Origin of the sequence: Tropicimonas sp. IMCC34043, assembly GCF_003390845.1 — a bacterium.
GTDB lineage: Bacteria > Pseudomonadota > Alphaproteobacteria > Rhodobacterales > Rhodobacteraceae > Tropicimonas.
Map to the genome: position 1 here is coordinate 1,641,700 of NZ_QMEK01000001.1, position 225,660 is coordinate 1,867,359.

Annotated in this window: 222 protein-coding genes, 2 tRNA genes, 1 other RNA gene, 2 pseudogenes and 1 riboswitch (2 of these 228 cut by a window edge); of the genes and pseudogenes, 105 read left to right on the top strand and 122 right to left on the bottom strand. The window is 65.7% G+C overall.

Annotation, left to right across the window (positions count from 1 at the left end):
• Window positions 1–219, bottom strand: partial view of a HupE/UreJ family protein gene (locus DQG17_RS07670; protein WP_232829359.1) — the beginning only. 930 nt of this gene lie to the left of the window's left edge; the window shows 219 of its 1,149 coding nt (coding positions 1–219); its start codon is at window positions 217–219; its stop codon lies beyond the left edge, outside the window.
• Between DQG17_RS07670 and DQG17_RS07675 the strand changes: the two genes are divergently transcribed.
• The gene (locus DQG17_RS07675) at window positions 212–1,030 is read left to right on the top strand and encodes a DUF4198 domain-containing protein (protein ID WP_116132114.1); all 819 of its coding nucleotides are present in this window, start codon (window positions 212–214) and stop codon (window positions 1,028–1,030) included. The two genes, DQG17_RS07670 and DQG17_RS07675, sit on opposite strands and share 8 nt — an antisense overlap.
• A 119-nt stretch (window positions 1,031–1,149) precedes the next feature.
• Here DQG17_RS07675 and DQG17_RS07680 read toward each other — a convergent pair whose 3' ends face one another.
• A complete protein-coding gene (locus tag DQG17_RS07680) occupies window positions 1,150–1,914 on the bottom strand; it encodes a VPLPA-CTERM sorting domain-containing protein (protein ID WP_116132115.1) in 765 nt (254 codons plus the stop codon).
• A gap of 304 nt (window positions 1,915–2,218) precedes the next feature.
• Here DQG17_RS07680 and leuD point away from each other — a divergent pair, with 304 nt between their 5' ends.
• Both leuD and DQG17_RS07690 read left to right on the top strand, forming a co-directional pair.
• On the top strand, window positions 2,219–2,824 hold the full coding sequence (gene leuD / locus DQG17_RS07685) for a 3-isopropylmalate dehydratase small subunit (RefSeq protein ID WP_116132116.1): 606 nt from the start codon (window positions 2,219–2,221) through the stop codon (window positions 2,822–2,824).
• Between the two features lie 10 nt (window positions 2,825–2,834).
• Complete coding sequence (locus DQG17_RS07690) at window positions 2,835–3,968, top strand: endonuclease/exonuclease/phosphatase family protein (RefSeq protein WP_116132117.1); 1,134 nt, start codon at window positions 2,835–2,837, stop codon at window positions 3,966–3,968.
• On the opposite strand, the gene DQG17_RS07695 is transcribed toward DQG17_RS07690, so the two are convergent.
• Window positions 3,888–4,808 (bottom strand): epimerase, encoded by a 921-nt coding sequence (locus tag DQG17_RS07695; RefSeq protein ID WP_116132118.1) that lies wholly within the window; start codon window positions 4,806–4,808, stop codon window positions 3,888–3,890. The genes DQG17_RS07690 and DQG17_RS07695 overlap by 81 nt on opposite strands.
• 93 nt (window positions 4,809–4,901) lie before the next feature.
• Here DQG17_RS07695 and DQG17_RS07700 point away from each other — a divergent pair, with 93 nt between their 5' ends.
• From DQG17_RS07700 to DQG17_RS07715, 4 genes are all read left to right on the top strand, one after another.
• Complete coding sequence (locus tag DQG17_RS07700) at window positions 4,902–5,849, top strand: LysR family transcriptional regulator (RefSeq protein ID WP_116132119.1); 948 nt, start codon at window positions 4,902–4,904, stop codon at window positions 5,847–5,849.
• A gap of 35 nt (window positions 5,850–5,884) precedes the next feature.
• Window positions 5,885–6,991, top strand: coding sequence for a 3-isopropylmalate dehydrogenase (gene leuB, locus DQG17_RS07705; protein WP_116132120.1), 1,107 nt, complete (start codon window positions 5,885–5,887; stop codon window positions 6,989–6,991).
• 147 nt (window positions 6,992–7,138) lie between these two features.
• Window positions 7,139–8,119 carry a DMT family transporter gene (locus DQG17_RS07710; RefSeq protein WP_116132121.1) on the top strand — a complete coding sequence of 327 codons (981 nt, stop codon included), beginning with the start codon at window positions 7,139–7,141 and terminating at the stop codon, window positions 8,117–8,119.
• A gap of 63 nt (window positions 8,120–8,182) precedes the next feature.
• Window positions 8,183–8,259, top strand: a tRNA-Pro gene (locus tag DQG17_RS07715).
• 203 nt (window positions 8,260–8,462) lie between these two features.
• Here DQG17_RS07715 and DQG17_RS07720 read toward each other — a convergent pair.
• Window positions 8,463–9,329, bottom strand: coding sequence for a LysR family transcriptional regulator (locus tag DQG17_RS07720; protein WP_116132122.1), 867 nt, complete (start codon window positions 9,327–9,329; stop codon window positions 8,463–8,465).
• Between the two features lie 99 nt (window positions 9,330–9,428).
• On the opposite strand from DQG17_RS07720, the gene DQG17_RS07725 reads away from it, so the two are divergent.
• Window positions 9,429–10,346, top strand: a complete 918-nt coding sequence (locus tag DQG17_RS07725; RefSeq protein WP_116132123.1) for a DMT family transporter — start codon at window positions 9,429–9,431, stop codon at window positions 10,344–10,346.
• A gap of 52 nt (window positions 10,347–10,398) precedes the next feature.
• On the opposite strand, the gene DQG17_RS07730 is transcribed toward DQG17_RS07725, so the two are convergent.
• Entirely contained in the window at window positions 10,399–11,547 is a 1,149-nt protein-coding gene (locus tag DQG17_RS07730; RefSeq protein ID WP_116132124.1) for an iron-containing alcohol dehydrogenase, read from the bottom strand.
• A gap of 171 nt (window positions 11,548–11,718) precedes the next feature.
• Complete coding sequence (pepT, locus tag DQG17_RS07735; protein ID WP_116132125.1) at window positions 11,719–12,972, bottom strand: peptidase T; 1,254 nt, start codon at window positions 12,970–12,972, stop codon at window positions 11,719–11,721.
• 242 nt (window positions 12,973–13,214) lie between these two features.
• Between pepT and DQG17_RS07740 the strand changes: the two genes are divergently transcribed.
• The 9 genes from DQG17_RS07740 to DQG17_RS07780 all read left to right on the top strand — a co-directional run bounded on the left by DQG17_RS07740 (window position 13,215) and on the right by DQG17_RS07780 (window position 26,529).
• Window positions 13,215–14,807 carry an ABC transporter substrate-binding protein gene (locus tag DQG17_RS07740; RefSeq protein WP_116132126.1) on the top strand — a complete coding sequence of 531 codons (1,593 nt, stop codon included), beginning with the start codon at window positions 13,215–13,217 and terminating at the stop codon, window positions 14,805–14,807.
• A 71-nt stretch (window positions 14,808–14,878) separates the two neighbouring features.
• The gene (locus DQG17_RS07745; protein ID WP_116132127.1) at window positions 14,879–15,886 is read left to right on the top strand and encodes an ABC transporter permease subunit; all 1,008 of its coding nucleotides are present in this window, start codon (window positions 14,879–14,881) and stop codon (window positions 15,884–15,886) included.
• A 4-nt stretch (window positions 15,887–15,890) separates the two neighbouring features.
• A complete protein-coding gene (locus tag DQG17_RS07750; RefSeq protein WP_116132128.1) occupies window positions 15,891–16,799 on the top strand; it encodes an ABC transporter permease subunit in 909 nt (302 codons plus the stop codon).
• A 3-nt stretch (window positions 16,800–16,802) separates the two neighbouring features.
• Window positions 16,803–17,807 carry an ABC transporter ATP-binding protein gene (locus tag DQG17_RS07755; protein ID WP_116132129.1) on the top strand — a complete coding sequence of 335 codons (1,005 nt, stop codon included), beginning with the start codon at window positions 16,803–16,805 and terminating at the stop codon, window positions 17,805–17,807.
• Window positions 17,804–18,772, top strand: coding sequence for an ABC transporter ATP-binding protein (locus DQG17_RS07760; RefSeq protein ID WP_116132130.1), 969 nt, complete (start codon window positions 17,804–17,806; stop codon window positions 18,770–18,772). The genes DQG17_RS07755 and DQG17_RS07760 overlap by 4 nt, the downstream gene beginning before the upstream one ends.
• A 285-nt stretch (window positions 18,773–19,057) precedes the next feature.
• A complete protein-coding gene (locus DQG17_RS07765) occupies window positions 19,058–19,369 on the top strand; it encodes a hypothetical protein (RefSeq protein WP_116132131.1) in 312 nt (103 codons plus the stop codon).
• Between the two features lie 351 nt (window positions 19,370–19,720).
• Window positions 19,721–23,170: a DUF2126 domain-containing protein gene (locus DQG17_RS07770; RefSeq protein ID WP_116132132.1), complete on the top strand. Its 3,450-nt coding sequence runs from the start codon at window positions 19,721–19,723 to the stop codon at window positions 23,168–23,170.
• Window positions 23,171–23,199: 29 nt separating this feature from the next.
• Window positions 23,200–25,632, top strand: coding sequence for a circularly permuted type 2 ATP-grasp protein (locus tag DQG17_RS07775; protein ID WP_116132133.1), 2,433 nt, complete (start codon window positions 23,200–23,202; stop codon window positions 25,630–25,632).
• Window positions 25,633–25,635: 3 nt separating this feature from the next.
• Window positions 25,636–26,529 (top strand): transglutaminase family protein, encoded by an 894-nt coding sequence (locus DQG17_RS07780; RefSeq protein ID WP_116132134.1) that lies wholly within the window; start codon window positions 25,636–25,638, stop codon window positions 26,527–26,529.
• Between the two features lie 53 nt (window positions 26,530–26,582).
• Here DQG17_RS07780 and DQG17_RS07785 read toward each other — a convergent pair whose 3' ends face one another.
• On the bottom strand, window positions 26,583–27,440 hold the full coding sequence (locus DQG17_RS07785) for an aldo/keto reductase (RefSeq protein WP_116132135.1): 858 nt from the start codon (window positions 27,438–27,440) through the stop codon (window positions 26,583–26,585).
• Between the two features lie 74 nt (window positions 27,441–27,514).
• A complete protein-coding gene (locus DQG17_RS07790) occupies window positions 27,515–28,060 on the bottom strand; it encodes a hypothetical protein (RefSeq protein ID WP_116132136.1) in 546 nt (181 codons plus the stop codon).
• 272 nt (window positions 28,061–28,332) lie between these two features.
• Between DQG17_RS07790 and DQG17_RS07795 the strand changes: the two genes are divergently transcribed.
• From DQG17_RS07795 to DQG17_RS07805, 3 genes are all read left to right on the top strand, one after another.
• On the top strand, window positions 28,333–30,237 hold the full coding sequence (locus tag DQG17_RS07795) for an alpha-amylase family glycosyl hydrolase (protein WP_116132137.1): 1,905 nt from the start codon (window positions 28,333–28,335) through the stop codon (window positions 30,235–30,237).
• A gap of 183 nt (window positions 30,238–30,420) precedes the next feature.
• A complete protein-coding gene (gene infC / locus DQG17_RS07800) occupies window positions 30,421–30,966 on the top strand; it encodes a translation initiation factor IF-3 (RefSeq protein WP_369908012.1) in 546 nt (181 codons plus the stop codon).
• Between the two features lie 22 nt (window positions 30,967–30,988).
• Entirely contained in the window at window positions 30,989–31,666 is a 678-nt protein-coding gene (locus DQG17_RS07805; protein ID WP_116132139.1) for a DUF938 domain-containing protein, read from the top strand.
• Window positions 31,667–32,519: 853 nt separating this feature from the next.
• On the opposite strand, the gene ureG is transcribed toward DQG17_RS07805, so the two are convergent.
• The 12 genes from ureG to DQG17_RS07870 form a co-directional block, all read right to left on the bottom strand.
• Window positions 32,520–33,131 (bottom strand): urease accessory protein UreG, encoded by a 612-nt coding sequence (gene ureG / locus DQG17_RS07815; RefSeq protein WP_116132141.1) that lies wholly within the window; start codon window positions 33,129–33,131, stop codon window positions 32,520–32,522.
• A 22-nt stretch (window positions 33,132–33,153) separates the two neighbouring features.
• Window positions 33,154–33,819 carry an urease accessory protein UreF gene (locus DQG17_RS07820; RefSeq protein ID WP_116132142.1) on the bottom strand — a complete coding sequence of 222 codons (666 nt, stop codon included), beginning with the start codon at window positions 33,817–33,819 and terminating at the stop codon, window positions 33,154–33,156.
• The gene (locus DQG17_RS07825) at window positions 33,812–34,345 is read right to left on the bottom strand and encodes an urease accessory protein UreE (protein WP_116132143.1); all 534 of its coding nucleotides are present in this window, start codon (window positions 34,343–34,345) and stop codon (window positions 33,812–33,814) included. The genes DQG17_RS07820 and DQG17_RS07825 overlap by 8 nt, the downstream gene beginning before the upstream one ends.
• 65 nt (window positions 34,346–34,410) lie before the next feature.
• The gene (locus DQG17_RS07830; protein ID WP_116132144.1) at window positions 34,411–35,016 is read right to left on the bottom strand and encodes a hypothetical protein; all 606 of its coding nucleotides are present in this window, start codon (window positions 35,014–35,016) and stop codon (window positions 34,411–34,413) included.
• Window positions 35,017–35,216: 200 nt separating this feature from the next.
• Window positions 35,217–35,429: a DUF1127 domain-containing protein gene (locus tag DQG17_RS07835; protein WP_116132145.1), complete on the bottom strand. Its 213-nt coding sequence runs from the start codon at window positions 35,427–35,429 to the stop codon at window positions 35,217–35,219.
• A 147-nt stretch (window positions 35,430–35,576) separates the two neighbouring features.
• Window positions 35,577–37,286, bottom strand: a complete 1,710-nt coding sequence (ureC, locus tag DQG17_RS07840; protein WP_116132146.1) for an urease subunit alpha — start codon at window positions 37,284–37,286, stop codon at window positions 35,577–35,579.
• Window positions 37,287–37,304: 18 nt separating this feature from the next.
• Window positions 37,305–37,637, bottom strand: a complete 333-nt coding sequence (locus DQG17_RS07845; protein WP_116132147.1) for a hypothetical protein — start codon at window positions 37,635–37,637, stop codon at window positions 37,305–37,307.
• A gap of 220 nt (window positions 37,638–37,857) precedes the next feature.
• Window positions 37,858–38,541: a hypothetical protein gene (locus DQG17_RS07850; RefSeq protein ID WP_116132148.1), complete on the bottom strand. Its 684-nt coding sequence runs from the start codon at window positions 38,539–38,541 to the stop codon at window positions 37,858–37,860.
• 58 nt (window positions 38,542–38,599) lie between these two features.
• Entirely contained in the window at window positions 38,600–38,905 is a 306-nt protein-coding gene (locus DQG17_RS07855; RefSeq protein ID WP_116132645.1) for an urease subunit beta, read from the bottom strand.
• Between the two features lie 96 nt (window positions 38,906–39,001).
• Complete coding sequence (locus tag DQG17_RS07860) at window positions 39,002–39,556, bottom strand: hypothetical protein (protein WP_116132149.1); 555 nt, start codon at window positions 39,554–39,556, stop codon at window positions 39,002–39,004.
• Window positions 39,557–39,562: 6 nt separating this feature from the next.
• Window positions 39,563–39,865 carry an urease subunit gamma gene (locus DQG17_RS07865; protein WP_116132150.1) on the bottom strand — a complete coding sequence of 101 codons (303 nt, stop codon included), beginning with the start codon at window positions 39,863–39,865 and terminating at the stop codon, window positions 39,563–39,565.
• Window positions 39,866–39,873: 8 nt separating this feature from the next.
• A complete protein-coding gene (locus DQG17_RS07870; RefSeq protein WP_116132151.1) occupies window positions 39,874–40,704 on the bottom strand; it encodes an urease accessory protein UreD in 831 nt (276 codons plus the stop codon).
• 184 nt (window positions 40,705–40,888) lie between these two features.
• On the opposite strand from DQG17_RS07870, the gene pyrC reads away from it, so the two are divergent.
• The 7 genes from pyrC to DQG17_RS07905 all read left to right on the top strand — a co-directional run bounded on the left by pyrC (window position 40,889) and on the right by DQG17_RS07905 (window position 48,227).
• On the top strand, window positions 40,889–41,932 hold the full coding sequence (gene pyrC, locus DQG17_RS07875) for a dihydroorotase (RefSeq protein ID WP_116132152.1): 1,044 nt from the start codon (window positions 40,889–40,891) through the stop codon (window positions 41,930–41,932).
• A 115-nt stretch (window positions 41,933–42,047) separates the two neighbouring features.
• Window positions 42,048–42,725 (top strand): orotate phosphoribosyltransferase, encoded by a 678-nt coding sequence (locus tag DQG17_RS07880; RefSeq protein ID WP_116132153.1) that lies wholly within the window; start codon window positions 42,048–42,050, stop codon window positions 42,723–42,725.
• A 285-nt stretch (window positions 42,726–43,010) separates the two neighbouring features.
• Window positions 43,011–44,537, top strand: a complete 1,527-nt coding sequence (locus DQG17_RS07885; RefSeq protein ID WP_198666048.1) for a replicative DNA helicase — start codon at window positions 43,011–43,013, stop codon at window positions 44,535–44,537.
• Window positions 44,538–44,814: 277 nt separating this feature from the next.
• Window positions 44,815–45,867 (top strand): alanine racemase, encoded by a 1,053-nt coding sequence (gene alr, locus DQG17_RS07890; protein WP_116132154.1) that lies wholly within the window; start codon window positions 44,815–44,817, stop codon window positions 45,865–45,867.
• On the top strand, window positions 45,864–46,655 hold the full coding sequence (locus tag DQG17_RS07895) for an ABC transporter permease (protein ID WP_116132155.1): 792 nt from the start codon (window positions 45,864–45,866) through the stop codon (window positions 46,653–46,655). Before alr ends, DQG17_RS07895 begins: the two co-directional genes overlap by 4 nt.
• Complete coding sequence (locus DQG17_RS07900) at window positions 46,652–47,398, top strand: ABC transporter ATP-binding protein (protein ID WP_116132156.1); 747 nt, start codon at window positions 46,652–46,654, stop codon at window positions 47,396–47,398. Before DQG17_RS07895 ends, DQG17_RS07900 begins: the two co-directional genes overlap by 4 nt.
• A gap of 253 nt (window positions 47,399–47,651) precedes the next feature.
• On the top strand, window positions 47,652–48,227 hold the full coding sequence (locus DQG17_RS07905) for a TIGR00730 family Rossman fold protein (RefSeq protein WP_116132157.1): 576 nt from the start codon (window positions 47,652–47,654) through the stop codon (window positions 48,225–48,227).
• Here the strand turns inward: DQG17_RS07905 and rarD are convergent.
• The 3 genes from rarD to DQG17_RS07920 form a co-directional block, all read right to left on the bottom strand.
• Window positions 48,149–49,054 (bottom strand): EamA family transporter RarD, encoded by a 906-nt coding sequence (gene rarD, locus DQG17_RS07910; RefSeq protein ID WP_116132158.1) that lies wholly within the window; start codon window positions 49,052–49,054, stop codon window positions 48,149–48,151. The genes DQG17_RS07905 and rarD overlap by 79 nt on opposite strands.
• Window positions 49,055–49,314: 260 nt before the next feature.
• Window positions 49,315–49,914 (bottom strand): superoxide dismutase, encoded by a 600-nt coding sequence (locus DQG17_RS07915; RefSeq protein ID WP_116132159.1) that lies wholly within the window; start codon window positions 49,912–49,914, stop codon window positions 49,315–49,317.
• Between the two features lie 132 nt (window positions 49,915–50,046).
• Window positions 50,047–50,547: a hypothetical protein gene (locus DQG17_RS07920; RefSeq protein ID WP_116132160.1), complete on the bottom strand. Its 501-nt coding sequence runs from the start codon at window positions 50,545–50,547 to the stop codon at window positions 50,047–50,049.
• A gap of 218 nt (window positions 50,548–50,765) precedes the next feature.
• Between DQG17_RS07920 and ccmI the strand changes: the two genes are divergently transcribed.
• From ccmI to DQG17_RS07935, 3 genes are read left to right on the top strand one after another with little or no spacing between them, the layout of a single operon-like run.
• Complete coding sequence (gene ccmI / locus DQG17_RS07925) at window positions 50,766–52,274, top strand: c-type cytochrome biogenesis protein CcmI (protein ID WP_116132161.1); 1,509 nt, start codon at window positions 50,766–50,768, stop codon at window positions 52,272–52,274.
• The gene (gene ruvX, locus DQG17_RS07930; RefSeq protein ID WP_116132162.1) at window positions 52,271–52,747 is read left to right on the top strand and encodes a Holliday junction resolvase RuvX; all 477 of its coding nucleotides are present in this window, start codon (window positions 52,271–52,273) and stop codon (window positions 52,745–52,747) included. Before ccmI ends, ruvX begins: the two co-directional genes overlap by 4 nt.
• Window positions 52,744–52,956: a DUF1289 domain-containing protein gene (locus tag DQG17_RS07935; RefSeq protein ID WP_116132163.1), complete on the top strand. Its 213-nt coding sequence runs from the start codon at window positions 52,744–52,746 to the stop codon at window positions 52,954–52,956. The genes ruvX and DQG17_RS07935 overlap by 4 nt, the downstream gene beginning before the upstream one ends.
• Window positions 52,957–52,974: 18 nt before the next feature.
• Here DQG17_RS07935 and dusA read toward each other — a convergent pair whose 3' ends face one another.
• Window positions 52,975–53,937, bottom strand: coding sequence for a tRNA dihydrouridine(20/20a) synthase DusA (gene dusA / locus DQG17_RS07940; protein WP_369907997.1), 963 nt, complete (start codon window positions 53,935–53,937; stop codon window positions 52,975–52,977).
• Window positions 53,938–54,105: 168 nt separating this feature from the next.
• Between dusA and DQG17_RS07945 the strand changes: the two genes are divergently transcribed.
• Window positions 54,106–54,711 (top strand): hypothetical protein, encoded by a 606-nt coding sequence (locus DQG17_RS07945; RefSeq protein ID WP_198666049.1) that lies wholly within the window; start codon window positions 54,106–54,108, stop codon window positions 54,709–54,711.
• Here the strand turns inward: DQG17_RS07945 and DQG17_RS07950 are convergent.
• The 7 genes and pseudogenes from DQG17_RS07950 to DQG17_RS07975 form a co-directional block, all read right to left on the bottom strand.
• Window positions 54,642–55,411, bottom strand: a pseudogene (locus DQG17_RS07950) (IS5 family transposase). The gene DQG17_RS07945 and the pseudogene DQG17_RS07950 sit on opposite strands and share 70 nt — an antisense overlap.
• A 205-nt stretch (window positions 55,412–55,616) precedes the next feature.
• Window positions 55,617–56,552, bottom strand: coding sequence for a DUF2493 domain-containing protein (locus tag DQG17_RS07955; protein WP_116132165.1), 936 nt, complete (start codon window positions 56,550–56,552; stop codon window positions 55,617–55,619).
• A 327-nt stretch (window positions 56,553–56,879) separates the two neighbouring features.
• Window positions 56,880–57,917 carry a toprim domain-containing protein gene (locus DQG17_RS07960; RefSeq protein WP_116132166.1) on the bottom strand — a complete coding sequence of 346 codons (1,038 nt, stop codon included), beginning with the start codon at window positions 57,915–57,917 and terminating at the stop codon, window positions 56,880–56,882.
• A 97-nt stretch (window positions 57,918–58,014) separates the two neighbouring features.
• Window positions 58,015–60,033: a ParB N-terminal domain-containing protein gene (locus DQG17_RS07965; RefSeq protein ID WP_116132167.1), complete on the bottom strand. Its 2,019-nt coding sequence runs from the start codon at window positions 60,031–60,033 to the stop codon at window positions 58,015–58,017.
• Window positions 60,034–60,214: 181 nt separating this feature from the next.
• Window positions 60,215–61,051: an Lrp/AsnC family transcriptional regulator gene (locus DQG17_RS07970; protein WP_116132168.1), complete on the bottom strand. Its 837-nt coding sequence runs from the start codon at window positions 61,049–61,051 to the stop codon at window positions 60,215–60,217.
• Complete coding sequence (locus DQG17_RS21640) at window positions 61,048–61,965, bottom strand: hypothetical protein (RefSeq protein WP_157973552.1); 918 nt, start codon at window positions 61,963–61,965, stop codon at window positions 61,048–61,050. The genes DQG17_RS07970 and DQG17_RS21640 overlap by 4 nt, the downstream gene beginning before the upstream one ends.
• A gap of 314 nt (window positions 61,966–62,279) precedes the next feature.
• Window positions 62,280–63,476, bottom strand: coding sequence for a DUF932 domain-containing protein (locus DQG17_RS07975; RefSeq protein ID WP_116132169.1), 1,197 nt, complete (start codon window positions 63,474–63,476; stop codon window positions 62,280–62,282).
• A gap of 281 nt (window positions 63,477–63,757) precedes the next feature.
• Between DQG17_RS07975 and DQG17_RS07980 the strand changes: the two genes are divergently transcribed.
• Both DQG17_RS07980 and DQG17_RS07985 read left to right on the top strand, forming a co-directional pair.
• Window positions 63,758–64,015 (top strand): pyocin activator PrtN family protein, encoded by a 258-nt coding sequence (locus DQG17_RS07980; RefSeq protein WP_116132170.1) that lies wholly within the window; start codon window positions 63,758–63,760, stop codon window positions 64,013–64,015.
• 1,110 nt (window positions 64,016–65,125) lie between these two features.
• A riboswitch (TPP riboswitch) is annotated at window positions 65,126–65,260 on the top strand.
• A 31-nt stretch (window positions 65,261–65,291) separates the two neighbouring features.
• A complete protein-coding gene (locus DQG17_RS07985) occupies window positions 65,292–65,750 on the top strand; it encodes an NUDIX hydrolase (protein ID WP_116132171.1) in 459 nt (152 codons plus the stop codon).
• Between the two features lie 210 nt (window positions 65,751–65,960).
• Here DQG17_RS07985 and DQG17_RS07990 read toward each other — a convergent pair whose 3' ends face one another.
• Window positions 65,961–66,752 (bottom strand): inositol monophosphatase family protein, encoded by a 792-nt coding sequence (locus DQG17_RS07990; RefSeq protein WP_116132172.1) that lies wholly within the window; start codon window positions 66,750–66,752, stop codon window positions 65,961–65,963.
• Window positions 66,753–66,984: 232 nt separating this feature from the next.
• Here DQG17_RS07990 and DQG17_RS07995 point away from each other — a divergent pair, with 232 nt between their 5' ends.
• Window positions 66,985–68,328, top strand: coding sequence for a glycosyl hydrolase 108 family protein (locus DQG17_RS07995; RefSeq protein WP_198666050.1), 1,344 nt, complete (start codon window positions 66,985–66,987; stop codon window positions 68,326–68,328).
• 11 nt (window positions 68,329–68,339) lie between these two features.
• Here the strand turns inward: DQG17_RS07995 and DQG17_RS08000 are convergent, their stop codons facing one another.
• On the bottom strand, window positions 68,340–69,245 hold the full coding sequence (locus DQG17_RS08000) for a LysR family transcriptional regulator (RefSeq protein WP_116132174.1): 906 nt from the start codon (window positions 69,243–69,245) through the stop codon (window positions 68,340–68,342).
• 91 nt (window positions 69,246–69,336) lie between these two features.
• Between DQG17_RS08000 and metF the strand changes: the two genes are divergently transcribed.
• Together metF and DQG17_RS08010 are read left to right on the top strand one after the other, a co-directional pair.
• Window positions 69,337–70,218, top strand: coding sequence for a methylenetetrahydrofolate reductase [NAD(P)H] (gene metF, locus DQG17_RS08005; RefSeq protein ID WP_116132175.1), 882 nt, complete (start codon window positions 69,337–69,339; stop codon window positions 70,216–70,218).
• A 173-nt stretch (window positions 70,219–70,391) separates the two neighbouring features.
• Window positions 70,392–70,721, top strand: coding sequence for an antifreeze protein (locus DQG17_RS08010; RefSeq protein WP_116132176.1), 330 nt, complete (start codon window positions 70,392–70,394; stop codon window positions 70,719–70,721).
• Between the two features lie 73 nt (window positions 70,722–70,794).
• On the opposite strand, the gene DQG17_RS08015 is transcribed toward DQG17_RS08010, so the two are convergent.
• Both DQG17_RS08015 and DQG17_RS08020 read right to left on the bottom strand, forming a co-directional pair.
• Window positions 70,795–71,871: a DUF2235 domain-containing protein gene (locus DQG17_RS08015; protein WP_116132177.1), complete on the bottom strand. Its 1,077-nt coding sequence runs from the start codon at window positions 71,869–71,871 to the stop codon at window positions 70,795–70,797.
• Window positions 71,872–72,072: 201 nt separating this feature from the next.
• Window positions 72,073–73,227, bottom strand: a complete 1,155-nt coding sequence (locus tag DQG17_RS08020; RefSeq protein WP_232829360.1) for an acetoin utilization protein AcuC — start codon at window positions 73,225–73,227, stop codon at window positions 72,073–72,075.
• 297 nt (window positions 73,228–73,524) lie between these two features.
• Here DQG17_RS08020 and DQG17_RS08025 point away from each other — a divergent pair, with 297 nt between their 5' ends.
• Window positions 73,525–73,968, top strand: coding sequence for an NUDIX hydrolase (locus DQG17_RS08025; RefSeq protein ID WP_116132179.1), 444 nt, complete (start codon window positions 73,525–73,527; stop codon window positions 73,966–73,968).
• Window positions 73,969–74,018: 50 nt separating this feature from the next.
• A complete protein-coding gene (locus tag DQG17_RS08030) occupies window positions 74,019–74,459 on the top strand; it encodes a DUF1178 family protein (RefSeq protein WP_116132180.1) in 441 nt (146 codons plus the stop codon).
• Window positions 74,460–74,502: 43 nt separating this feature from the next.
• Here DQG17_RS08030 and DQG17_RS08035 read toward each other — a convergent pair whose 3' ends face one another.
• The 9 genes from DQG17_RS08035 to mgtE form a co-directional block, all read right to left on the bottom strand.
• The gene (locus tag DQG17_RS08035) at window positions 74,503–75,405 is read right to left on the bottom strand and encodes a DMT family transporter (protein WP_232829361.1); all 903 of its coding nucleotides are present in this window, start codon (window positions 75,403–75,405) and stop codon (window positions 74,503–74,505) included.
• Between the two features lie 105 nt (window positions 75,406–75,510).
• Entirely contained in the window at window positions 75,511–77,121 is a 1,611-nt protein-coding gene (locus DQG17_RS08040) for a glucan biosynthesis protein (protein WP_116132182.1), read from the bottom strand.
• 159 nt (window positions 77,122–77,280) lie between these two features.
• On the bottom strand, window positions 77,281–77,886 hold the full coding sequence (locus DQG17_RS08045) for a LysE/ArgO family amino acid transporter (RefSeq protein ID WP_116132183.1): 606 nt from the start codon (window positions 77,884–77,886) through the stop codon (window positions 77,281–77,283).
• Between the two features lie 94 nt (window positions 77,887–77,980).
• Window positions 77,981–78,721: a YebC/PmpR family DNA-binding transcriptional regulator gene (locus DQG17_RS08050; RefSeq protein WP_116132184.1), complete on the bottom strand. Its 741-nt coding sequence runs from the start codon at window positions 78,719–78,721 to the stop codon at window positions 77,981–77,983.
• Window positions 78,722–78,839: 118 nt separating this feature from the next.
• A complete protein-coding gene (locus tag DQG17_RS08055; RefSeq protein ID WP_116132185.1) occupies window positions 78,840–79,928 on the bottom strand; it encodes a L,D-transpeptidase in 1,089 nt (362 codons plus the stop codon).
• Between the two features lie 96 nt (window positions 79,929–80,024).
• Entirely contained in the window at window positions 80,025–81,803 is a 1,779-nt protein-coding gene (locus DQG17_RS08060; protein WP_116132186.1) for an SLC13 family permease, read from the bottom strand.
• A gap of 157 nt (window positions 81,804–81,960) precedes the next feature.
• Window positions 81,961–82,782, bottom strand: coding sequence for a TIGR00282 family metallophosphoesterase (locus DQG17_RS08065; RefSeq protein WP_116132187.1), 822 nt, complete (start codon window positions 82,780–82,782; stop codon window positions 81,961–81,963).
• Between the two features lie 221 nt (window positions 82,783–83,003).
• The gene (locus DQG17_RS08070) at window positions 83,004–83,591 is read right to left on the bottom strand and encodes a 5-formyltetrahydrofolate cyclo-ligase (protein WP_116132188.1); all 588 of its coding nucleotides are present in this window, start codon (window positions 83,589–83,591) and stop codon (window positions 83,004–83,006) included.
• Entirely contained in the window at window positions 83,588–84,976 is a 1,389-nt protein-coding gene (gene mgtE / locus DQG17_RS08075) for a magnesium transporter (protein ID WP_116132189.1), read from the bottom strand. Before mgtE ends, DQG17_RS08070 begins: the two co-directional genes overlap by 4 nt.
• Before the next feature lie 147 nt (window positions 84,977–85,123).
• Here mgtE and guaD point away from each other — a divergent pair, with 147 nt between their 5' ends.
• Window positions 85,124–86,488 (top strand): guanine deaminase, encoded by a 1,365-nt coding sequence (gene guaD, locus DQG17_RS08080; protein WP_116132190.1) that lies wholly within the window; start codon window positions 85,124–85,126, stop codon window positions 86,486–86,488.
• Between the two features lie 190 nt (window positions 86,489–86,678).
• Here the strand turns inward: guaD and DQG17_RS08085 are convergent, their stop codons facing one another.
• The 3 genes from DQG17_RS08085 to DQG17_RS08095 form a co-directional block, all read right to left on the bottom strand.
• Window positions 86,679–88,019, bottom strand: a complete 1,341-nt coding sequence (locus DQG17_RS08085; RefSeq protein ID WP_116132191.1) for an 8-oxoguanine deaminase — start codon at window positions 88,017–88,019, stop codon at window positions 86,679–86,681.
• Window position 88,020: 1 nt separating this feature from the next.
• A complete protein-coding gene (gene hisN / locus DQG17_RS08090) occupies window positions 88,021–88,851 on the bottom strand; it encodes a histidinol-phosphatase (protein ID WP_198666051.1) in 831 nt (276 codons plus the stop codon).
• A 75-nt stretch (window positions 88,852–88,926) separates the two neighbouring features.
• The gene (locus tag DQG17_RS08095; RefSeq protein ID WP_116132192.1) at window positions 88,927–89,286 is read right to left on the bottom strand and encodes a helix-turn-helix domain-containing protein; all 360 of its coding nucleotides are present in this window, start codon (window positions 89,284–89,286) and stop codon (window positions 88,927–88,929) included.
• A 314-nt stretch (window positions 89,287–89,600) separates the two neighbouring features.
• Between DQG17_RS08095 and DQG17_RS08100 the strand changes: the two genes are divergently transcribed.
• Window positions 89,601–90,563, top strand: a complete 963-nt coding sequence (locus tag DQG17_RS08100; RefSeq protein ID WP_116132193.1) for an NADPH:quinone oxidoreductase family protein — start codon at window positions 89,601–89,603, stop codon at window positions 90,561–90,563.
• On the opposite strand, the gene DQG17_RS08105 is transcribed toward DQG17_RS08100, so the two are convergent.
• A complete protein-coding gene (locus DQG17_RS08105; protein ID WP_116132194.1) occupies window positions 90,517–91,419 on the bottom strand; it encodes a LysR family transcriptional regulator in 903 nt (300 codons plus the stop codon). The genes DQG17_RS08100 and DQG17_RS08105 overlap by 47 nt on opposite strands.
• 134 nt (window positions 91,420–91,553) lie before the next feature.
• On the opposite strand from DQG17_RS08105, the gene DQG17_RS08110 reads away from it, so the two are divergent.
• Both DQG17_RS08110 and DQG17_RS08115 read left to right on the top strand, forming a co-directional pair.
• Window positions 91,554–91,772, top strand: coding sequence for a DUF1127 domain-containing protein (locus DQG17_RS08110; RefSeq protein WP_232829362.1), 219 nt, complete (start codon window positions 91,554–91,556; stop codon window positions 91,770–91,772).
• Window positions 91,773–91,991: 219 nt separating this feature from the next.
• Entirely contained in the window at window positions 91,992–92,768 is a 777-nt protein-coding gene (locus DQG17_RS08115) for a Bax inhibitor-1/YccA family protein (protein WP_116132196.1), read from the top strand.
• Window positions 92,769–93,113: 345 nt separating this feature from the next.
• On the opposite strand, the gene DQG17_RS08120 is transcribed toward DQG17_RS08115, so the two are convergent.
• Window positions 93,114–93,491 carry a hypothetical protein gene (locus tag DQG17_RS08120; protein WP_157973553.1) on the bottom strand — a complete coding sequence of 126 codons (378 nt, stop codon included), beginning with the start codon at window positions 93,489–93,491 and terminating at the stop codon, window positions 93,114–93,116.
• Window positions 93,492–93,577: 86 nt separating this feature from the next.
• Between DQG17_RS08120 and DQG17_RS08125 the strand changes: the two genes are divergently transcribed.
• Window positions 93,578–94,306, top strand: coding sequence for a Crp/Fnr family transcriptional regulator (locus tag DQG17_RS08125; RefSeq protein ID WP_116132198.1), 729 nt, complete (start codon window positions 93,578–93,580; stop codon window positions 94,304–94,306).
• Window positions 94,307–94,608: 302 nt separating this feature from the next.
• Here DQG17_RS08125 and rpmG read toward each other — a convergent pair whose 3' ends face one another.
• From rpmG to DQG17_RS08170, 9 genes are all read right to left on the bottom strand, one after another.
• Window positions 94,609–94,776 carry a 50S ribosomal protein L33 gene (rpmG, locus tag DQG17_RS08130; RefSeq protein ID WP_116132199.1) on the bottom strand — a complete coding sequence of 56 codons (168 nt, stop codon included), beginning with the start codon at window positions 94,774–94,776 and terminating at the stop codon, window positions 94,609–94,611.
• 144 nt (window positions 94,777–94,920) lie between these two features.
• A complete protein-coding gene (locus tag DQG17_RS08135) occupies window positions 94,921–95,637 on the bottom strand; it encodes a DUF533 domain-containing protein (RefSeq protein ID WP_116132200.1) in 717 nt (238 codons plus the stop codon).
• Window positions 95,638–95,721: 84 nt separating this feature from the next.
• An RNA gene (gene rnpB, locus DQG17_RS08140) (RNase P RNA component class A) lies at window positions 95,722–96,137 on the bottom strand.
• A gap of 11 nt (window positions 96,138–96,148) precedes the next feature.
• Window positions 96,149–96,931 carry an N-acetylmuramoyl-L-alanine amidase gene (locus DQG17_RS08145; protein ID WP_116132201.1) on the bottom strand — a complete coding sequence of 261 codons (783 nt, stop codon included), beginning with the start codon at window positions 96,929–96,931 and terminating at the stop codon, window positions 96,149–96,151.
• Window positions 96,912–97,154, bottom strand: coding sequence for a hypothetical protein (locus DQG17_RS08150; protein ID WP_116132202.1), 243 nt, complete (start codon window positions 97,152–97,154; stop codon window positions 96,912–96,914). The genes DQG17_RS08145 and DQG17_RS08150 overlap by 20 nt, the downstream gene beginning before the upstream one ends.
• A 26-nt stretch (window positions 97,155–97,180) precedes the next feature.
• Window positions 97,181–97,483 (bottom strand): hypothetical protein, encoded by a 303-nt coding sequence (locus tag DQG17_RS08155; protein WP_116132203.1) that lies wholly within the window; start codon window positions 97,481–97,483, stop codon window positions 97,181–97,183.
• Entirely contained in the window at window positions 97,480–98,970 is a 1,491-nt protein-coding gene (gene gatA / locus DQG17_RS08160) for an Asp-tRNA(Asn)/Glu-tRNA(Gln) amidotransferase subunit GatA (RefSeq protein WP_116132648.1), read from the bottom strand. Before gatA ends, DQG17_RS08155 begins: the two co-directional genes overlap by 4 nt.
• The gene (gene gatC, locus DQG17_RS08165; protein WP_116132204.1) at window positions 98,970–99,257 is read right to left on the bottom strand and encodes an Asp-tRNA(Asn)/Glu-tRNA(Gln) amidotransferase subunit GatC; all 288 of its coding nucleotides are present in this window, start codon (window positions 99,255–99,257) and stop codon (window positions 98,970–98,972) included. The genes gatA and gatC overlap by 1 nt, the downstream gene beginning before the upstream one ends.
• 88 nt (window positions 99,258–99,345) lie before the next feature.
• Entirely contained in the window at window positions 99,346–100,005 is a 660-nt protein-coding gene (locus DQG17_RS08170) for a ceramidase domain-containing protein (RefSeq protein WP_116132205.1), read from the bottom strand.
• A 58-nt stretch (window positions 100,006–100,063) separates the two neighbouring features.
• Between DQG17_RS08170 and DQG17_RS08175 the strand changes: the two genes are divergently transcribed.
• Complete coding sequence (locus DQG17_RS08175; protein WP_116132206.1) at window positions 100,064–100,756, top strand: metal-dependent hydrolase; 693 nt, start codon at window positions 100,064–100,066, stop codon at window positions 100,754–100,756.
• 290 nt (window positions 100,757–101,046) lie between these two features.
• Here DQG17_RS08175 and DQG17_RS08180 read toward each other — a convergent pair whose 3' ends face one another.
• Both DQG17_RS08180 and DQG17_RS08185 read right to left on the bottom strand, forming a co-directional pair.
• A complete protein-coding gene (locus DQG17_RS08180) occupies window positions 101,047–101,493 on the bottom strand; it encodes a DsrE family protein (RefSeq protein ID WP_116132207.1) in 447 nt (148 codons plus the stop codon).
• A gap of 57 nt (window positions 101,494–101,550) precedes the next feature.
• Window positions 101,551–102,018 (bottom strand): nucleoside deaminase, encoded by a 468-nt coding sequence (locus DQG17_RS08185; RefSeq protein WP_116132208.1) that lies wholly within the window; start codon window positions 102,016–102,018, stop codon window positions 101,551–101,553.
• A 61-nt stretch (window positions 102,019–102,079) separates the two neighbouring features.
• Here DQG17_RS08185 and DQG17_RS08190 point away from each other — a divergent pair, with 61 nt between their 5' ends.
• Both DQG17_RS08190 and DQG17_RS08195 read left to right on the top strand, forming a co-directional pair.
• On the top strand, window positions 102,080–102,877 hold the full coding sequence (locus DQG17_RS08190) for a pseudouridine synthase (protein ID WP_116132209.1): 798 nt from the start codon (window positions 102,080–102,082) through the stop codon (window positions 102,875–102,877).
• Between the two features lie 43 nt (window positions 102,878–102,920).
• Window positions 102,921–104,213 (top strand): multidrug effflux MFS transporter, encoded by a 1,293-nt coding sequence (locus DQG17_RS08195; RefSeq protein ID WP_116132210.1) that lies wholly within the window; start codon window positions 102,921–102,923, stop codon window positions 104,211–104,213.
• On the opposite strand, the gene DQG17_RS08200 is transcribed toward DQG17_RS08195, so the two are convergent.
• The gene (locus DQG17_RS08200; protein WP_116132211.1) at window positions 104,161–104,484 is read right to left on the bottom strand and encodes a 2Fe-2S iron-sulfur cluster-binding protein; all 324 of its coding nucleotides are present in this window, start codon (window positions 104,482–104,484) and stop codon (window positions 104,161–104,163) included. The two genes, DQG17_RS08195 and DQG17_RS08200, sit on opposite strands and share 53 nt — an antisense overlap.
• Before the next feature lie 124 nt (window positions 104,485–104,608).
• On the opposite strand from DQG17_RS08200, the gene DQG17_RS08205 reads away from it, so the two are divergent.
• Both DQG17_RS08205 and DQG17_RS08210 read left to right on the top strand, forming a co-directional pair.
• Complete coding sequence (locus DQG17_RS08205) at window positions 104,609–105,028, top strand: OB-fold nucleic acid binding domain-containing protein (RefSeq protein WP_116132649.1); 420 nt, start codon at window positions 104,609–104,611, stop codon at window positions 105,026–105,028.
• 227 nt (window positions 105,029–105,255) lie between these two features.
• On the top strand, window positions 105,256–105,807 hold the full coding sequence (locus tag DQG17_RS08210; protein ID WP_116132212.1) for a hypothetical protein: 552 nt from the start codon (window positions 105,256–105,258) through the stop codon (window positions 105,805–105,807).
• 250 nt (window positions 105,808–106,057) lie between these two features.
• On the opposite strand, the gene DQG17_RS08215 is transcribed toward DQG17_RS08210, so the two are convergent.
• The 7 genes from DQG17_RS08215 to DQG17_RS08245 form a co-directional block, all read right to left on the bottom strand.
• Window positions 106,058–107,542 (bottom strand): DegQ family serine endoprotease, encoded by a 1,485-nt coding sequence (locus DQG17_RS08215; protein WP_369907998.1) that lies wholly within the window; start codon window positions 107,540–107,542, stop codon window positions 106,058–106,060.
• Between the two features lie 198 nt (window positions 107,543–107,740).
• On the bottom strand, window positions 107,741–107,938 hold the full coding sequence (locus DQG17_RS08220; RefSeq protein WP_116132213.1) for a DUF2065 domain-containing protein: 198 nt from the start codon (window positions 107,936–107,938) through the stop codon (window positions 107,741–107,743).
• Window positions 107,935–108,825 (bottom strand): protease modulator HflC, encoded by an 891-nt coding sequence (gene hflC / locus DQG17_RS08225; RefSeq protein ID WP_116132214.1) that lies wholly within the window; start codon window positions 108,823–108,825, stop codon window positions 107,935–107,937. The genes DQG17_RS08220 and hflC overlap by 4 nt, the downstream gene beginning before the upstream one ends.
• A 1-nt stretch (window position 108,826) precedes the next feature.
• Complete coding sequence (gene hflK / locus DQG17_RS08230; protein ID WP_116132215.1) at window positions 108,827–110,050, bottom strand: FtsH protease activity modulator HflK; 1,224 nt, start codon at window positions 110,048–110,050, stop codon at window positions 108,827–108,829.
• A gap of 95 nt (window positions 110,051–110,145) precedes the next feature.
• Window positions 110,146–111,504 (bottom strand): glutathione-disulfide reductase, encoded by a 1,359-nt coding sequence (gene gor, locus DQG17_RS08235; RefSeq protein WP_116132216.1) that lies wholly within the window; start codon window positions 111,502–111,504, stop codon window positions 110,146–110,148.
• A 22-nt stretch (window positions 111,505–111,526) separates the two neighbouring features.
• A complete protein-coding gene (rpiA, locus tag DQG17_RS08240) occupies window positions 111,527–112,315 on the bottom strand; it encodes a ribose-5-phosphate isomerase RpiA (protein ID WP_116132217.1) in 789 nt (262 codons plus the stop codon).
• 92 nt (window positions 112,316–112,407) lie between these two features.
• Entirely contained in the window at window positions 112,408–113,076 is a 669-nt protein-coding gene (locus DQG17_RS08245; protein ID WP_116132218.1) for a thiamine diphosphokinase, read from the bottom strand.
• Window positions 113,077–113,213: 137 nt separating this feature from the next.
• Between DQG17_RS08245 and DQG17_RS08250 the strand changes: the two genes are divergently transcribed.
• Window positions 113,214–114,317, top strand: coding sequence for a hypothetical protein (locus DQG17_RS08250; protein ID WP_116132219.1), 1,104 nt, complete (start codon window positions 113,214–113,216; stop codon window positions 114,315–114,317).
• Window positions 114,318–114,817: 500 nt separating this feature from the next.
• On the opposite strand, the pseudogene DQG17_RS08255 reads toward DQG17_RS08250, so the two are convergent.
• From DQG17_RS08255 to DQG17_RS08265, 3 genes and pseudogenes are all read right to left on the bottom strand, one after another.
• Window positions 114,818–115,030: pseudogene (locus tag DQG17_RS08255) on the bottom strand (DUF2842 domain-containing protein); the annotation flags it as partial.
• A gap of 1 nt (window position 115,031) precedes the next feature.
• The gene (locus DQG17_RS08260) at window positions 115,032–116,324 is read right to left on the bottom strand and encodes an adenylosuccinate synthase (protein WP_116132221.1); all 1,293 of its coding nucleotides are present in this window, start codon (window positions 116,322–116,324) and stop codon (window positions 115,032–115,034) included.
• Between the two features lie 132 nt (window positions 116,325–116,456).
• A complete protein-coding gene (locus DQG17_RS08265; RefSeq protein ID WP_198666052.1) occupies window positions 116,457–117,482 on the bottom strand; it encodes a glycerophosphodiester phosphodiesterase family protein in 1,026 nt (341 codons plus the stop codon).
• A gap of 522 nt (window positions 117,483–118,004) precedes the next feature.
• On the opposite strand from DQG17_RS08265, the gene secG reads away from it, so the two are divergent.
• The 11 genes from secG (at window position 118,005) to DQG17_RS08320 (ending at window position 128,462) form a co-directional block, all read left to right on the top strand.
• A complete protein-coding gene (gene secG / locus DQG17_RS08270) occupies window positions 118,005–118,367 on the top strand; it encodes a preprotein translocase subunit SecG (protein ID WP_116132223.1) in 363 nt (120 codons plus the stop codon).
• Between the two features lie 206 nt (window positions 118,368–118,573).
• Window positions 118,574–120,217, top strand: a complete 1,644-nt coding sequence (locus tag DQG17_RS08275) for a CTP synthase (protein ID WP_116132224.1) — start codon at window positions 118,574–118,576, stop codon at window positions 120,215–120,217.
• A gap of 199 nt (window positions 120,218–120,416) precedes the next feature.
• Window positions 120,417–120,716 (top strand): DUF1330 domain-containing protein, encoded by a 300-nt coding sequence (locus DQG17_RS08280; protein WP_116132225.1) that lies wholly within the window; start codon window positions 120,417–120,419, stop codon window positions 120,714–120,716.
• A gap of 210 nt (window positions 120,717–120,926) precedes the next feature.
• Complete coding sequence (locus DQG17_RS08285; protein ID WP_116132226.1) at window positions 120,927–121,370, top strand: TerB family tellurite resistance protein; 444 nt, start codon at window positions 120,927–120,929, stop codon at window positions 121,368–121,370.
• Between the two features lie 342 nt (window positions 121,371–121,712).
• Complete coding sequence (locus DQG17_RS08290) at window positions 121,713–122,492, top strand: ABC transporter ATP-binding protein (protein ID WP_116132227.1); 780 nt, start codon at window positions 121,713–121,715, stop codon at window positions 122,490–122,492.
• A 46-nt stretch (window positions 122,493–122,538) separates the two neighbouring features.
• Entirely contained in the window at window positions 122,539–123,261 is a 723-nt protein-coding gene (locus tag DQG17_RS08295) for a transporter substrate-binding domain-containing protein (RefSeq protein WP_116132228.1), read from the top strand.
• Between the two features lie 45 nt (window positions 123,262–123,306).
• A complete protein-coding gene (locus DQG17_RS08300; RefSeq protein ID WP_116132229.1) occupies window positions 123,307–124,185 on the top strand; it encodes an ABC transporter permease in 879 nt (292 codons plus the stop codon).
• Window positions 124,182–125,021 (top strand): ABC transporter permease, encoded by an 840-nt coding sequence (locus tag DQG17_RS08305; RefSeq protein WP_116132230.1) that lies wholly within the window; start codon window positions 124,182–124,184, stop codon window positions 125,019–125,021. Before DQG17_RS08300 ends, DQG17_RS08305 begins: the two co-directional genes overlap by 4 nt.
• Before the next feature lie 53 nt (window positions 125,022–125,074).
• On the top strand, window positions 125,075–126,409 hold the full coding sequence (locus tag DQG17_RS08310) for a glutamine synthetase family protein (protein WP_116132231.1): 1,335 nt from the start codon (window positions 125,075–125,077) through the stop codon (window positions 126,407–126,409).
• A 22-nt stretch (window positions 126,410–126,431) separates the two neighbouring features.
• A complete protein-coding gene (locus DQG17_RS08315; protein WP_116132232.1) occupies window positions 126,432–127,109 on the top strand; it encodes a type 1 glutamine amidotransferase in 678 nt (225 codons plus the stop codon).
• Between the two features lie 150 nt (window positions 127,110–127,259).
• Window positions 127,260–128,462 (top strand): DegT/DnrJ/EryC1/StrS aminotransferase family protein, encoded by a 1,203-nt coding sequence (locus DQG17_RS08320; protein WP_116132233.1) that lies wholly within the window; start codon window positions 127,260–127,262, stop codon window positions 128,460–128,462.
• A gap of 51 nt (window positions 128,463–128,513) precedes the next feature.
• On the opposite strand, the gene DQG17_RS08325 is transcribed toward DQG17_RS08320, so the two are convergent.
• The 4 genes from DQG17_RS08325 to DQG17_RS08340 all read right to left on the bottom strand — a co-directional run bounded on the left by DQG17_RS08325 (window position 128,514) and on the right by DQG17_RS08340 (window position 132,611).
• Window positions 128,514–129,482 (bottom strand): LysR family transcriptional regulator, encoded by a 969-nt coding sequence (locus DQG17_RS08325; RefSeq protein WP_116132234.1) that lies wholly within the window; start codon window positions 129,480–129,482, stop codon window positions 128,514–128,516.
• Between the two features lie 44 nt (window positions 129,483–129,526).
• Window positions 129,527–130,081, bottom strand: coding sequence for a polyhydroxyalkanoate synthesis repressor PhaR (gene phaR, locus DQG17_RS08330; protein WP_232829363.1), 555 nt, complete (start codon window positions 130,079–130,081; stop codon window positions 129,527–129,529).
• Window positions 130,082–130,219: 138 nt separating this feature from the next.
• On the bottom strand, window positions 130,220–130,669 hold the full coding sequence (locus DQG17_RS08335) for a phasin family protein (protein ID WP_116132235.1): 450 nt from the start codon (window positions 130,667–130,669) through the stop codon (window positions 130,220–130,222).
• A gap of 148 nt (window positions 130,670–130,817) precedes the next feature.
• The gene (locus tag DQG17_RS08340) at window positions 130,818–132,611 is read right to left on the bottom strand and encodes an alpha/beta hydrolase (protein ID WP_116132236.1); all 1,794 of its coding nucleotides are present in this window, start codon (window positions 132,609–132,611) and stop codon (window positions 130,818–130,820) included.
• Between the two features lie 105 nt (window positions 132,612–132,716).
• Here DQG17_RS08340 and phaZ point away from each other — a divergent pair, with 105 nt between their 5' ends.
• Window positions 132,717–134,000, top strand: a complete 1,284-nt coding sequence (gene phaZ, locus DQG17_RS08345; RefSeq protein WP_116132237.1) for a polyhydroxyalkanoate depolymerase — start codon at window positions 132,717–132,719, stop codon at window positions 133,998–134,000.
• A 15-nt stretch (window positions 134,001–134,015) separates the two neighbouring features.
• On the opposite strand, the gene DQG17_RS08350 is transcribed toward phaZ, so the two are convergent.
• From DQG17_RS08350 to DQG17_RS08370, 5 genes are all read right to left on the bottom strand, one after another.
• Window positions 134,016–134,663: a hypothetical protein gene (locus DQG17_RS08350; RefSeq protein ID WP_198666053.1), complete on the bottom strand. Its 648-nt coding sequence runs from the start codon at window positions 134,661–134,663 to the stop codon at window positions 134,016–134,018.
• Entirely contained in the window at window positions 134,660–135,085 is a 426-nt protein-coding gene (locus DQG17_RS08355; RefSeq protein ID WP_116132238.1) for a VOC family protein, read from the bottom strand. Before DQG17_RS08355 ends, DQG17_RS08350 begins: the two co-directional genes overlap by 4 nt.
• A 14-nt stretch (window positions 135,086–135,099) precedes the next feature.
• The gene (locus DQG17_RS08360; RefSeq protein ID WP_116132239.1) at window positions 135,100–136,065 is read right to left on the bottom strand and encodes a carboxylesterase; all 966 of its coding nucleotides are present in this window, start codon (window positions 136,063–136,065) and stop codon (window positions 135,100–135,102) included.
• Window positions 136,062–136,841, bottom strand: a complete 780-nt coding sequence (locus DQG17_RS08365) for a carboxylesterase (protein WP_116132240.1) — start codon at window positions 136,839–136,841, stop codon at window positions 136,062–136,064. Before DQG17_RS08365 ends, DQG17_RS08360 begins: the two co-directional genes overlap by 4 nt.
• A gap of 108 nt (window positions 136,842–136,949) precedes the next feature.
• The gene (locus tag DQG17_RS08370) at window positions 136,950–138,146 is read right to left on the bottom strand and encodes an alanine--glyoxylate aminotransferase family protein (protein ID WP_116132241.1); all 1,197 of its coding nucleotides are present in this window, start codon (window positions 138,144–138,146) and stop codon (window positions 136,950–136,952) included.
• A 209-nt stretch (window positions 138,147–138,355) separates the two neighbouring features.
• On the opposite strand from DQG17_RS08370, the gene DQG17_RS08375 reads away from it, so the two are divergent.
• Window positions 138,356–139,102, top strand: coding sequence for a tyrosine-protein phosphatase (locus tag DQG17_RS08375; RefSeq protein ID WP_116132242.1), 747 nt, complete (start codon window positions 138,356–138,358; stop codon window positions 139,100–139,102).
• Here DQG17_RS08375 and DQG17_RS08380 read toward each other — a convergent pair.
• Complete coding sequence (locus DQG17_RS08380; RefSeq protein ID WP_116132243.1) at window positions 139,086–139,793, bottom strand: TIGR04283 family arsenosugar biosynthesis glycosyltransferase; 708 nt, start codon at window positions 139,791–139,793, stop codon at window positions 139,086–139,088. The two genes, DQG17_RS08375 and DQG17_RS08380, sit on opposite strands and share 17 nt — an antisense overlap.
• Before the next feature lie 72 nt (window positions 139,794–139,865).
• Between DQG17_RS08380 and DQG17_RS08385 the strand changes: the two genes are divergently transcribed.
• Entirely contained in the window at window positions 139,866–140,621 is a 756-nt protein-coding gene (locus DQG17_RS08385; protein ID WP_116132244.1) for a folate-binding protein YgfZ, read from the top strand.
• Window positions 140,609–141,412, top strand: a complete 804-nt coding sequence (locus tag DQG17_RS08390; RefSeq protein ID WP_116132245.1) for a fructosamine kinase family protein — start codon at window positions 140,609–140,611, stop codon at window positions 141,410–141,412. Before DQG17_RS08385 ends, DQG17_RS08390 begins: the two co-directional genes overlap by 13 nt.
• A gap of 44 nt (window positions 141,413–141,456) precedes the next feature.
• Here DQG17_RS08390 and efp read toward each other — a convergent pair whose 3' ends face one another.
• On the bottom strand, window positions 141,457–142,020 hold the full coding sequence (gene efp, locus DQG17_RS08395) for an elongation factor P (RefSeq protein ID WP_116132246.1): 564 nt from the start codon (window positions 142,018–142,020) through the stop codon (window positions 141,457–141,459).
• A gap of 211 nt (window positions 142,021–142,231) precedes the next feature.
• Between efp and DQG17_RS08400 the strand changes: the two genes are divergently transcribed.
• Window positions 142,232–142,552 (top strand): DUF6280 family protein, encoded by a 321-nt coding sequence (locus DQG17_RS08400; protein WP_116132247.1) that lies wholly within the window; start codon window positions 142,232–142,234, stop codon window positions 142,550–142,552.
• 453 nt (window positions 142,553–143,005) lie between these two features.
• Here the strand turns inward: DQG17_RS08400 and DQG17_RS08405 are convergent, their stop codons facing one another.
• The 3 genes from DQG17_RS08405 to DQG17_RS08415 all read right to left on the bottom strand — a co-directional run bounded on the left by DQG17_RS08405 (window position 143,006) and on the right by DQG17_RS08415 (window position 146,373).
• Window positions 143,006–144,139 (bottom strand): hypothetical protein, encoded by a 1,134-nt coding sequence (locus DQG17_RS08405; RefSeq protein ID WP_116132248.1) that lies wholly within the window; start codon window positions 144,137–144,139, stop codon window positions 143,006–143,008.
• A gap of 111 nt (window positions 144,140–144,250) precedes the next feature.
• Window positions 144,251–145,609, bottom strand: a complete 1,359-nt coding sequence (locus DQG17_RS08410) for a TolC family outer membrane protein (RefSeq protein WP_116132653.1) — start codon at window positions 145,607–145,609, stop codon at window positions 144,251–144,253.
• Window positions 145,610–145,719: 110 nt separating this feature from the next.
• A complete protein-coding gene (locus DQG17_RS08415; protein WP_116132249.1) occupies window positions 145,720–146,373 on the bottom strand; it encodes a protein-L-isoaspartate O-methyltransferase in 654 nt (217 codons plus the stop codon).
• 537 nt (window positions 146,374–146,910) lie between these two features.
• On the opposite strand from DQG17_RS08415, the gene DQG17_RS08420 reads away from it, so the two are divergent.
• Window positions 146,911–147,129: a terminase gpA endonuclease subunit gene (locus DQG17_RS08420; protein WP_255415650.1), complete on the top strand. Its 219-nt coding sequence runs from the start codon at window positions 146,911–146,913 to the stop codon at window positions 147,127–147,129.
• Window positions 147,130–147,421: 292 nt separating this feature from the next.
• Here DQG17_RS08420 and DQG17_RS08425 read toward each other — a convergent pair.
• Window positions 147,422–147,495, bottom strand: a tRNA-Cys gene (locus DQG17_RS08425).
• A gap of 712 nt (window positions 147,496–148,207) precedes the next feature.
• Here DQG17_RS08425 and prpB point away from each other — a divergent pair.
• The 21 genes from prpB to hypE all read left to right on the top strand — a co-directional run bounded on the left by prpB (window position 148,208) and on the right by hypE (window position 169,140).
• Window positions 148,208–149,119 carry a methylisocitrate lyase gene (prpB, locus tag DQG17_RS08430; protein ID WP_116132250.1) on the top strand — a complete coding sequence of 304 codons (912 nt, stop codon included), beginning with the start codon at window positions 148,208–148,210 and terminating at the stop codon, window positions 149,117–149,119.
• A gap of 585 nt (window positions 149,120–149,704) precedes the next feature.
• The gene (locus tag DQG17_RS08435) at window positions 149,705–151,036 is read left to right on the top strand and encodes a sensor histidine kinase (protein ID WP_198666054.1); all 1,332 of its coding nucleotides are present in this window, start codon (window positions 149,705–149,707) and stop codon (window positions 151,034–151,036) included.
• Window positions 151,033–152,025 (top strand): HupU protein, encoded by a 993-nt coding sequence (locus DQG17_RS08440; RefSeq protein ID WP_116132252.1) that lies wholly within the window; start codon window positions 151,033–151,035, stop codon window positions 152,023–152,025. Before DQG17_RS08435 ends, DQG17_RS08440 begins: the two co-directional genes overlap by 4 nt.
• A complete protein-coding gene (locus DQG17_RS08445; RefSeq protein WP_116132253.1) occupies window positions 152,022–153,455 on the top strand; it encodes a nickel-dependent hydrogenase large subunit in 1,434 nt (477 codons plus the stop codon). The genes DQG17_RS08440 and DQG17_RS08445 overlap by 4 nt, the downstream gene beginning before the upstream one ends.
• The gene (gene hypF / locus DQG17_RS08450; RefSeq protein WP_116132254.1) at window positions 153,455–155,713 is read left to right on the top strand and encodes a carbamoyltransferase HypF; all 2,259 of its coding nucleotides are present in this window, start codon (window positions 153,455–153,457) and stop codon (window positions 155,711–155,713) included. Before DQG17_RS08445 ends, hypF begins: the two co-directional genes overlap by 1 nt.
• A 203-nt stretch (window positions 155,714–155,916) precedes the next feature.
• Entirely contained in the window at window positions 155,917–157,029 is a 1,113-nt protein-coding gene (locus DQG17_RS08455) for a hydrogenase small subunit (protein ID WP_116132255.1), read from the top strand.
• Entirely contained in the window at window positions 157,026–158,816 is a 1,791-nt protein-coding gene (locus DQG17_RS08460) for a nickel-dependent hydrogenase large subunit (protein WP_116132256.1), read from the top strand. The genes DQG17_RS08455 and DQG17_RS08460 overlap by 4 nt, the downstream gene beginning before the upstream one ends.
• An 11-nt stretch (window positions 158,817–158,827) precedes the next feature.
• The gene (locus tag DQG17_RS08465; RefSeq protein ID WP_116132257.1) at window positions 158,828–159,058 is read left to right on the top strand and encodes a hypothetical protein; all 231 of its coding nucleotides are present in this window, start codon (window positions 158,828–158,830) and stop codon (window positions 159,056–159,058) included.
• The gene (gene cybH, locus DQG17_RS08470) at window positions 159,055–159,831 is read left to right on the top strand and encodes a Ni/Fe-hydrogenase, b-type cytochrome subunit (RefSeq protein ID WP_116132258.1); all 777 of its coding nucleotides are present in this window, start codon (window positions 159,055–159,057) and stop codon (window positions 159,829–159,831) included. The genes DQG17_RS08465 and cybH overlap by 4 nt, the downstream gene beginning before the upstream one ends.
• Window positions 159,832–160,102: 271 nt before the next feature.
• The gene (locus DQG17_RS08475) at window positions 160,103–160,711 is read left to right on the top strand and encodes a HyaD/HybD family hydrogenase maturation endopeptidase (RefSeq protein ID WP_116132259.1); all 609 of its coding nucleotides are present in this window, start codon (window positions 160,103–160,105) and stop codon (window positions 160,709–160,711) included.
• A 9-nt stretch (window positions 160,712–160,720) separates the two neighbouring features.
• Window positions 160,721–161,035, top strand: a complete 315-nt coding sequence (locus DQG17_RS08480) for a HypC/HybG/HupF family hydrogenase formation chaperone (RefSeq protein WP_369908001.1) — start codon at window positions 160,721–160,723, stop codon at window positions 161,033–161,035.
• Window positions 161,036–161,045: 10 nt separating this feature from the next.
• On the top strand, window positions 161,046–161,426 hold the full coding sequence (locus DQG17_RS08485; RefSeq protein ID WP_116132261.1) for a hydrogenase accessory protein: 381 nt from the start codon (window positions 161,046–161,048) through the stop codon (window positions 161,424–161,426).
• A 14-nt stretch (window positions 161,427–161,440) separates the two neighbouring features.
• A complete protein-coding gene (locus tag DQG17_RS08490; protein WP_116132262.1) occupies window positions 161,441–162,268 on the top strand; it encodes a hydrogenase expression/formation protein in 828 nt (275 codons plus the stop codon).
• Window positions 162,265–163,053, top strand: coding sequence for a [NiFe]-hydrogenase assembly chaperone HybE (gene hybE / locus DQG17_RS08495; RefSeq protein WP_116132263.1), 789 nt, complete (start codon window positions 162,265–162,267; stop codon window positions 163,051–163,053). The genes DQG17_RS08490 and hybE overlap by 4 nt, the downstream gene beginning before the upstream one ends.
• A gap of 1 nt (window position 163,054) precedes the next feature.
• Window positions 163,055–163,948: a hydrogenase expression/formation protein HupK gene (locus tag DQG17_RS08500; protein WP_116132264.1), complete on the top strand. Its 894-nt coding sequence runs from the start codon at window positions 163,055–163,057 to the stop codon at window positions 163,946–163,948.
• Window positions 163,941–164,282, top strand: a complete 342-nt coding sequence (gene hypA, locus DQG17_RS08505; protein ID WP_116132265.1) for a hydrogenase maturation nickel metallochaperone HypA — start codon at window positions 163,941–163,943, stop codon at window positions 164,280–164,282. Before DQG17_RS08500 ends, hypA begins: the two co-directional genes overlap by 8 nt.
• Complete coding sequence (gene hypB / locus DQG17_RS08510; protein ID WP_116132266.1) at window positions 164,282–165,109, top strand: hydrogenase nickel incorporation protein HypB; 828 nt, start codon at window positions 164,282–164,284, stop codon at window positions 165,107–165,109. Before hypA ends, hypB begins: the two co-directional genes overlap by 1 nt.
• Before the next feature lie 58 nt (window positions 165,110–165,167).
• Window positions 165,168–166,661, top strand: coding sequence for a sigma-54 dependent transcriptional regulator (locus DQG17_RS08515; RefSeq protein ID WP_116132267.1), 1,494 nt, complete (start codon window positions 165,168–165,170; stop codon window positions 166,659–166,661).
• The gene (locus tag DQG17_RS08520; RefSeq protein ID WP_116132268.1) at window positions 166,662–166,952 is read left to right on the top strand and encodes a HypC/HybG/HupF family hydrogenase formation chaperone; all 291 of its coding nucleotides are present in this window, start codon (window positions 166,662–166,664) and stop codon (window positions 166,950–166,952) included.
• A complete protein-coding gene (gene hypD / locus DQG17_RS08525) occupies window positions 166,949–168,103 on the top strand; it encodes a hydrogenase formation protein HypD (protein WP_116132269.1) in 1,155 nt (384 codons plus the stop codon). The genes DQG17_RS08520 and hypD overlap by 4 nt, the downstream gene beginning before the upstream one ends.
• Window positions 168,100–169,140: a hydrogenase expression/formation protein HypE gene (hypE, locus tag DQG17_RS08530; RefSeq protein WP_198666055.1), complete on the top strand. Its 1,041-nt coding sequence runs from the start codon at window positions 168,100–168,102 to the stop codon at window positions 169,138–169,140. Before hypD ends, hypE begins: the two co-directional genes overlap by 4 nt.
• 62 nt (window positions 169,141–169,202) lie before the next feature.
• Here the strand turns inward: hypE and DQG17_RS08535 are convergent, their stop codons facing one another.
• On the bottom strand, window positions 169,203–169,964 hold the full coding sequence (locus tag DQG17_RS08535) for a GntR family transcriptional regulator (RefSeq protein WP_232829364.1): 762 nt from the start codon (window positions 169,962–169,964) through the stop codon (window positions 169,203–169,205).
• 160 nt (window positions 169,965–170,124) lie between these two features.
• Between DQG17_RS08535 and DQG17_RS08540 the strand changes: the two genes are divergently transcribed.
• The 7 genes from DQG17_RS08540 (at window position 170,125) to DQG17_RS08570 (ending at window position 178,985) form a co-directional block, all read left to right on the top strand.
• On the top strand, window positions 170,125–171,069 hold the full coding sequence (locus DQG17_RS08540; protein WP_116132271.1) for an ABC transporter permease: 945 nt from the start codon (window positions 170,125–170,127) through the stop codon (window positions 171,067–171,069).
• Between the two features lie 2 nt (window positions 171,070–171,071).
• Window positions 171,072–171,965, top strand: coding sequence for an ABC transporter permease (locus DQG17_RS08545; protein WP_116132272.1), 894 nt, complete (start codon window positions 171,072–171,074; stop codon window positions 171,963–171,965).
• Window positions 171,962–172,930, top strand: a complete 969-nt coding sequence (locus DQG17_RS08550; protein WP_116132273.1) for an ABC transporter ATP-binding protein — start codon at window positions 171,962–171,964, stop codon at window positions 172,928–172,930. Before DQG17_RS08545 ends, DQG17_RS08550 begins: the two co-directional genes overlap by 4 nt.
• A complete protein-coding gene (locus DQG17_RS08555; RefSeq protein WP_116132274.1) occupies window positions 172,927–173,976 on the top strand; it encodes an ABC transporter ATP-binding protein in 1,050 nt (349 codons plus the stop codon). The genes DQG17_RS08550 and DQG17_RS08555 overlap by 4 nt, the downstream gene beginning before the upstream one ends.
• Window position 173,977: 1 nt before the next feature.
• Window positions 173,978–175,540: an ABC transporter substrate-binding protein gene (locus tag DQG17_RS08560; protein WP_116132275.1), complete on the top strand. Its 1,563-nt coding sequence runs from the start codon at window positions 173,978–173,980 to the stop codon at window positions 175,538–175,540.
• Between the two features lie 98 nt (window positions 175,541–175,638).
• A complete protein-coding gene (locus DQG17_RS08565) occupies window positions 175,639–176,955 on the top strand; it encodes an MFS transporter (protein ID WP_232829365.1) in 1,317 nt (438 codons plus the stop codon).
• 32 nt (window positions 176,956–176,987) lie between these two features.
• Complete coding sequence (locus DQG17_RS08570) at window positions 176,988–178,985, top strand: CocE/NonD family hydrolase (RefSeq protein ID WP_116132277.1); 1,998 nt, start codon at window positions 176,988–176,990, stop codon at window positions 178,983–178,985.
• Between the two features lie 76 nt (window positions 178,986–179,061).
• Here DQG17_RS08570 and DQG17_RS08575 read toward each other — a convergent pair whose 3' ends face one another.
• Window positions 179,062–179,850: a TIM barrel protein gene (locus DQG17_RS08575; RefSeq protein ID WP_116132278.1), complete on the bottom strand. Its 789-nt coding sequence runs from the start codon at window positions 179,848–179,850 to the stop codon at window positions 179,062–179,064.
• Between the two features lie 240 nt (window positions 179,851–180,090).
• Here DQG17_RS08575 and DQG17_RS08580 point away from each other — a divergent pair, with 240 nt between their 5' ends.
• From DQG17_RS08580 to DQG17_RS08590, 3 genes are read left to right on the top strand one after another with little or no spacing between them, the layout of a single operon-like run.
• Complete coding sequence (locus DQG17_RS08580) at window positions 180,091–180,741, top strand: 2-dehydro-3-deoxy-6-phosphogalactonate aldolase (RefSeq protein WP_116132279.1); 651 nt, start codon at window positions 180,091–180,093, stop codon at window positions 180,739–180,741.
• A 33-nt stretch (window positions 180,742–180,774) separates the two neighbouring features.
• Window positions 180,775–181,593: an IclR family transcriptional regulator gene (locus DQG17_RS08585; protein WP_116132280.1), complete on the top strand. Its 819-nt coding sequence runs from the start codon at window positions 180,775–180,777 to the stop codon at window positions 181,591–181,593.
• Window positions 181,590–182,564, top strand: a complete 975-nt coding sequence (locus DQG17_RS08590; protein ID WP_232829366.1) for a 2-dehydro-3-deoxygalactonokinase — start codon at window positions 181,590–181,592, stop codon at window positions 182,562–182,564. The genes DQG17_RS08585 and DQG17_RS08590 overlap by 4 nt, the downstream gene beginning before the upstream one ends.
• Window positions 182,565–182,670: 106 nt before the next feature.
• Here DQG17_RS08590 and DQG17_RS08595 read toward each other — a convergent pair whose 3' ends face one another.
• The 19 genes from DQG17_RS08595 to bchF all read right to left on the bottom strand — a co-directional run bounded on the left by DQG17_RS08595 (window position 182,671) and on the right by bchF (window position 202,382).
• Window positions 182,671–182,907 (bottom strand): hypothetical protein, encoded by a 237-nt coding sequence (locus DQG17_RS08595; protein WP_116132281.1) that lies wholly within the window; start codon window positions 182,905–182,907, stop codon window positions 182,671–182,673.
• Between the two features lie 397 nt (window positions 182,908–183,304).
• Entirely contained in the window at window positions 183,305–184,243 is a 939-nt protein-coding gene (gene menA / locus DQG17_RS08600; RefSeq protein ID WP_116132282.1) for a 1,4-dihydroxy-2-naphthoate octaprenyltransferase, read from the bottom strand.
• A gap of 30 nt (window positions 184,244–184,273) precedes the next feature.
• On the bottom strand, window positions 184,274–184,849 hold the full coding sequence (gene bchJ / locus DQG17_RS08605; protein WP_157973554.1) for a bacteriochlorophyll 4-vinyl reductase: 576 nt from the start codon (window positions 184,847–184,849) through the stop codon (window positions 184,274–184,276).
• Window position 184,850: 1 nt separating this feature from the next.
• Window positions 184,851–186,497, bottom strand: a complete 1,647-nt coding sequence (gene bchE / locus DQG17_RS08610) for a magnesium-protoporphyrin IX monomethyl ester anaerobic oxidative cyclase (RefSeq protein WP_116132284.1) — start codon at window positions 186,495–186,497, stop codon at window positions 184,851–184,853.
• A 139-nt stretch (window positions 186,498–186,636) separates the two neighbouring features.
• Window positions 186,637–187,065, bottom strand: a complete 429-nt coding sequence (locus DQG17_RS08615) for a cytochrome c family protein (RefSeq protein WP_116132285.1) — start codon at window positions 187,063–187,065, stop codon at window positions 186,637–186,639.
• A 55-nt stretch (window positions 187,066–187,120) separates the two neighbouring features.
• Window positions 187,121–188,335 (bottom strand): 5-aminolevulinate synthase, encoded by a 1,215-nt coding sequence (hemA, locus tag DQG17_RS08620; RefSeq protein ID WP_116132286.1) that lies wholly within the window; start codon window positions 188,333–188,335, stop codon window positions 187,121–187,123.
• On the bottom strand, window positions 188,332–189,156 hold the full coding sequence (puhE, locus tag DQG17_RS08625) for a putative photosynthetic complex assembly protein PuhE (RefSeq protein ID WP_116132287.1): 825 nt from the start codon (window positions 189,154–189,156) through the stop codon (window positions 188,332–188,334). The genes hemA and puhE overlap by 4 nt, the downstream gene beginning before the upstream one ends.
• A 10-nt stretch (window positions 189,157–189,166) precedes the next feature.
• Entirely contained in the window at window positions 189,167–190,243 is a 1,077-nt protein-coding gene (gene acsF, locus DQG17_RS08630) for a magnesium-protoporphyrin IX monomethyl ester (oxidative) cyclase (protein ID WP_116132657.1), read from the bottom strand.
• Between the two features lie 14 nt (window positions 190,244–190,257).
• Window positions 190,258–190,551, bottom strand: coding sequence for a hypothetical protein (locus tag DQG17_RS08635; protein ID WP_369908002.1), 294 nt, complete (start codon window positions 190,549–190,551; stop codon window positions 190,258–190,260).
• A 40-nt stretch (window positions 190,552–190,591) separates the two neighbouring features.
• Window positions 190,592–191,059, bottom strand: coding sequence for a photosynthetic complex assembly protein PuhC (puhC, locus tag DQG17_RS08640; RefSeq protein ID WP_116132289.1), 468 nt, complete (start codon window positions 191,057–191,059; stop codon window positions 190,592–190,594).
• Window positions 191,060–191,068: 9 nt separating this feature from the next.
• Window positions 191,069–191,689, bottom strand: a complete 621-nt coding sequence (gene puhB, locus DQG17_RS08645) for a photosynthetic complex putative assembly protein PuhB (protein WP_116132658.1) — start codon at window positions 191,687–191,689, stop codon at window positions 191,069–191,071.
• A 7-nt stretch (window positions 191,690–191,696) separates the two neighbouring features.
• Window positions 191,697–192,461: a photosynthetic reaction center subunit H gene (puhA, locus tag DQG17_RS08650; protein WP_116132290.1), complete on the bottom strand. Its 765-nt coding sequence runs from the start codon at window positions 192,459–192,461 to the stop codon at window positions 191,697–191,699.
• Window positions 192,462–192,482: 21 nt separating this feature from the next.
• The gene (locus DQG17_RS08655; protein ID WP_116132291.1) at window positions 192,483–193,922 is read right to left on the bottom strand and encodes an MFS transporter; all 1,440 of its coding nucleotides are present in this window, start codon (window positions 193,920–193,922) and stop codon (window positions 192,483–192,485) included.
• A complete protein-coding gene (gene bchM / locus DQG17_RS08660; RefSeq protein ID WP_116132292.1) occupies window positions 193,919–194,599 on the bottom strand; it encodes a magnesium protoporphyrin IX methyltransferase in 681 nt (226 codons plus the stop codon). Before bchM ends, DQG17_RS08655 begins: the two co-directional genes overlap by 4 nt.
• A complete protein-coding gene (bchL, locus tag DQG17_RS08665) occupies window positions 194,599–195,501 on the bottom strand; it encodes a ferredoxin:protochlorophyllide reductase (ATP-dependent) iron-sulfur ATP-binding protein (RefSeq protein ID WP_116132293.1) in 903 nt (300 codons plus the stop codon). Before bchL ends, bchM begins: the two co-directional genes overlap by 1 nt.
• Before the next feature lie 27 nt (window positions 195,502–195,528).
• Entirely contained in the window at window positions 195,529–199,092 is a 3,564-nt protein-coding gene (locus DQG17_RS08670) for a magnesium chelatase subunit H (RefSeq protein ID WP_116132294.1), read from the bottom strand.
• Window positions 199,082–200,608 (bottom strand): ferredoxin:protochlorophyllide reductase (ATP-dependent) subunit B, encoded by a 1,527-nt coding sequence (gene bchB / locus DQG17_RS08675; protein WP_116132295.1) that lies wholly within the window; start codon window positions 200,606–200,608, stop codon window positions 199,082–199,084. The genes DQG17_RS08670 and bchB overlap by 11 nt, the downstream gene beginning before the upstream one ends.
• A complete protein-coding gene (locus DQG17_RS08680; protein ID WP_116132296.1) occupies window positions 200,605–201,879 on the bottom strand; it encodes a ferredoxin:protochlorophyllide reductase (ATP-dependent) subunit N in 1,275 nt (424 codons plus the stop codon). Before DQG17_RS08680 ends, bchB begins: the two co-directional genes overlap by 4 nt.
• Window positions 201,876–202,382, bottom strand: a complete 507-nt coding sequence (gene bchF / locus DQG17_RS08685) for a 2-vinyl bacteriochlorophyllide hydratase (RefSeq protein WP_116132297.1) — start codon at window positions 202,380–202,382, stop codon at window positions 201,876–201,878. The genes DQG17_RS08680 and bchF overlap by 4 nt, the downstream gene beginning before the upstream one ends.
• A gap of 288 nt (window positions 202,383–202,670) precedes the next feature.
• Between bchF and DQG17_RS08690 the strand changes: the two genes are divergently transcribed.
• The 6 genes from DQG17_RS08690 (at window position 202,671) to idi (ending at window position 208,957) form a co-directional block, all read left to right on the top strand.
• Complete coding sequence (locus DQG17_RS08690) at window positions 202,671–203,498, top strand: B12-binding domain-containing protein (RefSeq protein WP_116132298.1); 828 nt, start codon at window positions 202,671–202,673, stop codon at window positions 203,496–203,498.
• Window positions 203,499–203,539: 41 nt separating this feature from the next.
• Complete coding sequence (gene ppsR, locus DQG17_RS08695) at window positions 203,540–204,961, top strand: transcriptional regulator PpsR (RefSeq protein ID WP_157973555.1); 1,422 nt, start codon at window positions 203,540–203,542, stop codon at window positions 204,959–204,961.
• A gap of 62 nt (window positions 204,962–205,023) precedes the next feature.
• A complete protein-coding gene (gene chlG / locus DQG17_RS08700; RefSeq protein ID WP_116132300.1) occupies window positions 205,024–205,932 on the top strand; it encodes a chlorophyll synthase ChlG in 909 nt (302 codons plus the stop codon).
• Window positions 205,929–207,227 (top strand): BCD family MFS transporter, encoded by a 1,299-nt coding sequence (locus DQG17_RS08705; RefSeq protein WP_116132301.1) that lies wholly within the window; start codon window positions 205,929–205,931, stop codon window positions 207,225–207,227. The genes chlG and DQG17_RS08705 overlap by 4 nt, the downstream gene beginning before the upstream one ends.
• Before the next feature lie 3 nt (window positions 207,228–207,230).
• Window positions 207,231–208,421 (top strand): geranylgeranyl diphosphate reductase, encoded by a 1,191-nt coding sequence (locus DQG17_RS08710; protein ID WP_116132302.1) that lies wholly within the window; start codon window positions 207,231–207,233, stop codon window positions 208,419–208,421.
• Entirely contained in the window at window positions 208,418–208,957 is a 540-nt protein-coding gene (idi, locus tag DQG17_RS08715) for an isopentenyl-diphosphate Delta-isomerase (protein ID WP_116132303.1), read from the top strand. Before DQG17_RS08710 ends, idi begins: the two co-directional genes overlap by 4 nt.
• 201 nt (window positions 208,958–209,158) lie before the next feature.
• Here idi and dxs read toward each other — a convergent pair whose 3' ends face one another.
• The 13 genes from dxs to DQG17_RS08780 form a co-directional block, all read right to left on the bottom strand.
• On the bottom strand, window positions 209,159–211,114 hold the full coding sequence (gene dxs / locus DQG17_RS08720) for a 1-deoxy-D-xylulose-5-phosphate synthase (protein ID WP_116132304.1): 1,956 nt from the start codon (window positions 211,112–211,114) through the stop codon (window positions 209,159–209,161).
• 131 nt (window positions 211,115–211,245) lie between these two features.
• Complete coding sequence (pufC, locus tag DQG17_RS08725) at window positions 211,246–212,307, bottom strand: photosynthetic reaction center cytochrome PufC (RefSeq protein ID WP_116132305.1); 1,062 nt, start codon at window positions 212,305–212,307, stop codon at window positions 211,246–211,248.
• A gap of 1 nt (window position 212,308) precedes the next feature.
• Complete coding sequence (gene pufM / locus DQG17_RS08730) at window positions 212,309–213,277, bottom strand: photosynthetic reaction center subunit M (RefSeq protein ID WP_116132306.1); 969 nt, start codon at window positions 213,275–213,277, stop codon at window positions 212,309–212,311.
• Window positions 213,274–214,119, bottom strand: coding sequence for a photosynthetic reaction center subunit L (gene pufL, locus DQG17_RS08735; protein WP_116132307.1), 846 nt, complete (start codon window positions 214,117–214,119; stop codon window positions 213,274–213,276). Before pufL ends, pufM begins: the two co-directional genes overlap by 4 nt.
• A gap of 112 nt (window positions 214,120–214,231) precedes the next feature.
• The gene (gene pufA / locus DQG17_RS08740; protein WP_116132308.1) at window positions 214,232–214,396 is read right to left on the bottom strand and encodes a light-harvesting antenna LH1, alpha subunit; all 165 of its coding nucleotides are present in this window, start codon (window positions 214,394–214,396) and stop codon (window positions 214,232–214,234) included.
• 13 nt (window positions 214,397–214,409) lie between these two features.
• Window positions 214,410–214,559 carry a light-harvesting antenna LH1, beta subunit gene (pufB, locus tag DQG17_RS08745; protein ID WP_116132309.1) on the bottom strand — a complete coding sequence of 50 codons (150 nt, stop codon included), beginning with the start codon at window positions 214,557–214,559 and terminating at the stop codon, window positions 214,410–214,412.
• Between the two features lie 92 nt (window positions 214,560–214,651).
• Window positions 214,652–214,879 (bottom strand): cytochrome PufQ, encoded by a 228-nt coding sequence (pufQ, locus tag DQG17_RS08750; protein ID WP_116132310.1) that lies wholly within the window; start codon window positions 214,877–214,879, stop codon window positions 214,652–214,654.
• The gene (gene bchZ / locus DQG17_RS08755) at window positions 214,876–216,357 is read right to left on the bottom strand and encodes a chlorophyllide a reductase subunit Z (RefSeq protein WP_116132311.1); all 1,482 of its coding nucleotides are present in this window, start codon (window positions 216,355–216,357) and stop codon (window positions 214,876–214,878) included. Before bchZ ends, pufQ begins: the two co-directional genes overlap by 4 nt.
• Before the next feature lie 43 nt (window positions 216,358–216,400).
• Window positions 216,401–217,960 carry a chlorophyllide a reductase subunit Y gene (gene bchY / locus DQG17_RS08760; protein ID WP_116132312.1) on the bottom strand — a complete coding sequence of 520 codons (1,560 nt, stop codon included), beginning with the start codon at window positions 217,958–217,960 and terminating at the stop codon, window positions 216,401–216,403.
• Between the two features lie 6 nt (window positions 217,961–217,966).
• Complete coding sequence (locus DQG17_RS08765; protein WP_116132313.1) at window positions 217,967–218,971, bottom strand: chlorophyllide a reductase iron protein subunit X; 1,005 nt, start codon at window positions 218,969–218,971, stop codon at window positions 217,967–217,969.
• The gene (bchC, locus tag DQG17_RS08770; RefSeq protein ID WP_116132314.1) at window positions 218,968–219,909 is read right to left on the bottom strand and encodes a chlorophyll synthesis pathway protein BchC; all 942 of its coding nucleotides are present in this window, start codon (window positions 219,907–219,909) and stop codon (window positions 218,968–218,970) included. The genes DQG17_RS08765 and bchC overlap by 4 nt, the downstream gene beginning before the upstream one ends.
• A gap of 140 nt (window positions 219,910–220,049) precedes the next feature.
• A complete protein-coding gene (locus DQG17_RS08775) occupies window positions 220,050–221,195 on the bottom strand; it encodes a methyltransferase (RefSeq protein ID WP_116132315.1) in 1,146 nt (381 codons plus the stop codon).
• Window position 221,196: 1 nt separating this feature from the next.
• The gene (locus DQG17_RS08780) at window positions 221,197–222,060 is read right to left on the bottom strand and encodes a polyprenyl synthetase family protein (protein WP_116132316.1); all 864 of its coding nucleotides are present in this window, start codon (window positions 222,058–222,060) and stop codon (window positions 221,197–221,199) included.
• A gap of 93 nt (window positions 222,061–222,153) precedes the next feature.
• On the opposite strand from DQG17_RS08780, the gene crtD reads away from it, so the two are divergent.
• Entirely contained in the window at window positions 222,154–223,656 is a 1,503-nt protein-coding gene (gene crtD, locus DQG17_RS08785) for a 1-hydroxycarotenoid 3,4-desaturase CrtD (RefSeq protein WP_116132317.1), read from the top strand.
• 38 nt (window positions 223,657–223,694) lie between these two features.
• Window positions 223,695–224,567 (top strand): carotenoid 1,2-hydratase, encoded by an 873-nt coding sequence (gene crtC, locus DQG17_RS08790; protein ID WP_116132659.1) that lies wholly within the window; start codon window positions 223,695–223,697, stop codon window positions 224,565–224,567.
• On the opposite strand, the gene DQG17_RS08795 is transcribed toward crtC, so the two are convergent.
• Both DQG17_RS08795 and DQG17_RS08800 read right to left on the bottom strand, forming a co-directional pair.
• Window positions 224,557–225,045, bottom strand: a complete 489-nt coding sequence (locus DQG17_RS08795; protein ID WP_116132318.1) for a TspO/MBR family protein — start codon at window positions 225,043–225,045, stop codon at window positions 224,557–224,559. The two genes, crtC and DQG17_RS08795, sit on opposite strands and share 11 nt — an antisense overlap.
• Window positions 225,046–225,309: 264 nt before the next feature.
• A protein-coding gene (locus DQG17_RS08800) for a phytoene/squalene synthase family protein (protein WP_116132319.1) crosses the window boundary here: on the bottom strand, window positions 225,310–225,660 show its 3' end. The gene runs 672 nt beyond the window's last position; the window shows 351 of its 1,023 coding nt (coding positions 673–1,023); its start codon lies off the right edge, out of view; the stop codon is at window positions 225,310–225,312.

Here is a 225,660-nt window from a genome sequence, read left to right on the forward strand (position 1 = left end):
TTCATTGGTGTCCTCCAGCCCGGCCACATTCATGCCCGCGATCATCGGCTCCAGCACCAGCCGGATCTCGACCGTCACCTGATCGGCGCCGACATCGACGTCGGCGACCGCCGGGCGCAGTTCGTGCGCGCTGGCGCCGGTGCCAATGGCCATTGACAGCAGGGCCAGAAACCACAGTCTCTGGAGGAACAACAACAACTGACGGGCAGCCATGCGCATCGCGACCTTTCTGCTATCCCTCGGACTGACACTGACAGCGGTCGTTGCGCAAGCACATGAATTCTGGATCTCGCCGGAAAGCTATCAGGTCGCACCCGGCGACGACATTCGCGGCCGTCTCGAGGTGGGTCAGCAGTTTTCCGGCAGCTCGCTGCTGTTCAACCCCGACCACTTCGTCCGGTTCGAGGCGATCGACCCCGAGGGCACGCGCGCGGTATCCGGCCGGCTTGGCGACGATCCGGCGCTGGTCGTTCCGGCGCGGGGCGACGGGCTGCTGATCGCGGTGCACGAAACCACCGACCGCGTGCTGACCTATCCCGATCTCGACCATTTCCGGGTTTTCGTCGATCAGAAGGACTTTCGCGGCGCCATCGACCGCCACCTCGCCCGCGGCCTGCCGGACGCGGGCTTTGTCGAAACCTACCGTCGCTATGCCAAGGCGCTGATCGCGGTCGGCTCGGGCGCGGGCAAGGACCAGCGGGTCGGGCTGAAGATCGAGATCGTGGCCGAAGCCAACCCCTATACCGACGATCTGAGCGCCGGGATGCCGCTGCGGGTCTGGCTCGATGGCGAACCGCGGGCCGATGCACAGGTCGAATTGTTCGAGCGTGACGCCGACGGCACCGTCACCCTGCAAAAGCTGCGCACCGACGCCGAGGGGCACGTGATCGCACCGGTCCGCCCCGGAGCGGACTACATGGCCGATTCCGTCGTGCTGCTGGACATGGATCTGCCGAAAGATGCCGAGGCCAAGGCACCGGCCTATCATACCGACTGGGCCTCGCTGACCTTCCACGTGCCGGCACAGTGACCCCGGCGCCGCGTCGCGAGACGTCGTCTTGCGGAAGTTAATTCGGGACTGAAATGCAATAGGGCGCCGAAGGTTCGGCGCCCCGCTGACGTGACTTCGCCGTCCGAGGTTTCCAGAGATCAGGCCTTACGGCGACGGCGCAGCAGACCGATCGCGACGAGCCCTGACGCCAGAAGCGGCAATCCCGCAGGCAGAGGCACGCTTGGCACTGTCACTTGCTGTCTGGTTCCGAAGCGGATGCTGTCGACAGCAAAACCTGCCGGCTCGCTTCCAACGAGATCGAGGAAGACCCCGGCAATGTCTGCATCCTGCGAGACAAGGCCGAGAAACTCGATGCCGAGCCCGACGTTCGCCACCGTTCCAAGAATATTGCCGTCCCGGTCGAATGCGGTGATGCCGGTCGATGCTGCCGCATTAAAGTAGCCGGCGTCAAAGCCGACGCCGTATTGGTCCTCGCTGAATAGAATGGCGATGGGGCCATTGAAGGTCGGGCTGCCGCTGAGCACCGGGCTGTTTGGCGCCGAGCCGTCGGTCGTTATGAAAGTGTTCTGCGCAAGCGGATCGAGGCTGAGCCCTGCAGTCGGAGTGCCGACGACACAGGCGGTCGCCGCGGCTCCGGGGCAATCCACCGCCGGCGTCGCGCTGAGCGATTGCCCCAGGAACCAACCGCCGAAAGACACGGTCGGCCCGGTGACGCTGCCATAGTCGGCGGGCAGGTAGGTCGGATTGACTGTCCCCAGCGAGAACTCGCTGAATGTGATCAGCCCGGCTGCTGCCTGAAAATCTCCCTCTGCCACGCGCACCACAACGGCGTTGGCGGCAGACGCCGAAACAGCAAGCGCTGCCACAATCCCGAACAATTGTGGTTTGATCAAAGTCATCATCAGGTCGCCTTTCAAATATGGATTTTGAATGCCTATACATCGCGGCACCCATTCAGTTACTCTAACAAAGTATTAATTCATTGCAAAATAAAGTTAACAGGAATCGAGGATGGACGACTGAAAACGAAAAGTCTTTCGGACGGTGACGAATAATCCGGGACGCGGCACAACCGAATGGCGAAATCCGATCGGGCCGCTCGCGAATAGAGAGGTCTCCCCCATTCTTGCCACGCCTGCGGATTCTGGCTAAGACCATGGCTCGGGCCAGATCGGCCCCGCCGACCCCCCTTGCCAGGAGCGCCCCATGGACAAGTTCACCACCCTGACCGGCATTGCCGCCCCTCTGCCGTTGATCAATGTGGATACCGACATGATCATCCCCAAGCAGTTCCTGAAGACGATCAAGCGCTCGGGCCTTGGCGTGAACCTGTTCGACGAGATGCGCTATGACGCCGAGCGCAACGAGAACCCCGATTTCGTGCTGAACAAGCCCGCTTATCGCGAGGCCGAGATCCTGGTCGCCGGCGAAAATTTCGGCTGCGGTTCCTCGCGCGAACACGCGCCCTGGGCGATCAAGGACTTTGGCATCCGCTGCGTGATCGCGCCAAGCTTTGCCGACATCTTCTTCAACAACTGCTTCAAGAACGGCATCCTGCCCATCGTCCTGCCGCAAGAGGACGTCGACAAGCTGATGGACGACGCCGAGCGCGGCGCCAACGCGGTGATCACGGTGGACCTGGAAAGCCAGACCATCAAGGGCCCCGACGGCGGCACGATCCATTTCGAGGTCGATGCCTTCAAGAAGCACTGCCTGCTGAACGGGCTCGACGACATCGGCCTGACCATGGAGAAGGTGGCGGCCATCGACACGTTCGAGGCGCGCGCCGCCCAGTCGCGCCCCTGGGTCTGAGACCAGCAGCATGACGGTGCCGGGGCGCAGCAGGCACCTGCCGCTCGCCCTGACGCTTGTCGGCACATGGATCGCACAGCCGGTGCTGGCGCAGACCGGCGCGGAGACGATCCGCGTCGCCACCTTTTCCACCGAACTTGCCCGCAAGGGTCCGGGGCTTTTGCTGCGCGACATCCTGTCGGGGGACGATCCGCAGGTCGCGGCGGTGGTCGCGGTGATTGCGCAGGCCGATCCCGACATCCTGCTGCTGGCCGATATCGACTATGACCTCGGGCTTGCCGCGCTGAACGCACTGGCCGACAGGCTCGATCAGGCCGGCGCCCGCTATCCCCACCGCTTTGCGCTGCGCCCCAACAGCGGCATGGCGACCGGGCTCGACATGGACGGCAACCGTCGCTTTGGCGAGGCGCGGGATGCCCAGGGCTATGGCGCCTTTGCCGGTCAGGGCGGGCTGGCGGTGCTGAGCCGGTTTCCGGTGGACACCGAGGCGGTGGTCGATTTCTCGGGCCTGCTGTGGCGCGATCTTCCCGGCGCGACGCTGCCCGAGGCAAATGGCGCCCCCTTCCCCTCCGACCCCGCGCTGGCGGCACAGCGGTTGTCCTCGACCGGGCACTGGATCGTCCCGGTGCTTTTGCCGAACGGCATCCGTCTGCGGCTGCTGGCCTTTGCCGCAACCGCGCCGGTGTTCGACGGGCCCGAGGACAGGAACGGTCTGCGCAATGCCGACGAGATCGCGCTGTGGCAGCGCTGCCTCGACGGCGCGCTGCCGGGGTGCCCGCCGGCGCCGCCCTTCGTGATCCTCGGCAAGGCCAACCTCGACCCGGTCGATGGCGAGGGCCGGCACGACGCGATCCGCGCACTGCTGTCGGACCCGCGGTTGCAGGACCCGGAGCCCGAGAGTGCGGGCGCGGCGGCGGCGGCAGATCCGGACCACGCCGGCGCGCCCGCGCAGGACACCGCCGATTGGCCGGCCGCGGCCGAGGGCGGCCCGGGCAACCTGCGCGTCGATTATGTGCTGCCCTCGGCCGACCTTGCTGTCGTGGATGCGGGCACGCTCTGGCCGTCAGGAGGCGAGGCGCACGAGACGGTCGAGGTCGCCTCGCACAACCGCCTTGTCTGGGTCGATCTGGTCGTGGATCGCTGAGGCCAGCGCCTGATCGAGTACCGTCGGACGGAAATCGGGAAAGAGCGCGTCGAACCCGGCGCCATCGATCCGGTGCGGCATCCGCCACAGATAGGACATCTCGACCAGACCCCGCCCCATCGGCCAGACCGGCGCAGCGAGCCGGAACGGCAGCCATGACATGCGCCGCAATCGCAGAGGGCGCCCGGTGACCCGTTCGAGCGCCGCGTGCAGCTCTGCCCCCGTCAGGGTGAAACCGGGGAACCCCACATCGAGGAAACGCTCTCCAGGGTCCGCACGCTCGGCCAGTGCCACAGCGGCGCGGGCCATGTCGGGCAGCCAGGCCCAGGCGTGCGGCCGGTCGAACGGCCCGGGATAGGTGACACGCCCGCGCGCCAGCCCCGCCACGATCACCCTGTCGAACCAGTTGACCGAAGGCTCGGCCTCCAGAAAATCGCCGCCGCGCAGGATCGCGACGCGCGCCGAACTGGCCCGCAACGCCGCCTCCATTTCGGCCCGGAGCCGACCCAGAGGGTTTCGCGCCGCATGGGGGGTCGCAGAGGTCAGACGCTCGGGCGCGCCCTTGCCAAAGGGATAGACGCTGCCGGGCTGGATCAGCAGCGCGCCGTTTGCCTCGGCCACCCCGATCACCCGCGCTGTCAGGTCGGGAAGTTCGGCCGCCCAGTCCGGATAGGCCGGGTTCCAGCCGTTCACGATGACCTCCACGCCCCGGGCGGCATCCGACAGGTCGTCCTTCGAACGGTCGAACCGGCGGACCTGCCAGCCCGCGTCCTCGAATGCCCGGGCGGCGTGGCGCCCGAACCGGCCGCTGGGGCCCAGAACAAGTGCACTGCGTTTCATCTTGGCTCCTTTTCGATCTCGATGGACACAGGATCTTCCATTCAGATCCTTCGGGGAATTGCGGAAATCCGTGGGTCTGGTATTCATGCATGAATGGATCACCTGCCCGACACGCTCGACTGGTCGCGACTGCAAAGCTTCGTGACCGTTGCCGACACAGGCTCGCTTTCGGCAGCGGCCCGGCACATGCGGCTGAGCCAGCCGACGCTGGGCCGGCAGATCCGTGCGCTCGAACAGGACCTCGGCGTCGCACTGTTCGTCCGCAAGCCGCGCGGCCTTGCCCTGACCGAGGCCGGCGCGGCGCTGCTGGAACCGGCGCGCCGGATGCAGGACGCCGCGCGAAACCTGGCGCTGGCGGCAGCCGGGCGGTCAGAGGATCTGGCGGGAACCGTGCGTATCACCGCCTCGGCCTTCGTCTCGCTGCACATCCTACCCGGGATCCTTGCCGCCATGCGCCAGAGCGCCCCCGAGATCCAGATCGAACTGGTCGCCAGCGACAGCAGCCAGAACCTGCTGTTCCGCGAGGCCGACATCGCGCTGCGCATGTTCCGGCCCGAGCAGCTCGACGTCGTGACCCGGTTTCTGGGCGAACTGGAGCTGGGGCTGTTCGGCGCGACCGACTATCTCGACCGGCGCGGCCGTCCGCAATGCCTCGACGACATCGCCGGTCACGACATGATCGGATACGATACCCAGGACGACATCCTCCGCGGCATGCGCGAGATCGGCATGACGGCCGACCGCAGCCTGTTCCAGCTGCGCTGCGACGACAACGGCGTGATCTGGCAGATGATCCGCGCCGGCTGCGGGTTGGGCTTTGCCCAGGTCAACGTGGCCGCCACCGACCCGCGGGTCGAGCGGGTGATGCCCGACCTGCCGCTGCCGCGGCTGCCAGTCTGGCTGACCGCGCACGAGGCGGTGCGGCGCACGCCACGGCTGCGCCGGGTCTGGGATCTTCTGGCCGACGGGATCGCGCCCTGGCTTGCCGACGCCGCGGCAAACGGGGCGGGTCCGCTTGACCGCCCCACGACGCGGCGGTAACCCGCCCGGGACACATCTGGCGAGGACGAAAGATCATGACCACCCCTTCCCTTCTGATCCTGCCCGGCGACGGCATCGGCCCCGAGGTGATGGCCGAGGTCCGCAAGGTCATCGACTGGTACGGCGCAAAGCGCGGCCTTGCCTTCGACGTGACCGAGGATCTGGTGGGCGGCGCGGCCTATGACGCCCACGGCGTGCCCTTGACCGACGAGACCATGGCCAAGGCGCAGGAGGTCGACGCGGTGCTTCTGGGCGCCGTCGGCGGCCCGCAATACGACACCCTCGATTTCAGCGTGAAGCCCGAACGCGGCCTGCTGCGCCTGCGCAAGGAGATGGACCTCTACGCCAACCTGCGCCCGGCGCAGTGTTTCGACGCGCTGGCCGATTTCTCGTCGCTGAAGCGCGACGTCGTGGCCGGCCTCGACATCATGATCGTGCGCGAGCTGACCAGCGGGATCTATTTCGGCGAACCGCGCGGGATCATCCGCGAAGGCAACGAACGGGTCGGGATCAACACCCAGCGCTATACCGAAAGCCAGATCGCGCGGATCGCGCGGTCGGCGTTCGAACTGGCGCGCAAGCGCAACAACAAGGTCTGCTCGATGGAGAAGGCCAATGTGATGGAATCGGGGATCCTGTGGCGCGATGTCGTGACCGAGATCCACGATGCCGAGTACCCCGACGTGGCGCTGTCGCATATGTATGCCGACGCGGGCGGCATGCAGCTTTGCCGCTGGCCCAAGCAGTTCGACGTGATCGTCACGGACAACCTGTTCGGCGACCTGCTGTCCGACGTGGCGGCCATGCTGACCGGCAGCCTCGGGATGTTGCCCTCGGCAAGCCTCGGTGCACCGATGGAAAACGGACGCCCCAAGGCGATGTACGAACCCGTGCACGGCTCGGCCCCCGATATCGCCGGTCAAGGCAAGGCCAACCCGATCGCCTGCATCCTGAGCTTTGCCATGGCGCTGCGCTATTCCTTCGACGAGGGCGCCGAGGCCGACCGGCTGGAAGGCGCCATCGAAACGGTGCTGGCAAGCGGGCTGCGCACCGCCGACCTGATGGGCCCGGACGGCGGCACGCCCGCCAGCACGACCGAGATGGGCGACGCCGTTCTGGCAGCGCTCAACGCCTCGCTCTGAGCCGCTGACGGTGCCCGCCACATCGGCGGGCACCCGCAGGCCGTTACGTCCTTGATGCAATTTCCACTTTCCCGGTTGCGGCTTTATCGGTAACGCTGGGGTATTCCCTGCGCTCATCCGCACGACTCCTCGGCCGGGACTACCCCCATGCACCACAATACCAGGGGCGCCCTGCTGGCGCTCTCAGCCTTCGGCATCTTCTCGACCCACGACGTCCTGGTGAAATACCTCGGCGCGCATTACTCGACGTTCCAGATCGTCTTCTTCAGTGTCCTGTTCGGGTTTCCCGTCGCGACGCTGGTGCTGATGGGCGACCGGACCGACGGCAACCTGCGCCCGCGCCATCCCTGGTGGACCGCCGCGCGCACCATTGCCACCGTGACCGTCGGGGCCAGCGGATTCTATTCGGTCTCGGTGCTGCCGCTGACGCAGTTCTATGCGATCATCTTCACCGCACCGCTGCTGATCACCATCCTCGCGATCCCGATCCTGGGCGAGAAGGTCGGGATCCGGCGCTGGATTGCGGTCATCGTCGGACTTTGCGGTGTGTTGATCGTGCTGCGGCCGGGCGCGGCGCCGCTGGGCCTTGGCCATGCCGCGGCGCTGGTCGCGGCCGTGGGCAGCGCCTTCGCCTCGATCGTGGTTCGCAAGATCGGACACGACGAACGCAGCGTGGTGCTGATGCTCTATCCGATGATGACCAACGTGGTCATCATGGGGTTCCTGCTGTTCTTCTTCTATGAACCGATGCCGGCGGTCGACTTCGGCGCTGCGGCGCTGATTGCCGTCATGGCCTTCACCGCGACGCTGATCAACATCCTTGCCTACAAGACCGCCGAGGCGGCAATTGTGGCGCCGATGCAGTATTCCCAGATCCTCTGGGCGACGTTCTATGGCGCGATCTTCTTTGGCGAACGCCCCGGGATAGCCACCGTCATCGGCGCATCGATCATCATCGCCTCGGGGCTCTACATCGTATTGCGCGAAAGCCGCAGCGCGGTCTCCGGGAACACCCCCGTTTTGCGCACCCGCAGCCGCTTTGATGCCGGCACCTTCATCCGGGTGTCGAGCCTGTTGCGCAAGAGCGGCGAGACGCAGGGACCAAAGGGGAAAAACACCGGGGAATAGACGATTCCGAAAGGGCGCCTATTGCCATTCCCTGCCCACCTATGTAATCGCCTGCGTCACGGTCGGAGTGTAGCTCAGCTTGGTAGAGCACTGTCTTCGGGAGGCAGGGGTCGGAGGTTCGAATCCTCTCACTCCGACCAATTTAAGCATTACGGATCAAGCGCGCTGCTGTCGGTCACAGAGACCTTCCGTAGCCGCAAGAGCCGTGAAGATCCGGGAAGAACGCCGACAGCCTTTCATGCAGGGACTGCCGGCAGCGCGGGTCTTCGGCGACGGCACTTTCCCCGGGATGACCGACCGGCCCCGCGACCGTGTCCCACGCCGTTTCCCTGACACTGCCGCTTCAAGCCTCTGCCAGTTCCCGGTGCCGCGCCCCGATCTCGTCGACAAGCGCCTGCGCCACGGCAAGCACCCGGCGCGAGGCGGCAAGATCGCCGTGAGTGACCAGAAGGATCGGTCGCTCCATCGCAGTCCCGTCGGGCAGCCGGTTGGCGAGCAGCCGCAGCCCTGCCCCCCGGGCCAGAAAATGCGGCAGGACCGAAACCCCGACACCGCGCCGTACCGCCTCGATCTGTCCGGGCAGGGTGTTCATGGCAAGCAGCGGGGCATCCGCCGCGCCAAACGCCGCCGACCAGCGCAGAGGCGTCGCAAGGCTGGCCATGTCGGGCCAGGTCACGTGACGGCCGGGGACGGAGCCATCCGGCGGACCGTAAAGCCCGAACCCCATGCCCGCCAGCCGCCGAACCCGAAGGTTCCCGCGCTCGGGCGGCACCATGCGCAGCGCAAGGTCGGCATCGTGGCGGTGCAGATTCACCGTCAGGGTCGAGAACAGGATCTCCACATCAAGCTCGGGGTTGCCCGCCAGCAGCGGTGACAGCGCAGGAACCACGAAGTGGGAGACGAGGCTTTCGATACTGGCCAGCCGCACCATGCCGCGGATGTCGGATTGCGCGTCTGCCTCCTGCCGCATTCCCTGCATCGCCAGTTCCACCGCCTCGGCCCGGGGCAGCAGGGCCGCCCCCTGATCGGTCAGGTCGTATCCGTTCTGATGCCGCAGGAACAGCGGCACCCCAAGGGCGCGCTCCATACGCTCGATCCGGCGCGAGATCGTGGCGACGCCAACCCGCAGCCGCCGTGCCGCACCCGACAGCGTTCCCTCCCGCGCAAGCGCAAGGAAAAGCCGGATATCGTCCCAGTTCACCCTGTCCATGGCATTTCATTTTTGAAAAACGGATGATGATTACTGTTCATATTCACCAAAAACGAAAAGATGCACAAGGGCGCCAACGGTTCCGAACGAGGTTTCCCAATGATACGTACTGACACATCCCCTCCGCTCGCCATTCCCTCCGACAGCGCGGCACTGGCGCTCAGCGCGCTTGCCGCCGTGCTCTGGGGCACCAATTTTGAGGCGACCCACATTGTGTTGCAGGCGATCGGGCCATGGACCGCGGCGGCCAGTCGCTTTGTCATCGCCGCGGCCGCGATCCTGCTGTGGCTTGGCGCCAGCCGCGGCCTCGACCGCGCGGTGCTGCGCCGCAATGCGCTGGCCTTCGGGGTGCTGGGGGTCGTGGGCGTGGCGGGCTTCAACGCCGCGCTGTTTCTGGGCATGCAAAGTTCCAGCCCGGTGACAGCGGCGCTGATCATGGGCACAAGCCCGCTGACCACGAACCTCCTCGATGCGGTGCTGCAGCGCCGCCTGCCGCGCAAGATCGCGGTCATCGGGATGGGCATCAGCCTTCTCGGTGTCGCGCTGACGGTCGGCGCATTCACCGGGGCGCGGCTTGCCTCCGGGGATGTGCTGATCTTTCTGGGCAGCCTGGCCTGGGCTTTCTACACCATCGGCTGCCGCCGCTGGACCACCGGTGCGACGCCACTGGAGACCTCGGCCTGGACAATGCTTGCGGGGGCGCTGGCGCTGGTTCTGGCCGCGGTGTTCCTTGAAAACCCGGTCGAGGTGATGGCCGCGGCCAGCGCCACAGCCTGGGCCGCGACGCTCTGGATGGCGCTTGCCGGATCGGTCCTTGCCTATATCTGCTGGCAGGTCGGGATCACCGTGCGCGGACCCGGCGCGACCTCTGTGCTGTTCAACCTGGTGCCGGTCTCGGCGCTGGTCGTGGCGGCGGGGTTTGGCCGTATCCCGGAACCGTCGCAGATCCTTGGCGTCGCCGTGGCGATATTCGGCGTGCTGCTGGCCAGCGGCCAGGTGCCCGGCCTGCGCCGATAGCGGCCGTCTCCGTCGCCCGGCCGCCCGAGTTTTGCCTGCGACCGGGCGGCGTTCAGCGCGCCTGTTCCATCATCTCCTGCATTGCATCGGCCGACAACGCGACGGGGTTCGCCTTCATCGAGGAAGAGCTTGCCGCGGCCTCGGCCGCCTGTGCCCGCGCCGCGGCGTCGATCCCCAGCGCATCGAGCCCCGGCAGTCCGCAGCCGCGCGACCATGCGGCAAGCCCGGAAAAGGCATCAAAGGCCTCACAGCCCAGCGCCTCGGCGATCCAGATCCGGACCTCGTCGATCCGCGCCAATGTCGCCGGATCGGTCACCCGGGCCGCATTCAGGGCAAGGCCATGGGGCAGAAGCGTGCCGCAGATCGCGCCATGGGGCGCGCCTGCCAGACCGCCAAGCGGCCCCGCCAGCCCGTGGATCACCCCGAGACCGGCATTGGCCAGCGCCAGCCCGCCGCAAAGCGAGACCCAGGCCATCCGGTCCCGCGCCTCCGCGTCCTCGCGCTCCATCAGCAGACGAAGTGCGGACAGCCCGGCCGGGATCGCATCGCGGCAGAGCGCATCGGTCATCCGGTTTGCGCGGGTGCAGAGGTAGGGCTCGATCACCTGCGTGACCGCATCGAGGCCCGAGGCCAGTGTCACGCTGCGCGGGCAGCCATCGGTCAGTGCCGGATCGACGATTGCAAGCCGGGGCAGCATGGCGCGGTCTCGCAGGCTGACCTTTCGCCGCGCCTCGGGCACCGCGATGACGGCGTTGCGCGTGACCTCGGCGCCGGTTCCGGCGGTGGTCGGAATGGCTACAAAGGGCAAGGGCGGGTGATCGAGCGGCAGACCGCGCCCCACGACCTCGAGATGATCGAGCATCGGCCGGCTGGCGGGCACCAGCGCCGCGATGGCCTTGCCGGCGTCAATCGCCGCCCCGCCGCCGATGGCTGCGACGGCCGCAACGCCGGCCGCGCGAGCCGAGGCCACCCCTGCCTCGATCAGCGCGACGTCGGGTTCGCCCGGCACTGCAAAGGGGGTGATCTCGCATCCCGCGGCGCGGAGCGCCTCGGCCAGCCACGCCGAACGCGCTGCGCCCCTCCCGGTCACCAGCATGACCCGCAGCCCGAATGCGGCAAGAGCCGGGACCGAGCGCGCCGCCTCCCCACGGCCAAACCGGATCTCGGTGGCGGTTGCAAAGGCGAAGGATGCGAGAGTCATGGCGCGGTTCCCGGGTTCAGTGACGGAAGGGATGCAAGCTTCTGTCGCCGCCAGAGTAGCAGAGTCAACCGCCCGCAGGCGGCAGGTTCATGGCCTCCCGGCGCCGGCCGGGACGGACTGCGCCGAACATGGCAAGGACCGGGTGGATACCCCTGCCCCGCAAGCCCGACCTCAGCCCGCCGGCTGTCCGTTGGTCACGGCCAGCCCCACAAGCGTCAGGCACAGCCTCGTCGCGGCCGCCATGTCCTGCACCGACACCCATTCCAGCGGTCCGTGAATGTTCTGCATTCCGGTGAACAGGTTCGGCGTCGGCACGCCTTTCTCGGTCAGGCGGGATCCGTCGGTGCCGCCGCGGATCGGCACCGACAGCGGCTCGATCCCAAGCTGACGGCAGGCTTGACGGGCCAGTTCGACCGGGGTCATGTCCTGCTCCAGCCAATAGCGCATGTTGCGGTATTGCGGCCGTATATCGCAGTGGATCGTGGCGCGCGGTTCGGTCGCAGCGATCGCCTCGCAGACCTGACGCACAAGCGCGCCCTTGGCCGCCAGGCCTTCGCGTTCGAAATCGCGCAGGATCAGCCGGATCTTCATCTCCGACGATCCGCCGCTCATCTCGACCGCATGGATGAAGCCCTCGCGCCCGTCTGTCACCTCGGGGGTCATGGTCGCTTGCGGCAGGGCGGCAACGATCTTGGCCGCAAGATGGATCGCATTGACCATCTTGCCGCGGGCGAGGCCCGGATGGATCGACACGCCGGTGACGGTGATCTCGGCGCCATCGGCCGAGAAGCTCTCGTACTCGATGTCGCCGACCCGGCCGCCATCGAAGGTATAGGCGAAATCGGCGGCAAGATCGCCGGGCAGCTTTTCGCCCACGCCGCGGCCGATCTCCTCGTCGGGCGTGAAGGCGATGCGGATCGGCCCGTGCGGCAGCGAGGGATTGGCCAGCAGATGGCGCGCCGCGGTCATGATGATGGCGACACCGGCCTTGTCGTCGGCGCCAAGCAGCGTGGTCCCCGAGGCGGTGACAATGTCATGGCCGAGCTTTTCGGCCAGATAGGGATAGGCCTCGGGCGAGAGCACCCGCATGGGGTCGTCGGGGAAGGTGATCTCGCCGCCGTTATAGCCCCGGATCACCCGCGGCTTTACACCGGTCGCGTTGAACTGCGGCGCGGTGTCGACATGCGCGAGCAGTCCGATGGTCGGGCCGGCCGCCGTCGCCGGGATCGTCGCAAGCACCACGCCATAGTCGGTAAGCTGCACATCCGCAGCCCCGATCCCTGCCAGTTCCTCGGCCAGCAGCCGAAGAATGTCGAACTGGCGTTCGGTGCTGGGCGCGGTTTCCGAGGTCTCGTCGCTCTGGCTGTCAATGGCCGCGTATCGCACGAGGCGATCCTCAAGCTCCTGATCGAATGGATTCTGCATCGGGCCTCCTGTCTGTCCGGGCAAGAGGGACATGGCACGCCGTCGAGTCAAGAGACCGGCGCATGCCGATGTCTGACCTTGTTGCCCACCGGCAGTGGTGTCATGTTCGACCGAGAACGTGACGACTGAGACATCATCGAATGTCGGCACGTTTTAATGAGTATCGTTCCAACAAAGGTGCGGCAGGCCGTTCGCGACCCAGACAAGCGCCAGACAATCGTAACCAACAGGAGATCCACCGAATGACAGTTAAGCACGGACTATTGGGGCTCACTCTCATGGCGTCTCTTGCCGGCTCCGCCAGTTATGCCGGCACCTTGATCTATTGCTCCGAGGGCTCGCCCGAAGGTTTCGACCCGGCGCTCTACACCTCTGGCACGACATTCGATGCATCGTCGAAGAACGTGTACAACCGTCTGGTCGAGTTCGACCGCGGCACGACCAACACCGTTCCCGGCGTCGCCGAAAGCTGGGAGGTTTCCGAGGACGGGCTGGAATACACCTTTCATCTGCGTCCGGGCGTGAAATTCCAGACCACCGAATACTTCACTCCGACCCGCGATATGAACGCCGATGACGTCGTTTTCAGCTTCATGCGCCAGCTCGACCCCGAGAACCCCTATTTCACCGTCTCGGGCGGCACCTGGGAATATTTCAACGGCATGTCGATGCCCGACCTGATCAAGTCGATCGAAAAGGTCGACGACCTGACGGTGAAATTCACCCTCAACCGGCCCGAAGCGCCGATGATCGCCAACCTCGCGATGGATTTCGCCTCGATCATGTCGAAGGAATATGCCGACGCATTGCTGGCCGCCGGCACGCCCGAGATGCTGAACCAGGAGCCTGTCGGCTCTGGCCCGTTCCAGTTCGTCGCCTATCAGAAGGACGCGGTGATCCGCTACAAGGGCAACGCGGATTACTGGGGCGGCGCGCCCGAGATCGACACCCTGATCTTCGCCATCACGCCCGACGCCTCGGTCCGCTATCAGAAGCTGAAGGCCGGCGAATGCCATGTCATGCCCTATCCCAACCCGGCCGACCTCGAGGCCATGCGGTCGGATCCGGCGATCAACCTGATGAGCCAGGAGGGCCTGAACGTCGGTTATCTGGCCTATAACAGCAAGATGCCGCCGTTCGACAACCCGAAGGTGCGCAAGGCGCTGAACATGGCGATGAACAAACAGGCAATCATCGACGTGGTGTTCCAGGGCGCGGGCAGCGTGGCCAAGAACCCGATCCCGCCGACCATCTGGTCCTATAACGACGCGGTGGTGGACGACCCCTACGACCCCGAAGCCGCCAAGAAGATGCTCGAGGAAGAAGGTATCACCGACCTGTCGATGAAGGTCTGGGCGATGCCGGTGCAGCGCCCCTATAACCCGAATGCGCGCCGCATGGCCGAGATGATCCAGGAAGACTTCGCCAAGGTCGGCGTGAAATCCGAGATCGTGTCCTACGAATGGGGCGAATACCTCGACCGTTCGAAGGCCGAGGACCGCGACGGCGCCGTTCTGATGGGCTGGACCGGGGACAACGGCGACCCGGACAACTTCCTCGCCACGCTGCTTGGCTGCGACGCGGTGGGCGGCGCCAACCGGGCGCAGTGGTGCTATGAGCCCTTCAACGACCTCGTGCAGCAGGCCAAGGTGGTCTCGGACGTGGCCGAGCGCACCAAACTCTACGAACAGGCGCAGGTCGTGTTCAAGGAACAGGCGCCCTGGGCCACCATCGCCCATTCGATCGTGTTCGAGCCGATCAGCCCGAAGGTCGAGAACTACAAGATCGATCCGCTTGGCGGACATATCTTCAACGGCGTCAGCGTCGCCGACTGAACCGGGCCGGGCCGGGCGCATTGCCGCCCGGCCCCCTGCCTTTTTCCGCAAAGCCAGCCCCGGCGAGCCCCATGCTGAAATTCCTAGTCCGCCGTTTGCTGACTTTCGTGCCGACCTTCCTCGGCGTGACGGCAATCTCGTTCTTCTTCATCCGCCTCATCCCGGGCGATCCGATCCTGTTGCTGGCGGGCGAGCGCGGGGTCAGCCCCGAACGCTATGCCGAGCTTCAGACTCAATACGGGTTCGACAAGCCATTGTGGGGGCAGTACCTCGACTATATCTGGGGCGTCTTTCAGGGCGATCTGGGGACCTCGTTCGTCACCAAAAAGCCGGTGCTGGACGAATTCCTCACCCTGTTTCCGGCAACGCTGGAACTTTCGCTCTGCGCGATCCTGCTTGCCATCGCGATCGGCATTCCGGCCGGGGTGGTCGCGGCAGTGAACCGCGGCAAGTTCTTTGACCAGACGCTGATGACCACAGCCCTTGTTGGTTATTCGATGCCGATCTTCTGGTGGGCGCTGCTGCTGATCATCGTGTTCTCCTCGGGTCTTGGCTGGACGCCGGTCTCGGGGCGGATCTCGCTGATGTACTATTTCCCAAATGCCACCGGTTTCATGCTGATCGACAGCCTGATGTCGGGGCAGAAGGGCGCCTTCGCCTCGGCGGTCAGTCACCTGATCCTGCCCACCATCGTGCTGGCCACGATCCCGCTTGCCGTCATCGCACGCCAGACCCGGTCGGCGATGCTCGAGGTGCTGGGCGAGGACTACGTGCGCACCGCACGCGCCAAGGGGCTGACGCCGGCGCGGGTCAACGGGGTGCATGCGCTGCGAAACGCGCTCATTCCGGTGACGACGGTGATCGGGCTTTCGGTCGGCACGCTGCTGGCCGGCGCCATCCTGACCGAGACGATCTTCTCCTGGCCCGGCGTCGGCAAGTGGATGGTCGATTCGATCTTTCGTCGCGATTATCAGGCGGTGCAGGGCGGGCTGATGCTGATCGCCGTCATCGTGATGATCGTCAATCTGATCGTCGATCTGCTGTATGGCCTGATCAACCCGAAGATCCGGAAGGGCTGAGACCATGACCGAGATCACCGAAACCCCGGCGACCGCCACCGGCCCGGCCCACCCCAGCCCGCTGCGCGAGTTCTGGCAGTATTTCAGCGACAACCGCGGCGCCGTTGCCGGATTGGTCGTCTTTGCGGCGTTCTTTCTGGTCGCGGTCTTCGCACCGCTGATTGCCCCCTATCCGCCGCACGAGCAATTCCGCGATCACCTGCTTCAGCCGCCGTTCTGGCAGCCGGGCGGAACCCTGCAGTTTCCGCTGGGCACCGATCCGCTGGGGCGCGACATGCTTTCGCGGCTGATCTTCGGCGCGCGCTATTCGTTCTTCATCGGCATGGTCGTGGTGTCGATCGCATCCTTTTTCGGGGTCGTGATCGGCGTGATTGCTGGCTTTGCGCCAAGCTGGCTCGACACGCTGATCATGCGGCTGATGGACATCGTGCTCAGCTTTCCCAGCCTGCTGCTCGCGCTGGTGCTGGTGGCGGTGCTCGGGCCCTCGCTGATGAATGCGATGATTGCCATCGCGGTGGTGCTGCAGCCGCATTTCGTGCGCCTGACCCGCGCCGCGGTGCTGTCAGAGCGTCCGAAGGACTATGTCACCGCCGCCAAGGTGGCCGGCGCAAAGCCCGGGCGACTGATGTTCGTCACTGTCCTGCCCAACTGCCTTGCGCCAATCATCGTGCAGGCAGCGCTCAGCTTTTCCAGCGCCATCCTCGACGCGGCGGCACTCGGCTTTCTGGGGATGGGGGCGCAGCCGCCCACACCCGAATGGGGCACGATGCTGGCCGAAAGCCGCGAGTTCATCCTGCGCGCCTGGTGGGTCGTCACCTTCCCCGGCCTTTGCATCCTGTTCGCGGTGCTGGCCATCAACCTGATGGGCGACGGGCTGCGCGACGCGCTCGACCCCAAGCTGAAGCGGAGCTGAGCCATGACCGGACCCGCACCTCTTCTGGAGATCCGCAACCTCACGGTCGAGTTCCGCACCGCGAGCGGCCCGTTCCGCGCCGTCGACAGCATCGACCTGACCATCGACCGCGGCGAGGTCATGGCGATAGTCGGTGAAAGCGGCTCGGGCAAGTCGGTGTCGATGCTGGCGCTGATGGGGCTCTTGCCCTGGACCGCCGACATCACGGCCGACCGGATCGCCTTTGACGGCAGCGACATGGCGCGTCTTTCCCCCCGCGCCCGGCGGCGGATCATCGGGCGGGACATGTCGATGATCTTTCAGGAACCGATGTCGAGCCTCAATCCCTGCTTCACCGTCGGCTTCCAGATCAAGGAGGCGCTGAAAGCGCACCTCGACCTGGATCGGCGCGCGCGTCAGGCAAGGGCAATCGAGTTGCTGGAGCAGGTCGGCATCCCGGCACCGGAAAAACGGCTGAACGCCTATCCCCACCAATTGTCGGGCGGCATGAACCAGCGGGTCATGATCGCCATGGCGCTGGCCTGCCGGCCGAAGCTGCTGATTGCCGACGAACCGACGACAGCCCTCGACGTCACGATCCAGGCGCAGATCCTCGATCTGCTGATGACCTTGCGGCGCGATACCGGCATGGCGATGATCCTTGTCACCCACGACATGGGCGTCGTCGCTGAATCGGTCGAACGGGTGGCGGTGCAATATGCCGGCCAGCGGGTCGAGCAGCAGGAGGTTGGCGCGCTCTTCTCCCATCCCCACCATCCCTATACTTCGGCACTGCTGGCGGCCCTGCCCGAACGCGCGACCGGGCGGCACCTGCCGACCATTCCTGGCGTGGTGCCGGGCCAGTTCGACCGTCCTGCAGGGTGTCTCTTCTCGCCGCGCTGCCCCTTTGCCGATGCCCGCTGCCGCGCCGTGCCGCCCGTTCAGGCGGGGATCGAGCTTGGCCAGGCGCTGTGCCACTATCCGCTGGTCGATGGCCAGCCCCTGAAAACGGCCGAGGTACCGGCATGAGCGACCCGATCTTCACCGCCGAGAACGTCAAGCAGCATTACCTGATCCGTCAGGGCATGTTCGCCGACCCCATCGTGCTGCGCGCCGTCGACGGGGCAAGCTTCGTGCTCAATCGCGGCCGGACGCTTGCGGTTGTGGGCGAGTCGGGTTGTGGCAAGTCCACCCTCGCCCGCATGGTGACGATGATCGAGGATCCGACCGAAGGGCGGATGACCATCGACGGGAGCGAGATCCTGCCCGGGGCTGCCAGCCGCGACGCTGTCCTGCGCTCGCGGGTGCAGATCGTGTTTCAGGACCCCTACGGATCGCTCAACCCGCGCCAGACCATCGGCAAGACGCTGATGGAGCCGCTGCTGATCAACCGAAAGGATGTGCCGGCGCAGGAACGCGAACGCCGTGCCCGCGAGATGCTGGATCTGGTCGGGCTGCGGCCGGAATATTTCGACCGCTATCCGCACATGTTCTCGGGCGGCCAGCGGCAGCGGATTGCGGTGGCCCGCGCGTTGATGCTCGACCCCGAGGTACTGGTGCTGGACGAGCCGGTGTCGGCGCTCGACCTGTCGATCCAGAGCCAGATCCTGAATCTTCTGGTCGATCTGCAGGATCGGCTTGGCCTCGCCTATCTGTTCATCAGCCACGACCTGAGCGTCGTGCGCCATGTCGCCAACGAGGTCATGGTGATGTACCTCGGCAAACCGGTCGAACAGGGGCCGAAAGACGCCGTCTTCGCGGCCCCGCGCCATCCCTATACCAAGGCGCTGATGTCGGCGACCCCGACCGCCGATCCGTCGCGCCGCCAGGAACGGATCAAGCTGTCGGGCGAGTTGCCCTCGCCAATGGCGGTGCCGCCCGGATGCCCGTTCCACCCGCGCTGCTGGCGCGCGTCCGACCGCTGCCGCAAGGACATGCCGACGCTTGAGGGCGATGCCCACCGCTTTGCCTGTTTCAACCCGATCGAGGCCTGAGGCGGCACAGACCCGCCTTGGTGCGACCGACGGGCAGGCCTGCGCGAGGCCGACGCGCGACGTCTCGAAAACCGTCAACATTCCTCAGTTACACAGATCTCAGGTCTGAAAGCCGGCGTTGCGGGAGACAGCGGGGGCGGCAGCGATGAGACCTTCGGGATCTGGATAGCGGCATGGGGCAGCCCCGTGCTGTCTGGTCGAACGCCACTCGACGCGCCCGGTGCCGGGCCAGACAGGCTACCGCCGATGACCGATCGAGACCCAAGAAACCAGGAAGGATTGCAGATGCCCTACAAGACAACTCCCGTCCTCGCCACCTGCGCGCTGGCGCTTCTCGGCCTTTCAGGCTGTGTCGAGGACACAGGATCGAGCGGCACAGGCAGCACGACCCCCTCCGCCGCCGAACAGGCCTGCCTGCGCGATGTGTCCCGCACGACCGGCAACGGCGACGTGACGGTGCTGTCCTCGGAATTCTCGCAGGCCGGCACCTCGGTCAAGGTGGGCGTTGGACCGCAGCGCGCGCCCTGGAACTGCATCGCCTACAGCGACGGCACGACCGCCGGGATCGAATCGCTGACCGACGAAGGCTATCTCTGAGCCAAAGGGCTCATCGGATCGACCGGAGTTGCGTCGTCCGGCCGTGCCTCGGGCCGGAAACGCGGGCCCGCCGATCCGGTGAAGCATCATCGGGCCAGCCCGACCATTGGACGCGGGCAGTCGCGGGACCCGCCGCGCGTCCTTTGCGTTTCGGCCCCTCGGCCCGCAGCGACTGTCGCGTCGCCACGGCCTTCACCCGGGCGAAATCCGCAAAGTGCCACAAAATTAATCATATCGATGACTATTTTGCCCCGGGGACAGGGGCATTGGCGTTTTGCCCGTGATGCCTGACGTTGCGCTTTCTAGTCTGGGCCAAACCAGTCGCGCGACATAGGGGCAGCAAGAACCATCATGGCGATTTACGCATCCATCCATCACGTCACCCACTATCGGTACGACCGCCTCGTTTCCCTCGGCCCGCAGATCATCCGCCTGCGTCCGGCACCGCATTCGCGCACCCGCGTCATTTCGCATTCGCTGAAGATCCTGCCCACCGAACACTTCGTCAATCACCAGCAGGACCCCTATGGAAACTGGCAGGCGCGCTATGTCTTCCCCGAGCCCGTGCGCGAATTCCGGATCGAGGTCGATCTGATCGCCGACATGACGGTCTATAACCCCTTCGACTTCTTCGTCGAGGAAAGCGCCGTAAAATGGCCGTTCGAATACCCCGCCGATCTTTCCAACGATCTGGTGATCTATCGCACCCCCGAGCCCGAAGGCCCGCTGCTGGCGCAGTTCATCGGTGCCATCGATTACAGCGAAACCCGCACCGTCGATTTCCTGGTCGGGCTGAACGCCAGCATCGCCAATCACCTCAACTATACCATCCGGATGGAGCCCGGCGTGCAGTCCCCGGACGAGACGCTGCAGTTGAAGTCGGGTTCGTGCCGCGATTCAAGCTGGTTGCTGGTGCAGGTGCTGCGCCACTTGGGCTTTGCCGCGCGCTTCGTCTCGGGCTATCTGATCCAGCTCAAGCCCGACGTCGAGGCGCTCGACGGTCCCTCGGGCACCGATCACGACTTCACCGACCTGCACGCCTGGTGCGAGGTCTTCCTGCCCGGCGCAGGCTGGATCGGGCTTGACCCGACCTCGGGGCTGCTGACCGGGGAAAGCCACATTCCGCTGGCTGCGACCCCGCATTACCGCAATGCCGCCCCGATTGCCGGCGGCTTTGCCGCCGATGGCGAGCCACAGGTCGATTTTGAATTCGAGATGGAGGTAAAACGCGTCGCCGAACATCCGCGCATCACGAAGCCTTTCTCGGACGAGGCATGGGACCGGCTGAACGCGCTTGGCCGCAAGGTCGACGAGACGCTGAAGGACGGCGATGTGCGGCTGACCATGGGCGGCGAGCCGACCTTCGTGTCGATCGACGACTTTGAAAGTGCCGAATGGAACACCGATGCCGTCGGGCCGATGAAACGCGGGCTGGCCGATGACCTGATCCGGCGGCTGCGGAAACGCTTCGCGCCCGGCGGGTTCCTGCACTACGGGCAGGGCAAATGGTATCCGGGCGAAAGCCTGCCGCGCTGGACCTTCTCGCTCTACTGGCGGCGCGACGGCAAGCCGGTGTGGAAGAACCCCGACCTGATTGCACGCGAGGATACCCCCGCCCCCGCAACGGCCGAAAACGCCGGGCAGTTCCTTGGCGCCTTCGCCCAAAAATTGGGGATCGAGCCCGAGATGGCGCAGGCGGTGTACGAGGATCCGGGCGAATGGATCCTGAAGGAAGCCATGCTGCCCGAGAACGTGACGCCCGAGAATTCCAAGCTGAAGAACCCCGAGGATCGGGCGCGCTTCGCCCGGGTGTTCTCGCGCGGGCTGACCGGGGCTGCGGGCTATGTGCTGCCGATCCAGCGCTGGCAAAGCCGCGACATGGGCGGGCGCTGGCGGTCCGAACTGTGGCGCGCCCGGCGCGGGCATCTGTTCCTGATCCCGGGCGACAGCCCGGCAGGCTTCCGTCTGCCGCTGAACGCCCTGCCCTATGTGCCGCCCTCGGCCTATCCCTATTCCTATCCCTCCGATCCGACCATCGAACATGCGCCGCTGCCCGACTTCCACGAGGTGATCGAGGAACGCCGCCGCAAGATCCGCGAGGAGATCGCGCGGCTGGAGCAGGAAGAGGCCGAGCGCGCGGCGCAGGAGGCTGCCGAGCGCGCCGAGATGATGCCCGACGTGACCGAGGGCAAGGACCAGCCCGTCAGCGGCGCCCGCTCGATCGAAGGCGACGACCGCCAGCGGATCATGGCCCAGGGCATCGACCCGGCAGGCGGCGCGGTGCGCACCGCCATCACCATCGAACCGCGCGACGGCAGGTTGTGCCTGTTCATGCCGCCCTGCGAAACGCTCGAGGATTACCTCGAATTGCTGGCCGCGGCCGAGGACACCGCCGCAGAACTCGACCTGCCGATCCATATCGAAGGCTATGCGCCGCCGCACGACCCGCGGCTTGACGTGATCCGCGTCGCCCCCGACCCCGGTGTCATCGAGGTCAACATCCACCCCGCCCACAGCTGGGAGGATTGCGTCGCGACGACCGAGGCGATCTATGAGGAGGCGCGGCTGTGCCGTCTTGGCGCCGACAAGTTCATGATCGACGGGCGTCACACCGGCACCGGGGGCGGCAACCACGTGGTGGTGGGTGGCGAGACACCGAACGATTCGCCCTTCCTGCGCCGGCCCGACCTGCTGAAATCGCTGATCCTGATCTGGCAGCGGCATCCCGCACTCAGCTACCTGTTCTCGGGCCTGTTCATCGGACCGACCAGTCAGGCCCCCCGGATCGACGAGGCGCGCCACGACTCGCTCTATGAGCTTGAAATCGCGCTGTCCCAGATTTCGCCGCCGGGCCAGGGTCAGGTGCCGCCGCCCTGGCTGATCGACCGGCTGCTGCGCAACATCCTGATCGACGTCACCGGCAACACCCACCGCGCCGAGATCTGCATCGACAAGCTCTATTCCCCTGACGGACCGACCGGCCGGCTGGGTCTGGTCGAGTTCCGCGGCTTCGAGATGCCGCCCGACCCGCGCATGAGCCTTGCCCAGCAATTGCTGCTGCGCGCGATCATCGCGCGCTGCTGGACCTCGCCGGTCGAGGGGCGCCCGGTGCGCTGGGGCACGGTGCTGCACGACCGCTTCATGCTGCCGCATTTCCTGTGGGAGAACTTCCTGTCGCTGCTGTCGGACCTCAAGCATCACGGCTTCGAGGTCGACCCTGCCTGGTATGTCGCCCAGTCCGAATTCCGGTTCCCGTTCTGCGGCCAGATCGAGACCGAGGGCGTGCATCTGGAGATCCGGCAGGCCCTCGAGCCCTGGCATGTGCTGGGCGAGACCGGCGCCATCGGCGGCACCGTGCGCTATACCGACAGTTCGGTCGAACGGCTGCAGATCAAGATGACGACGCTGCATCAGGACCGCTACCGGATCATGTGCAACGGCCGCCCGGTGCCGCTGGCGCGCACCGAAACCTCGGGGACCTCCGTGGGCGGCGTGCGGTTCAAGGCCTGGCAACCGGCCGAGGCGCTGCATCCGACACTGCCGGTGAACGCGCCGCTTGTCTTCGACATCTACGACGACTGGACGGGCCGGGCGCTGGCGGGCTGCACCTATCACGTGGCGCATCCGGGCGGGCGAAACTATGACACCTTCCCGGTCAACGGCAACGAGGCCGAGGCGCGCCGGCTGGCGCGGTTCGAGCCGAACGGACACACACCCGGAAGTTACACTCCGGCATCAGAGGTGCCTCATCCCGAGTTTCCCTTGACGCTTGACCTGAGACGTCCCATCGGTTTGCTCTGACGACCGCACAGGAAGGGCGACGGACAGCGATGCCTTACGAGGTCCTTGAAGATGCTGCCGCGCCGGAACTTTTTGCCGATTATCGGCAGGTTCCGGGCGTCGCCGACGAACTGTTCGACGCCCACGGCCGCATGCGGCCGGTCTGGCGCCGTTTCGTCGAGCATTTTGCAAGGCTCACCCCGGCCGAGATCCGTACCCGTTTCGAACGCGGCGACCAGTATCTGCGCGACGCCGGCGTCTATTACCGGCAGTATTCCAACGACCCGCTGACCGAACGCGACTGGCCGCTCAGCCATATCCCGGTGATCCTGCACGAAGCGGAATGGGCGGGGATCTGCGCCGGGCTGGCGCAGCGCGCCGATCTTCTCGAACTGGTGATGGCCGATCTCTATGGCCGTGGCGAGCTTGTCGCCGACAATCACCTGCCGGCCGAACTGGTCGCGCGCTCGCCGCACTGGCTGCGGCCGATGGTTGGCGTTGAACCGCGCGGCGGGCATTATCTGCATTTCCTGGCGTTCGAGATCGGGCGGTCGCCGGACGGGTCGTGGTTCGTGCTGGGCGACCGGACCCAGGCGCCCTCGGGGGCGGGCTTTGCGCTGGAGACCCGGATGGCAACGGGGCGGATCTTTCCCGAACGGTTCCCGCGCGCCCATATCCACAGGCTTGCAGACTTCTTCAGCAGTTTCCGCGACGCGATGGAGGCGCTTGCGACCCGGCCCGGGGAAGAGTTGCGCACGCGGGGTATCCTGACGCCGGGGCCGACGAACGACACCTATTACGAACACACCTATATCGCGCGCTATCTCGGCCTGATGCTGCTCGAGGGCGAGGATTTGCTGGTCGAGAACGGTCAGGCGATGGTGCGCACGATCGAAGGGCCGCAGCCGCTCGGGATGCTGTGGCGGCGCATCGACGCCAGCTTTGCCGATCCGCTGGAGTTCAACCCGACCTCGCGGATCGGCACGCCGGGGCTGATGGAGGCGGTGCGCGAGGGCAATCTGGCGCTTGCCAATGCGTTCGGCTCGGGCGTGCTGGAAATGCGCGCGATGATGGCCTTCCTGCCGCGGATCAGCGAGGTGCTGACCGGTGAGGCGCTGCAGCTTCCGAATATCGCGACCTGGTGGTGCGGTGGCGGACCGCAGCGCCGCTATGTCCGCGACAACGCGCAGAACATGCTGATCGGGCCGGCCGATGCGGTGGATCTGCCCTTCGATCTGGGCGCGACAACGGCGCTCGGGGGCCATTTCCGGGGCACCGCGAGCGGCTCGATCGCGGAATGGCTCGATCGCGATGGCGACCGGCTGGTCGGGCAAGAGGCGGTGACGCTGTCGACGACGCCAGCCTGGCAGAACGAGGGCGACCCCGACGCCCCCGGCGGACGGGTCGTGCCGCGGCCGATGACCGTACGGGTCTTTGCCGCCCGCACCGCCACCGGCTGGGAGTTCATGAAGGGCGGCTATGCCCGGATCGGGCGCACATCGGATGCGACGGCGCTGGCGATGCAGCGCGGCGGGTCGGTGGCCGACGTCTGGGTGGTCTCGGACAAGCCGTTGCGCCACTCCAGCACGCCCGCCCCGTCGTCGGGCAACTTCCGCCGCGCCGCCCCCGGCATCCTGCCCGCCCGCGCCGCCGACAACCTGTTCTGGCTTGGCCGCTATGTCGAACGCACCGAGGATGCGGCGCGGCTGATCCGGGCCTATCATCTGCGCCTTGCCGCGACCGACAATCGCCACGATCCGCGGCTGAAGGCGCTTATGAGCTACATGAAGGGCTTCGGGATCGACCTCGGCCAGACCATCCCGGTGGCGTTCGTCTGTCGGATCGCGGCGGCGAAGGGCTGCGCCGGCAAGGTGCGCGACCGGTTTTCGACCGATGGCTGGTCGGCCCTGAACGACCTGTTGAAAACCGCCGAAAGGATGAGCGCCACCGCGTTGCCCGGCGACGACTGTGCCCGGGCCATGTCGGTTCTGATCCGCAAGATCGCGGGCATCTCGGGCCTTGTGCACGAAAACATGTACCGGTTCTCGGGCTGGCATTTCCTCAGCTTCGGGCGCGCGCTGGAACGCGCCGACGCCATGGCCTCGATGCTGGCGAAATTCTCCGGCCACGATGCGCCGCAAGGCTCGCTCGACCTCGCGGTCGAAGTGGGCGACTCGATCATCACCCATCAGCGACGCTACCGGGTGGAAACCAACCGCGACACCGTGGTTGATCTGCTGGCGCTCGACGCCGACAACCCGCGCTCGCTGCTGTTCCTGATCCGCCGGCTGCGAAGCCTCGCCGAGGCTTTGCCCCATGCCGAGCATTACGGCCGTCCGTCCCTGCTGTTGCGCGCCATCCTGCCGCTCGAGGCCGAGATCGCCTGCGCCAGAACCGACGAGATCTCGCCCGAACGGCTGTGGCAGATGCGGAACGAACTGGCCGAAATTTCGGGTCTGCTTGCGACCAGCTATCTGAGGTAGCCGATGCTGTACGATGTGACCCTGACCATCGACCACAGTTATGCCGCGGCCTCCGACCGGACGCGCAGCATTCTGCGACTGCTGCCCTCGAACATCCCGGACCAGCAGGTGGTGCGGCGGCGCGAACTGATCGTCGCTCCACGGCCTGACGAGCGCCGCGAACGGGTGGATTTTTTCGGCAACGCGGCCACCATCGTGGTCTGGCACCAGCCGATCGAGGCGGTATCGCTGCATCTGACCGCGCTGATCGAACGCCACGCCCCCGAGCCGCCGTTCGACCTGTCGCCGCCACTGGCAGACCTGCGGCAGGATCTGGCCGAGGTGCGTTCGCTGGCACCCTCGGCACCGCATCACTTCGCGGCCGCATCGCCGCTGGTCGCCCCCTCGCCTGCGATCACCGATTATGCCCGCACCTGTCTTGCCCCCGGCATGACCGCAATGCAGGCGGTCGAGGCGATCGGCCGGGCGCTGAACCGCGACATGACCTTCGACCCCGATGCGACCGACGTCGACACCACGCCCGAGGAGGCCTTTGCCAACCGCCACGGCGTCTGCCAGGACTTCACCCATGTGATGATCGCCGCCCTGCGCGGGATCGGGGTGCCGGCAGGCTATGTCTCGGGCTTTCTCAGGACCTATCCGCCCCCCGGCAAGCCGCGGCTCGAAGGAGCGGATGCGATGCATGCCTGGGTGCGCGCCTGGGTCGGGCAGGAGACCGGCTGGATCGAATTCGACCCGACCAACGACCAATACGCCGGGATCGACCACATCACTGTCGGCCATGGCCGCGACTATGACGACGTCTCGCCGGTGCGGGGCGCGCTGCGCACCACCGGGGGTCAGGAAGCCAGCCAGGCGGTGGATGTGATCCCTCTCGATACCGTAACGGCGGTCTGAGCGCGCCAGACCTGCGGGGCACCGGGCGAAGACCCCGATGCCCGCGGTCGCGCTCAGGCGGCGGTTTCGAGTTCGACGATCTCCTGCGGCGACAGGGTCAGGTCGGCTGCGGCGGCATTTTCCTCCAGATGCGCCAGGCTCCCGGTGCCCGGGATCGGCAGAATCATCGGGCTTTTCTGCAAAAGCCAGGCCAGCGCGACCTGACCGGGGCTGGCCCCATGGGCGGCGGCAATCTGGCTGACGATCCCGCCGGGCTTTGCCAGATCGCCCGCCGCCAGCGGGAACCACGGGATGAAGCCGATGCCATGTTCCTCGCAATAGGCCAGCACATCCCGGCTGCCCCGGTCGGTCAGGTTATAGCGGTTCTGCACCGTGGCGACCGGAAATACCTGCTGGGCTGCCTCGATCTCGGCCACCGAAACCTCGCTGAGGCCCGCGTGGCGGATCACACCCTCGTCGAGCAACTGGCGCACTGCGGCGAATTGTTCGTCCCGCGGCACCTCGGGATCGATGCGGTGCAACTGCCAAAGCGCGATCTGCTCGACCCCGAGCCGCGCGAGGCTGCCGCGGGCCTGGGCGATCAGATAGTCCGGATCGCCCTTTGGCGACCATTGACCCGGACCCGACCGGGTCAGCCCGGCCTTGGTGGCAATGGTCAGCCCGTCATAGGGATGGAGCGCCTCGCGGATCAGTTCTTCCGAGACGTCGGGACCATAGCTGTCGGCGGTGTCGATGAAATCGATGCCGATCTCGGGCAGGCGGCGCAGCAGGGCAAGCGCCGCGGCGGGGTCTTCGGGCGGCCCCCATATCCCGGGCCCGGTGATCCGCATGGCGCCGAAGCCAAGGCGATTGATTGTGATATCTCCGCCGATGGCGAACTGGCCGGACAGGCCGGCATCTATCCTGGACATTGCTGTGCTCCGCTCTCGGGAAAGTTCGTCGCGACGGGGCATCTCTGCCCCGCCAGTCCGGTTCCACAGGTCGTCTAGTTCTGCAGGTCCGCGCGCAACTGGCTGAGCGCGGCAGACAACGTCGCGGGGGTCTTGCGCGCGGTGTCGAGCGCATTGATCAACGCGGTCTTCTGCCCGTCGCTCAGCGAGGAGGCCTCGATCTTCGCAACAATTTGGTCATAGTCAAAGCCATCGACGGTCAGCAACGAAGGGTCGATGCCGTCAAGCGCCGTGCGCGCCGATCCCGCCGCCCCACGCAGCGCATCCGTGACGGCGACCGAGGCACTGTCGGCACCGGTCTGCATCGCCGAGGCAATGTCGCTACCGGCGCTGTCAATCGCCTTGCCGGTTTCGGTCGCAGCCTCGCCCAGCGAGGCGACAGCCCCCTTCGCCGCGTCCCCCAGGGCGTCGAGCTCGGTCTCGGCCGGATGCCCGCTGTCCTCGATGGCGGGCTGCATCGCGCTGCCGGTGCCTTGATCGGCGGGCATGACCTCGTCGTTCCGGTCGTTGCCTACAATGGCGAAATAGCCGCCAAGCACCACCACCACGACCGCAGCCGCCGCCAGAAGTGTCTTGTTCATGTCTGATCTCCTTTCCCTGCGCCCGTCGTCCGGGCATAGTGCAAGGTAGGGATCGTGGCACGCCGGTGTAAGGACCGCGGCGACGTGACGGGCGGTATCAGCACGAAGCCGCCGCCGCCGCGCCATGGCCAGTTGGCGATGCGGACCGGCAATCTGTCGCATCTCCGCCGGCCGCGCCGAAGGTTAGTCACGTCTGATCCCGGCCTCGACCCCCCGGCCCCCTGCCTGCGACGGCACCGGCCGGGCAGTGACCTAGCGATGGACCCCTGCGCATGGACCAAGACTATGAATCCCGCCTGACGCTCTCCCGGATTCTCGACGAGATCGCAATCGACAGGATCCCGGCACGGCGCCGGAAAGCGTTTCTGACCCGGCTCGAGGCGCTGTTTCCGGACCTCTTCGGGCACATGATCACGCTTTATGGCACGCGCTACGATGCCTATGTCCATATGCGCGCGCTCGTCGCCACACTGGCCGAACATCAGGTCCGCAAGCAGCCCGAAGGGCTGCGCGAGGAGGGGGCGCCCTGGTATCTTTCCGAACGCGCGGTCGGCATGGCGGTCTATGTCGATCTCTTCGCCGGCGACCTCGACGGGCTGATCGAGAAGATCCCCTATCTGGAGCAGCTCGGGATCAGCTATCTGCACCTGATGCCGCTGTTTCTCGCCCCCGAGGACAACAGCGACGGCGGCTATGCCGTGTCGGACTATCGCAAGGTGAACCCCGCACTTGGCGATGCCAAGACGCTGCGAAAGCTTGCCGATGCGCTGCATGCCCGCGGCATCCGGCTGTCGCTCGACTTTGTGTTCAACCACACCTCGGACGAGCATGCCTGGGCGCAGGCGGCGCTCGACGGCGATCCGCGCTATCGCGCCTTCTATTTCTTCGTCGATGGGGCCGAGGCCGAGGACTATAACCGCTCCCTGCGCGAGATCTTCCCGCAGGCCCGCCGCGGCAGCTTCACCTGGAACGAAGCCGCGCAGAAATGGGTCTGGACCACCTTCAATTCGTTCCAGTGGGACCTGAACTATGCCAACCCCGACGTCTTCGTGTCGGTGGTGGGCGAGATGCTGAGCCTTGTCGGCATGGGCTGCGATGTGCTGCGGCTCGACGCGCTGGCCTTTGTCTGGAAGGAAAAAGGCACGACCTGCGAAAGCCAGCCCAAGGCGCATGTGCTGATCCGGGCCTTTAACCTCTGCCTTCGGATCGCGGCCCCGCATGTGGTGTTCAAGTCCGAGGCGATCGTCCACCCCGACGAGGTCAACAGCTATATCGCGCCCGAGGAATGCCAGATCTCGTACAACCCGCTGATGATGGCGCTGATGTGGGAAAGCCTTGCGACGCGGCAGACGGCGCTGCTGCGCGCATCGCTGGCGCGCAGCTTCGCGATCCCCGAGACCACGGCCTGGGTCAATTACATCCGCTGCCATGACGACATCGGCTGGACCTGGGATGATGCGGTCAGCAACAGCCTCGGGATCAACGGCGCCGATCACCGTCGGTTCCTGAACGCCTTCTATACCGGCCGTTTCGAAGGCAGCTTCGCCGATGGCGTCGCCTTCGGCGAGAACCCCGACACCGGCGACTGCCGGGTCTGCGGCACGCTGGCCTCGCTTGCGGGCGTGGGCAAGGCGATGGCAGGCACGACGCAGGAACTCGATCACGCGCTCGCCCGCGTGCGGGTTCTGCATGCGGTGACGCTGGCCATGCCGGGAATGCCGCTGCTGTATCAGGGCGACGAGATCGGCGTTCTGAACGACCTGTCGTTCGAGGACGACCCGGACAAACGGGACGACAGCCGCTGGGTGCACCGCAAGGCGCTGACAACGGCCGATTTCGATCTGGCGCAGGACAGTGCGACCCCGCAAGGGCGGATCGCGGCCGGGATTGCGCGGATGATAGACCTGCGTCGCAAGCATCCGGTCTTTGGCCGGTCAGACTTCCGGCTGCTCGATCCCAGCCAGCCGAACAGCTTTGCATTCCTGCGCCGGTGCGGCACGGATCGGCTGCTGGTCGCGGTCAATTTCAGCGAATACGGCGTGACGACCGCGATCGACCCGCGCGGGCTGCTGGACAGCGACCGGGTCGTCGACCTGCTCGACCCGGGCGCACCCTGCCCGCCCGGTGCCATGGCGCTTGGCCCCTATGCGGCGCATTGGTACCTTGCCGCGGACTGAGGCGCCTCGTGCGGCTGGCGGCCCGCGATGGCGCCACCGCCTCCCCTTGCCGGCTGCCCGCAACCTGCGCATCCCGGGCAGACCAGCGTCCAAAACCGGTTCAGGCACTGCAATCCGCTTGAAACGCGGCGACAGGACCGTTACTTTCCGCGCACTTTTCCAAACGACAGAAGGATAGATGTCATAGCCCGAAGACCCCACAATGCGCCGCCACAGCGCGACACCGGCCCCCGCATCAACGGACGCATCCGGGCCCCGGAAATCCGCCTGATCGGCGCGGATGGTGAGAACGTCGGTGTGGTCACTCCCACGCGTGGCATGGAACTGGCCGCGCTGGCCGGCCTCGATCTGGTCGAGATCTCGCCCAATGCGACGCCGCCGGTCTGCAAGATCATGGATTTCGGCAAGTTCAAGTACGAGACGCAAAAGCGGGAATCCGAGGCCCGCAAGAAGCAGAAGACGATCGAGGTGAAAGAGGTCAAGTTTCGGCCCGGCACCGATGTGCACGACTACGAAGTCAAGATGCGCAACGTCACCCGCTTCCTGGAAGGCGGCGACAAGGTGAAGGTCACCTTGCGATTCCGCGGCCGCGAAATGGCGCACCAGAACCTCGGCCGCGATCTGCTGGAACGTGTCGCCGAAGACGTCAAGGAACTCGGCAAGATCGAGAACATGCCCAAGATGGAAGGCCGTCAGATGGTCATGATGATCGGGCCGTTGCCGAAGTGACCTTGGGCAAGATGAACTAGACGTGTCCCGCCAACGCCATTTCCCCCGCTTCACGCGCGAAGAACATGGTCTGGCGGGCGACGACCGGCTGGAAAGCCCGACATTCCTGCGCAACGCCCCGCCGATCATTGCGACGCTCAGTGCCTATCTGCGCGACCGCACCGGCCCGGTGCTCGAGATCGGGGCGGGGACCGGCCAGCATGCAGCGGCCTTCGCGCTGGCCTTTCCCTCCATCGACTGGATCGCTTCGGATCCGCTTGCCACCCATCGCGATTCGATCGAGGCTTGGGCGAAAGCCCTGCTCGACGCACCGCGCGCGCCGATCGCTCTTGATGCGGCCGGCGACTGGTCGCGGCTGCCAGAGGTCGCGGCCCTCGGGCCGCTGACCGGCATCTATGCCGGCAATGTCACCCATATTGCCCCCTGGGCCGTCACCGAAGGCGTCCTGACCGGGGCTGCAGCGGCGCTGGCGCCGTCGGGGCGGCTGTTCCTTTATGGTCCGTTCCGGGAGGGCGACGAGTTCTTCGGCGACGGCAACCGCCGCTTCGATCAGGCGCTGCGGGCCGACGATCCGCACTGGGGGCTGCGCGACATCGACGCGCTGCGCCTCGCGGCCCGGGCGCGGCACTTGCGGCTCGAGACGGTTCACCCGATGCCCGCCAACAACCACCTGCTGGTATTCCGCCGCAGCAGCAGCTGACAACAGAACCGTCGCAAAGCCGGTTCCGCGTGGCAGTCAAGGCGATCCGCTGAAAAATATCGGCTGCTTCGGGCGATCCACGCAATCCGGGACTGGCGCCTGCGACCTCTTCGATCACTCAGGCGGCCATTGCAGAATTCTGGAATTGCTGGATGGGCAGCGCGTGGATTCCCTGACGGATCGTCGTCACGGAACATGCTGTTGGCCCGGTCGGCGGTTGCCGGCTGGTGAACCGATCTCCCGATCAGAGCGCCAGCCGGCTGTCCCCTCCCTGGACGCCGTTACGCGGCAGCGACCGCCTCCTGCGGCTTTCCAGCGGTCCGTTCCGGCAGCACCATGGCCGACGGATTGAGAACCAGTCACAGGGCTTTCCCCGCGACGTCACCGGGAAGGGCGGTCACCCCTTCGTATTTCATCCGGGCATCGCCACGCGCGTCACCTTGGCATTGGCAACCGCGTCGCGCCGTCCCGTAGCCGTCATTGCCGGATGGGTTTCAGTTCAAGCCGCGGCCCCGAGAAGACCGCCACCGACATTGGCCCGAGGATCGCGCCAACCCACCGACATCGACACCGGCACAGGCCGCCTTCATCCCCGCAGGGCCAAATTCGGCCAGACCGAGCATCTGTCCCGCGAACATCAACACCGAAGCGGCCCTAATGGCCAGAAAAATCGTCATCATCAGGTGAAGATTCGTCAGTTTCAGCAATTGCCCGAACGGCACCCGGGTCGAGACCCCGATCGGCCCTGCGCCCGGCGCCACACTGGCGGGATCGGGTCGGCCGGGGCAGGGAATCGCCGCTGGAAGCCTCGACCAATCAAGCACCCGGTCGACGGGTCGTCATCGCGTCGCGGTCAAAACCCGCCCTGATCGAGGATGAAGGCCGCGACCTCGTCCACGCCCACCCCCTTGCGCAGCGAGGCGAATACGAAGGGACGTTCGCCGCGGGCGGTCCGCGTATCGGATTCGAGCAGCACAGGATCGACGCCGACATGCGGCGCGAGGTCGATCTTGTTCACGACCAGCAGGTCCGAGCGGGTGACGCCCGGCCCCTTCTTGCGCGGGATGTCCTGCCCGGCCGCCGTATCGATGATATAGATCGTAAGGTCGGCCAGCTCGGGGCTGAAGGTGGCGGCCAGATTGTCGCCGCCCGATTCGATCAGCACCAGATCGAGGTCGGGGAAATCGCGGATCAGCTCGTCGATGGCCGCAAGGTTGATCGAGGCATCCTCGCGGATCGCGGTATGCGGACAGCCCCCGGTTTCCACGCCGCGGATTCGCTCCAAGGGCAACACCTGGGCGCGCATCAGGTATTCGGCATCCTCGCGGGTATAGATGTCGTTTGTCACGACGGCCATCGACAGCTTCGCGGACAATGCCCGGCACAGCTGTTCGGTCAGCGTGGTCTTGCCGGTGCCGACAGGGCCGCCGATGCCGACGCGCAACGGGCCATTGGGGCTGGTCATCCGTCTTCTCCTTGCTCGGGGCTCAGCTGCGGAACAGCCGGACCTCCATGGCTTCGTGTTGCATCGCGGCCAGATCGGCGCCGAAGGCAGCGGTACCTATGGCCCCCTGCCCCTCCTGCACCGCGCGCTGCGCGACCTCGGCGATGACCGGCCGCAGCCGTGCCAGCACCGCCTGCCCCTCGGTCTGACCGAGCGGCACGAAGCGCACCGCGACGGTGACGAGGTTTCCGGCAAAGCCCTGCAGATACAGCGCTGCGACAATCTCGGGCGACAGCGCCATGTCGGCTGCCGCGGCCCCCACGGCGACCGGCAACGCCATCGCGGGCAAATCGCCGCCCGTCAGCGCATTGACGGTGCGCACGAAGGCCGCGCCCTGCGCCAGGGTTTCCTCGTGGCGCTCGCGCGAGGCGGCCAGCGCCACGGCCAGCGCCGCCAGATCCGCAACCGGCGCCGCGCCAGTCATTGCCAACACCAAAAGCGCCGCATCGCTCTGGCCGGCGCCGAACCGCAGGACATCAGCAAGCCAGGACTCGAGGGCTGCCGCATCCGCGACCTGCCCCGCGGCGATGGCAGCCTCGAGCCCGTGCGACCAGGCGAAGGCGCCCAGCGGAAACGCCGGCGACAGCCATTGGCTGAGCCGCAGCAGATCGGCGACGCCGCCCGCCGTTTCGGTCGCGGCCTCAGCCATGGTCATGGTGGCTGTGCGGGTGGTCGTGCTTGTGGTCGTGCGGGCCGGGCCGCGGATGATCGTGGTCCGGCGCGGGGCCATGCGCATGCCCCATGGTCCGGCCGAGGCCATAGGCGCCGCCCTCGGGAACGAAGGGCGCGCGGGTGCGGACCAGTGCTGCCCCCAGCCGCACCAGCATGTCGGCCAGAACCGGATCGTCGCGGATCAAGAGCCGGTCAGGCTCGATCCGGCAGGGGGTGTGGCGATTGCCGATATGCCAGGCCAGCCGGGCCAGTTCGGCCCCCCGCACCTCGATCAGCGGCTCTTCGGCCGCGATCACCCCGACCGCGCGCCCGTCTTCCAGTATCAGCGCATCGCCGTCCGCCAGAGACGCCATCTGCGCCAGATCGACGGTCAGCGTGGCCCCGCCAGTGGTCACCAGCCGCTTGCGGCGCAGGAACCGACCGTCATAGTCCAGCCGCACGTGGTCGATCACCTCTGCCTGCCCGGCAGGCGCCACCGAAACCGCACGTCCCAGGTCGATCATCGCTCGCTCCTCGTCATCCAGGCCGACGCCCGAGCCTATCGGCCGCGCTGCAGCCTGCCAAGCGCTCAGGGCGGGGTCATCCCGAAATAGCGCGGCGCATAGGGGACAGCCGGCGCCTGCTGATCCATCCGCGCGATCTCCAGCGACAGGCCAAGCTCGGGCACATGGGTCATCATCGAGGTGAAGTATTCGTCGCCCCAGCGATAGGTGATCACCATCGGAAAGCCCTGATAGCGGCAGCCGGCAATGTCGACCTCGGCCAGGTCGCCTGACTGCAGCCTGATATCTTCGTCCTCGGGCGCGGTGCCGTCGGCAAATTCGTTGCGTCCTGCGACCGTGAGGGTCTGGTTCGGCTTTACCGGCATCTTGCCGAACAGATCGGGCGGATAGATCGAGGTGATGCGGGTCGAATCGATCTCGCGGTCGCCCATCAGATCGACCTCGTCGGTAATGAAGACCCCCCCCATCGAGATCATGCGGAAATCGCCATCGGAATCGGGGTGGCGCGTCGTCTCCTCCACCATGCCGGCGCCGAGCCACCGCATCTCGACCAGACTGGCGTCGGGATAGCGCACATACGCGGTGCCGCTGTCCTGGAGAGCTGCCCGGGTCGGGCAGTCGGCCCAGCCGGGCCCGGCAACAAGCAGCGCGAGCAGCAGCAGGGGTCGCATCGGAGTTCCTTTCGCGGCCGCCTGTGGTCCGCGGTTCGGACGCTACGACAAACGCTGCGGGCATTGAAGACCCGGCGTGGCGCAATTTTGCGCAGACGCGCCGGCGGGCGGCGTCCGGATCGGCAAGCGGCAGGAAAATGCCCGGAAGGTGGGGCGCGTTCAGGACCGTACAGTCCCCACTCACCCGCCCGCAGCCAATGTCAGTCGTCAAGAACCGGGTGGCGCAGCAGAGCCTCTCGCGTCAACCCGAGGCGCGCCAGCTCCCGGTCGGACAAGTGGCCCAGTTCCTGATACAGTCGATAGCGCTGCAGCGCCGCAACCATAGCGACCAAGAACCGGCCGGCTGCAGAAAACACCGCCGTGATGCGGCCGAGGCCAGTGTTAGACACGGGGGATGCAAGATAATCGGACATCGAGAAACTCCTGACAATCAGTGTTCCTCCCTTGGCCCCTGTCTACGCCACTGTCCCTGATAGCGCTACCACCACAGGTGCATAGCCAAATTCACCAAGGCGCATGGCAGCCCTTGGCCCGGCCGCAGGCCGGACCTTGGCGAAATCTCAGAACAGGAAATAGCGCTGCGCCATCGGCAGGACGCGTGCCGGTTCGCAGGTCAGCAATTCGCCATCGGCGCGAACCTCGTAGGTCTCGGGGTTGACCTCGATCTTCGGCATCGCCGCGTTCATCACCATGTCGGCCTTGCCGATGCTTCGCGTGCCCGAAACCGCCACCGTGTCCTTCGCCAGCCCCAGCGACGCGCCGATCCCGTCGGCCTGGGCAGCGGCCGAAACGAACAGCACCGCCGAGCGTTCGACGGCCCGGCCGAAGGCACCGAACATCGGCCGGGAATAGACCGGCTGCGGCGTCGGGATCGAGGCGTTGGGATCGCCCATCTGCGCCACCGCAATGCTGCCGCCAAGCAGCACCATCTCGGGCTTCACACCGAAAAATGCAGGATTCCACATCACCAGATCGGCGCGCTTGCCCTCCTCGACCGTGCCGATATGCGCCGACATGCCCTGCGCGATCGCCGGGTTGATCGTGTATTTGGCGACATAGCGTTTGACGCGGACATTGTCGTTGTCGCCGGTCTCTTCGGCCAGACGGCCGCGCTGCTGCTTCATCTTGTGGGCGGTCTGCCAGGTGCGGATGATGACCTCGCCAACCCGGCCCATGGCCTGACTGTCCGACGAGATGATCGAAAACGCCCCCATGTCATGCAGGATGTCCTCGGCCGCAATCGTCTCCTTCCGGATCCGGCTTTCGGCAAAGGCCACGTCCTCGGGGATCGACTTGTCGAGGTGATGGCAGACCATGAGCATGTCGAGGTGTTCCTCGAGCGTGTTCACGGTGTAGGGGCGTGTGGGGTTGGTCGAGGACGGGATGACATTCGCCTCGCCCACCACCTTGATGATGTCCGGGGCATGGCCGCCGCCCGCACCTTCGGTGTGGAAGGCATGGATCGTCCGGCCTTTGAAGGCGGCGACGGTGTTCTCGACAAAGCCGCTTTCGTTCAGCGTGTCGGTGTGGATCATCACCTGCACGTCCATGTCGTCCGCAACCGACAGGCAGCAGTCGATGGCGCCCGGGGTAGTCCCCCAGTCCTCGTGAAGCTTCAGCGAACAGGCACCGGCGCGCACCATCTCGACCAGTGCGGCGGGCTGGCTGGCGTTGCCCTTGCCCGACAGCCCGATGTTCATCGGGAAGGCGTCGAGCGCCTGCAGCATGCGCGCAAGATGCCAGGGCCCGGGGGTGCAGGTGGTCGCCAGCGTGCCATGCGCGGGGCCCGTGCCGCCGCCCAGCATCGTGGTGACACCCGAATGCAGCGCATCCTCGATCTGTTGCGGACAGATGAAGTGAATGTGGCAATCGAATCCGCCAGCGGTCAGGATCCGGCCTTCCCCTGCGATCACCTCGGTGCCGGGGCCGACAATGATGTCGACGCCGGGCTGGGTATCGGGGTTGCCCGCCTTGCCGATCTTGGCGATGCGGCCATCCTTCAGCCCGACGTCGGCCTTGTAGATGCCGGTGACGTCGAGGATCAGCGCATTGGTGATGACCGTGTCGACCGCCCCGTCGGCCCGCGTGACCTGGGATTGCCCCATGCCATCACGGATCACCTTGCCACCGCCGAATTTTACCTCTTCCCCATAGGTTGTAAGGTCTTTCTCAACCTCTACCACAAGATCTGTGTCGGCCAGCCGAACCTTGTCGCCGGTGGTCGGACCATACATCGCGGCATAGCTTGCGCGGGAAATGCGGGCGGGCATCGCGGGGCTCCTTGAAGGTCAGATATCGGTTCTGTCGGAGGGATGGCCCAGACGGGCGACGTTCAGCCGGGTCCGGGACCGCAAGGGATGCATGGCCGCGGCCATGATCTGATCGGGGCGTTGGCCACCGGCGGCAGTCATCCCCGCCGCCAGCATCGAGGCGGCAATGGCCGGCGGTTTTTCGGAGACCATGACGCTCAGTTCCTCGACCGCCATGGGGCGCATGCCGATCATGCCGAAGACGCGATAGGCAATGATCTCCTGCGTCTCGAGCGCAAGCGCCAATAACCCCATCCCGGTGTCCAGAAGATCCCGGGACAGGTCTTCGGCAAGTTGTGCGACGGGCTTCACGACGCCCGCTCCCACAGCTTCAGCGCCGCGGCCCGTGAGGATGGCGCACTGGAACAGGAATGGGAATCGGCACAGGTCGCGGAGATGGGACCAAAAGCCCAATAAGACGGTCGATCAGGGTCAGCAGACGCATGAGGAACACTTTCAGACAACCAGATGCTCCCCCTGAACGTAAGCCTCACATCGACGGGCGCAAGGGGGCACCTGAATTCGTTTGCGCTCACTTGACGTCCTTCGGGTCGATAGCCTTCGGAGCGGCGCTTTTGGTGGCCGTTGTGCGGCGGCGCGGCGCCGGTTTCTTGGGCGTTTCGGCGGCACCCTGGGCCGCGGCCTTGGCTGCGGTACGGCGGCGAGTCGTTGCGGCCGGTCGTGCGGCGGCGGCCTGCGGCGCCTTGACGGCCGGCTCGACCGGCGCAGAATCGGTTTTCGCCGGTTCGCTGGTTACCGTTTCGACCGGCGCAGCGTCGACCGGTGCCGCGACCTCGGGGGTGTCAACAACCGGCGTTGCGACCTCGGGGGCGGCCACTTCGGCAGGCTTGGCGGTGGGCGCGACGACCGGGGCCACCTCGGCTGCGGGGGCCGGCGCCGTCGGCGTTTCCAGCTTGGTTACGGTGGCGGGCGCAGCTTCGGGCGTCTCGGCCCGCTTGGCGAATTTTGCGACGGTTGCAGTCCGGCGCGGCGTTGTGGGCTTTGCTTCGGGCTTTGCGTCGGGTTTTGCCGCGACCTTCGGCACTGTCGTGCCACGGGCCTTCATCGCACTCATCGCGGGCATGCCCATCTTGCCGGACCAGCCTTCGGCCGCGCCGACCGACATGCGAATCATTTCGACCTGCAGTTGCGTCGTGCGGGTCCACAGCGCCATGCCGGTGCGCAGATAGTCAATCGGTGTCATGAATTGAAACATCTCGTTGCTCCTTGAAGCTTTCCTGTCCGCCTGCCGGCGGAGGCGGCGGTGCCGGGGATCACAGAGCCCCCATCACCGCCTGGTTGAAACCATATACCCGGCGCGCGCCGCGCAGCGGCACCAGCGTCACATTGCGACGCTGACCGGGTTCGAAACGCACCGCCGTTCCGGCGGCGATGTCGAGCCGCATGCCGCGTGCGGCCCCGCGGTCGAATTCCAGCGCCGAGTTGGCCTCGGCGAAGTGATAGTGGCTGCCCACCTGCACCGGACGGTCGCCGGTGTTGGCCACCATCAGCTCGATTGCGGCACAGCCCTCGTTGAGGACGATGTCGCCCTCGGCGCAAAAGATCTGTCCCGGGATCATCGGATCATCCATCGGCCTTGCTCTCCGTCATCGTTGCCGCGCCGGTATCCCGCCGCGCTGCCCCCTGCTTTCCACCGCGCCGATTGCCGGCATCCGTCAGCGGCGGTCGTCTTCGACGCCGGGCCCGCCGCCCTTGCGCATGGTCTGGGTCACCGCCCGCAGCCGCGCGGTCCGCGGATCGTCCCCCGCCGCCAGCGACGCGGTGCCGCCGGTGCCCGGGCTTTCGGAATAGAGCACCGAGGGGTCGTCGATCTCGGTCCGGGACGGCGCCGTCCGGCGCACGCCTGCACCGCCGTCACGCAGATGCCCCGAGGTCTGCCCCGGCACGGCGTCATAGCCCGAGGAATAGACGCCCCCGTTGTCGTCATCAGCCGACATCCGGCCCTCGGCGCGAAGCCGCAGCACAAACTCATAGGCGAAATAGCCGATCAGCCCGCCCGCCACAGCCATGTAGGCGGAACTGTCGGCCCCGATAATCGCCGTGAGCGCCGCGGCCACCAGCAGCAGCAGCCCGAAGGTCAGGATCCGCAGCTCCATCGCGTCGAGCTTGAGGTCGGCATCGTCGATGCGACGGACCCCGGCCCGGACCAGCGGCTGGCAGGGGATCGTCAGCGCCCCGGCCAGCAGTGAGAAAAGGAAGCTCCAGAGCATCTGCGCCTACCGGATCGGATGATGAACGGTGACCAGCTTGGTCCCGTCGGGGAAGGTCGCCTCGACCTGCACCTCGTGGATCATCTCGGAGATCCCTTCCATGCATTGGTCGGCCGCGACGATTCTGGCGCCAGCCTCCATCAGTTCGGCGACCGACCGGCCGTCGCGGGCGCCCTCGACCACGAAATCGGTGATCAGCGCGATCGCCTCGGGGTGGTTCAACCGCACCCCGCGCTCCAGCCGGCCACGGGCGACCATCGCCGCAAGGCTGACCAGAAGCTTGTCCTTCTCCCTCGGTGTCAGGTTCATTTCTTCCCTCAGTTCTGCCAGACGCGCGGCACCGCCGCGCCCCTGAGATGTGTCAACACACGCACCATCATCCGCCTCAGCGGCCAGGCATCGACCGCAAGCGCCCGTAGGAGAAGCCGCCCGTCCCAGGCCGATGCCTGCGCGGCAACGCCCTCTTCGGCCAGCAGCCCCCGGACTGCGCCCAGGCCATCCTCGGCGCCATCGGCCACAAGCGCCAGCATTCCGACAGCCCGTGCGCCTCCAAGTAACGCCGGGTTTTCGCGCCGCGCAAGCCAGGCCGCGTCGATCCTGACCGGATCGACCAGCACCGGCTGACCGTCCCGCCAGACCTCGCGCCGGTCGCTCAGCGCCAGGTGCTGCACCGTCTCGCCCATGGCGGCACGCCCCAGCACCAGTGTTTCGCAGATCACCAGCTGCGCCGCGCCCGTCATCCGCACCACCGTCGCGCGCGAGAGCGCCGCAGTGTCGTAAAGGATCGTCTCCTGCGGCAGCCAGGCAAACCGCGCCCCCGCCCCAAGCTCGATCCCGGTCGCGACCTCGGCCGCGCCCCCCGAGGACGCATAGATCCGCTCGGCCGTCTGGGTCGTCGCCATCGCCTGACCGCCGGCGCCGAGCGTGATCTTCAGCTCCAGCCGGTCGCCGCCCGTCAGCCCGCCCGCAGTGTTCAGGAACACCGCTTCGGGCACGCCCTCGGTCCCGGCACGCGGCAGCATCAGCTTGGCACAGCCCGACTGGTGCAGATGGTCAAGCCGCGTGCGCCCGCCGCGCAGACTGAGACCCAGTTCGGCGCGGCCGCGGGCGCGTTGCAGTCGGGTCGAAGGTTGGGCGAGGTCGAACATTGGCGCTCCTGTTGCCAGCGACACTAGCCCGGGAGCGACGATGCTGCAATGCAGCATATCCCGGGCCGAGCGAGGTTCTGCGCATTTTTCCGCGCATCGCCGGTTTTCGCGGCATCAAGACCCCCGGCGTGCCACCGGCAACGGTCTGGCAATGCCGCCGGACCTCGGCTAAGCCGGCGAGGCCATGACCCAGACCCTGACGCTCCGCCGCCCCGACGACTGGCACCTGCACCTGCGCGACGGCGCCGTGCTGCGCGCTGTCCTGCCCGAAACCGCCCGCGATTTCGGCCGTGCCATCATCATGCCGAACCTGGTGCCGCCGGTCGTCACCGCGGCCGCGGCCGCGGCCTACCGCGACCGGATCCTTGCGGCCCTGCCCGAGGGCGCGGATTTTGCCCCCCTGATGACGCTGTACCTGACCGAGCAGACCGACGCGGCCGATATCGTTGCGGCCCATGCCGCGGGTCTGGTGACGGCGGTAAAGCTCTATCCTGCGGGTGCAACCACGAATTCCGCCTCGGGCGTGCGCGACATGGACAAGGTTCAGGGCGTGTTCGAGGCAATGGCCGAGGCCGGTGTGCCGCTTTGTGTGCATGGCGAGGTGACCGACCCCGATATCGACATCTTCGACCGCGAGGCGGTGTTCATCGACCGCGTGCTCGACCCGATCCGCCGCCGCACGCCGGGCCTGCGGGTGATCATGGAACATATCACCACCGCGGATGCCTGCGGCTATGTCCGCGCGGGCGGGCCGGATCTGGGCGCCACGATCACGACGCATCACCTGATGATCAACCGCAACCACATCCTGGTCGGCGGGATCAAGCCGCATTTCTATTGCCTGCCCGTCGCCAAGCGCGAGAGCCACCGGGCCGCCCTGGTCGAGATCGCGACCTCGGGGTTTGAGCGCGTGTTCCTCGGGACCGACAGCGCGCCCCACACCCGCGCCACCAAGGAATCGGCCTGCGGCTGCGCCGGTGTGTTTTCGGCCCCTGTCACCATGGCCTGCCTCGCGCAGGTGTTCGAGGATGCGGGCGCGCTCGACAGGCTCGAGGGCTTCGCTTCGCTGAACGGCCCGGCGTTTTATCGGCTGCCCCCGAACGAAGCCACGATCACGCTGACAAAGGGCGCGCCCGTTGCCTTCCCGGCCGAGATCGAGAGTGCGGATGGTCCGATCGTCGTGTTCGATCCGGGAACGCCAGTCCTTTGGCGCATCGAGAGAGTCTAGTTTTTTCCCCGCGGCTGAAGTAGGCCCGCCGGAAGCACGATACCTGACGCCGGACCGAAAGATCTTCGCCTCCGGCGGGGATATTTTTGAACAGAAGAAGACGCGAGGGGGCCCCATGATTCCGACGACGCATCCTGATGACGCAACCATGGCCCGGATCGCGGCCGGCATGTTGCTGGAGATCGGGGCGGTGCATTTCAACGCCAGAGAACCCTTCACGCTGGCCTCGGGCCTGCCCTCGCCGACCTATATCGACTGCCGCAAGCTGATCTCCTATCCGCGCATCCGCGCCACGCTGATGGATTTCCTGACCGCCAAGGTCCTGCGCGAGGCGGGGTTCGAGGCCTTCACCAACATTGCGGGCGGCGAGACGGCGGGCATCCCCTTTGCCGCGCTGGTGGCCGAACGCATGGGCCTGCCCATGACCTATGTCCGCAAGAAGCCCAAGGGCTATGGCCGCAATGCCCGCATCGAGGGCGTGATGGGCGAAGGCGACCGGGTGCTTCTGGTCGAGGACCTGACCACCGACGGCGGATCGAAGGTCAGCTTCGTCGATGCGATCCGCGAGACCGGGGCCACATGCAACCACACGGCGGTGATCTTCTATTACGGCATCTTCCCGGAAACGGCCGAAACGCTCGGCGCGCTTGGCATCGGGCTGCATTATCTCTGCACCTGGCACGATGTGCTGGCCGAGGCGCGACGCCGCCACGCCTTCGATCCCGAGACGCTTTCCGAGGTCGAAGCCTTCCTGACCGACCCGCGGGCCTGGCAGGCCGCCCGCGGCCGGTGAGAGCGACGATTCGCCGGAAAATCCGGCGCGGCGGCCCCGCAGCTCTGCCGCTTCCTTGGGCATCCGCGCATCGCCGACGCGGGTCGGGGCCCGCTGCGGCGCGGCGGCAGTGGCCTTTTCCCCAGAGCGCCAATGCGCGTGCCAACTAAATATTGGATTTCTCAGACCGCTTGCCCCAATATGGGCCAAAATGCGATCACCCACAGGCTATCCACAGGGTTATACATTTTGACCCTGCCGATCGGCTCTGGCTATGACCGCGGGAACAAATAACGGGCAGCGAAAATGAACGACGTGATGGCACTCCGGGGGGCCGCGACGGGACTGGCAGCACAGGCGACCGCGGGCAGTGACGGCAAGGGGATAGAAGATCTCCTGCCGCACAACATCGAGGCCGAGCAGCAGCTGCTGGGCGCGATCCTGACCAACAACGATATCTACGACAGGGTCGCGTCCATTCTTTCGGCCGAACATTTCTTCGACCCCGTTCATGCCCGCATCTATGAGGTTGCGAGCACCCGGATCGTCAAGAACATGCAGGCGACCCCGGTGACGCTGAAATCCTTCCTCGAGGATGACGCCGGGCTGCGCGAACTTGGCGGGCCGGCCTATCTGGCCAAGCTTGCGGGCGCTGCGATCGCAAGCTTTGCGGCCCGCGACTATGCCCAGATCGTCTATGACCTGGCGATCCGGCGCGAGCTGATCGCGCTCGGCCGCGACATCTCGGCGAAGGCCGCCAATGTCGATGTCGCCTCGGAACCCAAGGCACAGATCGTCGAGGCGGAACAGGCGCTTTACAAGCTCGGCGAGGACGGCCGCACCGAACAGGGGTTCCAGAGCTTTCTGCGCGCGGTCACCGACGCGGTCGAGGTCGCCTATGCCGCCTATCAGCGTGACGGCGGGCTGGCAGGGCTCTCGACCGGGCTCGACGATCTGGACAAGAAGCTTGGCGGCCTGCACCGCTCGGACCTGCTGATCCTTGCCGGGCGTCCCTCGATGGGCAAGACCTCGCTTGCGACCAACATCGCCTTCAACATCGCGAAATCCTATCGCCGTGGCACCCTGCCCGATGGCAGCGAAGGCACCGTGAACGGCGGTGTCGTCGGCTTCTTCTCGCTCGAGATGTCGGCCGAACAGCTGGCCGCGCGGGTCTTGTCCGAGGCCGCCGAAGTGCCGAGCGAACAGATCCGCCGCGGCGACATGACCGAAGAGGAGTTCCGCCGCTTCGTCTCGGCCGCCAAGACGCTCGAGGCTTGCCCGCTTTACATCGACGATACCCCCGCGGTGCCGATCAGCCAGCTCGCTGCCCGCGCCCGCCGGCTGAAGCGGACCCACGGGCTCGACGTGCTGTTCGTCGACTACCTGCAGCTGGTGCGGCCCGCCTCGGCCAAGGACAACCGCGTCAATGAGGTGTCCGAGATCACGCAAGGATTGAAGGCCATCGCCAAGGAACTCGACATCCCGGTCGTGGCGCTGTCGCAGCTGTCGCGCCAGGTCGAGAACCGCGACGACAAGCGCCCGCAGTTGTCGGACCTGCGCGAGTCGGGCTCGATCGAACAGGACGCCGACGTGGTGATGTTCGTCTACCGCGGCGAGTACTACAAGGAACGCGAGAAGCCCTCCGAGGACAACCTCGAGGCGATGGCAAAGTGGCAGGAAGACATGGAACGCCAGCACGGCCGCGCCGAGGTCATCATCGGCAAGCAGCGTCACGGCCCGATCGGCAATGTCGAGCTGAGCTTCGAGGGCCGGTTCACCCGCTTCGGCAACCTCGTGCAGGCCTGGCAGCAGGGCGCGGTCGAGGGATATTGAGGCACGGGCGCGCCGTCTGAGGCGCGCTCGTCCCGCCGGGCAACCGGGACACGCCACAGCCCCGTGGCGAAACCACCCCCCGCCTATGGCGTCTTCGGTCGCAAGACCGGAGACCGGAGAGCGTCGCGCGGCGACGGCAGCGCCGCCCGAGCCCGGCGCTTGCCCGCAGTCCTTCCAAACCGCTCCGGGCCGCCCCGGGCCGCCGCATCCGCCGCCACAACCCCGCCTTGCACCGCTTTCCCCTTGACGTCCCGCGCCGGATTGTCAGAACCGTGCCATGGCTACCGGTACAATCACCATCGACCTCGATGCCCTCGCCGCGAACTGGCAAGCGCTCGACCGCATATCATCCGCCGCGACCGAAACCGGCGCAGTCGTCAAGGCCGACGGCTATGGCCTTGGCTCGGCCCGGGTCGCCCGGGCGCTGGCCCGCGCCGGGGCGCGCAGCTTCTTCGTCGCGGTGGCCGAGGAAGGTGCCGCGGTGCGCCAGGCGCTGGGGCGCGGTCCCGCAATCTACGTGCTCGGCGGCCACATGGCTGGCGACACCGAGATGATCGGCGATCTCGACCTGATCCCGCTGTTGAATTCCATCGACCAGTTGACCCGCCATTTCGAGGCGCTGCCGGGCCATTCCTTCGGCATCCAGCTCGACACCGGGATGAACCGGCTCGGGCTCGAACCCGGCGAATGGGCGGCGGTCGCAGAACTCGCGCTGCCCCAGGGACCGAAGCTTCTGATGAGCCATCTGGCCAGCGCCGACGAGCCCGACAGCCCGCAGAACGCCGACCAGCTCGCCGCCTTCCACCACATGACCGACGGCATCGGTGTGCCGCGCTCGCTTTCGGCCACGGGCGGCATCCTGCTCGGCCCCGCGTATCACTTCGACCTCACCCGCCCCGGTATCGGCCTTTACGGCGGGCTGCCCTTTGCCGGGGCTACCGGCGTGGTCACGCTGTCGCTGCCGGTGATCCAGACCCGCCTCGTCGCCCCGGGCGAGAAGGTGGGCTATAACGCCACCTGGCAGGCCGACACCGAAACGCTGATCGCGACTGTCGCCGCGGGCTATGCCGACGGATTGTTCCGGACGCTGTCGAACAACGCCACATTCTACGCCGAAGGCACGCCCTGCCCGCTGGTTGGCCGGGTCTCGATGGATCTGATCACCGTCGACATCGGCGGGCTGAACCATATCCCGTCCAGCCTCGATCTGATCTGCGCCGAACAGGGCGTCGACGATCTGGCGCGCGCGGCGGGCACCATCGGCTACGAGGTCCTGACCTCGCTCGGAGCCCGCTATCTGCGGCAGAGCATCGGCGGGGCTCCGGCGTGAACGCAGCCATCCTGACCCGGCCCCTTGCCGCACTCGGTCGCCCGGTGCTGGCCGGGCTCGGCGCGCTCGGGCGGGTTGTGCTCTATACGCTCGCGGTGGTGTCGCACCTGGTCCGCCCGCCGTTCTATTTCCGCGAATTCGCCCGGGCGCTGCTGTCGATCGGCTGGCTTTCGCTGCCCGTCGTCGGGTTGACCGCGGTGTTCACCGGCGGCGCGCTGGCGCTGCAGATCTATGCCGGCGGCTCGCGGTTCAGCGCCGAATCGGTGGTGCCCGCCATTGTCGCCATCGGCATGGTGCGCGAACTCGGTCCCGTGCTCGGCGCGCTCATGGTCGCGGCCCGCGTCGCCTCCTCGATCGCGGCCGAGATCGGCACCATGAAGGTGACCGAACAGATCGACGCACTGGTCACGCTCTCGACCGACCCGCTGAAATACCTCGCCACGCCGCGGGTTCTGGCCGCCACGCTGTCGCTGCCGGTGCTGGTCGCAGTGGGCGATGCCATCGGCATCATGGGCGGCTGGCTGGTCGGCACCTCGCGGCTCGGCTTCAACTCGTCGGTCTATCTCACCAACACGGCCGATTTCCTCGAACCCTGGGACGTGACCTCGGGCCTGCTCAAGGGGGCGGTCTTCGGCTTCATCATCGCGCTCATGGGCTGCTATCACGGCATGAACTCCGGCCGCGGCGCCCAGGGCGTCGGCAAGGCGACAAAACAGGCCGTGGTCATGGCCTCGGTGCTGATCCTCGCCTCCAATTACCTCCTGACCGAGATCTTCTTTTCCGCATGATCAAACTCGACAACGTCCACAAGGCCTTCGGTGGCAAGAAGGTTCTGCGCGGTGTCACCCTCGAGGTGCCGCAGGGCGAAAGCATGGTCATCATCGGCGGATCCGGCACCGGCAAGTCGGTGACGCTGAAATGCATCCTCGGCCTCGTCGAGCCCGACGCAGGCACCATCGTCGTCGCCGGCCAACGCATGGGCCGCGGCGACCGCGAGGCGTTCCTGTCCCGCTTCGGCATGCTGTTCCAGGGGGCCGCCCTGTTCGACAGCCTGCCGGTCTGGCAAAACGTCGCCTTCCGCCTGTTGCGCGGCCACCAGAAACGCCCACATTCCGAGGCCCGCGCCATCGCGATCGAGAAACTGCGCCGCGTCGGACTCGGCCCCGAGACCGCCGATCTGTTCCCGGCCGAGCTTTCGGGCGGCATGCAGAAGCGCGTCGGCCTGGCCCGCGCGATTGCCGCGGATCCCTCGATCATCTTCTTCGACGAACCGACGACCGGACTCGACCCGATCATGGCCGGCGTGATCAACGACCTGATCCGCGAGATCGTGGTCGAGATGGGAGCAACCGCCATCACCATCACCCACGACATGTCGAGCGTCCGCGCCATCGCCGACGACGTCGCCATGCTGCACGACGGGGTGATCAAATGGACCGGCACCGTGGGCGAGATGGACGGTTGCGACGATCCCTATGTGCAGCAGTTCATCCACGGCCGCGCCGAAGGCCCGATCGAGACCCTGCGCTGACGCGCCCTGTCGCGCCGACGCCCGTCGCGCCCCCCGAATACCTGCGCGCGCCCGATCTTCTTCTGTTCGGAAATATCCCGGGGGAGTCGCGGCCCCGGTCGCGACGGGGGCAGCGCCCCCACCTCTGCCAGCCTCTCCGCACCCCCACGGTACGGCCAGAGGGACCACCACATCGCGGCATCCCGTGCCTTGAGCCGCCCGCCGCTGCCCTGTATCACGACCCACGGTTCCCGCGTCTTCAAGGTCTCGCCCCATGTCCCAACCGTTTTCCGTCTGTGTCTATTGCGGCTCGCGCGACGGCGTCGTGCCCTCCTATGCCGATGCCGCCGAACTGCTCGGCGTTTCCATCGCGGCCGAAGGCTGGCGGCTCATCTATGGCGCGGGCGACATCGGGTTGATGGGGCGGGTGGCGCGCAGCGCCCAGGCCGGCGGTGGCAACACCTTCGGGGTAATCCCGGTGCACCTGTTCGAGCGCGAGGTCGGCAAGCGCGATCTCTCGACCTTCATCGTCACCGAGACGATGCACGAGCGCAAGAAGGTCATGTTCATGAACGCCGACGCCATCGTGGTACTGCCGGGCGGCGCCGGCAGCCTCGATGAGTTCTTCGAGGCGCTGACCTGGGCGCAACTCGGGCTTCATGCCAAGCCGATCGTGCTGCTCGACATCGCCGGCTACTGGGCGCCACTGATCACGCTGCTCGACCATGTCGTGGCCCAGGGCTTTGCCGAGAAGTCGGTGCTCGATTTCGTTCAGACAGTGCCCGACGTCCCGGCGCTGCTCGCGCTGCTGCGGAGTGCCGCCTCGGCGCGCAGCGTGCTGACCGAATAAAGCGCCAGCGCCAGCCAGATCAGGCCAAAGGCGGCGGCGTGCCAGAGCGTGAAGAACTCGCGAAAGATCAGTGTCGCAACAAGGAATTGAAGCGTCGGGTTCAAGTACTGTATCAACCCCACGCTGGCCATCGGCAGACGCTGCGCGGCAAACGAGAACAACAGCAGCGGCACGCCGGTAAACACGACCCCGGCAAGCACCAGCAGCGCCATGTCGCCCGGGGACGGCAGCGGCCGGCCCGACACAAGATCCCCGCCCAGCCAGAACAGCGCCAGCGGCGCCAGCAGCGTCGCCTCGGCCGCAACCGAGACCATGCCGCCGGCCCGTACCCCCTTCTTGATCAGGCCATACAGCCCGAAGGTCGTGGCAAGGATCAGCGCGATCCCCGGCGCCACGCCAAGCCCCAGCGTCAGCAGCGCCACGGCAAGCCCGGCCAGCGCCACCGCAATCCATTGCACCGCCGCCAGCCGCTCGCGATAGACCACCGCGCCCAGCAGCACCGCAACCAGCGGAAAGATGAAATATCCAAGGCTCGCCTGGATCGCGTGCCCGTTCTGCACCGCCAGCACGAAGACGAACCAGTTGGTCGAGATCATCGCCGCCGCACCCGCCACCCGCAGCGGGCTGAACCGCAGCAGCGCCGCAATCTCGCCCAGCCGGCCCCGGGAACCGAGGACCAGCGCGAAGAAGACCAGCGTCCACAACATGCGCCAGGCCACGACATCGCCCGGCGCCACGGCCGAAAGCTGCCGGAACAGCAGCGGGCTCAATCCCCAGATGCAGCTTGCCGTGCCCATCGCCAGCAGGCCGCGCCGTGCCTCGCTCATTCCCTGCCCCGATCCAGATCCGGCCGCCGGCCCCACAGCCGTCCCGATCCGCAGACAAAAGGCCCGAAGCCGTCCGAGGTCAAGCACCGAGGCGCGGGATGCCTTGCCCCGCCGCCCCACGCTCGCCGCCACCCCGCATCCGGGATAAAGGCCGAAACCTCGGTCCTTTGGGAAACACACCTGCAAAACGCAAAACACCCCGCGGCCCATTCCGGAACCGCGGGGTGCATCCAGTCAGGATTGCAGGACGACGCCTGCGATCACATCCGCGAAGCGACGTTTTCCCAGTTGACCAGCTTGTCGAGGAAGTTCGACAGGTAGGCGGGACGCTTGTTGCGGAAGTCGATGTAATAGGAATGTTCCCACACGTCGCAGCCCAGCAGCGCGGTCTGGCCGAAGCAGAGCGGGTTGACCCCGTTCTCGGTCTTGGTGACCTTCAGGCTGCCATCGGTGTCCTTCACCAGCCAGCACCAGCCCGAGCCGAACTGCCCGGCGCCTGCGGCGGCAAAGGCCTCCTTGAACTTGTCGATGGCGCCAAAGGACTCGACCAGCGCCTTTTCCAGCTCGCCCGGCATCGCGGTGCCGCCCGGACCCATCATCTCCCAGAACTGGGTGTGGTTCCAGTGCTGCGACGCATTGTTGAAGATGCCGTTCTGGGCAACGGCGCCCTTGTCATAGGTGCCGACGACGATCTCTTCGACCGACTTGCCTTCCCACTCGGTGCCGGCAATCAGCTTGTTGCCGTTGTCGACATAAGCCTTGTGGTGAAGGTCATGGTGATATTCCAGCGTTTCCTTGCTCATGCCCTGGGCTGCAAGCGCATCGTGGGCATAGGGAAGGTCGGGAAGTTCGAAGGCCATGGGGCTAATCCTTGTTTTCGGCGTTTCTCCTGCCCCTGTATCTGAAGGCGGTCCGGCAATACGTCAAGGCTCGGGCGGCAAAGTGGCACCCCGGGCCAGAGGCGCGACCGGCGCCGGCCCCGGCCGCAAAGCTCACTGCAGATAGGCGAGGAAGAACAGATCGCCAAAGCCCCATTGCAGGGTCGCAAGGGTCAGCAGGGCGGTGTTCAGCATGCCCCAGCGGCCGGCGCTGCCGCGCAACTGGTCGAACTTGCGCTCTTCGGTCAGGAAGTCGATCACATAGCCCCTGCGCGGAATGTCGCGCGGATCGGCGCCGGCCTTCAGCTGCTCCATCTCGACCCCGAATTCGTGCAACAGCCGCTCGACCGTCCGCTGGCGCGACAATTCGATCCGGGTCAGCCGGTCGGTAAACAGCAGCACCGCAACCGCCGAACCGAGCGATCCGAAGCGCTGGAACATCGACGCGTCACCGACGTAGAAACTGGCGAGCGAGCCTGTGACCCAGACGCACAGCCCAAGCAGCGCCGTCGCCCTGCCGAACCGGTGGAGATAGCGCGTCACGCCCCGTGCGCCTGTCTGGTTTCCCGGGGCGTCCGGGAACGCCCGGGTGTGGTGCATGGCATCAAAACTCATTGCGGTCCCTTGCATGCGCGGCCCCCACGCAGTCAGGGGGCGTCGTCAGGATACCAGCAGGCCGGCCGCCCATGCCAGCCCCGGCGACCGGGCCGCGACCCGGGATCGGCAAGTCCCTGCCGCAGGCTCGGCGGGTTGGCGCCCTGAAAGTGGGGGTTGCGCCCGCGGCGATTCCACATAAGTGGAAGGCACCCATGATCTGACACGAGTGAGGGCGCATGAGTTTCTGGATCCTTTCGGGCCTGATGGCGCTGATCGCAACGCTCGCCATCGCCGGTGTGATGTTGCGGCCGCGCAGGGATGAGATCGAAGACAGCGCCGAGGAATCCGGTATCCGGATCTATCGTGACCAGTTGCAGACGGTCGACCGCGATCTTGCCCGCGGCCTGATCACCGACGACGAGGCCGAAAGGCTGCGCACCGAAATCAAGCGCCGTATCCTCGATGCCGACCGGTTGGGTCATCGCACGGTCGGCCGGGCGCCACGCAGGCTGACCCTCGCCGTCGCTGCAGCGGCGGGGCTTGCGGTGATCTTTGGCAGCTTTCTGATCTATGGCCGCATCGGGGCGCCGGGCTATCCCGACCAGCCGATCGCCCTGCGCCTGTCCGAGGCCGAGCAGCTGCGCGCCGAGCGCCCGTCGCAGGCCGAGTTCGAAGCGCGCATGCCGCCCAATCCCACCCCGGATCTCAGCCCGGATTTCGCCGCGCTGATGGACAAGCTTCGTGCCGCCGTCACCGAAAACCCCGACGAGTTGCAAGGCTGGGAGCTTCTGGCGCGCAACGAGGCGCGGCTTGGCAACCTGCCCGCCGCCCATGCCGCACAGTCGAAGCTGATCGCGCTGAAAGGCGCCGACGCGACCGCCGCCGATTTCTCGACGCTGGCCGCAATGATGGTCGAGGCCGCTGGCGGCAATGTATCGCCCGAGGCCGATGCCGCCCTGACCGAGGCGCTCAAACGCGACCCCAAGACCCCGGTGGCACGCTATTACGTCGGGCTGATGTATCTGCAGGTCGGCCGCCCCGACCTGACCTTCGGGTTCTGGGAGCCGCTGCTGCGCGACAGCACGCCGGACGCGCCCTGGGTCCCGATCATCCGCGACCGGCTTGAAGTCATCGCCCAGCTTGCCGGCATCCGTTACAGCCTGCCGCCTGTGGCAGGCCTTGCAGGACCGAGTGCCGCCGACATGGCCGCGGCACAGAACATGACCCCGGAAGAGCGCCAGGATTTCGTCCGCACCATGGTCGAACAGCTGTCGACCCGGCTGGACGAAGAGGGCGGCGCGCCCGAGGAATGGGCGCGGCTGATCCAGTCGCAGGGCGTGATGGGCGACACCGACGGCGCGGCGGCAAGCTGGGCCAAGGCGCAGACGGCCTATCCCGATCCCGCGGTGCAGGCGCCGATCCGCGCCGCAGCCGAACGGGCGGGCGTGGCAACGGTCGGCCCCGATGGCCGCGGCCCCACCGCCGAGGACATCGACGATGCCGCCAAGATGGCGCCGCAGGACCGCGCCGCAATGATCCAGTCGATGGTCGCGCAACTCAGCGACAGGCTCGCGACCGAGGGCGGCCCGCCCGAGGACTGGGCCAAGCTGATCCGCGCGCTCGGCGTCATGGGGAACCGCGATCAGGCCGCCAAGATCTGGGCCGAGGCGCAGGCGATCTTTGTCGCCCCCGCGCAGATCGACGTGATCCGGCCGGCGGCGGTGGCCGCAGGCGTCGCCGAATGATCTGTGAGACGGTCGAGGAATTTGCCGCCCGGCTACCGTCGATGCGCGCGATCGCCGGGCTCGACCTTGGCACCCAGACCATTGGCGTGGCGCTGTCGGACCGGCTGCACAGCACCGCGACCCCGCTGCTGACGATCCGGCGCAAGAAGTTCACCGTCGATGCGGCGGCACTGCTCGATCTGCTGAACGCGCGCGAGGCCGGCGCCATCGTGCTTGGCCTGCCGCGCAACATGGACGGATCGGAAGGCCCGCGCTGCCAATCGACCCGCGCCTTTGCCCGCAACCTCGAACGGCTGACCGACCTGCCGATCACCTACTGGGACGAACGCCTGTCGACCGTGGCGGCCGAACGCGCGCTGCTGGAGGCCGATACCTCGCGGCGCAAACGGGCCGAGGTGATCGATCATGTGGCCGCAGGCTTCATCCTGCAGGGCTTGCTCGACCGGCTGGGCCATCTCGGGCGGACCGGATGAGCGACGAGATCCGACGCATCAACGGGATCGAAAGCCCCTGCCGGCAGCTTTGTTCGATCGACCCCGAGGCACGGATCTGCGTCGGCTGCTTTCGCACGATGCAGGAGATTGCCACCTGGTCGCGCATGAGCCCCGACGAACGGCGGGACGTGACGGCAGATCTTCCGGCACGGGCACCGCTGCTGGAGCGCCGCGACAGCGGGCGCTAGCGCAATCCCGCCGTCTGGCTAGGCCGCCGCTTCGTCCCAGGTGCGGCGCACCGGGTCCAGGGCGGCCTCCAGCACCTCGACCCCGGCGCCGGGCCGTACCGCGCCTTCGCTGAGGATCCGCCGCCAGGCGCGCGCGCCGGGCCGGCCGGAAAACAGCCCCAGCATGTGGCGGGTCACATCGTGCAGCCGCCCGCCCGCCGCGAGATGGCGCGCAATATGGGGGCGCATCTCCTCGGCCACCTGCAGGGCCGTTTTGGGCGCCACGTCGATGCCGAATATCCGCCGGTCGACGTCGAGCAGCACCTCCGCGGGCTGGTTGTAGGCTGCGCGCCCGATCATTACCCCGTCAAGCCCGGCCGCAAGCTGCTCTTCCGCCTGATCGAGCGTCGCGATGCCACCGTTGATCGAGATATGCAGGTCGGGAAACTCGCGCTTCATCGCCTGGACCAGCGGATAATCGAGCGGCGGGATCTCGCGATTGTCCTTGGGCGACAGCCCCTGCAGCCAGGCCTTGCGGGCGTGGATCGTCACCCGGGTCACACCGGCCGCGCGGATCACCTGAAGGAAGTTCGGAAGCACCTCCTCGGGGATCTGGTCGTCGACACCAATCCGGCACTTGACCGTCACGGGCACACGCGATGCCGCGATCATCGCCGCCACGCAGTCGCCGACGAGCGCGGGACGCTCCATCAGCACGGCACCGAAACAGCCCGACTGCACCCGGTCCGAGGGGCAGCCGACGTTGAGATTGACCTCGTCATAGCCCTCGTCCACCGCCATCCGCGCCGCCTGCGCCAGTTCGGCCGGGTCTGACCCGCCAAGCTGCAGCGCCACGGGATGCTCGCCCGCCCCAAAGGCCAGAAGATGCCGCGCGCCCCCGCGCACCAGCGCCGGCGCGGTCACCATCTCGGTATAAAGCAGCGCCTGGGAGGACATCAGCCGATGAAACGCCCGGCAATGTCGGTCGGTCCAGTCCATCATGGGCGCAACGGCTAAAACAGGCATATTGAAATTGTTGGATTTTTTATTTTTATCAGCCATTTATCGCTCAATCCTCAAGCCCGTTCCTGTCTCATTTGTTGTAAATTGCGCCCATTTCGGGTAGGATTTACAATAAATGTTGTAACTTGGGCCAAATGTTGTAACCCCATGGGTACCATCATCAAGCGAAAGCGCAAAGACGGCACGGCCTCCTGGCTTGCCCAGATCGCCGTTCGGCGGGCTGGAAAAACCGTCTGGCGCGAAAACCGCACATTCGAGCTGCGCTCGACCGCCGCAGCCTGGATCGAGAAGCGCGAGAAGGACCTCGCCAAGCCCGGCGCCCTTGAAAATCTGCCCATCGGAGAGACACGCCGCCGCGAAGTGACCCTCGGCGACGCCATCGACAAATATGTCGAAGACAGCGCGAAGGCAATTGGTCGGACCAAGGCGCAGGTGCTGAAAAGCATCAAGGAGTTCGATATCGCGAACAAGCTGTGTGCCCAGATAGACAGCGCCGACATTGTGAGCTTCGCCAAGGAGAAGCTGAATACCGGTGTCTCGCCGCAAACCGTGTCGAACTACCTGTCTCATCTCAGCGCAGTCTTGACTGTCGCCGGTCCGGCCTGGAACTATCCGCTAGACGAGCGCGCGATGCGCAATGCGATGATTGTCGCGAAGAAGCTAGGTTCCAGACTCATTGATCGTCAAAGCCAGAACATGACGGTTGCGGCGAGGGCGATGGCGGACAGGAAGACTTTGGGGCACCTGTCGTAGCGGGTGGCGATGCGGCGCCAGTCCTTCAGCCTGCCGAACATGATCTCGATCCGGTTGCGCCTTTTGTAACGGCGCTTGTCGTAGCGGATGGCCTTGCCACGCGACTTCCGGCCCGGGATGCACGGACGTATTCCCTTGTCTTTCAACGCATCCCTGAACCAGTCGGCGTCGTAGCCCCGATCGGCGATCAGCCAATCGGCGGCGGGCAGGCTGCCCAAGAGCGCCGCCGCGCCGGTATAGTCGCTGACCTGGCCCGCGGTCATGAAGAACCTCAAGGGGCGGCCCTTGGCGTCCGTGACAGCGTGCAGCTTCGTGTTCAGACCGCCCTTCGTTCGCCCGATCAAGCGCCCGCGCTTGTCGTCGGACCCCCCTTTTTTGCCCGCAGGCTGGAGGCCGTGCGGTGCGCCTTGAGATACGTCGCGTCGATCATGACCGTCTTTTCTTCGGTGCCTTCGGACGCCAGCCCCATCATGATCCGGGCGAAAACTCCCATGTCGCCCCACCGCTTCCATCGGTTGTAAAGGGTCTTGGGCGGGCCATACTCCCGGGGAGCATCACACCACCGCAATCCATTGCGATTGATGAATATTATTCCACTCAGCACACGCCGGTCATCGACCCGAGGCTTCCCGTGGCTCCTCGGAAAGAACGGCTTCAGCCGCTCCATATGCGCATCGGTCAGCCAGAAAAGGTTGCTCATCATCACCCCCGTCAGTCCGGGAGCTTGAATCACGCAGGCCGGGCGGCCTCAAGCAGATCAATGGGTCCTGACCCTAAAAGCAGCCTTTAGCTGCGACACTGAAGATCAGTATTTTGGGCTGGAACCGGCAGCTTTCTGCGATGTGCATGAATGTCCGGTCTACGTAGCGGTTGCGTGTTGTGCATGTCGAGTCGAGAAGCGGCACTCACGCGCCGCCGTCGTGCTTCAGGACCGGGATGCCCAGCTTGCGCGCTTTGTCGGCGAGGTTCTCCTGGATCCCGGTGCCCGGGAAGACCAACACTCCGATCGGCAGAACGTCCAGCATCGCATCGTTGCGCTTGAACGGGGCCGAGCGGCCGTGCTTCGTCCAGTCGGGCCGGAAGGCGACCTGCGGCACCTTGCGGTGATCTGCCCAGCGGGAGGCGATGAGTTCCGCGCCCTTTGGTGATCCTCCGTGGAGCAGCACCATGTCCGGGTGCTTGGAATGTACCCGGTCGAGACGCGACCAGATCAGACGGTGATCGTTGAAATCCGCCCCGCCGGTCACGGCCACCTTCGGACCTTCGGGCAGAAGCAGTTGCGCCTCGGCCCGGCGGCGGGCGGCGAGGAAATCCCGGCTGTCGATCATCGCGGCGGTCAGGTTGCGATGGCTGACGCGCGAGCCGGTCCGAGGATGCCAAGGCTTGCCGAGGTGATGCTCGAAGCCCTCGGCGCCGAGGTCGCGAAAGAGCTCCAGCGCGGTGCGCCGTTCGACCATGCTTTGCCCCTCGGCCACCAGGCGTTCGAGTTCGAGGGATTTGACCTCGGAGCCATCCTGTTCCCGCTGCAGGCGGCGTTGCGCCTGTTCGTTGTCGTCGAGCTGCCGCTCGGCGCGGGCCAGCGCCCGGTGGAAGAGGTTGACCGCGCCCCAGAGCAGTTCGTCGAGATCGGGTTCAAGGCGCGTATCACCAAGCGTCGCGACAAGGGCGTCGAGGATATCGGCGACGGCACCGGCGATCTGGCTGCCCTCGGGCAAGGGGCGTGGATCGGGTTCATCCTCGTATGGGCGCCAGCCGTAGAGCTGGAGTTCGGTCAGGACATGGGCGGTCGAAGATGTGCTGTGGTGCGGCTCGTGGGCATCGGTTTCGGGATCGAGGGTCATCTGCGGTTTCCATCCTCGGGGGAGCCGCGCGCCACACGCGGCCTTCGTGGCAGGAACGCGCCCGCGGGCGGGACGGCCGGGCAGCCCGAGCCTTTCGCGAGGGCCTTGATGGCCAAGCCCGGCTATTTTGCCTCGCGATGCAAAGCGCCCCATCGGGCGCGGCGTAAAAATAGCCGGGCGCGGCCATTGCCGGGCCGTGCCGCTTGTGGGCCCCCTGCCCTCTGAGAAGGCCGTGCGCGCCGGCCCTTCCGTGGATGGGACCAACACGGGACACTCCTCCGAAAGCAATGCTGCGAGCCTTGCAGCGCCAGCTGGATTGCCGCCCTGTCACACCGGCACGAACCGCGCGGCGTCCTCGGCGTGCAAGTGGAGCCGCAGCCGCGTTTGCAAGGCCGCCAGACCATAGCGCCGAAGATCGTCGTTGAAGTCGCCCAATCGCGGCGTGAGAGTCAGCGCCTCGATCCCAACCTCGGCTGCGCGCGCCTGCAGTCGATCCCTTGCCGCCGCGCCTGCGGGATCACGGTCACGCAACACGTAGAGCCGCCGCAGGCCAGCGGCAAACCGGATGGCGGCCAGGTGCCCCGACGACAGCGCCGCGAGTGCGGGCATTTCAGGCAGAGCCGAGCGCACGGAAAGAACCGTCTCGATCCCCTCGCCCGCGATGAGCACGTCACCGGGCGCGCCGAACCGTACCCCGTTCCCGAGCAAAGCCCCCATTGCGCGCCGCGGTGTGTCGATATCGGCCTTGGCGCTCCCGTCCGGGCGCAGCCAGGTGCGATGGGTCCCGGTATGGCGGCCTTCGAGATCGGTGATGGCGGCGAGCATGGCCGGAAGCCGTGCAACCGAACCGCCGCCCTCTGGCCGATAGAAACAGGCGGAATGGAACCGCAGGCTTGGCATTCGGTCAGCCGTTCCGATGCCGCGCCCGCGCAGATAGGTTTCCACTGGAGTGGCGCGGATCGGAACACCCATCGCGAACAGACGCCGCGCCGCCTCCTGAGATCCGGTAGCAGCTGGTGGCTGGGAACGTGGAGAATGCGGTCGAGGTGGATCAGGCAAGGGCAGGCTCAAGAAGCGCCGTGCCTCGTCAGCAACGTCCTTGAAGTCGACCAAGCCGCGGGTTTCGCGGATGACATCGAGCAAGTCGCCATGCTGTCCCGTGGCCGCATCGGTCCATTTTCCAGCGGCACGGTTGCCGGATGACGGCCCGGACAGTCGGACGAACATGGATCGGCCCGGATTGTTCTGAACATTGCCGACCAGCCAGTAGTGACCTTGCTTCCGGCCGCTCGGCAAATAGTAGCGGCACACGGCTTCGGCATTCTCGGCAAGCAGGTGCGAAAGCTCGGTGGCGGGGCTCGTCATGGCAGTCTCCAACAGGTTTGGACAAAATCAGGGGCCCGCCATGACTGACGGGCCCCTGACTTTGGACCTTGGGGAAAGATCCCATGCTGCTCGAAGGTCACTCGGCGGCAGTCCGGGCGAAGGCGTCACCGGCGACGGGATCATCTTCCCCCGTGGGGTCGGAATCTCCGATAGCCGGTTCGCCGCCGTCTTCCGCCGATTGCGCTTCGCCGGTGTCGGCGTCGTCGATCAATTCGATCTCAGGCGCGTCCTCTTCCGGCAGGGGCGGCGTGCGCAGTGGGTCGGGTAGCCAGCCGGTGCCGACGAGCAAGTCCTCTGCAGCGGTCACCATCTCGGCCTTCTTCAGCCCCGCGATCCGATCAGCGGCGTCCTCACCCTTCGCCTCGCGCACGGCTTCGAGGATGCGCGCCTTGGTCACGCGGCCGAGGTAGCTGTCACCCGTCGCCGTCCAGCCCGCCTTGGCCATGTCGAGCCGAACGATCCCGGCCAGCACATCCGCACGCGCGATGGCGCGCGGACGGCGCTGATAGGGGTCGTGGACGGCATTGACACTCATCGCCACGCAATGGGCGAAGAGCGCCTCGCGGCTGCAGCTGTCGAACTCGGTCAGCGCATCCCAGAGGTCTTCTGGCGCTTTCGGCAGGTTCCGTGCCCAGGTCTCGTGACGCTGGTCGATGGCCTGCGCATAGGCCGTGTCGCCGAGGCCCGGCACCTGCGATCCGAACCCCGCGTTACGCGGTTCGATCTCGACGCAGCTGTCGACGGCGTAGCGATAGAAGAGCCGCATGACCATCGCGTGCAGGGCCGCGAGGAAGGCGACCTGCGGGTCCTGGGCCAGCGCATTGCGCAGCGCCAGGGTGCGATGGGCCGTCAGTTCCATGACGAGGCGGTCGGAAAGCGGCTTGAGGCCGTCATCCTCTTCCTCCTCGTCCGAGGCCGACGCAACGGTGTTGTCGGAGTCCTCGACCGGCGCCGCTTCCCGTGCGACCTCGCCGGTGTCCTCCACCTCCTCGACCGGCTCGTCTTCGGGCCGCACATAGCCGCGTTCGACCCGCAGCCGCCCGGAGCTGTCGATGCTGACGAAGGCTCCTGCCAGCGCGAGGTCTTCCGCCTCGAACCGGATCGGACGTGCCTCGTCGGCCTCGAGCGCGTCGTATTCGGTCTTCAGCGCCTGGTAGCTGGCGGCTTCCTCGTCGCTCATCGGCACCGCCTCGCCATGGACCCGGCGCATCCCGAAGGTGTGGCCGTAGGGGAACTCGGTATCGACCTCGACCCATTTCCAGCCCTCGGCGTGCACCGTCTCCGCCTCCTCGGACAGTTTCTCGCGCACCATGACGTCGAGCAGGGCCGCATCCTGCAGCCAGCCGCCATCGTCCTGCTGGAACAGGTCGCGCAGTATCTCGCCCCCGGCCTCGACATAGTTATCGAGTCCGACAAACCGCGCCCGCTTGTCCGTGGCCCGCACCGCACCCTCGGTCAGCATGCGGCGGATTTCACAGGGCTGCCGCGAATAGTGGCGCTGCACCGCCTCCCAAACCTGCTCCTGCCGCGCGTGATCGGGGTTGACCGTGAAGGCCATGAGTTGGTCTAGCGTCATCGCCTCCTCGGCATAGGCGTCGAGCAGCGACGGCGCGACGGCGGCGAGCTTCAGCCGCTGTTTGACCACGCTGGCCGAGACGAAGAACGCCGCGGCGATCTCCTCCTCGGTCCGGCCCTTCTCGCGCATCGCCTGGAAGGCGCGGAATTGGTCGAGCGGATGCAGCGGCGCGCGCTGGACGTTCTCGGCAAGGCTGTCCTCCTCGGCGAGCCCATCGGTGCGCACGATGCAGGGCACGAGCGCGGTCTTGTTCATGCGCGTCTGCTTCACGAGCAGTTCCAGCGCCCGGAACCGCCGCCCGCCGGCGGGGATCGTGTACATGCCGGTCTCGGCGCCATTGTCATCCAGCACGGGCCGCACGGTGATGGAACTGAGCAGCGTCCGCCGCGCGATGTCCTCGGCCAGTTCCTCGATCGACACGTCGGCCTTGACGTGGCGCACGTTCGACTGGCTGAGCATCAGCTTGTTGAAGGGGAGGTCGCGCGAGGCGCTGAGAGTGATCTTCTGTTGCTTGGTCATCGGGATATCTCCGCGACAGGCCAGCCGGGAGCCTCTCTCCCGACCTCCAAACCCGTCACGGAAAACCCGGCACCCCTCTCACTCTGCGGGCCAAAGTGCTTTGATTGTACAAATGATAAGAGTTTGCCAACATGCGTTTTCGGCGCGATGTGTTGCGGCTATCTGCACTCGGCTTCGGATTTTACGCTGATGCTTTGTGCTGCCCGAGCGCCTCTTCCAATACGTCGAACGGTATACCCGGCTTTTGAATTCCCATCCCAATTGCCAAAGAACTCTTAACGGTGATGACGTTGTCAATTCTTGAAATCCTATCAATTAGATTTTGACCATCTTCCAAGTCGAAGATCATACATTTCAACAGAAAGTCGATCTCTCCGTTAAGCATGCTGCAAGCACGGACTTGCTCTATTTTGGCACAACTAGCTTCAAAGTCTGACAGCGCCTTTTCCGATCGGTCCTTCAATGCCAGCATTACAAAGAGTATCGATGAAACGCCAACTCTCTCCGGATCTACATCTGCCCAATAACCCTTTATGAAACCGTGCTCTTCAAGAAGCCTTACCCTCTGAACCACGGAAGATGACGAAACACCCAATGATTCAGACATTTCTTGCGCTGTTCGCCGACCATCATCTTGTAGGAGCTGTAGAATTAGCCTGTCAATTGGATCTAGCCTCGCCTTCAATGGCCTTTCTTCGGAAATGCCATCAGTCTCTGCACGCAGAGCGGTCGGCCGCCTAAATACCTTCGGGCCCTTTACTGACTTTGGATTTGTGCCCAGGATAACTGGAAGTTGATCTTCATAAATGTAGATACCGTCAAGAATAGCACCAAGAAACGAGACACTTGACAAATCGCTCCTCCGAAAATCCATATCAGACCAATCAAAACCCTCGAAGAATTCCTGCGGATTTAATCCAACTCGTTCTACTGCAGCAATTGGGTCCGTCATATCTCCGTTGACAATCTCAATGACGGCATTGGAGCTTTCTTCGTCGAAACTTAACTTTCTCCTCATGCGATTGCCTCACCAATGCTAAGCTCGATGAAGTCATCGCCAGCCTTTAACCGATCGCGAATCATTTTGGCGATTATGCGCTTCCTAGCGTGGCTTTGCTGTATCGGCTCCAACTCATTGCTAAAATCTGGATGGAAACTCACATCCATGTCGGCCTGAAATGCTCCAATCGATATTTTTACGCTCGCGCCTTTTCTACAGTCTATCTTTGCAAGTCTCGCATTGGTGATCAATCCAATCAAGTATCCCGCATCTGACGGCTGTACCACCCACTGCTTCTCCTCACCGGGCAGTTCCTGAAGAAAAACACCGTCAACCGAGCCGTTTTCCGGAGGACTGCTTGGGACCAAATTGGAGAGAGACTGGACAACTTGTCCATCTGTTTTAAGAATAATGCGTGCTTCGCGAAATCCAACTTTTGCTCTGCCAAGTGTGAACTTCACAGTTCCTCGGCCACCAGTCATCTCTGTATCTACTTCGATGGTTTCGCTCAGCCTAAAATGGATACTTGTTGCCGACACCTCGTACCGCTCAATTTCGTCAATTGGGGCGTTGGTGAGGAGTTTTAAGGCTAGGGATCGAAAATGGATAGCTTGAGTTGTATTTCTGGTCTGATCCTTGAACAAGCCATCTTCCGTTGGATCACAGCCTGTCACTTCATGGATGGCTGCACACACTTTAATACTAAGGCTTTTTGTTGTCTTTATTTTTCCAGTTCGCCAGTCACTCCAAGTCTTGCGAGATGTCGGCAGACCCAAGCCTGATCTTTTTGAACCAAAGGTACGAGACGCAATTTGATCGTAGAACGCTCTTGCGGCGTCGTTCTCGATCTGCCCATGAAGCTGTTTCCATTTATCGAATGCTTCGGCCGCGCGGATAGGGCTTACTGATACAAGCTTCTGATTGTTAGCCATGATCTCATAGCCCTCGCGCATGAACCCCGGACGCTGCGTTAGCATATCCGGACCGTTGCTTTGCAATCCAGACGCTGAGAGCCTCGATGCCGGACGCCTCAACAGCGAGATCTAGCCTACAGTGAAACAAGGTTGAAGGCGAAAGATTATGACACCGTATGAATGGACGATGCTGATCCTGTCGCTAGCGATGTTGATAGTATCGATATTGAGCGTCTTGGGAACGTGAGCAAACTGAGTTGGCGGTCGTGGCATCGTGGCCGCCAACTCAAACTGGCCTAAGAAGGTGTAGAGACATGATCGCGGTGAAGTGATCAAGGCCAATAACTGGCCAGCAACGCCTTCGCCTTCCCCTCCATCACCAACCGCGCATCCTGCTGCGGCTTCGACCTGGCGACCGCGGTTATCCCCTGCACGAAGTCGAACACGCTCTCGGGCGGGCGGCCTTCCTCGGCCGGCACCGTTTGGACAATCCGCCCCGTTTCTGCCTTCGAGAAGCCGCGTTTGCGCAGGAAATCCTGCCGGTCCTCGTCCGTCCGTGCGACGATCTTATCCCGCGCGGCGCGGATGCCGTCGATGAAGGGCGCGGGCGAGGACTCGGCGAAGCGGCTTAGCGCCGGGGCGGCCTCGTGGGCGAAGCGCGACGCGGCGTACTTCGAGTGCCGGATGGTGATCTCCTGGAAGTACTCGACGCCCCAGAGGTTGCGGTTCTGGCAGACCGCGCGCAGGAAAAAGCTGGCGATGCCGAGCGTCTTGGCTCCCACTTTCGAATTCCAGCAATAGAACCCCCGGAAATAGAGGTCGGGCGTGCCGTCGGGCAGCAGCCCCGCCTCGATCGGGTTCAGGTCATCAACGAGGAACAGGAACACGTCGCGGTCGGAGGCGTAGAGCGTCGTCGTCTCTTTCGTAACGTCAACGCGCCGGTTGTAGGCACCCGTCGACCAGTCGAGTACGCCCGGCACCTTCCAGCGCGTGTCGCCGGTGCCGTTGCCCGCAATGCGCTGGACGGCGGAGACCAGTTCGTGATCGTAGATGCGGCCGTAGTCAGGGCCGGTCACCGCACGCAGCTCTGTGCAGCCATCCGCGACCTCCATGGTCTTGATCTGCTCGGCCCAGTGGTTGGTCAGCTCGTATTGCAGGTTGATCCCCGCGAGCGGCGCGGGCAATTGCCGCAGATAAGCTGCAGGCGCGCCGACGAGGCTCGAGAGCTGGCCAAAGCTCCAATGCGTCGGCGCGATCGGTTCATCCTCGCCTGGCAGGACAAGTCCCAGCTTCTCCGGGTTGTCCCGATGCGCCTCGACCCGGATCGCCGCGCTCTCCACGGTGCGCGTCCGGCTCCGATCCGCCCGGCCCTTGACCGATGCGAAGAGATCGTCGAGCGACAGATACCGCTCGTCATCCGGCCGCGAGAACCACTCGGACGACACGCGGTCCACGTTCGTTCCGCGCGACACATCCACCTTGTAGCCGCCGCTCATGTCACGCCCGGCATCGATAATCTCGGTGTACATTGGGAAACCTCCGCGACGGGCGCCGGAGGCCTCTCCTCCAGCCTTCAACCCGTCACGGCCCTCCCTGCCCGCCTCTGACTCTCGGAGAACCGGTGAACGTCCGCAGGAAGTCCGCCGATTTGATCGCATTCTGTCCTATTTCTTCGCCCCCTTCTGCCGCCGCTTGCAGCCCTTTTCACGATCAAGGTCCCTCATCCCGCCAAACGCCGCCGCCCGCTCGCATTGATGGAGAACGTGGCTGAGGCCAGGATGTGGAGCAGAGAAACCACCGAGACTGACCGATGACCACGCTTTTCCTTCTGATGGCTCAAAATGATGGCCGCGCGGTCGTGCCGGTCGATACGGTCTGCAAAGACTACTTTTCCCATCTGACCTTGCCGAAGTTTCTCAGGAAGGTCAGTTCCGGTGAGATCGATCTGCCCTTGGTGCGATCGGAGCGCAGCCAGAAGAGCGCGAAGGGCGTCCACCTCTCGGATCTAGCCACCTATCTCGACAAGCGTCGCGAGGTCGCGCTGTACGAGCGGGACGCCTTCAAATAGCGGCCTGCGGCTCTTCAAATGAGGGCCGTTCAGTGGCCCAAAAACACCCTCTGGACGTGATCTCGCGAAGGATTTTGTCACCGCATCGATCCGTCCAATCCAGCTGACCAAAGCTTCGCAGGTGAAAAACTGGGCAAAAGCTCTCCAGCCCTATCCCAAACATCTGAAATTAAATTCGAAAATGGAACCATCAGACGATGGCCCGTCAGATTTTCTGCCTACTTTTTGTGCGCATGACCGGGACGGACTTACAACATGATTTACAACACGAGTTACAACATGACCTCAAGAAATTGAAAAATCACAGGCTTTTCGAACCGTCGGTCCAATCCATCATGGGCGCAACCGACAAACGCGATGCCTGACAAGATATTGATTCAAATTCCATATTCATCGATCCACTGTCAGCCTGTCGCCTACGAAATCATTCGATTTCAGCGGGTTTTGCCGGGTTCCCGGAGCGGGATTGCGACGGCGCAGCAACATGCATGACAGGCCTCAAGCACGGTCGAGAGGCCTTCCCGCGCCGTCGGAGCGCCTCGATTTCCGGGTTTCTGAACCCGGACCAACCTTCCGTCCGCAATCAACCGAGGACGCCCGAATGTGGCCGCCAACATCATCGCCTTTCCCGGCCCCATGCTGCCATCTGCCCCGCAACCCCGACCGAGAACCAGAAGCGCGATGCCAATGCCCGCGCCCTGTGCCGCAAGGAACCCCGCCAGAGAGCAACTCTCAAGCGTCGTCGAACGGTCGCCACAAGAAAGACGATAATTCTCGCAGCGTCGAGCCGAACATTCAAGAGATCTGCGGCGAGAATAACAGGCGCTCCTGCCGCGCCCGGATCAGAAAATCCGTCGCCGGGAAAAGCGTCAGCTTTACCAGGACCCTTTCCACGCTCGCAATGGCAAGAAAGCGGAAGAAGATGAAACTCGCAAAGATCGAAATCGATGGCGCGCAGGCGGTATCAAGCTGCGCCTGCTTCGGGTGCCGAACCTCTCGCGCCTCGCTGACACATTGGCAGAGGTTACGCGTCAGGAAACGCGGGACAGTGTGGCGGCAGACGGCGCCGAGAATACGCCGCGTTGAGTTTGTTGCCAGGACTGATACGCTGACCGGACCGAGGGGTGCCCTGACAAGGGGTTGAGATACTGATGGCGGGGCGGTCACGATGGCCGCAGGCAGCGCAGTGACCCTTTGAACCTGATCCGGATCATGCCGGCGAAGGGACAGGACCGCCGTGCTCTCTCCCTTGCCGGCCTCAGCACAGGAGGTCGCAATGCCCATCCCCCAAACTCCCGGTCCGGCCGACCGCCCGATTGCCGCGACCATTACCGTTGTCATTCGCGACGGCCGGGTGCTCCTGGTGCGGCGTGCCAATCCGCCCGATGCCGGGCGTTGGGGCTTTCCCGGAGGCAAGGTCGAACGCGGCGAGACCCTGTTCGAAGCGGCGCTCCGCGAGTTGGCGGAGGAAACCGGCGTGACGGCGCAGGCCCTGCGCATCGTCACGGCGGTGGACGCCTTCGACCACGCACCCGAGGGCGCGCTTCGCCACCACTTTATCCTGGTTGCCGTGCTGTGCCGATGGACCGCGGGCGAACCCGTCGCCAGTGACGATGCCCTCGACGCCCGTTGGATCGCGCTTGAAGGTCTTGCCACCGCCGATCTGGCACTCAGCCTCGACGTTGCCGAGGTGGCAGCGCAGGCTGCCGCGCTGATGCGAGGGGCACAATCATGATCGCCAATGTCCTGACCGTTGCGGCCACCGATCCTCCGCGCCGCGGGAGGACCGCAAGGGCCGGCCCAAGCAAACCGCCGAGCCGCATATCGCGTTGCCAGTCAGGCGCCAGTGCCCGTTCGATGGCACGCGACAGGCGCAGGCGGCCGGCATGGCGCTGCAATCGTCCTGCCGGCGGACGCGTTGCGATTGCAACCGGCGAGGAGCCCGTCATTCGCGGGCGCGGATGACCTCGGCAAATTTCGTGAAGATCTCGGCGTTGCCGGCGAGGATGGAGCCATCCTCGAAGATATCGCCACCCGCGCGCAGCGATTCTGCAAAACCGCCCGCCTCGCGCACGATCACCAGCCCCGCGGCCACGTCGTGGACCTTGACCTCGCGCTCCCAATAGCCCTCGTAGCGGCCGGCGGCGACATAGGCGAGATCGAGTGCCGCCGCGCCCCAGCGGCGCACACCGGCGCATTGCGGCATCAGCCGGCCGAGATCCAGAAGCTCTGCGGGCAGCGTGCGCTTGGCGTTCCAGGGGATGCCGGTGGCAAAGATCGCCTCGCTCAGCTGGCGCCGCCCCGAAACCCGGATCCTCGTGTCGTTCATCCAGGCGCCGGCGCCCTTCTCGGCCACGAACATCTCGTCCTTGGCCGCATCGAAGATCACGCCCGAGATGATCTCGCCCTTGTGTTCGAGCGCGATCGAAATCGCCCAGTGCGGCAGCCCGTGCAGATAGTTCGTGGTGCCGTCGAGCGGATCGACGATCCAGCGCCGGGTCGGGTCCTTGCCCTCGACCGCGCCGCTTTCCTCGCCGTACCAGCCATAGTTCGGGCGGGCCAGGGTCAGGTCTTCACGAATGATCGCCTCGGCCGCCAGATCGGCCTTGGTCACGAAATCGCCCGGCCCCTTGAGGCCGACCTGCAGGTTCTCGACCTCGCGAAAGTCCTTCACGAGCGACCGGCCAGCCCTGCGGGCGGCCTTGATCATGACGTTGAGATTTGCGCTGCCCTGCATGGCCCCGGCTCCTTCATTCAGGCGGCGGCTATACGACGCGCTGCCTGCAATGCCAAGCGCGAAACCATTTCCCGCCCGCGGCGGCCGGTTGCCGCCGTCGCGCGCTTTGACCCGCCCCAGCGACGCCAGGATGCAGGGTTGCAAATCCAGCGGAGGGGACGCAGACGGATCTTTGGGATGGCGTTAAGTTATGTTAACTTGGGGATATATTGATTTACCCAGGAACATGAAAATGAATCCGTTTCTTGCCATAGCCGGTTCGATCATGCCCGATGTTCTGCGTATTGCGCTCGAAGGACGGGGCGGTCCGGACAGCAACCCCTTCACACAATCCGTCGTTTCTGCCGTTAAGACAATTCTGGGAGAGGACGACCCGGACAAGGCCCGCGAGAAGATTGCGGCCGATCCGGCCAAGGCGGATGCCTTGCGTCTGGAACTTGCCAAGCTGGCGCAGGCAGAGCTGAAGCTGCGGCTCGATGCCGAGCGGGACGAGCGCCAGCAAGAGCTTGAGACACTGACCAAGAAGCTCGAAGCGCAGGCAAAGGACCGGGACCGCGAGCTTTCCGAGATGACACGGCGGCTGGAAGACACGGCCAACGCACGTCAGACAATGACCACGCTTGCCGCGGCGGGGAACCCACTGTCCAAGGCCCCGGCGGTGGTTTCGGGCATCATCGTCTTTGGTTTCGTCCTGACGCTGATCATCCTGTTGACCTGGAGCATTCCCTCCACACCTGGAAACGAGATGCAGTGGCAGATCATCAACATCGTGATCGGCGCACTGACGGCGTCTTTCGCGACGGTGGTCAGCTTCTGGCTCGGGTCCTCGCAAGGCTCGCGCAACAAGGACATGGCCAACGTGATCTCGCAGGAGACCCAGGTCCGGGCCAGCCGCGAGCGCGAGACGCAGATGGCCGACCGCTATACCCAGATCGAGAAGACGGTCAGCGAGATCGACCGCAACGTCGTCAAGAACACCGCGATCGCCACCAGCGTCGCCACCGAAGTCGCCAAGGCTCAGGCACCGGCCGTGGTGGCGGAGGCGACCGACAAGCCGAAGTTCGCCAACGAAACGAACTTCGGCGCCTGCGTCGACATCATCCTCGGCCACGAGGGCGGCTTTAACGATGATCCGCAGGACCCCGGCGGCGCGACCAACCTCGGCATCACGCTTGCCACGCTGCGCAGCCACAGGGGAGAGCCGGTCACCAAGGACGATGTGCGCAACCTGACCGTCGAGGAAGCGCGCGAGATCTATCGCACCCGCTACTGGAATGCGCTGCGGTGCGACGAGCTTGCCCATGGCGTCGATCTGATGGTGTTCGACTTCGGCGTGAACGCCGGTCCGGGCCGCGCCGCCCGGCTGTTGCAGAAGGTGGTCGGAGCCAACCAGGACGGGATGATCGGCCCGGTGACAGTGGCCGCGGCAAAAGCGGTCGACCCGGCCTTTATCATCAAGCGCTACAGCGAACTTCGGCTTGAGTATTACAAGGGGCTTTCGACCTGGCCCAGGTTCGGGCGCGGCTGGGCGCGGCGCACGGCCGAGACCCTGACCCGGGCGCAGTCGATGCTGTGAAATCCCGGCGCTCAGCCGCGTTGCAGCCTCACCGGGACCGTGCGCGCCAGACGCAGGAAATGCGCCATGAAGGGTTTGGCTGCCTCGTCGCTGCGGATCGCGGCATAAAGCCTGCGGGTCAGCCCGGTCTCGGTCAGCGGGCGGGTGACGTAATCGGAATTATAGCGCACCTCGCGCACCACCCAGTCGGGCAGCACCGCAACCCCGCGGTTCGACGCAACGAGCAGCAGGATCACCGCCGTCAGTTCGACCTGCCGCACCGCCCGCGGCTCGATCCGCGCCGGCATCAGAAGCTGCGAGAAGACATCGAGTTTCGCCCGTTCGACGGGATAGGTGATCAGCACCTCGTCGCGAAAATCGGCCGCCTCGACAAAGGGTTTTGCGGCGAGTGGATGTTTGGCTGCGGCCACGAACACAGGTTCATAGTCAAACAGCGGCGTGAAACCGACGCCGTCGATCTCTTCGGGGTCCGAGGAGATCACGACATCGACCTCCTCCTTCCACAAGGCTGGCAGCGCGTCGAAGGCAAGCCCGGGACGGATATCGACATCGACGTCGGGCCAGGCCTTGCGGAACTCTTCAAGCACTGGAAACAGCCATTCGAAACAGGCGTGGCATTCGATGGCGATGTGCAGCCGCCCTGTCTTGCCGGCGCGCAGGCCGCGGAATTCGTCTTCGAGTGCCGCGATCTCGGGCAGGATCCGTTCGGCGGCGCGCAGCATCCGGATCCCGGCCGAGGACAGCTTCAGCGGTTTCGAGCGGCGTGCAAACAACTCCATTCCGACCTGGTCCTCGATCCCCTTCACCTGATGGCTCAGCGCCGACTGGGTGATGTTGAGGATCTCGGCCGCGCGACCGAGGCCGCCGGCCTCGTGGATTGCCCGGATCGTCTTGAGATGGCGCAGCTCAATATGCATCGGACTCATGACCTTTGTGAGAATTGTGAATTTGCCTCATGGTGCGTTATATGCGATCCCGGTGCGACCTTAAAACTGGACTCCGATTGCCATGACCGCGCCTGCCACCTCCCTGCCGCATGTTTCGTTCGAATTCTTCCCGCCGCGCTCGGTCGAGGCGTCGTTCAGGCTTTACGATGCGGTCAAGACGCTCGCCCCCCTGAGCCCCGAGTTCGTCTCGGTTACCTATGGTGCCGGCGGCACCACGCGCAAGCTGACCCACGAGGCGGTGTCTGCGATCCATCACACCACCGGGCTGCGGGTTGCGGCGCATCTGACCTGCGTGGACGCGACGCGCGAGGACACGCTTGAAATCGCCCGCGGCTATGCCGCCGAAGGCGTGCGCGACATCGTGGCCCTGCGCGGCGACCCGCCCAAGGGACAGACCCGTTTCGTGCCGCACCCCGAAGGCTTCGCCGACAGTTGCGAGCTGATCGCGGCGCTGAAATCGGAAGGCGATTTCACGATCAGGGTCGGCGCCTATCCCGACCCCCACCCTGAGGCGGACGACGACATGGCCGACGTGCGCTGGCTGAAGCGCAAGTTCGAGGCCGGGGCGGATGCGGCGATCACCCAGTTCTTCTTCGAGGCCGATACCTTTTTCCGGTTCCGCGATGCCTGCGCTGCGGCCGGGATCGACCGGCCGATCCTGCCCGGCATCCTGCCGATCGAGAACTGGAAGAACGCCCGGCGCTTTGCGCAGCGCTGCGGCGCCCGGATCCCCGCCTGGCTGGATGCGGCCTTTGACGATGCAGGAGATGGCGCCGAAGCCGAGGCGCTGTCGATCGAGATCGCCGCGCAGCTTTGCCGGAACCTGATGGAGGGCGGGGTGGACCACCTGCACTTCTATACCCTCAACAAGCCGACCCTGAGCCGCAGGATCTGTCAGGCTGTCGGGATCGTTGCGAACCCCTCGCTGGAAGCGGTGGCCTGAGGGGCACCGCGGCGCGGCGCGGTCGCGTCCCGAACGCGCCCCGCAACGATTGAAACCGGCGCGTTCCTGGCACGGTGGGACGCGGTTTCTTCGACAATTGCAAATTTGAATTGACGAATGTTTACCTTGAGCGAAGGATGGCCGGATCGTTCCGTGAGTCAGCCGGAGTATCAATGGCCCGTTCCAACCCCTTCGCCACAGCCCCGCTGCTTGCCGCCAGCCAGGGCTGGTTCAAGGCGGCGCTGTCCTATCAGCGGATGATGATTGCCGCCAACGAGGTGATCCTGCGCCGCACGCTGCAGATGGCAACCGGGACCATGAGTGCCGCCGAAGCGACGCGGATGCTGGCGGAAAAGCCCGAAGCCTTCGCCAAGGGCGTGCAGCAGGCGGGTCTCGCGGCACTCAGGGGCCAGAGCGGACCGCGGATCGCGGCCGCCGCGATCAACCCGGTGCGGCGCAAGGCCCAAAGCAACGCCGCGCGGCTGCGCCGGGGCAAACACTGATCCCCGCGCGTCCCTGACGCATCGAAGGGCCGTCCTGACCTGGCCTTAGGGGTCTGCCGCGATCCATTTCCCCTCAGCCGGGGCGCCAGCCGGCGTCTTCCATTCTCAGGGCGTCGGCCACTCCCTTGCGCGCCAGAATCGCAGGGTGGAAGGTCTCGGACGGATCGTTCCCTTTGATGCGCCGCTTGCGGATCAGAAACAATTTGCCCCAGCTGCGCATCGTGCCGACCGAAGGCGCCTCGGCGTCGGCGGGAAACTCCTGCCGCCAGCCGTCGGGCAATGGCAGGCCCGCGGCCTCGGCCTTTTCCAGCATCCACACCAGCGGCAGGTTCGACAGCGGCCGCGCCGCCGCAAAGCCGCCGAGCTGTCCGCCGACGTCGCCATGCGCCCCCGGGAACCACCGCTGCTCGACCCGGGACAGCGGCTCGCCGTGCGTCACCCACATCTCGGGGGCGAAGGCAACGCGGGTCTCATCGAATGCCAGCGCGTGAAAGCCGTGGCGTACATGCGGGCCGAGTGCATGGTTGTGGAAGGCGAAGACCGGCTCGGTCAGACGCCACAGCACCGGAAGCCGCAGCCCCAGCGCCTTCACCGTGTCCCAGACCCCGATCATCTCGATCGGCACATCGCGGCGGCAGAAGGCAAAGCTGAAGTCCGCGGCGGCCCCGCTGTCCGGCGCGCTCTGATAGTGGCGATAAGCCTGGAGCACGTACCGTTCGGTGGCATTGTGGGCCTGCAGCAGGCCCATCTTTCCGATTACGCCGGCCAGCGAGCGCGCCGCAAAGGCACCGCGGGAAAAGCCGAACAGATAGATGCGATCGCCCGGGCGATAACGCGAGGCGAGGTAGCCATAGGCGCGGCGGATCTTGTGATTGAGCCCAAGGCCCGCGGCAACCGCGAGGGTGCTCGCCCAGTCGGGCCACTGGATCCCGGGCTCGTAGAGCACCGTCACATCGGCCCTTGGCCCGCCGTCGAGCAGCAGCCGATAGGTCAGGCCCGCGTTCGTCTCGCACCCCTGCGCCATCGAGGACAACGTGCCGTCGAATATGACCACATGAGTGATGGGTCCGCGATTCTCGCGTGTGGCGCGGAACCGGCGCAAGTGGTCGCGCCGCTGCCGGCGCGACCACGCCGACATCTGCCGGTTCATCCGGGTCTCCTGTTGTTGGAGGCCGTGTCCCAGACGATCTTTCGGTGGCGCCAGCGCACCTTCTGCAATCTCCTTCCAGTCAGCCCGCGCGAGCCCCTCGCCAGAAGGTGACCCGCCGATGGCAAGGGGGTCAAGGTTTCTGACCTGTCTGCAGGATCTGTATTACGTAGCGGAAAAGATTTCGTGACCGTCCGAAATGTGTCAGCCACGACCGCGCCGCCGCATCAGATGCGCGACCCGTTCGCGGATCTCGGGTCGAACCGGCCCCTCGCGCGGCGCATCGCGCAGGGTGGTGAACCAATGCTCCGGCGGCTGCCGACCTTGCCGGGCCCCCTCCCAGACCAGCGCACGCAGGACCGCCTCGGCCTCGGGCGACAACCGGTCCGGCAGCTCCTGCCCCGCCAGCACGCCCCAGACCCCGGTCCAGAGCCGCCCCACCGACCAGGGGTTGTAGCCGCCGCCGCCCAGTACCAGATACCGCGGCGCCAGCGGACGCAGCGCCGCGACGATGGACCAATGGGCATTGTTCGACAGGCTCAGACGCGCCAGCGGATCCTCCTCGACCGCGTCGGCCCCGCATTGCAGCACGATCGCTTCGGGGGCAAAACCCGCAACCAGCGGCAGGATCAGCGCCTCGCGGACATATCCCATCTCGCTGTCGTTGAACTCGCGCGGCACCGGCAGATTCACGGCAGACCCTCGCGCATCTTCCCCGAGCGTTCCGGTGAAGGGCCAGCGCGCCTCCTCATGCACCGAGATCATCAGGACCTCGGGATCGCCGGCAAAGGCCAGTTCCACCCCGTCGGGGTGATGCGCATCGATGTCGACATAGACGATGCGCCGCACACCCATGCGCCTGAGCGACAGCATCGCCAGCACCGGATCGTTGAGATAGCAAAAGCCATTCGCGCGGTCCGGCATTCCGTGATGGGTGCCGCCGGCCGGATGATAGACGACGCCGCCCCCGGCAAGAAGCTCTCCGGCCAGAAGCGAGCCGCCGGCGGCGGTTGCCGGGCGGCAATAGACCTGCGGGTGGACCGGGTTCGAATGGGTCCCGAGACCAAAGCGTGTGCGATCCTCGACGCTCGCCTGCTGCGTTGCCTCCACCCGCTGCAGGGCCGCGATGTAGTCGTGTCGATGCCAGTGCGTCAGGGCCGCGGGCTTGGCGCGGGGTGAGGTGACATAGAGCTGCGGGGCAAGCCAGCCGAGGGCGCGGGCAAGGTCGATCACGGTCGATACCCGCGGCACCCGCAGCGGATGCGACCGGCCAAAGCTCGACCGCCGATAGATTTCCGAGCCGATGAAACGCGCCGGGGCTGCGGACGGCACCGGTATCCGCCCCGAGTGATCGTCCAAAGACACCCGCTCCTTACCTCCCGATGCGTCTCTCAATGCCCAATTGTCCCGATCATCCCCGCCGCCGGCGGAAACACAACCTTGCTGCCGATTTGCTCCGACGGCATCGCCTTTGGCGGCCACCGTAAATGGCGAAATATATATCATTTGAGCCTATAGCGGGGTGGATTTATCGGCGGCGAGGTGATACCCGGTGTACAACCTTGGATGCGCGCGCGCGTCGGAGGGGGGGAGCAAGACCAAAAATAGTGACAAGCGAGTTGAGCAGTGAGTGTTGAAGGATCGACAAAAATTTCCATGCCCGCCAGGGACGGCAAGACGGCGACACGGACGCAGATCGCGGCGCTGTGTTTTCGCAAGATCCGGGGCAAATCCCAGGTTCTGCTGATCACGTCGCGCACCCAGCGGCGCTGGATCATTCCCAAGGGCTGGCCCATGGCGCACACCACGCCGGCGGGCGCCGCCGCAATCGAGGCCTGGGAAGAGGCCGGCGTGCGCGGCCGGATTCACGACATCTGCATCGGGTTGTTCAGTTATGCAAAGCTCGACGAGGCGTCAGGCGTGGTTCTGCCCTGCGTCGTCACCGTGTTTCCGCTGGAGGTGAAATCGCTGGCCAAGGATTTCCCCGAACGCAAGCAGCGTCGGCGCAGCTGGTTCACCCCGCGGCAGGCCGCCAAGAAGGTTGCCGAGCCGGAGTTGCGTGAGATCCTGCGCGAATTTGATCCGCGACTTTGGCGCTGATCCAGAGCCTTCCCCTTTCTATTCGCCCCTCGAATCGCTAGATCTGAGGGATGATCAAGTACAGCCTCATCTGCGCCGAAAAGCACCGCTTCGACAGTTGGTTCGCTTCGGCCGCAGGCTTTGACAGCCTGAAGGCCGCCGGAATGGTGAGTTGCGCGGTCTGTGGCTCCACAAGCGTCGAAAAGGCGATCATGGCGCCCTCTGTCCGTTCGGGCGAACCGGCCGCCGAACCCGCCGCAACGCCGCAGCATCCGCTGTCCGAACCTTCTTCCCCGGTCGAACGGGCCCTTGCAGAACTGCGCCGGCATGTCGAGGCGACCAGCGATTATGTCGGCGGGGACTTTGCCCGGATGGCGCGGGAAATGCACAATGGCGAGGCGCCGGAACGCGCCATTCGCGGCGAAGCCGATCTGCAGCAGGCCCGCAGCCTGCTCGAGGATGGCGTTCCGATCACGCCGCTGCCCTTCATGACCAGCCGCAGGACCAGCTGACATCGCCTCTGACCGGGGGGTGTTCGGCTGAATCCATGGTGGGTCAGGATCTGGCGGCAGAGGCCAGCCGCGCCTCGCGCACGGCGATGAAGCTGACAGCCCCCATGATCAGGCCGCCGCCCAGCACGACCCAGCCGTCCACCCGTTCGCCGAACATGATCGCGCCCAGCGCGACCGACCACACAAGCTGCAGGAAGGTCACCGGCTGGGTCACCGCCAAGGGTGCGGCGCGGAACGACAGCATCATTGCATAGTGCCCGCCGGTCGCGAAGGCCGCGACCAGAAACAGCGCCATCAGGTCCCCTGTCGAGGGTGTCACCCAGACGCTGAGCGCAAACGGCGTCAGCGCCAGAGTAACCACCAGCGACATCATCGCGACAATCACCGCAGGCGAGGCGCGCCCGGTCAGCCGCTTGGCGATCAGATAGGATCCGGCAAACATCACCGACGTGCCAAGCATCGCCAGATGCCCTGACCCGAGCGGCCGCAGCCCCGGGCGCAGGATGATCAGGACGCCCAGCAAGCCGACCACCACTGCCATCATCCGCCGGATCGCCAGCCGCTCGCCCAGAAACAGCGCTGCCCCAAGGGTCACAAGCACCGGCTGCAAATAGTTCATCGCCGTGACTTCGGCCATGGTGATCCGGGTCATGGCAAAGAACCACAGGCCCACGGCAACGGCCTGAAGCAGCCCGCGCACCACGAACAGCCCCAGGATCGGACGGTCGAGCCGCGCGACGCGAAGCTGGCTCCACATCGGGATCAGAAACACCAACCCGAACAGATAGCGCAGGAAGGCGGCCTCGATCGCCGGCACACGGCCGCCCACATGTTTGACGCCGGCGGTCACTGCGACAAAACACAGCCCCGTCAGCACCATCCAGAGGATGCCGGCAATTGGATTGTTTCCGGGGGACGGGATGGCGGACGGCGTGGTTTCAGTCATGGCCGCCAAATGACCGAAACCTATGGGCCGAGGCAATCCCCGGCCGGCGTGCCGTTCGGCCGCGGCGACGGTGCCGTCGCGACCGAACGAACATCTGCCCGCGGATCAGGCGTGCGACTGCAGAATGCGCCGCAATTGCGACGGGAACAGCTGCAACAGCAGGGTCTCGGTCTTGGCCTCGCCCTCGTATTCGACGAACAGCCGCAGGTCGATCGGGGCGTCGTCCTCCGCGGGAATGTCGGCGAAATCGAGGTCGAACATGGCCCGCCAGGTGTCCTTCGTGGCAATCGGATAGACGACCTCGTCGGTCACCGTCCCGCGCGAGGCACTGACGTTAAGCTCGACACCATCGCCACGGCCAAGCCCCTCCAGTCCGCGTCCTTCCAGATCGCACACCACCTTGACCACGTTCTCGGGGCGCACCTGTCCCGGCACCCCGCCCTCGCCGATCCGCACCGCCAGGAACCGGGCCGCGACCGGCTCCACCGGGGCGTCCTTCATCCAGTAGAGCCGATAGGCAAAATCGAACTCTGCGCCTGCCACCGCAGGGGCTGCCGGCTGCCAGGAGGCCACGATATTGTCATAGATCTCGTCGTCGGTGCTGATCTCGACCAGCGACACCGCGCCATCGCCCCAGTCGCCCTTAGGTTCGACCCAGACGCTGGCCCGTTTTTCATAGAACACGCCGTCATCCTGATAGCGGGCGAAATCGCGTTCGCGCTGCATCAGGCCGAACCCCTTGACGTTCGGCGCCATGAAGGCGTTGGCCATGGTGTGCGGCGGGTTGTTCAGCGGCCGCCAGATCCGTTCGCCGGACCCGGAGTGGATCTCGAGCCCGTCCGAATCGTGCACCTCGGGCCGCCAGTCGGGCGAGACGTCGGCATTGTGCTTGCCGAACCAGAACATCGAGGTCAGAGGCGCGATCCCCAGCCGCTCGATATCGCCGCGCAGGAAGATCTTGGCATCGACATCCTGAATCACCCCGTTGTCGCGGTGCGATTCGATCCGGTAGGCGCCGGTGACCCGCGGGCTTTCCATCAGCGCATAGGCGACGATCCCGCCATCGGACATCGGTTCCAGCCAGAACCGGGTGAAACGCGGAAACTCCTCGGGCCCGTTCGGGATAGCGGTGTCGACCGCCAGCCCCCGCACCGACATCCCGAACTGCCCGCTGTAGCCCGACGTCCGCCAATAGGACGCGCCCAGCACCGCCATCCAGTCGAGCCCGGTCTTCGGGTCCATCACCTTGAACCCGGCAAAGCCCTCGGTATGGGTCAGATCCTGTGCCGGGTGCCCTGCGGGAATGTCGAACATGTCGAGCGAGAACGGAACCTCGCGCGCCTGTCCGTCCTCGACCGTATAAATGTGCACGGGCTCGGGGAAATAACGGCCGGGAAAGAAGAACTGCACCGGCGAGACGTCGCCCTGATCGGCCCAGAGCGTCGCCTCCTTGCGGAAGCGGACCTGATTGTGGCGGTCATAGTCGATCTGCTCGATCACCGCGGCATCGGGCACCGGCATCGCCGCAAAGGGTTCGCGCGCCAGCGCCCGCGCCATCTCGGTCAGGATGCCATAGGAGAACGGCTCGGCCGGCCCGGTGCCGCCGGCTGCAACCGCGGCCGATTGCGCGCGCGCGATCTGCGGCAGAAGGAAGAAGGCGCCAGATCCCAGCGCGGCCTCCAGAAAACCGCGGCGGCTGTGGCAAGGTCCCTGCATGACATCCTCTTTCGGTGACGTTTCCGTGATTCTAGATGAGGGTTATCACGGCAGCGGCAAGTGGTGCCTCTGCCGGTTTTCCCGGATCGGCAAAAGGGTGCCGAAAATCGCCGTCGCGCCGCGGCAAGGGGGCAGTCCGGGGTCTCGACCCGGTCATCCTCACCCGATCGCCAGCCCGAAGGCAATCGCCCACATCACCACACCGATCCCGGCATCGAGCCAGCGCCAGGCCAGCGGCCGGACAAAGATCGGCTCCAGCAGCCGTGCGCCGAAGCCCAGAGCGAAGAAAAAGACGAAGGAGGCCGTCATCGCGCCGGCGGCGAAGGCCCCGCGCGCGCCGGGAAACCCCGTCGCCACCGAACCGACCAGCAGGACGGTGTCGAGATAGACATGCGGGTTGAACCAGGTCAGCGCCAGGCAGGTCGCCAGCACCGGGGCAAGCGGCCGTGCCACGCCCTGTCCGGGGTCGAGCGCTGCGCCGCCCGCGAATGCGCGACGGAAGGCAAGTGCGCCGTAGCAGGACAGAAACGCCACCCCGCCCCAGCGCAGCATCGGCACCAGCGCCGGCATTACCTGCGTGACGGAGGCAAGCGCGAAGACCCCGATGGCGATCAGCACGGCATCCGACAGCGCACAGGCCAGAACGACGGCCAGCACATGTTCACGCCGCAATCCCTGCCGCAGGACAAAGGCATTCTGCGCCCCGATCGCCACGATCAGGCCGATGCCCAGAAAGAACCCGCGAAGGAATGCGTCAAGTGTCATCGGTCCCAGGCGCAGCCGCGCCGCGCCGCGGCGCCCGGCCCCAAGGGTCGATGGCAGCGCGCCCCGCGCGCCATCGACCGAGGGGAACGCCCGGTCAGAGTTGCGCCGCGATCTCGTCGGAGACGTCGAGATTGGCGGTGACGCGCTGCACGTCGTCGTCGTCCTCCAGGATCTCGATCAGCTTCATCAGCTTCTGGGCCTCTTCCAGCCCCAGTTCGGTGGTGGTCATCGGCTTCCAGATCAGCTTGGTCGAATCCGACTCGCCCAAGACCGCCTCCAGCGCCGAGGAGACCTCGTTCAGATCGGTGTCGGCGCAATAGACGATATGCTCGTCCGCATCCGATTCCACGTCCTCCGCCCCCGCCTCGATGGCGGCCAGCATCACCGTGTCCTCGTCCCCGACCGAGGCCGGATAGGTGATCTCGCCCTTGCGTTCGAACATGAAGGCGACAGACCCGGTTTCGCCAAGGTTGCCGCCGTTCTTCGAGAAGGTCGAGCGCACGTTCGACGCGGTGCGGTTGCGATTGTCGGTCATCGCCTCGACGATCACCGCAACGCCGCCCGGGCCATAGCCCTCATAGCGGATTTCTTCGTATTCATCGCCCTCGCCCGCCGCCGACTTCTTGATCGCGCGGTCGATGACGTCCTTCGGGACCGAGTTCGATTTGGCTTCCTTCACCGCCAGCCGCAGACGCGGGTTCTTGTCCGGGTCCGGGTCGCCCATCTTGGCGGCGACAGTGATTTCCTTGGAAAGCTTCGAGAACAGTTTCGAGCGGGCGGCGTCCTGGCGCCCCTTGCGGTGCTGGATGTTCGCCCATTTGGAATGGCCGGCCATGGGTCTTCTCCGTTCAGGTCGGGATGTGCAGATGATCGTTGCGTCTATAGGCGAAACAACCCGTCGGGGGCAATCCCGCCCGGAGCCGGTGCCGTTGTCCCCCGGCAGCCCCGCAGTTTCAGCCCCTGTCGTCGCCCGGCATGACCGGCGGCACCGCGTCCTCGCGCGTCACCGGCCGCGACGAGGTCAGGTTGTCGCCGGTCATGATCACGAAGTCCCTGCCCGACCGGCGGTCGGGGGTGGCTGCCAGATCGGAAATGATCATCGTCATCCCCGGATGCATCTTCTGGCGCAGTGCGTCGTTGAATGTCCCCGGCGCCTTCAGCCGCGACAAGATCCCGGCTTCGGGCATTCCCAGGTTGGCGGGGTCTGGATGGTGGGTGATCGCATGCCAGACCAGCGTGGTGTCGTCGGGTGCGGGATGGCGCAGCATCATCACGTGCTCGCCGAGCGTGGGCGAGCCCTCGATGGTCAGTTCGGCTTCAAGGATCTCTTCGCCGTCCTCGATCAGAACGATGCGCCGGTCGGCACCGGTGGCCAGAACCGTCGTCACCGGATAGCCATTTTCCTCGCCCCAGTCTGCCGGATGGGACTTGGCGCCGAGCGCCCTGACGGTCTCGGCCATCTCCTTCTCGGCAACGTCGCCCAGCACCACGCCCGGGTGCACCAGCACCCAGGGGTCGCTCGCCGCGCCCGCGATGATCACCGGCGTGCCGACATGGGTGATCTCGAAGAGCTTGGCGGAAAACTCCAGTGGCAGGTGCACGCAGCCATGCGAGGACGGATAGCCCGGCAGCCCTCCGGCATGCAGCGCCACACCGTCCCAGGTCAGCCGTTCGGTATTCGGCATCGAAGCGTTGTTGTAGGTCGTCGAATGGTGGTTCTTGTCCTTTTGCAGGATCGTGAAGACGCCGGTTGGCGTCTCGTGTCCCGGCTTGCCGCTCGAAACCGTCGAAACGCCGATGCGGACCCCGTTGCGATAGACATGCGCCAGTTGCTCTGGCAGCGAGACGACCACGGCCACCGCGCCCTCGGGCGAGCGGTCGGGGTGCCAGGTGTAATCGCCCGGCAGCATGTTCTGATCATCGAAGACCACTTCGCCCTGATTGGCGCGACCGGGCAATCCGGCAAACAGCCCCGCCGTTGCCATACCGGCCAAGGCGGTGCGGCGTGACAGCCGCGCCTTGCCCCGAAATGAGTCTGACATCCGAACCTGCTCCCTTGCCCGATGCTCTCTTTTTCGTGAGTATCGGTGTTTCAGGGGTCACTGACAACTATCGGAGCGTCTCGGCAGGGCCTGCGATTACAACGGCCAGATCAGCGGGATCAGGATCGACACCACCACCCCCATGCTGAGGTTGAGCGGAATGCCGACGCGCAGGAAGTCGCTGAACCGATAGCCGCCGGGCCCGAACACCAGCATGTTGGTCTGATAGCCGATGGGGGTGGCAAAGCTGGCCGAGGCCGCGACCATCACCGCGATGACAAAGGGGCGCGGGTCGTAGCCCATGGCCTGCGCCAGCCCGATGGCGATCGGGGTGACGACGACGGCGACCGCATTGTTGGTGACAAGCTCGGTCAAGATCGAGGTCAGCATGTAGATCGCCCAAAGCGCCAGCGCGGGGGGCAGAACCGTCAGCGCCGGGGCAATCCAGTCGACGATCAATTTCACGGCGCCAGACGCATCGAGGGCCGCCCCCACCGCCAGCATCGAGAAGATCAGCGCCAGAAGCCGGCCATCGACGAACGAGAACGCCTCTTCGGCATCGACGCAGCGGGTCACCAGCACCAGCGCCACCGCGACGAAGGACAACAGCAGGATCGGTGCGGCCCCGAAGGCGGCCATGATCACGATGCCGCACAGCGCCGCAATCGCAAGCGGCGCGCGGCCGCGCCGGAATGCCCGCACCGAGGGACGCGAGATGTCGACCAGCCCCATGTCCTGCGCAAGCCGCTGGATGTCCTCCGGCGCGCCTTCCAGCAGCAGGGTATCGCCGACGCGCACCACCAGATCGTCAAGCTGGCGGCCGATATTCTGGTTCCGGCGGTGCACCGCCAGCGGATAGACGCCATAGCGGCGGCGCAGACGCAGCTGCCCCAGGGTGCGCCCGACCATCAGCGCACCGGGCGAGATCAGCACCTCGACCGTCTCGGTGCGCACCGAACTCAGCTTGTCGACGGTGCGCAGGTCCTTGTGTTCCTGCAGGCTCAGCAGTTCGCTCATCTGGGTGCGCAGCACCACCCGGTCGCCGGCGGCGAGCACCACGCTTTTCAGGTCGCGCCGCAGCGAGGCATCGCCGCGCAGAACGTCGATCACCCGCACGCCCTCGCGCCGGAACAGATCGACGGTCATCACCTCCTGCCCGATCAGCCCGCTGCCTTCGGGGATCGCGACCTCGGTGAAGAACTTCATCTTGGTCTTGTCCGACAGCACGCCCGCCATGCTGTCGCGATTGGGCAAAAGCCGCGGTGCCACGAAGCGCAGATAGGCCATGCCCCAGGCAACCACGAAGACGGTCAGCGGCGTCACTTCGAAGATCGAGAAGCCGCGCATCCCGTTGGCGCGGGCGACACCGTCGACAAGCAGGTTGGTCGAGGTTCCGATCAGCGTCAGCGTGCCCCCAAGGATCGCCGCATAAGACAGCGGTATCAATAGCTTGGAGGCCGAAATTCCCAAAGTACGCGAGATCTGGACCACAACCGGGATCATCACAACGACCACCGGCGTGTTCGACACGAAGGCAGAGGCCAGCACGACAAAGCCGATCAATGTGCCGACCGCCGCCTTCGGTTTGTGTTCGGCCTGGCGCTGCGCGATCTGGGTAAAGCTGTCGAGCGCGCCCGTCCGCACCAGCGCCCCCATCACCAGAAACATCATCGCGATGGTCCAGGGGGCCGGGTTCGACAGCACCGCCAATGCCTTGTCATAGGGCAGCGCACCGGACGCCAACAGAACCGAGACACCGAGGATCGCCACAACTTCTGCCGGAAAGACCTCGCGCGCGAACAATACGAACATCGCGGCGACGATGCCGAGGACGAGAAAGGCCTCGCCCGACGGACCAAGGCTGAGGAATTCCATGCGCTATCCCGCGATTGTTGCGGGGGCCATCCTTAGCGCCGTCGCAGGTCCACGCAACAATTGAATGCCCACAGTGCGGCGCGGTGCCCCAGCCTGCCAGTTTGACAGGCAGGACGCACACCGCGCGCACCCAGGGGTCACGCAGCCGAGAAGCGGTTCAGACCGTCGTCGGTCCCGACGGCTCCAGCCGCCCGCCCTGACGGACCATGACGACCCGGGTCGCAGCACCGGTGGCATCGTCGGTTTCGACATAAAGGCCAGACACCGAGGCCTCGCCGGTGGCTGGCGTGAACCGGCCCTTGGCCATGCCGGTCACGAACCGGCGCAGCGGCTCGACCTTTTCCATGCCGATCACGCTGTCATAATCGCCGCACATCCCGGCGTCGGCCTGAAAGGCCGTGCCGCGCGGCAGGATCTGGGCGTCCCCGGTCGGAACATGGGTGTGGGTGCCGACGACGATGCTGGCCCGTCCGTCGCAGAAATGCCCCATCCCCATCTTCTCGCTGGTCGCCTCGCAGTGAACATCGATCAGGCTGGCTTGCACCATGCCGCCGCGAGGATGGGCGGCAAGCACCTGATCCACGGCCGAGAACGGGTCGGCAAAGGGTCGCTTCATGAACACCTGTCCCAGCACCTGCGCCACCAGCACCTTGCGCCCGTCGCTCAGCGTGAACACCGCCGCGCCGCGCCCGGGCGCTTCCTTGGCATAGTTCAGCGGGCGCAGGATGCGGGGTTCGCCGCCGATCGCCTGCAGCATGTCCTTCTGGTCAAAGGAATGATCGCCAAGCGTGATGCAATCGGCGCCCGCCGCCAGGATCTCTGTGGCGTGGGCGCCGGAAAGGCCCATGCCCCCGGTCGCGTTCTCGCCGTTCACCACCACGAAATCGAGCTTCCAGTCACGCCGCATCTGCGGCAGCCGCGCCGCCACCGCGGTGCGCCCGGTCCGGCCCACCACATCGCCAAGGAAAAGTATTTTCATTCAAAATTCCTAGGCGGGTTCGGCGCGACGGACAAGCCCGCCTGAAACGCCTGGCCCGGCAAGACGCCCGGAAAACCGCCGACGGTGCCGCCGTGCCGGCCCCCAACGACAGCCCGGCCTAGGCCACTCCTTCAGGCCGTTGTCCCCGGGGCCTTGCGCGCAACCGCGCGCCGCAGGCGCGCCCGGCCCCAAGGGTGGCTGTCAGGCAGGCGCAGCCTGCGTCAGTCGCCGAGGGGAAGCCTTCCTGCCCCAACGACCCCGGCTTCTGTCACCACGAGGTCGAGGCTCTGGTCGGTCGGCTCGTCGGGAAGCGCTGCGACCTCCTGCTCGGCATAGCCGAAGCCCAGGGCGACCGTCGTGCCACCGCGCCGCAGGGCGGCAATCGTCCTGTCATAATATCCGCCGCCATACCCCAGACGATGGCACCGGCCGTCGAAGGCGATCAGCGGCACGATCACGATCTCGGGCGTCACGAGCTGGCCCGACACCGGCACCTGCACCCCGAAGGGACCTGGCTGCAGCGGCGCATCGGGCGTCCATTCGTGAAACATCAGCGGCCGCCCCCTGCCCTCGATCACCGGCACGGCGATGCGGTTCGCACCGGCCAGCGCCCGCATCGCCGGCAGCGGGTCGGCCTCGCTGCGGATCGGCAGGTAGCCGGCAACGATCCGCCCCGAAAGCCCGGCCAGAAACGCCGTCAGCGCCGCCGACGCCGCCCTGTGGTGGCGATCATGCGCCAGCGCGCGGCGCGCCTGCCCGGCCCGGCGCAGCGCTGCCTTGTCGGCCGCAACAAGGACCCGCCCGGTCACGTCAGCACCGCCGAGGCGAGGCCGAGAAAGGCGAAGAAGCCCACCACATCCGTCACCGTGGTCACGAATGTGCCCGAGGCGAGGGCGGGATCGACCCCGAAGCGCTCCATCGTCACCGGCACCAGGATCCCCGCCAGAGCCGCCACCGACAGGTTCACGACCATCGCGATGGCGATGACATAGGCGATCTGGTCCGAATCGAACCACATCATCGCCACCGCCCCCATCACCAGTGCAAAGACCAGCCCGTTCAGCAGGCCCACCAGCAACTCACGCCGCACCACCCGCCAGACGTTCGATCCGGTCAGGTCCTTGGTGGCCATCGCGCGCACCGCGACGGTCAGCGACTGGGTTCCGGCATTGCCGCCCATCGAGGCGACGATCGGCATCAGCACGGCCAGCGCCACCACCTCGGAGATCACCCCTTCGAACAGCGAGATCACCAGCGAGGCCAGGATTGCCGTGCCAAGGTTCACGGCGAGCCAGGGGATGCGCAGCTTGGCGGTCTCCATCGCGGTGTCGCTCAGGCTGCTGTCCTCGGCCACACCGGCCAGTCGCAGGATATCGGCCTCGTTCTCGTCCTCGAGGACCGCCATGGCGTCGTCGATGGTGATGACGCCGACAAGCCGGTCGTCGGCATCGACCACGGGCAGCGAGATCATGTGATACTGGTTGAAGATATAGGCGACTTCGCCCTCGTCGAGATCGACCGGCACGGTGCGGAACGAATGTTCGGTGACCTGCTTCAACGGGGTTGCGCGCGGCATCGACAGCAGCTTGCCGGCGGTGACATAGCCCGCGGGCCGCATCTTTGGGTCAACCAGGATGACGTGATAGAATTGTTCGGGCAGCGTCGCGCTTTCCTGGCGCAGATGGTCGATGGTGCGCCCGACCGTCCAGTGTTCGGGCGCCCAGATCACCTCGCGCTGCATCAGCCGGCCGGCGGAGTATTCGGGCCAGCTCAGCGCCTGCTCGACCGCCAGCCTTTCGCGCGCCGGCAGGGCATCGAGCACCGCTTCCTTGCGCTCGCCCTCCAGCGTCTCGACCAGATCGACCACGTCGTCCGAATCGAGGTCGAGCACCGCCTCGCTCAGCACCTCGGTCGGCAGCGCCTCGATCACCTCCTGGCGGACGCCTTCGTCGAGTTCCGACAGGATCTCGCCGCCGATCTCGCTGCCCCAGAACCTGACCAGCAGGGCGCGGGTCTTGTCGCCCAGCTGCTCCATGAGGTCGGCGACGTCGGCGGGGTGGAGTTGGTCGAGCAGCCGGCCAAGCTTTGCCTCGTCGCCGGCATTGATCGCCAGCAGAATCTGCTGAACGGTCTCGGGCTTCAGCGTATAGGATTCGTCGCTGCGTGCCTGCGTCTCGACTGTGTCCTCGGCCAATTCCTGCCCTTTCCGTTAGCGTTGGACACAACATAGGCTGCACATCCGCCCGCGCAACCGGACGATGCCGGTTGCGGCGGCGCGCCTGCCCGAACAACCCGTGCTTGCCCGTTGCGATGGCCTGCCCGGCCGCCTAGGCTTGCCGCCATGAGCGACACAGACATTCTTCTGCTCGGACAGGTGCTGGACTTTGCGGCGAACCCGTTCGACTGCCCGCCCGAGGACGCGGCCCGCCACGAACGCCGTGGCGCGGTGCTGATCCGGGACGGCAAGATCGCCGCGGTCGGCGCGGCCGAGTCCCTGCGCGCGGAATACCCCCGGGCGCGGATCGAGGACCATGGCGAGGGGCTGATCCTGCCCGGATTCGTCGATGCCCACGCCCATTATCCCCAGACCGCCGTCATCGCCTCGTGGGGCAAGCGGCTGATCGACTGGCTGAACAGCTATGTCTTCCCCGAGGAGGCGCGGTTCGGCGACCCCGCCCATGCCCAGGAGATCGCGGAAAGCTATCTTGACCTGCTGCTGGCCCATGGCACAACCTCGGTCGCGAGCTTTTGCACCATCCATCCGGGATCGGTCGATGCGATCTTTGCCGCGGCCGAGGCGCGCGGCATGGCGGTTGTCGCCGGCAAGACCTGCATGGACCGCAATGCCCCGGAGGGACTGCGCGACACGCCGCAATCGGCCTATGACGACAGCAAGGCGCTGCTGGAACGGTGGCATGGCCGCGGCCGCGCGGTCTATGCGGTGACGCCGCGGTTCTCGCCGACCTCGACGCCCGAGCAGCTTGCCGCGCTCGGGGCGCTCTGGGCCGAGCATCCGGAGTGTCCGATGCAAACCCATCTGTCCGAGCAGACCGACGAGGTGGCCTGGGTCGCCGACCTGCACCCCGAGCATCGCGACTATCTCGACACCTACGAGGCGCACGGGCTGCTTGGGCCCGGCGCCATGTTCGGACATGCGATCTGGCTCACCGAGCGCGAGCGCGCGCAGCTGCGCGAGCATTCGGCGGCGCTGATCCATTGCCCGACCTCGAACACCTTCATCGGCTCGGGGCTGTTCGACACCGCCCGCGCCATGGCCGAGGGCCAGACCGTCGGGCTTGCCACCGACACCGGCGGCGGCTCGTCGTTTTCGATGCTGCACACCATGGCCTCGGCCTATGAGATCGGCCAGCTCAGCGGCACCGCGCTGCATCCTGCGCAACTTCTGTGGCTGGCGACCGAGGGATCGGCGCGCGCCATGCGGATGCAGGACCGGATCGGCACGCTGGGCGTCGGCTCGGACGCCGATATCCTGGTGCTCGATCTCGCCTCGACCCCCGCGATCCTGCAGCGTCACGCCCGCGCCGAAACGATCTGGGAGGCGGTTTTTCCGACCATCATGATGGGCGACGACCGGGCGGTGCAGGCGGTCTATGTGGCCGGGCGACGGCTGTTGCCGCGGCCCGAGGGGCTCCACAGCCGCAGCATGGCGCCGATCCTGGCGCGGAGTCTCGGGCTCGACGGATAGCGTCGGATCTGACCGGCGCAGGGGGCGCTGCCCCCGTCGTGGGCCTGGCCCACGACTCCCCCGAGGTAGTTTCGCCAAGAAGAAGCGGGAGGGTCGTGGCGATCGGATGTGAGGTCCGCTCAACTGGCTGACTGTCGGTGGGATCGGTTTCCTGACCGCACATGCCCGCTAATGCACGCGGTTTCGGGGATCAGCCGTCGATCAGCGTGCGCGTCAGGCGGCGGGCCTCTTCGGCCAGGCGGCGTGCGTCCTGGGTGACAAGGCGGCCTTCGGTGACGACGAACCGGCCCTCGACCAGCAGGTCGCGGACCCGCCGCGGGCCGGCGAGCAGCAGCGCGACCGGATCCCACGACCCCGCGGCCTCGAGCCCGGACATGTCCCAGACCGCGATGTCGGCGCGCTTGCCCGGAGCGATTGCGCCGCAGTCGGGCCGGCCCAGCACCTGCGCGCCGCCGAGCGTCGCGATTTCGAGCGCCTCGCGGGCCGAGAGCGCGTCGGCGCCGCGGTCGACACGCTGCAGCAGCATTGCCATGCGTGCCTCGGACACCAGATCGCCGCCATCGTTGCTGGCCGAGCCGTCGACGCCCATCGCGACCTTCACACCTGCATCGCGCATCGCCCGCACCGGCGCGATGCCAGACCCGAGTCGGCAGTTGGAACAGGGGCAATGGGCGACGCCGGTGCCGGTGCGGGCAAAGAGGCCGATCTCGTGGCGGTCGAGCTTGACGCAATGGGCATGCCACACGTCGTCGCCGGTCCAGCCCAGATCCTCGGCATATTGGCCGGGCCGGCAGCCGAACTGCGCAAGGCTGTAGGCGATATCCTCGTCATTCTCGGCCAGGTGGGTGTGCAGCATCACGCCCTTTTCGCGCGCCAGGATCGCGGCGTCGCGCATCAACTCGCGGCTGACCGAAAATGGCGAACAGGGCGCCAGCCCGACACGCAGCATCGACCCCTCGGCGGGGTCGTTGTAGGCGGCGATCAGGCGTTCGGCATCGGCAAGGATTGCCGGCTCCGGCTCGACCAGCGCATCGGGAGGCAATCCGCCGAGGCTCTCGCCGATCGACATTGCGCCGCGGGTAGGATGGAACCGCAGCCCGACCTCGGCCGCGGCCGCGATCGAATCGTCAAGCCTTGCACCGTTCGGGAACAGATAGAGGTGGTCCGAGGACATGGTGCAGCCAGACAGCGCCAGTTCGGCCAGACCGAGCCGGGTCGAGACCGCGATGTGTTCCGGCCCCATCCGGGCCCAGATCGGATAGAGCGTCTTGAGCCAGCCGAACAGCAACGCGTCCTGTGCCGCGGGCACCGCCCGGGTCAGGGTCTGGAACAGATGGTGGTGGGTATTCACAAGACCCGGTGTCACCAGACATCCATCGGCAGGCAGAACCTCGGCCCCCTCGGGGGCAAGGCCCTCGCCGATCTCCACGATCACGCCATCCCGGATCCGGACGTCGGCGCCCGAAAGCTCGCGCCGGTCGGGATCCATGGTGACAACACGCTCGGCACGGCGGATCAGGAGATGGGCCATCTCAGGCCCCGTTCAGCAGCGCAAGCGCCTCGGCGTGGATCGCGGGGTTTGCCGCCGCGATCACCCGGCCGCCGCCCTGGGCCGGCCCGCCCTCCCAGTCGGTGACGATGCCACCTGCCGCCTCGATCACGGCAATCGGGGCGCAGATGTCATAGGCGTGCAGCCCGGCCTCGATCACCAGGTCGATCTGGCCGAGCGCCAGCAGGCCATAGGCATAGCAATCTGTGCCGAAGCGGACCAGCCGGGCCGCCCGGGCGACCCGGTCAAATCCGGCCTTGTCCTCGATTGTGCCAATCTCGGGGAAGGTCGAGAACAGGACCGCCTCGGACAGCGGCCTTGGTGCCCGGGTGCCAAGCGGCCGGGTGCCGGCGGGACCGCTGTGTTGGGCAAACCCGAGGCCGCCCTGCCAGCGCTCGCCGGTGAAGGGCTGGTCGATCACGCCAAAGATCGGGCCGGAGGCATCGCAGACCGCAATCAGCACCCCCCAGGTCGGCAGGCCCGACAGGAACGCGCGGGTGCCGTCGATCGGATCGAGTACCCAGGTCAGGCCGCTGGTTCCGGGGTCGGCGCCGTATTCCTCACCGAGGATCGCATCCTCGGGGTGCCGTTCGGCCAGAATCGCGCGCATTGCCGCCTCTGCGGCGCGGTCGGCCTGGGTCACCGGATCGAATCCGGCGCCGTCACTCGCGTCATGCTTGTTGTCGGCGGCAAGTTCCGGGGACCGGAACAGCGGCAGGGTTATCTGCCGCGCCACGTCGGCCAGGACGCGCGCTGTCGTCCGCATCGCCTCTGCCTGAACGGCGAGAGGCTGAAAAGTGACTGGATCTGTCATGGCTTGCTCCGGTTCGGCGCAGGAAGTGGGCCTGACGCCCTGCTTCCTGCGCGCTAGCCGCGCAATCCCCTGCGGTCAAGCCGCGTGGCTGAGGACCAGAGCCAGTTCGAACAGGCGCCGCCGTTGATTCTCGGGCATCGCGAAATAGGCGCGGACCAGTTCCAGCGCTTCCTTGTCGGACATCATGTCGGCCCCTTCGGCCGGTTCCTCCATTCCGTCCCGCAAACCGTCGAAGAAGAAACCGACGGAAACCCCGAGCGAATCGGCGATGTCCCAGAGCCGGGAGGCACTGATCCGATTGATTCCAGTCTCATATTTCTGAATTTGCTGAAACTTGATACCGACCTTCTGGGCGAGCTGCTGTTGGGTCATTCCAACCATCCAGCGCCGATGCCGAACTCGCTTGCCGACATGCACATCAACGGGGTGTGTCATGAACGTTCCTCTTCGCTCCCTAGGGAATTGATATGGACCAATTTACCTTGACGTACTGGTCGAATTGCCGAAGTCGCTGCTATCTCTGCCGAAAAACGGCCAAACTGAAGAATTCTCAAAGCTATTTCCTTCTCAAACCACCCAGACCCGCGGGCCTGTCCCTGTTCCTCCGGTCCGATTGTCACAAGATTTTAACTCAACGCAAGGGAGAATATTAACGAATGAACGCGGCGTAGCATTCTTGGCGCGATGGTCAGCACGAGACGAATCCCCTAAGTCTTGTCCCCGAAGGACAAAAAAGAGGCGAGGCGGCGATGCGGGCGTACCGGATCAATAGTTACCAGACCGCTCCGGCGCTGGTCGAGGTAGCGCTCGCGCCGCCGGGGCCGGGCGAGGTGCAGATTGCGGTCGCCGCCTGCGGCCTGAACTTTGCCGATCTGCTGATGGTGGAAGGAAAGTACCAGGAGCGCCCCGAACCACCGGTGACACTGGGCATGGAAATGGCCGGGACGATCACCGCCGTCGGGCCCGGCGTCGAGGGCTTTGCTCCAGGCGACCGGATCGCGGCGTTTGGCGGCAGCGGCGGCCTTGCCGAGGCGGCAAACCTGCCTGCAGAGCGCTGTGTTCCCCTGCCCGGGGCCATGCCGATGGTCCATGCCGCGGCATTTCTGATCGCCTATGGTACCTCGCATGTGGCGCTCGATCACCGGGCGGGCCTGCGGCCAGGCGAGCGGCTGGTGGTGACGGGCGCGGCCGGCGGCGTCGGTCTGACAGCGGTCGAGATCGGTGCGCTGATGGGCGCCGAAGTGGTGGCCATCGCCCGCGGGCCCGACAAGCTCGCGGTGGCGAAAGCGGCCGGGGCAAGCCATCTGATCGACGCCGAAAGCGACGACATCCGCGGCCAGATCCGGGCGCTCGGCGGGGCGGACGTGGTCTATGATGCGGTCGGCGGCGCGCTGTTCACGGCCTGCATGGGGGCGACCCGCCCCGAGGGACGGATCCTCGCCATCGGCTTTGCCAGCGGCGAGGTGCCGCAGATCCCGGCGAACCTGCTTCTGGTCAAAAATCTGGCGGTAATTGGTCTTTACTGGGGCGGCTATCTGAAATTTGCGCCAGAGGTGCTGACCGATTCGCTTGCCCGGCTGTTCGCCTGGTACGTCGAAGGCCGGCTGACCCCGCATGTCAGCCACGAGATCCCGCTTGGTCGCGCCGCCGAGGCGCTGGATCTGCTCAGGCGGCGGAAGTCGACAGGGAAGATCGTTGTGACGATGCCATGAAGCCGTCGGCGCGATAGGCCTCGCGCACCAGATCGGCAAGCGCCTCTTCGGCCCGGCCAAAGGGCTTGTCGGCGACATAGAGGTTGATCGAATAGCTCGGCAGGTCCGGCATCGCGCCGTTGTGCTGGATCCGTTCCAGAAACGGCGGTTCGGTGCCCTCGAGCATCAGCGAAACGGCAAGGTCGGCCCGCACGGTGGCCTCGATGGTGCGGTCCGAATCCGACTCGACCGCCATCTCCCAACTGATGGCGCAACGCTCCAGCGCCCGGATGCCGGTGGCGCGGAACATGCATTCGCGCCCCGAACCGAACCGCAGCGGCCGTTGACGCCAGCACACGCCGCCCTGCGCGCCGATCCAGCACAGCGGCTTCTCGGACAGCACCTCGGCGCCCTCGCCGCGGCCGCGTTCGGTGGTCAGGATCATCGCAAACTTGCCGCTGACGAACTCCTCCAGCAGCGCCCGCGAATAGGATGACACGAGGTTGACCCGCACCCGCGGGAAGGCGGCGTTGAAACGGCGCAGAATTTCAGGGACATGCGGATAGACGATGTCGTGGGGCACGCCCAGCATGATCTCGCCGCCGAAGTCATGCGCCGTCAGCCGGTCGATCGCCTCGTCGTTCAGGGCCAGCATTCTGCGTGCGTAGGACAGCAACTGTTCGCCCGACGAGGTCAGTTCCACCCCGCGCCCCGAGCGTTCGAGCAGCGCGACGTCGAGCGATTCCTCCAGACGCTTGAGCTGCATCGACACGGCGGACTGCGTGAGGTTCAGAAAACCGGCCGCCCGGGTCACGCCGCCGCTGTCGGCAACGGCTACCAGCGAGCGCAGGGCGGTCAGGTCGAGATTGCGGATCATGCATCATCCCTCGTGATGAAACAGTTCATAAACATTCGTTTTTCATATCTGTCACGCCATGCCATATATATCAAGGAAAACGATGAAACGCAGAGTTGCGTTAGACAACCGAAGGACTTGACGAGGAAACGACCATGAGTGTTCAGAGTATACACACCGCAGGAATGCACCGCGGCTTCAACCCGCTGGGCATCATTTCATACGTTCGCAATCTACGCGTTCTCGCCCGGCAGCGTCGCGAACTGGCCATGATGGACGACCACATGCTTCAGGACATCGGCGTGAGCCGGTTCGAGGCGGAAAGCGAGGCGACGCGCCCGCTGTGGGACGTGCCGCACTTCTGGATGAAGTGACCCAACGGAACACGCTATTTTCCATGAGGAAAACGACCGGCCCGCAGCCTTCTGGCGCGGGCCGGTGTCGTTTTGCGGCAGGTGTTGGCGAGGACCCGAACCGGGACCCGGCATTTGGACGCGAGAAACACTTGAAACGCAGGCTGCCTCTGACGATATCATAGGGCAAATACGCCCGCATTGAACGCGGGCGTTTGTCCAAACAGAACGGAGGCATGAATGGCTGATTACCAAACGATCCGGACCGCAGGGGTATCCGGCGCCCGCACGGCCCAGATCGACGAGGGGCTGCGCGCCCACATGAACAAGGTCTACGGCACGATGTCCGTGGGCATGTTGATCACGGCGCTGGCTGCCTGGGCGGTTGCCGGCCTTGCGGTTTCCTCGGTGCCGAGCGCCTATCAGATCGGCGCCGACACCTATCTGACCAGCTTTGGCGCCGCGATCTACGCCTCGCCGCTGAAGTGGCTGGTCATGTTTGCACCGCTGATCTTCGTTTTCGGCTTCTCGGCCGGGATCAACCGAATGTCGGCTGCCACGGCGCAGGTCGTGTTCTATGCCTTCGCGGCGGTGATGGGCTTGTCGCTCAGCTCGATCTTCCTTGTGTTCACGGCAACCTCGATCGCTCAGGTCTTCCTGATCACCTCGATCTCCTTCGCCGGTCTGTCGCTTTACGGCTACACGACCAAGAAGGACCTGTCGGGCATGGGGACCTTCCTGATGATGGGCCTGATCGGCCTGATCGTCGCTTCGCTGATCAACCTTTTCATGCAGTCGAGCGCGATGGCCTTCGCGATCTCGGTGATCGGCGTGCTGATCTTTGCCGGCCTGACCGCCTATGACACCCAGCGGATCAAGAACACCTATGTCGAGATGGCCGTTCATGGCGACAAGGAATGGCTTGGCAAGGCCGCTATCATGGGCGCGCTCAGCCTGTATCTGGACTTCATCAACATGTTCATGATGCTGCTGCAACTGTTCGGCAACCGGAACTGATTAGCCGGCGGCCTTGCGGCCTCGATACGATGCGAAATCGACAGGGCCGGGCCAAAAGCCCGGCCTTTGCAGTCTTGCAAGGGCGTTCCGGCAATGCCCGGGCCGAGCGGAGTGGCGCTGGCGGATATCATCGGCGCGCAGCCCCGACCTTCGCCCCGGCCTTCGAACGACGGTCGGGGCGCGCGCCCCCGGCGGAACAACTTCGCCCCCCGGAGCGTTCACGAAGACATGATCACATACATTCATCCTACGCACGAACACTGCCGTCCCGGCCACCCGTCGGCGCGCCTCACCGCCCTGCCAAATCACCCTTCGCATCACAGGGTTTTGCACCGCGGCATCCGGTCAGCACGGCGGCTGTCCACCGAGCGCCGCCAGAACAGGGCCAAGATCCTCGGCGCCGTAAGGCCGCCGCAGTTGCAGCGCACCGAGTTCCCGGGCGTACTCATCCCGACCATCGACAAAGACCAGTCGCGCCCCGCGCGCCTTCAGCTGCAGGATACAGGCGTCAAGATGCGGCTCGGCAAAGGCGCCGGCAAGGATTGCACCGTCCGGGCGGAAATCGGCGTTGGCGAGCTTGGCCACCAGCTCGGCCGCTGTGGGCACATGAAGCGCCTCGGACGGACCGTCGAACGCCAGCGCCTCGGCAAGGTCGATCGCCTCGACATAGTTCGGGGTCAGGATCACGAAGGATTTTCGTTGGCGATCGGATGGATAGTTCAAGCTCTTGAGCTCCCCGTTGACGTCGACGTCACATTCGGCTCGGATCCGCGTGGTCGCAATAAACTATGACATACTCTCGGCAAAAAATGTCCCTCGACTGCACCGAATGTCCGCTCAGGCGCAAATCGATCTTCCTGCCGTTCACGGACCAGGAACTTTCCTTCATGGAGCGCTTCAAGTCCGGCGAGATGTTTGTCGACGCGGGCACCCAGCTGTTTGTCGAGGGCGCCAGCGCGGCGCAGCTTTACACCGTGCTGTCGGGCATGGGCATCCGGTACAAGACGCTCGAAAATGGCCGGCGTCAGGTGGTCAACTTCGCGATGCCCGGCGATTTCCTTGGCCTGCAGGCCGCTGTCATGGGCGAGATGCGCCATTCGGTCGAGGCGAGCACGCCGATGCGGCTGTGCGTCTTCAACCGGTCCCGGGTCTATGAGCTGTTCGAGAACCACCCGCGCCGGGCCTATTCGCTGACGTATCTGGCGGCGGTGGAAGAGAATTTCCTGGGCGACGCGCTCGCCACGATCGGCCAGCGCAGCGCGCTCGAAAAGATCGCGTGGAGCCTGCACCGCTTCTTTGTCCGCAACCAGGCATTGGGTCTGGAGAAGGACGGCACCTGCTCGCTGCCGTTCCGCCAGCAGGATCTCGCGGATGCGCTGGGTCTGTCGCTGGTGCATACCAACAAGACCCTGGCGAGGCTGCGCGACCGCCAGATCGCCCGCTGGCACGACGCCCGGCTGGAGGTGTTCGACCTCGACGCGCTGGCGCAGATCGGCTTGGTCGACGAACCCGACGCCGAGGATCGGCCACTGATCTGATACGCGGGCCGCGGCGCGCGATCAGCCGCGATGCCGCCTCGCGACGACTGGCAAAGCGACCCTGGGGAGAGCGGAGGCGCAATCTGCCCGGGGCCTTCTATGCCCATGGCGAAACGGAACGGCATCGCAGTGGCGCCAGGAAATCCACCGACCGCTCGGCCGGGAACGCCGCTCGCGGGTCAATGCGCGGGCCCTGCGAATTCCCCTGTTCTGTCACAGCCGTCGAAAATCGCCAGTCAAACGCACAAAAAACCGCGCGATCGCTCGCGCGGCCCCGTCAATGCGGCCGGCATGGCAAGATCTTACTTGATCTTGCCTTCCTTGTAATCGACGTGCTTGCGAACGACAGGGTCGTATTTCCGCACGACCATCTTTTCGGTCATGGTACGCGCGTTTTTCTTGGTCACATAGAAGTGGCCGGTGCCGGCGGACGAATTCAGCCGGATCTTGATTGTGGTCGGTTTCGCCATGATCGTCTCCTAATCCGGACGCAGCCGCCCGTGAAATCTGAAGTTGGCGTTTTAAGCCGTGGCGAGGGGGTGTCAAGACCCTTCGCCAAGGCTACGGCCCCACAAGGGGGCCGCCGGGGGCCGCCATCCGGCCCCGCACACAGATCAGGCAGCGCCGAGCGGCGCAAGGCCCATTCGTGCGTGGATCTCGTCGCGCTGCGCATCGCTCAGCTGCAACGCGGTCGCAAGCCCGCGCAGATACTTGCGCTCGGCCTCGTTGTCGACGCGGATCGCGGCAAGCGAGGTCGAATAGACCTGTTCGCGCGCGGCCTCGCCGGTCTCGGCAGCGAGGCTCTGGATATCGACCGGCTTCTTCAGTTCGGCAGCAACAAAGGCCTTTTCCTCATCGCCGGCGTCCTTCAGCCTGTCGAGGATCGCGGCCTGCTCGTCGGGGTCGATCTGGCCGTCGGCCTTGGCGGCCATGATCATCGCCTTCAGCATCAGCTTGGCCTGCGCCTCCATGACCGGGCCGACAGGGGTCGAGCCGAACAGCGCGTCCATCATCTCGGCCGATTGTTTGGAGCCCGCTTCGGCGGCGCCGCGCATCGAGTTCATCAGGCTGCCAAGCCCTGCCGTCGTTGCCTCGGTCGCCTGGGCGGTCGCGGTGCCCATCTGGCCCAACATTTCCTTGACCTTGGCCGAGCCGCCGGGGACGCCGAACTGGTCGGCAAGTTGCCCGAGCTTTTCGGCGGTCGGGCTGTTGCCGGCGCCCTTCAGCATGTCCTGCATGCCGGCCATGCCGCCGGTCTTCTGAAACTTTTCATAGCCCTTGGTGGCAGCGATTCCGACGGCCACCGCGGCGAGTGCTTTCATGAAACTCATGGGTTCCTCCCTGAACACAATGCCGCAAGCCTATCAGATGTGGCGTGAGCGCAGAATAACGGCGAAGGGTCGCAGAGAAGAATATTGCGCGGACGGCCTGTAAGCCGGATTCTGTCCGGGAAGTCCGGCCCTGCGGCCGTTCTTCCCTGGATGACCATTCCTCTCGGCCCGCCGTTGCCGGCGGGCTCCAGCTGCCTACCCGACCTGCCTGGGGCTGAAGCGGCCCCGGGGACATGCCCCGCGGAGGTCCTATTCGGCATTGCTCCCGGTGGGGCTTGCCATGCCAGAGACGTTGCCGCCTCTGCGGTGGGCTCTTACCCCACCGTTTCACCCTTACCCCTCGCAGGTCCGCAGCGCGAACCTCGAAGGGCGGTCTGTTCTCTGTGGCGCTTTCCGTCGGGTTGCCCCGCCCGGGCGTTACCCGGCACCGTTGCCTCAGGGAGTCCGGACTTTCCTCGTCCCCGGCATTACACCGGGACCGCGGCCATCCAGCCATCCGCGCCGCAGAGATCTAGGAGCCGGGCGCGCCCGGGTCAACGGGAAAGCGTGTGGCAAGGTCACGGGCGATGGCGGCATCTGTCGCATCGAGCGGCCCCCGGCACCAGGGACGGAAGCGGGCGCGGAAGGCGGCAAGCAGCGCCGCAAAGGGCACGTCGGCCGGATAGCCGAAGTGGACAAGGTCTGCCTGCACCGCGTCGGGCGCCGTCATCGTGGCGGAAGGAGCGGCATCCTCGGGGGCACGGGCCCCCTCGTCCGCCGCGCTGGCCTGTGGCCAGCAGGCCAGGCCCTGCAGGGCGAGCCTGCCCCAGTCGAATCGCGGACCGGGGTCGGATTTTCGCAGCGGCGCCATGTCGGCATGCGCAATCACGCCCTGCGGTGCGATCTGCCAGCGCCCCAGAAGATCGCCAAGCAGGCCTTCGAGCGCCGCCATCGCCGGTTCGGAAAACGGGCTTGCGCCGTCATTGTCGATCTCGATCCCGATCGAGCGGCTGTTGACATCGCCCTGCCCGCCCCAACTGCCGGCCCCGGCATGCCAGGCGCGGGCCGCCTCGTCGACAAGGTGCCAGCAGGTCCCGCTGCGGCCGATCAGAAAATGGCTCGATACCTCTGCGACCGGGTCGCAAAGCCGGTCGAGCGCCGCCTCGGCCGAGGTGAAGGCTGTGTAGTGCAGTACGATCAGGGTCGGGACCGCCCGATCCCGGCGCGGCCCGAAATTGGGCGAGCCGTGCCAGATCGGCTGGTTCACCGCCGCATGGTCCGGCACAGGATCCCGGTCAAGGGATCTGGGTCGCATCCGAGAATTCGGACGGAACGCTTTCGGAGGCGTCATTGGCCGCGATGTCGGATTCGAGATCCGTCGCCGCCGCGGGCGGCAATGCCTGAAGCCCCGGCGCAGCAGAGTCGCAGGCGCCGAGCGCAAGCGGGCCGAGCAGCGCCGCAACCAGCAACAATGGCCGGCTGCGCACAGCGCAACCGGCGGATTCGGCAAGGGGGCGAGAGTTTGCACGGAGAAACATCGGCATCTTCCTGTCGGGGCCGCGACTCAGCGGGCGGTTTTTACCATCCAGCCCGGATAGACGGTCTTGCCGGTCTGGGCGACATAGGTGGGAAATTCGGCATCCGGACCCGGCGCCCCGGTGTATTCGGGCACATCCGAGGCGGCCCCCGATGCGCTGAGCTGCTTGGCCCGCTGTGCGCTGGCACTCAGTTTCGGCGTCCCGGCCGGCAGGGCAACTTTCTGATCGGCGGGGACCGGAGAACACCCTGACACCGCCAGGCCAAGGACCAGAGTGGCGGCCGCCGTCAGCAGAACGGCTGCGCCGCGTGGCGTCCGGGCGCTCATCATATCCACCAATCCGTCGGACGCGCCGTAAAGGCAGCCGCGGTTTCCAGCGAGTGTGCGATGTTCAGCAAGTCTGCTTCCTCCCATGGACGGCCGATGAGTTGCAACCCGAGTGGCAGCCCCTGCGCATCGAGCCCGGCGGGAACCGACACCCCGGGCAGGCCGGCGAGGTTCACTGTAACAGTGAAGACGTCGTTGAGATACATCTGTACCGGATCGGCATCGGCCATTTCGCCCAGACCGAAGGCGGCTGAGGGCGTCGCAGGCGTCAGGATCGCGTCGACGCCGGCCTCGAAGGCCAGATCGAAGTCGCGCTTGATCAGCGTCCGCACCCGGCGCGCCCGGTTGTAATAGGCGTCATAGAACCCGGCCGAGAGCACATAGGTGCCGATCATGATCCGCCGCTGAACCTCGGCGCCAAAGCCCTCGGCGCGGGTCTTTTCGTACATCTCGGTAATGCCATCGCCCTGGGCGAGCTTGGCGCGATGGCCAAAGCGCACCCCGTCATAGCGCGCAAGGTTCGAGGACGCCTCGGCGGGGGCAATGACGTAATAGGCAGGCAGCGCGTATTTGGTGTGGGGCAGCGAGATATCGACGATCTTCGCACCCGCATCGCGCAGCATCGCCGCACCGTCGTTCCAGAGCTTTTCGATCTCGGCCGGCGTGCCGTCGATCCGGTATTCCCGGGGGATGCCGATGGTCTTGCCACGGATGTCGCCGGTCAGCGCCGCCTCGAAATCGGGGACCGCCCGATCGGCCGAGGTCGAATCCTTCGGATCAAAGCCCGCCATGACGCCAAGCATGATGGCGGCGTCGCGCACCGTCTTGGTCATCGGCCCGGCCTGATCGAGCGAGGAGGCGAAAGCGACGATACCCCAGCGCGAGCAGCGGCCATAGGTTGGCTTCAGGCCGGTGATGCCGGTCAGCGCGGCGGGCTGGCGGATCGAGCCGCCGGTATCGGTGCCGGTCGCAGCAAGGCAGAGGTCGGCTGCAACCGCGGCCGCAGAGCCCCCGGAAGAACCGCCGGGCGTCAGCGGCGTCGCGTCGTCCTTGCGCCGCCAGGGATTGACCGCGTTGCCATAGACCGAGGTCTCGGTCGACGAGCCCATGGCGAATTCGTCCATGTTGAGCTTGCCAAGCATGACCGCGCCGGCCTGCCAGAGCCGCGTCGTGACGGTCGATTCGTATTCGGGGCGGAAGCCTTCGAGGATCCGCGAGGCAGCCTGTGAGGGCACACCCTGGGTGCAGAACAGGTCCTTGATGCCGATCGGTACGCCGCACATCGGGTTCTCGGCCCCGCCCTGGATCCGGGCATCGGCGGCCGCCGCCTGTTCCAATGCGATCTCGGGCGTCTTGTGCACGAAAGCGCCAAGCGCATCCGCCGCCTCGATCCGCGCGAGGCACGCCGCGGTCAGTTCGGTCGCCGTGAAGCTTCCGGCGCGCAGGCCGTCGCGGGCCTCGGCAATTGTCAGGCTGGACAGATCGGACATCATTCGACCACCTTCGGCACGGCAAAAAAGCCCTCGCGGGCGTCGGGCGCATTGGCCAGGACCTTGGCCTGACAGCCGCCGTCGGTGACCTCGTCGACGCGGCGCCTGAGCCGCATCGGTGTCACCGAGGTCATCGGCTCGACGCCCTCGACATCGACTTCGCCCAGCTGTTCGATAAAGCCGAGGATGGCATTGAATTCGCCCGCCAGCGCCGGCAGGTCCTGTTCCTCGACCCGGATGCGGGCGAGCTTGGCGACGCGGCGCGCGGTTTCGATGTCGATGGACATGGGGCCTCCGGGGGTCGTCGGGTGATCGGGTCGGGTTTATCGCCCGACTGCCCCGGCCGCAAGCGGATGCGCATGGGCCGCGGTCGAGTCAGGCGGGAACGGAGGCCAACCGGTGACGCCGCCAGACCTCGATCATCCAGCCCAGCATGATCCCGTTGAGGATGTGCCACAGGAAATGGGTGCCGAAAGGGAACACGCCACAGAGCGGCTGGTCGAGCGAGCGCAAGATCAGCGAGGCGACGAGGATCGCGGAACCGATGGCGAAGCCACGCGCGGTGTCGGGGGCGCGCGCGCGCAGACCTAGCGCATAGAGCACGATCAGCAGCGGGATCGGCCAGTAGACCGACGAGATCCGGAAGAACGGCAGGGCCGCGAAGACCGGCAGGGTCACTGCCACGAAGGGCACGAAGCCCAGCGTCGCCAGCAGCGCCCAGGGCGCCCGAAGCCCCACGAGGTCACGGTTGGTGGCGAAGAGGTAGACCAGAACGAAAACGCCGATCGGGACCATGTCGGCCCAGGATGCCCAGATCGTGGCATGGGTGTGAAACAGGTACGATCCGGTGCCGATCACGGCGAGGATGAGGCAGAGCACATGACCGATGCCAAAGGGCACGCCGCGCAGCCGGCGCCACATCACCAGCGCGGCGATCAGGAAGGCGGCATTGGTCACGGCATTCAGCGGCTCGGACCAATAGGCAAAATCGGTACGCTCGCAATAGCCGTCGACCTGCCGCATCAAGTCTTCCATTCGTGCCCCTCCGGATTACCTTGTCCCGAAGGTTTCAACGTTTCGCTGGGAGACTCAAATGAAGATCACGTGGCTCGGGCATTCTGCCTTTCGCATCGACATCGCGGATCAGGTCCTGCTGATCGATCCCTGGCTCGATGGCAACCCGGCCTTCCCGGCCGACCGCCGCGGCGAGGCCATTGCCGGTGTGACGGCGATCCTGCTGACCCATGGCCATGGCGATCATGCCAGCGTCGCGGCCGCGCTGTCGGGCGAGACGGGCGTTTCCGTCTGTGCGATCCACGAGCTGGCGACGCGCCTCGGCCATGACGGGGTCGAGGTGGTGGGCTTCGGCAAGGGCGGCACGATCGCGCTGGGGGAGGTCCGGGTGACGATGGTGAACGCCACCCATTCCTCGAGCATCGACTTCACCGGCGGACGGCCGGAATATGCCGGATCGGCGGCCGGGTTCATGATCGCGGGCGAAGGCCATGTGATCTATGTCACCGGCGACACGGACGTGATGGCCGACATGGCGCTGTTCGGCGAGTTGCACAATCCCGACATCGGGATCCTGTGCTGCGGCGGGCATTATACCATGGACATGGAACGCGCGGCCTGGGCGGCGAAGAAGTTCTTCGACTTCAAGGTGGTGATCCCCTGCCATTACAAGACCTTCCCGATCCTCGCGCAATCGGCGCAGCCGCTGGTCGATGCGCTGCCCGGGATCGACGTGAAGACCCCCGAGGTGATGGAGGTGGTCGAGATCTGACAGCGCCCGGAGGCCAGGGCGCGGTCGCTCCCGCCCGTCCTTGGCGCCTTGCGGCGCCGCGTCCCGTTGGGCCGGGCACCAGCGGCGGGCGCGGAGTGGGATGTCCGGGGTTCGCGGATCAAGTGACGGGGGAAGGTGTGCTGAGAGGCGCTTGAGGGGCAAATGTGCCCTCAAGCGCCTTTTCGATTGTGATGCAAGCCTTCAGCGCCTCAAGGACGCCTTCGGCGCCGCGTGCCGCGGTGGCCGCACGCGGCCATCCTTGACCCGCTGCAGCCTCGCGTCAGGACGGATCAGGGGCGCAGATAGGCATAGCCCTCGGCCTGAAGCTCCATCAGCCGCACCGCGCCCGAGGGCACGACTGTCGCCTCGGCGATCAGCGGCACGTCGGACTGCATCTGCTGCTGCATCGCCTGCACGGTGTTGAGGCAGGCCGAGAAGGTGATGTTGTCCATCTCGAGCGCCATCGTCTCGATCCGGTCCTTCACCGGCGAGGTATCTTCGCGCAGCATGTGCAGGCCGGGACCGTAGGTCACGATCTCGATCACCACCTCCTGGCCGAGGTCGGCATAATGCTTGGCAATGTTGGCGGCGTTGTTCAGCGCCATGTTCATGGTCGAGACGTTTTCCTCGTCGACATGGATCGCGACCTTGGCCGCTGGTTCGGCAAAGGCAAGCTGGGCGCTGAGGGCAAGGGCAGCAATTCCTGCGGCAAGACCGCGGGCGGCAAATCGGGACATCGACTCCTCCAATACTAATATTCCGATATGTTACTCTAACCGCCGTTAGCGCTCGCGTCACCGGGTTTCGGGCCGGTCCCGCAGGGATGCGAAGAAGGCCTTCAGCAGTGCCTCGGCCTCGGCCTCGGCGATGCCGGGATAGACCTCGGGGACATGGTGGGCCTGCGGATGCGCGAAGATCCGCGGGCCCTGCGCCACGCCGCCCGATTTCGGGTCGGCCGCACCATAGTAAAGCCGGGCGATGCGCGCGAATGAGATGACGGCCGCACAGGCCGGACAGGGTTCGAGCGTGACATAGAGCGCGTGGCCCGGCAGCCGTTCCGACCCAGCCGCGGCACAGGCGGCGCGGATCGCCAGGATCTCGGCGTGGGCGGTCGGATCGGACAGCTCGCGGGTGCGGTTGCCGGCGCGCGCCACCAGCCGGCCGGACGGATCGACAAGAGCCGCGCCGACCGGCACCTCGCCGCGGCCGGCGGCGGCGCGCGCCTCCTGCAGCGCGATCTCCATATGCGAGGTGAACCCCATGCCTTCCCCTGCCCCGGCGGCGGCGTCTTGGCAAGTCCGCCGGCAGGGCGTATCGGGGACCATGATTGATGACATCCCCCCCACGCCGCCTCCGGGCGACCGGATCGCCAAGGTGATCGCCCGCGCCGGCCGTGCCTCGCGCCGCGAGGCCGAGGCGATGATCGCGGCCGGCAGGGTCGCGGTGAACGGCGCCCGGATCACAAGTCCCGCGCTGAACGTCACCGCCGCCGACCGGATCACCGTCGATGGCCAGGCGCTGGCGGAAGCCGAGCCGCCGCGGCTCTGGCTCTATCACAAGCCGCTCGGGCTGGTGACCTCGGCGCGCGACGAAAAGGGGCGGCCGACGGTCTTTGCCGCACTTCCGCCCGAGATGCCGCGCGTGGTGTCGGTCGGCCGGCTCGACATCAACTCCGAAGGTCTTTTGCTGCTGACCAATGACGGGGCGGTCAAGCGGCGGATGGAATTGCCCTCGACGGGCTGGCTGCGGCGCTATCGGGTGCGGCTGCACGGATCGCCCGCGGACGCGGTCTTCGAGCCGCTGCGCAAGGGACTTGTGATCGATGGCGAGCGGTTTCAGCCGATGGGCGTAACGCTCGACCGCCAGCAGGGGTCCAACGCCTGGGTGACGATCAGCCTGCGCGAGGGCCGCAACCGCGAGATCCGGCGCGCGGTGGAGGCGGTCGGGCTGATCGTGAACCGGCTGATCCGGATCAGCTATGGCCCGTTCCAGCTGGGCGAGTTGAAGCCCGGCGAGGTCGAGGAGGTCAAGAGCCGGGTGCTGCGCGACCAGCTTGGGCTCGACAAGGATTTCGAGCCTGCGGCGGTGCCGAAGAAAAAGCCGGTGCGCCGGCGGAAATGAGCGGCCGCCAAAGGCCATGTCCGCACCACGACAGATCCTTGCCATGACAGCCGCCGTCCCCGTCCGTCGCGAGCATATCGTGCTTTATGCCCTTCTGACGTCGCTGACGGCGATCAGTATCGACGCGCTGCTGCCGGGTCTGCGCCAGATGGGCAGGGATCTCGGCACGCCGCCGCCGCTGTCCACCCACCATGTGATTTCGCTGTTCATCTTCGGGATGGCATTCGGCGAATTGCTGGTCGGGCCGCTGTCGGATGCGCTGGGGCGCAGGCGGACCCTGGGACTTGGGCTCTGCCTCTATGCCGCCGGGACCGCCATCGCGTTGCTGGCAGGCTCGCTCGAGGCGGTGATTCTGGGCCGTATCCTGCAGGGCATCGGCGTTTCGGGTCCAAAGATTGCAACCCGCGCCATGATCCGCGACCGTTTCGAGGGCGCAGCGATGGCCCGGATCCTGTCCTTCATCTTCACCCTGCTGGTGCTGGTGCCGATGCTGGCACCCGCACTGGGACAGGGGCTGGTCGCGCTGGCGGGCTGGCGCGGTGTCTTTGGCTTCTATCTGCTGATGGCTGCCGTACTTGGCCTATGGGTGGCGCTGCGGCTGCCCGAGACGCTGTCCCCGTCTCGCCGTATTCCGTTCCGGCCGCGGCTGCTGGCCGGCAACGCGGGCCGCATTCTTGCCGACCGCCAGGTGAGCCTGCTGATTGCCGCAACCGGCCTCGTGTTCGGCGCGCAGCTTCTCTATCTCAGCATCGCCGCCGATCTTTTCTTCGACCTTTACGGCATTGCCGAAACGTTCCCGTTCTATTTCGCGGCACTTGCGGCCGCGGTCGGGCTTGCCTCGTTTCTCAACGCGCGGCTGGTGCGGCGGGTGGGGATGGAGGCGATGGCGCGCCGCGCCTTCCGTGGCCTGACGGCGGCCGGTCTGCTGCTGTTGCTGGCCTGTGCGATCTGGGCCGGGCGGCCGCCGCTGCCGGTCTTTCTCGGCCTCGGCTTTGGCGCCTTCTTTGCCATCGGGCTGCTGTTCGGCAACCTGAACGCCCTGGCGATGCGCTCGCTCGGCCAGCTCGCGGGGCTTGGCGCCTCGTTGATTGCCGCGCTGTCGAGCCTGATCGCGACGCTGTTTACTGTCGCGCTCGGCGCCTTCTATGACGGCACCGCGCTGCCGCTGGCGGTGGGTTTCAGCCTTGCAGGCGCCGGCGCGCTGGCCCTTGGCGCGCTGGCGATGCGTGCCGAACCGGCCATGGTCGAGGCTCTGCGCCAGACGGCAGCGCAGGGCCGCGGGATCAGATCTGACGTTCGGGAAGCTGGACGATCAGGCCGTCCAGGGCGTCGGTGACCCGGATCTGGCAGGTCAGGCGCGAAAACCCGGGGCGGGTTTCATAGGCAAAGTCCAGCATGTCCTCTTCCATCGGCTCGACCGGTTCCAGCCGGTCGACCCAATCGGGGTGGACATAGGCATGGCACGTCGAACAGGCGCAGGCCCCACCGCAATCGGCCTCGATGCCCGGTATTCCGTTGTCGCGTGCGCCTTCCATCACCGTCAGCCCGTTGGCGACATCGACAACATGTTCTTTCCCGGAGAACTCGACATAGGTGATCCTGGCCACGACATTATCCTTCCTAATCCCGACGCTCGGCGCCTGCTTTCCGCGCTGACATAGGTTAAACGTCCGGGCTTTGCCAGTCCGTCGGCGGCTTGGCGACGCAGCGCAAATGTTCTATATTTGTTCCATGCTCCGCACACCGCCCCCGCCGCTCTGGTCCCCTGCCACCCTGGACGCGCTGCCGCCGCGCCCGGCATCCTGGCCGCGCCCGCCTGCCTGCCTGCCGGCCGGGCAGCTTTGGCTGCCGCCGGCGGGGGCGCGGGTCTGCGTTGCCGGGCTGGTGCTGGTGCGGCAGCGGCCGGGCACCGCCAAGGGGGTGATCTTCCTGACGCTCGAGGACGAGACCGGGGTCTGCAACGTGGTGATCTGGGCCAAGATCTATGAGCGGTTCCGGCGTGCGATCATTGCCGGACGGCTGCTGCGGATCACCGGGCGGCTGCAGCGCGAACAGAACGTGGTTCATGTGGTCGCCGAGCAGATCGAGGACATTTCGGCGATGCTAGACCTGCTGCTCGATCCCGATTTCGACCCGCAACTGCCGGGCTGAACCGCGCGGGACAGGCTGGCAACAGGGCCAGACCGCGCAATGTGACAGTACGCTCGGCCCCCTCGGCAATAACAACCCTTCTCACAGCTACGTGCTGTGCATATTTGCACCATAGATGGCATTTTCGGTAAGTTTCAGTTTTTACGAACAGAAACTATCTCTCAGTCATCGCAGGCAGACCTGCCGGTGACCAAAGAAAACCGCAAATCAAACGAACGGAAATCACCATGAACCGCATTACCCTTGCAACCGTTGCCGCCCTTGCCCTGAGTGCAAGCGCCCCCGCCTTTGCCAACGACCAACTGGCCAACACGCTTCGCGTCGAACCGGGTGTCTATACCACGTCGCAACTGACGGCGCTCAAGGCCGCGAAGGACGACGGCAACAGCTTCCGGATCAACCAGATCCTCAAGGCCGAAAACGCGTCCTATACGGTCTCGACCTCCAACAGCAACGTGAACTCGGCCAACGCCAACCTCTCGCGTCTGCTCGGCGTCGAACCCGGCGCCTACACCACCTCGCAACTGACCGCGCTAAAGGCCGCGAAAGACGATGGCGACAGCTTCCGGATCAACCAGATCCTGAAATCCGAAAACCCGTCCTATACGGTCTCGACCTCCAGCAGCGACGCGAGCTCGGCCAACGCCAACCTCTCCCGCCTGCTCGGCGTGCAGCCCGGCGCCTACACCACCTCGCAGCTGACCGCGCTGAAGGCGGCGCAAGACGATGGCAACAGCTTCCGCATCCATCAGATCCTGAAGTCCGGCGCGGCGCAGTGATAGACGGCGCCTGCCAATACGTCCCGCCGCACCCGGCCATCCCGGCCGAGGCGGCGGACGCAAGACCAGACCGACGGCCCGCCTGACCACAGGCCGGGCCGTCCTTCCTTCCGTCAGGGTTGGTCTGACGTGACGCACGGGGACGGACGCCGCAGACTGCGGCGATGCACCCCGGACAAGAAAAGGGGCACCGGCGCGTTCGCCGATGCCCCCTTTTGTTGTCCGGTCGGGTCCTGTCCGACGCCAGCCGTCAGTTGATGTTCAGTGCCACAAAGCGCGGCTCGCCGGCGCGGCGGATCAGCAGCAGGATCGACTTGCGCCCCGCCTCCTTGGCCTCGTCGATGCGCGCCTCGAGATCCGAGATCGAGGTGACCTCGCTCTGCGCCGCCTGGGTGATCACGTCGCCCGCGCGCAGCCCCTTGTCATAGGCCTCGGAGGTCTCGTCGACGTCCTTGACCAGAAGACCGACCGAGTCCTTGCCAAGGTTCATCTCTTCGGCGATGTCGGCGGTGACCGGGGTCACGGTCAGACCGAGGATCTGGGCGTCCTGCGGTTCTTCCATGCCATTGATGGCGGCGGGCACGGCATCTTCGGCGGTTTCGCGGCGGCCGAGGGTGACCATGACGGTCTCGGTCTTGCCGTCTCGGAACAGGACCATGCGCACCGACTTGCCGATTTCGGTATTGCCCACCTGGGCGACCAGTTCGCGGGTGTCCGAGACGTCGGTGCCGTCAAACGACATGATCACGTCGCCGGACTTGACACCGGCTTCGGCCGCCGGACCTTCGGGCACGTCGGTGACCAGCGCGCCGCGGGCCTCTTCCAGCCCGATCGCGTCGGCGACATCGTCGGTCACGTCCTGGATACGGACGCCAAGCCAGCCGCGGCGGGTTTCACCGAATTCCTTGAGCTGGTGGATGACATTGTCGCCAACCCGGCTCGACATGGCAAAACCGATGCCGATCGAGCCGCCGTTCGGCGACAGGATCGCGGTGTTCACACCGATCACTTCGCCATCCATGTTGAACAGCGGACCGCCCGAGTTGCCACGGTTGATGGCAGCGTCGGTCTGGATGTAGTCGTCATAGCTGCCCGAAAGCGCACGGCCGCGAGCCGAGATGATCCCGGCCGAGACCGAGAAGCCCTGTCCGAGCGGGTTGCCGACGGCCATCACCCAATCGCCGACCCGTGCCTCGTCCGAGTTGCCCCAGCTGACGAAGGGCAGCGGCTTGTCGGTTTCGACCTTCAGCAGCGCGAGGTCGGTGTTGGGATCGGTGCCCACCACCTTGGCGTCGAGCGTTTGGCCGTCCTTCCATTCGATCGAAATCTCGTCGGCCTGTTCGACCACGTGGTTGTTGGTGACGATATAGCCGTCTTCCGAGATCACGAAGCCCGAGCCGAGCGCCGAGGACTTGTGTGGGCGCGGCTTGCCGCCATCGGGACCGTTGCGCTCCATGAAGTCACGGAAAAAATCTTCGAAGGGCGAGCCTTCGGGCACAATCGGGCCGGGTCCGGCCGCAGTTTCGACCGTGGTCGAGGTGGTAATGTTCACGACCGCCGGGCTGACCTTGTCGGCCAGATCGGCAAAGCTTTCGGGTGCGCCACGCGCCAGCGCCCCGGTCGCCTGACCGAAACACATAACCAGCGCCACCGCGGCCACGAGCAGTCGCGGGGTCCAGACGGGGGTCCACACCCCTTCGGACGTCCGGGGAATGGTAAGAGCTTGCGAGTTCACTCGATATTCCTTCTGTTCTGAGGGGCCGGCCCACTTGGCAGGCCAAGGTGCGGAACGGCACCAAGGGGCAGTCCCGATGCGGCATAGTCTTCGACAACCGGCCCCGAAGGAGCAACTCAAAGTCCTGTCGCGATGCGTCACGTCACCGTGACGAATTGCGTCATGGTGTCCCGGGTCTCCCCGGCTTGCCCCAGTGTCTCAGGCCGATAGCCAGTTCGCAAGCCAAAGCAGGATGCCCCCCAGCGTGACCGCCAGAAGCCCGAGCAGCCGACGCAGGTCCGGCGGCATCTGCGCCAGCATCGCCATGATCTCCTCCAGACGCGAAGGGGCCAGTGCAAGCACCAGCCCCTCCACAACAAACACCAGCCCGAGGGCCAGAAACAGTGTCGCGATCATTCTGCGGCGGCCGGCCGACCCTGCGCGGACTTGAAGTAATCGAAGAACTCGCCATCCGGAGAGATCACCAGCGAGGAGTTCTCGCCCTGCAGCGCATTCTCGTAGGCATTGAGCGAACGGAAGAACTCAAAGAACTGTTCGTCCGCGCCATAGGCCTCGGCAAAAATCCCGGCACGCCGGGCATCGGCCTCACCGCGCGCGATCTCCGCTTCCTTGCGGGCCTCCGAGACCAGCTCGACCGCCGTCCGGTCGGCCTGGGCACGGACCCGCTGCGCCGCTTCGTTACCGCGGGCGATCTCGTCGGCGGCCTCGCGTTCGCGTTCGGCCCGCATCCGCTCGAAAGTGGCGTTCAGGTTCTGCTCGGGCAGGTTGGTCTGCTTGAGCCGCACGTCCACAACGTCGAGCCCGAGCGCAAGCGCCTCGGCCCGGCTCTGGTCCCGGATCCGGTTCATCAGTTCGCGACGGTCCGAGGACAGGATCGTGTCAGATGTCACCTGATCGGCGCCGAGAACCTCGCGGATCTGGGCATTGAGGATCGAGCTCAGCCGGTTTTCGGCAGCCGGCAGCCCGCCGACGCCGACAGCCTGGCGAAACTGAACCACGTCCGCGATCCTGTAACGCGCGAAGGCATCGACCACCAGCCGGCGGTCATCCGAGGGCGTGACCTCGATCGTGTCGGTGTCGAGCGCCAGAATACGGGCGTCGTATTTCACGACCTCCTGAATCAGCGGGATCTTGAAGGCAAGGCCGGGGTCTTCCTTGACCCGACGGATCTGGCCGAACTGCATCACCAGCGCCTTTTCGCGCTCGTCGACGATAAAGATCGATGCAAGGAACAGTGCCACCAGAACGATGGCTATCGGGATGAAATAGAATCCGCGCTTCATCTCAGTTGCTCCCCCCACTGACGGTGTCGTTCGTTGTGGTGGTGGTGGTGGCCGCAGAATTGCGGCGCAATTCGTTCAGCGGCAGATAGGGCACGACGCCCTGGCTGCTGCCGCCCGGACCGCTTTCGCCAAGGATCACCTTGTCCATGCCGCCAAGCACCTTTTCCATCGTTTCCAGATAGAGCCGCTTGCGAGTGACCTCGGGCGCCTTGCTGTATTCTTCCTGCACGGCCGAGAACCGGCTGGCCTCGCCCTCGGCTTCGTTGACCACGCGGGCGCGATAGGCCTCGGCCTCTTCCAGCACCTGCGCGGACTCGCCCCGGGCACCGGCCTGGATGCGGTTGGCATAGGCGTCGGCCTGGCGTTCAAGCCGGTCGCGCTGCTGTTCGGCGGCCTGAACCTCGCGGAAGGCGTCGATCACCTCGCGCGGCGGGTCGGCACGGTCGAGGTTGACCCGAACGATGGTGATACCCGAGTTGTAGGTGTCGAGCGTGGCCTGGATACTGTCGAGCGCGGTCTGGGCGATCAGACCACGGTCGCGGTTGAGGATCGGGGCCAGATCCGAGGCGGCAATGATCTCGCGCATCGCCGATTCAGACACTGCGCGCACGGTGTCGCGACCGTCACGCAGGTTGAACAGATACTTGGCCGCGTCATTGATGTTCCAGACCACCTGAAAGTCGATGTCGACGATATTGGCGTCGGTCGTCAGCATCAGGCCGCTGTCGGAGCCGCGGGCGGCAAGTGTGTTGCCGATATCCTCGGTCCGCTCGGAGGTGACGTTCACCACCTCGGCGGTGACAAACGGCCAGGGGGCAAAGTTGAGGCCCGGTTCCCCGGTCGAGCTGAACTTGCCGAGGAAAAGTTCCACCGACTGTTCTTCGGGTTTCACGGTATAGAACGAGGCAAGCCCCCACAGCGCCACGACAGCCAGTCCGCCGACGATCACCGTGCTGCGGGTGAGTCGAAACCCGCCGCCTCCGCCGCCGCCGTCCGGGCGGTTGGGGTCGCGTGGGCCGCCGCGCCCGCCCATCAGGACGCGCAGTTGCTCCTGGCCCTTGCGGACGATCTCGTCGATCTCGGGGATCTGCGACTTCTCATCGCCGGGCCTGCGCCCGTTATTTCCGCCGCCACCGCCGCTGCCGTCTCCGCCGCCGCGATTGCCGCCGCCCTGCTGACCGCCGCCGGAGCCGCCGCCCCAGGGCCCGCCGCTATGTCCTGCCATGGAATTCCTTCCCTCTCGATTTTATGTCGTCTTGTTGCAATGCCATTTGGTCGCGCTCACGCCCTTTTCAACCTCGGGCGCCGGCATTAGCCGCGTCAGGCACTGCGGACGGGGTGTTTCAACGTCACGAGTTCTTCCGACATCGTCGGGTGAACCGCAACCGTGCGATCGAAATCCTCCTTGGTCGCGCCCATCTTCACCGCGACGCCGGCAAGCTGGATCATCTCGCCGGCATGGTCGGCAACAATGTGCACGCCCAGCACCTTGCGGGTCGCCTGCGAGACGATCAGCTTCATCAACACCCGGTCTTCGCGCGCGATGAAGCTTTTGTGCATCGGCCGGAAGGTGGTGGAATAAACCTCAATGGGCTCCTGTTCGCGGGCGGCTTCCTCGGTCAGACCGACCGAGCCGTATTCGGGCTGGGTGAAGACGGCCGAGGGGATCAGGTCGTGATCGGGCGCGGTCGGGTTGCCCTTGAACACGGTTTCGACAAAGGCCATGCCCTCGCGGATCGCCACGGGGGTCAGTTGCACCCGGTTGGTCACGTCGCCGATGGCGTGGATCGAGGGCACGGCGGTCTGGCTGTAGCGGTCCACCACGACCTCGCCCCTGCGGCCGATCTCGATCCCGAGGTTTTCAAGCCCGAGGCCGCGGGTGTTCGGGTCGCGCCCGACAGCGAACAGCACCTGATCGAAGGTAAAGCTGTGGCCGGTCGTTGCGCGCACGTCGATACCGTCGCGACCCTTTTCCATCGACAGGATATTGGTGCCGCAATGGATCGCGATGCCGTGCCGGATCATGTGTTCGGCGATGTGGCCGCGCGCCTCGTCGTCAAAGCCGCGCAGGATTTGCGCGCCGCGATAGAACTGCGTCACCTCGGTGCCGAGCCCGTTGAAGATGCAGGCCATTTCGCAGGCGATATAGCCGCCGCCGACGATCAGAAGACGTTTCGGCAACTCGTCGAGATGGAATACCTCGTTCGAGGTGATACCGAGTCCGGCGTTTTCGAAGTCGGGAAGCGAGGGGCGCCCGCCGGTGGCGATCAGGATGTGCTTGGCGGTGAACCGCGTGCCATCGGCCAGTTCCACCGTGTGGGCATCGGCGACGGTGGCGCGTTGCGCATAGGTGGTCACGCCCGATCCCTGCAGCAGGCGGTTGTAGACCCCCTCCAGCCGGTCAAGCTCGCGCTCGAGCCGCGTGCGGAACTTGGTCCAGTCGAAGCCGCCGATCCGCACGTCCCAGCCGTAGTCCACCGCCTCGTGCATGGCTTCGGCATATTCCGACGCGAAGACCATCAGTTTCTTCGGCACGCAGCCGCGGATGACGCAGGTGCCGCCCATGCGGCTTTCCTCGGCCAATGCCACCTTGGCACCGGTCTCGCCGGCCGCGACGCGGGCCGCCCGCACGCCGCCGGATCCGCCGCCGATGACGAATAGATCATAGTCGAACTTCATGGAACTTCCCCGACTGTTGCCGTCACTCCCCGGTGTCGGCAAAGATGTTCTCCGGCTCGGCTCCGTCGGCCGCTTCAAGGCCGGGCGCCTGACGCTCGATGTCACGGATCTCGACCGCGCCATTGCCGTGGCCGATGACCAGTACATCGCAGATGTCGATGAAAAGGCCGTTCTCGACCACGCCCGGGATCTGGTTCAGCACCAGGCTCAGCTGGCGCGCGTCGCCGATACGCCGCAGGTGCAGATCGAGGATGAAATTGCCCTCGTCCGAGACAAAGGGCTGGTCGCCTGCCATCCTGAGGCTGGTCTCGCGCCCCAGAACGTCCATGCCCGACAGCGCCTCTTCGATCAGGGCGCGGGTGCATTTCCAGCCGAACTTGATCGTTTCGACCGGCAGCGGGAAGGCACCGAGCGCCTTCACGTCCTTTGCGGCATCGGCGATCACGATCATCCGGTCCGAGGCCGTGGCGACAATCTTTTCTTGCAGATGTGCCCCGCCGCCGCCCTTTATCAGGTTGAATTCACTGTCGAACTCATCGGCGCCGTCAATCGTCAGATCGAGCCATCCGACATCTTCGAGGGTCGAGACAGGGATGCCGACCTCGCGGGCAAGATCCCCGGTGCGGGTCGAGGTCGGCACGCCCGTGATCTGCAGCCCCTCGTCGCGCACCCTCTCGCCCAGTCGGCGCACCATCCAGGCCGCGGTCGAGCCGGTGCCGAGACCAACCTTCATGCCGTCCTCGACAAAATCGCAGGACCGCAGGGCAGCGTTGCGCTTGGCGCGATCGATCGGTGACAATTCGGTGGACATATCAACACTCCCGGTCGTTCGGCGAAGGTTATAGGCGCAATCGACGGGATCCGCGAGAGGCATTCCCGCCCTGGTCCGGAGTCCCGACGGCCTCAGCCGCCGAGCGCGGCAATGGCGGCCCCAAGCGCCTTTCGCGGCAGCATCAGCAGCATTCCGGGGCCGTCAAGCTCGATCCGGACCCGGCGCGCGCCGTCCGCGACCCGGTTCGAGGTGCCGATCACTCCAGCCGGAGAAAACACGATGCCGTCGATCGGCCAGTGCAGCCCCTCGGACCGGCCAGTGACCTCGGCCAGCGGAAACAACGAGACCCGGGAGCCCGGCGCAAGATCGAGCGTCAGCTTCGGCGGAGCGGCCAGAATGACATCGCGCCGGCCAATCAGGATGCAGGGCTGATCGGCCCGGCGCACCAGAACGTTGAGATTGGCAAGTTGATGGTCGATGCGCCGGCCAAGAAATCCGACCCCCAGGACCAGCGGCGCCAGGACAGATCGCAGCGCCTTGTCGAAATCGGTGCTGTCCTGATCGTTGATCTTGTGCAGGATTTCGGGTTCGAGGCTCGCGCGCACCTCGGCCGCAAGCGAATCCATGTCGCCGATCACTGCCTGTGGCACATACCCCTGCGCCAGCGCCGTCGCCGCACCGCCATCGGCCGCCACAAGGGCGGGCGCGAGACTTAGCGCCTCTGCAAGGTCCTTCGCTCTGGCCTTGCTGCCACCCAGAAGCGTTATCTTGGCGGAGCTTCGGACTATGACATCGTTCATTCTGGACTGTCCCGTTTTTCACAGGAAGAACACATTCTTGCCCGGAAATGATACAGTAAATTTTCTCTAGTCGTTCAGGATGCCAAGGCGCGATATGGTATGCCCCTGCATCCACAGGGGAGCAGGCGAGCACAGCGATGGGAGATTCACGGAAAGTCCTGACCGTGTCCTATGGCAAGTTCTCCTGCACGCTGGAGGGTTTCGATGATGCCGATTCCGCAATGAAGGCCATGGCGGCCTATATTCGCGACCTGACCGCCGGGGACGGCCCCTTCGGCGGGCTGGCAACTTCGGAGGCAGAACTGATGCGCCGGATCGTGCGCGAGGAACTGTCCGCGAGCCTTGCCCGGCGCCGGCCCCAGACCGCGGCCCCGGCGCCACAACCCGCGCAGCCGGGCGGGCAGCGTCGTCCCAGCGCGCCGATCTCGGATCGGATCGCCCGGATGCGCCTGGCTGCCGCCCGCACCACTGCGCGCCCGATCCCGGTCCACCGCAGCCGGCAGCCTGCCACGCAGGCGCCCCCTGCAGGCAATCCCGCGCCCGGCTCGCCACAGCCCGCCGCACGGCAGTCCGCCGTCGCGCCCGGCATGTCAGCCCCCCCAGCGGCCGACAGCCATCCGCCGCGGCGCCCCAGGGTTCTGGCGCCCGACAACGGCAGCGAAGCGCAGTTTTCGCGGCTGATGGAAGAGGCCGACAGCAAACTTGCCGGACCCGAGTTGCGCCGCCGCCGCTCGGCGCTTGCCTATCTGCGGGCCGCCATTGCCGCGACCCGGGCCGAGCCGCCATCGATGGCTGGCGTCGCGCGGGCCGATCACACCCGCAGCTATCGCGAGGAATTCCGCCAGATCGCGCCGCCCGCGCCGCTGGCCCCCGGCGGACTGACGCAAGGTGTCGCAGCCGCCCCGCCCGCGCTGCCCGATCCGGGTAACGAGGCCGACTTGCCCGAGGCGATGCTGCAGGACGAAGCCGAGGTCTTCGAGGCTTTCGTCTGGCAGATGGCGGCCGCAGGGCTCGAAGATCTGCTCGAATGTGCGGCTGCCTATGCGATTCACGTCCGCGGCCAGCCCCATTTCAACCATCCACAGCTTCTGACCCTGGTGCGACAGCTCGACAGCCACGTCGCGCTCGACCCGGATGCCAGCCTGCGCGCCTTCGAGGCGCTGCTGGCACGGCAATCGGTCGTGCGGGTTGGCGCGGCGCGATTCATACTTTCTCAAAGTTCGAGGTTTATCCCGACCTAGTGCCCCGCGGGGAGATCTTCCCCAACGTGCCGCGGTGATAACGAGTGGCGGGCGGGGGTTCCGTCCCGGAGGCTCCGCCCTTGTAAAATTTAACCTTTGCTCCAGGCGATCCGTCCTACCGACCGTCCCGGGCTCGGCAGGTCGCTTCGTCATCCCGGTCTCCCGGAGCCGGCAATCACGCCGGTTCCGGGTGCACCCCCGGCACCGAAGGTCCGGGCAGCGCGGCCGGCAACCGTGCCTCACGCCGACGACCGGGAAACCCGATTGCAACAGGCCGGCCAGACGACGGGATCGCGGTCAACCGACCGGGCAATGGTTTGCTGACCGGGTGACGACCAACTGACCGAGCAACCGGGTCGAGCTACGCCAGAGTTTCGGGATCTGCCGGGATCTCAACGGCCCTGGCCGGTATCGACGCCTGATTGTGGCTCAGCGCGGGGCTCGGCCTCATCGTCCGCACCGGGGCCTGCCGGATGGCATTCGGCGGCTGCCTCCGGACCCGCGTCGGGGTCGGACTGTCCGACCCCGCGAAAGACAAAGCGGAACGGCAACGCCCAGAGCAGGCCAAGCAGGATATAGACCAGAAGTTCCAGCCACATCGGTGGCCGGCCGAGCCAGTTCAACACGGTGACCGCAACGACCACATAGGCCGGCAACCCGATCAGCAGAATCACCAGCGACCAACGACGGCGGGCCTTCCAGGAAAGTGCCATCTCAGTCGGCAAAGGGGTCGGTCACGAGGATCGTGTCATCGCGTTCGGGCGAGGTCGACAGCAACGCCACCGGACATTCGATCAACTCCTCGATCCGGCGCACGTATTTGACCGCCGCTCCCGGCAGATCGGCCCAGCTTCGGGCCCCTGCGGTGCTTTCCGACCACCCCTCCATGGTCTCGTAGATCGGGGTGACACGGGCCTGCTGATCGGCGGCCGTGGGAAGATAGTCCAGCTGACGGCCGTCGAGATCGTAGCCCACGCAGATCTTGAGCTCTTTCAACCCGTCGAGCACATCCATCTTGGTCAGTGCAATGCCGTTCACCCCCGACAGCGCGCAGGTCTGGCGCACCAGCACCGAATCGAACCAGCCACAGCGGCGCGACCGGCCGGTGACGGTGCCCTTCTCGCGGCCGACCTTTGCCAGATGGTCGCCGACCTCGTCGAACAGCTCGCAGGGGAACGGCCCCTCGCCCACCCGCGTGGTATAGGCCTTGACGATTCCCAGCACGAAGCCGATCGCCCCCGGCCCCACGCCGGTTCCGGCAGCAGCGGCACCCGACAGCGTGGTCGAGGAAGTGACGAAAGGATAGGTCCCGAAATCGACGTCGAGCAGGCTGCCCTGCGCGCCTTCGAACAGGATCCGCTTGCCGGCCTTGCGGGCGATATTCATCTCGCGCCAGACCGGCCGTGCAAAGGGCAGCACCCGCGGCGCGATGGCGCGCAGGCTTGCCAGCAGCGCCTCGGCATCGACGGGCGGCAGGCCAAGGCCCATCCGCAGCGCATCGTGGTGCACCAGCAGCCGGCCCATCCGGGATTGCAGCGTCGTCTCGTCGGCAAGATCGGCCACCCGGATCACCCGGCGCCCCACCTTGTCCTCATAGGCCGGGCCGATGCCGCGACCGGTGGTGCCGATCTTGGCAACCGAATTCTGCGCCTCGCGGCCACGGTCGAGCTCGCCATGCAGCGGCAGGATCAGCGGCGCGTTCTCGGCGATCATCAGGTTGTCGGGAGTTATCTCGACGCCTTGCGCCGCAAGCCGTTCGATCTCGTCGACCAGCGCCCACGGGTCGAGCACGACGCCGTTGCCGATCACGCTGATCTTGCCCTTTCGGACGATACCCGAGGGCAGCAACGAGAGTTTGAACACCGCACCGTCGATCACCAGCGTGTGGCCGGCGTTGTGCCCGCCTTGGAACCGCGCGATGATATCCGCGCGTTCCGACAGCCAATCGACGATCTTGCCCTTCCCCTCGTCACCCCACTGGGCACCCACGACGACGACATTGGCCATTTTCATCTCCCCGGCTGACCGCAAAATCCGAGCAGGTCATAGCGTCTGGGCGGCGATGGCGAAACCGCAATCGTGCCGCAGCGCCCGGCCGACGTCGAAAAGCCGGCCGGGAGCGGGGTCAGAGATCCGCAATCAGGCCTTGCGTCGCCGGCGCAGCCCCAGGATGCCGGCTGCAGAGCCGAGCAGCACGAAGCCGGCAGGCAGCGGCACCGGCGTTGCGGAAGTATATGTGCGCAGGCCGTTTTCCTCGAGATAGCCGATCAGGTTGGTGATCTCGTCGGTCTGGAACAGCGTGGCGCCCCGCTTCACCCACCAGAGCCAGGATTCGTCGGGATCGCCGTACAGCACTGCCAGTTCATCGCCTCGACCGCCGGCGCGCATGTTGGGGGCGCCACCGCCCGAATAGAGCGTATTGATCCACATCCGGACGCTGTGTTCGTCGGCGAAGTCACGGATCGCTTCGGAAAACAGCAGCCCGCCATCGCTGCTGATCGGGTCGCCGTCGTGCCATTCGTTGCGGAGCTGCATCGAGTCGGGGTCGAGCGCCGCGATGAGTTCGTAGACCAGATTCAGGTCTTCGATCTCGCGGTCATAAATATTGGGAACGATGTCGAGCAGCATCTCGCCAAGCATCGCCTTGTACGCGATCGCGTCGGCCAGATCCTGAGCGGTGTTGCCCGCCGTCGTGTCGATTGTCTGATAGCCGACGCCGGTCGATTCGATGGCATGGATCACCGCAGCCGCATCTTCGGCCTCGATCTTGAGATCGAGGTTGATCAGCACCTTGTCCTTGGCGGCCAGCAGCGCCTCTTCGAAGGTCGGGATGGTTTCGGTCGAGACCTCGCCGGTGTCAGGGTTGACGAGATAGCAGCTTTGCAGGTCCGCATAGGTATGGTCCGAAATCAGGCCGCTGCAGGTTGTCTTTCCGTCGATTGTCTTGTCATGCGACAGGACGAGAACCCCGTCGGCAGTCTTTCTGACGTCGATCTCGATCATGTCGGCCCCGGCCGCAATGGCGTATTCGATGGCCGAAACCGAGTTTTCGTAGCGAGCCCTCGTGCCGCCTTCATAGACCCCGGCACGGTGGCCCATCACCATGACGTAGTCGGGGTGATTTTCGGGGTGCTCGTAGACATCGATGAGTTGATCGATGGGCAACGCGACTGCAGAGCCGGAAAATGCCAGCGTGAATGCAATGCCTGCGGCCGCAGCCGCGAGACTGCGGATTGAAACGGACTGACGCACTTTTGTACCTCGGGTGATTGTGGCGGTTGGTGGCGGTCGACCCATCACGCAAATCGGTAACAGCCACGTCACGCGGCCGTGAACTCACGGTGAAGGTTTTCTGACAGCCGCGACCGCATCGCTCCGGCGACGCTGGGCTCTGCGCGGCCCGGGCAATGTCCCCTGGGGCTGCGCCGGCTGAAACGCCGCGTTTTCCCCAGAGGTTTCCGATCACACAGGATGACAGGTTCCCACCCGAGCCGATGCCCCGGAACGACTGTTCGGGCAACAGCCGCACAGCGACGGGGAGGCCGATGCGCAGACCGCTGCCGGCGCCTCGGTCACGAAATTTCGGCACCGATACCCCGGCCGGACCAGAACAGGTCTGCAACGGGGTTGCGATCCTGTCCGTCAGGCCGTAGGTAACGGCCGTTCTCAGATCCGGATCCGGCCCGCATGGAAAATGTCATACTCATCGTCCACCTGATCCTGGCGCTCAGCCTGATCGGCATCGTGCTGCTCCAGCGCTCCGAAGGCGGTGGGCTTGGCCTTGGCGGCGGCGGCGGCGGGGTCATGACCGGCCGCGCGGCTGCCACGGCGCTCGGCAAGGTGACATGGATCTTCGCCGTCGCCTTCTTTGTGACATCGATTTCGCTGACCATCCTGGCGGCCAGCAAGTCCGGGACCCAGTCGGTCGTGGACCGGATCATCGATGCCCCGGCCCCAGTCGTGGCGCCGGTTGAAGCGCCGGCACCCGACGACCTTCTGCCGCCGCCCTCCACCGGCAACGAGCCGGTTCTGCCCAAGGCTGCGGACTGATCCTGCGGCAGCTCTGCCACAAGGCATTGCACATTTATTGATCCGAGCAACAGCATCTTGCGGTGCTGTTGCCCTTGCACGGCGAATCCTCTACACTCTGAGTCCCGTGGTGATGCGTCTTCCGCCCTGTTGCGAAGGCGTGTCGAGCAGTTGAAATTCCGGGGGGTGCAGGCGCCGCCCCCACTGATCACGGGGAGCAGCCCAGCATGGCACGGTTCATCTTCATCACCGGCGGCGTCGTATCGTCGCTTGGCAAGGGGCTGGCCTCGGCCGCACTCGGCGCCCTGCTGCAGGCCCGCGGGTTCAGCGTGCGACTGCGCAAGCTCGACCCCTACCTGAACGTCGATCCCGGCACCATGAGCCCGTTCGAACACGGCGAGGTCTTCGTCACCGACGACGGCGCCGAAACCGATCTGGATCTCGGCCATTATGAACGGTTCACCGGGGTCGCCGCGCGCCGGACCGACTCGGTCAGCTCGGGCCGGATCTATTCCAACGTGCTCGAGAAGGAACGCCGCGGCGATTATCTCGGCAAGACGATCCAGGTGATCCCGCACGTCACCAACGAGATCAAGGATTTCCTGAAGATCGGCGAGGACGAGGTCGATTTCATGCTCTGCGAGATCGGCGGCACGGTCGGCGATATCGAGGGCCTGCCGTTCTTCGAAGCCATCCGCCAGTTCGCCCAGGACAAGCCGCGCGGGCAGTGCATCTTCATGCACCTGACGCTGCTGCCCTATATCAAGGCTTCGGGCGAGTTGAAGACCAAGCCGACCCAGCACTCGGTCAAGGAATTGCGTTCGATCGGCCTCGCGCCCGATCTTCTGGTCTGCCGCTCGGAAATGCCGATCCCGCAGAAGGAACGCGACAAGCTGGCGCTGTTCTGCAACGTGCGTCCCGATGCGGTGATCGCGGCGCAGGACCTGTCCTCGATCTATGACGCGCCGCTGGCCTATCACCGCGAGGGTCTCGACCAGGCCGTGCTCGACGCCTTCGGGATCAGCCCGGCGCCAAAGCCGAACCTGTCGCGCTGGGAGGACGTGTCCGACCGGATCCACAATTCGGACGGCGAGGTGCGGGTCGCCATCGTGGGCAAATACACGCAGCTTGAAGACGCCTACAAATCCATTGCCGAGGCACTGACCCATGGCGGCATGGCCAACCGGGTGAAGGTCAAGGCCGAGTGGATCGACGCCGAGATCTTTGAACGCGAGGATGCGGCGCCCTATCTGGAAGGCTTCCACGCCATCATCGTGCCGGGCGGCTTCGGCGAACGCGGCACCGAGGGCAAGATCAAGGCGGCCGAGTTCGCCCGCATCCGCAACGTGCCCTATCTGGGCATCTGCCTTGGCATGCAGATGGCGGTCATCGAGGCCGCGCGCAGCCTGACCGACCTGACCGACGCGGGCTCCGAGGAATTCGACCACGAGTCCGGCAAGAAGCGGTTCACGCCCGTGGTCTATCACCTGAAGGAATGGGTGCAGGGCAATGCGATGGTCGAACGCAAGCTCGACGACGACAAGGGCGGCACCATGCGGCTTGGCGCCTATCGCGCGGTGCTCGCGCCCGACAGCCGGGTCGCCGAGATCTATGGCACGACCGAGATCGACGAACGCCACCGTCACCGCTATGAGGTCGACATCCGCTATCGCGACAAGCTCGAGGCCCAGGGTCTCCGGTTCTCCGGCATGTCGCCCGACGGCCGCCTTCCCGAGATTGTCGAGGTTCCGACCCATCCCTGGTTCATCGGCGTCCAGTTCCACCCCGAACTGAAATCGAAACCCTTCGCGCCGCACCCGCTGTTCCGCGATTTCGTCCGCGCCGCGGTCGAAAACAGCCGTCTGGTCTGAGGCCGGGGGCGACGCCGCCCGCTGCGGCATCTGGCATCCGCCAACCGAACCGCCCTGCCCAAAGCGCGGCCCGCGTCTGGCCCCCATGCTGGCGGGGGACGATCCTCAGGTCCGGTCCGCGCGGCGCGCCGTTTACGATATCATCTTTGCCATGACGTTCCTGCTGGAGTAGGCCGGAGATCAGGGAAGGAGACTTCGGATGCTCAAAGGGTATTGGGTCGCTCATGTCGACGTGAAGGACCAGGCGGTCTTCGAGGAATACAAGCGCGCCGCGATGAAACCCTTCGCGCGCTATGGTGCGAAATTTCTGGTTCGCGCCGGCCAGTTCGACCTGCGCGAGGGCGAGCTGCACCCGCGCACCGTCGTGATCGAATTTCCAACCTTCGCCGACGCGCTGGCCTGCTATGACGATCCCGATCATCTGGCCGCCAAGGCGATCCGCGATCCGATTGCCGAAGGGGATCTGGTGATTGTCGAGGGTTTCGACGATCGCGGCTGATACGGCCCCCGCGGTCGCGGGACTTGATGCGGCCAGCCGCGCCCGGCATATGGGGTTCATGTTTGCCGATCCGCCTGACCGCCCGTTCCTGACCACCCCGGTGCCGCGCCGCGGCCCCGGTCGGCCGTGTGCCGCGGCTGTGGCCGGTCCGTTCGCCAATCGGCGGTCCGCGGCCTGCCACACTCTGCGCCCAATCCCGAAAGGCCTGCCATGTTCGCCGATTTCATACGCCGCCTGACAACAGCCGAGCCAGACAGCCTGCCCGATCCCGATGCCAGGCTGGCGCTGGCAGCCCTTCTGGTGCGCGTCGCCCGGGTCGATGGCGACTATACTGCGGAAGAGGTCGACCGGATCGACCGGATCCTGCGCAGCCGCTATGTCCTGTCGCCCTTCGAGGCGACCCAGTTGCGCGGCGAGGCCGAACAGCTGGAGGCGGTCGCGCCGGACACCGTCCGCTTTACCCGCGCAATCAAGGAGGCGATCCCCTATGACCATCGCGCCTCGGTGATGGAGGCGCTGTGGACGGTGATCCTGGCGGATGGCGTCCGCGACGAGGAGGAAGATTCGCTCGCCCGTCTGGTTGCAAATCTTCTGGGCGTCAACGATCTGGACAGCAACCTTGCTCGCCAGAGGGTCGAGCACAAGCAAGGCTGACGCGGAAAGCCTGATCCATGGTCACCGCGCAGCCCGTGCACGACCAACCCCGGCGCCGGGACGGAAACGAGGGCTGGCGCGCCGCGCCGGGCCGAGAATGCCGCAACCGACGCCAGAAGGCCGCGGCTGATCGGGGCCCACGAACTGCCCGGCCGATCCGGTTTCGTCGCGCTGGGGGGCGGTGCCCAGGCGGCCGTCCGCGATCTGCCGCCTTTCCGGGCATATGCCCGAAATCTCGCCCGACCCTTCGGGCTTCCCCAGGGTCGCCCTGCCGTTCGCCGTTGCATTTGCCCGGCAATTGCGCCCTACTCTGCCATTAATGCAACAATTGCGATCTTGTAAGTGACCCAAGCCGCCGCCCCGGTGATCGAGATCAGAGATCTCCACAAGGCCTACGGGTCTCTTGAAGTCCTAAAGGGCGTTCACATGATCGCCCGCCGGGGCGAAGTCGTCTCGCTCATCGGCTCGTCGGGGTCGGGAAAATCGACCCTGCTGCGCTGTGCCAACCTGCTGGAAGACAGCCAGTCCGGCGAGATCCTGTTCGAGGGCGAGCCCGTCATATGGCGCGGCCACGGCGCCCACCGCCGGCCGGGCGACCGAAAGCAGCTGATCCGCATCCGCACCAACCTGTCGATGGTATTCCAGCAATTCAACCTCTGGGCCCATCTGACGATCCTGCAGAATGTCATGGAGGCCCCGGTCACGGTGCTGAAACGCGACCGCGCCGAGGCCGCAAGGCTTGGCCGGGCGCTTCTGGACAAGGTCGGGATCGTCGACAAGGCCGATGCCTATCCCGCGCAGCTTTCGGGCGGCCAGCAGCAGCGCGCGGCCATTGCGCGCGCGCTTGCCATGGAACCGACGGCACTGCTGTTTGATGAACCGACCTCGGCGCTCGACCCGGAACTCGAACAGGAAGTGGTCAAGGTGATCAAGGCGCTGGCCGCGGAAGGCCGCACGATGATCCTTGTCACCCATGACATGCGGCTGGCGGCCGATCTCTCGGACCACGTCGTGTTCCTGCACAAGGGCAGGATCGAGGAAGAAGGCCCCCCCGAAACCCTGTTCGGCAATCCCCAGACCGAACGGCTGCAGCAATTCCTTTCCCACAGTCAGGGCGGCTGAACCGCCCGGCCCAACACCAGCCCCAAATTCCAACCGGGAGACGACAATGAAGAAGATCTTAGTCCTTTCCGCTGCCGCGCTGGCCTTGTCGGCCAGCTTTGCCATGGCCCAGGATGTCGTGCGCTTGTGCACCGAGGGCGCTTATCCTCCGTACAACTTCGTCAACGATGCGGGCGAGGTCGACGGCTTTGAACGCGAACTGGGCGACGAGCTTTGCACGCGCACCGGGCTGACCTGCGAATGGGTCACCAACGAGTGGGATTCGATCATCCCGAACCTGACCTCTGGGAACTACGACGCCATCATCGCCGGCATGTCGATCACGCCCGAGCGCAAGGAAGTCGTGGCCTTTACCCAAGCCTATACCCCGCCGTCGGCCTCGGCCTATGCGGCGCTCAGCGAGGATGCCGATATCATGGGCGGCGTGATCGCGGCCCAGACCGGCACGATCCAGGCCAGCCACGTCGTCGATACCGGCGCCACGCTGCTGGAATTCCCGACCCCTGACGAGACCGTGGCCGCGGTGCGCAACGGCGAGGCCGACGCGGTGATGGCCGACAAGGACTTTCTGGTTCCTGTCGTCGACGAGGGCGATCTGGTCTTCGTCGGCGACGACATCCCGCTCGGCGGCGGCATCGGCATGGCGTTCCGCCAATCCGACCCCGAGCTGATGGCCAAGTTCGATACGGCGATCCAGTCGATGAAGGATGACGGCACGATGAACACGCTGATCATCAAATGGCTCGGCGAAGACTCGCCGCGCTGGTAAGACGGTCCTGGGGGCGGCGGTCAGGCCGCCGCGCCCGCACCTCTCATGTTCTCCTATTGCACAGATCCCTCCACTCTCGACGGCGCCGCATGGCTCTCGTGCTACCTGACATCAGGCAAGCACATGATGTTCTATGCCTCGTTCGGCACGGTGCTTTTGCTGCTGGCGGTGACGGCACCGATGGCGCTGTTGTTCGGGTTCGGTGGGGCGGTGGCGTCGCGGTCATCCTTCCTGCCGCTGATGCTGTTCGGCAAACTCTATACCTCGATTGTGCGCGGCGTTCCCGACATCGTCTTCTTCCTGTTTTTCGTGATTGCCCTCGATCAGGGGATCGAATGGCTGCGCCATCAGGCGCTGTGCCCGGACTGGACCGCACCGATCCGGCAGGGCAGCGATTTCCTGGTATGTCCCGCGGCCAAGATGCCGCAATCGAACTCGCCGCAGTTCTGGCATGAGGCCTATAACTTCGCGCTGGCGGTCGTCACCTTCTCGATCGTGTTCGGCGCCTTTGCCTCCAACGTCCTTTACGGTGCGATGCGCGCGGTGCCCAAGGCACAGCTTGAGACCGCCCATGCCTATGGCCTGAGCGACAGGCAAACCTTCTGGCGGATCCTGGTGCCGCAGATGTGGGTCTATGCCCTGCCCGGGCTTGGCAATCTGTGGATGATCCTGATCAAGGCGACGCCGCTGCTGTTCCTGCTCGGGATCGAGGATATCGTATACTGGGCGCGCGAGCTTGGCGGCTCGAAGACCACGATCTATGCCTATCCGCACCCCGACTGGCGGATCTATTATTTCCTGTTCCTGCTGGTCTTCTACCTGTGTTTCACACGCGTCTCCGAGATCGTGCTGGAGCGCATGACCCGACGTCTGTCGCGCGGGCAGGCCACCATGGCGGGCGAAGAACAGAGGCGCGCTGCATGACCTGCCTCGAAACGTTCCAGACCTATGCGCTGCGCTCGCTCGGCATTGGCGAGCGGTTGCTGCCAAAGGCCGACATCACGGTCTGCGAACAGGTGGTGCTGATCGGATCGGGGCTGATCTGGAACATCTATTTCGCGGCCCTCGCGCTCTTCGCCGGGTTCTTCCTTGCGACCGCGCTGGCGGTTGCCAAGAACTCGCGCCTCTGGATCATCCGCAAGCCCGCCGAATGGTTCATCTTCGTGTTCCGCGGCTCGCCTTTGTTCATCCAGTTCTTCCTGGCCTACGAGGCGTTTGTGCTGCTGCCCAAGGCGGGGATCGATTTCAATCTGTTCGGAATCGACTTCACCGCCACAACGCGCTGGCTGACCCGCGCCTGGCTGGGCGCGACAATCGTCCTGTTCCTCAACACCTCGGCCTATGCGGGCGAAATCTTCTATGGCGCGCTGCGCAATGTGCCGAAAGGCGATCTTGAGGCCGCGGATGCCTATGGGCTGACCGGCTGGCACAGGTTCCGCCGCATTGTCTGGCCGACCATGCTGCGGCTCGCGTGGCCCGGCTATACCAACGAGGCGATCTTCCTGTTTCACGCCACGACGCTGGTGTTTTTCTCGGGCTTTCCGGCCTGGCGGCAGATGGGCGACGCGCTCTACTACGCCAAGTACTTCGCCGACAAGACGTTCAACCCCTTCGTCCCCTACCCCATCGTCGCGGGATACTTCGTCTTGATGAGCCTGACGATCATCACCGTGTTCGGATTGATCAACCGTCGTCTCAATCGGCACCTGCCGCAGGCGAGCCGGCAGAAAATCAGGTTGCGCCTCAACCTGATACGGTAGTAGATATTTTTGATCAAATTCAGGAGACGACTGTGTCACGCGATCAATTGCTGATGAAGACCTGGCTGCGCAAGAACCCGCACGTCCGTGCGATACGGGTCGCTGCGGCCGATCTGAATGGGCAGCCCCGCGGCAAACGGGTTCCGGTGCGTTTTGCCGACAAGCTGATCGAGGATGGAACCCGCTTTCCTATGTCGGTCCTCAACCTCGACATCTGGGGGGAGGACATCGACAACAGCCCGCTGGTTCTGGCCAGCGGCGACCGCGATGGCGTGCTGCAGGCCACGGAACGCGGCTTTCTGCCGATGCCGTGGCTTGATACGCCCACCGGGTTGTTGCCGATCTGGATGTTTCACGAGGATGGCCGCCCCTATGGCGGGGATCCCCGTCATGCCCTTGCCAACGTGGTCGCACGCTATGCCGACCGCGGGTTGACCCCCGTGGTCGCGGTCGAACTGGAGTTCTTCCTGATCGACGACAGCGGCCGACAATTGCGGGTACCGGCCTCGCCAAACACCGGCAAGCGCCGCACGATGGGCGAGATCCTGTCGCTTCGGGCGCTCGATGTGTTCGACAAGTTCTTCACCGAGCTTTACGACGCCTGCGAGGCCATGGACATTCCCGCCGACACGGCGATCTCCGAGGCGGGGATCGGCCAGTTCGAGATCAACCTGATGCACCAGGAAGACGCACTGCGCGCCGCCGACGATGCCTGGTTGTTCAAGATGCTGGTCAAGGGACTTGCCCGCCGGCACGGGTTCGCGGCGAGCTTCATGGCCAAACCCTACGAGGATTACGCGGGCTCGGGGCTGCATATGCACTTCTCGGTGCTCGACAAGAACGGCAGCAACATCTTCGACGATGGCGGCGAACAGGGCAGCAACCTGTTGCTCCACGCCATTGCCGGCTGCATGAATGCGATGTCGGGCTGCACGCTGGTATTCGCGCCCCACGCCAACAGCTATGACCGGATGGTGCCCGGCGCCCACGCGCCGACCGGCATCTGCTGGGCCTATGAAAACCGCACCACGGCGGTCCGTATCCCAAGCGGCAATCACAAGGCGCGCCGGATCGAACATAGGTTGTCGGGCGGCGACGTGAACCCCTATCTGACCATTGCGGCGGTTCTGGGCGCGGCCCTGAACGGCATCGAGGATGGCCAGATGCCCCCCGACCCCATCACCGGCAACGCCTATATGCTCGATCTTCCCACGATCCCGACGGATTGGAAAAGCGCCATCGACACCTTCGAGGCCTGCCCCGAGACGGCGCGGATCTTCGCCCCCGAACTCATCCGCAACTATGTGATGACGAAGCGGCAGGAGCTGATGTATATGGCGGAAACCTCCAAGGAAGATCAGACCAACCTATATATCGACACGGTCTGACACCACACGAGAGCACACTCCCATGCTGATCGGCATTCTCCAGACGGGCCACGTCGCCGCTGAACTTCAATCCGAATTCGGCGAATACGCCGACATGTTCCAGCGCCTGCTGTCCGGGCGCGACTTCGCCTTCCAGACCTGGAATGTGGTCGATGGCGAATTCCCCCCCGGCCCCGAGGCGGCGGACGGCTGGATCATCACCGGCTCGCGCCACGGCGTCTACGAAGATCACCCCTGGATCCCGCCGCTCGAGGATCTGGTCCGTGCCATCCGCGACAGCGGCCGGCCGCTGGTCGGGATCTGCTTTGGCCACCAGATCATCGCCCAGGCGCTTGGCGGCAAGGTCGTGAAATTCCCCGGTGGCTGGTCGGTCGGCCGCACCGATTTCACAATCGATGGCGCGCATGTGGCGCTGAACGCCTGGCATCAGGATCAGGTCGTCGTCCCGCCGCCGGGGGCCGAAACCATCGGAAGCTCGGAATTCTGCGAGCACGCGGCCCTTGCGATCGGCGACAGCATCCTGACCCTGCAGCCGCACCCGGAGTTCGACGCCGGCGTGATCGGGGGGCTGATCCGCGTGCGCGGCGACGCCCTTCCCGGCCAACTGACCCGGCACGCCGCCGATGCGCTCGAAAAGCCGACCGACAACGACCGCTTCGCGCAGCGGATCGGCGATTTTCTGGCCCGCGAGCGCGGCTGACCGGGGTCGTTCGCTGCCCATATCGCGGCGCGCCCTGCCCGCACGCCGCGGCATTTTCTGCCGCAAGTCCAAGTTTGCCTTTTACGAATCCGGAAACTCGCCTACAGAAATCCCGAAAGTACCAAGCAGTTTTCGTCGGAGGGCCCCCGCGTGACCCAAAAGCTCGCTCCAAATGTCTATGACGCCGAAGCGATCCCGGATGCGGCAAGGGACGAAATCCACCGGCTGCTGAGTACGGGCGACCTGTTTCGCTATACCGCGCCGCAGGATGCGCCGGTCGCCTTGCTGGAACGCGAGTTCGCCGCATTCATGGGCGTGAAATATGCGCTGGCGGTCTCGTCGTGTTCGTCGGCACTGTTCCTGTCGCTGAAGGCGCTCGACCTGCCGCGCGGCGCGGGGGTTCTTCTGCCCGCCTTCACCTTCGCGGCCGTGCCGTCTGCGGTCATCCACGCCGACCTCCGCCCCGTGCTGGTCGAATGCGGTCGCGACTATCGCATCGATCTGGCCGATTTCGAGGCGAAGCTGACCGACGGGATCGGCGCAATCGTCATCAGCCACATGCGCGGCCACACCTCTGACATGGACAGGATCATGGCGCTGGCCGAAGCGCACGGCATTCCGGTCATCGAGGATGCCGCGCATTCGCTCGGCACCACCTGGGCTGGGCGCAACATTGGTACGATCGGCCGGATCGGCTGTTTCTCGTTCCAGTCCTACAAGCTGATCAATGCCGGCGAGGGCGGGATTCTCGTGACCGACGATGCCGATCTGATCGCGCGGGCCGTCATCATGTCGGGCGCCTACGAGCACAACTGGAAAAAGCACGACGGGCTGACCGAGGCCTTCGCGCGCTGGCAGAACCGCCTGCCGCTGTACAACATGCGGATGGGCAACCTGTCGGCGGCAGTGATCCGGCCGCAGCTGGGCGAAGTGGCGCGCCGGGTGCGGGACGGGCGTGCCAACCACGACTATGTGGCAGCGCGGCTGAACGCCTGCCTCTGGCTTGAGGTTCCGCCACCGCTGCCGCCCGAGGCGCGGGCGCCGGATTCGATCCAGTTCAACCTGATTGGCATGAGCGACGCCGAGGTCGCGGGCTTTGCCGCAGCCTCCGAGGCCGCCGGGGTCAAGGTTCAGGTGTTCGGGATGAGCGCGGACAATGCGCGCGCGTTCTGGAACTGGCAGTTCATCGAGGGTGGCCCGCCCGAGCTGCCGATGACCCGCGCCATGCTGATGCGTGCCTGCGACGCCAGGTTGCCGGCCCGGCTGACGCAGCCCGAGCTTGACACAATTGCCGCGGCCCTTGTCGATGCCGCCGAACGGGTGATGGACCCCGAGGTCGCCTACGGCACCTGACGCGATGGAGGGCAGCGCCGCCCGGGCTCCGCGCGCATTCAGCCGTGGCGCCTAAAGTACCCGCAGCGTATCGCCAAGCCAGGGCATGCGCGCCCGCGCCTCGGTCACGATCATCTCTTGCAGCAGCGGTTTCAGCCGGTCGGCCAGCCGGCCCGGCATGTCCTGCAGCACGCCCGCCCGCGCGGTCAGCGAGATCCGCCGCGACAGCGGCGCGAAGGGCAGCGGCAGCACGTCGGCATCATCGCGGAACCGGCGGGCATGGAGATACCCGAGCGGGGTCAGGATGGTCCAGCCGGCGCCCGAGGCCACCATCGCCATGATCGCGTGATAGCTGTCGATCTCGAAGCGATGACTGAGTCGCAGCCGCTGCTGTGCGAGGTGGGCCGAGATCTGGCGGCCCATCAGTTGCCGTTCGGTATAATGGATCAGCGGCATCCGGCGAAGGTGCGGCATCGCCTCGTCGCCCGGCGGGATCGCCCCCTTGGGAACGGCGACGATGAAGGGCTCCTCGAGCAGCGGATGAACCTCGGCCCAGGCCATCGCCTCGGTGCCGGGATCGGCCGCCACAATGACGTCGAGCGCGCGGGTCTCGAGCTGGTCATGCAGGCGGTGGCTCGCCCCGGTCTCGAGCAGGAAGCGGCATTGCTGCAACTCCCCCCCCATGTCCGAGATCAGCCGCGGGGTCACATCGGAATCGAAATCCTCGATCATCCCCAGACGCAGATCGGTCAGATTGGCAAGGTCGCGCACGGCCAGCTCGGTGCGGGCCTGCATCGCCTCGTTCCAGATCCGTTGCGCCCGCAGGCGGAACATCGCGCCGGACGGCGTCAGTTGCGCGGGCCGGCGGCTGCGGTCGATCAGAACCACGCCAAGCGCCGTTTCAAGATTGCTGAGTTGCTGGCTGACCGCCGAGGGACTGGCGCCAAGCCGGCGCGCCGCAGCCGAGACCGAGCCCTCCTCGGCCGCAGCCAGGAAAACCTCGATCCCCCACAGGGTCACCCGCCCGGCATTGTCGGTCATGCGTCACCTCTCGGGCGGGTTCTGTCGTCCCGCGATCGAGCGGGTTACTCCCCGAGTTTGGCGAGCTTGGATTGCAGGTCGGCAAGCTGTCGCTTGATCTCGACCAGATCCTCGCCGGGATCCGAACGCGCCACAGAGGCATCGTCCCGCCGCGCCGGCCATTGACCAATCCCGCCTGTCATCGTCTTGAGGAACGCCGCCTGCTGGGTCTGGATCGCCTCGAACCCGGGCATCTTGGCCATCGGGTTGATCTTGCCCATGTTCTCCATCATCTTCTGCTGCCCGTCGCGCAGCATCTCGAAGGACATGGCCAGGAACTGGGGAACGATGCTGCCAGTCTGCGTGGAGTAACTGCGCACGAGATCGGTCAAGACGTCGATGGGCAGGACGCTTTCGCCCTTGCTCTCGTGCTCGGCGATGATCTGCAACAGGTACTGTCGGGTCAGGTTGTCGCCGGATTTGAGATCGACGATCTGAACCTCACGTCCGCCCCGGATGAACCCTGCAATATCCTCCAACGTAACGTAATCGCTGGTCTCGGTGTTATAGAGCCGACGGCTGGCGTAACGTTTAATCAGAAGCGGCTTGTCTTCAACCACCCCGTACCCTCCCTGTTGCGGTGCAGCAAAGCCTAGACGACGCTGACGCAAAAGGAAAGGGCGGGCTTTACAGCCCGCCCGAACTCGTTCCGTCCGGAGAGGACAGGAAACCGAAGCAATGGTTACGTGGTCCGCGCCTCAGTTGGCGGCGGTGGTTGCCTTCTTGGCGGCAGCGGTGACTTCCTCGGTCGCCTTCTTGACGGCGGCAGTCGCGTCTTCCGAGAAGTCCTTGCCAGCTGCCAGCATCAGCTCGACGGTTTCCATCTGAACCTTCTTGGCCACTTCCGAGAACGACGCCATGACTTCGGCGATCATCTCGGCCTGCGAAGAGGCGTATTCGGTGAGGGCCTTCGAGTATTCGGTCGGATCCTCTTTCAGCTTGGTGACTTCACCGAGCTTGGAGAGGGTGTCCTTGGTCCACTTCGAGGAAATCTCGGCGGATTTCTCGGCAGCTTCCAGAGCCACTTTCGACATCTTCTCGCCAAGGGCGGCGGTGTTCTTGAAAGCGTCCTGCATTGCACCGGAATCCATCGGGAAGGAGCCCATCATGTCTTGCATCATTTTGGTGATCTCATCGGTCTTCGTCATGTCATCGTCTCCTGCTAGGGGTCGAAATGCCATGCAATCAACCCATTCATCGTCTGCAGCCAAGATATAGATGCTGCATTGCAGAATGACAACCCGCTAATGCTGCAGTGCAGCATTATTTTCGGCAATTATTGGCCGAGAAGACCCGTCACAGGCTCGAGCCCGGACGCACATAGCGGCCGGGGGCCGGACAGAGCGGCGGATGGGCGTCGTCTCCGGGGGTGCGGGCCGGAACCTGGGCCCCGGACCGCCGCCGCAGCCAGGCTTCCCAGTGCGGCCACCACGATCCCTGATGGAATTCGGCGCCAGCCTGCCAGGCCTCGGGCGACAATGTCATATCGTCGTTGGTGTAGTGGCCGTACTTCTTTTTCGACGGCGGGTTGACGATGCCGGCGATGTGGCCCGATTCCGAGAGGACAAAGGATTTCTGCCGCGAGCCCATCTGGCGGACACCGTTGTAGCTCGCCTTCCAGGCCGCGATATGGTCGGTCTCGCAGGCGATGGCGCAAAGCGGCACATCGACGTCCTTGAGCGTCAGCGTCTCGCCGAACAACTTGAAGCCGCTGGTGGCGAATTTGTCCTGCTGGCAGAGCCCCCGCAAATACTCGATCGTCATTGTCGCCGGCAGGTTGGTGCCGTCGCCGTTCCAGTAGAGCAGATCGAACGCCGGCGGCGCCTCGCCCATCATGTAGTTGCGAATTGCCGGCGCATAGATCAGGTCGTTGCTGCGCAGGAACGAGAAGGTGCGCGACATGAAGAACGAATCGAGGATACCGGCGCGTGTCACCTCCTCTTCGATCGCCTCGAGGAAATCGTCGTCCAGAAACACCCCCATCTCGCCCAGATCCGAGAAATCGGTGAGCGTGGTGAAGAAGGTGGCCGACCGGACAGACCTGTCGCCGCGCCGGTTCATCAATGCGAGCGCGAGGGCGAGCGTCGTGCCGGCAATGCAATAGCCGATGGCGTTGACCTTGGGCTCGCGGGTGATCTGTTTGACCTGTTCGATCGCCGTCAGGAACCCCTCGTCGATGTAGGTCTCCATGCTTGTATCGGCATAGCTCGGATCGGGGTTGACCCAGGACACCACGAAGACGGTATAGCCCTGATCGACGATCCACTTGATCAGCGAATTCTGCGGCTTCAGGTCGAGAATGTAGAACTTGTTGATCCAGGGCGGGAAGATCAGCAACGGCGTCCGGCACACCGTCTCGGTCGTCGGCGTGTACTGGATCAGCTCGAACAACCGGTTGCGGAACACCACCTCGCCAGGCGTCGTCGCCAGGTTCTCGCCGATTGAAAAGGCGTTCTTGTCGGCCAGCGTCACCACCAGATCGCCATTGTTCGTCTCGAGGTCGCGAACGAGGTTCTCGAGCCCGTCGACCAGCGACTGCCCCTCGGTCTCGACGGCCTTCGACAGCGCCTCGGGGTTGGTCGACAGGAAGTTCGCCGGGCTGAACATGTCCACGAGCTGGCGCGAGAAATATTCGAGCCGCCGCTTGTCCTTCGGGTCGATGTTCTCGATGTCCTCGACCGCCCGGGCGATGGCCTCGCTGGTAAACAGGTACTGCTGCTTGATGAAGTTGAAATAGGGGTGTGTCCGCCAGAGATCGCCGGCAAAGCGACGGTCGACCGGTGTCGGATCCTCGGGCGCCTTCAATTGGCCGCCGACCAGGGCGTGCTGGGCATCGACATAGTGCTTCAGCGTCTTGCCCCAGTAGCTGATCTGATGTTCGAGGATCTTCGAGGGGTTCCGGACCATCTCGTTCATGTAGGCCGAGGCCGCCCGCATGAACAGGTCGTTGCCGGGCGCCTGCAGCGACGGGTCGATCTGCCGATGTTGCGCCAGGGCCGTCACAAGCCGCTGCGACAAAGCCTCGATCTTGGCAAGATTTTTTGTGAGTTGGTCCTGGGCGACATCACCGGTCGCGTGATCGGTTGTCATGTGCGACGTTCCCCCCTACGTTTCGCCCCGGTATTTATATTTGCAGGTATGCATGGACAAAGCGACCAATTGTTCCGTGTACCGTTGCGTAGGAGCGCGCACATAATGAAGCACATGGCCACATACGACATGATGGAAAGCCTTCGTATCACCAACGAATGGCTCGGGTCCACGATGAAGGCAGCCTGTTCCTATCCAGCTTTCGGACTGGCGGTCAACCCGCTGTTGCAGTTGACCGCAGCCTGGGGCGAGGTCACCGAACGCAGCTATGCCAGAATGGTTGTGAAGCCCGACTGGAACATCCAGTCGGTGGTCGGTGTCGACGGGCGCGACCATCTGGTCGACATCGTCACCACGATCGAAAAGCCGTTCGGAAACCTTGTGCATTTCGAGGTTCAGGGACGTCCGCAGATGCCGCGCAAGGTGCTGGTCGTGGCGCCGATGTCGGGCCATTACGCCACGCTGCTGCGCTCGACGGTCTACAGCCTGCTGCCCGATTGCGAGATCTACATCACCGACTGGAAGAACGCCCGCGACATCCCGGTGTCGGCCGGCAAGTTCGACATCGAGGACTATACGCTCTATCTGGCCGAGTTCATAAGACACCTCGGCCCCGACACCCATGTAATCGCAGTCTGTCAGCCCGCGCCGCTGACGCTTGCCGCCACCGCCTATCTGGCCGAATCAGACCCGGCCGCCCAGCCCAACTCGCTGATCCTGATCGGCGGGCCGATCGACCCCGATGCCAGCCCGACCGAGGTTACCGATTTCGGCCGCCGCGTCACCATGGGCCAGCTCGAACATCACGTGCTTCAGCGGGTGGGGTTCAAGTTCGCGGGGGCGGGACGCATGGTCTATCCCGGGCTGCAACAGCTTGCCTCGTTCATGGCAATGAACGCCGAGACCCACGCAACCGCGTTCATGGACCAGATCGTGCGCGTCGCCCAGGGCAAGGCACAGGACTATGACCGCCACAACCGGTTCTATGATGAATACCTGGCCGTGATGGACATGCCGGCCGAGTTCTACCTGTCGACGGTAGAGCGGATCTTCAAGAACCGCGAGATCGCGCGCGACGTCTTTACCGTGAACGGACGCGCCGTGAACATCGAGGCGATCACCGACGTTGGCGTGATGACGGTCGAGGGCTCGAAGGACGATATTTCGGCACCGGGGCAATGCGTTGCGGCGCTGAAACTGCTGACCGGGCTCGATCCGTCACGCAAGGCCAGTCATCTCGAACCCGGCGCCGGCCATTATGGCATCTTTGCGGGCAAGTCCTGGCGCAACAATATCCGGCCATTGGTGCTGGAGTTCATCGACGCCAACATGACCCACGAACGGCGCCGGATGCAGTTTGCCAACGTGCAGACGCTGCATTCGCGCTGACCCTCCGGGGCGGCGTCAGGCCTCTGGCATCGGCGGATAGGCGATGCCGCGAAACTGCGGGAAATCGGCATAGCGGCGGGCACGTCCGGGTTCGGGCGGCTGCCCGTGCCGGTGCAGCGTGCCCTTTGGCGGGATATAGCTGTCGATCCGGCCCTCGGGGTCCTCGCGCCAGGTCAGGTTGAAGGCGGCGTTGCGCGGAAAGAACTGGGCCGCGTGCATCGGGAGGTGGTCGAAAAGCCACCACGCAAGGTCGCGCCAGTCGCGTCCGGCCGCGTATTGCGGCGCGAACCAGGGGATCACGATCGAGGCGCAGGCCCCCAGCCGCCCTGCCCCGTCGCGCCGGTCCCAGATGTGGTTCGCAAAACTTCGTTCATTGGCGGCGCATTTCTGCGGCCGCACCGCCGTCGCCCCGAAATGGTTGAGCGCCGACGAGCGATAGCCTGATCGGACGTCGATTGGCCCGAAGGTCTCGACCAGCGGTTCGAGCAGATCCTCGGCCAGATGCCTGCCAGCCGCGATGGCAAGCGACGGGTCGTCGGGGATGTTGGGACGCCCGTGGAAATTGCCGATCTCGGAATGCAGGAAGTCGCGCATCGTGAAATGCCGCGACAGCCGCACCCGGCCAAGGTCTTCAAGCGCGACAAAGCTTTGCGGCCGCCTCACACATCTTCCCACTGAAAGGCACCGTCCGGTCCGAGCGGCGAGAACGGGTTCCAGGCGACTTCCCAGACATGCCCGTCGGGATCGGCGAAATATCCCACATGCCCCCCCCAGAAGATGTCCGCAGCGGGCCGCAACACCCGCCCGCCGGCCGCCTGGACCCGCGCGAGCAGTTCGTCCACCTCGTCGCGTTCGCGGACGTTGTAGGAAAGCGTCAGCCCGGTGAACCCGCCCGGGCTATCGGTCAGGCCGATGTCCCGTGCCAGCAATGTCCGCGAGTAAAGCGCAAGCGCCTGCCCGATGAGGTTGAAGACGACGACGCCATCCTCGCTGACCGCGCGCTGCCACCCGAGTGCGGAATAGAACTCTTCCGCCCGTGCCGGATCCTCGACCCCCAAGGTGATCAGGCTGACCCGCTGCTCCATACTTACTCTCCTGTTCAAATACCTTCAGCCCAGTCCAGAATAATCTGCACTGTCTGCTCGGTCTGGCCGGGGCTCATGATGTCCCCCGCAATAACATGGGATCCGGGATCGTCACCCGGCCCCATGACTCGCAAGTCACGCGCCTTCGACCCTCCCCATTCGGCATAGACCGTGTCGGCCGCGGCGGAAACAACCACCTGATCTTTGACCGAATAAAGAAACAACGCCGGAACCCTTGTTGCTGCGAAATCAGCCTTCATGGTTTCCTGCACCAATGCCTGCAGCGGAACGGCCGCAATGGTCGGATAATTGGTCGTCCACCAGGCGGCATGTCCTGCACTGCGTGGCTCGAACCCCCGTTCCGGGGCAACCAGCGGCCCCCATTGCCGGACCCAGGGCAGGCCCAGCAGGAAGGCGGCAGGACTGTTGATCCGGTAGTTGGGCGAGATCAGCACCACCCCCGCCATCCCCTGCGACAGCACGGGATCGGTTGCGGCAAGCGTGGCAAGCGTGCCGCCGCTCGATGTGCCGATCAGCAGGACGCGCCCGCCGATCCGGCGGCCAATCGCCATAGCCTCGGCCAGATCGGCGATCCAGTCGCCTGCGACCGGTTCCGCCATCGCCGGGCCATCGCGCCCGTGTCCGGCCAGACGGGTGAAGAACAGATTGGCCCCCAGCCCGGCCGCAACCTCGTCAGGGACCGGGCGGATCTCCTCCGAAGTGGCGGAAAAGCCGTGCAGATAGACCACCGACAGCGGCGTGGCGACGCCCGGCTCGCCGGCCCAGACGATGCGCTTTTCGGCCCCCGGTCTCAGGTTTGGCACCGCCGCCTCGCGTTCGGCAAGCCAGGCGTCGAGATCCGCGGGCAGGCTTGCCGGATCGACCGTCGCGCTGCGATCCACAGGCTCGCGCGGGCCGAAGAACAGGGCCGCGGCGACCGCAAGGATCAGGATCAGAACCAGCGTGCCGAGCAACTTCATGCGGCGCCCCCCGATCCCGATCCGGCGGCGAGTCCAGTCAGGATCTCTTCGATTGACGCGACGATCATCGCCAGCGCCTCGGGCGAGGAAAAGCGGTGGTCTGCCCCCTTGACCAGCGTCAGCCGGATGTCCGGCCCCTCGGCATGATCGAGGATCCGCAGCGCGACCGACATGTCGACCTCGGCATCCGCCGTACCCTGGAACATCCGGGTCGGGAACGGCAGCGCAAGGGGGTCGCGCAGCACCAGCTGGTTGCGCCCGTCCTCGATCAGCCTTTGAGTGATGACCAGCGGCTCGCCATAGTCGGACGGCACCGCCACCTGCCCGCTTGCCGCCATCTCGGCTCGCTGGGCATCGGTGAACCCCGACCACATCATGTCTTCGGTAAAATCGGGCGCGGCGGCAATGGTGACCAGCCCCGCAATCCGCTGTGGCATCGCGCGTGCCATCAGCAACGAGATCCAGCCGCCCATGGACGAACCGACAAGCAGCAGCGGCCCCTCGGTCAGTTCTGTCAGCGCCGCGGCGGCATCCTCGGCCCAGTCGCCGATGCAGCCATCCTCGAACTGGCCCTCGCTCTCGCCATGGCCGGAATAGTCAAACCGCAGGAAGCCCTGCCCCCGCGCCTGCGCCCAGGCGTCGAGATGTTCGGCCTTGGTGCCCATCATGTCCGACCGCAGCCCGCCAAGGAACACAACCATAGGACCAGCGCCGTCGCGCCGACGCCAGGCGATGCGCCTTGAGTCATCGGTCCGCATGTAATTTGGCTCGCCCATTGGTTGCGGTCTCCCCGGTTTCCTGCCTGCCGACAGACTAGCCGAAGGGAACGATACCGCAAGCCGCGCACGTGCCGCATTGTCTTGGAACAGCGCCGGGACGGAAGCTCAGGATCCTGCCAGCACCCCGGCCGCCTGTTCAAGCGCGCCCGCCCCATGCGGGATGCCAAGCGCCTTGAGCGCGATGTCGATGGATCCCAATGCCCCCATGATCATCTGGGCGTTGACATGGCCCATGTGGCCAATTCGAAAGGATCGTTCCGATTTCGGATCCTCGGGCGTTGCCATCCCCAGCCCGAGGCCGAAGGTCACGCCGGTATGCTCGGTCGCCCATCGGCGCAGCAGCGCACCGTTCTGCCCGCCGGCCAGGATCGCCGTAACCGCGTGGCTGCGGCAACCCGGATCGGCAATGTTGAGCTCGAGCGGCCCGCCCGCGCCCCAGGTATCGACCGCGGCCCAGATTGCGCGGGACAGCGCGGCGTGGCGCGCCCAGACCGCGCCGAGCCCCTCGTCGAGGATCAGATCGAGCGCCGTTCGAAGACCATAAAGGTGGTGGGTCGGCGCGGTGCCGCAGAAATAGTGATAGAATTCCGGCGCCTCGATCCGCGGCCGCCAGTCCCAGTAGCGCGTGACCAGATCGGCCCGGTCGCGCGCGGCATCGGCCCGGTCGTTGAAAAACACGAACCCCAGTCCCGGCGGGGTCATCAACCCCTTCTGGCTGGCCGCGATCACCAGGTCGGCCCCCCAGGCATCCATGCGGAACTCGTCGGCGCCAAGGCTCGCCACACAGTCGACCATCAGCAGCGCCGGATGTCCCAGCCTGTCGAGCAACGCGCGCAGCCCGGCGATGTCGTTTCTGACCGAACTTGCGGTGTCGACGTGCGCCACCATCACCGCGCGGATCCGGTGGTCAGGGTCGCCGGCCAGCGCCGCCTCGACCCGGGCCATATCGACCGGCGCCCGCCTGCCGAAATCCAGCCGCTTGACCGCGACCCCCATGACCTCGGCCATATCGGCCCAGCCATGCGCGAAGATACCCGTGGCCAGCGACAATGCCCGGTCGCCGCGGCTGAACACGTTGGAAAGGGCCGCCTCCCAGGCGCCATGACCGTTGCAGATATAGATCGCGACCTCGCCACTGGTTCCCGCCACCAGCTTCAGGTCGGGCAGGATCGTATCGACGATCTCGTGCAACTCGCCTTCATAGATATTGGGCGCCGGCCGATGCATGGCGCGCAGAACCTCGTCCGGCATGACCGAGGGACCGGGGATCGCGAGGTAGTGGCTACCGCGGGAAAGACTCATCTGGTGGATTCCTTCAAGACAGGCCTGATCGTGCTAGGCCCGTTGCCAGACAGCGTCAATCCGACCCGCCGCGAGGTCATTTCCTGCCGCATAGCCGTCCATCCGGGCGCGCCGCCTGCCACGCGCGCCGCTTGCCCTGCCGCCCGGTTCTGCGGTAGACCCCCGCGACGTCCGGGCGATACGCAAGCCCCCCCACCACGGCAGGATCGATGTTCGAACGCCTACAGACCTGGTTCGAAAGGATCGAACGCCGGATGCGGACGTCTTTTGGCGACGACATCTCGACTCCGACGCAGCGACGTCAGGCCTGGTGGCACTTCCAGTTGTTCGATCATGCCTTTCTGCGGGTGCCCTGGACCAATTTCGACAAGGTGGCCGAGGGCGTCTATCGGTCGAACCACCCCGACCCGCGGCGGCTTGCGCGCTACAAGAAACGCGGCATCGTGGCGGTGCTGAACCTGCGCGGCGAGGACGGCTACTCGCCCTGGCTGTTCGAGAAGGAGGCCTGCGATGCGCTCGGCCTCAAGCTCTATGTCGCCAAGATCTATGCCCGCAAGGCCGCGCGACGCAACGAGATCATCGCCCTGATCGACATCATGCGGACGATCGAGAAGCCCTTTGTCATGCACTGCAAGTCGGGCGCCGACCGGGCGGGCTTTGCCTCGGTGCTCTACAAGGCGATCATCGAGGGCGTGCCGGTCGCCGAGGCGCGCAAGCATCTGGCGCTGAAATACATCCACCTCGACTGGACCGCGACCGGCATCGTCGACCACATCATCGACATGTACGAGGCACGGAACGCCGAAAGCCCCATCACGATGGAAGAGTGGTTTCGCACCGAATATGACCACAAGGAAGCGAACCGCAGCTTTGCCGCGAAACAATCCGCGCGACGCTGCCCGCTGTTGCGCCGGCGGGCAGCGACGCCCGAGCTTACCGTCAACGACGACGACTGAGGCCCGGGGAACCGGCCCGATAGCTGCGCGCCAGCGCCTCGGGATCGGCCCCGGCCAGAAAGCGGACCAGGGTCCAGAGGTTCCGCCCGCCGCGCCTCAACCAGCCCTCGCGCTGATAGCGTTCGGCCCCGGTGCTGACCCGCGCCGGCAACATGCGCACTCGCCCCCGCAAGGCGCGCACCAGCGCCACGTCCTCCATCAGCGGGATCTCGGGATAGCCGCCGACCTCGTCATACAGCGGCCGCGCGATCAGCAATCCCTGATCGCCATAGGGCAGAGCGACCAGCCGGCTGCGCAGGTTGGCCCAGCCCGCAACCCAGACCGGCGCAAGGCCCCGCGCGCGGAACGAAAGCCGAAAGGCATGGGCAAGCTCTGGCTGCCCCAGAGCGGCGCGTACCGGCACGCTCCAGCCCGCGGGCAGGCCGGTGTCGGCATGCAGCACCAGCAGCCAGTCGCCGCGAGCTGCCGCCACCCCGCGCCGCAACTGACCGCCACGGCCCGCCGGCCCCGTGACCCAGACAGCTCCCGCCGCCTCGGCAATCCGTTCCGTCGCGTCCCTCGAACCGCCATCGCTGATCACCAGCTCGCGGATCAGCCCCTGCTCCAGCCCCTCGACGAGGTCCGGCAACAGCCGTTCCAACGCCGCGGCCGCATCGAGCGTCGGGACTACCACAGAGATCGGGCTTGGCATGGGCGGGCTCGGGGGCTGTCGGTCTGGGGTGAAGATACCTATATTACTCTACTTAGCGAAAGGGGACGGAAAATGGCAGGCGAAGCGGTATCGGGGCGGCGGGTGCTGGCGATCGAGGGGGCGGAGCGCCTGACCTTTTTGCAGGGGTTGGTCTCGAACGACGTGTCGCGGCTCGACAGCGGCCTTGTCTATGCCGCGTTGCTCAGTCCTCAGGGCAAATACCTCGCCGATTTCTTCCTGCGGCAGGACGGCGAGCGGGTGCTGCTCGACGTGGCCGAGGAACTGGCCGACGACCTGATCAAGCGGCTGACCATGTACCGGCTGCGCGCCGCGGTGAAAATCGAGCCGACCGCGCTGCATGTTGTGCGCGGACTGGGCCCCGCACCCGAAGGCGCCCTGCCCGACCCGCGCGACCCCTCGCTTGGCTGGCGGCTTTATGCGGCGGAGCCGGGCGGTCCGGAAATAACCGACTGGGACGCGATCAGGGTCGCGGCCGGTGTCCCCGAGGCGGGATCCGAGCTGATCCCGGGCGATACCTATATCCTCGAGGCCGGGTTCGACCGCGTGCATGGCGTCGATTTCCACAAGGGGTGCTATGTCGGGCAGGAGGTGACCGCCCGGATGAAGCACAAGACCGAGCTTCGCAAGGGGCTGGCGCTGGTCGGCGTCACCGGTCCCGCCGAGGCCGGGACCGAGATTCTGGCCGAGGGCCGCGCTGCGGGGCGGATTACCACGCGGGCCGGCGACCGGGCACTGGCGTGGCTGCGGTTCGACCGGGCGCGGGCCGAAATGACAGCGGGTGACGCCACGGTGACATGGGCCGGCTGAACGCGGCCGCCAGGGCGGTTCTGGGCGAGGCGGCGGTTCGCTGCGCCCCGATGAACGGCGGCGATCTGTCCGACGTGGTTCTGATCACGCTTGCCAGCGGACAGCGCGCGGTGGCCAAGACTGGCCCTTTCGTGGCGCGCGAGGCCCGGATGCTGCAGACGATCCGCGATGCCGGCGCCCCGGCGCCGGCCGTGCTGGGCCTGCATGGCGACATCCTGTTGCTCGAAGCGCTCGACGAGATGGCTCCCACAAGTGCGGGCTGGGCGGCGCTCGGCCGCGGTTTGCGCCAGCTTCATGCCACGACCGGGGCGAGCTATGGCTGGGCCGAGGATTATGGCTTTGGCAGCGTTCCCGTCATCAATACCCCGACGCCGGACTGGCCCGGGTTCTGGGCCAAGCGGCGGCTGCTGGTATTCGGCGACAGGCTGCCCGCCGACCTCGCCCGACGGGTCGAGGCGCTGGCCGCAAGGCTTCCCGAGCTACTGCCGCACGCGCCGCAGCCGGCACTGCTGCACGGCGATCTCTGGACCGGGAATGCGCTGTTTTCCGGCGACACGGCCTTTCTGATCGACCCGGCCTGCTATTTCGGCGACCCCGAGGTCGACCTCGCCATGCTGGAGCTTTTCGGCAACCCGTCGCCCGCCTTCGCCGACGCCTATGGGCCGCTGGCGCCGGGCGCCAACGCGCGGCGTCCGATCTATCAGCTCTGGCCGGCGCTGGTTCACTTCAGCCTGTTCGGCGCGGGCTATCGCGGTCTGGTCGAGCGGTGTCTTGTCGCTGCGGGGGCGTGAGTGACACATGGTTGCCACTCGCCGCCTTCAGCGCCAGCCCGCTGTCAGGCGCGTTCGTAATATTCCATGGTCTCGGTATTGACGACGATGTCCTCGTCCTGACCGACGAACGGCGGAACCATCACCTTGACCCCGTTGTCGAGGATCGCCGGCTTGAACGAGTTGGCTGCGGTCTGTCCGCGCACCACCGGCTCGGTCTCGACCACCTTGCAGGTCACCTTCTGCGGCAGGGTCGCGTTCAGCGCTTCCTGCTCGTAATACTCGACCTGGATGGTCATACCGTCCTGCAGGAAGGGCCGGCGATCGCCAAGGATCTCGGCCGGAAGTTCGATCTGCTCGAAGGTGTCGTTGTCCATGAACACCAGCATTCCGTCGGATTCATAGAGGAATTGCTGGTCTTTCTGCTCCAGACGCACACGCTCGACCTTGTCGGCACTGCGGAAGCGTTCATTCAGTTTCGTTCCGTTGCGCAGATTGCGCAACTCGACCTGGGCGAACGCGCCGCCCTTGCCGGGCTTCACATGGTCGACCTTGACCGCCCCCCAGAGGCCGCCATTGTGTTCCAGCACATTGCCGGGTCGGATTTCGTTTCCGTTGATCTTGGCCATGAAAGAGCACCACGCGAAGGTTGAACGCAATTTTCACGTCTCTATATATTCGGCACTGCAAGCTTACAAGTCGATGGCGGTTAGGACGTTAGCGCTAAAGCCATGCGCCCACTGCATGGGAGACATTCCAAAATGGAAATACCGAATCGCGACAAAACCGTCATATTCGGCCGCACGCCGAAAAGACAAGAGCAAGAATAAGGACGACGAGATGACTGATTTCGTTGACGGCACGGCTTTCAACTATGAACAGGGTCAAAGAGCACGCAAGCTCTTTGCCGCTGTGGTGTTGGCCGCGCTTGACGATGCTATTGCCGACGACAAGAAGTATGGCAACGGCCCCGAACAAATCGCCCGTTGGGCCCGGTCTCGTGACGGGCGCGAAGTGCTCAGTTGTGCCGGGATCGACCCCAACGAACGCGTTGTGTCGGGTCTTATGAAATTTGTGGAATCCGGCGTGCGTACGTCGGTCGCATTGTCGCGCGAGGAAAGCGAGCGCCGCCACGCAGCCGAACAGGCCGAAGCCGCCTGATCGCAACCGTCTGATGCACGGGCCACAAGGCGCACCCACAACGGGTGCGCCTTGGCTTTTTGCGTGCGCAAATTGTCGCCGCATTGCGGCATCGCAGAGGGCCAAAACCCGGCTCTGCCATGCAATCGGCTCAGATGTGCGGTTAAAAAACGCATAACTTGAGGACCATGCCTGTGGTGTCTGCCACCCAGCCAACTCGCCATCGGCGGTCTGCCAGACTTGCCCCACCCTGCCGCAACGCCGGGCTGACGGGCGCAGAGACCTGAGCGCTCGGCCCGCGGATCAACTTTAGAGTGAAAACTCAGCCCCACCTGTGCCGGGTGACGGCACCCCGCGCGCCCGACGCGAACGTTGTGGAACATGACAGATCGGCGCCGAGATACCTGCCGCATGTCCTGGGCGCCCCGTCGACGTGGTTCAACCACTCAGCGCAGCGTCGCCGTCACAGGATCGCTATTTTACCGGTTCCGTGCCTGTGGCGAACGGCTCGTCCGACCCTCCGCCCGTCCGTTCGAAGCGATCCAGCCGTTGCGCGGCAAGCGCGAGTCCGATCTCGCGCCGCACAAGTCTGCGGATCTCGCGGGTAATCTTCTCGCCCAGGGGGCCCTTCAGTTCCGCATCGAGCGCTGCCACGATCAGGGCACGCAGTTGCGCATCGTCGAGGCCGGGCGGGAGCTGCGGAGCATCGGGCCGCGTTGCGGGTTCGACGACCGCCTGCCCCTGAACGCCGGCGGGTGACAGCCGATTCTGGGTTCCGGACAGGATCGCATCGGCCGACGCACCACCAGCACCGAGGACCAGCACCTCGTCAGATCCGGGCAAGGAATGTTGTCCGGGAACGGTTCTGTCGTCGACCGGCGCCGAAGCAGGCGCCTTTGGCTCCGCTTCGCCGCGGCTCCCGGTGCCGGCCGCCGCGGTATTCTCCGCCGCCACAGCGCCAAAGACGAACCCGGCGCGTGGGGCGTTACCACCCTGGTGGCGCGGGCGGCGCAGCGACGCGCCCTCCGCATCCTCGACGCGCGGCTCGCCCTGTTCCATCGCGTCGCGTTCTATGTGGTCCCGGGCGCTGTCCGGTGAGGTTTCCGGCACCTCGCCCTCGGGCGAGGCCACGCGCACATCCTCTTTCAGGACCAAAAGGTCCGCCCCGTCGCCACGACGCGAAAAGCTGCGCAGGAACGGTGGAGGGTTGTTCTGGCTCTCGGGGTCTGTTTCGGTCACATCGTCCTCCACTGTCGGCCCGGGCGCCTCCGCCCCGGCAGTTTCGGGTCCTGTCGTCGCCTCGGTCGCGCCGGCCACTGGCGCGGGGGCGACTGCCTCTGCGGCGGCGCCCGCCTCGGCTGCGGTCTTCAACGGGTTCAGAGGATCCGCCTCGGGCGCCTCGCGCGCGGCCTCATCCCGGACGGCTCGGACCTCGTCGGCGGCATCAGCCTGCCACAAGGTCTCGTCATCAGAAAGCGCCGCGATTGCGTCCTCGGGCGGCGCGGCGCGCACCTCGCGCCCGCCCGGCATGCGCCGATCCGTTGCCACCAGACGCCGGATCGCGGCCAGCACGTCGCCGGAGTCCACCTTGCTCGCCGTAGTCAACATTCCCAATCTGCCTTTCGCACATCCGACCCGGACCATGCACGGCGTCCGAGACGTCCGGGCCTGGCGTTTGTCACCGACCGCAGACGCACGAAGGGCAGAGTGTCGCACCCCCTATTGCTTGCCGAGCTTTTCAAGGACGCGCTCAAGCTTCTGGCCGCGGGGAGAAAGCCGCGCCGGAGAATGCTTGACGGCATCATAGTAGCCCACGGGGTCATAGGTCTGGATTCCCAGCTTCAGATGATCGACGGTCATCAGACCCATGGCAGACAGAAGTGTATAAACCGCTACGTATTGCGTGGCGAGCGCGTCGATCCGCGACGCCCGGGCATCGAGCAGCTCCTGCTCGGCATCCAGCACATCGAGCGTGGTTCGCGCGCCCAGTGTCGCCTCTTCCCTGGTGCCGTCAAAGGCGATCTGGGCGGCCTTGATCTGAAGCTCTGCCGACCGGATCACCGCCTTCGACACTTCAAGGTTGGCCCAGGCATTCCCGACATCCTGTTCAACGTTCAGCGTCACCTGATGCAAGTTGGCACGGGACGAGTCGCGCTGTGACATCGACTGACGTTCCAGCGCTGCAAGACTGCCACCCTGATAGATCGGCTGCGACAGCCTGATGGATGCGGTGTGGCTTTCGGCCTGTTTATCGGAATCGGTTTGCGAGCTAATCGACGCCGAAACCGTCGGCAGATAGGCACCGCGGGCAATCTTGATACCGATCTCGGCCACCGTCACCTGGCGCTGTGCCTCACGGATGTCAGGGTGGGTACGGAAGGCGACCTGCGTGGCTTCGTCGAGAGATGCGGCCGTCGTGGGCATGGCCGGCGGATTGTCGAGCTTGCCGGGATAGCGACCGACCGCGACCTTGAAAGCCTCGCGCGCGATCTGGTACTCGCCCCTGGCGGCCTCAAGTTCGCTGTTGGCCGCGGCAAGGCGGCTTTCGGCCAGCGCGACGTCGGTGCGGGTCACCTCGCCCACGTCGAACCGGTCCTGGGTTGCCTGGCGTTCCTGACCCAGCACGCGAACGTTGTTCTCGCGCAGATCGACGAAGGCAATCCTCCGCAGCACTCCCATATAGGCGCTGACCGCCTGCAGCAGCACCTGCTGCTCGATCGAGCGCAGGGCATCGCGCGTGGCGAGCACTGTCTCGCGCTTGGATTCGACGCCAAGCCGGTTGCGCCCGCCGGTATAGAGCGAGATCGATGCCTGCAATTGATAGACCGCGGCCCAGTTGTCGCCATAGACGGTGCCAAACGTGGTTTGCGTACCGTTATTCGGGTGCGTACCGCTCCAGTTCGTGACGAAGTCCAGCGTCGGCAACAGGTTCGAGAACGAAATTGCCACATTGTCATCGGCAATCCGCAACAACGCCCGGTTCTGTTCCAGAAGGTTCGAGTTCCGATAGGCATCGATCAACGCATCTGTCAGCGTCTCGGCCGAAACCGTGCCCGGCACCATCATAAGCGCGGACATCGCCACACCCACAAATCGGCGCCTTATGCACCTTAGATTACTTTTCACGCGAACTGCTCCTTTCGCGAGGCCTGCCTTTTCGTTGGAGTGTACCAGCAGCAGGTCTCCGATTACAGGGCGAATGCTTTTGACGCTGCAAAGCCAGGAAGAACTGGTGCATCTGCGTTGAACCCGAAGCGCCAGTTCATGCGTCCGTCGATCTTGTATCCGATCCGGCCGATGCCGAGATGGCCTTCCATGAACACCGCGCCCATGCGTCCGCCTTCCTTCAGCTGCTCGACAAGGCTGTCGGGAACCTGCTCTACCCCGCCCTCGATGACGATCACGTCATAGGGCCCGTGCTTTGGCGCGCCCGCAACCAGCGGGCCCGTGATCACCGCGGCATTGTCCACCGCCTCGGACGCGAGCGTCGCTTCGGCCTCGGCGGCCATGGCCGCGTCTTCTTCGAGCGCGACCACCGCCTCGGCGAGTCTGGCGATGAGCGCGGCCGAATAGCCGAGGCCCGCACCGACGTCGAGCACCAGCTCGGTCTGTTCGATATTCAGGGCATCGAGCAGCTTGGCCTGGGTGCGCGGGGCAAGCACGACCCGCGAGGGCGCCAGCGGGACATTCCCGTCGACATAGGCAAGCTCGCGCATCCCATCCGGTACATAAAGTTCGCGCGGAACCGAAAGCAGCGCGTCGATGATCGGGTACTTGGTCACGTCCGAAGGCCGGACCTGAGTGTCGACCATCATTGTGCGGCGGGAAGCGAAGGTGCTCATGGAATAACCCTGCTGAACCTGAGGCGTCGCCCCGGGTGTTACACAATCGCCCGACCCTGGCAAGCACTCGCCCGGCGGCATTGCCCGACGTGGAATACAGTGTGCGCGACGCGACACGCCAGCCCCGCAGCAGCCCGCCGGTCTTCAGGCAGACGGCGGACCTGGCGCCCGGACCGCGGCAAGGCACGGCCGGAATGGCACCTCCGGGCTTCGTCGCCCGACCCGGCCGGACCGCGACGCGGCCACGCTGTTCGCCGCCCCGCCCGATCGGCTTGGCCCAGGGTCCAAAATCGGGCGCTCTGACAGCTTGCGTTGTCCGCGCGGGACGATCAATGGGCCAGCGCAATTTGGCGAACTGGCGGAGCGGTTACGCAACGGATTGCAAATGCCAAAATTTCTCGCAAAAGATCAGCCGCTTATACGGAAACCGACACCGGAACGCTCAGAGAGGAGAACCTCAACACGATGCCCGAACAAGCGGCCCCAAACGGCCCTCGTTGAGGCGGCAGCTTGGCCAGGAAACCGGCCTGACGCACGGTGCGCCTGTGGCTGATTGGCGTGGACGATACCAAGGGCGCGATCATGGCGCGCCTGTCCCGTGGCGGGTCGATCCGGTTCTCTGCCGATCTGCCGCCCATGTGGTACGAAAAACTCGCGTCCGAACGCGCCGTGGTGCGCTACTCCCGCGGCCAAAGGCGGACTATCGCAAGGACATCGGCGATATCTGAGCGATCTGAGGCACGAAAGACCGGCTGAGATCGAGCCGCACCACGTCTATGAACGGCACCGCACCAATGGCGAGCACCCGTGGCAGGCATCAGGACCTGTCTGCGTCGGTAATTTTTCGGCCCACTGAAAGACACCGCGACCGTTTCCAACCATCCCAGCAGACCCACGTCAAAGCCTTGTTTTAAAAGGCTCTGTCCGCGCTCTTCCGGCTACTGCAGGTATCTCTGACGACCAACAAGCCCAGAACCCGAAAGCTACAAAGGCTGTTTCAAAACCTAGCAAAAAAGAACAGCGAAGGGCCGCAAGTGGCTGGAATTATTGGAGGCGAGTGCCGGAATCGAACCGGCGTGCACGGATTTGCAATCCGCTGCGTAACCACTCCGCCAACTCGCCAATTGCCGAGATTTCATATGGTTGACCGCGGATGCCGTCAAGCGGTTATCACTGCGGTCATCAGTTTCCTGTTCTGTACTTGTTCTGTACCCCGGCGCTTCTGCCGCGCGTGTCTCGCTTGCACGATCTGCCGAGCCTCGCGCACAGCTTTACGGATCATGTCCTTGGAACTGACACCGCTGAAGCCGGCGATTTCGTCGTCGCGACCGGCTCATGCCAGTTCCGTCACGCCCCGGCAACGCAACGCATGAAGGTTGCAGGCCATCTGACCGAGAAGCTTTCGTTCGGTGGCCATCACGCACGCCATATGGCGATCGTTCATGGTTGAGCCGTTCTGCTTGGTCAAAGCCCCTGTTCGCCATGAAGCCCAGGGCGACAGGAAGCACAGGCGGAGCGCAGGCGCGCATCGCCTCCTCTTCCTCAAGCGTCCATTGGCGGGTTGCGCAGCCCGCGGTGCGGGGCCGCGGCTTGGGAATCATACCTTCGGCCGGATTGCGGTCGATCCGTCCCGTCGGGCGGGCATACTTGAAAACTTGCCGAAGCAGGATCACGAGGTAATTGGAATGCGTCCGGCCCTCAAGCGGATGGCAGCCGAGGCGCACGGTGCAGGACACTGCGACGACATCGCGGCCACCGGCGGAATATAAGACATTGCGACACCCCGTTCCGGGTGCGGTATGGTCCTTTGGATCAGCGCGGAATGGAGAAAACCATGTATCTTGTCGGAGAAGATTGCGATCAGGCGCCTCCCGGCGAAAGACTGCGCGCGCTCTGGGCCCGGCCCGGGATTCTCTGGATGCCGGGCGCCCATAACGGCATATGCGCGATCCAGGCCAGAGATGCGGGGATGCAATCGCTCTATCTCTCTGGTGCTGCGATGAGCGCCAGCATGGGTCTGCCCGATCTTGGCATCCTGACCATCGAAGACGTCTGCTTTTTCATTCGTCAGCTCTGGCGCGCCTCCGGTTTGCCGATCCTTGTGGATGGCGACACCGGCTATGGCGAGGCACTGAACGTAATGCACATGGTGCGGTGTTTCGAGGAAGCGGGCGCTGCGGCGGTCCAGATCGAGGATCAGATGCTGCCCAAGAAATGCGGGCATCTGAACGACAAGCACCTCGTCTCGCCACAGGATATGGCCGCCAAGGTGGCCGCCGCCCGGATGGCCCGCCGTCACCTGCAAATCGTCGCCCGCACGGATGCTTTCGCTTCCGAAGGCCTCGAGGCGGCCGTCGCGCGAGCGCGGCTTTATGTAGAGGCGGGCGCAGATGCGATCTTCCCCGAAGCCCTCGGCACGCGGGAAGCGTTTCGCGCCTTCGCAGCGGCCATCGACGTGCCGCTGCTGGCGAACATGACCGAGTTCGGCCGGACCCCCGACATCACCGCCGCCGAGTTCGAGGAAATGGGCTACAAGATGGTCATCTGGCCGGTCTCGACACTGCGCATGGCCAACAAGGCGCAGGAAAAGCTCTTCGAGATCCTGCGGAGGGACGGCTCTACCCTGGCCGCACAACCCGACATGCAGACCCGCGCGGAGCTCTACGCGACCATCGGACTGGCCCGGTTCGAAGCGCTCGACAGCAAGATCGTCAGCACCGTTTTGCCAACAGAAAGCGGCGGATAGGACTGCCTTTGGCCGCAAGATCATGGCCCGGAACCGTTGTTTCAGAACGCTCCGCGTGACGGGGTCACAGTGCGAATCCGGCAGGACAGGAGGCCACGCACGGCTCCCCAACATTGGACCGCCGGACACTGGAATTTTCCGGATTTGTCGCAATGGCGGGCTGGTGCCGCCATCGGGACAAGGCCTGGCGATCGGCCTCGCCCGCGGCAGCGACAGCCCGACCCTGATCACGCCGCTTAGCCTGATCACATGCTACCTGCTGTGAATCCGGGCGGACCTGATGCCGTTCGCAAGCAAGTCGTGATTGCGCCGCACCGCACGATCCCCAGTGCCCCCGGGGTAAAGCCGAACATTCTGCGTGGACCCGTGACTTTCCGTGACAGGTGTTTCGCGCGTGACAGCGTCGGAATGCCCGTCGAACTTCGCCATCATCGATCTCCGCAGATTTGTCGCCGGGCCTGACCTGCCACGCGTTTTCCGGCACTCGTCGCGCAGAGCGCGATCCAGAACAACCGCCGCTGTCCGCCATAGCGCTTTCGATTTGCCACAGGCGTCGCTAGGATTGCCGGGCAAGGGAGTGTCTCCATGCCACAGAATCTGGATATGCATCCGCCCGGCGACACGGCCGAATTCAGCGACAGCGCCTGGGCCGATGTGTTGCAGGCGGTCGACCGTACCTATTCCGAACTGGTCAGCTATCAGGAGCAGCTTGAAAGCCGCAACAACGAGTTGCGGGCGCTGCGCCGGGTTCTGGCCTCGATCCTGACCTCGGTCAGCGATTTCCTGATTGTCATCTCCCGCGACGGGCTGGTCGAAGAGGCAAGCGCCTCGTTCTGCACGGCCCTCGACAGAAACAAGGAGGCGCTGAGCGGCGCCGAGTTCGCCGAGTTCGTGGTGCCGGGCGACCGCGAGGCGTTGCGCGCGGCGCTGGCACAGGTTCTGGGCCGCGGCCACGACATGACGCTGGAGGTCTGTCTCGAAACCGCCCATGGTGCGGACCCGGTCGAGCTGCGGATTGCGCCGCGGCTGGATCGGCGTGGGCGGCGGTCGGGGGCGGTGCTGACCGGGCGGCCGCTTGGCGAATTGCGCCGCGCCTATTCCGAGCTGGAGGCCAGCCACCGCGCCCTGCAGGACACCCAGAGCCAGCTGATCCGCAACGAGAAACTCGCCTCGCTCGGCCGGCTTCTGGCCGGGGTGGCGCACGAGCTGAACAATCCGATCAGCTTTGTCTATGCCAATGCCCATGCGCTGGAAAAATACGCCAGCCGGTTCGAGGCCTATTTCGAACGGGTGCAGCAAGGGGCGACCCGCAAGGAGTTGATCGGGCTGCGCCACGAGCTAAAACTGGACCGCGAGTTGAAGAACCTGCGCACGGCGGTCGTGGGCGCTAGGGACGGCGCAGAGCGGGTGCGCGACATCGTGGAGGATCTGCGCCGCCTGTCCGCCGATGGATCCGGCGAAGCGGCCGACATCGATCTGGCCGAGATCACCCGCGTCGCCGCCAGCTGGGTCGAACGCGGCACGAAATCGGACGTCACGATCCGGTTCGAAGGTCTCGACGCCCTGCCGGTCCGGGGCCGGCCCGGCCATATCCAGCAGGTGGTAATGAACCTGCTGCAGAACGCGACGGATGCGGTTGCCGAGGTCGACGCCCCGCTGATCCGGATCCTGCACCGCACCGAAGGTCCTCTGGCGGTGATCGAGGTGATCGACAACGGCCATGGCGTGCCGGCCCAGATCGCCGAGACCATTTTCGACCCGTTTTTCACCACCAAGGACGTCGGCAGCGGCACGGGACTTGGCCTGTCGATCAGCCACAAGATCGCCAAGGAACACGGCGGCGACCTGAAGCTCTGCAGCACTGCGGGTCCGGGCGCCTGTTTCAGGCTGGAACTGCCCAGGGGGGGCGATACATGAACGTTCTCTGGCTGCAATCGGCGGGCTGCGGCGGCTGTACCATGTCGCTGCTCTGTGCCGAGGATCCGAACGTTCTGGAGGCGCTCGATGCCTATGGGCTGGACCTGCTCTGGCACCCGTCGCTCAGCCTCGAGACCGGGGCCGAGGTACGCCGGCTGCTGGACCGCTGCCTGAGCGGCGAAGTCGCGCTCGATATCCTGTGTGTCGAGGGTGCCATTGCCCGCGGGCCGCGCGGCACCGGGCGATATCAGATGCTCGCCGGCACCGGGCGCGCGATGCTCGACTGGGTGCGCGATCTGGCAGACGTCGCCCGGCATGTGGTGGCGGTGGGCAGTTGCGCGGCCTTCGGCGGCGTCACCTCGGCGGGCGAAAACCCCTCGGACGCGGTCGGCCTGCAGTTCGAGGGCAGCCACCCGGGCGGCGCCCTGCCGCAGGGGTTCCGCGCCGGCGGCGGCCTGCCGGTCATCAATGTCGCGGGCTGCCCGACCCATCCGGGCTGGGTCGTCGAGGCGCTGCTGATGCTGGCCGACGGGAGCCTCGCGTCCAGAGATCTGGACAGCTTCGCGCGGCCACGGTTCTATGCCGACACCCTTGTCCACCATGGCTGCTCCAGAAACGAATACTACGAATACAAGGCCAGCGCCGAGCGTCTGTCGGATCTTGGCTGCATGATGGAAAACCTCGGCTGCGTCGGCACCCAGGCGGTGGGCGATTGCAACATCCGCCCCTGGAACGGCGGCGGCAGTTGTACGCGGGGCGGATACCCCTGCATCAACTGCACGGCACCCGATTTCGAGGAACCGAACCACGCCTTCACCGAAACCCCCAAATTCGCCGGTATTCCGGTCGGGTTGCCGTCTGACATGCCGAAGGCGTGGTTCATGGCACTGGCGAGCCTGTCGAAGGCCGCAACGCCGGTGCGGATCTCGACCAATGCCACCGCCGACCGCATTAAGATCCCGCCCCGGTCAAGGAAACCGCGGTCGTGACGGACGAGACCCTTCTGGTCGGGCCGTTCAACCGGGTTGAGGGCGATCTCGAGATCCGGCTGACGGTCTCGGGCGGGCAGGTGCAAACCGCACAGGTGAATTCGCCGCTTTTTCGCGGCTTCGAACGGATGCTGCTGGGCAAGTCCCCGACGGACGCGTTGACCCTGACGCCGCGGATCTGCGGCATCTGCTCGATCAGCCAGTCTGCCGCGGCAGCCCGCGCGCTCTGCGCCGCTGCGAGTGGACAGCCGGCACCGCAGGGCGCGCTCGTCACACAGCTTTTGCACGCGGTCGAGAACGTCGCCGACCATCTGACCCACTTCAACCTGTTCTTCATGCCGGATTTCACCCGGCCCATATATGCCGGTCAGCCCTGGCATGACGAGGCGGTGGCGCGGTTCACGGCGATGAAGGGCTCGGCCATTCATGCGGCGGTCGACGCCCGCAGCAAGCTTTTGCACATCACCGGCCTGCTGGCCGGCAAATGGCCCCATACTCTGGCGATCCAGCCCGGCGGCGTGACGCGGGCGCCATCGCCGCGCGACCGGGTCCGGATAGATCTGACATTGCGAGAGTTTCGCCGCTATCTGGAGCAAACCCTGTTCGGCGCGCCGCTGGAGGCATTTGCGGACCTGTCGACACCGGACCGGTTGATGGCGTGGGAAACCGGCGACGCGGGGCTGTTCCTGCGCATCGCGGCTGTCACCGGCCTTGCAGATCTGGGGGCGGGATGCGGGCGGTTCCTCAGCTTTGGCGCCTATCCGGGGCCGGAGGGATGCGGCTTTGCCCGCGGCCTCTGGACCGCCGATGGCCTGCAGGGGCTCGATACCGACACTATTGTCGAGGATCTGTCCCATGCCTGGATGCTCGGGGATGCCGTTCACCCGAACCGCGGCGACACCATCCCCGACGAGGACATGCAGGCCCCCGCCTATAGCTGGTGCAAGGCGCCGCGGCTGGGCGGGCAGATCGTCGAAACCGGCGCGCTGGCGCGTCAGGTGGTCGATGGCCACCCGCTGGCGCGCGCGCTGGCCGCGGGCAAGGCGGGCGTGCTCGCCCGTGTCGCCGGGCGGCTGCTGGAGATCGCGCGCACCCAGATCCTGATGGAACGCTGGGTGGCGGCGATCGACCCCGCCCAGCCCTTCATGGCGCCCGTGACCCTGCCGCGGTCCGGGGCGGGCGAGGGTCTGGTCGAGGCGGCGCGCGGGGCGCTGGGGCATTGGCTGTCGATCAGGGATGGCCGCATCGACCGCTATCAGATCATCGCGCCCACGACCTGGAATTTCTCGCCCCGGGACTCCGCCGGCACCCCCGGCCCGGTCGAGGCCGCGCTCGAGGGCGCGCCGGTGCTTCCGGGCGAGGAGACGCCAATCGCCGTTCAGCATATCGTGCGCAGTTTCGATCCCTGCATGGTCTGCACGGTGCACTGATGGCGTCAGGCCGGCTGATCCGGGTGCGCGGGCAGGTGCAGGGCGTGGGCTTTCGGCCCTTTGTCTGGCAACTGGCCGAACGCCTTCGGTTGCGGGGCGAGGTGCTGAACGACCCCGAGGGCGTGCTGATCCGGGTCTGGGGCATGGGCCTCGACGACTTCGAACGCCGCATCGCGGCCGAGGCGCCGCCGCTCGCCCGCGTCGATGCCGTCGAAAGCGCCCCGCTTGACCTCGATCCGCCGCCAGGCTTCAGCATTGCCGCATCGACCGGCACCGGCGGGCGCACCCGCGTCACCCCGGATGCGGCGACCTGCCCCGAGTGCCTGCAGGAAATCCGCACCCCCGGCGCGCGCCGCCACGGCTATGCCTTTGCCAATTGCACCCATTGCGGGCCGCGGTTCAGCATTCTTGCCGGGCTGCCCTATGACCGGGCGCAGACCGCGATGGCGGATTTCGCGATGTGCCCGGACTGCGCCGCCGAATATGCCGACCCCGCCGACCGAAGGTTTCACGCCCAACCCGTCGCCTGCCCCGCCTGCGGCCCGCGGCTGTGGATCGAACGCGGCGGACAGGAAATTCCCGGCGACGCCATCGGGTTGGCCGCAAGGGCGCTGGCCGAAGGTGAAATCCTTGCGATCAAGGGGCTGGGCGGGTTCCATCTGGCCTGCGATGCCACGAATGCCGAGGCGGTCGCGCGCCTGCGGCACCGCAAGCACCGCCCGGCCAAGCCCTTTGCGCTGATGGGCACGGCTCAGATGATCGGCCGCCACGCCCGGCTTTCTGCCGCGGAACAGGCGCGGCTGCGCGATCCGGCGGCGCCGATCCTGCTGCTGCGCGCCGCCGGGGCGCCGCTGCCCGAGGCGTTGGCGCCGGGGCAGAGGACGCTTGGCTTCATGCTGCCCTACACGCCGCTGCACCACCTGCTGCTCGACGCCGTCAACGGCCCGCTGGTGATGACCTCGGGCAACCTGTCGGGGGAACCGCAGGCGATCGGCAATGATGAGGCGCGCGAAAAGCTTGCCGGTTTTGCCGACGCCTTTCTGATGCACGACCGGCGGATCCTGCGGCGTCTGGACGACGGGGTCGAACGCATCACGCCGCAGGGCGCGATGACGCTGCGCCGCGCGCGCGGCCGGGTCCCGGGCACCCTGCCCCTGCCGCCGGGGTTCGAGGCCGCCCCGCAGGTCGCGGCGCTTGGCGGGCAGATGAAATCGGCGATCTGCCTTCTGAAGGACGGACAGGCGCTGCTGTCGCACCATCTGGGCGATCTCGACGATGCATTGACCTGGGACGCCTTCCTGCAGGCCGAGGCCGATTACACGGCGCTGTTAGACCATCGCCCCGAGGTCTTAGCCGTCGATCTGCACCCCGAGTTTCGCGCCACGCGCCACGGCCGCGCGCGGGCCATGTCCGAAGGGCTGCGTCTGGAGGAGGTGCAGCACCATCATGCCCACATGGCCGCCGCCCTTGGCGAGGCAGGCTGGCAAGGCGCGCGCGCGGTCGGGATCGTGCTGGACGGTCTGGGGCTCGGGTCCGATGGCACGGTCTGGGGCGGCGAGGTTCTGGTCGGCGATTATGCCGGGGCGACCCGCGCCGCCTGGCTGACACCCGCGCCACTGATCGGCGGGGACAGGGCGCAGATCGAGCCATGGCGCAATGCGCTGGTCAGGCTCGATGCGGCGGGGCACGGCGATCTTGCCGACCGGCTGTTTCCCGGCGCCCCGCTGGCACTGGCCCGGCAGGTTGCGGCGCGGGGGCCGAATGCACCGATGTCGAGCTCGGTCGGGCGGCTTTACGATGCGGTGGCGGCCTGCCTCGGGATCTGTCCGATGCGGCAGAGCTTCGAGGGCGAGGCCGCCATGCGGCTGGAGGCGCTGGCCGAGGGTGCCGATGGCAGCGCGGGATATGCGTTCGGCCAGAACGGCCCGATGCTCGATCCGGCGCCGGTGTTTCAGGCGCTGGCCGGGGACCTGGCGGCCGGCATGGACAGGGCCGGGATTGCGGCGCGGTTTCAGACCGGGCTGGCGCGTGCCTTTGCCGGTGCCGCGCGGCAGGCGGCCATGGCTGCGGGGACACGGACCATCGCGCTGTCGGGGGGCTGCTTTCAGAACGCCACGCTGCTTGCCCTGACCTGCGCCGCCCTGCCGGAGTTCAGGCTTTGCCTGCCGCGCGAGGCCCCCGCAAACGATGGCGGGCTGGCGCTGGGACAGGCGCTGGTGGCGGCGGCGCGCGCCCTGCGCCTGCCGGAAAGTTCCTGACCGGAACGCTGGCCGGACGGCTACATTCTCACCGCAGCGATCCCGGCACAGCCATATCAATTAACTGTTTTTACTATGAAATTTAATTCCGGGCCGCGAGTCCATTTGGTTTTGCACCGCGTAGACCGGGCTGATCTGCTCGATGCCAAAGGGATGTCTGCACGCACATCCCGCGGACATCGGACCAGCAGGGAGGGCCCGCATTGAGCCAGATGGAAACCTTCTATGACGTCATGCGGCGGCAGGGGATCACCCGGCGCAGTTTCATGAAATATTGCTCGCTCACGGCCTCGGCGCTGGGGCTCGGACCAGCCTTCGTGCCGAAGATCGCCCATGCCATGGAAACCAAACCGCGCACGCCGGTCATCTGGGTGCATGGGCTCGAATGTACCTGCTGTTCCGAAAGCTTCATCCGCAGCGCCCATCCGCTGGCCAAGGACGTGGTGCTGTCGATGATCAGCCTCGATTACGACGACACGCTGATGGCCGCCGCGGGCCATCAGGCCGAGGCGGCGATGGAAGAGACCATCGAGAAATACAAGGGCAACTATATCCTTGCCGTCGAAGGCAACCCGCCGCTGAACGAGGACGGGATGTTCTGCATCGTCGGCGGCAAACCCTTTGTCGAACAGCTCCGCCATGCCGCGGAACATGCCAAGGCGATCATCTCCTGGGGCGCCTGCGCCTCCTACGGCTGCGTGCAGGCGGCCTCGCCCAACCCGACGCGGGCCACGCCGGTTCACAAGGTCATCACCGACAAGCCGATCATCAAGGTGCCGGGCTGCCCGCCCATCGCCGAAGTGATGACCGGCGTCATCACCTACATGCTGACCTTCGACCGCCTGCCCCAGCTCGACCGTCAGGGGCGGCCGCAGATGTTCTATTCCCAGCGGATCCACGACAAATGCTATCGGAGACCGCATTTCGATGCCGGCCAGTTCGTCGAGGCCTGGGACGACGAGAACGCGCGCAAGGGCTATTGCCTCTACAAGATGGGCTGCAAGGGGCCGACCACCTACAACGCCTGCTCGACCGTGCGCTGGAACGACGGGGTCAGCTTTCCCATCCAGTCGGGCCATGGCTGTATCGGCTGTTCCGAGGACGGCTTCTGGGATGCCGGCAGTTTCTATGACCGGGTGACCGACCTGACCCAGTTCGGCGTCGAGTCGAATGCCGACAAGATCGGCATTGCCGCCGCGGGCGTCGTCGGCGGTGGCATTGCCGTCCACGCCGCCGCGTCGATCCTGGTGTCGGCGCAGCGCAAGGCACAGTCCAAGGACCCCTCCAAAGAGACCCATGAGGAGACCAGATCATGAGCGTTACCCCGAACGGGTTCGACCTCGACACGACCGGCCGCCGCATCGTTGTCGATCCGGTGACCAGGATCGAAGGCCACATGCGCTGCGAGGTGAACGTGGACGAGGACGGCGTGATCCGGAACGCCGTCTCGACCGGCACGATGTGGCGCGGGCTTGAAGTGATCCTGAAGGGCCGCGACCCGCGCGACGCCTGGGCCTTTACCGAGCGGATCTGCGGCGTCTGCACCGGCACCCATGCGTTGACCTCGGTGCGCGCGGTCGAGGATGCGCTGGGGATCACCATCCCCGACAACGCCAATTCGATCCGCAACATCATGCAGCTGAACCTGCAGATCCACGACCATGTCGTGCATTTCTATCACCTGCACGCGCTCGACTGGGTGAACCCGGTGAATGCGCTGCGCGCCGACCCCAAAGCCACGTCCGAGCTGCAACAGATGGTGGGGCCGAACCACCCGCTGTCCTCGCCGGGCTATTTCCGCGATGTGCAGAACCGGCTGAAGAAATTCGTCGAAAGCGGCCAGCTCGGCCTGTTCAAGAACGGCTATTGGGACAACCCGGCCTACAAGCTTCCCCCCGAAGCGGACCTGATGGCCACCACCCATTACCTCGAGGCGCTGGACCTGCAAAAGGACATCGTCAAGGTCCACACCATCTTCGGGGGGAAGAACCCGCATCCGAACTGGCTGGTCGGGGGGGTGCCCTGCCCGATCAACATGGACAGCGTCGGTGCCGTCGGTGCGATCAACATGGAGCGTCTGAACCTTGTCAGCTCGATCATCGACAAGTGTACGACCTTCGTTCAGAACGTCTATCTCCCCGATGTGATCGCCGTCGGCGGGTTCTATCGCAACTGGCTTTATGGCGGCGGGCTGAGCTCGCAGGCCGTGCTGGCCTATGGCGACATCCCCGAACATCCCAACGACTTCTCGCCCGGGCAGTTGCACCTGCCGCGCGGGGCAATCATCGACGGCAACCTCGAAGAGGTGCACGACGTCGACCCGCGCGACCCCGACCAGATCCAGGAATTCGTCGATCACTCGTGGTATTCCTATGGCGAGCCTGGCCGCGGCCTGCACCCCTGGGATGGCGTGACCGACCCGGAATTCGCGCTGGGGCCGAATGCCAAGGGCACCAGGACCAACATCAAGGAACTGGACGAGGCGGCGAAATATTCCTGGATCAAGGCGCCGCGCTGGAACGGCCACGCGATGGAGGTGGGCCCGCTCGCCCGCTATATCGTCGGCTATGCAAGTGGCCACGAGGCCATCACCGAACAGGTCAACGGGCTGCTCACCACCATGGACCTGCCGGTTTCGGCGCTGTTCTCGACGCTGGGGCGCACTGCGGCGCGCGCGATGGAGGCGGAATACTGCGCGGGCCTGCAGAAGTATTTCTTCGACAAGCTCATGGCCAACATCATCGCCGGCGACAGCAGCACCGCCAATGTCGAGAAATGGGATCCCTCGACCTGGCCCAAGGAGGCGAAAGGCGTCGGCATGACCGAGGCGCCGCGCGGCGCCCTTGGCCACTGGATCCGCATCAAGGACGGCCGCATCGAGAATTATCAATGCGTGGTGCCCACCACCTGGAACGGCAGCCCGCGCGATGCGGCGGGCAATATCGGCGCCTTCGAGGCCAGCCTGATGAACACGCCGATGGAGCGGCCCGACGAACCGGTCGAGATCCTGCGCACACTGCACAGTTTCGATCCCTGTCTGGCCTGTTCGACCCATGTCATGTCGCCCGACGGGCACGAGATGGCACGGGTCAAGGTTCGCTGAGGGAGGATGACATGAAACGATTTGTTGCAGGCCTGATCGCACTGCCCGCCCCTGCTCTTGCCCATCCCGGGCATGGCGCGGCCGGCAGCGGCCACTGGCTGACCCAGCCAGACCATCTGGCGGTCATCGCACTCGCGGTGCTGGCCGCACCGCTGGCAATCGGGATGGCGGCCAGGGCCGTCACGGCCCTGCGGGTGCGGCGCAAGGCCGGTCGCGCCCGCGATGCGGGGGCGGCCCGATGAACGAACAGACCATTCACATCCCCAATCCCGACGTCCTGCCGCTGCAGGACAACCTGCTGACCGGCGACGCCACCCAAAGCGACGTCGAGAGCATCCGGCGGCAGACCTCTGTCTATGTCTACGAGGTGCCGGTGCGGCTGTGGCACTGGATCAACGCGCTTGGCATCACGGTGCTCTGCGTGACCGGCTATCTGATCGCCTCGCCGCCGCCGTCGATGCAGATCGACGAGGCGGTTAACCAGTTCGTCTTCGGCTACATCCGCTTTGCCCATTTCTCGGCCGCCTATATCGTGACCTTCGCGTTCATCGGCCGGATCTATTGGGCGCTCGTTGGCAATTTCCACTCGACGCAACTGTTCATCCTGCCGGTCTGGAACCGGCATTGGTGGAAAGAGGTCCTGCACGAGGCGCGCTGGTATCTGTTCCTCGAACGGGACCCCAAGAAATACGTCGGCCACAACCCGCTGGCCCATGCCGCCATGTTCCTGTTCATGACGCTGGGCCTTACCTTCATGATCTTCACAGGCTTTGCGCTCTATTCCCAGGGCGCCGGTCAGGGCAGCCTGTCGGACCGGCTGTTCGGCTGGGTGATCCCGCTGGTCGGCGGCAGCCAGACCCTGCATTCGCTGCACCATCTGGGCATGTGGTCGATCGTGATCTTCATCCTCATCCATGTCTATGCCGCGATCCGCGAGGATATCCTGTCGCGCCAGTCCATCGTGTCGACGATGATTTCCGGCCACCGGACCTTCAAGGACGACGACCCGAACTGAGTCCGGTGACTCGGGCGGAACAGGCGAAGGCGTGCTCACGGGCACGCCTTCTGTATTTTTACTTTCCGTTTTCTAGATATTTCGGCAATCTACTATCCATAAAGAAGGTCTTCGACCGCCTGCGTTTTCAAGGATTACCGTTATATTTCAGCATGCTGCCAGAAATCTCCGAGTGAAGGATTTTTCCCGGTCAGGCCCGATCTGCCAAGCTACCTTTCATATCGAGTGAAGGCCGGACCCCGAACGACCGGCTGCGTCAGGGAGGAACATCGTGTCGGACAAGGTGCTTGTTCTTGGGATCGGCAACGTCCTCTGGGCCGACGAGGGCTTTGGCGTGCGCTGCATCGAGAGGCTGGCGGAAAGCTGGTCCTTGCCGGGCAATGTCACGCTTCTCGACGGTGGCACGCAGGGGCTGTACCTGCTGCCGTTCCTCGAACAGGCCGACCGGATGATCGTGTTCGATGCGGTCGACTATGGCCTGACGCCCGGCACCCTGAAGATCGTCGAGGGCACGGACGTCCCGGCGTTCCTGGGTGCGAAAAAGATGTCGCTGCACCAGACCGGTTTTCAGGACGTGATCGCGACGGCGCAACTGATGGGCTATTGCCCCGAGCTGCTGTTGCTGATCGGCTGCCAACCCGAAGAGCTGGAAGATTACGGCGGCGGGCTGCGCGATGTCGTGGCAGCACAGGTCGACCCGGCCATCGCTGTTGCCATCGACCGGCTGCGGGCCTGGGGCCTCGATCCGGTTCCCGGCATCTCGACCACCGGCGATCTGACCGATCCCGCAATCCGCCGCGACGCCTATGAAAGCGGCCGGCCCTCGGCCGCCGAGGTCTGCCGCACCGGCGACGCCCGGTTCTTTCCCAAGGGGGCCTAGGCGATGTGCATGGGCATTCCGCTGCGGATCGACCGGGTCGAGGGGATCGTCGGGCTGGCGATGGATGGCCAGGCGCTGGTGCCCGTCGATCTGTCGCTGACCGGTCCGGTGCCGGCCGGCACCTGGGTGCTGAGCTTTCTCGGCGCCGCCCGCGAAGTGATCGGGTCCGAGGAAGCCGCCCGCATCCTTGCCGCGCTCGACGGGCTGCGCGCGGTCATGGCGGGCGGCACGGTCGGCGATGCGTTCGCCGATCTGGAGGCATCCGGCCCGCGCCTGCCTGCACATCTGCAGGCGGCGCTGGCGGCCGGCAGGACAACCGGGTGAGGAGAGCGACATGGGACATCCGCTGATCGACAGGCTGACCGAGGATCTGGGCTGGCCGCTGCTGGACCGGGCCGAGGACATCGCACGATTCACGGCATCCGACGATGCCCGGGTGCTGTTCGTGCCGGGCGACCCGGCGCGCAACCTCGAAAGTGCCGATGTGGCGGTAATCCTCCCGGAACTGCGCATGGCCTTTCAGGGCCGGTTCGACTGTGCCGTCGTCGGCACTACGGTCGAGGCCGAGGTGCGCGAGCAGACCGGGGTGTTGAAGACCCCGAGCCTGATCTTCTTCCGCGCCGGCCGCCAGATCGGCGCGGTGCCCAAAGTTCGCGACTGGGACGATTACATCCTGCGGATCGGACAGATCCTGTCGCGCAAAGACGCGGCCTGAGGGAGAGAGACAGAATGGCAGGCAATTTCGTTCTTCCGCCGACCGGCTTCGGGCCGGGATCGCAACTGACCGGGGCCGAGGGCGCGGAGCTGGAATACATGCCGCTTCCGCAGGACATGCGCACCTATGTGCCCCGCGTCCCCGAGGTGGCTGATCCCGCGCCTCTATCCGCCGGGATCGCGCGGCTGGCCCGGATGGCGGCGGCGGCGGGTGCGGGCCACTGCGCCACCTTCGATCTCTCGGACCTCGATGCCGCCAACCGGGCGCTGGTGAGCGAAACCTTGGGCGAGGGCGAGGTTTCGGCCAGAATCCACGGCATTCCGGCCCTCGCCGTGCAGGAGAGCGTCTTTGCCGGGATCTGGGTGCTGAAGGGTGCGGACACAGATATGGCCGAAGTCGGGCCGGTGCCTGCACAGGCAAGGACCCGCGCGTTCCATCCGCGCCGCCCGGCAAGGTCGCTTGCGGCGCCGCTGCCCCCGGGCGTGGTCAATGCCCCGCCGCTTGTGACCGAGTTGCAGGATAGATCCGCGCTCTGGCGTGCCGGCATGGCGCCGCATGTGGTCAACCTGACCCTGTTGCCCCACACCGAACAGGATCTTGCCTTTCTGGACGAGGCCCTCGGGCGCGGCTCGGTCGAGGTGCTGTCGCGCGGCTATGGCAATTGCCGGCTGACGGCCACCGCACTTGCCCATGTCTGGCGGGTGCAATTCTTCAACTCGATGGATACGCTGATCCTCGACACGTTCGAGGTGACCGACATGCCCGAGGTCGCGCTGGCCGCCGCCGAGGATCTGGCCGACAGCGCAGAGCGGTTGAACGAGGTTCTGGAGGCACTGGCATGACCCGGTTCGAAGGTTCTTATGGCGGCGAGGCCGGGCGGATTTCGGACCTCGCCGTGCTCGAATGCAAGATCTGCTGGACGAGCTATGACCCCGATACGGGCGACGACAGCCGGCAGGTCGCGCCCGGCACGCCGTTCGGCGCGCTGCCCGAGGATTGGTCCTGCCCGAATTGCGGCGCGCCGAAGGAACAGTTCATGGTGCTGCGCGATCCGGGCGCGGCGGACCTGCAGCAGGCGGCCCGGATCCGCGCCCGCACCGAGCCGCTGGTTGCCGACTTCACCGAGATCTGGAATGGCAAGATGCGCGATGTGCCGCTGGTCAACCGGCTGCTGCGGATCGAGGCGGTCGGGTTCATCGAGCACGAGGGGCGGCCGCTGGGCGTGCTGATCTCGCCCTGGTTCATGAACCTCGTGTTGCTGCCAGCCGAGGCCGAGGATTGGTCCGGGCTGGTGGCGGGCGAGACCGAGGTGATCGGGTTCCCCTCGGGCGAGTACGAATTCCTGCACAACACCCGCGAGACCGTCGGCGGCTACAAGGCCTGTTCGCTGGTCTCGCCGATGGGCGAATACAGGAGCCAGGCGCAGGCGGTCGAGGTCGCGCGCGCCATCATGGCCGCACTGTTCGATCCGGCCCATCGCGCCGAAACCGACCGCAGCGTCGAAATCCGGGCTGCCCGGGAACAGGATCTGGCAGCCCGGCAGGCAAGGGCCGAGGCCGCCGCGGCCCCGACCCGGCGGCAGGTTCTGTCGGGCGGCGTGGCAGCCGTGCCGCGAGCCGGGGCCTGACATGCTGAACCGGGCAACCGAACCGCAGCGCCTGGAACCCGTGATCGCGCCCGCGCTGCCGATTGCGGGGATCGTTGTCGGCAGGCCGGTGGCCGAGGTCGTGGCGCTGGTCCCGCGGTTGTTCAACCTGTGCCGCGCGGCGCAGGAGATGGCGCTGCATCTGGCGCTCGATCTGCCGTTGCCCAACCCGCGGCAGGCGCTGACGGCCGAGATCCTGCGCGAGCATGTGTTCAAGCTGTGCCTCGTTTGGCCGCGGGCGCTTGGCCTTCCGGGGGCGGGGCTGCCGCCGGACTGGCAGGCCGGGGGGCGGGCGTTGGCCGAACGGCTTTTCGGCCCGGCCTGCGCCTTGCCGCAGACCGCGGACGGGATCGCCCGGTTCCTTGGATCGGGGCATGGCGTGGCGCCCATGCTGCGCCGGATCGCTGACAGGTTCGGCCCGGGCGAGGCGGCCTGTCCCGCCCTTCCCGGCCCTTCGGCGCGCTCGGTCTTTGCCGATCCGGTGATCGAGAACTCGACCGCCGCGCGCCATGTGAAGGCGCCGGCCATGCGGGCCATCGAGGCCCGCCATGGCCGCGGCCCGCTCTGGCGGGCCTGGGGCCGGGCCATGGACCTGGAAACGATCCTCGCCGGGCACCTGCCCGCGCCGCAGCGGATCGGTCCGGTGGCGCTCGTCCCGGCAGCGCGCGGGCTTTACGCGGTCGAGGCGGCATCCGAGGGCGGCCGCATCACGCGGTTTGCCCGAATGACCCCGACCGACCATCTGGTGCGACCGGGCGGCGTGCTGCGCGGATGCCTTGCCAGCCTTCCGGCCGACCGACAGGGGCTGGCGCCGCTGTTGCTCGAGATCCTCGACCCCTGCACGCCCATCGCGTTACGCGAGGTGGCGCATGCATGAGATGTCGCTTTGCGAGGGGATCCGCCGGATCGTCGAGGATCAGGCCAGCCTGAAAGGGTTTGCCCGGGTCCGGCGGCTGCGGCTCGAAATCGGGCAGTTTGCCGGGGTCGAAAAGGCGGCGCTGAACTTTGCCTTCGAGGTCGTCATGCGCGGCTCGGCCGCCGAGGATGCGGTGCTGGAGATGATCGATATCCCGGGCAAGGCCATGTGCTACGATTGCATGAAAGAGGTCGAAATCCCCGACAGGCTCGCCCCCTGCCCCGACTGCGGCGGCGGCAAGCTGATGCCGACGGGCGGCGAGGAAATGCGGATCAGGGACATGGAGGTGGTGTGATGTGCAATGTCTGCGGATGCGGTGACGGATCGATCGAGGGCCATGGCCACGACCATCACGGCCACCACCACGGCCACCATCACCACGGGACCGGCGGCGACCTGCACTATGGCAGCGGGCCCGCAGGCGTTGCGGTGCCGGGGATGAGCCAGGAACGGCTGATCGAGATCGAGACAGACATCCTGTCGAAGAACAACGGCTATGCCGCCGCCAACCGGGCGCGGCTGGCCGCGGCCGGGGTCTTTGCGGTCAATCTGGTTTCCTCGCCCGGCTCGGGCAAGACCAGCCTGCTGTGCCGCACCATCGGGATGCTGGCAGGCCAGCCGCTGGCGGTGATCGAGGGCGACCAGCAGACCGCCAACGACGCCGACCGGATCCGGGCCACCGGAGCCGCGGCGGTGCAGGTCAACACCGGCAAGGGCTGCCATCTCGACGCCCATATGGTGGGCCATGCGCTGGATCATCTGGCCCCTGCCCCCGCCTCGCTGCTGTTCATCGAGAATGTCGGCAATCTGGTCTGCCCGGCGGGGTTCGATTTGGGCGAGGATTGCAAGGTGGCCATCCTCTCGGTCACCGAGGGCGAGGACAAGCCGCTGAAATACCCCGACATCTTCACCGCCTCGCGGCTTGCGCTGCTCAACAAGACCGACCTTGCCCCGCATTGCGATGTCGACATGGACCTCTATGAGGCGAACCTGCGCCGGGTGAATCCGGGGATCGAGATCCTGCGGGTTTCGGCACGAACGGGCGAAGGGATGGCGGCCTGGTGCGGCTGGCTGCGCGCCGAGCTTGTGGCCAAGCGGACGGCGGCCGAGGCGGCGCAATGAACCGGGGGTCCGGCAACATCGCCTGCAAGGCCGCAAAGCGGTTCGGAGCGCGCCCGCAATGACCGCGCTGCCCACCGTCCTGCTGGTCGATGACGAGGAACATTCGCTCGCCGCCATGCGCATGGCGCTCGAGGACGATTTCGAATGCCTTTGCGCAATCGGCGCCGAGCCGGCGGTGGCGCTGATGGAACAGCAGGACGTTCAGGTGATCTTCTGCGACCAGCGGATGCCCGGACGATCGGGCGTCGCGTTCCTGTCGGAAGTGAGGGAGCGCTGGCCCGAGACGGTCCGGATCATCATTACCGGCTACACCGAAACCTCGGACATGATCGCCGCGATCAACGATGCGGGGATCTATCAGTTCCTGACCAAGCCCTGGCATCCCGATGCGCTGCTGATGGCCGCAAAGAATGCCGCCGATCTGTTCCGTCTGGCGCGCGAACACGACCGGATGTCGCTGGAAATGCGGCTGCTCAGCCGGACCGCAGAATCAAAGCTCGAATGGCGGCGCAAGGAGCTGCGCGAGGGCCTCGGGTTCGAGAACGTGCTGCGGGCGCCCAATTCGCCGATGAATGCCCTGATCGCGCAGGCACGCCAGTTCGCCAGTTTCGATGTGCCGCTGCTGCTGACGGGCGAACCGGGCACCGGCAAGACGGCGCTGGCGCGGGCGATCCATTATGGATCGCTGCGCTCGGATCAGCCGTTCCATGCGCTGAACTGCGTCGGCGCGCCCGACGATCAGTTGCAGATCGAGCTGTTCGGCGCCCGGCGCGGGGCGCTGCCCGGCGCGCCCACGAACCGGATCGGGCTGCTCCAGAAGGCCGACCGCGGCACCCTGTTCCTGAACGGGATCGAAACGCTCTCGCCCGCGATGCAGCTTTGCCTGTTGCGGGTGGCGGCGCAGGGCGTTTATCGGCCGCTCGGGGCGCATGACGAACAGACCACCAATGTGCGCCTGCTGACCGGCAGCAACCGCGACCTGCGGGCCGAGGTCGCCGACGGCCGGTTCCGCGCCGATCTGCTCTATGCCCTGTCGACTGCCGAACTGTCGCTGCCGCCCCTGCGCGCCCGGCCCGGCGATGTCGCCGTTCTGGCGCAGCATCTGCTTTACGAGCTTTCCAGCGAACATGGCAAACCGGTGCTGGGGTTTTCCGATACGGCGTTGGAGTTTCTCGAAAACTATGACTGGCCCGGCAACCTGCGCGAGCTTCGCAACGAGGTGACGAGAATGCTGATCTTTGCGCAATCCAGCACGCTCGGGCCCGAACTGATCTCGCGCCACATCCTGCAGGCCGACCCGGGCGAGGCCAGCATGGACCGCAGTGCCGAGGCGGTTCTGGCCGGCGAGGGCACCCTGCGCGACCGGGTCGAACTGATCGAGAAGCGCATCCTGCGCGAAACCCTGACCCGGCTGAAATGGAACAAGAGCCGGGCTGCCGCCGAACTGGGGCTGAGCCGGGTCGGGCTGCGGGCAAAGCTCGACCGCTATGGCGTGGTGTCGCCGCATTCCGTCGCCGCCGATGACACCGCCGAAGACGAGGAGGAACGCTAGATGTGCCTGGGAATACCTGGACAGATCGTGGGGATCGTCGACGAGGACCGGCAGATGGCCATGGCCGAGGTTTCGGGCGTGCGCCGCGAGGTTTCGGTGGTCTGCGTCGCCGATGGCCCGCTTGAGACGTTGATCGGAACCTGGGTGCTGATCCACGTGGGCTTTGCCATGAGCCGGATCGACGAGGACGAGGCCGCGCGGACACTCGAGGCGCTGCGCGAACTGGGCGAGGCACAGGAGGCGCTGGAGGCCATGGCGGCCGGCGCCGCGGCGCTGGAGGGACGGGCATGAGATATGTCGAGGAATTCCGCGATCCGCAGGCCGCGAAGTCGCTGCTGTCCCGCATCGCCGCCACCGCCGATGCCATCGGTGCGACAAGGGCAAAGCCCGTGCACATCATGGAGATCTGTGGCGGACATACCCACGCGATTTTTCGATACGGTCTCGACCGGCTGATCCATGAGGGGGTCGAGTTCATCCACGGTCCCGGCTGCCCGGTCTGCGTGCTGCCGCGGAGCCGGGTCGACGAATGCGTCCTGCTGGCCGAACGGTCCGAGGTGATCTTTACCACCTTCGGCGACGCCATGCGGGTGCCGGGCACCCGCAAATCGCTGATCCAGGCCAAGGCCGAGGGTGCCGATGTCCGCATGGTCTATTCCCCGCTCGACGCATTGGAACTGGCGCGGCGCAATCCGGACCGCGAGGTCGTGTTCTTCGGCCTCGGGTTCGAGACGACGACACCGTCGACCGCGCTGACCATCCGGCAGGCCGCGCGCGAGGGGCTGGGCAACTTCACCGTCTTTTGCAACCACATCACCGTGCCGCCGCCGATCCGGGTGCTGCTGGAGGACCCGCACATGATGCTCGACGGGTTTGTCGGCCCCGGCCATGTCTCGATGGTGATCGGCACGCATCCCTATGATTTCATCGCCCGGGACTATGGCAAGCCGATCGTTGTGGCGGGGTTCGAGCCGCTCGACCTGCTGCAATCCGTGCTGATGGTGCTGGAGCAGATCCGCGACGGCCGGGCAGAGGTGGAAAACCAGTATGCCCGTGTGGTGCCCGAACATGGCAACCCGGTGTCGCTTGCGGCCATCGCCGATGTCTATGAACCGCGGCCAAGTTTCGAATGGCGCGGCCTTGGCGAGATCGACGCCAGCGGGCTGCGCATCCGCGATGCCTATCGTGCCTTCGACGCCGAGGTGAAGTTCGCCATCGGCTATGGCGCGGGTCCGCGCGCGGTGGCCGAACCGGAGGGCTGCGCCTGCGGGCAGGTGATGACCGGACGGATCAAGCCCGTGGCCTGCCCGCAGTTCGGCCTTGGCTGCACGCCCGAGATGCCTTTGGGCGCGCTCATGGTCTCCTCCGAAGGCGCCTGCGCGGCCTATTACCAGTATGGCGGCGCCCGCGCGGCGAGCCAGGTTCAGGAGCCCGCCGAATGAACGCCCCGACCCGGCCGCGGATGCGCGACACCCGCATCACCCTTGCCCATGGCGGCGGCGGCAAGGCGATGCGCGAGTTGATCGAAACCGTCTTTACCAGCGCCTTCGAGCCGGCCTCGATGGAGGATCAGGCGCGCCTGACCGATGCGGCCCTCGCCCAGCCCGGCGCAAGGCTCGCCTTTACCACCGACAGCTTCGTGGTCGATCCGGTCGAATTTCCGGGCGGCGACATCGGCACGCTCGCGGTCTGCGGCACCGTCAACGACCTTGCGGTCGGCGGCGCGCGGCCGCTGTGGCTGTCGGCCGCCTTCATTATCGAGGAAGGCACGGAAATTGCCCTGCTGGAACGGCTTGTGGCCTCGATGAAGGCCGAGGCGCGCGCGGCCGGAGTGCGGATCGTCACCGGCGACACCAAGGTTGTCGGCCGCGGCTGTGCCGACAAGGTCTTCATCACCACCGCCGGCATCGGGGTGATCCCGCCCGGACGCGACCTGCGGGCCGACGCGATCCGTCCCGGCGATGTGGTGCTGGTCAACGGGTTGCTCGGCGATCACGGCACGGCGATCCTGACAGCGCGCGGCGACATGGCGTTGTCGGCGGATATCCGGTCGGATTGTCAGGGGCTCGGGCATCTGATGGAGGCGGTGCTGGCGGCAGCCCCCGGCGTGCGCGCGGCGCGTGACGCGACCCGCGGCGGCATCGCCTCGGCGCTGAACGAAATGGCCGAGGCCGCGGGCGTGGCGGTCGAGCTGGACGAGACCGCCCTGCCCCTGCGTGCCGAAGTGCGCGGGATGTGCGAGATCCTCGGCCTCGACCCGCTTTATCTTGCGAACGAAGGCACGCTGGTGCTGTTTGTGCCAGAGGATCAGGCGGCTGCCGCGCTCTCTGCAATGCGCGCCACCCCGGCCGGGCGGGAGGCGGTGGCAATCGGTCATGCCCATGCCGGGATCGCCGGAAGGGTAACGCTGCGCAGCGCCTTTGGCGGCGCGCGGATCGTCGACATGCTGGTTGGCGAACAATTGCCGCGCATCTGCTGAGCGGACGCAACCGTCCCGGCGGATCGTGGCGCGGCTTTGATGCCACGCCGCCCGTGCCGCGCTCAGATCCGCGTCAATGCGCCAAGCAGCGGATTGGACGACGAGGCAAGCGCCGACAGCAGCGACCCGCGCGCACCTTCGATATGGGCCGTCATCGCCTCCCGCGCCAGCGCGGGCTCGCGCAAGGCAAGGACCCGAACGACCTCGCGATGATCCTTGTGATCGCGGGGATAGCCGGCGGGGGCCGACCATTCGAGGTAGAACAGCCGGTCGTATTCGCGAATGGCCTGGACGAGCGCCAGATGCAGCCGGTGGCTGCGCGCCGCGATTGCCACCGATTCATGAAAGACGTTGTTGATCAGCCCCTGCCGAGACACTGCCTCGAAATCATCCCCGGGGATCGCGTCGTGTTCCGATGACGAGAATTCTGCAAGCTCGCGGAGCGCGGCAATTTCCGCGTCGGTCGCGCGGGTGGCGGCCCGTTCGGCGCTGGCACCTTCGATGACCAGCCTGAAATCAAAGGCGTCGTTGATGTCGGCGACATGGATCGGCCTGACGGTATAGCCGCGCCGCGGGATCGCCTGAACCAGACCTTCGACCTGCAGGCGCAACAACGCTTCGCGCACCGGCGTCTTGCTCATCCCGAGCTGTTCGGACAGGTCGGCCTCGATGAACGTCGTCCCGGGCAGCAGCTTGCAGGTCACGATACGCTGACGGATCGCGGCATAGGCCTGATCGGTCAGCGACTCCGGTTTTCGAGGCGCGCAGTCTTCGGTCGAATCGAGATGAAAGAACCTGCTTGCGCCCGGATTGCCATCTATCACGTCAAGCTCCCCCCAACTTGTCAGTTTTTTCGGCAATGTGCTGCATCTCTCCGTCTGCACCCGCCAAGGATTCATAAAACACGTGCGGAGATTTTCCAATATATCTCTAAGTATATCACAAGAAGTATCTTGGAATTTTATAACAGGGAGCCGCGTATACATGGGCAGTTATCTCGTCCGACGCTTCGTTCTGGCGCTGCTCGTGCTCTGTCTGGCGCTGCTGATCCTGTTCCTGCTGATCTATGCGGTGCCCGGCGATCCGGCGACCATCGCGCTTGGGCCGCGGGCGAGCGAGGCGCAGAAGCTGCTGTTCCGCGAACGCATGGGGCTCGACGATCCCCTGGTCGTTCAGGCCGTCCGCTATATCGGGCTGATGCTGCGCGGCGACATGGGGACCGATATTCTCAGCCAGCGCCCAGTCGCGGATCTGGTGCTGGCGGCGCTGCCGCGCACGGTGCTTCTGGCCCTGGTCGGGCTTGGCTGGGCGGTTGCGCTCGGCCTGCCGCTCGGCGTCGTGTCGGCGCTCAACCCCAACAGCTGGATCGACCGTGTGGTCGGCGTCATCTCGACCAGTGTGGTGGCGCTGCCGTCCTTCCTGATGGCGATCTACGGGCTGATGCTGTTTTCGGTCACGCTGGGCTGGTTCCCGGCGATCGGGGCGGGCGAGCCCGGCGATTTCGGCGATCAGGTCAGGCATCTGGTGCTGCCGGCGCTGGCCGTCGGCATTGCCTGGGTGGGCTATATCGCCCGGCTGGTCCGGGTCTCGATGCTCGAGGTGCTGGGCGAGAACCATGTCAAGACCTACCGCGCCTTCGGGGTGTCGAACCTGCGCATCGCGCTGCGCTTCGTGCTGCCCATCGCCGTCGTGCCGGTGTTGTCGGTGCTGGGCGTCGGCATGGGCAACCTGCTGTCGGGGGCGGTGCTGGTCGAGGTGGTGTTCTCGCGCCCGGGCCTTGGCTCGCTCGCCTATGACGCGGTGGTCAGCCGGAACTTCCCGGTGCTGTTCGGCTCGGTCGTGGTGACGACCGCGCTTTACGTCACCGCGAATTTTCTGACCGACACCGCAATCGCGCTGCTTGACCCGCGCATCGTCGAGGAAGGATAGCCATGACCGACGCGAGCCTCGCCGTACCCCGCAGCCGCCGCCCGTCGCTGGGCCAGTCCGGCGCGATCCTGCGCCGCCTTGCAAGCAGCCCTGCCGGGGCAATCTCGCTTGGCTTCATCCTGCTGCTTTTTGCGGTGGCGATCTTTGCACCGCTGGTCGCGCCGTTCGATCCCATCGCAATTGCGCCGCGCGACCGGATGCAACCGCCCAGCGCCGTCCATTGGCTGGGCACCGACCAGCTTGGCCGCGACGTTCTCAGCCGTCTGATATTCGGCACGCGCACGGCGCTGCAGGTGGCACTTGCGGGCACCGGCGGGGCGTTTCTGGTGGGTATGTGCCTTGGCATGGTGTCGGGGCTGGGGCCGAAATGGATCGACAGCCTGCTGGTGCTGCTGAACGACTCGCTCAAGGCGCTGCCGCTGATCCTGTTCGCGCTGGCACTGGTGTCAATCTATGGGCCCTCGATGGTCACGCTCGGCGTCATCATCACCTTGTCGATGGCGCCGGGATATTTCCGGGTCGTGCGCAATCAGGTTCTGGTGCTGCGCAATGCCGACTATGTCGTCGCGGCACAGGCCATGGGCGCCTCGTGGCTGCGCCAGTCGATGACACACCTGCTGCCCAACCTGATCGGGCCGATCCTTGTGCTGATCGCGATGGATATCCCGGCGGTGATCGGCATTGAATCCGGCCTCAGTTTCCTGGGTCAGGGGGTGCAGCCCCCGAATGCAAGCTGGGGCACGATGTTGTCCGAGGGCTATGCCTATCTGCGACAGGCGCCGCATATCGCGCTGACCGCAGGGGCGCCGATCGTGCTGGCCACCATCGCCTTCACCTTCTTCGGCGAGGCGCTGCGCGATGCGCTCGACCCGCGCGGCGCGGGGGACAGGCGATGAGCGCGGTTCTCTCGCTTGAATCGGTCAGCGTCCTTTATCGAAAGGGCCGCACCATGGTTCCGGCCGTGCGTGACGTGACGCTCGAGATCGGTCGCGGCGAAACGCTGGGACTGGTCGGCGAAAGCGGATCGGGCAAATCGAGCCTTGCCACCGCGATCACCGGACTGTTGCCAAGCGGCGGCCGGGTCGATGGCACGGTGCGCTTCGAGGGCAGCGACCTGACGGGCCTTGCCGCCAGCGACCGCCGCCGGCTGCGCGGCACCGCCATCGCGACCATCGCGCAGGATCCCTTCACCTCGCTCAACCCCGTCGTCCGGATCGGCCGGCAACTGGTCGAATTCCAGCACTGGCAGACCGACCGCAGCCGCGCCGAACGCTGGCGCCGCGCCGCCGAGATGCTGGCGCAGGTCGGTCTGTCGGACCCCGAAGCGCGGATGCGGCAATATCCGCACCAGCTGTCGGGCGGGATCCGTCAGCGCGTTGCGATTGCCGCGGCCCTGCTGGTAAATCCGCGGCTGCTGATCGCGGACGAGCCGACAACCGCGCTCGATGCCACGACCGAGGACCAGATCATCGGGCTGATCCGGAATGCGCGGCAGGCGATCGACGGCGCCGTCGTCTTCATCACCCACGACATGAGCGTGGTGCGAAGGCTCTGTGACAGGGTCGCGGTGCTCTATGCCGGCCAGGTGGTCGAAACAGGACCCGTCGGAACCGTCCTTGGCGATCCCCGGCATCCTTATACCAAGGCACTGCTGGCCTGCGACCCGGCGGGCATCGAGACGCCGACACGCCTTCTGCCGACCATTCCGGGCACAGTGCCGGCGCCCGGCAACCTGCCGCCCGGCTGCGTCTTTGCCCCGCGCTGCACCGCCGCCCTGCCCGTCTGTTCACAACGGTCCCCGCGCCCGAGTGCGGCCGGACCCGGCCACAGCGCAGCCTGCCATCTGATGGGGACAGCATGACCGAGGCGACACCCCTTCTGGAGATCAACGACCTCGTCGTGCGCTATCCCGCCGGGACAGTCTTCGACCGGCTCACCGGCGGGCCGCGCGATATCACTATCCTGCCCGGCACCAGCCTGCGCATCGCGCCGGGCGAGACGCTGGGTCTGATCGGCGAGAGCGGCAGCGGCAAGACCACGCTGGGGCGGGCCGCGGTCGGGCTGGCACCGATTTCGGGCGGGACGATCCGGATCGGCAAGGACGTCACCTCGCTCAGCGGCGGGCAGACGTGGGCGCGGATGCGGCGCAGCGTCGGGCTGATGTTTCAGGATCCGGTCGCAGCGCTCGACCCGCGGATGCGGCTGGGCCAGTCGGTGACCGAACCGCTGGCGATCACCGGTCAGCTCGGCCGCGACCGCACTGCACGGGCTATCGAACTGCTCGCGCAGGTCGGGCTGTCGGCCGATTTCGCCAACCGTTTTCCGCACGAGGTTTCGGGTGGACAGGCGCGGCGGGTGACGGTGGCGCGCGCGCTGGCGCTCGACCCGCCGCTTGTGATCGCCGACGAACCCACAGCCGGGCTCGACCTGTCAGTGCAGGGCGAACTTCTGAACCTTTTGAACGACCTGCAGCAGCGGCTGCGCGTCAGCTTTCTGATGATCACCCACAACCTCGCCGTGGCGCGCCATGTCACCGACCGGATCGCGATCATGTACCTCGGGCGGATCGTCGAAACCGGCCCGACGGCCGCGATCTTCGCGCGCCCGGCCCATCCCTATACCCGCGCCCTGCTGCGCACGCGGGACCGGGCAGATGGCACAAGCGCGGACATTGCCGGTGAAGTGCCGAGCCTACGCGCCCGGCCGGCGGGGTGCGAGTTTCATACCCGCTGTCCGCTCGCGACCGACCACTGCCGCACCACGGCACCGTCCCACAGCCTCGCCGGCGCCGATCATCTGGTGACCTGCCACCGGGCCGCCGAGGTGCAGGCCGCAGCGACAGGCCCTGCCCCGGCCACAGAGGCCAACAATTCGACCACCACCCGAATACTCAAAACGGAGATCTGAAGTGACGGAATTCAGGATCAATCGGCGCGATCTGATGCGCCGGCTCGGCGCCGGCGGCCTGGCGCTTTCGGCAAGCAGTCTTCTCGGCGCGGGCGCCGTCATCTCGCAGGAGGCGCGCGTCCTGCGCATCCGCAACGATGGCGATATCCGCCGCCTCGATCCGGCGACCCGCGGCGGCTGGTACGACGAGACGGTGATGTTCGCGATCTTCTCGGGCCTCGTGCGCTATGCCCCGGGCGAAAAGTGGGCCATCGAACTCGATGCCGCCGAAAGCCTCGATGACAGCGATCCGCTGAACATCGCATTCACCCTTCGACCCGGCATCATGTTCACCGGCGGTTATGGCGAACTGACCGCCGAGGACGTGAAATTCTCGTACGAACGCTTCCTCGATCCGGCGGTCGACGCCGTCTATGGCTCGGACTGGGGCGCACTGGCCGAAGTCGAGGTGACCGGGAAATACTCCGGCATCATCCACCTCAGCCGTCCCTTCGCGCCGCTTTTCACCTCGACCATGCCGCACGCCTCGGGGCTGATCCTCAGCAAGGCCGCGCTCGAAGGCTCGGGCGAAGCGGTGATCGGCACCGATCCGCTGGCCTGTTCGGGCCCCTACCAGCTGGCCGAATGGCGTCCGCGCGAAATGATCCGGCTGACCCGCAATCCGGGCTGGACCGGCCCTGTGCCCTATTATGACGAGATCCAGCTTCTGCCGATCGCCGATCTGACCTCGGCCGAGACCGCCTTTGACGCGGGCGATCTGGACGTGACGCAGATCGCGGTCAATTCGATCCCGGTGCGCAACCCCGCCGCCGACAAGCTCGTGGTCAAGCCGGCCCTGGCCTACACCTGGCTTGGCATGAACGTCGAGAACGAGACGCTGAGCGATATCCGGGTGCGCCGGGCGATCCAGCAGGCGATCGACGTGCAGGAGGTGGTCGAGGCAACCTTCGGCGGTGCCGTCACCCCGGCCTTTGGCTTGGTGCCGCCGCCGCTGCTGGGCGCGCGCGACGCCGATCTTTATCCGTTCGATCCCGCGGCGACCAAGGCGCTGCTGGCCGAGGCGGGGGCCGAAGGGCTGACGCTGACGCTCTCCTTCGGGGCCGATCCCGACCTGATGATCGCGGCGCAGGTGATCCAGGCCCAGTTGGCCGCCGTTGGCATCACGCTGCAGATCCGTTCGATGGACAGTGCAACCCTGACAGCCCAGCAACAGGACAATGCCGGCGGCAGCTACAAAGAGGTCGAGCTGTTCTTCACCACCTTCACCACCGCGCCCGACCCGAGCTGGGTCACCGAATGGTTCACCTGTTCGCAGGTCGGTGTCTGGAACTTCCAGCGCACCTGTTCCGAGGACTGGGACGCCAAGAACGCCGCCGCCGCAGAGGAGACCGACCCGGCCGTCCGCAACCAGATGTACATCGAGTTGCAGGATGCCCTGGAAGAGACCGGCGCCTATGTCTTCCTTTATCACGGAGTCAACGCCTGGGTGGCAGGCCCGAAGGTGACCCCGGCCTATAGCGCCGATGCCCAGTGGGCGCTGCTGCGCGATTTCACCGGCGCCTGACCCCTGTAAACCCGGGCGGGGCCATTTGCGCCGCCCGGGCCTTCATCCCTTGACAGAAACCACCCGGTGCCACCGGCATCGGCAGGAGTGTTCCAGACGTGTCCATCCCTCTCGGGCAGTTGCCGGCCGCCGCGCGCTGGCAGCGGGCCTTTCGTGCCCTGCGCGAACCGGCCTATCGGCGCTATTTCCTGGCGCAGATCCCGCTGGTCGTGGGCAACTGGATCCATTCCATCGCGCTCGGCTGGCTGATGTGGAAGCTCAGCGCCTCGCCCTTGATGCTTGGGGTTCTGGCGGTCTGCGATCTCGGGCCGACCTTCCTTCTCGGGCCGATCACCGGCACGCTGGTCGACCGGCTCGACCGGCGCCGGCTGTTGCTGGTTCTGCTGTGCCTCAACTTCGGCCTCGTCACCACGCTTGCCGTGGTGGCGATCCTTGGCAAGGCGACCATCGGGCTGCTGCTGTTGCTGACGCCGATGATCGGCATCATCCAGGCCTTCGACAGCCCGACCCGTCAGGCGCTGGTGGCCGAGCTTGTGCCGCCGGGGGATCTGCGCAACGCGCTGGCGCTGAACTCGCTGCTGTTCAACTCGGCACGGCTGATCGGCCCGGCGGTCGGCGGCGTGGTCGCGGCCTCGCTGGGCGAGGGCTGGGCCATGCTGCTCAAGGCGATCTCGTTCCTTGCCCCGATCTATGTTGTCGCCACCATGCGCCTGCCGCGCGCCGAACCGATCAGCCGCGGCCGGTTTTTCGACGACATGCGCAGCGGGCTGAACTTCGTGCGCGGCCATTCCGAGGCGGCACGCATCCTCGTGCTCGTCGGCATCTGCAGTTTCACCTCGGTGCCCTATTTCTCGTTCCTGCCGGTGCTGGCGGGCGACATGCTGGGGGCGGATGCCGGACTTGCCGGCCTGTTGATGAGCATCACGGGCATCGGTGCCGTGGCCGCGGGCTTGACGCTGACCTTCGGCGACCGGCTCGACCAGATGCGGATCTGGCCGGTCTGGTCGGCCTTCCTGCTCGGCCTGCTGCTGATCGGGATGGGCCTGTCGCGCCAGATCTGGCTGACCGCCTTGCTGGCACTGCCGATGGGTTTTGCAATCCTGTCGCAGAACCTTGCCTCCAACACCATGCTGCAGCATTTCGCGCCGCCGGGATACCGCGGCCGGGTGATGGCGCTTTATTCCATGATGATGCTCGGCACCGTTCCCATCGGCTCGCTGATCGCAGGCTGGCTGGCTGGCCGCATCGGCATGCCAGCGGTCTTTGTCATCGGCGGCGCGATCTGTTCGGCAACAGCACTTGCCGCCGCCGCCCACCGTGCCCGAACCCCGGGCGATTTCTATACCGACCCGGGTTCCGAAACCCCCGAACGCAACGCCGCCAACGCGGCCCACAGCATTCCGCCGGCGCCCTGAGCCTGGCCCCGCGAAGAACGAGGAGACCCATCATGCAGAACTATTCGGTCAGCGTCACAGGCGACGCACCGGCGCCCTTCCGGCAGATCACAATTCCGATGTCGGACGGGACGGTCCTGACCGGGCGGCTGTGGCTGCCCGAGACGCCGCTTGCCGACAAGGTGCCGCTGGTCCTCGAATGGATCCCCTATCGTCAGTCCGACGGCACAGCGCTCGCCGACAGCATGATGCACGGGTATTTCGCAGAATCCGGCATCGCCGCCGCCCGGGTCGACCTGCGCGGATCGGGCAATTCCGAAGGGCTTTTGCACGACGAATACCTCAAGCAGGAACAGGACGATGCCTGCGAGGTCATCGCCTGGTTCGCCGCGCAGGACTGGTGCAACGGCAATGTGGGCTTGATCGGGATCTCGTGGGGCGGCTTTGCCGGGCTGCAGATCGCCGCCCGCCGGCCGCCCGCGCTGAAGGCGATCATCACCGCCTGTTCGACCGACAACCGCTATACCGACGATGTGCATTTCATGGGTGGCACGCTGCTGAGCGACGGAATGCAGTGGGGCGCGGGACTGTTTGCACAGCTTGGCCGCCCGGCCGATCCCGAACACGTGGGCGCGCGCTGGCGCGAGATCTGGATGAACCGGCTGGAGGGGATCGAGACCCCGCCCCTTGCCACCTGGATGTCGCACATGGAGCGCGATGCCTTCTGGAAGCATGGCTCGGTCTGCGAAAACTATGACGACATCGCATGCCCGGTCTGGGCGGTCGGCGGTTGGGTCGATGGCTACACCGATCCGATCCTGCGGCTGATGGAAAACCTCAGCGTCCCCCGCAGGGCGCTGATCGGGCCATGGACCCACATGTACCCGACCTGGGGCCAGCCCGGACCCAAGATCGGGTTTCTGCAGGAATGCATGCGGTGGTGGCGCCACTGGCTGATGGACGAAGACACCGGCATCATGAATGAGCCGATGCTGACGCTCTGGCTCGGCAAGGATCCAAAGCCCGACACCCGCAACCCCGAGATCGAGGGCCGCTGGATCGGCCTGCCCGCCTGGCCACCCACCGCGCCGGAACAGGTACTCTATCCCGACGACCGCCGGCTTGCCCCGGCGCGCGGCGCGACCGAGGACACCATCGTGGTCGACAGCCCGCTGACACTCGGCACCTGGGGGGGCGAATGGTGCCCGCTCGACGGTGGCGGCAACGGGCCGGAGTTCGCCGCCGATGCCCGCGCCGACGATGGCATGTCGCTGTGTTTCGAGACCGCACCGCTGACCGAACCGGTCTTTCTGGTCGGGATGCCGCGTCTCGCGCTGCGGCTGTCGTTCGAGGGGCCGCGCGCCCTGCTGGTGCTGCGCCTGAACGAGGTTGCGCCCGACGGCACCTCCGCCCGGGTCAGCTATACCCTGCGGCGGCTGAAACGGCCCGAGGGGGTCGCGGCGGGCGAGGCCTTCGAGGTCGAGATACCGCTGAAGGGTGTGGCGCATGAGTTTGCCCCCGGATGCCGGATCCGGCTGGCGATCTCGACCAGCTACTGGCCAATGGCCTGGCCGGAGCCCGCGCAGAACGCGGTGACGATCCACCCCGGCAGCATGTCGCTGCTGCTGCCCGGCATGCCGCCCGAGGCGATCCATGACCAGCCGGAGTTCGGCCCGCCGATCCATGCCTGTCCCGTGCCCTCCGAGGTGCTGGTCCCCGGCCAGATCAGCCGCGACGTGACCTGGGATCTTGCCAGCGGGCGGGTCGAGCTGATCTCGCGCAGCAAGCGGGCGACCTGGGTTCTGGACGGGCAGACCATGGGGGGCGAAGGCGGCCATGCCTATGCCATCGACCCGGGCGACGGCGCCTCGGCCCGGGCGCGGTTCCACAGCATCCAGCGATATGATCGCGAGGGATGGTCGGTCCGGCTCGAAACCTCGTCGCTGGTCTATTGGGAGCAGGGCAAGATGGTACTCGATTCAAGCTATGAGGCTTTCGAGGGCGACGAACAGGTGTTCACCCGCACCTGGAAGCATCACTTCGACTATTGATCGAAGTCCCCCGCATCGGCGCGCTGCGTCCGTTGCGGGGGAGGCCATCGCCCGGCCAACCAGCGCCGGGCGGGCGTCAGAGAAGATCCGCGAGGGCGCTTGCAAGACGCTCTCGCACGGCGGTAACGGCGGCATCGCCCGGCGTTGCCGGTTTGTATTCCAGCCCGATCCGGCCCTTGTAGCCGTTTTCCAGCATCCACCGCAGGCCGCGTTCCAGCCCGACCCGGCCTGAGCCCGGCTCATTGCGGCCCGGGTGATCGGCGACATGGGCGTGAACCACGCGGTCGACCCGGCCCGCCAAAACCGTTTCGACCGCTTCGTCCATCACCGCAGAGTGATAGAGATCGAACAGGATGCCGACCTCGGGCCGCGCCACCGCGTCAACGATATCGAGCGCCTCTGTCGTCGCATCGAGGAAATATCCCACATGATCGACCCGCGTGTTGAGCGGCTCGAGCCCCAGCACCACACCGCTGCCCGCGACGACATCGGCCCCGGCCGAAAGCGCGTCGGTCAGCGCGGAGGCCTGATCTTCGTGCGACACATCCGGCAGCAGGTTGCCCGCCTGGACGATCAGCACCGGCGCCCCGAACCTGTTGGCCGTTTCAACCGACCGGGCAAGGCCGTCGCACCACGCCTGATGGTTGCGCCGGTCGGTCAGCCAGATCATCGGCTCGGCAACGAACCCGGCAATGGACACACCGCTGTCGCGCGCCTGCCGCGCCATCTCCTCCACCGGCTTGTCGGACCAGAGCCAGAATTCCACCGCGTCGAATCCGGCCTCGGCGGCACGGCGGATGCGGTCGGCATGGGTCTCGCCCGGATGCGCGAAGAGCAGGTCAATACAAGCTGAAAACCGGGTCATTCGGGTGTCCTCATTCTGGGTGCAATCCTGTCCTGCGGGTCGAGACGCAGCAATGCAATTTTAAATGTCTCACTATGTGGTCATATACGTCATTATTTGACACACTCGCGGAAGGAGCCTAGGAAGTCCACAGCGATTGTCGGGCTCCCTTGCCGAATGCTGCCATCGCGGCCGGACAAGCGAAAATCGAGCGGTGCGCCCGCGCCGCGTGACCATCCGAAGCCGAAGGGAACCCGTAAAATGGCCGATCTGCAAGAAACCTATGCGCAGGCCTTTGCCGACATGCCGCTGGTTGCGATCCTTCGCGGCATCGCCCCGGCCGAAGTCGAGGCCGTCGCCGATTGCCTGATCGAGGCAGGCTTTCGCTTTATCGAAGTGCCGCTCAACTCGCCCGATGCCTTCACGTCGATTTCCCGGCTGGCGGCCCGGCTGCCCGACGAGATCCTCGTGGGCGCCGGCACCGTTCTGAGTCCGGACGATATTGTCCGCCTTGCCGATGCCGGCGGCCGTCTGATGGTGTCGCCCAACGTGAACGCCGCTGTGATCGGGGCTGCGCGTGCGCGCGGCATGATCGCCTTTCCCGGCGCGATGACACCGACGGAATGCTTTGCCGCACTCGATGCTGGGGCGCACGCGGTCAAGATCTTCCCCGCCGGGCGCCTCGGCCCGGACTATCTGTCCGATATCGGCGCCGTCCTGCCCCATGGCACCCGGCTCTTGCCGGTCGGTGGCGTCGATCGCTCGAACATGGCGGCGTTCATGGCAAAGGGCGCGGCGGGATTCGGCTTTGGCTCGACCCTCTACAAGGTTGGCAGGCCGGTGGCGGAAATCGGGGAACTGGCGCAGGCGCTGGTCACCGAATTTCGCAGGATCGTCGCGGCGCGGGCCTGAGCGGGCGATGGCGAAACAACGGGATCAGCAACCATGACTCCGGATAGCGGATCGACCGGCGAAGACACCAAGGCCACGGGGCGCGAGCCCGCCGCCGGCACGCAAAGCCTATTGCGCGGTCTCGCGATCCTCGACTGCGTGGCGGGCGGGATCGACGACGCCAAGGGCATCGCGGCCGCCCTTGGCAAGCCGCGCAGCACGGTTCACCGGATGCTCGCAGCCCTTGTCGCGCAGGGATACCTGCATCATCTGCCCTACAAGGGTTACATCATCGGACCAAAGCTGATCGGGCTGGGCCTCAAGGGGCTGGAGCAGCGACCGCTTGCCGAAATCGCGCGCCCGCACCTCGAGACGCTTGCCCGGGACACCAGCGACACCGTCCATCTGGCGGTGATCGAGGGCGAGGCGCTGGTCTATCTGGCCAAGCTGCCGGGCCTGCGCAGCCTTGAAATGCGCTCGCAGGTCGGCAAACGCATGCCCGTGGCCTCGACAGGGGTCGGCAAGGGCATGATGCTGGGGCTGCCCGGGGATAGCTGGCGCGGGTTCTATGACGCCGCGGTCGCGACCGAGGCGGCGCATCCGGCCCTGCCGCCCTGGGACGCTTATGCCGCGCGGATGGCACGCTATCGCCAGCAGGGCTGGGCGCTCGATTTCGAAGAGAACGAGATCGGCATCCGTTGCGTCGGCGCGCCCGTGTTCGACATGCGCAGCCGCGCGGTCGCCGGGATCAGCGTGGCCAGCGCCGTGCCCTTCATGCCGCCCGAGCGCATGGACCGTCTGGGGCCACGGGTGCGGGCAGCGGCCGACGCCATCTCAAGGGACCTCGGCTGGAGTGGAGAGACAATAACGTGACCGACAAGCTGATCGCTCTCGACTGGGGCACCTCCAGCCTGCGCGCCTTCCTGATGGATGCCAGCGGCGCCGTCATCGAAACCCGCGCCAGATCGGACGGCATCCAGGCACTCCGCAACCGTGGCGAGGCCGGGTTCCGCGAGACGTTTTCGGCGCTCTGTGGCGACTGGATCGGTCAGCACGGCATCCGCAAGGCCGTCGCCTGTGGCATGGTCGGCAGCGCGCAGGGCTGGCAGGAGGCGCCCTATGTCGCCTGCCCCGCCGATCTGGGCGAACTGGCCGGAAACGCCGTCACGATCGCGGCGCCCCATGGCGTGCGGCTGACCATCGCGCCCGGCCTCAGCTTTGAGGCGGCAGACGGCATCCCCGATGTGATGCGCGGCGAAGAGATCCAGATCGCCGGTGCGCTGGCGCAGACCACGGCCGGGACGACGCTGGCGATCCTGCCCGGCACCCATTCGAAATGGGTCGAGGTGGACGGCGCACGCATCCTGCGCTTTGCGACCTACATGACGGGCGAGCTGTTCGCGGTGCTGTCGGCGCAGTCTATCCTCGGCCGGTTGATGGAACCCGCATCCCCCGATGCGGCACAATCTGCCGAAGCCTTCCGCAAGGGGCTGGAGATCGCGCGGGACAGCCGCCCGGGCGACCTGCCCCACCAGCTTTTTGCCGTGCGCACACTGGGACTGTTCAAACGGATGGCGCCCGAGTGCCTTGCCGATTGCCTGTCGGGCATTCTGATCGGCGCCGAGATCGTCTCGGCCCGGGCGCGCTGGCAGACGCTGCTCCGGCCGGGCGCGCGCCAGCCGCTCCTGATCGGCGAAGGTCGGCTTTGCGCCCGCTATGCCGAGGCGCTGCAGGTCTTGGCCGGGGTGACGCCAGCGACGCTGGCCAACACCGCGCCCGCCGGTCTGTTCCAACTCGCCTGCGCCGCGGGGCTGATCGACAAGATCGCTTCGGTTCGAAAATAGCCGCCGGACACGGCGCAGCACAGATCGTGCGGGCGCCCGCACATCGAAGCGACGGTTTCCGCAAAGCGGGTGAACCGGCGTCGTCCCCTGCCGCGGTCGTCCTCAACTATTCAGAATGGACCACACCGGCCCTTGTACGGACGTCATGCAAAACGCCGTGGAGAATGTCGGTCCCTTCCGCGACGTACAGGTTCTGCCGCAGCAACTGCAGCAATGCCGCGCCACAGATTAGCCCCCAGACCAGCGCCGCACCGAAAGGCATGCCAGCGATCAGGCTGATCATGAACACGATGACTGCCGCCGCGCCTGTGCGAATGGCTGTTTGTTGCTTGGTATTGAACATTCTACTCGGTCCCGTTTTCCGTTCGGATGGGCAAAGTTTACGCCTCAAGAAACCACGCAGCCAAGCGTTTTCGGCCGTTTCGGAGGTCTTTTCAGAGGACTTTTCAGGGTCAGCCGGCGCGACAGCCCGCCCGTCCGGGCACGCGTTTTGCACCGGGTTGCGTCGCGACAGGCGACCTCCCGGACAGGTAAAATCAGTGCCATTCTGCCATGGAAAACCGCGCAAGACGTCGATCTCGACAGCGCCGCGGCATCCGCATTCCTGCCAGAGTCAGGGTCCTCTGCTGCCCCGTGGGCCAATGCTCGAATCACTGCCGGCCCTGGCGCGTCCGGGCATTCCCTTTTCTTTCTGTCTCATCTCGACCTGTCCTTTCGTGCTGCGCGGCACGGTGGCCCTTCTAGGAACTCAGCGCGCCTGAGATCACGACAGCCCCAAGCAGCAGGATCTGAAAGACCGATGTACCGGCAATCAGCCGGTTGAGCCGCGCCGACACCGGAAATCGGAAGAGCGCGCGGATCAGCAGCGCCCCAAGGACCGCCGCCGGCAGGAATGCCAGAAGACCCGCAGGGCCGGGCCGGCCAAGCGCCAGGGCCCCAAGCAGCGAGGCGGCCAGCAACCCGGCATAAAGCCGGCGCGCGCCCGCGACGCCAAGAAGGATCGCAAGCGTCCGGCGGCCGGAACGCGCGTCGGACACCCGGTCGCGGTGATTGTTGACCAAAAGCACCGCTGCCGCCGGCAGACCGATGACAAACCCGAGGCAGAGGCTCTGCAAGGTGACCGGCGCCCCGTTCAGATAGGCGGTTCCGGCGACCGCCGTCACGCCGAAAAACGCGACAACCAGCCCCTCGCCCAGCGGCGAGCCGGACAGCGGATAGGGCCCCATGGAATAGAGATAGCCCATCGCCAGCGAGCTGAGCCCGATCACGACGACCGGCCAGCCGCCGAGCATCGCGAGGTAGAGGCCGAACAGCGTCGCGACGGCAAAGGACAACAGCGCCGCCACCCGGACATGCTCGGCCGAGAGCAGCCCCAGCGAGGTCATGCGCGGCGGGCCGAGCCGGTCGGGACCATCGACACCGCGCGATGCGTCGGCAGCGTCGTTCCAAAGGTTCGTGCCGATCTGGATGGCCGCGGCCGCAAGCGCGGCCGAAAACAGCACGTCGACCCGCCACGCGCCCGATTGCGCCGCAACCCAGGTGCCCGCAAGCACCGGCACGACCGAAAGACCCAACGTCTTGAGCCGCGCGGCAAGGATCCAGAGCGCCGGGCGTGAGAGTTTTGCGAGATCCTGAAACGCCGGACCCATTGGCTGTGGGGTGGATTTGGCCGCTGTCATGGCATTCGACCCTTCACCTGTCGGGTCGCCTCAGAAGAAGATCACGAAGCGGCAGCAGTCATCGCCCCTGCCGCAACATTGTAGTTCGTCCACCTGCACCCGGCGGCTGACCAGCTTGCGAAACAGCGTCTCGAACACGGCCTGGTGCCAATAGCACATGCCGCCCGGCGATCCGTCATGGGACGCAAGCGGGTTCCCCTCGATCACGAAGACCAGCGGACGCAGCGATTCGACCGAGAAACTGCCCGACCCGGCGAAGGTCCAGGCATGTTTCGAGACCGCCTTCGCCAGCAGCCGCGCCGATATCCGGGCCGGCAACCACGGCAGCAACAGGCGCACGGGTTTCGGAATGCGGTTTGCGAGGATGTATTCGCCGGTGCGGAGGCCCGCCTCGCGGGCAATCTCGGCCGCATCGTCGGGCAAGGACTGGCGCACCGTCTCGTGCAGGCGGATCGCCGGATCCTCGTCCATCAGCCCGCCCATGTCCGGCATCTGGTCGATCCCCGCGGCGGCAAGAACCCGTTTCAGGGTCTCGCCGCCGCAGCGGTGTTCGATCGGACCGAGCATCTGCGTCACCGCATTCGGACCGATCTTGGCGCCTAGCATCTCAGACCTCTTCGGCCAGCTGCTGCGTGCTGCCACCGCAGGCCATGACCTTGGCCGCATTACGCTCTTCCGCGCGTTCCTTGGTCTGGGTGCGGACCGCCTCGCGCCGCTCCTTGGCCTTCGCCGCCCGGTCAGCCGAGGCTTCCCAGTCGTCGATCTGCGCCTGCGCCGGAAGCCGGCTCAGGTCGAAATCGAAGTGTACCCCCTTCTTCGACTGCGGCCCCCAGTAGTTGTTCTTGCCGAGGTCATAGAACGACCGCTGCACGCCAGCCTTCAGGAATGCTTTCAGACATCCGAGCAGATACCGCCGGCGGAACCCGGTGCCGCGCCACGGATAGTAGAACAGCGCCTTGCGCATATAGAATCGGCGATAGTTGTTCATCACCCTGTCGAGCAGCGTGGCCCGGTCCATCGCTGCCGGTTTCATGATCGGGTTGACGAAGTTGTAGCGCGAGTAGTCGAAGACCTCGACCTTGTCGCGCAGCTCCTGGAACAGCGGCGTGAACGGCCAGGGCGTGTACATCGCCCAGTTCGCCAGATCCGGCTGCCAGTCCCAGCACATCTTGTAGGTCTCTTCCAGCGTCTCCTCGGTCTCGTTGTCGAGCCCGACGATGAACTGCGCCTCGGTCAGGATGTCGGCCTCGCGCAAGAGCCGGATCGCCTCCTTGTTGTCGGCAACCTTGGTCTCCTTGTTGAACTGGTCGAGCTTCATCTGCGCTGCGGCCTCGGTGCCGAGCGAAACGTGCACCAGCCCGGCCTCGCGATAGAACTTCAACAGGTCCTTGTCGCGCATGATGTCGGTGACGCGGGTGTTGATGCCCCACTTGATCTTCTTGTTCAGGCCGCGGTCGATCAGTTCCTGGCAGAACTCGATGAACTTCTTGCGGTTGATGGTCGGTTCCTCGTCGGCGAGGATGAAGAAGCCGACGTCGTGTTTTTCGATCAGATTCTGGATCTCGTCGCAGACCTTCTTGGGGTCGCGCACGCGATAGTCGCGCCAGAACTTCCATTGCGAGCAGAACGAACAGGTGAAGGGACAGCCGCGCGCCATGTTCGGGATCGCGACGCGGGTGTTCAGCGGGATGTAGATGTACTTTTCCCACTCGAGGATCGACCAGTCCGGTTCGATCCCGTCGAGGTCCTTGACCGTCGCCGCCGCGGGCGTCGCAACGATTTCTTCGGTTTCGACAAAGGCCAGGCCGTTCACCTTGCGCCGGTCTTCGGGCCAGCGGCCCTCGTCCACCGTGCGCACGAGGTTGACAAAGATCTCCTCGCCCTCGCCGCGCACGATCACGTCGACCCAGGGCGCCTCGGAGAACACCTGCTTGAACATGAAGGTGGCATGGATGCCGCCCAGCACGCGCAGCGCGTTCGGCGCGGCCTCCCGCGCGATCTTCAGAAGCGTTTCGGCCTCGTAGATCGACGGGGTGATCGATGTCACCCCGATGATGTCCGGGTTATACTCGCGGATGCCGCGACGAACCGTCTCGTGATCGAGATTGTTGGTCATCGCGTCAATGAAGTGAACGTCGGAGTACCCCGCCTTTTTCAGGGCGCCGGTAAGATAGGCGACCCAGGCAGGAGGCCAGCTTCCAGCGATTTCTGCACCGCCGGACCTGTAGTTTGGATGGATGAAGAGAATTCGCATGTCGTGCGCCCCGTTATGTCCACGAAAGCTAACACCCATTCTGTCAGTTTTGATTGACATAAATCAAGAGGGGCCGGATCAGATCCGGCCCCCATGGACAATACAGCGCGGTCACTCCCGAAAGGGTGGCCCGGAAATGTCAGTCTTGCGGCGACAGCGACACCAGGAAAGCCCAGACGTCGCGCGCGTCCTCTTCCTTGCGGACCTTGAAGGTCATGTTGCCGCGCGCCTTGCTGTCATCCAGATAGCCCTGAAGAAACTTCGACGGGTCTTGCGAATAGGCGACGAAGTCATCCTCGTTCCAGGCCAGACCCGCTTCGCCGGCCTCGACCATGTACTTGGAGTACTTGAACCCCTCGACAGTTCCCGCCGTACGGCCCGGAACGCCGTAAAGGTTCGGGCCGACCTTTGCCTTCATCCCGGCAAGGGTCTCGCCGGCGTCGTTCACGACGACGTGGCAGGTTTGGCATTGCTTGAACACCTTCTCGCCTGCCGCCGCGTCGCCTTGGGCAACCGCGGAAAGGGGCATCGCTATCAGGGCCGCAGTGGCCCACAGAATGGCTTTCATGTAAGTCTCCTTGATTGTTTCAGGGCGACGCCGCACGTCGCCGCCATTGCCCCGTTTAAGCAACTTCTCTCGCGAGGAGACATTGCGACCACAGATCGGACAGTGCCGATACCAGATAATCGATGTCCTCGTCGGTGTGAAGCGGACTTGGGGTCAGCCGCAGCCGCTCGGTGCCTTTTGGCACGGTGGGATAGTTGATCGGCTGCACATAGATCCCGTAGCGATCCATCAGGATATCGCTCAGCATCTTGCACTTCACCGGGTTCTTGATCATCACCGGCACGATGTGGCTGGGGTTCGGCAGATGCGGAATCCCGTGCGCATCGAGCTTTTCGCGCAGCCGGGCAACCTGCCGGCCATGGCGCATCCGTTCGATCTGCGACACCTTGAGATGGCGGATCGAGGCGGCGGCACCGGCCGCCACCGCGGGCGGCAGCGAGGTGGTGAAGATGAAGCCGCTGGCAAAGCTGCGCAGGAAGTCGCAAAGCTTGTGAGATCCGGTGACATAGCCACCGACCACGCCAAAGGCCTTGCCGAGCGTGCCCTCGATCAGGGTGATCCGGTCTGCCAGCCCCTCGCGCTCCGAGACACCGCCGCCGCGCGGACCGTAAAGGCCCACGGCGTGCACCTCGTCGATATAGGTCATGGCGCCATAGGCCTCTGCCACGTCAAGGATCTTTTCGATCGGCGCGATGTCGCCATCCATTGAATAGACGCTTTCGAAGGCAACGATCTTCGGGGCGTCTTCGGGGCATTCGGCGAGCTTGCGTTCCAGATCGCCGACGTCGTTGTGGGCCCAGATCTTCTTGTGCGCGCGGGAATGGCGGATGCCTTCGATCATCGAGGCATGGTTCAGCGAATCCGACAGGATCACCGCGCCCGGCAGGCGATTGCCAAGCGTGCCAAGGGCCGCCCAGTTCGAGACATAGCCGGAGGTGAACAGCAGCGCCGCCTCCTTGCCGTGAAGATCGGCCAGTTCGTTTTCCAGCAGCACGTGATAGCGATTGGTCCCGGAAATGTTCCGCGTGCCACCGGCGCCGGCGCCGCAGCCATCGAGCGCCTCGTGCATCGCCGCCAGAACCTGCGGGTTCTGGCCCATGCCGAGGTAGTCGTTGGAACACCAGACCGTGACCTCGCCGGGTCCGTCCTCGGCGTGACGCGCCGCCTTGGGAAAGCGTCCGCAATAGCGTTCGAGTTCGGCAAAGACACGATAATTGCCCTCGTCCGCCAAATCGTCCAACTGTTGCTGGAACATTTCATCGAAGTTCATGCTCTTCTCCGTTTTCTTGCAACATCGTGGGCCGCGGGATCCCGCGGGTGCTGTGGCGCCTCGGGCAAAAGCCAGCGCCAGAGTTTCGCATCGGGAAGCGGCAGCACCATCAGCCAGTGCTCCAGCGTCGCCAGCGCCGTCAGGACTGCCAGCAGCGCAAAGCCGGTCGCCGGGCCGCTGGCATCTTCATGGTCGATCAACCGCTCCATCCAGCAGCCGGTCGCAAAGGTCAGCAGCGTGATCGACACCGGAAAAAGCGCATTGCAACGTGCCACACGGAAGTGACTGGCGAGGTGCCGCATGGGAACCGGCAGAAACTCCGTGTTGATGTTGGGCACCCCGAGATAAAGGTTCAGTTTGGCGCTGACGCGAGCGAGCAGCAGCACCAGAAACGTCCAGACGCCAAAGGGGTTGACCGTTCCCCAGGCGAAGAAGATCAGGCCGACGGCCGTGGCCAGCAGCGCCAGTTCCGAATAGGCGAGCGTCCCCCAGGCGCGGAGGAACCGCTCCCAGCCGGGCACACCCTCGGGGCAGACGCGCGCGTTCGGCCCGGTGAGAACACCGCACAGGAACGCCAGCTCGAACCAGCCCCAGACCGCGATGGCAGAGAGAAAGGCCATCACCGCCCCGCGCGCTGTCGGGTCATCGCAGGTGCTCAGAAGCCCCGCCCAGCCGATGGCGAGCAACGGCAGCCCGCAGAGCGTGGCCAGCAGGTGCGCCCGCCCGCCCGCCCTGTCGGCCCAACGGACCGCCATCAGGATCACCCCGGTGGAGCTCCACCAGACGAAGATCCCGATTGCGACGGCGTGCCAGGTGCTCACGTGCTCCACCCTAGTAGCTGGGCACCAGCCGGCTTGACGCCGGCGGTGTGTTGGACTTGACGGGCGTGAGGTAGAGACCCACGAAGGCGCTTGCCGCCCGGACATTCGCCCAGGCCTTGCCGACGGCGCCCGAGACCCCGCCGCGCGCCGCGGCCCGCGCCTTGGCGTCGAAGGCCCGCCGCAGGCGCATCAGGTTGCGCTGCCAGCGCGGGCTTTCGAAATCGACGACGATCGGGAAGACCTGGCGCGAGATCTCGGAGGTCTTGTGCAGCACCGACCTGTCGTACCAGTCGATGTCGACATTCATCGCCTTGTGAAACGCCGGACGATGGTGGTCGCGCACGCACATCGTGGCAAAGACCGCATTCAGGAAGAAGCGGATCCAGTAGACATTCACGCCGCGCGTCAGTTTCGGATCGGTGCGCATCAGCAGGGCGAAGGCCTCGCCATGGCTGAACTCGTCGTTGCACCATTCCCGGAACCACTTGAAGATCGGGTGAAACCGCTGCTCGGGATGCGCCTCCAGGTGACGGAAGATCGTGATATAGCGGGCATAGCCGATCTTCTCGCTCAGATAGGTCGCGTAATAGATGAACTTCGGCCGGAAATAGGTGTATTTCTTTGCCTTGCTCAGGAAGCCCAGGTTCACCCCGATGCCCGCCTCGCGCAGCGCATCGTTGATGAAGCCCGCATGGCGCGCCTCGTCCCGGCTCATGTAGGTGAACAGTTCGCAGATGTCGGGATTGCTGCCGCGCCGCTTCATCTCCTTGTAAAGCACACAGCCCGAGAATTCGGCGGTGAGCGAGGAGACGAGGAAATCGATAAATTCCTTCTTCAGCTGCGGCTCCATCCCGTCCCAGTCGATCTGGTCCCAGGCGTCGTTCTTCTTGAAATGGCCCTTGTTCGGGTCGGACTTCATCTGCGCCAGCAACGCATCCCATTCCTCGCGAACGGGGGACACGTCGATCCGGTCCATCTCGTCGAAATCGGTGGTATAGAAGCGCGGGTCCAGCAGGGTGGTTTCCACCGCCATCTCGGTGGTCTCGCTGACCTCGCGGCGGATTTCCTTGATGTCCTGATCGGACATTCCGGTGAGCGCGTTCATAGCGTCGCCTCCTCGGAGAAGGAGAATTCGCAAAGCTCCATGAACCCCAGATCGCCGGTCAGCCGGGTCCAGAGCCGCTCGACCCCGGTGGCACGGGAAATCGTGGCAACGCGATTTTCCACCACCACCTCGCCATAGGACGCCGTCACCGGCGCGCCATGCACCAGCACTTCGTCGCCCGGATAGACCACGGCGCCGTTGTCGAAGCGCACATGGGCATGAAGGCTGTCGAAGGTATGGCTGACCTCGACCGTGCAAGGGGCCTGCTCCGTCTTTCGTCCAAAGATCATGGTGTGTCCTCCCATCCGATCCTGTTCGCGTTTCGTTTGGTCAGTTGTCCAGCAAGCCGGAAAAGGCCGCTGCATTGTCGCGGCCGAAGCCCAACAATTCGATCCGCCAGCCGCTGTAGTCGTCGCGCAGTGCCAGCCGGCCGTCCGCGTAGCGGATGAGATGCACGGGCGCGTCCGGGTTGACGCCGGTCTTGGCCCGCTCGCGTTCAAGCGCCCGGCCAACGCCGCTGATGAACCCGCCGCCGTCCGGTCCCAGATCGGCGATCACGGCGCCGCCTTGATCCAGAACTTTCGCAGCCCCGGTCATGTCGCTGAAGATATAGACGACACGTTCCTGCGCGATCGGACCCTCGGCGGGCTTTGCCTCGAGCGGCCGGTCGGTCAGGCGCGCATAGCTCACCATGATCAGCGACAGGAACATCATCCCGAACATGGCCCGGACCAGAAGGCGCGGGATCTTCTCCTTGTCGTGGGGCTCACCTGCGTGGAATGGCTCTGCGTGGTCCATCTGTGTCTCCTATTCTGCGGCGACCGCCGTCGGCGCCCGGTTGGGCACTGCGGTCGCGGGATGCACGTTTTCGGCCAGAAGCCTTGCCACCTTCTCGGCATCCGGGATGGCCCTGAGCGCCGGCTGGGGATCCGACATGTACCAGGGGCGGACATGTGGCCAGCAGATCAGATAGCCCAGCCGCTGCCCCCCCGAGGTATCGAAGGCGATGGTGCCGGTGCCGTCGCGCCGCGTCTGCAGATCGGCCGAGCCGATACGGCTGAACGGCAGGTTCATCGTCAGCGTCAGCGCCACGCCGATCCGCATTGCGACACGGCGATTGGTGATCGTGTAGAGGCTTGCCCTCGCCTGCGCCCAGGCGAAACCATAGATCAGCACGCATGCCACCGCGCCGAGGATCAGCAGCGGGGCGATCCCCTCGACCGCGCCAAGCCAGCCCTCCTGCGGGGCCTTGGCGACCACCCGCCACACGGCGAGCAGCCCGAAATATCCCGCAACCCAGCGCAGCAGCAGTGCGTCGCGCGCCAGCGCCCAGGGGTTAGGCGAACCCTGCCAGAGGATGTGTTCCCCCTCTGGCAGGACTTCCGGCAGACCGGGGATCGGTTCTACCTGCATGTCGTCGTGGGGCATGACGGCCTCAGAACGCCGGTTCCAGGCGGTCCGGAGAGGCATAGAGCTTGCCGCCGCAGTAGTAGGCGCAGATCTTTTCCTCTTCGAGCATCGTCACCTGGTTCTCGGACCGGACCGTGGGCACGTTGGCGAAATTGGCCGCATAGAGCGAATGCACCGCCACCTTGTCCTTCTTGATCCGGACCAGTTCGATCGGGACCAGCCGGATCGTTTCGTCCGAGGCGAGCTTGTACTCGACATAGCGCACGTGCTGCTCGGGCTCGTCGACCCACATGTCGGTCACTTGACCCACGGTCTGACCATCGGCCGACACCACCGGCAGCCCGCGGGGATCGCGTCCGGCGGAAACGAAGAACCCTTCGACGCCACGCATCGGCACGATCTTGGGGTGGCCGCGGCCGTCGAGTTCGGGCAGGTCGCGACGACGCGCCCAGGCCGCCGGGCCGACGCCGTCGACCAGCGGATCGCCGGTCGGCACGAAGGCCGCGCCGCCAAATCCCTCGACCTGCTCCATGGCAAAGTCGCGGTCCCGGTCGCTGTCAAAGCTTGGCACTGTGACCTCGCCACGCCCGTGCGGCAGCTTGAAGGTCTTGGATCCGGGCACCGAGAGCGGTCCCTGATTGGCGGCCAGGCCGCCTTTTTCATCCTCGAGGGGATAGCCCTCACGCATGTTTTCCCTTTGCAGGTAGATGACAAGCCCTATGAAAAACAGGACGAACAGATAGAGAGACAGCATCGCTAGATCGAGCGTCCCTATGATCGTACCAGTCATTTCGGTTCTCCTTTTGGCGGCTCAGGTCGGAAATTCGGCAAGACCAATCTTGCCATTGGTCGAAACTGCGTGACCGGCACCGCCACGGGCGCGCACCAACGGCCCGATGGCGATCAGTGCGGCAAAGCACAGGCCGATCTCGATGTGATAGACGAAGGAATAGCCCGTCGCCGGATGGTTCAGCGCTGTCCCCAGCAGGCCGTTCGAGGCAGCGGTCCCGATAAGGTCCCGCAACCCGCCGCCGGCCGCCACGGCAAGTCCTGCCGCCGTGGCCTGTGCGGCCCCCCAGGCGCCCAGCACCAGACCGCGCCCGGCCTTGCCCTCGACGGGCAGGGTCATGGCGGCAATCAAGGTGCCGACGCCGAACAGTCCGGCGCCCAGACCGATGCCCCCTGCCCCGACAAAGAACAGCAGGCCCGAGTTGACCGGCGCCGCGAAGATGACACAGGCGAGGCCGATGATGCCGAACAGCAAGCCGCTGGCCGAGATGCGGTGCACGTTCACGTTGCGGCCAAGCCAGCGCCCGGCAAGCCAGTAGCCGAACAGCGAGGCGCTGGCCCAGACCGCGGTCAGCAGCGTCGTGGCCGAGACACTCAGGCCCAGGATCTCGCCGCCATAGGGTTCGAGCAGGACGTCCTGCATCGACAGCGCCATGGTGCCAAGCGCCACCGCAACCAGCAGCCGCGCGATCCCGGTATTGCGGGACAGATCCCGCCAGGCGGCACGCATGGCCGGACGCGGCGCCGAGCGTTCGGCACGGCTCATCGGGGCAATGCTCTCCTGCTTCCAGAGCGCGATCAGGTTCAGGACGATCGTCACGGCAGCCGCGCCCTGCACCACCTGCACCAGCCGGATACTGCTGAAGTCGCGCAGCAAGGAGCCGATGATGAGCGCTGAGACGAGCATGCCGACAAGGAACATCACATAGAGCAGCGCGACGACGCGCGGCTGGGTCTCTTCCGTTGCCAGATCCGCGGCCAGCGCCAGACCGGCTGTCTGGGTCATGTGCAGCCCGAGGCCCGTCATCAGGAACGCCGCTGCCGCCAGCACTTCGCCGGCCCAGACAGGCCCGATCTGTTGCTGGCCCGACAGCACCAGCAGCGCAAAGGGCATCACCGCAAGCCCGCCCATCTGCCACAGCGACCCGAACCAGATGTAGGGAACGCGCTTCCAGCCGATGGCCGAGCGATGGGTGTCGGACCGGTGGCCAAGCAATGCGCGGAACGGTGCAATCAGAACCGGCAGGGCGACCATGAAGGCAACGATGGAGGCGGCGAGGCCAAGCTCGACGATCATCACACGGTTCAGCGTGCCCAGCAGCATCACGGTGCACATGCCGCAGGAGATCTGGAACAGCGAAAGCCGCAGCAGACGCGACATCGGCAACTGCTCGGAGGCCGCATCCGAGAACGGCAACATCCGCAAGCTAAGCCGTTTGATGAATTTGCGGCCAAGGATCATGGACGGAGCTCCATCGCGTCGGAGATGTAAAAACCTCGCTGTACACGGCCGAGCCGGTGCAGCGACCAGCCGTGGGCGGCGAGTTCACCTGACAGGCGCCGGAAGCTTGCGGGCACGATCGCGGGTGAGCGGTTGGACCTTGGCAGCACCTTGCCGCTCCAATGCATGAGGGTCAGCAATGGCGTCTTCGGCGCGACGGTGAACACCAGCTTGCCGCGGGTGCGTTCCCTCAGCGCAGACAGCGCGCGGGCGCTGTCTTCGGGGCGATAGTGGATCAGGCTGTCCATCGCGATCACGTGATCGAACCTGCCAAAATCGGGGTCCAGCATGTCGCCCGCCCGAAAGTCGATCCGCGACGCCAGCGCCGGCGCCGTGCGCCGGCGGGCGACATGGAGAAGGCTGGGCGAGATGTCGACGGCCAGCACCTCGGCGCCGCGTGCGGCCAGTTCGTTCGCCGCCTGCCCGGTGCCACAACCGGCATCGAATACCCGTGCGCCGGTCAGATCGGCCGGCAGCGCATCGAGCAACAGCCGCCGCATCGTGTCGCGGCCCTCCCGCACGGTCTGGCGAATACGGCTGACGGGTGCGTCCGATGTCAGCTGTTCCCAGGTCGTCGAGGCGATCTGGTCGAAATAGGTCTGCACCTCGGCCCGCGTGGTCTTGTAGGTTTCGCTCATCAATCGAACCCCAGCAATTCAAAGATCTGACGGTCTTCCAGAGGATCCGGCGAGAGCCCTTCGGTCCCCGCCATCAGCATCTGGGCCAGCCGGATGTATTCGGCCTGAACCGCCACGATCTCGTCGTCGGGTTCCATCTCGAACAGCGTCTTCTTCTTGAGGCGCGAGCGGCGGATCGCATCCAGATCGGGCAGATGCGCCAGTCGGCGGAATCCCACCGTGTCGCAGTAACGATCAACCTCGTCGGTCTCGCGCGAACGGTTGGCCACGCACCCGGCCAGCCGCACGTTATAGTTGCGCGCCTTTGCCTGAACCGCGGCGATGATCCGGTTCATCGCATAGATCGAGTCGAAATCGTTCGCTGTCACGATCAGCGCCCGGTCGGCGTGTTGAAGCGGCGCGGCGAAACCGCCGCAGACGACATCACCAAGTACATCGAAAATCACTACGTCAGTGTCGTCCAGCATGTGGTGTTGTTTAAGCAGCTTCACCGTCTGCCCCACCACATAGCCGCCGCAACCCGTGCCAGCCGGCGGACCGCCGGCTTCAACGCATTTCACCCCGTTGAAGCCATCGTAAACGAAGTCTTCGGGGCGCAATTCCTCGGGATGGAAATTCACTTCCTTCAGGGTATCGATCACGGTCGGCACCAGCCGGCCGGTCAGAGTGAACGTGCTGTCATGCTTTGGATCGCAACCGATCTGCAGCACGCGATTTCCCAGCTTGCTGAAAGCCACCGAGAGGTTCGACGAGGTCGTGGACTTGCCGATCCCGCCCTTGCCATAGACGGCAAAGACCTTGGCACCGTCGATCTTCGACTGCGGGTCGAGATGGACCTGCAGCGATCCTTCGCCGTCCTCGCCGTCAAGCAGCGGTGGCATCGTGCCGTCATGCGGGCTCATATTGTGTCCTCTCCTCGCACATGTTTCCTATTCCGCGGCCATCCCAAGGCCTTCGAGATTGTCTTCCAGCTCGTCGCTGCCGCGCTGCAGCGCCTCGAGCATCTCGTCGTCAGGTTGCCAGTAGTTCCGTGCATGTGCTTCCAGCAGACGGTTCGCGACACGGGCGCTGGCCGTCGGGTTCAGCTGCGCCAGCCGGCGCCGCATTTCGGGGTCGAGCACGAAGGTCTCGGTCAGCCGCTTGTAGACCCAGGGATCGACCTGGTTCGTTGTCGCCGACCAGCCGAGCGTGTTCGTCACCTGGGCTTCGATCTGGCGCACGCCCTCGTGCCCGTGCTTCAGCATGCCCTCGTACCAGCGCGGGTTGAGCGCCCGCGAACGGGACTCGAGCGCCACCTGATCCTGCAGAGTCCGCACCTTGCCGTTGCCGCGGGTCTCGTCGCCGATATAGACCTGCGCACTTTCGCCACGGGCCCGTTTTACGGCCCGGCTGATGCCGCCGAGTGTGTCGAAATAATGGTCGACCGTGGTGACGCCCAGTTCGACGCTTTCGAGGTTCTGGAACGCGAGATCCACGTCCTTCAGCACCGACTTCAGCAACGCGCCCTGCTGGACCGCCTTGCCCGAGCGGCCATAGGCAAAGCCCTTGCGGCGCTCATAGACATCGGCCAGCTCGTCCTCGTCGCTCCAGGTTCCGGCGTCGATCATCTGGTTGACGTTGGCGCCATAGGCGCCTTCGGCATTCGAGAAGACCCGCAGCGCCGCCGTCTCGAGATCGACGTTCAGCTTTTCGGCATAGGCCAGCGCATGGGCGCGAATGAAGTTCTGCTCGAGCGGCTCGTCGGCGGTCGCGGCCAGCCAGGCGGCCTCGGCCAGAAGTTTGGTCTGCAACGGCAGCAGATCGCGGAAGATCCCCGACAGGGTCATGATGACGTCGATCCGGGGCCGGCCAAGCGCCTCCAGCGGGATAAGCTCGGCGCCCGCGAGCCGTCCGAACCCGTCGAACCGGGGGCGCGCGCCCATGAGTGCCAGCGCCTGACCGATCGGGCCGCCGTCCGACTTGATATTGTCGGAACCCCAGAGAACCAGCGCAACGGTCCGTGGCAGGCTGCCGTGGGCCTCAAGCAGCTTGTCGGCCATCCGGCGCCCGGCGGCCAGCGCCAGTGCGGTCGGCATGCGGAACGGATCGAAGGCATGCAGGTTGCGCCCTGTGGGCAGGATCTCGGGGCTGCGGATCAGATCGCCCCCCGCGACCGGGCGCACGAAATGGCCGCCGAGCGCACGCAGCAGGCCGGGGGTTTCGTGATCTTCCCCCAGAAGGACGCGCATGCGCTCCTTGGTCTCGTCGTCCACGTCCATCTCTTCCAGATGGGCGGCATAACGTTCGGCCGAAGTCGCGCCCAGAACATGCATCCCGTCGGGGATCATCGCATCCTCGGTTTCCAGCAGCGTCAGCCACATGGCGTCGGGCTCGGTGTTCGGGTCGATGTCCACGGCCTCGGCCTGATCGCGCAGCAGGGCGCGGATCTCGGCCTCTTCGTCGGGGCTGTGATCGCCCTGCCGCCAGCGGCCGAGCGTGTCACGAAGCTCCTGCAGCCCCTTGTAGAGGCCGGATTTCGCCAGCGGCGGCGTCAGGTGGGTGACGGTCACGGCATTGGTGCGGCGCTTGGCAAGCGTCGCCTCGGAGGGATTGTTGGAGGCGTAGAGATAGATATGCGGCACGTCGCCGATCAGCCGGTCCGGCCAGCAATCCGCGCCCGGTCCCGCCTGCTTGCCCGGCATGAATTCGAGCGCGCCATGCATCCCGAAATGCAGCAGCACATCGGCCCCGAAATCCTCGCGCAGGTAGCGATAGAACGTGCTGAAGGCATGGGTCGGCGCGAAGCCTTCCTCGAACAGCAACCGCATCGGGTCGCCCTCGTAGCCAAAGACCGGCTGCACCCCGACGAAGACATTGCCAAGATCGGCGCCAAGCACGAAGACCCCGCAGCCATCGCATTGAATGCGCCCCGGCGCAGGGCCCCAGGCAGCCTCGATCTGGTTCAGATGCGGCTCGCGGGATACGATGTCCTCGGCCGAGACATGGGCCGCGACATTGGCGGCCTGACCATAGGTCGCGGCATTGCCGCCCAGCACCATATCGCGCAGCGCATCGACGCTCTCGGGCACCTTCACGGCATAGCCCTCGGCGCGAAGCGAGATCAGCAGGTGGTGCAGGCTTTCGAAGACCGCAAGATAGGCGGCGGTTCCAACCGCCCCCGCATTCGGAGGAAAGCCATAGAGCACGACGGCAAGCTTTCGCTCCGCAGGCTTCGAGCGGCGCAGTCTGGCCAGCTTCTCGACCCGCGCGGCGAGCTTTTCACAGCGTTCCGGGCAGCCGGCCATGGAGCGGCTTTCGGCCGGAACGGCGCAAGCGCGGGTGCAATTGGGGCAGCCCCCCGGTCCATGCCGGCCACCGATGACCGTCGGACCGGTGGCGCCGTCGATCTCTGGCAGGGCGATCAGCATCGTGGTCTCGACCGGGCCGAGGCCGCGCGTGCTGGCATTCCACTGGCCGAGGGTCTGGAACTCCAGCGGGTGGGCGGCGACATAGGGCACATCGAGTGCGGCGAGCGCCTCTTCGGCGGCATGGCTGTCGTTATAGGCAGGCCCGCCAACCAGACTGAATCCGGTGAGCGAGACCAGCGTATCGACGGTGCTTTTGCCGTTGGAGATGAAATAGCGATCCATCGCCGGCCGCCCGTCGAGCCCCGCCGCAAAGGCCGGGATCACACGCAGCCCGCGGGCCTCCATCGAGCGGATGACGGTGTCGTAGTGCGCCGTGTCTCCGGCCAGAACATAGGACCGCATCAGCAAAAGGCCGACCACCGGCCCCGTGCCGCGCGGCAGCGCCCGGACATCCTGACAGATCCGCTCCGGCAGATCCGGGTGATAGAGGCCGACCTCGGGGTAGTCGATCGGTTCCGGCACGCTGATCGCACCGAAGTCGCGCTTGGCATAGCGATGAACCAGAAAGCGCACCAGCGCCTCGATATTGTCGTCCGAACCGCCCAGCCAGTATTGCATGGTCAGGAAGAACGCCCGCAGGTCCTGCGCCGTGCCGGGAATGTACTTCAGCACCCGCGGCAGCCGGCGCAGCATCCGCATCTGCTTTTCGCCGCTCTCGGCAGACGGCTTCTTTGTGCCCCGAAGCCGCTTCAGCAGCTTCATCGCCCCGGTGGCGGGCTTTGACATGTCGAGCGACCCGAGCCGGGTCATGTTGACGATCTCGCGCGCCGCCATGTAGCCGACGAAGGCATCGCAATTGGCGCGGCGGGCTTCCAGATCCGGCAGGATCGCCTGCACATGTTCGTCAAAGAACAGCAGGTTCACCAGAAGGATGTCTGCCGCGGCTACGTCCCTTTTGGCACGGGCGAGGCTGCTTGGGTCCTCGGCCCATTCGGCCGCCGCGTGGACGGCAAGCCGCAAGCCCGGAATATCCGCGGCGAGCCGCGCCTCGGCGCGCTCGACCGGGCCGGCCGCATGTGCGTCCAGCGTCACGATGACGACACGGTACGGCCGTGTGGTCTCCGTATATCCGATCTCATCGCGCATAGTGTGCCTTTGCCTCGTAGAGTGTTTCAACAGTGATGGTCGAGATCCCAAGGTCGGACGCGAAGCGCTCGGTATTGCGCCGCGCCTTGCCGCGGACGAAGAACGGAACCTTCTTCAGTTCCCGCTCTGCCTCCTCCAGCCAGATGACATTGGTGTCGGCCGGGGCCTCGGGGTTCGCCGTCGCACCCGCGCCTTCGGCGGCGCGCGTGTTGGCATGGTGGCTCGCGCCAGCCGCGTCGTGGAACTCGAAATCCTCGCGGAACATGTGCAGCAGGTGCTCCTCGAGCCCCATCAGCAGCGGATGCACCCAGGTGTCGAAGATCACGTTCGCCCCCTCCCAGCCCATCTGCGGGCTGTAGCGGGCGGGAAAATCCTGCACATGCACCGGCGCCGAGATGACGGCGCAGGGGATACCCAGACGTTTGCCGATATGGCGCTCCATCTGGGTGCCGAGGATCAGCTCGGGCTGCGCCCGTGCGATCGCCGCCTCGACCTCCAGATAGTCGTCGGTAACGAGCGCCTCGACGCCATAGCCCGCGGCAGCCTTCCGCAGCGGGCGGGCGAATTCGCGGTTGTAGCAGCCAAGCCCCACCACCTCGAAGCCGATCTCGTCGCGGGCGATGCGGGCCGCCGCCATGGCGTGGGTGGCATCGCCGAAGATGAACACGCGCTTGCCGGTCAGATAGGTGCTGTCGACCGAGCGCGACCACCAGGGCAGGCGCAGATTGCTCGGGTCGCCTGCGGGCGCCGCGATCCCGGCAAGAGCGGCCACTTCGGCCACGAAGTCGCGCGTCGCACCGACGCCGATGGGAACGACGCGGGTCCAGGGCTGTCCGAGGTCGCGCTCCAGCCAGCGGCAGGCGGTCTCGGCCGTTTCCGGATAGAGCAGCACGTTGAAATGCGCGGCCCCGAGTTGCGTGATATCCGACGGCGAGGCGCCGAGCGGGGCGACGACATTGACCTCGATCCCCAGATCCGCCAGCAGCCGCTCGACCTCGGTCACGTCATCGCGATGACGAAAGCCAAGCGCGGTGGGGCCGAGGATGTTGCAGCTGACCCGCTCGCTGCGCGGGACCGGCTTTGCCAGCTTGCGGACGATCTGGAAGAACGTCTCGTCGGCGCCAAAGCACTCCTTCCGCTGATAGGACGGCAGTTCCAGCGGGATGACCGGGATCGGCAGATCCATCGCCTCGGTCAGACCGCCCGGATCGTCCTGGATCAATTCGGCCGTGCAGGATGCCCCGACCAGCAGCGCCTCGGGGCGGAACCGCTCATAGGACTCGCGGCAGGCGCTCTGGAACAACTCGGCGGTATCGGTGCCAAGATCGCGCGCCTGAAAGGTGGTGTAGGTTACCGGCGGCCGGCGGTCGCGCCGCTCGATCATGGTGAACAGCAGGTCCGCATAGCTGTCGCCCTGCGGCGAATGCAGCACCAGGTGCATGCCTTCCATCGCCGTGGCGACGCGGATCGCCCCCACATGCGGCGGCCCTTCGTAGGTCCAGACCGTCAGCTTCATAGCGCGAGCCTCCGGCGGCGGCGCAGCGGCCGGGCGAAGAGTTCGGCCAGATCGCCGGCCTGCTCATAGCCGTGCACCGGCGTGAAGACGAGTTCGATGGCCCACTTGGTGGCAAGCCCCTCGGCCTCGAGCGGATTGGCAAGGCCAAGGCCGCAGACGGTCAGGTCCGGCGCGTCGTCGCGAACCCGGTCAAGCTGCCGCTCGACATCCTGGCCTTCGGCGAGCCGCGTGCCGCCCGGCAGCAGATCAAGCTCGGACGCCATGATCCTGCGGTTGAGATAGGGCACCCCGACCTCGATCGCCGTCATGCCGCATTCGCGCGACAGAAAGCGCGCCAGCGGGATTTCAAGCTGACTGTCGGGCAGGAAGAACACGCGCTTTCCGGCAAGCTCCTCTGCCCGCGCCAAAACCGCACGCCGGGCGCGGGCCCGGGCCGGGGCGGTGACGGCCTCGAAATGCTCCGCCGAGACCCCGAAGGCCTGCGCGGCAGCCCAGAGCCAGCCTGTCGTGCCCTCTTCGCCAAACGGGAACGGCGATTCGAGGATCGTGGCGCCCCGCCGGGCAAGGGCATCCGCGGTCGTGTTCAGAAACGGCTGGGCCAGCAGAACAACAGTGTTCGGACCGACCGTGACCGCATCGCCGGCCCGCCGGGCCGGCAGCACACGAACCGGCGCCACACCGAGATCGGCAAGCAGTCCGGTAAGCTGATCCTCGACCACGTCGGGCAGCGCACCCGCCACCAGCAACTGACGTTCGTCCGATGTTTCCAGAACCGGAACCATCGCGGCAAGGCAGGCGTCCTCACCCTCGGTGAAGGTCGTTTCGAGTCCGGAACCGGAGAAGCTGAGCACGCGCACACGGGGGGCGAGGCGCGCGCTCAACCGCTGCGCCGCCCGCTCGAGGTCGAACTTGATCACCTCGGACGGGCAGGATCCGACAAGAAACAGCTGCCGGATATCGGGGCGGCGATCCATCAGTTGCGCGACCTCGCGGTCGAGCGCATCGTTCAGATCTCCCATACCGGCAAGATCCCCTTCCTCGAGGATCGCGGTGCCGAACCGTGGCTCGGCAAAGATCATCACCCCTGCCGCGGATTGCAGCAGATGGGCGCAGGTGCGGGACCCGACGACCAGAAAGAACGCATCCTGCATCTTGCGATGCAGCCAGATGATTCCGGTCAGGCCGCAGAAGACCTCGTGCTGTCCACGTTCGTGCAGCACCTCGACCGAGCGGCATCCGGGCGATTGAAGAAGCGGCGTTGCCTGTGTCATGCCGCACCCGTTTCCAGCCGTGCGGCCCGCAGTTTCAGCACAAACTGGGTCGCATTCACCGCATAGGCCGAATAGGCCGCCAGCGCGGTTGCGACCTGCCAGCCGACGCTTGCATCGAAGGCCAGCAACAGCAGATAACTGGTGTGAAGCGCGATCACGACAAAGCTGAAGACGTCTTCCCAGAAAAAGGCGGGGGCCAGCAAATACTGGCCGAACACGACTTTTTCCCAGATCGCGCCGGTGATCATGATGGTGTATAGAACAGCCGTCTTGACGATGACCGACAGAGTCGCGGCAGCATATCCCTCGCCCGTCAGGACGAAGCGAAGAACAAGCGTCAACGAAATCAGGAAAACCAGGAATTGCAGCGGCGCAAGGATCCCCTGGACCAGAGTCCAGACGGTGCTGTCGCGCCGCTTCCTCTCCTCATCGGAGTAGAGCCTGATCGGATTTCGATCTCGTTTCAGCACGACGCCCCCCTCCACGTCCCAGTCCGCAGCCATGACGGACGCTACGCTCAGAAGGGGAAAAGTGTCAATTTAAACTTACAGTCAGAGTGTCACACTTTTCGATCCTGCCGCGATCGGGAATCGAATCAGAGGCAATTTGCCTCATCATTTCAAGCTGTAGAAAAATATCACGAGAAACAAAGCGTTGAGACGCGCTGTCTAGTTCCTTTGACAACAGCACGTTGTTGCCGCAATGTGCGACCGACGAACCGGGTTCAGGTCCGCGTGTCAGCACGTCCGGTTTCCCGCATCAGTTCTGCTTCCGGGGGGGGAAAAAGATCGATGAAGTCTGACAATGCATCGAGTCGTTCCACGCAATGTACACCCAGCCGAGCGGAAATTCGGCAGCTTGCCGAACTGGCGCTGGACATCGTGGCGCACAAGGCCGGACCGCCGCCCCGGGAGACAGAGGAATCGCGCGTCCGCGACCTGTGCAATTCGATGCTGCACCACAGCCGCTGCTATCAACAGATCGTTTTGTCGCGACTGGCCGCAAGCGGGATCGGCGCCGCCGAGATATTCGAAAGGTACCTGCCGGCCGTGGCCGACATGCTTGGAGAACGCTGGGTACGAGACGAGATAACGTTTGTCGACGTCACCCATGCCTCGATCCGCCTGCAGGAGGTGGTGCGGCACTATGGCCGGCAATATGCCGGCGAGGATCTGAGGCTGTCGTGCGGCCAGGCGGTGCTGATGTGCGTGCCGAGGTTCGAACAGCACAGTCTGGGGGCGTTCATGGCCGCCAATCAGCTGCGGCGGCTGGGCCTTGTGGTCCAGATGGGAATCGGGTTCAGCGAGAACGAGATCATCGAATCCATGAAGCATCATAATTTTTCGATGATCGGTTTGAGCGCGTCCTCTCAGAAGTCGGTTGCGCCGCTTTGCCGACTGGTAAATAATCTCCGGCGCTCCTTGCCCGAGAGTGTTCCGATCATAATTGGGGGAAAGGTTGTCAACTGCGGTGTCGATATTCAACAAGTGACAGGGGCCGACATGGCAACGATTGACGTCCAGGACGCCGCCAAGCGTTGTGGAATGTTGGGCGGCCAAGAGACTGCACGCACGAGATCCTTCGAACGGGCAGAGAGCGGCCACAAGCCTGGACGATAGGCGTCCCCGAGTGGAGAGCGAATCCGGATGGAGGGTGTATGGTGAATGATCCTGCTGAGGCACTGGAGCCCGCCATGATGATGCATCGTGTTTTGGACGGTATCGCCGGCGAGATAATTGCCAAAGTCTGCGACATCGCGATCCTGATCGATGCCGAGGGCGTAATCCGGTCGCTGACCGTAAACCCCGACAACATGGATCTCGGTTTTCTCGACCATTGGGTCAATCGCAAGATCGACGAATTCCTGACGGTGGAAAGCCGGACCAAGCTTGCCCTGCGCCTGCGCGACCTCGCCAAACCCGGCAGCACCGCGCTGCGCAAGATCGAACTGAACCACATCGACAACACGGCGTGGGAGTTTCCGATCCGCTATTCGATGCACGACACCGGTTTTCCGGGCGAAATTCTGCTGGTCGGCCATGATCTGCGGCCCGTTGCGCAAATGCAGCAGGAACTGGTCACGGCGCAGCTGGCGGTCGAACAGGACTATGAAACCTATCGCGAAGTCGAGGCGCGCTACCGGCTGCTTCTGGAAACGGTTCAGGAACCGGTCGCAATTGTCGACTGCACGACCGGCCGCATTGCCGAGATCAACGCGGCAGCGGCGCGGCTTCTTGGCTCCGACGCCGAGACATTGGCCGGCAGCCAGTTCGCACAGGCCTTCGAAGGTCAGAAGCGGACCGATTTTTGCGAGATTTTGCGCGAGGCGGGATCCGCCAAGAACAGCAAGCGGGTCCAGGTCGAATCCAGACGCGACGGCAAGCTGATCTCGATCTACCCGCGTACGTTCCGTGCCTCCAGCGGTGTGCTTGCGCTGTGCCGGATGCGCTCGGCCGGCGAGGAAGTCAGCGAGTTTGAAACGCTCGGCCGGCGTCTGACCTCTCTCTTCTTCAATGCGCCTGACGCCTTTGTCTTTACCGACCTCAACGGCGTGATCGTGGACGTCAACGAGGCCTTTCTGGTGATGACCTCGGCCAGCCACCAGTCCGAAATTCAGGGACGCTCCCTCGCCGATTTTCTCGCCCGCGGCAGTGTCGATCTCAAGGTCATGACCGACAATGCCTTGCGGGTCGGCCGAATGCGTAACTACGGGACCAAGGCGATCGGCGTGCTGGGCTCGCAGTTTTCCGTCGATATCTCCGTCACCTCCTTGCGGGATGGGCGCGAGCCCGGGTTCGGCTTTGTGCTTCGCGACATGACCCCGCAGGACAGCAATACCGAAACCGTCGGCATCAGCGGACCCGCGCTGCAAAGCGTGGTGAAGCTGGTTGGATCGGCACCGCTGAGGGAACTGGTTTCGGCAACGACCGAAGTCATTGAAAAGATGTGCATCGAAGCCGCGGTGGATCTGACCAACAACAACCGCGTCGCCGCCGCCGAGATGCTGGGGCTTTCGCGTCAGAGCCTCTATGTGAAGCTGCGCAAATACGAACTTCTGTCGCAAGGACCCGAAGAGGACTGATATCGGGCAGCTGCGGCGACAAAGCTGTTGGGATTTGCGTCGTGTCATGATTTATTGACACCATGACTGTCAACAACTCATTACAGATTCGGCGACTCCCCGAACCGCGCGCCTTGCTGACGCTGATCAAGCCGATCACGTGGTTTCCCCCCATGTGGGCCTTCATGTGCGGCGCCGTCTGCTCGGGCGTCGCGCTCGGGGCAGAGGCGGGCACGCTGCTGCTCGGCCTGCTGCTTGCCGGACCGCTGGTCTGCGGCATGAGCCAGGCGGCGAATGACTGGTGCGACCGTCACGTCGACGCAATCAACGAACCCGACCGTCCAATTCCTTCCGGCCGCGTGCCGGGCCGCTGGGGCCTGTGGGTCGCGCTGGCGATGAGCGCGCTGTCCCTCGCAGTCGGTGGCCTGCTGGGGCCATGGGGGATTGTTGCGACGACGCTCGCCGTGATCTTCGCCTGGGCCTATTCCGCCGAGCCGGTGCGCGCCAAGCGTTCGGGAGTCTGGGGGCCGGGCCTTGTTGCGCTCAGCTACGAGGCGCTGCCCTGGCTGACCGGCGCGGCGGTCCTGCTCAACGCCGCCCCGCCCTGGCAGGTGGTGGTCGTGGCCCTGCTCTATGCCTCCGGCGCCCACGGCATCATGACCCTGAACGATTTCAAGGCGCTCAAGGGCGATCGTGCCACCGGCATCCAGTCGCTTCCCGTCGTTCTCGGGCCCGAGCGGGCCGCGCGTCTGGCCTGCATCGTCATGGCCGGCGCACAGCTCGCCGTCATCGCCTTCCTGTGGCTGAACGGCTGGCCATGGCACGCCGGTATCATCGCCCTGCTTCTCGCGCTGCAGCTTGCCGCGATGCGGGTCCTGCTGCGCGACCCGAAAGGGCGCGCGCCCTGGTACAACGGCACCGGCGTGACGCTCTACGTCAGCGGAATGATGGTGGCGGCATTTGCCCTGCGCGGGCTGGAGACACTGCAATGAGCCTGAGCTGGCTGTCCATTGTTCGCCTCGGCCTGGTGCAGATGTGCCTTGGCGCGATCATCGTGCTGACGACCTCCACCCTGAACAGGCTCATGGTGGTCGAACTTGCCCTGCCGGCAATCATCCCGGGCTTCCTCGTCGCGCTCCACTATGGCATTCAGATCACCCGGCCGAGCTGGGGCTATCGCTCCGACACCGGCGGGCAGCGAACGCCCTGGATCATCGGCGGGATTGCGGCGCTCGCGGTCGGCGCCCTGCTTGCCTCGACGGCGATTTCGGTGTTCGAAACCCGGTATGCAGCCGGACTGGCGCTGTCGATCTTCGCCTATGCGCTGATCGGTCTCGGCGCGGGGGCCGGCGGCACCTCGCTGCTGGCGTTGCTGGCGACCGCGACCGACCCGATGCGGCGGGCGGCGGCCGCGACGATCACCTGGCTGATGATGATCTTCGGCATTGCCGCCACCGCCGGCACTGTCGGCCAGTTCCTCGATCCCTACAGCCACGCGTTGCTGATGAAGATCGTCGGCGTGCTGACGCTCGGCGCGCTGCTGGTCACCGTGCTTGCGACCTGGGGGATCGAACGGCGCTGTGCCCTGCCCGAGCGGCCGGAAGAAGACCCTGCCCCCTTGCTCGAGGGCCTGCGCGAGATCTGGGCCGAGCCGCGGGCGCGCAACTTCACCCTGTTCGTCTTCCTGTCGATGACCGCCTATTTCATGCAGGAGTTGATCCTCGAACCCTATGCCGGGCTGGTCTTCGGTTTCACTCCCGGGCAGACGACATCGCTGTCCGGGGCGCAGAATGGCGGCGTGTTCCTCGGCATGATTACGGTCGGTATCTGTGCCAGCTGGCTGCGGATCGGCTCCTTGCAGCTTTGGGTGATCCTTGGCTGCCTCGGGTCTGCCGCAGCGCTTGTGCTGATCGCCAGCCTTGGCCGGACCGGACCGGGCGCGCCGCTGCTGCCGGCCGTGATCGCCATGGGCTATTTCAACGGCGTCTTCGCCGTCGCCGCCATTGCCGCGATGATGCAGCTTGCCGGCGAAGGCCGGTCGCAGCGCGAAGGCTCCCGCATGGGGCTCTGGGGGGCGGCTCAGGCCATTGCGGCGGGCTTCGGCGGGCTTGCCGGAGCCGCAGCGGCCGATGTCCTGCGCCTCGCGTTCGAGGACAGCGCCAGCGCCTTTGGCACCGTCTTTCTGGTCGAGGCCACCCTTTTCGTCGCCTCGGCCGCCATGGCCCGCCAGGTCATAACCTCGGCCCGGCCAACCGCCATCGCGGCCACGATCGTTCCGGGAGAGTGAGAGATGTCGCTTGAAGCCTTCGATGTTGTCGTGGTCGGCGGCGGCCCAAGCGGAGCGACCGCGGCCACAGAGCTTGCCCGCGCGGGCCGCAAGGTCGCGCTGCTCGACCGCGGCGGACGGATCAAGCCCTGCGGCGGTGCCATCCCGCCCCGGCTGATCGCCGACTTCGATATACCCGATAGCCAGATCGTCGCCCGCATCTCGACCGCGCGCATGATCTCGCCCAGCCATCGCAGCGTCGATATCGAGATCGAGAACGGCTTTGTCGGCATGGTGGACCGGGAGTTCTTTGACGAATTCCTGCGGGGCCGCGCCGCCGCTGCGGGTGCGACGCGGCTGGCCGGAACATTCCTGCGCATAGACCGCGACGGCGATGGCACGCATGTCGTCTATCGCCCCGGCGGCGGCGCGGAAACGCGGCTGACCACAAGGCTGGTGATCGGGGCCGATGGCGCGCGCTCGAAAGTGGCGCGCCAGGAGGTGCCGGGCGGGCGCGAAATTCCCTATGTCATCGCCTATCACGAGATCATCCGCGCGCCCGAGGGCGAGCATCGCCAGTATCGGGCAGACCGCTGCGACGTGGTCTATGACGGCGCGATCTCGCCCGATTTCTACGGCTGGGTGTTTCCGCATGGCGCCAATGCCTCGGTCGGCATGGGCACCGGCATCGACGGGATCGACCTGAAGAAAGCGACCGCCGATCTGCGGGTTGCAAGCGGGCTCGCGGATTGCGACACGATCCGCCGCGAAGGCGCACCGATCCCGCTGCGCCCGCTCGACCGCTGGGACAACGGCAAGGACGTGGTCGTTGCCGGGGATGCGGCCGGTGTGGTCGCCCCCTCCTCGGGCGAAGGGATCTACTATGCGATGGTCTGCGGACGCTTCGCCGCCGAGGCGGTGCAGGCCGCACTCACGTCAGGCAAGGCCAGCGATCTCGGCCGCGCCCGCAAGGCCTTCATGCGCAAGCACAAGACCGTATTCCGGGTGCTGCAGTCCATGCAGGACGCCTATTACCGCTCTGACGAGCGGCGCGAGCGCTTCGTCTCGCTCTGCCATGACCGCGACGTCCAGCGGCTGACCTTCGAGGCCTACATGAACAAGAAACTGGTCCACAAACGGCCGCTGGCCCATGTGAAGATCGGGGTAAAGAACCTTCTGCACCTGAGCCGGCTGGTGCCGGCGGCCTATACATGACCGAATACATCCCCGCCTGGCGCGACGGAAAACTCGCGCCGGAAGAAAAGCTCGCCGTGCATCGGCTCGGGTTGAAACACATGGCCGTCTCGGTCTTTGTGCTGTCCGGCGAGGCCGTGCTGCTGCAACAGCGCGCGGCCGGCAAGTATCACACGCCGGGCCTGTGGACGAACACCTGCTGCACCCATCCGCGCTGGAACGAGGCGCCCGAAGTCTGCGCCATTCGCCGCCTCGACGAAGAACTCGGGATAACCGGTCTTGCGCCCCAATTCCGCCAGAAGGTCGAATACCGGGCCGAGGTCGGGGCCGGGCTGATCGAACATGAGGTGGTCGATATCTTCGTGGCCGAGGTCGCGGACCCGGCCTCGATCGTCGTCAACCCGGACCCGGACGAAGTGGCCGCGGTGCGCTGGATGAACCTGCCGGAGCTGAGGGCAATGACAACGCGGTTCCCGCACCGCTTCACGCCATGGCTGCGGATCTACCTCGACGAGCACGCGGAACAGATCTTCGGTCAGCACGCGGGTCTCGTCTGACAGGCGGCTTCCGCTCCGACCGCGTGCACCCGGCAACCGGGTCATGTCTGTCAGGTCGGCGCGCCAATGGCGCTCAAAACCCCGATTGCGAGGATCCCGCTTTCCGGGAGAGGGGCGATTGCGCCCGTGCAATGCACATCGGCGCCCCCTTTGGCTGATCTGCCCGGCCGGAGCCTTGGCCGGACAGATCATCCCCGGGCGTCAACCGCCCAGATGCACGACGTTTGGCGCGATTTCGGTACTGGCCTGGCCCACGCAGAGCCGGGCCGAAGCGGCAATGTCCGCCGCGGTGAGGCCGGCATCGGCATACATCTGCGCGGGCGACGCATGGTCGATGAAGCGGTCGGGCAGCGTCAGGGTCCGCACCCGGAGATTGCCGTCAAGGCCGCCGGTCTCGGCCAGATGGTGCAGAACCTGCGCCCCGAAGCCGCCGCGCGCGCCCTGCTCTACGGTCAGCAATGCCCGGTGATTCCGTGCAAGCTGGCCGATGAGCGCGGTGTCGAGAGGCTTGGCAAAGCGGGCGTCCGCCACGGTGGCCGAGATCCCCTCGGCCTCCAGCAGTTCGGCTGCCGCAAGGCATTCCTGCAAATGCGCCCCGAACGACAGGAAGGCGACATCGCTGCCCTCGCGCACGACCCGGCCACGGCCGATTTCCAGAATCTCTCCGTCTTCGGGCAGCGCCACGCCCACCCCGGCACCGCGCGGATAGCGGAAGGCGATCGGCCCCGCGTCATGCGCCGCGGCCGTTGCCACCATGTGCACCAGTTCCGCCTCGTCGGCGGCCGCCATCACGACAAAGCCCGGCAGGTTCGACAGATAGGCGACATCGAAAGCCCCGGCGTGGGTGGCACCGTCCTGCCCCACCAGTCCCGCCCGGTCGATGGCGAACCGCACCGGCAGCCCCTGCAGCGCCACATCGTGCACGATCTGATCGTAGGCGCGCTGCAGGAAGGTGGAATAGATCGCGCAGAACGGCCGCAGCCCGCTGGCGGCCATTCCGGCCGCGAAGGTCACCGCGTGTTGCTCGGCGATGCCGACGTCGAACACCCGCCCCGGACAGGCCTTTGCAACGATGTCGATGCCGGTCCCCGACGGCATCGCCGCCGTCACCGCAACGATACGCGAATCTCTGGACGCAGCCCGCGCCAGCGCATTCCCGAACACCGAGGTATAGCTTGGCGCGGTCGCGCTCGACTTTGCCTGCTTGCCGCTTGCCACGTCGAATTTCGCCACGCCGTGGTACTTGTCGGCCGAGGTCTCGGCCGGCGCATAGCCCTTGCCCTTGACCGTGTGGCAATGAATCAGCACCGGACCGCGCGCCCGCGCCCGCGTCGTACGCAGGACGTTCAGCAGCTCGGGCAGGTCGTGGCCATCGACCGGCCCGACATAGGAAAAGCCGAGTTCCTCGAACAGCGTCCCGCCATGCGGCTTGCCGGTGACAAGCTGCCGGGCGCGACGGGCGCCCTGGCGCACCGGCCCGGGCAGGTTGGCCTCGACGCCTTCGACGATCTCGCGCATCGCCGACAGCGGCGGCAGACCCGGCAGACCCGGCAGACCGGACAGATAGGCCGACATCGCCCCCACCGGCGGCGAGATCGACATTTCATTGTCGTTGAGGATCACGAAAACCCGGCGCCCCTGATCACCGGCGTTGTTGAGCGCCTCATAGGCCATGCCGCCGCTGATCGCCCCGTCCCCGATGACGGCGATCACGTCGCCGACCGGTTGCCCGAGGTCGCGCCCGACGGCGAAGCCGAGCGCAGCCGAGACCGAGGTCGAGGAATGCGCGGCGCCGAACGGGTCATAGGTACTTTCGGAACGCTTGGTGAATCCCGAGATCCCGCCCTTCTGGCGCAGGGTGCGAATGCGGTCGCGGCGCGCGGTCAGGATCTTGTGGGGATAGCACTGGTGGCCGACATCCCAGATCAGCTTGTCATGCGGCGTGTTGAACACCGCGTGCAGCGCGACGGTCAATTCGACGACCCCGAGCGAAGAGCCGAGGTGGCCGCCGGTCTGCGAGACCACCGAAATCGTCTCTGCCCGGAGTTCCCGTGCCAATCGCACCAACTCGTCCTGCGACAGACGTCTCAGATCCGCGGGGGTATGGACCCGGTCGAGCGTCGGGGTCGCCGGGCGGTCTTGGATCGGATCGTGCATTGGGGCCTCCCTTCAAAATCGTGCCACCGCGCAGCGTCGCCGCGCGGTGGCATTGGTTCAGGTCAGTGCAGTTCCCGCGGCATTGGCCGTGGGCGCTGCATCCTGGGCTCGTGCCGAAGCGCCGGCATGAGCTAGTTGTAGGTCGGTGGCTCGGAACTCGCGAGTTCCGGCCAGTCGGCGATCATGTTCTCGCCATCCAACGGCTTCTGATAGCCCTTGTGACAGGTGGCACAGGCGATCTTGGGCGCATCCGCGTGCTTCGGACCCAGCCGTTCCGGCGGGAACAGCGGCGTCAGCGGCAGCATGTAGTCGTTGTTGAGTTCCAGAACCATCTGGATCCCAAGCGTGGCTGTCGCCCACTGCGGCGTGACCTCCGCAACGTCATAGAAAGCGCGGGTGTTGTGGCAGAAGGTACAGTTCACGCCCATCGAGTTGGCGAAGTTGTTCATGAGCGAATACGTCCGCTCAGCCTGCTGGATCATCGGATCACCGGGCAGGTTCTTCACCCGGGGTTCCAGATCGTGAACCTTGATGGTTTCGCCATCGACCAGGAACTTCTGCAGCGCATCGTGCGGCAGCGAGGTCGAGACGGTCATCATGGTCGCGAAGTTCTGGTTCGCGGACCAGCCGGCAACCGATTCAAGCATCGGATCGATGCGGAACCAGATGTCGGAAGGCACAGGCTGCCCGCGGTGGCAGGTGTAGCAGTTCACCCCTGCCTCGCCGCTGACATTGACGTGGCCATCCCAGTTCTCGTTCAGGTTCTGGGTCATTTCGATCATGCGCCAGGCGACCTGGGTCTGGTAGTTGTCCTGCTCCAACAGGTCCGGGATACCCGTCCACGTCCGAAGCTGCCCGACCACACGGTCATAGTTCTCGACCGTGAGATCCGCCAGCGGACCGGCGAACTCGTGAACGTCACCCGCCCGTTCTTCGCCCCCCTGGGGGACGACCGGAGCTGCAGTGGTGTAGAGCGCGATCGTCGGGTCGGGAGCGGCGGACTTGAACTCCACCACGCCCATTCCGATGCCCCGCGGACCGGTCTGCTGGGTTTCCGTCGCCCAGGGGTTGCCGATTGCAACAATCGCTGCTGCGACAACCACCGCCCCGCCGGCTGCACCTACAAGTATCGCGGGACCTTCGATGTCCGTCGGGTTTTTCCGGTTCCATTCATCGAACCATTTCGGGAACATCTCAGCCTCCACCAAGCATATAGGCTTCGTAGCCATAGGCTCCGTTATAGCTCGGTGCGAAATTGTGCTCGACCGCCCAAAGGAACCAGTTATCGACAACGGTGCCTGTCAGCAGGATGCCGATGCCACCGGTGATCGGAGTGAGGACGGCGAACCACCAAGCCCAACGGTGAATGCCTTCCATCGTCGCGTTGAAACCCATCGTCCAGCGCCAGAACAGGGCAGAACGCTCTGCTGCAGTGCCACGGTCGTACATCTGTTCAACTTCACGGTCGCCGCCGAGACGCCCGACCGAGAGAATGGTCGCAGCATGCATCGCGAACAGCAGAACCGAGCCGTAGAGGAAGGCGATCGAAAGGCAGTGGAACGGGTTGTAGTAGAGGTTGCCGTAGCGGATCGAGAAGGCGGTCGTCCAATCGAGGTGCGGGAAGATGCCGTAGGGCACCGCCTCGGACCAGGACCCCATCAGGATGGGCCGGAACAGGCCAAGCACGAGGAACAGCCAGATCGCAGAGGCAAACGCCCAGGCAACATGGGTGCCCATCTTCAGCTGCTTGGCCAGCAGGTAGGTCCGCAGCCACCAGGCCATCACCGAAACCAGCAGGAAGAAGCTCGAGATGATGTACCAGCCGCCTTGGTTCAGCGGCGGAATCCGCAGCCCCCACTCCGGCCCCGGCGGCTCGAGCGCCAGCCAGAACAACTGCTGCAGGAAGGTCGGGATCGACCAGCCGACCTGCGCCAGCATGTTCAGACCGACGATGAAGAACCAAATGAAGCCGGTCGCGATCGAGATGGTTCCCAGGTAGCCGAGGAAGATCGGGCCGATCTGGGCGTTGCCGATCCACCCTGCGAGGGAGGAGTGGCCACCGGGCGCGGTGCGGTCCCGCCCGATGTTGTTCTCGTTGTCCATCCCCGGGTCCAGCGCACCCTGAACCTGAACCTGGGTGAAGATGTTTTGATACTCGATCATAGTCCTGCTCCCGTCGTTTGGGGCCAGATCGGCAGTTCGAGCCACCAGTTCCACCAGGACGGCCAGCTATCGGTCCAGACCGGGCCCGAGATGATGATGCAGACCGCCGACCAGAAGACGGCATTGATTGCCAGAAGGAAACCAAGCCGGTGAATTCCGAGCGGGCCAACCGAGTAACCGATGAGATCCCGGAAGAACGTGTCTTCATAGTCCGGGGTCAGCGCTTCCTCACCCTTCTGCGGGTTGGCTGCCGAAAGGATCAGCGAGCCGTGCAACGCCAGGGCAAATGTCGTGGTGAAGAACAGTGTCACCGCCAGCATGTGCGCCGGGTTGTAGTGGAAGTGCAGATACGCATAGCCGGTGTTCGACACCCAATCGAGGTGCGAAAAGATCCCGTAGGGAAATCCGTGCCCCCAGGCGCCCATCAGCAGGGGCCGGAAGATCACAAGCGTTACATAGGCGAGAATGGCGAAGCTGAAGGCGATCGGCACATGGTATCCGATGCCGAGCTTGCGGCAGATCTCGACCTCGCGCAGGGCCCAGCTGATGAAGGCGACCGTGGCACAGATCGTGATGATCTGCCACAAACCGCCGTCCTCGAGCGGTGCCATCCCGAGCCCGTAAGACAGGTCCGGCGGCGCGATATTTATTGTCCAGGGATTGAAGGTTCCTTGCAGTGCGGCGCCCCAGAAGATCAGGAGGGTACCGAGCAGAGCAAAAAACAGCGTGAGAACGCCGAAGAACCCGACATAGAACGGACCGACCCAAAAATCGAAGAGATCGCCGCCAACCAGGGTGCCCCCGCGCACCCTATACTTTTTTTCGAAACTGAGCATCGCCATGGCGCATTCTCCAGTTGATTGCAGCCCCCGCGCGGTGAGTGCACAGCCGATCACGGGATGTGGGGGGCCGCGGGCGGACCGTTAAAAAACGGCCGCTCGCGGCATTCTCGATTTACTGGATTGCGTATTTCGCTTGCGCGATTTCGAGCCAGTTGAACCCATCGGTGCTGAGCAGGACGAGGTGAATCATCACAGCCAGCAGGAACAGGAAAACCCCTTGAGCCACAAAGACGCGGCGGGGATCGAAGATCAGCCAAATCTTGTAGAACTTGCTCATGATCTTTTTCCTCTCAGAACCACGGGAACCAGATGAACGTTGCGAGGTGAGCAACCACGGCGACGGCCACGAAAAGCCAGAGCCCGCTCATGTAAACTGCGTGCAGTTCCTGCGCCTGTTCATCGGTGAGACCTGTGAAGGACAGGTCGGTGTTGTCAGCCATGGAAACTTCCTCCGGATAGCATGACGGTGGCACCGGGCTCTGTTAGCCCGGCGATCCGCCCGCGGAATGCGGGCGAATGGCGGTTCCGGCCCTCAGGCCGAAAAAATCAGCGGCGTTATGGTCGCCGCGTCGTTCCAGGCGCGATCGATCACGCTGCGCCGGATCCCGGCGACATCGCCGACGAAAATGGCGCGGAGCCACTTCACGAAGGCGGGCGGGACCGCGAGCAAGAAGATGATCGCGAAATAGATCCGGTATTCGGTCACCGGGGCATGGGGCAGCCGGCCAGAACCGGGTTTGTCCGTCGACATGTCGGTCATGGCGTCCTCCTGTTCGGTTTCGTGTTGGTCGTCCTGTCGGGCGCAACCGCCCGTATCGTCTGCAGCGCCACATGATCGGCGCCGGCGGCCAGGGCGGCCTGCTCGGCGGCGTCGCGCAGCGACTTCGCAGCAGAAATTCGTGTCAGCACCGGATGGTCGGCCACCACCTGGTCAAGCCAGGCCTGTGCGTCGGCATCCCAGGGAAGATCGCGGCGCAGCCGCGTCGGGGTTTGTTCGGCCTCGTCGAGCTTTGTGCCCAGCGGCAGGATATGGAACAGCGCATCGAACAGCGCGTTGCAGACCTCCTGCACCAGCCAGGTTGCCCCGGCATAGCCCATCATCGGCGTGCCGGTGGCGCGCCGGATCGCGGCGCCCGGGAAGCTTGCCGGGATGAACGACGGCTTTGGACCGTGCCCCTGCCCCGTCTCGGCCAGATAGATCTTTTCGTTGATCGAGCCGAAAACGACGAGCGGCCGCTTTTCGGCCAGCATCGCGCGAACAGCCTCGTTGTCGGTCTTGGTGCCGGCACAGCGGGCGACCGCGAAGGCGCAGGGAAGCCCCATGTCGGTTTCGAGGAAGTTCCGGATGCCGCGGGCATAGGTCTCGCTTGCGACGATCGCAAAGCTCGCGGTCGCGAAGAAATCCTGCGTGACCGAGCGCCACAGGTCCCACAGCGGCTTGATCGTCGAATGCTTCTCGCGGGTGATGAACGGCTCGGGATCGAGCCCCAGGATCTCGCCCAGCTTGCGCAGGAACAGCGTGGTCGAATGCAGCCCGATCGGTGCCTGCAGGTAGGGCTTGCCGAGCAGCTCGGCCAATCCGCGGCCGAATTCCCGGTACATGACGATGTTGGCGTCGGCATTCACAAGATGCCGCATCTCGTCGAGATGCGCGCCGAGCGGCATCACCATGTTGACCTCGGCGCCGATGCCTTCGACCAGCCGCCGGATCTCGGCAAGATCGGAGGGCATGTTGAAGGTGCCGTACATCGGGCCGAGGATGTTGACCCGCGGCTTGGCGCCTTCGGCGCGCTTCGCCTCCTTCGGCATCCGATCCTTGGTCATGCCGAATTCGCTGAACAACCAGGTCATTGCCCGGTCCGCGGCCTGCCATTGGTCCTCGTCGATGGTCCGCGGCAGGAAGCGTTGGATGTTGGTCCCCTGCGGCGTTACCCCGCCCCCGATCATCTCGGCGATGGAACCGGTGACAACGACGGCCGGCAGCGCCGGATCGAGCGTGCCCCAGGCGCGCTTCATCGCGTCCTCGGTGCCCGAGCTCATTTCCTCTTCGCCAAGGCCCGTCACGACAATCGGCAGCTCGTGCGGCGGCAGCGCATCGGTGTAGTGCAACACCGAGGTCACAGGCAGATTCTCGCAGCCGACCGGCCCGTCGATCACGACTTGCAGGCCCTTGACGGCGCAGAAGGCATAGACAGCCCCCCAATAGCCGCCCGCCCGGTCATGATCGAGGATCAGCATTCCTGTGCCTCCGCCCTCACGGTGTTTTGGCTGCGCTCGATCATCAGATCATCTCCGCGGCTTTGCGGGCGCGCGCCTGTTTCTCGAGTTTCTTCATGTTCCGGTCGCGGAACTCCGGGTGCAGGTTCGGCGAGCCTTCCCAGATGCCCGTGCTGTCCTCGGTGCCGACGCCGTCGAAGAAGTCCTTCATCCGGTCCATCCGGGCCTTGCCCGCGATGGCTGCATTGACGACCTGTGCCAGCGAGGCGGCGCCTGCCGGGCCCATCAACGGACGCGCCGAGATGAGGTTGGTGAAATAGAGCGCAGGCGTCGCCATTTCCTTGGCCTTCTGCACGACCGGTGTCGTTCCGATGGCCAGATCCGGGCGGATCGCCTCCATTGCCGCGCAATCGTCTTCCAGCGAGGCGCGGAACTTGACCTTGACGCCGCGCGCCTCCAGCCAGTCCCGGTCGGCCCGCGACCACTCGGTGCGGCCACAGGCTGTCCCGACATAGGGAACCTCGGCGCCGCTTTCGATCAGAAGCCGGGCGACCAGCAATTCCGAGCCCTCATAGCCCGAGAGCGTGATCGTGCCCTTGATCGGCGCGGACGCCAGCGCCCCGCGGATCGCGGGCAGGAAGGCGTTCTGCGCGGCAGCGACCTTTGAGGCGCCGACCCCGAAGGCTTCGCCAATCGCGGCAAGCCAGGCGGCCGTGCCGTCATGACCGACCGGGGCAGAGCCCACGACGCCACGTCCGGCAGCCTGAAACTCGCGGATCGATGCGGTGTAGAACGGGTGGATCGCCGCCGCGACACCGCAATCGAGCGCCGCATAAAGCTCGCGCCACTCGCGGCAGGGCACCACCGGCCCGACGCCCAAGCCCATCGGGGCGAGCAACTGGCCAATCGAGATCGGATCGACCGGGAACATCTCGCCCAGCAGCGCCAGGGTCGGCCGGTCATGCTTGCCCGAGGTGGGGCGGGCGACGGGGCCGGCCTCGGCCTCGCGGCGGGCGTAGTTCAGCATCGCGCCCGCCAGCACGTCCTTGGCCTCGGCATGGGTTGGCACGCCAAAGCCCGGCACGTCGATGCCGACGATCCGCACACCGTCGATCTCGTCCGGCAACAGCCGCAGTGGAACCCCCGACGCGGTCGGCACGCACAGGTTGGTGACGATGATCGCGTCATAGCGCGCCGGATCGGCAAGGTCGTGCACCGCCGCGCGAATGTCTTCGAACAGCTTGCCGGTCACCAGCGTCTCGGAATTGAATGGCACATAGCCGACCGAGCGGCGCGCACCATAGAAGTGGCTGACAAAGCTCAGCCCGTATACGCAGCAAGCCGAGCCGGAGAGCACCGTCGCCACACGCCGCATCCTCAGGCCCACCCGGAGGGAGCCGAAAGCGGGACACATACTTTGCGGCTTGTCGTGGGGTCCCTGGGGATAATCGGCCGCATAGCGATCGAGGATCTCCGACTGGCCTGCCATGCGAGCGGCGGCATCCATCTTGGCAGCCTCCGCGTGGCAACCTTGTCCGCCCGTGTCGACCGGCGCCGCGGGGATTGGCTCCCCACGGATCACCTCGGCCGACCCTGCGGCATCGTATTCTGCCTCTTCGGTCATGTCTGGTCAGGCCTCGTCATAGAAGATTTCGAGGCTCTTCTTCGGCGCGGCGTTCTTGCCGCGCATGTCCGAGTCGGTCGCAGGCTCCAGTACGATATCGCCGCCCGTCTGCTCGGCCGAGAACAGCCCGAGAAGGCCATCCTGATCGAGCGGGGTCGGCCGCACCGGCGGCGCGTCGGCAACATTGCGGGACAGCTCCGAGAACAAGGCGCCCCAAGGGCTCTCGTCGGTGCCGACGATCTGGTAGCTTGCCGATTTCTTGCGCAGGTCATCGTCCTGCGGGATCGAGGCCAGCACCGGAATGCCCGCCGCCGCCGCAAAGGCCTGCGCCTCGCCCGAGCCATCGTCCTTGTTGATGACAAGGCCCGCGACGCCGACGTTACCGCCGAGCTTGCGGAAATACTCGACCGCCGAGCAGACATTGTTGGCGACATAGAGCGACTGCAGGTCGTTCGAGCCGACCACGATCACCTTTTGCGCCATGTCCCGTGCAATCGGCAGGCCAAAGCCGCCGCAGACCACGTCGCCGAGGAAATCGAGCAGGACATAGTCGAAATCCCAGTCGTGGAAGCCAAGCTTCTCCAGCAGTTCGAAGCCATGGATGATGCCCCTGCCGCCACAGCCGCGCCCGACCTCCGGGCCACCGAGTTCCATGGCAAAGACGCCGCCGCGCTTGAAGCAGACATCGCCGATGACCACCTCCTCGCCAGCAAGCTTCTTCCGGGTCGACGTTTCGATGATCGTCGGGCAGGCCTTGCCGCCGAACAGCAGGCTGGTGGTGTCCGATTTCGGGTCGCAACCGATCAGCAGCACCCGCTTGCCGTCTTCGGCCATCTTGTGGCTGAGATTGGCGAGTGTGAAGCTTTTGCCGATGCCGCCCTTGCCATAGATCGCGATGATCTGCGTCTTCTTGACCGGCTCGCGCGGCTCGATCTCGCCCCAGGGTTCGCCCGCTTCCGCACGCAGGCGGTTGTCATAGTCGTCATGGCCGTTCGGCAAATCGAGGGTCATGCGGCCACTCCCCAGTCCAGGATCATCTTCAGGCAGTCGGGGTCCTCGAAAGCCGTCTCATAGGCACTTGGTGCCTCCTCGGCGGGCCGGCAGTGGGTGATCAGATCCCCAAGCGACAGCGCGCCGGATTCAACCAGCGTCCGGGTGGCAAACAGATCCTCCCGCGTCCACTCGGCGGCGACGCGGAACCGGGCTTCCTTCATGAAGGCGAGCGGGAAGGCAAAGCTGATCGGTTCGGGATAGAAGCCCGCCAGCACGATCTCGCCGCCCTTGGCCAGACGCCCGATCAGGCTGTTCAGCAGGTCCGACTTGCCGGTGGCATCGAAGATGCAGGCATAGTTCCGGCACGGATCCGCGTCGGGATGCAGCACCTCATAACCCGCAGCACCGGTGCGCCGCTTCGGATTGGTCTCCCAGACCATCGGTGCCGGCGCGCCCGCAGCAATCGTCAGCCGCGCCAGCAGCCGCCCGAGCACGCCATGGCCGACGATCAGGTCGGGCATCGAGGTATCAAAGCCGGCGATGGCGTGGCGCGCAGTGGCCGCAAGCGCCAGCAGGGCGGCCTCGCGACCCATTCCGGGATCGACCGGCAGCAGCCGCTCGGCAGCGGTCGAGATGGTTTCCGCGGCGCCGCCGAAAAGCCCGCGCACTTCACCGAAACAATTCGCCCCGGGAACGAAGACCGTCTGACCCACCCGCAGCGCACTGCCGGGACCGGCCTCGATGACCTCGCCCACGGCTTCATAGCCGGGAACCAGAGGATAGCCCATTCCGGGAAACGGCGGCATCGTGCCGGTCCAGAGCAACCGCTCGGTTCCGGCAGAGACACCGGAGTGGCGGATGGCGACCAGCACGTCCGTATTCTGAGGCCGGGTCAGGGGCACGACATCGCACCTCAACTGCCGCGGCGCCTCGAGTATGACTGCCTTGGTCTCCACCCTGATCCCCCCGTTTTCTGCTGTTCGATTGCCACGCAGACCGTGTCTGACTCGCCGCTTCCGAACTGACTGTAAGTTTATCGTTACTCACAACTATGTCAATCTGGATTGACACATTTAGCGACAAGCGCGGCAGTCTGTCAGATGTCAGATTTGATTGCGGTAACGACGCTGGTCACGAAGGGCCATGTGCCCTGCGACGCGCGCAAACCCGTGAATCCTGCCGATTTCAGCATTTCCATATGCGCCTCGACCGACCGTGGACGGCCGGTTGTCATCGCCATTGTATAGAATCCGAAATAGGCATCGCCCGCGCGACTCGGATGGCGACCCCCCGCCATCGGCTCGGAAATGACGATCTTTCCGCCCGGAGCGAGCGCTTCGAAGGCCAGCGCCAGGATCCGCTCGACCCGGTCGTCATCGTGATCATAAAGAACCCGCACCAGCGTGATCGCCTCGGCGCCCTTCGGCAGGGCCGCGTCGTCGAAACTGCCGCCGATGGCCGTGGCGGCCACGCCCTCGCGTTCAAATCGTTGCGCCGCCCGGGCGGCGACCTCGGGAAGGTCGAAAAGTCGCAGATCGCAATCGGGCCAACGCTGGGCCAGGCGGATCAGAAAGCTGCCGTCGCCGCCGCCCAGATCCATCACACTGCGAATCCCGCGCAGATCGAGCGCCCGCAGCGTCTCTTCCGCGACCAGCGCCTGCGAGGCCGCCATGACATCTGAATAGGCCGCGGCCGTGGGGGCATCGGGCGACTTGCCGCCGCCGACATAGGGCCAGAAGGCCGCAAGCTCGGTGTCGGTCTCGCCGCGCAGCAAGGCGACCGGATCCGCAAGGTCCCGGAAGAGCAGCGCATGATGTCGGATCATCACCGCAAGCCCCGGCACCGACAGCACCGGCGCCCCGAGACGTCCCAGACCATATCGCCCGCCCTGCCGCAGTGTCAGGATCTCGAGCGCGGCCGCCGCGTTGCAGAGCGTCTCCATGCGGGCAGGCGAAACACCGGTCGCCGCGGCAAGATCGTCGACCGCGCGCGGGGCCTCTGCCACGGCGGCGAGAAGGTCCAGCTCCACGCAGGCGCTCAACACTTGCGAATAGACGAAGCCCGACATCAGATCGAAGACGTCCTGCCCGTTGCGGCGCGCAATCCCACGCAACACCGGAAGCCGCCGCGCCCAGCGGTTGAACCGGGCCGAGGCGATCAGTCTTGCACGCAGGGTGTTGACGTGGTCTCGCACCGATGCCGAGACCGAAGCCCCCGTGCCGGCCGGCGATCGCCGACCCATGTCAGCCGACCTTGAGCTTCACGCCCATCGGAGTAAGACGATCTGCCTGACCGCGAACGATCTGTGCCAGCGTAGCCTCGCCAGGACAGGACGGGATCGACGAGATCGCGCCGCCGAGCGTGTCCTGCAGACGCCGGATCGCGCCGTCGATCCCCAGATCCGCCACCGCGTTGGGACGACCGTGCACGGCATCCTGCCCGACCGGTTTTCCCAGCGTCTCCTCGTCGAGGACGGCATCGCGCAGATCGTCGGCAACCTGAAAGGCCTCGCCGATTCGCATCCCAAGCTCGGTCCAGGCAGCCGGGTCACTGCCGCCGGCGATGGCACCCATTGTCGTGGCGGCAACGAACAGCGACCCGGTCTTGGCCTTGTGATAGGCTGAGAGGTCGACGCAAGGTTCGCTTTCCCATCCCTGACCGGCGCAGATGCCACCCGGCATGCCGGACGCCCGGCCAAGCGTCGTCACAAGCGACAGCGCGCGGGCGGGATCGACCGTCCCGGCACGGGCCAGCACCTCGAAGGCCATGATGATCAGGGTATCCCCCGCCAGAATTGCCAGCGGTTCGCCGAAAGCAGCATGTACAGAAGGCTTTCCGCGCCGAATCCCGGCATCGTCGAAACACGGAAGGTCGTCGTGGACGAGGCTGGCGCAATGCATGAGTTCGATTGCGACGCAGGCGGCATCGGTCAGTTCGGGGCAATCGTCCCCACAGGCCTTGGCGACGGCAAGGGCAAGCATGGGGCGCACTCTGGCGCCACCGGGGAACACAGCGTACTCCAGCGCCGATGCAAGCTTCGGCGGTGTTGGCGGCGTCTGACCCAGGCCAATGGCCCGTGAAATTGCTGCCTCTATCCTCTGGTCCATGGCACCGCCCTCGAGATTGTCATTTCAACATGACACATGTACTGTCAGTTATGCTGTACACTCCGTCCCCTCATGTCAACTGCAAGGACGTCCATGGCGACCCGCGAAGGTCAGAAAGTCATCGTGATCGGCGCCGGAATCGGCGGCCTGGCGGCCGCCCTGTCGCTGCGCGCCTCTGGCGCCGAGGTTACGGTATTCGAGCGTCACGGGCACCCGGGCGGCAAGATCCGCACGCGGGCCTCAGCGGCCGGCCCGGTCGATACCGGCCCCACTGTCCTGACCCTGCGGCGCAACTTCGAGTCGCTTTTTTCCGAGATCGGCGCACGGCTTGAAGACCATATAGACTTGGTCGCCGAGCCGCTTCTGGCCCGTCACTTCTGGCCCGATGGCAGCCAGCTTGACCTGTTCGCGGATCGCGCCGCCTCGGCCGATGCGGTCGGGGTCTTTGCCGGCACCAAGGCCTCGCAGGAATTCCGGCTGTTCTGCGACCGCGCGAGCCTGCTGCTCGACACTTTCGAGGCCCCGGTGATGCGCGCGCGCAGGATGGTGCCCCGCGACATCGCAGCGCGGACCCTGGCCGGGGGGCTGCCCGTGCTGAGAGCCATGGCGCCCATGCGCAGCATGGACGCGGCCCTCAGGAGCGCCTTCTCGGACTCGCGGCTTGCGCAATTGTTCGGGCGCTATGCCACCTATGTCGGCGGGGCGCCGCAATTGTCGCCTGCGATTCTGTTGCTGATCTGGGCCGCCGAGGAAGGCGGGGTCTGGCGGATCCGGGGCGGGATGGCATCGCTTGCCGGCGCGCTGCACCGGCTGGCCGTCGCGAACGGCATCGACGTTCAGCTCGGCACCCCGATAAAGCGTCTCGAATGCCAGCAAGGGCGGGTATCGGGTGTCGTGACAGACGACGGCATACGGCACGCGGCGACGGCGGTCGTTTTCAACGGCGATCCGGCCGCGTTGCAGCGGGGCCTGCTTGGCATCGCCGCGACCGGCGCCGTTTCCCGTCGCGCCGTCAGCCCGCGCTCTCACTCTGCCTGTGTCTGGGCCTTTGCCGCGACCCCACTCGGGGCACCTCTGGTCCATCACAACGTGTTTTTCGGCACCGATCCCGCAACCGAATTCGGCCCGCTGGCGCGGGGCGCGCTGCCGCAGGACCCGGCGCTTTACGTCTGCGCGCAGGACCGCGGCGCAGGCGCGGCCCCGAACGGGCAGGAACGATTCGAGATCATCATGAACGCACCGCCCGTTTCGGACACCGGCACCGGTTGGGACGAAGAGGAGACACTGCGATGCCACGACAGCACGATCCGGCTGCTATCGGAGAGGGGGCTGCACTTCACGCCCGCACCGGAGCCGCGGGCGATGACGACGCCGGCGGACTTCGCGCGGCTGTTCCCGGGCTCGGACGGATCCCTCTACGGGCGGAGCCCGCATGGAATGATGGCGAGCTTTCTGCGGCCGACGGCCCGCAGCAACCTGCCGGGGCTCTATCTGGCAGGGGGCGGGGTGCATCCGGGGCCTGGCATCCCCATGGCCCTGCTCTCCGGGAGGCACGCGGCCGCGGCGATCGTGAGCGACCGAACTTCGACCTCCTGATCCCGCCCGACGGCTACGCCTGGTGGTATGTCGACGGCATCTCCGACGACGGCGAAAGGGCGATCTCGATCATCGCCTTCATCGGCTCGGTTTTCTCGCCCTGGTACCGCTGGTCGGGCCGGCAGCGCCCGCAGGACCACTGCTGCATCAACGTCGCCCTCTATGGCCGCGGCGGCCGCTGGACCATGACCGACCGCGGCGAAAGCGCGCTTCGGCTTGCCCCCGAACGCATCGAGGTCGGACCGAGCCACATGGCCTGGGAGGACGGAACCCTCGTGATCCGGATCGACGAGCGCACCGTGCCGCACATGGACAGGCTGCGTGGCGAGGTGCGAGTGATCCCCTCGGGCATCACAAACGTCGAACTGCCGCTGACCCCCGATGGCGCCCATGTCTGGCGCCCCTTCGCGCCGACATCGCGGGTCGAGGTATCGATGAACCGCCCCGGCTGGACCTGGTCCGGCCATGGCTATTTCGATGCAAACTTCGGCCTGCGCGCGCTCGAGGCCGATTTCTCCTACTGGACCTGGGCGCGGATGCCGCTCGGCCGCGGCACGGCGGCGTTCTACGATGCCGAACGGCGTGACGGGTCACACCTCGAAGCAGCGGTCCAGTTCGATCCCGACGGCACCGCCACGCTGTTTCAGGCGCCGCCGAGGGCGCAGATCCGCCGCTCGCTCTGGGCGGTCCGGCGCGAGACCCGGGCAGATCCCGGCGTACAGCCGCGACAGGTGAAGGCGATGCTCGACGCGCCCTTCTACACCCGCTCTGCCGTCTCGACGGTGATCGATGGCGAAGAAACGGTCGGGGTACACGAAGCGCTCGACCTCGACCGCTTCGCCAGCCGCTGGCTGAAGCCGATGCTCGCCGTGAAGGTGCCGCGCCGGGCGCGATGGCGGTTCAGCGACTGAGGTCGAGCGGGGCCGCGTCCGGGTTCAACCGCCAGACCGAGAAGTTGAGCGCGCCCGCGACCGTGACCCAGATCAGATAGGGCACGAACATCAGCCCGGAGATCCAGTCCACCGTCCAGAAGGCGACAAGCGTTCCCGCCACCGACAGCCACAGAGGCACCAGCACCATCATCCCGCCCCGCAGACGTCGAAGGCCAAAGAACACCGGCGTCCAGAGCGCGTTGAGCGCAACCTGCAACGCCCAGAGCGCGAGGCCGATGCTTGCAGCCTGACCACCGTCGCTGGCCCCGGAAACCCGCGCGGCAGACCACGACATCAGGATGTAGAGCGTGGTCCAGACCGTCGGGAAAACCCAGTTCGGCGGCGTCCAGTGCGGCTTTTTCAGGGATTGGTACCATTCGCCCGGCGGAAAGATCGCACCGGTGACCCCGGCACCAAAACAGGCGGCGAAGTAGATGGCGAAGACAAGGATATCCATCGAAGACCTCTGTTATTCAAGAGCATTCCCGGCAGGTTGATGCTCTGGACCTCCCAGAACCCCGGCCCGCCACCAGGTCGCGCCCGACGAGCGCTACCCGAAGCTGTCCATCGCGCCATCTCCGCACGAAGGCGTCCGGGCGCAAGGGACCCGTTGCCCGACCACGTTCTGGCCGGGTCGGCGCCAGACTGCAACGATCCAGCGGACATTCTGTTCCCAAACGCCGACCGTAAAGGCACGACTGGGATTCCATGGTCACGACGGTCAGGCGTATGTCTGCCCCTGGTCTTCCTGCGCAAGCTGGGCAAGCACCGACAGCACCGTCCCTGCCCGGCCCTCGCCCCAGCCGACCGCCTGGGCGGGACCGCAGGCAGCGTCGATCAGAAAGGCCGCGGCCGGCAACGGCGGCGCGTGGCGCACCGGCGACCGGGGGGCGAGCGTGGTGGCGCCCGCCTGCCCTGCCGCGACCGCAAGAAGGCGCATCTTCTCGGCCCTCGACGTGTGGGCGCGCCGGGTGATGCTGTCGTAATCGGCCGCTGCCACATGGGTTCCGATGCGGGCATAGATCTGGCGGGCCGCAAAGATCCCCATGCGGCACCCGGCGGGAAGACCGGA

Coding starts and splice junctions, on each gene's coding strand:
- DQG17_RS07675 (WP_116132114.1), top strand. CDS start 212: ATGCGCATCGCGACCTTTCTGCTATCCCTCGGACTGACACTGACAGCG.
- DQG17_RS07680 (WP_116132115.1), bottom strand. CDS start 1,914: ATGATGACTTTGATCAAACCACAATTGTTCGGGATTGTGGCAGCGCTT.
- leuD (WP_116132116.1), top strand. CDS start 2,219: ATGGACAAGTTCACCACCCTGACCGGCATTGCCGCCCCTCTGCCGTTG.
- DQG17_RS07690 (WP_116132117.1), top strand. CDS start 2,835: ATGACGGTGCCGGGGCGCAGCAGGCACCTGCCGCTCGCCCTGACGCTT.
- DQG17_RS07695 (WP_116132118.1), bottom strand. CDS start 4,808: ATGAAACGCAGTGCACTTGTTCTGGGCCCCAGCGGCCGGTTCGGGCGC.
- DQG17_RS07700 (WP_116132119.1), top strand. CDS start 4,902: ATGGATCACCTGCCCGACACGCTCGACTGGTCGCGACTGCAAAGCTTC.
- leuB (WP_116132120.1), top strand. CDS start 5,885: ATGACCACCCCTTCCCTTCTGATCCTGCCCGGCGACGGCATCGGCCCC.
- DQG17_RS07710 (WP_116132121.1), top strand. CDS start 7,139: ATGCACCACAATACCAGGGGCGCCCTGCTGGCGCTCTCAGCCTTCGGC.
- DQG17_RS07720 (WP_116132122.1), bottom strand. CDS start 9,329: ATGGACAGGGTGAACTGGGACGATATCCGGCTTTTCCTTGCGCTTGCG.
- DQG17_RS07725 (WP_116132123.1), top strand. CDS start 9,429: ATGATACGTACTGACACATCCCCTCCGCTCGCCATTCCCTCCGACAGC.
- DQG17_RS07730 (WP_116132124.1), bottom strand. CDS start 11,547: ATGACTCTCGCATCCTTCGCCTTTGCAACCGCCACCGAGATCCGGTTT.
- pepT (WP_116132125.1), bottom strand. CDS start 12,972: ATGCAGAATCCATTCGATCAGGAGCTTGAGGATCGCCTCGTGCGATAC.
- DQG17_RS07740 (WP_116132126.1), top strand. CDS start 13,215: ATGACAGTTAAGCACGGACTATTGGGGCTCACTCTCATGGCGTCTCTT.
- DQG17_RS07745 (WP_116132127.1), top strand. CDS start 14,879: ATGCTGAAATTCCTAGTCCGCCGTTTGCTGACTTTCGTGCCGACCTTC.
- DQG17_RS07750 (WP_116132128.1), top strand. CDS start 15,891: ATGACCGAGATCACCGAAACCCCGGCGACCGCCACCGGCCCGGCCCAC.
- DQG17_RS07755 (WP_116132129.1), top strand. CDS start 16,803: ATGACCGGACCCGCACCTCTTCTGGAGATCCGCAACCTCACGGTCGAG.
- DQG17_RS07760 (WP_116132130.1), top strand. CDS start 17,804: ATGAGCGACCCGATCTTCACCGCCGAGAACGTCAAGCAGCATTACCTG.
- DQG17_RS07765 (WP_116132131.1), top strand. CDS start 19,058: ATGCCCTACAAGACAACTCCCGTCCTCGCCACCTGCGCGCTGGCGCTT.
- DQG17_RS07770 (WP_116132132.1), top strand. CDS start 19,721: ATGGCGATTTACGCATCCATCCATCACGTCACCCACTATCGGTACGAC.
- DQG17_RS07775 (WP_116132133.1), top strand. CDS start 23,200: ATGCCTTACGAGGTCCTTGAAGATGCTGCCGCGCCGGAACTTTTTGCC.
- DQG17_RS07780 (WP_116132134.1), top strand. CDS start 25,636: ATGCTGTACGATGTGACCCTGACCATCGACCACAGTTATGCCGCGGCC.
- DQG17_RS07785 (WP_116132135.1), bottom strand. CDS start 27,440: ATGTCCAGGATAGATGCCGGCCTGTCCGGCCAGTTCGCCATCGGCGGA.
- DQG17_RS07790 (WP_116132136.1), bottom strand. CDS start 28,060: ATGAACAAGACACTTCTGGCGGCGGCTGCGGTCGTGGTGGTGGTGCTT.
- DQG17_RS07795 (WP_116132137.1), top strand. CDS start 28,333: ATGGACCAAGACTATGAATCCCGCCTGACGCTCTCCCGGATTCTCGAC.
- ureG (WP_116132141.1), bottom strand. CDS start 33,131: ATGACCAGCCCCAATGGCCCGTTGCGCGTCGGCATCGGCGGCCCTGTC.
- DQG17_RS07820 (WP_116132142.1), bottom strand. CDS start 33,819: ATGGCTGAGGCCGCGACCGAAACGGCGGGCGGCGTCGCCGATCTGCTG.
- DQG17_RS07825 (WP_116132143.1), bottom strand. CDS start 34,345: ATGATCGACCTGGGACGTGCGGTTTCGGTGGCGCCTGCCGGGCAGGCA.
- DQG17_RS07830 (WP_116132144.1), bottom strand. CDS start 35,016: ATGCGACCCCTGCTGCTGCTCGCGCTGCTTGTTGCCGGGCCCGGCTGG.
- DQG17_RS07835 (WP_116132145.1), bottom strand. CDS start 35,429: ATGTCCGATTATCTTGCATCCCCCGTGTCTAACACTGGCCTCGGCCGC.
- ureC (WP_116132146.1), bottom strand. CDS start 37,286: ATGCCCGCCCGCATTTCCCGCGCAAGCTATGCCGCGATGTATGGTCCG.
- DQG17_RS07850 (WP_116132148.1), bottom strand. CDS start 38,541: ATGTTTCAATTCATGACACCGATTGACTATCTGCGCACCGGCATGGCG.
- DQG17_RS07855 (WP_116132645.1), bottom strand. CDS start 38,905: ATGATCCCGGGACAGATCTTTTGCGCCGAGGGCGACATCGTCCTCAAC.
- DQG17_RS07860 (WP_116132149.1), bottom strand. CDS start 39,556: ATGCTCTGGAGCTTCCTTTTCTCACTGCTGGCCGGGGCGCTGACGATC.
- DQG17_RS07865 (WP_116132150.1), bottom strand. CDS start 39,865: ATGAACCTGACACCGAGGGAGAAGGACAAGCTTCTGGTCAGCCTTGCG.
- DQG17_RS07870 (WP_116132151.1), bottom strand. CDS start 40,704: ATGTTCGACCTCGCCCAACCTTCGACCCGACTGCAACGCGCCCGCGGC.
- pyrC (WP_116132152.1), top strand. CDS start 40,889: ATGACCCAGACCCTGACGCTCCGCCGCCCCGACGACTGGCACCTGCAC.
- DQG17_RS07880 (WP_116132153.1), top strand. CDS start 42,048: ATGATTCCGACGACGCATCCTGATGACGCAACCATGGCCCGGATCGCG.
- DQG17_RS07885 (WP_198666048.1), top strand. CDS start 43,011: ATGAACGACGTGATGGCACTCCGGGGGGCCGCGACGGGACTGGCAGCA.
- alr (WP_116132154.1), top strand. CDS start 44,815: ATGGCTACCGGTACAATCACCATCGACCTCGATGCCCTCGCCGCGAAC.
- DQG17_RS07900 (WP_116132156.1), top strand. CDS start 46,652: ATGATCAAACTCGACAACGTCCACAAGGCCTTCGGTGGCAAGAAGGTT.
- DQG17_RS07905 (WP_116132157.1), top strand. CDS start 47,652: ATGTCCCAACCGTTTTCCGTCTGTGTCTATTGCGGCTCGCGCGACGGC.
- rarD (WP_116132158.1), bottom strand. CDS start 49,054: ATGAGCGAGGCACGGCGCGGCCTGCTGGCGATGGGCACGGCAAGCTGC.
- DQG17_RS07915 (WP_116132159.1), bottom strand. CDS start 49,914: ATGGCCTTCGAACTTCCCGACCTTCCCTATGCCCACGATGCGCTTGCA.
- DQG17_RS07920 (WP_116132160.1), bottom strand. CDS start 50,547: ATGAGTTTTGATGCCATGCACCACACCCGGGCGTTCCCGGACGCCCCG.
- ccmI (WP_116132161.1), top strand. CDS start 50,766: ATGAGTTTCTGGATCCTTTCGGGCCTGATGGCGCTGATCGCAACGCTC.
- ruvX (WP_116132162.1), top strand. CDS start 52,271: ATGATCTGTGAGACGGTCGAGGAATTTGCCGCCCGGCTACCGTCGATG.
- DQG17_RS07935 (WP_116132163.1), top strand. CDS start 52,744: ATGAGCGACGAGATCCGACGCATCAACGGGATCGAAAGCCCCTGCCGG.
- dusA (WP_369907997.1), bottom strand. CDS start 53,937: ATGATGGACTGGACCGACCGACATTGCCGGGCGTTTCATCGGCTGATG.
- DQG17_RS07945 (WP_198666049.1), top strand. CDS start 54,106: ATGGGTACCATCATCAAGCGAAAGCGCAAAGACGGCACGGCCTCCTGG.
- DQG17_RS07955 (WP_116132165.1), bottom strand. CDS start 56,552: ATGACCCTCGATCCCGAAACCGATGCCCACGAGCCGCACCACAGCACA.
- DQG17_RS07960 (WP_116132166.1), bottom strand. CDS start 57,917: ATGACGAGCCCCGCCACCGAGCTTTCGCACCTGCTTGCCGAGAATGCC.
- DQG17_RS07965 (WP_116132167.1), bottom strand. CDS start 60,033: ATGACCAAGCAACAGAAGATCACTCTCAGCGCCTCGCGCGACCTCCCC.
- DQG17_RS07970 (WP_116132168.1), bottom strand. CDS start 61,051: ATGAGGAGAAAGTTAAGTTTCGACGAAGAAAGCTCCAATGCCGTCATT.
- DQG17_RS21640 (WP_157973552.1), bottom strand. CDS start 61,965: ATGGCTAACAATCAGAAGCTTGTATCAGTAAGCCCTATCCGCGCGGCC.
- DQG17_RS07975 (WP_116132169.1), bottom strand. CDS start 63,476: ATGTACACCGAGATTATCGATGCCGGGCGTGACATGAGCGGCGGCTAC.
- DQG17_RS07980 (WP_116132170.1), top strand. CDS start 63,758: ATGACCACGCTTTTCCTTCTGATGGCTCAAAATGATGGCCGCGCGGTC.
- DQG17_RS07985 (WP_116132171.1), top strand. CDS start 65,292: ATGCCCATCCCCCAAACTCCCGGTCCGGCCGACCGCCCGATTGCCGCG.
- DQG17_RS07990 (WP_116132172.1), bottom strand. CDS start 66,752: ATGCAGGGCAGCGCAAATCTCAACGTCATGATCAAGGCCGCCCGCAGG.
- DQG17_RS07995 (WP_198666050.1), top strand. CDS start 66,985: ATGAATCCGTTTCTTGCCATAGCCGGTTCGATCATGCCCGATGTTCTG.
- DQG17_RS08000 (WP_116132174.1), bottom strand. CDS start 69,245: ATGCATATTGAGCTGCGCCATCTCAAGACGATCCGGGCAATCCACGAG.
- metF (WP_116132175.1), top strand. CDS start 69,337: ATGACCGCGCCTGCCACCTCCCTGCCGCATGTTTCGTTCGAATTCTTC.
- DQG17_RS08010 (WP_116132176.1), top strand. CDS start 70,392: ATGGCCCGTTCCAACCCCTTCGCCACAGCCCCGCTGCTTGCCGCCAGC.
- DQG17_RS08015 (WP_116132177.1), bottom strand. CDS start 71,871: ATGAACCGGCAGATGTCGGCGTGGTCGCGCCGGCAGCGGCGCGACCAC.
- DQG17_RS08025 (WP_116132179.1), top strand. CDS start 73,525: ATGCCCGCCAGGGACGGCAAGACGGCGACACGGACGCAGATCGCGGCG.
- DQG17_RS08030 (WP_116132180.1), top strand. CDS start 74,019: ATGATCAAGTACAGCCTCATCTGCGCCGAAAAGCACCGCTTCGACAGT.
- DQG17_RS08035 (WP_232829361.1), bottom strand. CDS start 75,405: ATGACTGAAACCACGCCGTCCGCCATCCCGTCCCCCGGAAACAATCCA.
- DQG17_RS08040 (WP_116132182.1), bottom strand. CDS start 77,121: ATGCAGGGACCTTGCCACAGCCGCCGCGGTTTTCTGGAGGCCGCGCTG.
- DQG17_RS08045 (WP_116132183.1), bottom strand. CDS start 77,886: ATGACACTTGACGCATTCCTTCGCGGGTTCTTTCTGGGCATCGGCCTG.
- DQG17_RS08050 (WP_116132184.1), bottom strand. CDS start 78,721: ATGGCCGGCCATTCCAAATGGGCGAACATCCAGCACCGCAAGGGGCGC.
- DQG17_RS08055 (WP_116132185.1), bottom strand. CDS start 79,928: ATGTCAGACTCATTTCGGGGCAAGGCGCGGCTGTCACGCCGCACCGCC.
- DQG17_RS08060 (WP_116132186.1), bottom strand. CDS start 81,803: ATGGAATTCCTCAGCCTTGGTCCGTCGGGCGAGGCCTTTCTCGTCCTC.
- DQG17_RS08065 (WP_116132187.1), bottom strand. CDS start 82,782: ATGAAAATACTTTTCCTTGGCGATGTGGTGGGCCGGACCGGGCGCACC.
- guaD (WP_116132190.1), top strand. CDS start 85,124: ATGAGCGACACAGACATTCTTCTGCTCGGACAGGTGCTGGACTTTGCG.
- DQG17_RS08085 (WP_116132191.1), bottom strand. CDS start 88,019: ATGGCCCATCTCCTGATCCGCCGTGCCGAGCGTGTTGTCACCATGGAT.
- hisN (WP_198666051.1), bottom strand. CDS start 88,851: ATGACAGATCCAGTCACTTTTCAGCCTCTCGCCGTTCAGGCAGAGGCG.
- DQG17_RS08095 (WP_116132192.1), bottom strand. CDS start 89,286: ATGACACACCCCGTTGATGTGCATGTCGGCAAGCGAGTTCGGCATCGG.
- DQG17_RS08100 (WP_116132193.1), top strand. CDS start 89,601: ATGCGGGCGTACCGGATCAATAGTTACCAGACCGCTCCGGCGCTGGTC.
- DQG17_RS08105 (WP_116132194.1), bottom strand. CDS start 91,419: ATGATCCGCAATCTCGACCTGACCGCCCTGCGCTCGCTGGTAGCCGTT.
- DQG17_RS08110 (WP_232829362.1), top strand. CDS start 91,554: ATGAGTGTTCAGAGTATACACACCGCAGGAATGCACCGCGGCTTCAAC.
- DQG17_RS08115 (WP_116132196.1), top strand. CDS start 91,992: ATGGCTGATTACCAAACGATCCGGACCGCAGGGGTATCCGGCGCCCGC.
- DQG17_RS08125 (WP_116132198.1), top strand. CDS start 93,578: ATGTCCCTCGACTGCACCGAATGTCCGCTCAGGCGCAAATCGATCTTC.
- rpmG (WP_116132199.1), bottom strand. CDS start 94,776: ATGGCGAAACCGACCACAATCAAGATCCGGCTGAATTCGTCCGCCGGC.
- DQG17_RS08135 (WP_116132200.1), bottom strand. CDS start 95,637: ATGAGTTTCATGAAAGCACTCGCCGCGGTGGCCGTCGGAATCGCTGCC.
- DQG17_RS08145 (WP_116132201.1), bottom strand. CDS start 96,931: ATGCGACCCAGATCCCTTGACCGGGATCCTGTGCCGGACCATGCGGCG.
- DQG17_RS08150 (WP_116132202.1), bottom strand. CDS start 97,154: ATGTTTCTCCGTGCAAACTCTCGCCCCCTTGCCGAATCCGCCGGTTGC.
- DQG17_RS08155 (WP_116132203.1), bottom strand. CDS start 97,483: ATGATGAGCGCCCGGACGCCACGCGGCGCAGCCGTTCTGCTGACGGCG.
- gatA (WP_116132648.1), bottom strand. CDS start 98,970: ATGTCCGATCTGTCCAGCCTGACAATTGCCGAGGCCCGCGACGGCCTG.
- gatC (WP_116132204.1), bottom strand. CDS start 99,257: ATGTCCATCGACATCGAAACCGCGCGCCGCGTCGCCAAGCTCGCCCGC.
- DQG17_RS08170 (WP_116132205.1), bottom strand. CDS start 100,005: ATGGAAGACTTGATGCGGCAGGTCGACGGCTATTGCGAGCGTACCGAT.
- DQG17_RS08175 (WP_116132206.1), top strand. CDS start 100,064: ATGAAGATCACGTGGCTCGGGCATTCTGCCTTTCGCATCGACATCGCG.
- DQG17_RS08180 (WP_116132207.1), bottom strand. CDS start 101,493: ATGTCCCGATTTGCCGCCCGCGGTCTTGCCGCAGGAATTGCTGCCCTT.
- DQG17_RS08185 (WP_116132208.1), bottom strand. CDS start 102,018: ATGGGGTTCACCTCGCATATGGAGATCGCGCTGCAGGAGGCGCGCGCC.
- DQG17_RS08190 (WP_116132209.1), top strand. CDS start 102,080: ATGATTGATGACATCCCCCCCACGCCGCCTCCGGGCGACCGGATCGCC.
- DQG17_RS08195 (WP_116132210.1), top strand. CDS start 102,921: ATGACAGCCGCCGTCCCCGTCCGTCGCGAGCATATCGTGCTTTATGCC.
- DQG17_RS08205 (WP_116132649.1), top strand. CDS start 104,609: ATGCTCCGCACACCGCCCCCGCCGCTCTGGTCCCCTGCCACCCTGGAC.
- DQG17_RS08210 (WP_116132212.1), top strand. CDS start 105,256: ATGAACCGCATTACCCTTGCAACCGTTGCCGCCCTTGCCCTGAGTGCA.
- DQG17_RS08220 (WP_116132213.1), bottom strand. CDS start 107,938: ATGATCGCGACACTGTTTCTGGCCCTCGGGCTGGTGTTTGTTGTGGAG.
- hflC (WP_116132214.1), bottom strand. CDS start 108,825: ATGAAGCGCGGATTCTATTTCATCCCGATAGCCATCGTTCTGGTGGCA.
- hflK (WP_116132215.1), bottom strand. CDS start 110,050: ATGGCAGGACATAGCGGCGGGCCCTGGGGCGGCGGCTCCGGCGGCGGT.
- gor (WP_116132216.1), bottom strand. CDS start 111,504: ATGAAGTTCGACTATGATCTATTCGTCATCGGCGGCGGATCCGGCGGC.
- rpiA (WP_116132217.1), bottom strand. CDS start 112,315: ATGTCCACCGAATTGTCACCGATCGATCGCGCCAAGCGCAACGCTGCC.
- DQG17_RS08245 (WP_116132218.1), bottom strand. CDS start 113,076: ATGAACGATGTCATAGTCCGAAGCTCCGCCAAGATAACGCTTCTGGGT.
- DQG17_RS08250 (WP_116132219.1), top strand. CDS start 113,214: ATGGGAGATTCACGGAAAGTCCTGACCGTGTCCTATGGCAAGTTCTCC.
- DQG17_RS08260 (WP_116132221.1), bottom strand. CDS start 116,324: ATGGCCAATGTCGTCGTCGTGGGTGCCCAGTGGGGTGACGAGGGGAAG.
- secG (WP_116132223.1), top strand. CDS start 118,005: ATGGAAAATGTCATACTCATCGTCCACCTGATCCTGGCGCTCAGCCTG.
- DQG17_RS08275 (WP_116132224.1), top strand. CDS start 118,574: ATGGCACGGTTCATCTTCATCACCGGCGGCGTCGTATCGTCGCTTGGC.
- DQG17_RS08280 (WP_116132225.1), top strand. CDS start 120,417: ATGCTCAAAGGGTATTGGGTCGCTCATGTCGACGTGAAGGACCAGGCG.
- DQG17_RS08285 (WP_116132226.1), top strand. CDS start 120,927: ATGTTCGCCGATTTCATACGCCGCCTGACAACAGCCGAGCCAGACAGC.
- DQG17_RS08295 (WP_116132228.1), top strand. CDS start 122,539: ATGAAGAAGATCTTAGTCCTTTCCGCTGCCGCGCTGGCCTTGTCGGCC.
- DQG17_RS08300 (WP_116132229.1), top strand. CDS start 123,307: ATGTTCTCCTATTGCACAGATCCCTCCACTCTCGACGGCGCCGCATGG.
- DQG17_RS08305 (WP_116132230.1), top strand. CDS start 124,182: ATGACCTGCCTCGAAACGTTCCAGACCTATGCGCTGCGCTCGCTCGGC.
- DQG17_RS08310 (WP_116132231.1), top strand. CDS start 125,075: ATGAAGACCTGGCTGCGCAAGAACCCGCACGTCCGTGCGATACGGGTC.
- DQG17_RS08315 (WP_116132232.1), top strand. CDS start 126,432: ATGCTGATCGGCATTCTCCAGACGGGCCACGTCGCCGCTGAACTTCAA.
- DQG17_RS08325 (WP_116132234.1), bottom strand. CDS start 129,482: ATGACCGACAATGCCGGGCGGGTGACCCTGTGGGGGATCGAGGTTTTC.
- DQG17_RS08335 (WP_116132235.1), bottom strand. CDS start 130,669: ATGACGAAGACCGATGAGATCACCAAAATGATGCAAGACATGATGGGC.
- DQG17_RS08340 (WP_116132236.1), bottom strand. CDS start 132,611: ATGACAACCGATCACGCGACCGGTGATGTCGCCCAGGACCAACTCACA.
- phaZ (WP_116132237.1), top strand. CDS start 132,717: ATGAAGCACATGGCCACATACGACATGATGGAAAGCCTTCGTATCACC.
- DQG17_RS08355 (WP_116132238.1), bottom strand. CDS start 135,085: ATGGAGCAGCGGGTCAGCCTGATCACCTTGGGGGTCGAGGATCCGGCA.
- DQG17_RS08360 (WP_116132239.1), bottom strand. CDS start 136,065: ATGAAGTTGCTCGGCACGCTGGTTCTGATCCTGATCCTTGCGGTCGCC.
- DQG17_RS08365 (WP_116132240.1), bottom strand. CDS start 136,841: ATGGGCGAGCCAAATTACATGCGGACCGATGACTCAAGGCGCATCGCC.
- DQG17_RS08370 (WP_116132241.1), bottom strand. CDS start 138,146: ATGAGTCTTTCCCGCGGTAGCCACTACCTCGCGATCCCCGGTCCCTCG.
- DQG17_RS08375 (WP_116132242.1), top strand. CDS start 138,356: ATGTTCGAACGCCTACAGACCTGGTTCGAAAGGATCGAACGCCGGATG.
- DQG17_RS08380 (WP_116132243.1), bottom strand. CDS start 139,793: ATGCCAAGCCCGATCTCTGTGGTAGTCCCGACGCTCGATGCGGCCGCG.
- DQG17_RS08385 (WP_116132244.1), top strand. CDS start 139,866: ATGGCAGGCGAAGCGGTATCGGGGCGGCGGGTGCTGGCGATCGAGGGG.
- DQG17_RS08390 (WP_116132245.1), top strand. CDS start 140,609: ATGGGCCGGCTGAACGCGGCCGCCAGGGCGGTTCTGGGCGAGGCGGCG.
- efp (WP_116132246.1), bottom strand. CDS start 142,020: ATGGCCAAGATCAACGGAAACGAAATCCGACCCGGCAATGTGCTGGAA.
- DQG17_RS08400 (WP_116132247.1), top strand. CDS start 142,232: ATGACTGATTTCGTTGACGGCACGGCTTTCAACTATGAACAGGGTCAA.
- DQG17_RS08405 (WP_116132248.1), bottom strand. CDS start 144,139: ATGTTGACTACGGCGAGCAAGGTGGACTCCGGCGACGTGCTGGCCGCG.
- DQG17_RS08410 (WP_116132653.1), bottom strand. CDS start 145,609: ATGTCCGCGCTTATGATGGTGCCGGGCACGGTTTCGGCCGAGACGCTG.
- DQG17_RS08415 (WP_116132249.1), bottom strand. CDS start 146,373: ATGAGCACCTTCGCTTCCCGCCGCACAATGATGGTCGACACTCAGGTC.
- prpB (WP_116132250.1), top strand. CDS start 148,208: ATGTATCTTGTCGGAGAAGATTGCGATCAGGCGCCTCCCGGCGAAAGA.
- DQG17_RS08435 (WP_198666054.1), top strand. CDS start 149,705: ATGCCACAGAATCTGGATATGCATCCGCCCGGCGACACGGCCGAATTC.
- DQG17_RS08440 (WP_116132252.1), top strand. CDS start 151,033: ATGAACGTTCTCTGGCTGCAATCGGCGGGCTGCGGCGGCTGTACCATG.
- hypF (WP_116132254.1), top strand. CDS start 153,455: ATGGCGTCAGGCCGGCTGATCCGGGTGCGCGGGCAGGTGCAGGGCGTG.
- DQG17_RS08460 (WP_116132256.1), top strand. CDS start 157,026: ATGAGCGTTACCCCGAACGGGTTCGACCTCGACACGACCGGCCGCCGC.
- DQG17_RS08465 (WP_116132257.1), top strand. CDS start 158,828: ATGAAACGATTTGTTGCAGGCCTGATCGCACTGCCCGCCCCTGCTCTT.
- cybH (WP_116132258.1), top strand. CDS start 159,055: ATGAACGAACAGACCATTCACATCCCCAATCCCGACGTCCTGCCGCTG.
- DQG17_RS08480 (WP_369908001.1), top strand. CDS start 160,721: ATGGGCATTCCGCTGCGGATCGACCGGGTCGAGGGGATCGTCGGGCTG.
- DQG17_RS08485 (WP_116132261.1), top strand. CDS start 161,046: ATGGGACATCCGCTGATCGACAGGCTGACCGAGGATCTGGGCTGGCCG.
- DQG17_RS08490 (WP_116132262.1), top strand. CDS start 161,441: ATGGCAGGCAATTTCGTTCTTCCGCCGACCGGCTTCGGGCCGGGATCG.
- hybE (WP_116132263.1), top strand. CDS start 162,265: ATGACCCGGTTCGAAGGTTCTTATGGCGGCGAGGCCGGGCGGATTTCG.
- DQG17_RS08500 (WP_116132264.1), top strand. CDS start 163,055: ATGCTGAACCGGGCAACCGAACCGCAGCGCCTGGAACCCGTGATCGCG.
- hypA (WP_116132265.1), top strand. CDS start 163,941: ATGCATGAGATGTCGCTTTGCGAGGGGATCCGCCGGATCGTCGAGGAT.
- hypB (WP_116132266.1), top strand. CDS start 164,282: ATGTGCAATGTCTGCGGATGCGGTGACGGATCGATCGAGGGCCATGGC.
- DQG17_RS08515 (WP_116132267.1), top strand. CDS start 165,168: ATGACCGCGCTGCCCACCGTCCTGCTGGTCGATGACGAGGAACATTCG.
- DQG17_RS08520 (WP_116132268.1), top strand. CDS start 166,662: ATGTGCCTGGGAATACCTGGACAGATCGTGGGGATCGTCGACGAGGAC.
- hypD (WP_116132269.1), top strand. CDS start 166,949: ATGAGATATGTCGAGGAATTCCGCGATCCGCAGGCCGCGAAGTCGCTG.
- hypE (WP_198666055.1), top strand. CDS start 168,100: ATGAACGCCCCGACCCGGCCGCGGATGCGCGACACCCGCATCACCCTT.
- DQG17_RS08540 (WP_116132271.1), top strand. CDS start 170,125: ATGGGCAGTTATCTCGTCCGACGCTTCGTTCTGGCGCTGCTCGTGCTC.
- DQG17_RS08545 (WP_116132272.1), top strand. CDS start 171,072: ATGACCGACGCGAGCCTCGCCGTACCCCGCAGCCGCCGCCCGTCGCTG.
- DQG17_RS08550 (WP_116132273.1), top strand. CDS start 171,962: ATGAGCGCGGTTCTCTCGCTTGAATCGGTCAGCGTCCTTTATCGAAAG.
- DQG17_RS08555 (WP_116132274.1), top strand. CDS start 172,927: ATGACCGAGGCGACACCCCTTCTGGAGATCAACGACCTCGTCGTGCGC.
- DQG17_RS08570 (WP_116132277.1), top strand. CDS start 176,988: ATGCAGAACTATTCGGTCAGCGTCACAGGCGACGCACCGGCGCCCTTC.
- DQG17_RS08575 (WP_116132278.1), bottom strand. CDS start 179,850: ATGACCCGGTTTTCAGCTTGTATTGACCTGCTCTTCGCGCATCCGGGC.
- DQG17_RS08580 (WP_116132279.1), top strand. CDS start 180,091: ATGGCCGATCTGCAAGAAACCTATGCGCAGGCCTTTGCCGACATGCCG.
- DQG17_RS08585 (WP_116132280.1), top strand. CDS start 180,775: ATGACTCCGGATAGCGGATCGACCGGCGAAGACACCAAGGCCACGGGG.
- DQG17_RS08595 (WP_116132281.1), bottom strand. CDS start 182,907: ATGTTCAATACCAAGCAACAAACAGCCATTCGCACAGGCGCGGCGGCA.
- menA (WP_116132282.1), bottom strand. CDS start 184,243: ATGACAGCGGCCAAATCCACCCCACAGCCAATGGGTCCGGCGTTTCAG.
- bchJ (WP_157973554.1), bottom strand. CDS start 184,849: ATGCTAGGCGCCAAGATCGGTCCGAATGCGGTGACGCAGATGCTCGGT.
- bchE (WP_116132284.1), bottom strand. CDS start 186,497: ATGCGAATTCTCTTCATCCATCCAAACTACAGGTCCGGCGGTGCAGAA.
- DQG17_RS08615 (WP_116132285.1), bottom strand. CDS start 187,065: ATGAAAGCCATTCTGTGGGCCACTGCGGCCCTGATAGCGATGCCCCTT.
- hemA (WP_116132286.1), bottom strand. CDS start 188,335: ATGAACTTCGATGAAATGTTCCAGCAACAGTTGGACGATTTGGCGGAC.
- acsF (WP_116132657.1), bottom strand. CDS start 190,243: ATGTCCGATCAGGACATCAAGGAAATCCGCCGCGAGGTCAGCGAGACC.
- DQG17_RS08635 (WP_369908002.1), bottom strand. CDS start 190,551: ATGATCTTTGGACGAAAGACGGAGCAGGCCCCTTGCACGGTCGAGGTC.
- puhC (WP_116132289.1), bottom strand. CDS start 191,059: ATGGACCACGCAGAGCCATTCCACGCAGGTGAGCCCCACGACAAGGAG.
- puhB (WP_116132658.1), bottom strand. CDS start 191,689: ATGCCCCACGACGACATGCAGGTAGAACCGATCCCCGGTCTGCCGGAA.
- puhA (WP_116132290.1), bottom strand. CDS start 192,461: ATGACTGGTACGATCATAGGGACGCTCGATCTAGCGATGCTGTCTCTC.
- DQG17_RS08655 (WP_116132291.1), bottom strand. CDS start 193,922: ATGATCCTTGGCCGCAAATTCATCAAACGGCTTAGCTTGCGGATGTTG.
- bchM (WP_116132292.1), bottom strand. CDS start 194,599: ATGAGCGAAACCTACAAGACCACGCGGGCCGAGGTGCAGACCTATTTC.
- bchL (WP_116132293.1), bottom strand. CDS start 195,501: ATGAGCCCGCATGACGGCACGATGCCACCGCTGCTTGACGGCGAGGAC.
- DQG17_RS08670 (WP_116132294.1), bottom strand. CDS start 199,092: ATGCGCGATGAGATCGGATATACGGAGACCACACGGCCGTACCGTGTC.
- bchB (WP_116132295.1), bottom strand. CDS start 200,608: ATGAAGCTGACGGTCTGGACCTACGAAGGGCCGCCGCATGTGGGGGCG.
- DQG17_RS08680 (WP_116132296.1), bottom strand. CDS start 201,879: ATGACACAGGCAACGCCGCTTCTTCAATCGCCCGGATGCCGCTCGGTC.
- bchF (WP_116132297.1), bottom strand. CDS start 202,382: ATGGCTGCGGACTGGGACGTGGAGGGGGGCGTCGTGCTGAAACGAGAT.
- DQG17_RS08690 (WP_116132298.1), top strand. CDS start 202,671: ATGAAGTCTGACAATGCATCGAGTCGTTCCACGCAATGTACACCCAGC.
- chlG (WP_116132300.1), top strand. CDS start 205,024: ATGACTGTCAACAACTCATTACAGATTCGGCGACTCCCCGAACCGCGC.
- DQG17_RS08705 (WP_116132301.1), top strand. CDS start 205,929: ATGAGCCTGAGCTGGCTGTCCATTGTTCGCCTCGGCCTGGTGCAGATG.
- DQG17_RS08710 (WP_116132302.1), top strand. CDS start 207,231: ATGTCGCTTGAAGCCTTCGATGTTGTCGTGGTCGGCGGCGGCCCAAGC.
- idi (WP_116132303.1), top strand. CDS start 208,418: ATGACCGAATACATCCCCGCCTGGCGCGACGGAAAACTCGCGCCGGAA.
- dxs (WP_116132304.1), bottom strand. CDS start 211,114: ATGCACGATCCGATCCAAGACCGCCCGGCGACCCCGACGCTCGACCGG.
- pufC (WP_116132305.1), bottom strand. CDS start 212,307: ATGTTCCCGAAATGGTTCGATGAATGGAACCGGAAAAACCCGACGGAC.
- pufM (WP_116132306.1), bottom strand. CDS start 213,277: ATGATCGAGTATCAAAACATCTTCACCCAGGTTCAGGTTCAGGGTGCG.
- pufL (WP_116132307.1), bottom strand. CDS start 214,119: ATGGCGATGCTCAGTTTCGAAAAAAAGTATAGGGTGCGCGGGGGCACC.
- pufA (WP_116132308.1), bottom strand. CDS start 214,396: ATGAGCAAGTTCTACAAGATTTGGCTGATCTTCGATCCCCGCCGCGTC.
- pufB (WP_116132309.1), bottom strand. CDS start 214,559: ATGGCTGACAACACCGACCTGTCCTTCACAGGTCTCACCGATGAACAG.
- pufQ (WP_116132310.1), bottom strand. CDS start 214,879: ATGACCGACATGTCGACGGACAAACCCGGTTCTGGCCGGCTGCCCCAT.
- bchZ (WP_116132311.1), bottom strand. CDS start 216,357: ATGCTGATCCTCGATCATGACCGGGCGGGCGGCTATTGGGGGGCTGTC.
- bchY (WP_116132312.1), bottom strand. CDS start 217,960: ATGACCGAAGAGGCAGAATACGATGCCGCAGGGTCGGCCGAGGTGATC.
- DQG17_RS08765 (WP_116132313.1), bottom strand. CDS start 218,971: ATGACCCTCGATTTGCCGAACGGCCATGACGACTATGACAACCGCCTG.
- DQG17_RS08775 (WP_116132315.1), bottom strand. CDS start 221,195: ATGGGTCGGCGATCGCCGGCCGGCACGGGGGCTTCGGTCTCGGCATCG.
- DQG17_RS08780 (WP_116132316.1), bottom strand. CDS start 222,060: ATGGACCAGAGGATAGAGGCAGCAATTTCACGGGCCATTGGCCTGGGT.
- crtD (WP_116132317.1), top strand. CDS start 222,154: ATGGCGACCCGCGAAGGTCAGAAAGTCATCGTGATCGGCGCCGGAATC.
- DQG17_RS08795 (WP_116132318.1), bottom strand. CDS start 225,045: ATGGATATCCTTGTCTTCGCCATCTACTTCGCCGCCTGTTTTGGTGCC.